We start from the raw sequence: 223150 nt of genomic DNA on the forward strand, positions 1-223150 counted from the left end.
CGGGTCAGGGTGCGGGCGATGACGGGCAGGTCCGGCGAGCCGGGGCGTAGGTCCGCGCTGGTGCCGGGGACGTGATCGAAGGCGGCGACTAGCCAGCCGTCCGCTTCGGCGCTCCAGCGCAGCCTTGGGGCTAGGTCGCGGGGGAGGTGTTGGTTGAGGCGTATCTCGTTGCGGAGGAAGCCGGTCTGGTCGGTGTCGAGCCGAGCGCCTTTGCAGAAGGCCAGGCTGCCGTCGTAAGCGGTGAGCGTCGCCGCGAAATCGGCGTTCGATCCGGCGCCCGGGTCCTGGACGTCCTTGAAGGGTCCCTCGTGGTCGGTGATCAGGTTACGGAGCGCTGGGGGGAGCTGATCCCATTGCTGCCGGGCCATGGTGCTCTCCGTCCACACGTTGGTGCCGGAGACCAGCGTACGGTCCCCGGCACCAACGTGGGCGGATCAGCGGGTCGGGCTGTCGGTGCATCCGGCGTGGCATTGAGTGCACTTGCTGCTGCAGTCGGCAGCCGTCGGCCAAAGGTCCACGTCGAGGGTGAACCCGGCCCTGCGGATCGCGGTCACGGTGTCCGTCAGGGTGGTCGGGATGGTCGGTGGGGTGCCGCCTTGGTCGGTGGGGTCGTCGTCGGGGACGTGGTGGATGAACCGGCCGGCTACCCGCTGGCAGAACGCGGCGTAGTCGACGGTGTAAAGGATAAAGGTGTGCCAACCGATGTCGACGAGTTCGGACGGGCCGAGCGGCTGAGTGGCGATTGCACTGGTGCCGAGGAAGGCGAGGGCCTGATCGAGGATCCGCTGCGGCATGCCACCGGCGAGTTCGGGGTGCTCGGCGGTGATCCGGTCAGTCAGGCGATCGAAGAGTTCGGGGTCGATCAGGGTGTGACCGTGGACGAGACCGTCGGCCAGCGCAGTGGTTCATCACATCCGACCCTCGAGACATCGCCACGGTGATGACCGCCTGACGCGAGGCTCTGGGCGTCGCGGACGTGGCGCCGGCCCTGCCTCTCACTCCTATGTCGGCGAACGTCGCAGCGCACCTCGCGCTGGCGGTCGCCGACCTGCTCGACCGTGATCGGCCGGAACTGCGCCGGTGCGACGGCGACGGTTGTGGATGGCTTTTCCTGGACACCACCCGCAACCACAGCCGGCGCTGGTGCGATCCGGCCGATTGCGGCAATCGCGCCCGGGTGCGCGCGTACACCAGGCGGCAGCAGGCAGCACGTCCGGCGGCAAGCCCGGACAGCCCCCCATCGACCATGTGAGTGATCTCGGAGCGAGCGGCAATCGCGAGGCCCGGCCGCCGCTTCGAGCGAGTCGGGCCCTGGTGTCCGTCAAAAGACGTACGCGAAGCGCCAGGCGCCGTCCCTAGCGTTCCGGGTATGCGGAAACCTGTCATCTTCATCCATGGCCTCTGGCTGCACGCGTCGTCGTGGCAGCCGTGGGTCGAGCTGTTCGCCGAGCGGGGCTACGAGCCCGCCGCGCCGGGCTGGCCCGGTGACGCCGGCACCGTCGAGGAGACCCGGGCCGACCCGGATGCGCTCGCCGGGCACGGCATCGACGACGTCGTCGCGCACTTCGCCGGGATCTTCGAGTCGCTGCCGGTCAAACCGATCGTGATCGGTCACTCGTTCGGCGGCATGATCGCCCAGAAGCTGCTCGGTCTCGATCTGGCCGATGCCGCCGTGGCCATCGACGCCGCCCAGATCAAGGGCGTGCTGCCGCTTCCGTTGTCCACGCTGCGCTCGGGCTTCCCGGTTCTCGGCAACCCGGCCAACAGCGGCCGGGCCGTCTCGCTGACGGCCGAGCAGTTCCGGTACGCCTTCGGCAACGCCATCTCCGAGGCCGAGTCGCAGGAGCTGTACGACCGCTGGTCGATTCCGGCCCCGGGCAAGCCGCTGTTCGAGGCGGCCGCCGCCAACTTCAACCCGCACTCGCCGGCCAAGGTCGACACCGGTAACGAGTCGCGGGGCCCGCTGCTGCTGATGGCCGGCGGCCGGGATCACACCGTGCCCGAGGTGGTCGTGCGGGCCACCCTCAAGCAGTACCGCCACTCGCACGCGGTCACCGACATCGTCGACTTCCCGGACAAGGCGCACTCGCTGACCATCGACGCCGGCTGGCGCGAGGTCGCCGAGACCGCGCTGACCTGGCTGAAGGAGCAGGGCCGATGAAGAAGTGGGCGCTCGCGGCAGTGCTCGTCCTCGCGGCCTCGTTGATTCCCGGTGCCGCCGTGGCCCACCCCCGCGGTCCGGAGCGGATCCCGGCCGGCTTCACCGAGCAGAAGGTCCGGGTGGGCTCGGTCGGCATCAACTACGTCCGCGGTGGTCATGGCCCGGTGCTGGTGCTGGTCCACGGATACCCGGAGACCTGGTACGAGTGGCACGAGATCATGCCGGCGTTGGCCCGGCACTACACGGTCATCGCGCCCGACCTGCGCGGCGCCGGCAAGAGCGACGCCCCGCGCGGCGGGTACGACAAGAAGACGATGGCGGCCGACATCCACGGCCTGCTCGTGCGGCTGGGCCTGAACTCCGACATCCGGATCGTCGGGCACGACATCGGCACCATGGTCGCGTACGCCTACGCGGCGGCCCATCCCACCGAGGTCCGCAAACTGGTGCTCAGCGAGGCTCCGATCCCCGACGACGAGATCTACTCGTTTCCGGCACTGACCGCCAACGGCCCCGGCCCCTGGCAGTTCGGCTTCTTCCTGCTGCGCAACGGCCTGCCCGAGCAGACCGTCGACGGCCGTGAGGAGCAGTGGGTGCAGGGCTTCACCGACCATCTCGAGGTGGTCAAGGACGGTGTCGGCCCGGACGACGTCAAGGTCTTCGCCAAGTATCTGAAGGACGACGCCCACCTGCGGGCCAGCTTCGAATGGTTCCGGGCCTTCCCGACCGACATCGCCGACAACAAGGTCTACCAGCAGACCAAGCTGACGATGCCGGTGCTGGCCTTCGGCGCCGACCACAGCCTGCAGCGGTTCTCCGAGACCCAGGTTCCGAAGTACGCCACCGACAGTTCGTTCGCCGAGATCGCGAACTCCGGGCACTGGATCTACGAGGAGCACCCGGAGGAGATGACCCGGCGGCTGCTCACGTTTTTGAAGTAGCCAGGGCCTCGGCCAGACCGGCCCGCGACCGCACCCCGACCTTCGGATAGATGCGGTAGAGATGAGTGCTGACCGTCCGCGGAGAGACATAGAGCTGCCGGGCGATCTCCTGGTTGCTCAGTCCGCGGGCGGCCAGCTGGGCGATCTGCAACTCCTGGGCGGTCAGTTCCCCCGTACGGTCCTCGCCGCGGTTGACGGTTTCACCGGTGGCCCGCAGCTCGCGGCGGGCCCGTTCGGCCCACGGGGCGACGCCCAGGGCGGTCAGCGTCTCCCACGCCGCCCGCAACACCGGCCGCGCCTCGGTGGGCCGGCGCTGACGCCGCAGCCACTCGCCGAGGGCGAGCTGGATCCGGGCGCGCTCGAACGGCCACCCCGCGAGGTCGGCCTTGAGCGCCGCACGGAAGTCGCGTTCCGGGTCGTCGGCCAGCAACGCCTCCGCGTAACTGAGATGCACGGTCAGCACCGGCCACGGCGCGGAGGCGGCCAGGGCGCGGCATTCCTGCACGATCAGATCCAGCTCCGGCAGGCGTTCGGCCAGGTGGCCCGCCTCGGCGAGGTGGGCCAGAGCAACCAATCGGACGTACGGATGGTGGGCCTCGTCCTGCGGGTCGAAGATCCGGCGCAATTGCTCGAACGCGTCCAGGGGCCGGCCGTCCGCGAGGAGCGCGACCCCCCGGACCATCGTGATCACCGACCGGAACGGGTGCCGGCCGCCGGAGTGCAACGCCTGCCCGGCCTGATCGGCGTGACCGGTCGCGGCCGTGGTGTCGCCACGCAACGCCTCGGCCAGACCGAGGCAGAGCTTCGCACTGATCGCCCCGACGAAGTCCCTGACCTCGAGCGAGAGTCGTTCGGCCTCCTCGCCCGCGACCACGGCCAGCCGCACCTCGCCGGAGTGCGCCGCGATCCACGCCTGCGACTTCAACGCGAACAGCAGCGTGTTGAAGTGGCCGCTGAACCGTGCGCCGGCGACGGCGTCGGCCAGCAGCAGGGCGGCCGAGGGGTGGTCCCCGATCGCGGTCGCGGCCTCGCCCAGCTCGAACAGCCGATCGGGATGGCTGGGTGGCGCCGCCACCTTCGCGGCCAGCCGTTCCACGAGCTGCGCGGCCCGCTCGGTCGGCGCGTTGTGCGCGAGCACCCGGATCAGGCGCGGGTCGTCGGCCGGGATGGTCAGCCGGTCGATCAGGGCGAGGATGTCGGCCCGTCGCTCCGGGGGCGGCGGATCCCACCAGTTGCGCAGAGCGAACAGGGTGAGGGCGTCCAGGGCGAGCTCGTCGTCGCCGTTGTCGATGATCCGCTCGACCGCGTCGAACAGCCGGGCGTGCCGGGTCTTGCCGGACCAGCCCTCACCGAGGACGGCCTCGCGCATCCACAGGAACCGCACCTGCTGGCTCGCGTCCAGCTCGAGTCCGGCGATCGTGCGGAGCAGGCTTTCGCTGAGCGGCCGGTCACCGCGCCGCATGGCCGTGGTAGCGGCCCACATCAACCGGTCCGCCCGCGCCTGCGGGTCCTCGGTCAGTTCGGCGGCGCGCTGCCAGGCAACGACGGCGGTGTCGAGGGCGCCACCGCGACCGGCTCGTCCGGCCAGCTCGGCCATCCGCCGGCCCAGCTCCTCGTCACCGCCCAGAGCGGCCGCGGCGAGATGCCACGTGGTCCGGTCGCCGTCAGCGGGCAGGACGCGCGCCAGGGCGGCGTGCGCGGCGAGGCGTTCGGCCACGGTCGCCGCCTGCCGCACCGCCGAGCGGATCAACGGGTGCCGGAACTGCACGCTCACCCCGTCACTGGTGAGCAGGCCCGCGGCCAGCGCGGGCAGCAACGTGTCCAGCGTGGCCGGGCGCGCGGCCGCCAGCACCTCGTCGAGCTGATCCTCGTCGTCGACCGCCACCACCAGCAGCAGCGACCGGGTGAGCGCGGGCAGACCAGCCACCACCGTCGCGTACGTGCGCTCGAGCCGCTCGGTCAGCGGCAACGACTCGGGCAGCGCGTGCTGGTCCAGCCGACCGGCCGTGGCCGACAGCTCGATCAGGCCCAGCGGGTTCCCATCGGCCTCCGCGATCACCCGGCGGCGCACGGCCGGCGGCAGGTCGGCGGCGACCCGGTCGAGCAGCGACCCGGCCACGTCCTCCGGCAGCGGGCCCACCGTGAGCTCGGGCAGCCCGGACCCGGCCAACCGGGCCGCGGCTTCCTCACCCTCCCGAACCGCCACCAGCAGGAACAGCGGCTCATCGGCGAGCCGGCGCCCGAGGAAGGCCAGTGCCTGCCAGCTCTGCCGGTCGATCCACTGAGCGTCGTCCACGATCAGGCCGATCGGCCGGTCCGAGGCGGCCGAGCTCAGCAACTCCAGCGCCGAGATCCCCACGGCGTGCGGCTCACCGTCGGTGATCGGGTCTGCTCCCAGGGGCGCCAGCAGTTGCCGGAGCGCCGCGAACGGAAGGCGCGTCTCGGCCTGCACGCCGGTCACCGACAGGACGCGGATCTCTCGCTCGTGCGCGAGCTCCCGGGCCGTACGGAGCAAGGCGCTCTTGCCCATGCCCGCCGCCCCGCGGAGGACGAGGGCGTCGCCCGCGGGCGCGGACACCCGGGTCAGCACCGACGTGATCCGGCCCCGTTCCTCGTCCCGCCCGACCAGCAGTTCTTCCAAGATCTTCACCACCCGGGGGCCAGCCTCGCACATCCGCCGCGGGTGTCGCCCGCCGTGGGCCGGTGCACGGCCGTAGCGTGCTTGTCATGGATGACATCACCGCGCTGATTCTCGAGGACCACCACCGGTTCCGGGTCGGCTTCGCCCGGCTGGACGACGCGCAGACCCCGCAGGAGCTGGAAGCCATCTGGACGCCACTCGCCCTGCATCTCGACATCCACGCCGACGCGGAGGAGGAGATCCTCTATCCGCACCTGCTGACCGACGCGGGTGGCGACGAGGCCGAGGAGGAGACCGACGACGCGATCCGCGACCACAACAAGATCCGCGACGGCATCGAGGCGGCGGGCAAGCACCCGGTCGGCTCGGACGCCTGGTGGAAGGGGGTGTGGCAGGCGCGCACGGAGAACAGCGAGCACCTGGCCGAGGAGGAGGACGAAGTGCTCCCCGACTTCCGCAAGCACGCCAGCCGGGAACTGCGGCTCGACCTCGGAGCCCGCTGGCTGCGCTTCTTCGCCGAGCACCCGCAGGGCGAAGGCCTGTCGTTCGCCGACAAGGACCCGGCCAAATACATAGCCGAGAACAGCTAGGCGGCTTTACGCATGGCGTACGCGTGCGCTTCCAGTCCGGAGATTGTCGGCTGGATCGGACCGGTCGGCTCACGCTTTGTTTCGTCGTGGCGGCGCTCTCTATGACAGCGGCCGCTCGGTTCAGGGAGCCGGTCCTCGCGGACGTCGGGGTGCGGATCGGTTGGTGGCGTCTGCCTGATGGGCGAGGTCGATCGGCTGATCGTCTTCGGGCAGCCGGACAGGAACCGCATCCTGCCAGCCGACGTCCGGTGAACTGGCTATTGCGGGAGGCGACCTAAACGGTGATCGGAGAAGCTTCGAGATCGGTTGAGAGTTCGCCAAACCTCGTGACCGTTCCAACGTCGTGAATCTTGACCGCCGCTGTTGTACGGCGGAGTTGTCCTATCGGACCCTGCTGCGGTGCCGTCAGATGAGGTATGAAGCCGATATGGACGGTTCGGAAAGGCTGGCCGGAGGCGGCCTGCTGCGTGGGGACCTGTTGCTCGCCGATGCGCTCGAAAGCCTGCGTGACCAGCTACGCGAGGCGGTCGAGCGGGCTCAGGGAGCGGATCTGTCGTTTGCCTGCGAGAGCGTCGAGGTGCAGTTGCAGGTCGTCGTGACCGCCACTCGTAAGGGTGAGGCCAAGGCGGGATTGTGGAGTGTGGTCACCGTCGGCGCGGGTGTCGACAACGCGACCGCTGCGACCCACCTCGTCAAGCTCGTCCTCAAGCCTGAGGTCAACGGCGACGGTGTCCAACGCAAACTCAAGCTGAGCGACGAGAGCTGAGCGTCGAGCGCCGGATGATCCCCGATGTCCACACCCGTGTCGTCGAGGTGCTGCGCGCACCCGGCGGCCGTGGTACGGGCTATGCCGTCACCGCCGATCTGGTGCTGACGGCCGCGCACGTCGTCGCGGACGAGACCGGCGTCCGAGTCTTGAGCCGTGGTGGGGAACTGCCGGGTACGGTCATCTGGCGGCATCCGGGGCTCGACGCGGCCCTCGTCCGGGTGCCGGGCCGGCCCTGGCACGGTATCGACACCAGTTGGGGCACGCTGTCGGGTGTGCAGCCCGTGCGGTGCACCGCGATCGGCTATCCGCAGGTGCAGCGCTCGGAGGACGGCACGCTCGCCGAGGAACAGCTCGACGGGTTCATCATGCCTGCGACCGGGCACCGGAGCGGCCGCTACGCGATCAACGTCGTCAGTGCCCTGCCGTACGAGGTGCGGCTCGACCGGTCACCGTGGTCGGGCATGTCCGGCGCGGCCGTTCTCAGCTCCGACGGCCGTCATGTGCTAGGTCTGCTCACTGACGACCCGACCGGCTTCGAGCCGTCTCGCCTGGAGGCCGTCCCGGCCGACGGCCTGCTCGGCGAGGCGGGCTTCGTCGATCTGATCCGGACCGAACTGGCCCGGCCGTTGACAGTCACGGACGTGTCGGCGAGCGAGAGCCGGCCCTGGCCCGGCGCCGAGGCGCGTGGGTCGTCGTGGGCCTGGCTGGCCTGCCTGGAGTCCGGCGACGGCAAGCCGCTGGGCCTCGGGTTCCTAGTCGACGCGACCCATGTGGTCACCCGCGCGCAGGCGATCGAGGGCCACAGCCTGGTCCGGGTGACGTTCCCGCATGCCGCCGTGGCGGTGTCGATCGAGGCCGGCGTCGACTTCCGGGGCCCGTGGAACGATGAACGGTCGGACGGGGATGTCGCGGTGGTACGTCTCGCCGTGCCCGTCCCGATCGTGCCCGCGGTGCTGGCCAGTCCGACGGAGCTGCGGGACCGCCGTCTCGGCGCCGTCACCGGCGAACTGCTCGTGCACGGATTTCCGCACGGCCCAGGCCAGGCCGGCGTCGACATTCGGGTGTGCGCGCCGTACGACGTGCCGGGCCGCACCGAACGGGTGACCCTCGAGCCCCTCGGCTCACGCCCGGTCCCGATGGCCGAGGGCTTCGGGGGGTCGGCGGTGACCTTGGCCGACAGCGGGGCCGTCGTCGGGATGCTGGTGGGCGGGATGCCCGTCACCGGTGGTGGGTTCATGCTGCCCCTGGACGTCCTCCGGTCCTACTGGAGCCCGCTGGCCGACCTGCTGCCGCTCGGCACCCTTGCCCGGGAAGCCGCGCAGGATCTCCGGCGGGTGCTCGACCGCGTCCGGGTCGACGCCTCGCCGTACGCGATCTACCACAGCAGCCTTCCGTCCGGCATCGGACCGGTGCCGCCGCCACTACCGACCCTGTGGGAGGCGGCCCGTTTCGTCGCCGAGGAGCTGATCGCGCCCAGCGGCGATCCGGCCGGTGGCCCGCTGGCCCGTTTCTGTCTCGCCCTACTGCGCCGCACCGACTCGGCCCGCTGGCACGGCGAATTGCGCAGCTGGCTCAAGACCCATCTGTCGGTGGACGACGACGCCGGTCCGGCGGCCGCCACGGCCCGGCCGGGCACCGGGTCCGTCGTCGTCCGGGTCACGCCGAGCGCCGATGACAGCCAGGTCTCGCTGACGGTCACCTCCTCAGGCGATCACGGTGGTCACGTGCTGCTCTCGGGCCGGCGACCGGTCGGCGCGGTCCGGTTCGACGTCGAGCAGGTGCTGCCTGAGGCACTCGAGCGGATCCCGGAGCGCGTTGCCCCGGAGGACGTCCTGATCCGGTTCGAGCTTCCGTTGTCGTGGCTGGGCAAGCCGGTGGACGAGTGGCGTGCCGGGGACCGGGACGCGATGCCGATCGGCTTGACCTATCCAGTCGTCGTCCAGGACCTCGGCTTGGCCGGCGTGGCGGCCGACCGATCCCGGCTGGTCCGTCGGCGTTGGCAGCTCCTCGGCGGGCAGACGACCTCGGAGATCCGGGCGACCCGCTGCGCCGATAGCCGTGATCGCCGCGGCCTCGCTGCCTGGCTGACCGGCGACCCGCGCAGCATCCTGACCCTTCCCACACCGCCGCGGAACCCCGAGTCGGACAAAGCGGTACGCGCTGCGCTCAGCGTCGGTCTGCCGGTCATCCTGTGGCCGCGAACCAAATGCGCCGACGAGCACGGTGGCGACGCGGGCTGCGATGGTGCCCGGTTCGTCGAGACACTCCGGCGGGCACTGGGGCCGACCGCGCCCCGGAACCTGCCCGATCGCGTCCGCGAGCTACGTGTTGCGGCCGTGTCCGCCCGTGACGAACTGGCCCGGTGCCGGTCGGTGACCCTGTTCTGGCACGACCCCGACACGAGACCGCACGAGGCCGGCCGGCTCGAGCTGGCCCAGTAGCGAGGGATACCGATGACCTGGCAGATCTACGAAGGAACCGGCCGGCCGCACGACGGCATCACCCGGTTGCCGGAGCCACCTCCGTGGCGGCAGTTCGACGGTGGGCCGGTGTTGCCCCGGCCGCACACCGCCGTGACCACCCAGCGTCGGGCCGAGCAGCACCAGGCCGAGGCCTACCAGCCCGAGCCCGAGACCGTCGAACTGGTCAACGCGGCTCTCTACCTGCGCCGGCCGTTGCTCGTGACGGGCCTGCCCGGCGTCGGCAAATCCACCCTGGCCTACGCGATCGCCCACGAGCTGCGGCTCGGTACCGTGCTGCACTGGCCGATCACCAGCCGCACGACCCTCAAGGACGGCCTCTATCACTACGACCCGCTGTCCCGCCTGCAAGCGGTGCAGCAGGGCGCCGACGACCTCGGCACCTACCTGCGACTGGGCCCGCTCGGCACGGCGCTGCTGCCCTACGAGCATCCCCGGGTGCTGCTCGTCGACGAGGTCGACAAGAGCGACCACGACCTGCCGAACGACCTTCTCACGATTTTCGAGAAGGGCGACTACGAGATCCCCGAGCTGATGCGGGTCGCCGCCGAGCAATCTGACTGGTCGGTGCCGATCGCCGGCAGTACCGATCGGGTCATGATCACCAACGGCACCGTCCGATGCCGCGCCTTTCCCCTGGTCGTCATGACCAGCAACGCCGAGCGTGAATTTCCGCCGGCCTTCCTGCGCCGGTGCATCCGCCTAGAGGTGAAGGAGCCGGGGCCCGAGCAGCTTGACCGGATCGTCCGCGCCCACCTCGGCGACCTGGCCGACAGCAGCGCCGATCTGATCCAGCGGTTCCTCGAACGACGTTCCGTGGGCGACCTGGCCACCGATCAGCTCCTGAACGCGATCTATCTGCTGCACCGCGCGGATTCCCCGGTCGACCGGCACGCCTTGGCCGACCGCATCTTCTCCTACCTGTCCCCGGACCTCACGGATGACCGCGAGCTCGACCATGACGCCCTTTGACCGCGTCCGGCACGTCCTCGCCGGCGTAGTCGCCGACCGGCTGACGGCGGTCGAGGTCGCCGACCTGTTGTGGCTGGCGGCGCACGTCGACGGCCACCCGGCACCCACGCCGGTCGCCACCTCGCCGGATGCCGCCCCGGCCGGTCCGGCATCGCCCGGCGGCGCCCCCGGCCCGATCGAGCGACCGGCATGGCCCGCCGGCCCGCCCGAAGCGCCGCCGGCCCGCCAAGGCTTGCACGCCCGGCCCTGCGGGGACGGCCCCGCTTCGGGCGGGTCGTTCCGGTCGCTGGCCGTGCCCTTGGTCAGCGCCCTGCACGACCGGTTGGCGTTGCAACGGGCGTTGCGCCCGCTCAAGCGACGAGTCCGGTCAACGCACGGGGCCATCCTCGACGAGACCGCCACCGTCGAGAACATCGCCGACGACCGGCTGCGTTCGGGCCGCCGGACGACCCGGGTCGCCCTGATCCCGGCCGAGGAGCGATGGCTGCGCCTCGACCTCGTCGTGGACACGAGCCCCAGCATGACCATCTGGCGTGAGCACGCAGCCGAGCTGGAACGCCTGCTGATCCAGCTCGGAGCGTTCTCGACCGTACGACGGTGGTCGCTCGATCCTCGGCCGGGCCGGCCGGTCATCGGCCCGTCAGGGACAGCCGGACACCGGCTGCCTCCCTCGGCCATCCACGGAACCACTGGCCGCCAGGCCGTTCTCGTGCTGAGCGACTGCTCCGGTGAGGGCTGGTGGCGCGGCACGGCCGGCCGGGTGCTGGCCGAGTGGGGCCGCCGCGCGCCGGTCGCCGTCGTTCAGCCCCTGCCCGAGCACCTGTGGAGCCGCACGGCCGCGCCGGCCGTTCCCGGCACGATCAAGGTGGTCCGGCCGGGACTTCCCAACGCGCAGGCGTCGTTCACGCCGTCTCTCGACTTCGCACGGGTAGACGTGGCCGGCGTCGGCACGCCGGTCCTCGAACTGGCCGCGCCGTGGTTCGCCGGGTGGGCCGCCACCGTGGCTGGAGCGCCCAGCGCCGGCTTCCCCACCGCAGTCGCTCATCTGGGCGGACCGGTCCGCTCCACGACGAGCGCCGCCGCGGGCTTCGCTCTCACCCCGGAACAGCGGGTGCTCCGCTTCCGGGCATCGGCCTCACCCGAGGCGTTCCGCCTGGCCGGCTACATCGCCATGACCGTGCCGTCCCTCCCGGTGATGCGGCTGGTCCAGCACGCGGTGTTCGGTCGCAGCGTCCCCGCGCACCTGGCCGAGGTGATTCTGAGCGGGCTGTTCCGGCCCGATCCGTTGCGCGCGACCGAGTTCACCTTCGTCGAAGGCACGGCTGAACTGATGCTGAGCACGCTGACCCGATCACAGTCGCTGAGCGCGGCGGAGGTGTTGCGAAGCATCTCCCGGGTGATCGAGGAGCGGGCCGGGTCGGCTGGCGCGGGCTTCTCCGCGCTGCTGGCTCAGCCCGGGGCGGCTGGCTCAGCCCAGGGCCGGGCCGGGCGCAGGTTCGCTCTGCTGCGCCCGGAGGCGCTGGCCCGCATCGCTCCACCTCCCGTGCCGGCCGGTACCGCCCCGATGGCCGGTACCGCCCCGATGGCCGTGCCCGAGTCGGATCGAGACGCTGTGGAAACGCTGATCCGCGACGTCCGCGGCGCTCGGCGACGGATCCAGCTCACCGACGCCGGCGCGTTCACGACGCCGGGCTCGCGTCTGAGCCAGCGGCTGGTGTCGCACACCAACGGCCGGTTCTTCGTCCACAAGTCGGTGACGATCGAGGCCGGGCGAGCCGATCCGCGGCTGTACGACCGGCTGGACAACGAGATCCGGGCGACGGCTCACCTGTCCCGTGTCTTCGGCGGCGACGTCCCGCCTGAACTGCCGCGGCTGGCGGGCTACAACGTGGACGTCGCGGAACCGTTTCTGTTGTTCCTTCCGTACTCCGGCCAACCCGCGCCGAGTCCGGCTCTCGTCACCGATGGCTCGCAGCGTCGGCGTTTCGAGGTCAGCCTTCTCCGCGCCCTGCACTTCACGGCCCTGGCCGAGGTGGTGCACGGTGCGGTTACGTGGGAATCGCTTCGCTGGGACGGTACCAGCGTTCAGCTCGTCGATTTCGAGACCGCGTCGACCGGCGTCGACCGACCGGCGGACCCGCGGGAAGACGTCGCCGGCGCTGGGAGTGTCATACGCCTTGTGAGGGGCCAAGGCCGCCCTTCGTCTGAGCTTCACGACACGGAGCGCCTTCGAACCCTGCTCGACGGTGTGTTCCAGCCGACCGAACTGCGACCGACCGCCGCCGAACTGCTCCAACGGCTACGATCCGACGTGCCCCGACCTTTGATGGCCGACCACGACGCCGCCCTCGTCGAAGGATGGCGGAGATTCGACGCGATAGCACAGAGCCAACGGCCCGCAACGCCGGAGTCGCTTACGACCGGCCGCCGTCGCTGGTGGCAACGGAACCCGGGACGGTGACGCCCGCATGACGTCTCCTACGCCCCGGGTGGTTCAGTGCCCGATCTGCGCCGACGAGTTCCCGTCGGGTGGCCTCCCCCTGTCGGTTTTCGATGAGGAAAGCTTCTCCTACAACACGGTCGACGTTTCTCGCATGCCCCCGGCCCGGCAGGCTTACATCCGCAGTGGCGGATACATCCACTGCCCCAACCCGTCGGGCGACATGTCTGAGCACTATCTGCCGGCCGCCTACCTGGATCACCCCGATCCGCTCGTCGTCGCCCTGATCGGTCCGTCCATGTCCGGCAAGACCTACCTGCTCACCGCCATGATCAGCGAGGTGCTCCGCGGCGGCCTGTCAGGCTACGGAGTGGCGGCCAGCGTTATGGACTTCCGGTGGCACGAATCCTTCAGCCGGACACATCTGGAGCCGTTCGCCCGCGGGGAGATCCTGCCCGGCACGCGCAGCGGCATCATGGACGCGGCGACCATGCTGCTGCTGCGCTCCGCCGGCGTCACCCGCCCGGTGGCCTTCTTCGACGTCGCCGGGGAAGACCTCGAGAGCACGTCCGTGTTCGGCCTCTCTACGCGCTTCCTGAGTGCCACCAACGCCGCGATCTTCGTCCACGGCCTGGACGACTCCCCGGCCGGTCATGCCGCTTGGAGCTTCGAGCTGGCCACTGAACGGCTCCGGGCCATACCCGGCGGGGCGGATCGCCTCCCGGTGGTTATCGCCGTCACCAAGGCCGACCGCATGCGTTACCAGCCACCAGTCGACCGCTGGTTACGAGCCGTGGAGAGACCTCCTCTGGAGGCTGCCCGCATATACGCCCAGAGCCGTGACGTTTACGCCTACCTGCACAGCGTCGGTGCGCACGGATCGTTGCGGCCGTTCGAGGCGTTCAGACGGTGCACCCTGCACTTCGTCTCGGCGACCGGTGCCGACGAGGGCGCCGACCGCCGTTTGGAACGCGGCACCCGACCCGAGCAGGTCCTCAATCCCCTGGTCGCCCTGCTGGCGATGACCGGCGTGATACCCGGGCCCGAGGCCGGCAAGGTCGGCCTCCCCTGAACGGTCGAGCCGGTCAGGTTGTTTCGGCGGGGACCTCGGTCTTGGCCAGGCTCTGTACCGCGGGACCGTAGAACTCGTCGAAGTCGCCGATCACCCGGATCAGCTCGTCGACCGGGACGCCGCTCACCGAGCCGATCGGCCAGTCGTGGGTGCCGACGTAGTAGGTGGAGTCGGCGCCGGATTTCTTGAATCTGTCTTCGTCGGTCTTGCTGGTCATGGCTCCTCCGCGGCGGACCGGGCACCGCGGCTGTCACTGGAAGGGATCAACGGTCGCCGCGGCGTCCGACACGTTCACGGTAGCGCTTCGTGTCACCGCTATCCACGTGCACTTTGTGATCTGTCAGTTCGTCGTCGCGGGACGCCAGGTAGGCGAACTCCCAGCTGCGCATCAGGTAGAGGAAGCTGATCGTGCCGGCGTTCAGGATGCTGATCAGGGCCAGGATCGTCCAGCCGAGTGAGGCTATGCCCAGGACTCGCATTCCGGCCGGGTTCACCCCGTGCAGGTAGGGGAGTTGTGCCTTGTAGACCATGAACAGACCGCAGGCGGCCAGCGACGTCGAGGCGGTGACCATCAGCGAGAGGCGGGCGGCCAGGGTTCCCTCGAGCAGTTTGGCCGCGGTGGTGCCCTCGTAGCCCAGCCAGGCGGCCGCGATGGCTGGGAACACCAGGAGGAAGGCCGGCGCGTCGGTGCCAGGGTCGCCCGTGCTGGACGAGACGAAACCGATCAGCCAGATCAGTACGGTCGCCGACACGGCCGCCACGCCGGCTCGGAAGACCGATCCGGGCGGTGTCTCGAAGAATCGGAAGCGGACGCTCGGCAGGGAGTCGCCGCCGGTCAGGCCGGGGACCGGCTCGGGGAAGAACCGCGTGTAGAAGTGGGCGTACTGCTGGCCGGCCCGCCGCCGGAACCGGAAGTAGGGCGGTGCCGGGGGATTGCCGCTCGCCTGCAGCGTGACCTCCCGGATGCGCCGGTCGTGGGCCCGGCAGTAGGTGGTCAGCTGCGGAGATTTCTGAGAGCCGACGTACACGCCGTCCTGGCCGTCGACCAGCAGGTGATAGCTCTGCGCGGTGCACGCGTTTTCGAGCGGGACCGTGATGTCGACCGGCCGCGAACCGAGCAGCAGCCGGGCGCGGCCTTTCAACCAGGGGATCCAGCCGGAGCTGCGGTCGGCCAGCTGCAGCTGTGGAGTGATCTGCCGTTCGTAGGTCACGACGAAGCGGTTCTCGGCCGGCCACGGAACGGCCGCGACGACGACGTAGTTCGAGGCGAGCCGTTCGGCCAGGCCGGCCGCCATGTGGATGGCGCTCTCACCGGGGGCGTCGAGGGCCTTGAGCGCCCCGGCGCCGGAGACGTCCTTGTCCCGGCCGCGCCGCATGATGGCGGACAGCGCGAGATGTTCGGCGGCGAAGGCTTCGTGGTGCCGGGCCGGGTCGAGGGGCTCCCGGTAGGCGACGTTGAGCAGGGTCCGCAGCACCTGGGCGGTCAAGGTCAGATATTGCCGGTAGGACAGGATCGGCAGTTCCGCGCCGTCGGCCGCGAAGACCCGCAGGTTGTCGATCAGCAGGCCTTTTGGCGGGATCAGCAGCGGGAACAGGACGGTCGGGGGCGGACCGTCCGTCGTGCGGCTCCGCAGCACCTCGGGCAGATGGGCGTCGATGGTCACCCGCTGGGTCAGCGTGCGCTGGCCGGGCTCGTAGCGCTCCGTGAGCCGCTCGCGCAGGCTGGTCGGCGCCAGGGTCGCCATTGCGAAGGTCTTGGCCTGTTCGACGGTGAGGGCACCGGCCATTCCGGTGACGCCGGCTCCACGCTGGACCACATAGACGTAGCTGTTGGGCAGGGGCCAGATCTCGGTGTCGGCGTGCGATTCGATCAGGGGCCGGTAGTAGTTGCGGCGGGTGAGCAGGAAGAGCGTGATGACCAGAATGAGCAGCGCGGCCAGGCGCGTGCTGACCGACGCCAGCATTCCGGATCTCGGCGGGGCGCCCGCCACCAGGACGACGATCGCGGCCGCGCAGACGAGGAAGACGGCCAGGCGGACGGGCGCCCGCATCGGGCGGCGATCCGGCATGGTGTGCCCTTCCGACGGGTGGTGAGCCGAACGATATCGCTGACCGTTCCTGTGTGGTCACTGCTGGTCAGATGGTGCTGCTTCACCCTCCGATGTCCGGGGCGGGCGGACCAGGTGGTTCTGGTAGGCCACGACGATGGCTTGGGCGCGGTCATGGACGCCGAGTTTCATCAGGATCCGGCTGACGTGGGTACGGACGGTCGCCTCGGACAGGAACAACCGGACGGCGATCTCGCCGTTGCCCAGGCCGTAGGCCATATGGCGGAGAATCTCGCGTTCACGCGGGGTGAGCCGGTCCAGGATGCCCGGCAGCGGCTGTCCGGCCGTGGGCTGGGCCGTGATGCTGGCGATGACACCGCCGGTTACCACCGGATGCAGGTAATGATGTCCGGCGGCGACGGTGCGGATCCCGGCCGGCAGTTCGGCCGGGGAGCTGTCCTTGATGAGGAAGCCGGCCGCTCCGGCCCGGAGCGCCTCGTGCACGTTGTCGTTGTCGTGGAAGTTGGTCAGGATCAGGATCCGGGGCCGGTAGGTGTCACCGGCGGCGGGACTGAGCAGACGCCGGGTGGCCTCGATGCCGTTCATCACCGGCATCTGCAGATCCATCACCACGACGTCCGGGCGATGCACGGCGCACAGGTTCACGGCCTGCCGGCCGTCGTCGGCCTCGGCCACCACGTCGAGGTCGGGCTGAGCGGTGAGCAGCATCGCGATGCCGGCCCGGATGAGTGACTGGTCGTCGGCGAGCAGCACGGTGATCATGCGGCGAGCCTTCCGGTGGAGGCGGGGCCCGCGGCAGCGTTGCGGTGGTGCTGGTCCAGCGGGAGCCGGGCCTCCAGGACGAAGCCGTCGTCGGTGGGCTGGGTCCGTAGTGTTCCGCCGACCACGGCGATCCTCTCGTGAAGTCCCAGGAGGCCGTGCCCGCTGTTGAGCCGGCCGCGGCCGAGGCTGCGACGCCCGGACGGCCGGTCCTGGAGCCGGATGTCGAGGTGCTTGTCACCCCAGTGCAGGAGCAGCTCGACGGCGGTCCCGGGCCCGGCGTGCTTGAGGGTGTTGGTCAGGCCTTCCTGAACCAGCCGATAGGCGGCCAGGCTGGTGAAGTCGTCCAGCCGGCCGGGCTCGCCTCGCACCGTGGTCGCCGGAGTCAGCCCGTTGGCCCGGGCCCAGTCCAGCAGCTCGCCGATGTCGCGCAGTCCGGGCTGCCGGTCGAGATCGGGCGTGACGTCGCCGCCGGCCGAGCGGAGCAACCCGAGCAGGCGGCGCAGCTCGTCCATGGCCCGGACACTGCTCGTCTCGATCGCGTCGAGGGCCCGGGTGGCCCGGTCCGGATCGGCGGCGATCACGGCTCGGGCGCCCGCGGCCTGCAGCACGATCGCGCTGATCGCGTGCGTGACGATGTCGTGCAGATCGCGGGCCAGCCGCAGTCGTTCGGTGCGCAACGCGTCGCTGGTGGCCGCATCCTGCGCGGCGGCCGCGGCATAACGCCGGTAGCCGAGGGCCCACGCCGTGACGGTGATGACGAACGAGGCCAGCAGTTCGGGCCACGAGGACGACTCCGACAGGATCAGCTGCAGGAAGAACACGATCGTGGTGGCCGCCAGACCACCGCAGGAGAGGGCCGGTGAGCGTCGCGCGGCCAGCGCCTGGAGCGCCACCAGCGAACCGGCCAGCGGATAGGCGACTCCCAGCCACGGCACCGGCCACGACCAGGCGCCGGCGGACCAGGCCAGCTGCACCATCAGCACCAGGACCGGCCGTGTGCCCCGCAGATAGAGCGTGGCGAACACCAGTGCGCTCACCGCCAGGCTCGGTGTGCGAAATTCGGGGAGCATCTGCTCGTGGGCGACGTCGATCGTCCAGGCGATCACCGGCACGAGCAGGCTCATCGTGCGGCTGAGGCCGGTCCTCGTGGGTGTGCGCATACCTACCTGTTCTGTCCCAGCCACCTGCGCAGGCAGGCCACCCAGGTCGGTTTCGGGCGACGGTTGTGGCTGAAACCAGGATCCGGCTCGGGCGCCCGATCCGATAGCCACCCGAAAGTGAACGGGTACGGGCGCGGAACCTTCCCGAACCCGGTCCGGGCCTTGGCCGCGTGGTCGAACCAGGCGGGTGACGGGGGAGTGCATCGGGTCAGGACCTGGTCGGCCAGTACCGCGGCCGGGGCGTCGAAGTCGTCTGCCGTCCCGGGATGCCAGAGCCGGGTCCGGGAAAGATCCCAGTCCTCGAGGCCCGCCTCCACCACCAGATAGGAGCGGCATCCCGGCACGGTCAGGTGCAGTACGCGCGCGATGGATGCCTCCAGCAGCGAATCCCCCGGCTGCGCGGGTCCGGCCAGCAATCGCAGCGTCGCGGGCCACGACCGCGTGCCCGGTTCGGATTCCTCGGTGCTGAGCAGGGCCAGACCCGGGTCGATCAGCGTCCCCCAGGCCACGCTGCTGTGCTCCAGGTCGTCCAGGCCGGCCACCGGATGCAACGACACAAGAAGGGGAGAGTCAGGCGTTGTCATGTCCGAATTATTACTTATGTGACACAGAGGTAACGCCGTACGTCAGCTGCGGTAGCCGCGCATCACCAGCAGCCGACGGATGACCGCGACGTCGTGGCGCCGACACCATCGACATCACCAGCCAGGCCACTCCGGGCCTGGCCAGCGGAGAAGTGGTAGGAGTCAGCATGAGGTTTCCCAGGCTTGCCGTCGCGGTCGGACTGGCGATGGCGGTAAGTGCCGGTTCGGCCCCGGCCGCGTTCGCGGCGGGATCGGCCCCCGAGGGCCCCGTGGCCCGCACCGAGCCCGGATTCGACTTCGTCGTCAACGCGACGACCCGAGGCACCGACTGCCGCACCGGCGCGCGAGATTCGAAGGACTCGGAGTGGGTGAAGGTGACCGCTCCCGCGGGGTACCGGGTCAACCCCTCCGAGGTGCACGTCGCCTGGCAGAACCAGCAGGGGTCGGAGAACTGGTACAAGGTCGGCTACGGCAACTGGATCCAGCCGTTCTCCCAGGCTCCGGACATCAAGGCCCCCAAGACCACGGGGGTGATGGTGCACGCCCGCAGCTCCAGGGGCCGCTGCGGGGGACGAGGCGTGTCGGAGGTCCACGTGTGGGGCCAGTTCTACCCGACCGGCGGTGACCAGGAACTGCCCACGACACCCCCGCCGGACACCGAGCCCCTCCCGTAACCAGGCACCACCCCGGCCTGACCGAGGGCGATCAAGGCTTTCCCGTACGACGTGAGGGCCGGCCCCGCCGGGAACGGCACCACCCACGGGTGTCCGCAACTACCACCCGTGGGTGGTACTGGCCCGGGTCCGATCGGCCGATGCTCGAGTCATGACTTCGACGACACTGATCAACGCGCTCATCGGCCTGGCCCTCGTCGCCTGGATCTGCTCGCGGCAACTGCGCTGGCGGGCCGCCGACCCCACGAGGATGTTCAAGCTGCCGATCGTTCTCGGCATCGCCGGCCTGGTGTCGATGTCGCAGCAGTTCACCACGATCAAACCGATCGACGTCGCGGTCCTGGGCGTCTCGGCCGTGCTGGCGCTCGCCTCGGGCACGGTCATGGGCCGGATCGCGCGCTTCCGGCCGTCACCGGTGGATCCTCGGGCCGTCGAGACTCGTACGGGGTGGGCCGGCGTCGGCATCTGGGCCGGGCTCATCGCCGTACGGGTGCTCATCGACGTCATCGGCCATCAGATGGGCTCGGAGATGGCGGTGGCCACCGGCTCGATCCTGCTCGTCCTGGCGCTCAACCGGATCGCCAGTGCGCTGGTGATCTCGGCGCGGCTGCCCCACCGGACGCCGGCGATGGCGGGAAGATAGCCGTCGTGGCGAAACCCGCGGCCCGGCGCCGGAGCACCCCGGTCGTGCTCAACGTGTTCGGGCTGGTCCTGGTCGGCCTGGGTTACGCCCGGGACGCCCTCGACGACCTCCCGCTCGTCCTGGTCGTGGTGGCCTGGGCGAGCTGGGTGCTGTGGGCGATCTACGTCGCACTGCCGGAGAACCGCGGCCGCGAGCGGGTCGGCGTCGCGCTCGGCATGATCGCGGGCGGATCGCTGGTGGCGACCCCGACCCACGTGACCGGCCTGGTTCCGGCCATCGTCGGCATGCTCGTCCTCACCGCGATGCCGGCGGTGCCCCTGCGACTGGTCGCCACGGCCACCGGCGGCGGAGTCGTCCTCATCGGCGCCGGTGCGCTGATCGCGCCGACCACCCGCGAACAACTGATCAGCGCGCTGGCCACCCTGCTGGTGGTGGGTCTGGCCGGGCTCGGCCGCCGGCAGCAGCGGATCTCCGAGGAACAGTCCCGGGCGCTGCTCGAACAGCAGGTCGCGGTGGCGGCGCTCACCGAACGTTCCCGGATCGCGCGGGACCTGCACGACGTCCTGGCCCATTCGCTCGGCGGCCTGGTCATTCAGCTCGACGCGGTCGACGCGCTGCTCGAGGCCGGCCGCGGGGGCGAGGCCCGGGACAAGGTCCAGGCGGCGCGGCAGCTCGCCGTGTCGGGGCTGGGCGAGGCCCGGCGCGCGGTGGGCGCGCTGCGGGAACCAGGGTTGTCGGTGGCAGAGCTGGTGGCGGCCCATCGGGCGCTGGGCGGGCAGGTCGTCGTCCGGGGCGACGCGGACGCGGCGGGCACGACTGTGTCCTGGGCCGTACGGGAGTTGCTGACGAACGCCCGGCGGCACGCGCCCGGCGAGACCACGACCCTCGACCTGGACCGGGAGGGCGACTCGCTCGTCGTCACGGCCACCACACCCGGTTCGGGCGCCGGCACTTCGTCACCCGGTGGCGGGCACGGTTTACGCGGGATGCGGGAGCGTGTCACCGAGGCGGGCGGCACGATGAGAGTGGAACCGGGGCCACCCTTCCGCGTGGTGCTGACCCTGCCGGGAGAGGTGACGGGATGATCCGCGTGCTTGTGGCCGACGACCAGGCGACCGTACGGGATGGCCTGGTGACCGTGCTCGGACTGGCCGACGGCGTCGAAGTGGTCGGGGCGGCGACCGACGGCGTGGAGGCCGTGCGGCTCACCCTCGAACTCCGGCCCGACGTCGTGCTGATGGACCTGCGCATGCCGAACCTCGACGGAACCGGCGCCACGGCGCAGATCATGGCGTCGGCGCCGTCGACGGCGGTTCTCGTGCTGACCACGTACGCGGATGACGAGTCGCTGGCCGGGGCGCTGAGAGCGGGTGCCCGCGGCTACCTGACGAAGGACGCGGGCCGGGCCGAGCTGACGGCCGCGCTGCGCTCGGTGGCCTCGGGGCAGGCGACCTTCGCGGCCGAGATCGCCGACCGGCTGGTCCGCGGTTTCACGACCGCGGACCAGCCTCAACCTCTTCTGCGCGAACGGTTTCCGGCGCTGACGGCACGCGAGGCCGACGTGCTGGAGGCGATCACGCTCGGGCACAACAACGCCCGCATCGCCGCCGATCTGTTTCTCAGCGTGGCCACCGTGAAGAGCTACATCAACTCGATCTTCGCCAAGATCGGTGCGCATGATCGAGCCCATGCGGCCGCGATCGCCTTAGGGCGCTCCGAGTAGGCGCCAGTCGTCACGCAGCTTTCACGAAACTCTGTGCGGCCGATCCGTTGCAGTCCCAGATCTGTAGTCGCGCGCCGTTCGCGGTCGAGCCCGACGGGGAGTCCAGGCACCGGTTGGAGTTCGGGTTGCGCAACCGGTTGCCTTCCTGGACCCAGTTCTGGGCGCCACTGCCGTTGCAGTCGTAGAGCTGCACCACCGTGCCGTTGGCCGTGCCCGCACCGTTGACGTCGAGGCACCGGCCCAGCGTCCGCAGGGTCTGGCCGTTCCAGCTCCACTGCTGGTCGGTCGACACGGAGGACCCCTGGCACGTCCACAGCTGCACGGCCGCACCGTTGCCGCCGGTGTTGTCCCCGGCCACGTCCACGCACTTGCCGCCCGGCCCGTTGATCTGGGTCGCGGCGCCGCCGGTGGGCGGCGGCGTGCTCCCACCGTCCTGGTAGTAGCGCACGTAGTCGATCGATGCGGTGAGCGGGAACTGGCTCTGCACGGGGTTCTGTCCGGGGTACGAGCCGCCCAGCGCCAGGTTGAAGATGATGTGGAACGGCTTGCGGAACTCCTCCAGGGTCGCCGGCGTCGTGTCGATCACGTGGGTCTGCACGCCGTCGATGTACCAGCGGATCTGCGCGGCCGTCCACTCGATCGCATAGACGTGGAAGGCGGCGGGATTGCTGATGCCGGGGTTCGCGACGTAGTTGGCGTTCTGGCCCGCTGTCCACGGGAAGACGCCGGTCCGCAGATCCCAGAAGATGTTGTTCGTGACGGTCGCGTTCGCGTTCGCGTGCTCCATGATGTCGACCTCGCCGCAACTGGCCCAGTTGGTGGGCAGGCGGTCGTAGTAGGTCTGCGCCGGGTTGTAGGAACTCGTGGACGTCTCGTCGCACGAGTCACCGAGCATCCAGAACGCCGGCCACGAGCCGGTGGCGGTCGGGAGCGCCATGCGCGCCTCGATGCGGCCGTACTGGAAGGATCTCTTGGTGTCCGTCGTCATGCGGCACGACGTCTGGTAGAAGTTGCGGCCGTTGACCGTGATGGGCGTCGTCAGCCAGTTGGCGCGCATCACGAGGTTGCCGCCGGACTGTGTGCAGTTTTCGGGGCGGTACCACTCCCACTCGCCGTTGCCCCAGCCGTCGAACGAGTTGAGGCCGGGGTTGAGGCCGTTGCCGACGTTGAAGTTCCAGTTGGCGCTGCTGGGCGCGCCGGAGCCGTTGAACTCGTCGGACCAGACGAGGTTCCACGCGGCTTGTGCGGGCTGCTGCTGGATGACCACGCTGCCGACGAATGCGGTGATCGCCGCGGTGAGAAGGATCAGGAAACGCCGGAGGCGTGACGGCGTTCGGTTCGCGAGAGCTGGATTGTTTGTCACGGAGAACGACCTCCCGTACGGGGTGGTTCGCGCTGCTACGAGGACGAAACAAGTATTACGACAACATTGCTAACTGTCGATGCTCGCGTTTCCGTGCTGTGCCCCTTGAGCGGCTTCTTGTGCCCGAACGACACCGTCGACCGGGTGATGGGGGAGATCGAAGCGCGACCGGCTCAGTCCAAGCGGATCTGGACGACCGCGGGCACGGGGAGCGAGCCGGCCATCGGGCCGAGCGTGCCGGTCTCCGCGTCGACGGGGAACCAGGCGAGGGTGCCGGAGCGCTCGTTCGCCACGTACAGCCAGGTTCCGGTCGGATCGATGGCCAGGTTCGGGGGTCCGGTGCCGGTCGGCAGAGTCAGCCGCCCGACCTCCGTGAGCGCCGCGGCGGCCGGGTCCAGCCGGTAGGTGAAGACCGTGTCCACGCCCAGGTCGACGGCGAGGACGTAGTCACGCCGCGTCGGCGGTCAGGGCGCTGACGGTGCCGCCCGGGGAGACCTCGCTGATCGCGTACAGGCGACCGGTGCCCGGTGCGATGTCGAGCCAGGACGGTTGGGCGACGGCGGTGGTCCACGACTCGATCACGGGCCGGCCGGTCTCCGGCTCGATGTGGCCCAGCGCGATACCTTGCCCACCGGAAGCGGTGTCGATCAACATAGCTCCGCCGGCCCGGCTCGGCCATCGCTGTACGTCAATGAATGGTGCGGCCGGCCCGGGAGATTGGTCCGCCGGCGGTGCAACCGGGGACAGGGGTGCGTGGGTCGTGGTGGTGTGAAACAGCAGAAGGGCTCGGGCGGATCCGAGCGGAACGCACAGTTCCACGACTTCGTTGCCGCGCAAAGGGGCCAGATGCTCTATACCGCTCGGTTGCTGGCGGCCGGTGACGCGTTCCTCGCCGAAGATCTGGTGCAGGCCGCTTTGACGAAGCTCTACATCTCGTGGGCTTCGTTCCGGCGGGCGGACAATGCTGCCGCGTACGTCCGCCGGGCCCTGGTCAACGCGTTGATGGACGAGCGCAGGCGAGCCGGGCGGTTCGGCCGGCCCGTCGCCGAGCTGCCGGAGCGGTCCACCACCACCGCGGTCATCAATGACATCGATGCCGAACTCGTTGCCGCCCTGCGCGCCCTTCCACCCCGGATGCGGGCGGTTCTCGTCTTCCGGTTCGTGCACGAACTCGACGTCGCGCAGACCGCCGAGGCTCTCCGGTGCTCCCCGGGCACGGTGAAGAGCCAGACCGCTCGCGCGCTCGTGAAGTTGCGCGCGCACCTCTCATTTCCCCAGCTCGAGCCGCAAGGAGCACAGTGATGAATGACTTCCGGGCCCGGATGGATCGTCTCGGCGGCACGGTGGAGCCGGTCTCCGAGGAAGCGATCATGGCGGACATCGCCCGCGGGGAGAAGGCGGTGCGTCAGCGTCGCACGATCCGGGCCGTCACGGGTTCGGCCTTCGGCGTCGCCGCGCTGGTCGCGACCGTCTCGCTCACCGGCGTCATGACCAACGGCGGGTCCGGTACGCCTCCCGCGTCCGCGATCTCCGGGGGCCCCGCTTCGACGGCCAGTGGGTTGCGGCTCGTCGACTACACGGGCCGGCAGCCCGAGGGCTTCACCGTCGACACGGTGCCCGAGGGTTTCTACGTCCAGGGCGGTCTGGAGGACACCTTGACGATCGCTCCGCTCACGCCCAGGAGCCCGGAACCGGTGGTGGACCCTTCGGGACAGCCGTCGGGCCCTTCGGGGCGGCCGGCACAGGACGATCCGCTCGTCCTCGAGGGCAAGATCGGCATCTACCTGGAGCATAAGGCGGTCTTCGGCGAGCTGACCGGGCCGAAGTTGAAGGTCGGCGGCAAGGAGGCGGTACTGATCGGGGACGGAGCCGCCATGACACAGCTGGTCATCGTCATGTCGCCCGAGGTGTACGCGGTCCTGCAGTTCGACGTGCCGATGAGCCGTGCGCAGATGATCGAGATGGGCGCCGGCCTGCACGTGCACCAGAGCCTGATCGACAAGCGGGCGCACGTGTTCGACAACCTGCCCAAGAAAGACTGACGAGACGTTCAGCGGTCGAGCCCGGCCAGGTAGGAGTGGACGGCCGAGATGACCACCGAGCCCTCGCCGACGGCCGAGGCGACACGTTTGACCGAGCCCGCGCGGACGTCGCCGACGGCGAACAGGCCCGGTAGCGAGGTCGCATAGCCGTCGCGGGTGACGACGAAACCCTTGTCGTCGAGGTCGACGCCGGCGTCGACCAGCGCGGTCGTGCACGGTTCGGCGCCGATCATCAGGAAAGCGGCGGCCGTGTCGAGCGTGACGTCGTGGTCGTGCTCGCGCCAGGTCACGGCGGTCAGGCGGGTGTCGCCGTGGACCGCGGTCAGCTCCGAACGGTGGTGCACGGTGATGCGGTCGTGGTGCAGCAGGCGCTGAGCCAGGTAGTTGGACATGGTCTCGCGCAGGTCGTCGCGGCGGATCAGGACGTGCACGTGGCCGGCGGTCCGGGCCAGGAACAGGGCCGCCTGGCCGGCCGAGTTGGCGCCGCCGACCACCACGGTGTTGCGGCCGGCCACCAGCGGGGACTCGAGCTGACTGGCGGCGTAGTAGATGCCGCGGCCTTCCAGTGCGGCCAGGCCGGGCAGGGGCAGACGGCGGTAGCGGACACCGCTGGCCACGACCACGGCCGACGCGAAGACATCGATCTCGTCGTCGAGGCGTACGCGGAAACGGTTGTCGGTGTCGCGGGACAAGGCGGTGACCGCTCGTGGGGAGGCCAGCCGGGTGCCGAATTTGACCGCCTGCAGCATCGCCGATCGGGCCAGCTCGGTGCCGGACACACCGCGGGGGAAGCCGAGGTAGTTCTCGATGCGCGACGAGCTGCCGGCCTGGCCGCCGATGGCGACGTCCTCCACCACGACGACGTCCAGGCCTTCGGAGGCGCCGTAGACCGCGGCCGCCAGCCCGGCCGGCCCGGCCCCGATCACCAGCAGGTCGCAGTGACTGCCGTCGTGGACGCTCCACAGGTCGATCCCCAGCGCGGTGGCCAGGTCACGGGTGGTCGGATCGGCCAGGACGCGGCGCTCGCCGGTGACGACGGCAACGCCGCTTCCGGGCAGGTCCGTGTCGCTACGCCGCACGGTGCGGTACGGGATGTGGTTGCGCTCGGCGAAGTCGCGCAGATGGTGCAGGTCCTGCTCGTCGTCGCCGACCAGGAGAAGGCCGCCCTCGCCCATCCGCTTGAGCATCTCGCGGCGGGCGTCGAGCGCGGTCAGCAGCACGTCACTCAGCTCGACCGAGACCTCGATCAGCCGGCGCAGATCGTCGACGGCCACCCGCAGCAGGGTGGTGCCCGGCCGGGCGACACCGGGCAGGAAGGCGCGCTGACCCATCAGCATGCCCAGCTCACCGACGAAGTCGCCCGCCTCGACGACAAAGACGATCCGGTTGTCGCGGCGGTCGACGAGCTCGACGCCGCCGGTGAGGACCAGGTTGAGGTGGTACGGATCCCCGGCCTCCCACAGCACCTCAGCCGGTTCGGGGTGCAGGACCTCGCCGGCCGACCGCAGCATGGCTACCACCGGCTCGCTGAACGTGGGCCAGGCCGCGCCGTCGACGCCGGTGCGGTGCTGGGACGAGTAGATGGTGCGCTCATCGGGTTCGGGCGTCGTCGCGGTCACTTCGGGAGATTAGTACAGGCCACAGCGGGTGTCCTGCCCTCCCGGTCCGGCCGGAGGGTAAGTAGGGTTCCGGGTCACCGGCTGCGTGTGGGGACGATCCGGCCGTACGAGGGAAAGGTTTTTTGATCATGGGTTGGAACACCTCGGTGCTGTTTGTCCGGGACCGCACGGCGGACGAGGCGGTGGACGAGCTGGCCATCACCGAATTCAGCGGCGAACTGGTCGAAGCCGATCAGGCCACGAGTGCGCTCAAGCCCGATGCCCTCTATGCCGCCGACTCGGGTGGCTGGGCGCAGGTCTGGAATCCCCGGATGGACGTCGTCATGGGCTGGGAACCGACCGGGCCGGCCGACGCTCTGGTGGTGTTCTTCAGCAGCGTTTCCAGCACGTACGGCTTCTCGCTGTTCACGAACGGCGAACGCACCCGCTATTACGTCTTCGCCGAGGGCGTGGCCGTGGAGGACGAGGGGACGCCGCTGCCGGTCGAGGCGGAGATCGCCGTGCCGACGTGGGGCCCGGACGAGGACTTCCTGTGGTCGATCATCACGGCGGTGACCGGTCTGCGATACGACGAGGATCTGCGGTACCGCGTCTACCCGGTGTGACGCCGCACCACCCGCAGCCGACGGCTCAGTGGCCGACCGCGACGACCGGGTTGGTCAACGTACCGAGCGGACCGGACGTGATCTCGATGGTGTCGCCGGGCTGGGTGGTGAAGTCGGCGCCGGGGACCACCCCGGTGCCGGTCAGCAGCACCACGCCGGCCGGGAAGGTGAGCGCCTGGAACAGCCAGCCGGCCAGGTCGTCGAAGGTGCGGGCCATCGCCGACGTCGAGGTGGTGGCCGCGTAGGCCTCCTGGCCGGCCCGCAGCACCCGCAGGCCGATCGGGAACGGGCCGGGTCCGGCCGCCCACGCCGGCACGATCGCTGGGCCCAGGGCGCAGGAGCGGTCGTAGATCTTGGCTTGCGGCAGGTAGAGCGGGTTTTCGCCCTCGATCGACCGGCTGCTCATGTCGTTGCCCAGGGTGTATCCGAAGATGTCGCCGGCCGCGTCGAGGACCAGGCCGACCTCGGCCTCGGGGACGTCCCAGCCGGAGTCGGCACGGATCCCGACGGCGTCACCGTCACCGACCACACGCCACGGACTGGACTTGAGGAACAGCTCGGGGCGCCGGCTGTCGTACACGAGGTCGTAGAGGGAACCGTGCCCGGATTCCTCCTTGCGGCCGTCGCGGCTGCGCCGGTAGGTCACTCCGGCCGCCCACACCTCCTGCTGGTCGACCGGTGGCAGCGTCGTGCCGCCGGGGCTGTCCCGGTCGGCCTTGCGGGCGGCGGCCTCGATCACCGCCCGGGACTCCTCGAGCGGCCGGGCGAGCAGGTCGGCGAGGCTTCCGTCGAGCTCACCCCAGACGCCGTCCTGGTGCACCGCCCAGCGTGACCGGTTGCCGTCGCGCAGGTGGTGCAGGGAGATCGGCATGTGGCCATCCTAGGTTTTTTCGCAAGATCGCATCCGCGTACGGGCCGCGCCGCGAAGGACTGTGCGAAGACCACCCGCACGACTGCCTCACAGCTTGGATGTGTATTCCGCGATGGACCTACCCCAGCCGAATCTGTCAGCTGCGCGGACCGGCGGTGACTGCCGGTGCTGATTCGTGCCGTCCGCGGTGAGGACGGGGTCTGGCGTGGCAGTGACGGCCCGCCGACGCGCGGCCGGCGCAGTGTGCTCCATGTTCGACCCGTCGGCCCGTACGCGGGCCGGCGCCTCGACCTCGACGTCGGCGAGACGAGCGCCCCGCCCGGGTGGACTCGGTTTCACCTCCCGATCGGCACCTACTACGCCACTGACGTCGTGTGCTGGCTGCTGTTCGGTGCCGACTTCCCGGGCTGCTGGCCACCCACCCGGTTCTGCGGCAGGCGATGCGGCTGACTACGCGCCCGGTTCCAGCGTGTCGGTCGTGCCGGGCGGGCGCGCTGTGGGGCGATGCGTCGGGCAGCTGGGGCTGACCGGTTGGGATGGTCTCGTCAGTTCGCGGCCCGGTAGGAGCCGGAGCGTACGTCGTCCGGCAGGGCCGGTCCGGTGGGGCTCCACCCGAACGTCTCCTGTGCCTTCCGGGAGGAGACGCGGGCCGACGACTGGAGGAGTGCGGCCATCGGTCCCATGGCGGCTTCGGCCTGCTCGGCGGTGATCGAGGTCGGGGCGGTGCCGGTCAGGTCCGCGATCGCCTCGGCGAGTTCGCGGAAGGTGAACCGCTGCGTGCCGGTCGCGTTGTAGGTGCCCGCCACCGGCTGCTTCAGGGCCGCCAGGTAGAGGCGGGCGAGGTCGTCCACGTGGACCGGGGTCCACTCGTTGTCGCCGGTGCCGATGTAGGTGGCCGCGCCCGACCGGGTCGCGGCATCGATGAGGCTGGTCGGCAGCATGGAGCCGCCTCGGCCGTAGATCAGACCCGCGCGAATGACGATGCCGGTCAGGCCGGCCGCTTCGCGTACCAGGCGCTCGCCGGCGAGCTTGGCGGGCACCGGGCCCGGCTCCGGCAGTTCTGCGTCCTCGTCGTGGGGCCGGGCGGGGTCGAACCCGTAGACGAGGTTCGTGCTGGTGTAGAGGAACGGCTTTCCGGTGCCTGCCTTTCCCGCCCCGCGGGTCAGCGCCTCGATCGCCGTGGCCTCGGCCGTGATCGCCTCTTCGCCGCCGGCGTAGTCGACGGCCGCCGTGTGCACCACCGCACCGGCGTCCGTCGCCGCCTTTTCGAGGAGGCCGGTGTCGCTCAGGCTGCCGGTCAGAGGACGTGCGCCGGCCCGTGACGCTTTCGCCGCCGACCCCGGAGACCGGGTCAGCGCCACCACGTCGTGGCCTGCGGCGACGAAGTGTTCCACGAGCGCCGAACCCAGGTAGCCGGTACCGCCGGTGACAAAGATCTGCATGGTCTCTCCAGGGTGAGCGGAAACTAAACGGATAACTCATCCGCTACTCCACCCTACACGAAACGGATGAGTCATCCACTTCATGCCGCGGGTGCAGCCCGCCGGTCAGGTCGGTGGGTAGGCGGCCTCGCGCAGCCGCCCGATGTCGTGGATGTGGAAGCTGCGGTAGCCGTTGCTCAGCAGGCCCGCCTCGCGCAGGCCGCGCAACGCCCGCTGCACGGTCGGTTCGCTCGCGTCGACCAGGGTGGCCAGCTCCGGCTGGGCCAGGGCGGGCCGGATCAGCGTGCCGGTCGGGCCGTCCTGGCCGTACCGCTCGGCCAGCGCCAGCAGCACCCGGGCCACCCGGGTGGGCACGTCGGCGCCGCTGAAGTCGGCGCGGCGGGAGATCTCATCGCGCAGCCGGCTCACCACCGAACCGATGATCGCGTTGCGGGCCGGGGCGTCCGCCGCGATCAGCCGTTGCAGATCGGGGGCCGCGATGACCCGGGCGGTGATCGGGCCGGCGCTGGTCACCGTGGCCGAGCGGGGACGGCCGTCCAATGCGGCCAGTTCGCCGACGAGTTCCCCGCCGACCCGGACGGCCAGCAAAGCGGTGCCACCGGCGGTTGTCGGCACGGTCACTTTCACCACGCCGCTCAGCAGCAGATAGGAATGATCGCCCGGGTCGTCGACCCGGATCAGGACGGCCGGGCCGGTGCGGTGGATCAGGGTGCCGAGGGTGGTGAGCCGGCGTGCGACACCCGGCTCGCAGTCGCCCAGCAGGGTGCCGGGTGGCCACTCGTCCATCACGCCTCCGTCACCGTGCCGGGAACTCTGCCCGTAACGCTGACATCCCAGCAAACGATGTGGTGATCCCTCCTCCGGCTCGTTGAAGTTAACGTCCGGGCGAATGGGGAGGGCGCACATGGCGGACGAGGCCGTACTGGTAGTGGACTTCGGCACCAGCGGGTCGGCGGGGGTGCTGGTGGCCGGCGACCGGACGCAGCCGTTGCGGGAGCCGTCGAGCGGGCTGTTCGTCTGGCCCTCGTCGGTGCTCGCCGACGGTGAGGAGCTGCTGGTCGGCACGCTGCCGGACCGCAAGCGGCTGATCCGGCCGGGCGACTATCAGAACGAGATCAAGCGGCTGCTCGGCCGGAGCGACGTCACGATCGGCGGCCGTACGCTGTCCCCGGCTGACCTGTTCGGCGCGGTGCTGCGGGCGTTCCGGGACGAGGCGCAGCGGATCCACGGCCGGCCGATCGAGCAGCTGCTGCTGACCGTGCCGGCCGCCTACCATCCGGGCGATCCGCGCCGCGAGCTGATGATCGGCGTGGCTCAGGGGCTCGGGTTCGGCACGGTCGAGCTGCTGTACGAACCGGTGGCGGCGGCCGGATCGGCGCCGGCCGGAGAAGCGTTCGCCCCCGGCGATCTGGTGCTGGTGTACGACTTCGGTGGCGGGACGTTCGACGCCGCTCTGGTCCGTGTCGGCGCCGACGGGCACGACGTGCTGCGGCACGCGGCCCTGGACCACCTCGGCGGGCTCGACCTCGACGAGGTGGTCTATCAGCATCTGGCCGGGCTCGGCGGGGACGAGCTGACCCGGCTCCTGGCGGCCACCGACCGGCTCGGCGGCAAGGCCCGGATCGAGCTGGCCGAGCGGGCCCGCCGGATGAAGGAGCAGCTCAGCGACGTCTCCGTGGCCGAGGACATTCTCGGGCTGCTCGATCTGGAACTGCGGCTGGACCGGGACACCTTCGACAAGCTGGCCGAGCCGCTGGTGGCGCAGACCGTGGAGTGCTGCGAACGGCTGGTGGCCGGCGATCAACCGGCCTGGGTGCTGATGGTCGGCGGCAGTTCCCGGGTGCCGCTGGTGGCGTCCATGATGGCCGCACGTTTCGGCCGGGTACGGGCGTCCCGCGACCCCGAACTGGCCGTGGTCACCGGGGCGGCGGCGTGGGCGGCGCGCGGGGTGTCCCGGGTGTGCCCGCCACAGCCGCAGGGGCCGGAGGAGAAGCCGTTGCGCTGGGCGATCCCGCAGGGCCTGGGCACGCTGACCCGCTGGTTGCGTTCCGAGGGCGAGAGCTACCGGCCGGGCGACGCCCTCGCCCAGGTGCGCCTCGCCGACGGTCCGGTCTATCAGCTGACCGCCGACGAGCCGGGCGTCGTGCTGACCCGGCACGCCGAGCCGGGTGACCTCGTCGCGGCCGGGGACTGGCTGGTCACGGTGGCGCCGACGTTCCGCCCGTGGGAGACCACGGTCGGCTCGGGGGTGGAGGTGTGGTCGGCCGCCGACTACGTGGTGGTGGCCGGCGACGGGATGCTGCGCGGACTGGCGCCGTCGGTCGGCACACAGCGGTGGATCCGGCCGGTCGGCGGCGAGCGGTCGGATTGCACCCGGGCCGGCGACGTGGCGGTCGTGTGCGAGCCCGGCGGGTTGCGGGGCATCGCCCTCACCACCGGCCAGGACCGGTGGTTCCAGCCGTACGCCCGGAAGGCCGGCCGCCTCATGCCGGAGCCGGTGTTCCGCGACGACAACGACATCTTCCGGATCGACCCGGCCACCGGCGAGGAGATCTGGCGGCGGTCGTTCACCGAGGCGCCCCGATTCCAGGCGCGGGTGCCGGCCAGCGGCACGTTCGTGGTCACCGAGCAGCATCAGGTCCACATGGTCGACCTGGAAACCGGCGAGGTGACCGGCACCTGGACCGGCCCGCGTACGTATCGGGAGCTGTGGAACGTCCAGGTGATCGGCTCGATCGTGTACGGCCGGTTCGGTTACAAGCGCAACGTCGCCCTGAACGGCCGGACCGGCTGGCCGGTCTGGGTCCGGCGGGAAGCGACCGCGCTGACCTTCTCGGCGTACACCGTCTACCCGCGGCACTATGTGCTGGCCGGGGTCAACCCGGCCACCGGCGACGTCTGGCAGTACTACCGGTCGAACAGCTATCAGTCGGTCGTGCGGATCAGCGACGACGCCGAGAACGTCTACCTCCGGGAGGGCAACGAACTGATCGCGGTGAACATCGCCGACGGCCGCCCGCGGTGGCGCCGCGCGATGCCCGGCAACCGCCCGGACGGCACGGCCACCGCGGTCTGGCTCTGGCCGCGTGGCCTGGACGACCTGCTGGCGATCGACCGGGCGACCGGCCAGGTGGCGTGGGTCTCCGCCCACCGGCTCGTCCAAGAGCTGCCGGGTGGGGTGCTGGCCACCAGCTCCGGCCATCTGGAGTGGCTGGACCCGCTGACCGGCGCCGTCCACTGGTCGGTCGAGATGACCGGCGAAACGGTGAAACTGCTCTACCACGACGACGAGACGATCGCGGTCGGCGCGGACAGCGGAGTGTTCCTGATGGAGGCCGGCACCGGCGCGATCCGGCACCGCCTCCCGGCCGGAGAGCACGCGTACTACGCGGGCCGCGCCGGCGACGCGGAACTCGTCCACATCGACAGCACGCTCTACGCCGTCGCCGGTTCCAGCTCCCGCTCCACCGCGACGTAGGCGTTCTGGATGACCCGGATGGCGTTGGTGGTCGCCCCGTTGTAGACCCCCATCGCGGCGCTCGCCCACGCCGTCCGGCGCTCCCGTGTCACCTGCAGCATCTCCGCCGCCGGGGTGCCGGCCGCGCATCCGAGGCGCGCGGCCGGGTCCATACCGTGCTCGCCGGTCACCCGCAGCAACTCGGCACCACCGCCCAGCGGCAGCCGCAACTGCCCGTCGTAGTGAGCGCGCAGTGCCTTGAGCTCGTCGTGCTCGTTCTCCTCGCGCAGCCGCAGCTCGGTGAAGCGCCGGGTCACCCGGTCCAGCGCGGCCTGCGCCCGCGGCGGCAGGGTCGGCCGCACCCCGTACGGCAGGTCGTCGGCCCACGCGTACACCCGGGTGGTCTTGATCAGACCGGCCCGGTTGCCGAAATGCCCGGTCAGAACACCCCGCAGTCGCTCCAGGCCGGACCGCTGCTCCAGCTCGGCCCGCATTTCCCGTACGGTGGTGACCCCGTCCCGGGCCAGCGACGTGGCCAGCACGACTCCCCACTGGCTGTACCGGTCGACCAGTGCCTTCCGTTCGCCGGCCGGCACCGTGATCTCCGGATAGTCCCGGGTCGCGAAGTGATCCCCCCGCGCGACGATCCGCTCCAGCCGCCCCGGGTCCACCTTGGACAGCGCCTCGAACCGCGCCAGATCCTCGGCGTCACAGGTCCCGGCGGCCGCCGCGAGCAGCCCCGCGACCGGAATCATCTCGTACACCGACCGTCCCACCTCGGCGATGCTCATCAGGTTGCCGGCCACCCGCGTGGCCTCGGCCATCGGATCGTTCCCGGGCCGCCACAGCGCCTCGACCTGGTTGAGCGCCCCCACGGTGTTGAGCGGCCCGAGCCCGGCCACGTCGGCGCCGGCGAAGTCGGTGAGCACCCGCACGTCGTCCTCGTGCAGGCCACGCCGGGTGAACACGAGCACGATCGCATCGGCCCCGGCGGCATGCGTCACGGTCGACTCGCGAACGTCCCCACCGGTCCGCCCGAGCAGGTTGAGCGTGGTCTGCGACTCGGTCCCGAGATGCGCGTCGAGCCCCGGCGTGTCCACGATGGCGAACTGCCGCAGATAGTCGTTGCCGACGTAGACATCGAGAAAATCGATGCTCCGCAGAAACTCGAGCTGCGCGGGATCGTTCACCGTGAGCGCGTCGATCTCTTCCGGTGGGTACGTCTCGACCGGCCGCCCCTTCTCCCGGAAGTGCACGACGATCCGCGGCTCGCCCTGCCGCAGATGCGCCACGGTGAAGGTGAGCTCCCGCACCCCGGTCGCGACGTATGTCCCACCGAGCAGCGCGTTGACGAGGGTGGACTTTCCCGAACTGACCCGCCCGACGAGAGCGACACTCATCGGCGCGAGAAACCGTGCCTCGTGCCCCCGCATGACCCGGGCGACGCGATCGAGTGCGGGCTGCCCGGCGAACTCCCCTCGCGCCGCCGCGAACACGTACCCCAGCCCACCACTCACGACGGCCACTCCAATTCCCAGTGCGTGACCCAGTTTCCGCCGGCCACGACCAGCTGCTGGTCATCCGGTGAGAAGGCGGCCCAGTTGCTTGATCCGGGGACGTGCCCGAGGTGAGCGAGAGGCGGACCCATCACCTGACCGTCCTCCGGTGTCCGGAGAAGGCTCACCATTCCGGGGTTCTGTTGCATCACGATGAATGCTCGGTCCGAGGTCGCGGCGAGCGCTCCCAGCTCGTGGTTACGCCCGTCGAACGGCAGTTGCCCGACGGCTTTACTGCCCACCGGCACACCCGCCGCGTCGTAGGTGAGCAGGCGAGCGCCCCAGCCGTTCTTCGTTCCCATCACGATCCGGCCGCCGGCTCCGAAATGATGGAACTCGTCCTCGGTGAACCCGAACGCGCCGACCACCCCGCTGGTACGCAGATTGATGATGCATGGCCCACCACCCTTGGTGCCGTCGTCCTCGATGAGTACCCGATCTCCGCCCAGGCAAGCCCATCTCTTCAGCCGTTGGCGGCTCAGCGACCCGATGTTCTTCCCGCTCGTCAGGTCGTAGGCGAAGACGTGATACTCGGTCTTGTAAATGTCCGAACTGGTCTCAACTGTGACCAGCTGAGCGGCGTCAGGGTCGAGCGCCGCCTCGGTGTGGTAGTACCCCGAGGGGACGGCGAGAATTCGTTCGCCCGAGTAGGGATCGGTGGCCTGAATTTCTTTCCCGACCCAGTGGACCGCGATGAGCCGACCATTCGGTGTGATGCCGGCCGACACGGCCAAAGCATTGACGTTCTCAAATGCTGCGAGCAGCCGGAACCGGACCTGCCCGGCCACTCTGCCCGCGATCTTCCGTGCCGAGGTGACGAGCCAATCCCCGGAGTGGACGACGCCGCCCAGGTCTACGTGCCGGCCCACCACAACGCCGTCCTGCGACGCGGCCAGGTCCCAGATCGCGCCGTCATGTCCCCGCACCTGGGCCAGCACATCACCGGATCGGAACCCGCCGCCCTCGGCGACGTCCCAGGCGAGCAAGGTGCCCGTCCCGCCCGGCAGGTTCCAGCGCATCGGGGTTGCATCCCGGTCGGGCGGTTCGGCGTTCACCACCCGACCGGTCCGGTTCGCGGCCCGCTGCGCGGCGCCAGCCACGACGGCGTACTGCGGGTCCCGCGCGTGCCGCAGCGGCCGCCCCAGTGCCTCCGCGACGAAGGAGGCGACGATCGGCATGCGGGTCACGCCACCGCTGAGCAGGACGCCATCCACCGCGCCGGGCTCGACGCCGGCCGCGGCCAGGACCCGGTCGCAGGTGTCGAGGGTCTTCTTCAGCAGCGGCAGGGCGTGCGCGTCGAGCCGGGCCCGGTCGTAGGTGACCTCGGCGCCGGTCCCGGCGAACACGAACGACGTCTCGTCGCGCTCGCTCAGGTCGTGCTTGAGCAGGCGCACCAGATCGGCCAGCTGGGTGCGCCGCAGCAGATCCAGCGGCGTCTCACCGGTGGTGGACACCCCCAGCTCGTCGGCGAGTTCGGCGAAGATCGCAGCATCCAGGTCGCGGCCGGCGCAACCGTCGGCCGACGCCACCCGCAGCGGCGTGGTCTCGCCGACCCGCACCAGCGCCGTGTCGAAGGTGCCGCCGCCCAGGTCGTACACCAGGATCAGGCTTCCGGGCGGGAACGGCGGGCCGGCGACCGGGGCGAGCGCGGCCGCCACCGGTTCGGCGATCAGTTCGACGACGGTGAACCCGGCCGCCTCCCCGGCGGCGATCATCAGGTCCCAGCGCGGATCCCCGGGGCCGTACGACGCGGGCACGCTGAGCAGCACGTGCTCCACCGGGACGCCGGCGTCACGCTCGGCCGCCGTCCGGGCCTGCCGCAGCACCGCCACGACCAGCTCGAACGGGTCGATGTCCCGGTCGCCGAGCCGCACCGGGCCGCGGCCCAGGTCGCGTTTGATCTCGGCGCGGTAGCCGGCCGGGCGCGACTGGCGGCGGTTCTCGGCCGCGGTGCCGACCACGATGTTCCTACCGTCCAGGCAGACCGCCGATGACCAGCTGAGCAGACCGCTCCCGGGCTCGGCGAGAAACCGCACCTCCCCGTCGGCGACCAGGGCCATCGCGGCGGTGTCGGTGCCCAGGTCGAACACCAGGATCATGTCGGCCATTCGATCTCCCAGTGGGTAACCTCGTTGCCGCCGGCGATCACCAGCTGCCGATCGTCCGGCGAGAAGTACGCCGACGTGATCACGCCTGCGCTGTGGCCGAGCCGGCCGATCGACGTGTAGTCCTGTGTGTCGGTCATCCGGAACACCACCACCCATTCCTCGGCGTAGGCCAGGAAGAACGCCCGATCGGACGTCGCCGCCAGGGGCTTCACATAGGGATTGCGCCACATTGCCGGACCCTTGGTGGGCATGTCGCCACGGTCGGGGCGGAGCAGCCACAGCTCGTCCTTCGACGCGACGATCCGGGCACCCGATCCGAACTCCAGATCCATCGGGAGATCCGGCGAGCCCACCGTCGTGCCGTCGCGCAGGCGGATGACCGACGGCCCGGTCACCGACCAGTTACGGGTCAGAACGGGATTCTCCAGGACGATCACGTGGTCGGCGTCCAGCACCGACCAGGCCTTCACGCCCCGGAGCCGAACGGAACCGCGCGAGCTGCCCGGGATCGACGTGAGGTCGATCGCGGTGAGATCGTAGTCGCCTCCGTAGCGCTCGCCGTCGGCCAGGAACAACGTGGTGACCTGCGGGTCGAGCTGGATCTCGGACGCCTCTCCGACGGACCGGCCACCGATCAGGACCTCACCGGACTCCGGCGTGACGACTCTGAGCTCGTGGTCCTCGATGGCGGCGGCGACGAGTCGTCCGTCCGGCAGCAGACCGGCGCATTTCGCTCCGGCAACCGAATAGGTGCCCAGCAGACGGTAGGTGAACTGGCTCGCCGCCGACGGCGACCCCGATCGTCCGGAGGTGACCAGCCAGTCACCGGAGTGGACGAGATCGCCCGGGTCGGCGTGCCGTTCGAGCACGACGCCGTCGGCCGGGGCGGCCAGTCCCCAGACGCCTCCCTCGTGCGTGCGGACCCGGCCCAGCACCTGCCCGGCCCGGTAACTTTCGCCATTGGTGACCGTCCAGGCCAGCAGGGTTCCGGTGCCGCCCGGCACGTTCCACCGCACCGGCTTCGCCCCTGCCCCGGCGAGCTCACCGGTCACCAGCCGATCGCTCAGCCCGGCGGCGTACCGGCCCGCGCCCGCCGCCACCGCGAACTGCGGATCCCGGGCGGACTGGACGGGAACGCCCAGCGCCTCGCCGACATACGCGCCGACCAGCGGCATCCGGGTCACCCCGCCGGCCAGGACGACGCCGTGCAACTGGCCGGGCTCGACGCCGGCGTCGGCCAGGACCCGGCGGCAACAATCCACTGTGGCCTTGAGGAGCGGGGCGGCGTGGGCCTCGAGGCGTTCCCGTTCGTACGTAACGGTTTCGCCGGTGCCGGCGAAGACGAACGTGGCCCGCGACCGGTCGGTCAGGTCGTGCTTGAGCAGCCGCACCAGGTCGGCCAGCTGGGTGCGCCGCAGCAGGTCCAGCGGTGTCTGTCCGGTGGCAGCGACGCCGAGCTGCCCGGCCAGGTCGGCGAAGATCGCCGCGTCCAGATCGCGGCCCGCGCAGCCGTCGACCGAGCCGGTCCGGAGCGGACCCTCCTGGCCGGCCCGGACCAGCGCGGTGTCGAACGTGCCGCCGCCCAGGTCGTAGACCAGGATCAGGCTTCCGGGCGGGAACGCCGGACCGGCCACCGGGGCGAGCGCGGCCGCCACCGGCTCGGTGATCAGCTCGACGACGGTGAACCCGGCCGCCTCCCCGGCGGCGATCATCAGGTCCCAGCGCGGATCGCCGGGACCGTACGAGGCCGGAACGGTGAGCAGCACGTGGTCGACCGGCACGCCGGCATCACGGGACGCGACCGTCCGGGCCTGCCGCAGCACCGCGACGACCAGGTCGAGGGGTTCGACGTCCCGGTCGCCCAGACGCACCGGGCCGCGGCCCAGGTCCCGTTTGATCTCCGCGCGGTAGCCGACCGGCCGGGACTGGCGACGGTTCTCCGCCGCCGTGCCGACCACGACCTCGTCCTCGTCCAGGCAGATCGCCGACGACCAGTTCAGCAGGCCCGTGCCCGGCTCGGCCAGAAACCGCACCTCGCCGTCGGCGACCAGAGCCATCGCCGCCGTGTCGGTGCCGAGGTCGAAGACCAGGATCACTGTTCCCACTCCAGTTCCCAGACGGTGACCAGTCCGGCGCCGGTCGCGATCAGATGCCGGCCGTCGGTGCTGAACGCCAGTGCCGTGACACCGCCCGGGGCGTGGCCGATCACCGCGGCCGGTTTGATCTTCTTCTCGTTCTCGGCCGGCGCCCGGAAGACGCGTACCCAGCCCTGGTCGTCGGCCGAGGCCAGGCAGGTGCCGTCGACCGCGGCGGCCAGCACCATCCGGTCGTCGTCGAGGCCGGCGTCAAGGCCGGTGACAAGCCGGGGGGCGGCGGGCACGCCGGCTGCGTCATAGGTGAGCAGGCAGGCGCTGTGGATGCTGTAACCGTGCTCCAGGCCGGCGAGCCGGCCGCCGGTGCCGATCGGCTTCGCCCGGCCCTGTGTCCCGCCCCGGGGTTGCGGGACGGCCCCGACCGACTTGTTCGTCCGCATGTCGACGACGTCGGCGAACGGGTCCTTCTTGCCGGGATAGCTTTCGGCCGCGGAGATCAGGACACGGTCGTCGCCCAACGGCGCCCAGTCGAGGTCGAAGTCGCGGCGGATGGAGGCCACCTGCTCCCCGGTGGCGAGGTCCCACAGGGTCAGCCGCTGCTTGCTGCCGTCGTCGACGGCCACGCCGAGGCGTTCACCGGCCGGGTCGAAGCGGACGCCGCAGATCGGTTTGTCGCGGTGGGACAGCACCTCCGTACCGTCTCGGAGGTCCACCACCCGCAGGGTGCGGCCCTCGGCGAGGGCCGCCAGCAGGCGGCCGTCGCCGGTCAGCGCCGCCGCGCCCGCCTTGGCCGCGGGGTGCGTCTCCACCAGCCGGCAGGTGAGCTTGCCGGCGGTGGCTGGGCCGGCCAGCTGCCCGGCGGTGACCAGCCAGTCGCCGGTGCACACCAGCGCGCCGGGCTCCGCGTGCTGCTCCAGCACGACGCCGGCGCGCGGGGCGACCAGGTCCCAGACGGCGCCGTCGTGCACCCGGATGCGGCCCAGCGGCCGGCCCGCTTCGAAGGCCCGGCCGACGGCGACATCCCAGGTCAGCAGGGTGCCGGTGCCGGAGGGGAGGGTCCAGCGCAGCGGGGTGCCGGTGCGACCGGGGGTCTGCGCGGTCAGGGCCCGGCCGGTCCGGTCGGCGGCGTGCCGGGCGGCGCCGGCCACCACCGCGTACTGCGGGTCGCGGGCGTGCCGGACCGGGATCCGCAGCTCGGCGGCGACCGTGGCCGCAACGGCCGGCATCCGGGTGACCCCGCCGGTGAGCAGCACGCCGTGCACCTGCCGGGCGTCCACCCCGGCGTCGGCGAGGACCCGGCGGCAACAGTCCAGGGTGCGTTTCAGCAGCGGCGCGGCGTGACCCTCGAGGCGGTCCCGATCATAGGTGACCAGGCCACCGGTGCCGGCGTACGCGAACGTCGCGGTTGTCCGCTCGGTCAGGTCGTGTTTGACCAGCCGGACCAGATCGGTCAGCTGTGTTCGCTGGTGCAGGTCGGGCTGCGGCACGCCGACCTGCTCGAGCAGGTCGGCGTAGACGGCGGCGTCCAGATCCCGGCCGCAGCAACCGTCGGCCGAGGCGGTGCGCAGCGGGGTGTTCTCCCCGACTCGGATCAGGGCTGTGTCGAACGTGCCGCCGCCCAGGTCGTAGACGAGCACCAGGCTGCCGGGTGGGAACGGCGGGCCGGCGGCCGGGGCGAGCGCGGCCGCCTCCGGCTCGGCGATCAACTCCACGACGGAGAACCCGGCCGTCGTACCCGCCGCGATCATGAGGTCCCAGCGCGGGTCGCCGGGGTGGTAGGAGGCCGGGACGGTGAGCAGGACGTGCTCGACCGGTGCGCCGGCGTCGCGGGACGCCACCGCGCGGGCCTGCCGCAGCACCGCCACCACCAGGTCGAGCGGTTCGACGTCCTGGTCTCCGAGGCGCACCGGGCCACGGGCCAGGTCCCGTTTGATCTCGGCGCGGTAGCCGGTGGGCCGGGACTGCCGGCGGTTCTCGGCCGCTGTGCCCACCACGATCTCGTCGCCGTCCAGGCAGATCGCCGACGACCAGTTCAGCAGGCCGCTGCCGGGCTCGGCCAGGAAGCGCACGTCGTCGCCGGTGACCAGGGCCATCGCGGCCGTGTCGGTGCCCAGGTCGAAGGCGAGGATCGGGGCGGCGCTCATTCGTCCGCCCACGATCCGTCGTCGGCCGGTTCGCGCGAGGAACCGCCGGTCGACGGGACCGGACCGCCGCCGGACGCCAGGTCGACGACCCGTTTGGTGAGGGCGGCCGCGTCGGCGACCGCCCGATCGAGCGGGGCGCGGCGGGCGCCCAGTTCGGCCAGGCGCCGGTCGGCGTCCTCCCGGGTGGTGGTGGCCGCCCGTTCCAGGGCGGCGATGCCGGCGGTGACCGATTCCGATTCCTGCCGCAGCCGGCTTTCCAGGTCGGCCAGGGCGCGTTCTTTGACGTCGGCCATCATCGCCTTGATGCCCCGCAGGACCTGGCTCTTCTGCTTGTCCTTGACGCTGGACAGTTCGGTGCGCAGGCTGGCCCGGACGGCCTGCCAGTCCTGGTGCTGGACGACCTTCTTCCCGCGCCACAGCCCGGCCAGCAGACCGATGCCCGCGCCGATGAGGGCTCCGGGCGGACCGAAGATGCTGCCGCCGATCATCGCGCCGGCGCCCATCCCGAACGCGCCGTCGCGCATGACCGTCATGCCGCCGCCGGGTTTCTCGTCCGCGCCGAGCCGGCCGGTCACCCGGACGTCGTCGAACGCCGGCGAGTTGATCCCGCGTACGCGCTGAGTGCCGATGCCGAAGCCGTGCCGCTCGCCGAACGACTCCAGGGCGGAGGACACGTCGCGTTGCAACCGCCGGTTGATCACGCCGACCACCGCGGACCCGTCCTCGCCGATCTTGCCGACCAGCCGTTGCGGGTCGGCGAGCAGTCGTTCGTCGTACAGGTAGTCGGTGTCGACCCGATGCCAGACGTCGGAGAGCTCGTCCCGGGCCCGGTCGAGCAGGCGGGCGCCGACGTGGTCGAGTTCCCGGGCCAGGTCGTTGCGCCAGCCGGAGCTGTGTTTCAGTTCCTCGATGCGGCGATGGCTGCGCTGGATGTCGTCCCGGATCTGCTGCAGGCGGGCCGCGGTGCCGGCGGTGAGCGCGTCGATCTCGGTCACGACCGGGCGCAGCAGCGCGGCGGCGGCGTCGGCGGCCTCCCCGGCACCGCCGCCGAGCAGGGACCGGATGCGGCGCCGGGCCAGCGCGCCCCAGAGCACCGACTCGAGCGCCGGGAAGTTGCTCATCTCCAGGTCTTCCGGGTCGCCGTCGAGCAGATAGTTCTGATAGGCCGTGGAGGAGACCACGACCAGGGGAAGATCTTCTGCCGGTACGCCGGTCAGGGCGGCGAGCTTGGCGCGGTTGTTCGCGTATGCCTCGGCGTGGTCGCTGCCGAGGTCGCGATGGGTGAGGACGAAGACCACGGCGTCGGCGTCGCCGGCCGCCTCGGCCGCGTCCAGGGCCGTGCGCAGGAAGGTGAGTTCGCTGTGCTGGAAGATCTGCGTGGTGTCGCCGACGAACAGCACCGCGTCGGCCTGGGTGAGGTAGCCCATCGTGGTGGCGGTGTGTGCCTCGAGAGCACCGCCGACGCCCGGGGTGTCGACGAACGTCAGCCCCGAGGCCAGGCGGGGGTTCGGCAGGGTGATCTCGACCAGGCGGGTGCGCTGCTTGTTCCCCGCGTTCTCGGTCTCGGCGGCGAACCGGACCAGTTCCGAGCGGGTCAGCTCGCGCCGGGTCAGGCCGTCGCCGTCGCCGCCGGTGTCGAGGTGGGCGACGATGTGCAGCCGCTCGCCGTACGAGGCCGTGATGATGGCGTTGGTGGTGTAGACCGTGTCCACCGGCATCAGCGGCTCGGTCTCGCCGAGCAGGGCGTTGATCAGGCTGGACTTGCCGCGCTTGAACTCGCCGCAGACCAGCACGGTGAGCCGGCCGTCGCGCAGGCGCCCGGCCGCCCGGCCGAGCCGCTCCCGGGTCTCGGGAGCGTCCCCGGCGGCGTCGCTGAGCTGCGATATCAGGGTCAGAAGGTCGGCACGCAACGCGTCGAAGTCGCTCACGTTTCCTCCGGTCAGCGGGGTGTCACCGGCTCGCCGGTGACCTCGTCGTAGTACTCGTTCCAGCCGGTCGACCAGGAGACCGGGTTGCCGTCCTCGGACAAGCCGTCCTGGCGCAGCGCGATCCCGAACCGCACGTCGTCGACCGCGGCGGCGCTCGACCCGCTCAGTTCGGAGTGCTCCGGGAGTTGGGCGTAGGTGTGCCCGACCGGTGCCGGATGCCAGTCGCCGGCATCCTCGTGATCGTCGTCGTGATCGTCATGATCGTCGAAGGCGTCGTGGTCATCGAAGGCGTCGTGGCCGTCGTCGCCGGCGTCGTGGTCGGTCCAGTCATGATCATCCACGGTCGCCCCCGAGGAATCGTTGGGTGAAGCCGGGACCGATCGCCCGGTAGAACGGCAGCAGTTCCGGCTCGGCCATCCGGCGCAACAGCTCCGCGAACTCCCCGGCCGTACCGTCGTCGAGGGCGGGTCCGTCGCCGAGGCTGCCGAAGACGGTGTCGTAGTGGCCGAACAGCCGGTCCCGGTCGGCGCGGTAGGCGGTCATGGTCGGGGCCAGCCCGTCGTGCGGGAACCGGCCGATCGGGCGCCGGCCCGCGTGCGGCCACACCCGCGCGTAGCGGACCTCGGTGAGCTCGGCGATCCGGCCGGTGGGCCAATGCACAGTGACGACCGCGAACGGCGGGTACAGGTCGGCGCCCCCACCCGGCCGGTCACGGAAGCCGAACAGCAGCGCCCGGAGGAAGACCGCGGCCGGTGCACCGTCCCAGGCCGGTCGGTGCCGCACCGCGACCGGCCAGCTCACCGCGGTGTGCGGCGGCGACACCTGGCGGAAGGCGGGACTGGCCCGGATCTGCCGGATGATCTGGACGGTACGGGCTTCGGCCATGCCCGGATTCTGTCGCCCCGGCGAACATCAAATCCGATCGTCCGACGGTGTCTCGGCACAAAGAGCCGTTCGGCCGACCCCGATCAGTCCACGTCGAACGACTGCAACGCGCCGAACGCACCGGGATCGGTGACCAGCCGTGGGTTGCCGCGCTCCGGCAACCCGCACATCCACACGTCGATCTCCGCGCCGTGTCGCGAATCGATCACCCGGGCCGGCCGGAACCGCCCCGGCACGGCCGGATAGCCCTGCTTCACGACCGACTGATGGATCTCGTCGGAGACGGCCACGGCCAGGTCGGCGGCCGGGTCGTCGTCGAGCACGGCGTGCAACTCGGCGCTGTCCAGCATCCGCCGCATCCGGTTGATCGCATCTGCGACCAGCCCTCCGGCCGTGTCGTGGACGATGCCCTGATCGAGTGCGAGCCGGACACGCAGTCGCGGCGTCACACCGGCGAGCGCGGAGGCGAACCGCCCGAGGACGGCCGCGACCGCCTCCGGCTCGTCGGTCCCGGTCGGCAGCACCACCAGCTCACCGTCCCCGGTGGTCTGCCACAACGGCTCCCGGTCACCGACGGCGAGCGCCCGCCGGATCGGCTCGGTGATCGCCCGCAACTGCCGCACGGTCCGTTCCTGATCCGGTACGGCCAGAGCGCTGAAGCCGCTCACGTCGACGCCCCAGCACAACCGCCGGCTCCGCTCCATGCGTCCTTGTTATCACCGCCGGAGCCGATCCGGCGATCCACCCGGCCGTACCGCTCAGCGGGACTGGGCCTCGGCTTCGGCGCCGGGCGGAAACCAGACTGTCACCGCCGGACACGACCGTCGAAGGAGGCGCCATGACCGAAGGACGTCCCGTGCTCCCGGAGCCGGACGAGGACGAAACCGGTCCCTACACGCATCTGGGCTTCGCGCGGGCCAGGCCCGGCCACGAGGACGAGGTGGAAAGGCTGATCCTGTCCCTCGTGGAGCCGTTGCGGGCCGAGGACGGCGCTCTCGAGTTCCACGTGCACCGCGACCGCGCCGACCGCGGCCTGTTCGTCATCTATGAGATGTTCCGATCCAAGCAGCATCTCGAGAAGCACCTGGCCCAGGCGTACACGCGGGCCTTCATCGCCGGCATCGGGCCGCACGTCGAGGGGCCGCTGCGGCAGCAGTTCCTGCGGATGTCCAGCCCGTTGCCGGGCGGGGCGGGCTGACCGGTGGGTCTCGTCGTGCTGGCCGTGGCCGCCCTGCTCCTGGCGTTCGGACGTCGCATCGGGGCGGCGGTCCGGGGACGTCCGCTGCCGCGCGTCCACGCCCGTCCGGGCACCACGGGCCTGCGAAGAATCCTCGACGGCATCGGCAAGGACCAGGTGCGTTCCCGTACGCCGTCAGCGCCGTCCCCGACCGCAGCCACACCCTCGGTCCCGGCCGTTCCCGTGGACTGTGAGGTTCTGGTGGTCGGAGCCGGGCCGAGCGGGCTGATGACGGCCGCGCTGCTGCTGCGGCAGGGCGTGACGGTGCGTCTGATCGACGACGGCGCCGGCCCGGCCACCGAGTCGCGGGCGTTCGCCGTCCAGGCCCGCACCATCGAGCTGTTCCGCTCACTGGGACTGGCCGGCGAACTGCTGGCCCACGGGGTGGTCAACACCGGCATCACGTTCCACATCAAGGGCCGGCCGGTGGGCGGACTCGACTTCGACCGGGCCCAGGCCGGTGACACGCCGTACCCGTTCATTCTCATGGCCCCGCAGAACGAGGTCGAGCAGGTGCTGCTCGGCGACCTGGCCCGGCACGGCCTCGCGGTGGAATGGAACACCCGTCTCGAATCGCTGACCCAGGACGAAACGCGGGTCCACGCCCGGCTCGGCGGCGAAGAGGTCACCTGCCGCTACGTGGTCGGTGCGGACGGCGCCCACAGCACGGTCCGCAAGCAGCTGGGCCTGAGCTTCGACGGTGACGGGTACGCGCAGCGGTTCCTGCTCGCCGACTGCCGGGTGGAGTGGCCGTTCGACCACACCCGGTTCCGCATCTTCATGAACGGCGACCGGATCGGGCTGTTCCTGCCGTTGGACGGCGCCACCTGTTCACGAGTGATGACGACCGACCTGAGCGGCGGCGACGGCCCGCTGGCCCTGGACGAGCTCCAGGCGGAGCTTCGGCGGGCGATGCGGGTGCCGGTGACGCTCGGCAATCCGGTGTGGACGACGCGGTATCGGGCGTCCATCCGGCAGACCGACCAGTACCGGGCCGGACGCGGGTTCCTCGTGGGCGACGCCGCGCACATCCATTCGCCGGCTGGTGGGCAGGGCATGAACACCGGACTGCAGGACGCGGCCAACCTGGCCTGGAAGCTGGCGGCCGTCCTTCGTACGGGAGGAAATGAAGCACTGCTGGACAGCTATCACGACGAACGTCATCCCGTCGGGGTGCAGTTGCTGCGCTTCACCGACCGGCTCTACCGGGTCGCCGCCGACCTGCCCGGCCTGCGAGGCCGGCTGCGGGACAGGTTCGCGCCGTTCCTGATCGGCCGGATGTCGGCGGCGCCGCTGCCGCACCGCAAGGCGTTCCGGCGGCTCTCCCAGATCGATGCGGCCTACCCGCCGAGCCCGTTCGTCGTCAACGAGCTGCTCTACTCGCTGCGCGGGCCGCACGCCGGTCAGCGCGCGCCGGACGCCCGCATCGGCAGCGGCCGCACCATGTTCGACATGCTGACCGGTTACCGCATGCATGTGGTGGCGTTGTCCCGCAAACCGCTCGACGACGCCACCACGACCGACCTGATCGCCCGGCTGGGTGCACTCGGCGGCACCGCCCACGTGATCGCCCGGGTGGCGTGCCGCCGCGACGAACGGGTCGAGAACGTCGAGACGGTGGAGGTCTTCGACCGCTACGGCCTGACCCATCCGGACGCGCAAGCGCTCTACGTGATTCGCCCGGACGGCCACGTCGCCTGGCGGGCGGACGAGATCGACGTCGACGCCTGCCGGCACTTCCTCCGTCAACTCCAGGGCGACCACACACCCGCCACCGTCTGACAACGAGAGGACCGACCCATGGCCAGAGTTCTGGTGCTCTACCACAGCATCTACGGACACATCGAGACCATGGCCCACGCCGTGGCCGAGGGCGCGAGCGGCGTGGCCGGAGCCTCGGTGACGCTGAAGCGGGTCCCCGAGACGATGTCACCCGAGGCGTTCGCCGCGATCGGCGGCCGGAGCGACCAGCCCGCCCCGATCGCGGACCCGGCCGAGCTGGCCGACTACGACGCGCTCATCTTCGGCACCGGCACCCGGTTCGGCAACATGACGGGCGAGCGCAGGCCGAGCGAGCTGGAGCTGGGCATGGCCGATTTCCAGGGCCGCCACGTCACCCGGATCGCGACGGCCCTGTTCGGCTGAAACCGCCCGGCGACCTGGCTCGGCTCGGGCCGGCTGTCCGCCCCGCCGGCGTCACGCTTCCTGAACCTCTGAACCGGATCGCGGTGTGGCCCGTGGTGGCGGTGAACCTCTCTCGAGTCAGCGACAGAGGCGAACGACACCCCGGGAGACCGAGACCATGCCGACCGAACGCGAACGCGCCGAACAATATGCCGACTGGGCTCGCCACGGTAGCCGGACCCCGTGGTCGCACTTCTCCGGTGGCGGGGGCGGCTGCTGCATCTGGATCTTTCTCGCCCTTGTCGTCCTGCCCATCTTGACCCTCGTCGTCTGTGCCGGGCTGGGCCGGTGACTTTCGACCGAGCGGCGATCCACCGCCACCCGTGACCTTGGGCGGCGGTGGATCGCGCGGGACCTTTTGCCGACGGCCCGGTGCCGAGCTACGCCCAGTGCCAGGATGCGGTGATCTCGTTGAGCGACTTCAGGCCGTCCCCGTCGGCCCAGACGTCGGCGGTGACGTTGACGAAGACGCGGTACTCGACCAACCGCTTGCGCGGCACCCAGCTGCCGACGCACGTCTTGGTGAATGTGGACTGCTGCAGCCGGCCCACGTTCCACGACTGGATGCGGCAGGTGCCGTTGACGCGGTTCGCGGTTCCGACCTTCCAGCCCTGCTGAATGTCGAGCAGGCGGAAGAGGAGGTCCGGCGACTTCGTCAGCCGCGATGACGGGCAGCCACCGGTGACCGACGGCGGCACCCCGATGCTGAGAGTGCAGTCGGCCGGCCAGTCGACCTGGACCTGGGTGCGCGGCCGGACCTGTGCTCCCGAGTACTCCAGGCAGGCGCGCTCGCGGATCCGGGCCCACGACGTCCGGGTCTGCCAGACCTTGGCGTTGGTGAAGTCGGTGCAGATGGTCTGCGTGGCGGCCATCGCCGGCTGCGGAACGGCGAAGACGACGAATCCGATCAGCAGGGCCGCCATCGCCAGGCCGCCGCCGAGGGTCCGCCTCAGAAATCCTTTTCCGGCTGACGTTCGAGGGGCCGGCCGCTGCGTGTGGGTCATGATGTATCTCCTTGCGCCGAGGATCGGATGGCTCCCACCCTCGGCGAAGGGGAAAATCAACGCGCGCAAGCTTGCCGCGCTCACGATTCGCGAAGCGGACGGTCGCCGGCGACGACGGAGAGGGCCCAGCGGCGGGTGGCTTCGTCGATCATCTGGTCGCCGAGCATGAGGGCTCCGCCGGCGGCGCTGGCGTCCTGGTTGTCCAGGGCGGCGATGATGGCCCGGGCCCGGGTGAGGGCTTCGGGACTGGGGCGGAAGACGTCGTTGACCGCCGTCACCTGGGCCGGGTGCAGCACCCATTTGCCGTCGTAGCCGAGGCGGCGGGCCCGGTCGGCCGAGCGGCGGCACCCCTCGATGTCGCTGATCTGGGGGTACGGGCCGTCGATGGCGGCCAGGCCGTGCAGGCGGCAGGTCATCGCGATCTGCCAGCGGCACAGGTCCAGGGCGTCCAGGGCATCGGGCGTGACCGAGAGATCAAAATCGGGCAGGCGCATCGCGGCCATGAAGTCACCGGGTCCGAAGATCAGGGCCTGCAGGCGGGGCGAGGCCTGGGCGATCGCCTCGAGACGGAGCATGCCGCCGGGGCCTTCGATCTGGGCCTCGATGCCGATGCGGCCGCGCGGCAGGTCGTTCTCGGCCTCGAGCTGGGACAGCAGCAGGTCGAGCCAGTGGATCGCGCCGGGGTGTTCGACCTTGGGCAGAACGATCGTGTCGAAGTGGAGTCCGGCCGCCGCGACGATCTCCACAACGTCACGGTGCGCCCACGCGGTGTCAACACCGTTGATCCGGACAGAACGGACACCGTCGAAGGTTGGCGCCGCCTTCAGGAAATCGATGACCGTTCCGCGGGCGGCCGACTTCTGGGCCGGGACGACCGAGTCCTCCAGGTCGTAGATCACCTCATCCGCACCTCTACCTGCGGATTTATCCAACATTCGGGTGTTGTCCCCGGGCACGGTCAGGCAGGTGCGGCGGGCTCGGTCAGCACTCATGGCGGCAACCTTTCAAAAATCAGACCTTCGAGCTTTCAGACTATTGACACTCTGGAAACGCCGGTGCAACAGTGAGGTCCACATCACAGAAGCACGTCACATCCGGAGTGATCGAGCAACGAGCGAAGGAGCGGTGCCGATGACCGCGGAGATGCGGGAGGCCACGGGCCTGGGCCGCGACATGTTCATCTTCGACAACGTGGTGCACGTCCATAACTTCGATCCGTCGAACCTGATCGACGATCTCGCCGAGTGCGCGAACCGGAACATCTACACCGGCAGCACCAAGACTTTCCCGCCCGACCTACGCTTCGGCAGCTACGCGAACTTCGCCCGGGCATGGTCGGTAGAGGACATCCACCGGATCATCTTCGACGAGTCGACCACCGACATGGCGATGGCGCAGGCCGTGCCGCTCTACGACTACTGGAAGGACGGCCTGGCCGGCGTCGAGCGGCAGTACGAGCTGATGAAGCTGGACCCCGAGCGGGTCATCTTCTGCGGCGCCGTCGATCCGGTCTACCAGGGGCTGCGGACGGCCCTGGAGTCGATGACCTACCAGGTCGAGCAGATGGGCGCCCGGTCGTTCAAGCTCTACAACGGCCACTCGGCCCGCACCTCGTGGCGCGCCGACGACCGCGACCTGGCCTACCCGCTCTACAAGCGGGCCCTCGACCTGGGCGTCACGATGATCCAGTTCCACAAGGGGCTGCCGCTGGGCATGGAGCCGATCGAGTCGCTGCGGCCGAACGACATCCAGATCCCGGCCATCGACTTCCCCGAGATCAACTTTGTGATCCACCACCTCGGCATCCCGTACCAGGCCGAGACGATCGACATCGGGCGCCGTTTCCCGAACGTCTATCTGTCGCTGTCGAGCTGGATCAACTATCTGGCCCTGCGCCCGGTGCCGACGCTGATGAACCTGGGCGAGGCCCTGTTCGCCTGCGGTCCCGAGAAGCTGCTGTGGGGTTCCGAGGTGCCGCTGTGGCCGGCCGCCCAGCCGCTCATCGACCTCTTCCTGAGTACGGAGATTCCACCGCACCAGCTGGACGGCTACGCACACCCGCAGATCACCCGCGAGATGCAGGAAATGATCATGGGTCGCAACCTGGCCCGGCTGCTGGACATCGAGATCCCGGCGAGGTACGCGAAATGACCCCCGACGAGACGTTGTACGAGCGCAGCCTGGCCGTGCTCAACGAGCAGATCCGCCCACTGCTGCACATCCACGGCGGTGAGGCGCGGATCGCGGCCGTCGACGCGGAGGCCGGCATCGTCGACCTGGAGCTGCTGGGCGCCTGCGCGTGCTGCCAGCTGGCCCCGTGGACCTATGCGGCCGTGCTGCGCACCCGGATGACCCAGATCGACGGCGTGAACGACATCCGCGTCCAAGGCATCAACGTCTCGCAGGTGGCCCTCGACCGGGTGGCCAAGATGTTCCCGGTCAAGGAGAAGACGGCATGAACGAGATCCACGAGATCCTCACCCGCTACTGCCAGGGTGTCGACCGCAAGCAGTACGACCTGCTGCGCTCCTGCTACCACGACGATGCGATCGACTCCCACGGCCCGTACGTGGGGGACGCCGACGGCTTTGTCGCGTGGGTGAAGAACCGGCACCGCAACGTCAAGTCGTCCATGCACTTCCTGGGCAACGTGGCGATCCGGCCCAGCGACGACGGCAAGCGGGCGCGCGTCGAGACGTACTGCCTGACCTACCAGAACGTGGCGGCCGGCGGCGACGACCCGTTCGGCGGCGGCGAGGAGTCGTGGCTGACCATCGCCGCGCGGTACGTCGACACGTTCGAGCACCGTCCGGACACCGGCTGGAAGATCCTCCAGCGCAACGTGGTCTACGAGTGGGTGCGGCGCGAGGACCCGAAGGCGTACGTGCCGCTCGACCCGGCCTGGAACATCGCCCGGCGCGACGAGACCGATCTGCTGTTCTCGCCGATGGAGAAAACCGACCCGATGGAGAAGAGCGAGGTGACCACATGGGGCTCGTGATCATCAACTCGCTGGTCACCGGGGCCATCTACGCGCTGACCGCGCTCGGCGTCGTCATGGTCTACAAGACCACCCGTGTCTTCAACTTCGCGCACGGCATCCTCTCCGGCCTGTGCGGCTACGTGGCCTACCAGGTCACCGTCATCTGGGGCATGCCGTTCCTGCTCGGCGTGGTGACCGCCGTCCTGCTCGGCGCTGCGCTCGGCTACCTGATGGAGAAGCTGCTGCTGTCGCGGCTCTACCAGCGGTCGGCCCTGGAACTGGTGATCGCCACCTTCGGCGTCGCGATGATCCTCGAGTACGTCATCATCCGCACCTGGCGCTACGACGAGCGGGCCATCCCGGTGCCGTGGGACAACGCCAGCTTCGGCCTCGGCGGCCTGCGGATGACCTACTACGGCCTGACCGTGGTCGGCGTCGCGCTCGTGGTCGGCGCCGTGCTCACCGTGGTGCTGCTCAAGTCGGAGATCGGCCTCAAGCTGCGGTCCACCTTCGAGGACCCGGTCGCGGCCCGGCTCACCGGCATCAACGTGAACCGGATCCGGTCGTCCTCGTGGGCGCTCGGCGGCGGTCTCGGCGGTCTGGCCGGCGCGCTCATCGCACCGCTGCTCTACCTGAGCCCGGGCAGCATGAACTCGATCCTGATCACCGCGTTCGCCGCGGCCGTGATCGGTGGCTTCTCGTCGCTGTTCGGCGCGGCGGTCGGCGGCCTCGCGGTGGCGCTCACGCTGAACATCGCCGGTACCTACATCTCGCTGCAGTACCGCAACGTCATCCTGTACGTGGTGGTCATCCTGTTCCTCTGGATCCGGCCGCACGGCATCTTCGGCAAGGCCGAGACCGAACACGATTCGGCCGCGGCCGAGGGGGAGCGCAGCGGCCGCCTGGCCGCCCGCCTGAAGTCGGCGCTGGCCGGCCGGGGCAGCCGGCTGCGGGGCCGCCCGGCACACGCCGTCCTGCAACTCGTGCTGGTCGTGCTGGTGCTGTTCGCCCCGCTCATCCTGGGCTCGTCGTGGCGGCTCAGCCTCGGCACCTGGCTGATCACGTTCATCGCGGTGGCCGGCGTCGCGCTGATCATCAACTACACCAAGCAGATGTCGCTGGCCCAGAGTGCCTTCGTCGGTCTGGGCGCGTACGCCACCGCGATCGTCGTCGACATGGACGGCAGCAAGTGGTGGCTGGGCATGCTGATCGCGTTCGGGGCCGGCCTGGTCATCGCGGCGATCATCTCGATCGGCTCGGCGCGGCTGCAGGGCCCGTACTTCGCGGCCATGACGCTGGCGCTCGCGCTGGCCCTGCCGGAGCTGGCCCAGAACTGGGGCGAGCTCACCGGCGGCGCCAACGGCCGCATCCTCAGTGCCCCCAGCTTCGGTGGGCTGCAGCTCACCTCCAGTCAGATGTACACCTTCGTCGCCATCTTCGCCCTGGTCGTGTTCGTGGGGCTGATCGCCCTGCGCAACTCGCGCTTCGGCTGGCGGATGACGCTGGCCAGTGACTCACCACGGGCCGGCGTCGCCATCGGTATCTCGCCCACCGTCTGGCGGGTGGGAGTCATCACCATCGGCTGCGGGCTGGGCGCCCTCGCCGGATCCCTGGAGGCGTTCCAGGCCGGCGGCGTCGCACCCGAGTCGTTCACGTTCGACCTCGCGATGTACTTCTTCGTCGCCGCGGTCGTCGGTGGATCCATCACCGGGTCGTTCTGGGGATCCGCGCTCGTCATCCTGGTGCCGGTCGCCTTCCGCAGCTCCGAGGAGCTGTCGATGGCCATCTTCGGCGCCGTCGTCATCGCCTCCCTGTTCCTGCTGCCGCGGGACCTGTCCGCGCTCGACGTCCTGCCCCGCCTGCGCCGCAAGCGCAAGGGCCGGACCGACGCGACCGTCCCGCCGTCCCCCGCGAAGCCGCTGGTCGACAGCGCCGCGTAGCTCGTTCGAAGAGACGTCCTGGAGATCAACATGCCCACTAAAACGGACATTTTTCCTAAAATAGCAATCGGGGCCGCGCTGGTCATGGTCGCCGCGGGCTGCGGCGGCGCCGACGAGGCCGCCAGCGGCGGCGCCCCCGGCGTCGACACCGCCAAGAAGACCGTCAACGTCGGCGGCTGGACGATCGCCTCGGGCGCGTTCGCCGGCCAGGCCGCCGCCGGCCGCGGCGCCGAGACCTGCATCGCGTCGGCCAACGACGCCGGCGGCGTCAACGGCTGGAAGTTCAACATCAAGCTCAACGACACCGCCGGTGTGCCCACCCGGGCCCTGCAGGAGACCAAGAACCAGGTCGAGGGCGGCCAGATGTTCTCCATCGTCTGGGGCCCGGGCACCTCGTCGAACCAGTCGGTGATGCCGTACATCCAGGGCAAGTCGATGCCGTACCAGCCCGGCATGTCCGGCGACAGCCTGCTCGGCAAGGACATCAAGAACGTGTTCCCGATGATCCCGGCCTACAGCCGCCTCGGGTACCACCTGGCCGACTACGCGATGGGCGAGCTCAAGGGCAAGCGGATCGCGCTGATGTACGAGAACAGCGGCATCGGGCAGGACGTGCAGAAGACCCTGGCCGCGTACGTGAAATCGAAGGGTGGGGAACTGGTCGTCGAGGTGCCGACCGCGCCCGACGACTCCGACTTCACACCGATGGCGATCGCGCTCAAGAACGCCAAGCCGGACGTCGTGATCAACCACGCCGGCCCGACCGCCCTGGTGAAGGTCAAGGCGGCCCTGATGGCCAGCGGCGTCAACGTGCCGTGGGTGTCGGGCTACTACGTGGCCAGCGACGCCGTGGTCAAGCTGGACCCGGCCGCGATGGACGGCGTCTACTTCCAGTCCTATCTGGTGCCGTTCTTCTCCGACGACCCGGCCGCGGTCAAGTTCCGCGACGACATGAAGAAGTTCGCGCCCGACACCAACGCCGACATCCAGTCGATCAACGGGTACGCCTCGTGCCAGATCTTCGTCGAGGCGTTCAAGGCGATGACCGACAACAACGGCGAGGTCAGCCAGGAGAACCTGATCAAGGCGTTCGAGGCCATCGGCACCAAGCGGATCGGCGTCAACGGCGAGATCACGTACACGCCCGAGGAGCACCTCGGGAACAACGCCGCCTTCATGGTCCAGTGGAAGAAGGACGGTGGCTGGAACGTCGTGCAGGACGCTCGGCCGCTGCCGACCGCACCCTGACGACGACCGCGGGGCGGACGGCTCGTCCGCCCCGCCTCCTGGGAGGAGAAGACATGCCGGAAACCGAATGGGCCGGACAGGTAGCGGTCGTCACCGGCGCCGGCGGCGCGATGGGTCAGGCTCTGGTCGCCCAGCTCACCGCCAAGGGCGTCAAGGTGGCCGGACTCGACCGGGCCGAGAGCCTCAAGGACGCCGACGGCTTCCTGGCCGTTCCGACCGACGTCGGCTCGGCCGAAGCCGTACGGGACGCCTACGCGACCGTCGACCGCGAGCTCGGCCCGGTGTCGCTGCTGGTCAACTTCGCGGCCATGAACTCGAGCCCGGAGAGCGTGCTCGACATGCAGCCCGACGAGTGGACCCGAGTGCTCGACGTGAACCTCAACGGCACCTTCTGGAACTGCCAGGAGGCGCTGCGCCGGATGATGCCGGCCAGGAAGGGCAGCATCGTCAACATCAGCTCGCTCAACGGGTTCATGGGCCGGCGGCAGTTCCCCACCCACGCGTACGCGGTGAGCAAGTCCGCCGTCATCGGGCTGACCACCACGCTGGCGTCCGAGGTCGGCAAGCACGGCGTCCGTGTCAACTGTGTCGCCCCGGGCCTGCACAAGTCGCCGATGGCGTTCGCGGTCGCGGGCAGCGAGACGGCCACTGACGAGTTCTTCGCCGGGGCCCGCGAGTCGACGCCGCTCGACCGGGTGGCCGACGCCGCCGAGATGGCCGGTCCGGTGATGTTCCTGCTCAGCGAGGCGTCGGGCTACATGACGGGTCAGCTGCTGGTCTCCGACGGCGGCCGTTCGACGTGGTACGTATGAGCGCGGACACCCTGGCCGCGCGGATCAGCGCCGCGGTATTGGAAGATCAAGAGCTTCCGGATTCCGTACGGCGTAAGGCCCGTGAGCATTCGCTGGACGCGCTGGGCACCGCGAGGGCCGCGGCCGGTTTCCCGTTCGCGAAGGCCATCGTGGACGGTGCCGCGGCCCTGGAACCGTCACCGCCGAGCGGGCCGGCCGCCACCGGGCTCAACAGCGGCCGGACGTTCAGCCCCGAGCGCGCGGCGCTGGTCAACGGCACGATGATCCACGGGCTCGACTTCGACGACACCCACATCGCCGGCATCTACCACGCGACGGCTCCGGCCCTGGCCGCCGCGCTCGCCGTGGGCGAGTCGGTCGGGGCGAGCCGGGGACAGATCCTGGACGCGTACGCGCTCGGTCTGGAAGTGGGTTGCCGGTTGTCGCTGGCCGCGCCCGGGGCGTTCCACTCGCGCGGCTTCCACCCGACGGGGGTGATCGGCGCTTTCGCGGCCGCCTGTGTCGCGGCCCGGCTGCGCGGTGTGCCGGCCGATGTGCTGGCCAACGCGCTCGGCCTGAGCGGCAGCATGGCGGCGGGAATCCTGGAGATCAAGGGATCGTGGCTCAAGCGGCTGCACCCGGGCTGGGCCGCCTCGTCCGGCATCACCGCGGTCACCCTGGCCCAGGCCGGGTTCGCCGGTCCGCCGGCCGTGTTCGAGGGGCCGCTGGGGCTGTTCCGCAGCCACACCGAGCAGCTCATCGATCCCGACCAGGTGATGGACGGGTTCGGCACCCGGTGGGACCTGCTCGACCTGGCCCTCAAGCCGTACCCGTGCTGCCACTTCCTGCACGCGTGCGCCGACGCCGCGATCGCCCTGCGCGACGAGGTGGGATCGCCCGACCGGGTCGAGCGGATCGAGGTGCTGCTGCACGAGTCGCTGTTCGAGATGGTGGTCGAGCCGGTCGCGATGCGGCGGGCGCCGCGGAACGCGTACGACGCGCTGTTCAGCGTCCAGTACGTGACCGGGGTGGCCTTCGCCGACGGCGACGTGACGCTGCGCCGCTTCTACGACGGCCTCGACGACCCGGCCGTGCTGGCCTGGAGCACCAAGGTCGACACGGTGCCCGACCCGCGTTCGGACTATCCGAAGAGCTTCCCGGGTGAGGTCGCCGTCCACCTGACCGACGGGACCGTGCGCCGGGCCCGCGTCGAGCACAGCCGCGGCACCGTCGAGAACCCGCTCGACCGGGCCGCGCTGATCACCAAGTTCACCGCGAACGGCGGCGACGCCGCGTTCGCCGCCGACTGGCTGGACGGGGGAGACCGATGACCGACGTGACCGAGCCGAGAACCGTCATGCGCGGCACCTACTACGACGACCACGAGCCGGGCCGGCGCTTCGTGCACCACTGGGGCCGCACGCTGACCCGGCACGACGTCATCGACTTCGCCACCATGACCAACCAGTACAACCCGCTGCACTTCAACGTCGAGTACGCGCGGGCGCACGGGCATCCGGACGTGGTCGCGCCCGGCCTGCTCGTCTACAACATCTGCCTGGGCCTCAGCGTGGAGGACCTGTCGGAGGCCGGCGGCCCGTTCCTCAACCTCACCGGCGTCACCTTCCTGCAGCCGGTCTATCCCGGCGACACCCTCACGTGCGAGTCGGTCGTGCTCGACCGGCGGCTGTCCAAGTCGCGCCCCGGCTGGGGCATCGTCGAGTGGGAGTCGGCCGGCCACCGCCAGGACGGCGAGTGCGTCGTGCGCTACCGGCGCGCCAACCTCGCCCTGACCCGCGAGGGGAGTGGCAATGTCCAATGAGTCAGTGCTCGAGGAGCATCACCTCGAGTTCCGCGAGATGGCCCGCGAGTTCGCGACCAAGCGGCTCGACGGCGTCGGCACGAAGATCGACCTGGCCGACGGCCGGATCCCCGACGAGATCATGGCCGAGATGGGCCGGCTCGGCTTCTTCGGCCTGACCCTGCCCGAGGCCTACGGCGGCCTGGGCCAGGACCTGACCAGCATGTGCGTCGTGACCGAGGAGCTGGCCGCGGCCGGGCTCACCTTCGGCAGCGTCATCCACCGCAACTCGGTCTGCGGGGAGCTGCTGGCCCGCTCCGGCACCGAGGAGCAGAAACAGCGGTTCCTGCCCGGCCTGGCCAGCGGCGAGCTGCAGTCGTCGTCGTCCGGCACCGAGCCCGAGGCCGGATCGGACGCGGCCAACATCAAGACCCGGGCCGTCCGCGACGGCGACCACTACGTCCTCAACGGGTCCAAGCAGTGGACCACCAACGCCGACCGGGCCGGGGTGCTGTTCACCTACGTCCGGACCAGCGACGAGTCCAAGCACCACGGCATCAGCCTGCTGATGGTCGAGAAGGAGCCGGGCGAGCAGTTCGTGCCGCCCACGCTGACCGGCACCCACCTGCCGACCGCCGGCTACCACGGCATGCACTCGTACAGCCTGTACTTCTCCGACCATCGGGTGCCGGTGGCCAACCTGGTCGGCGGGGTCGAGGGGCAGGGCTTCCGGCAGCTGATGAAGGGCTACGAGTCGGCCCGCATCACGTTCGCCTTCCGCTGCATCGGGCTGGCCCGGGCCGCGTACGAGTCGGCCAAGCGGCACACCGCCGAGCGCGAGCAGTTCGGGCAGAGCCTCGACCGGTTCCAGGCCGTCCGGTTCCGGCTGGCCGACATGGCGACCCAGATCGAGGCGGCCCGGGCGCTGGGGCTGATGGCGGCCCGCGGCTTCGACAGCGGCCGCCGGGTCGACCTCGAAGCCGGCATGGCCAAGCTGTTCGCCGCCGAGATGGCCCACAAGGTCGCCTGGGACGCGCTCTACCTGCACGGCGGGGCCGGCTACGCGATCGAGGCGGACGTCAACCGGCACTGGCGCGACTCCGGGCTGTTGCCGATCGGCGAGGGCACCAGCGACATCCAGCGTGAGGTCATCGCGAGGAGGCTGCTCGATGCGGCACGTTGATCTGACCGGGCGCGGCAACTACTTCGAGGACTTCACCGTCGGGCAGCGGCTGCGGCACATCCGCGGCCGGACGGTGACCAACGAGGACAACATGCGCTGGACGCTGCGCACCCTCAACACCGCCCAGGCGCACTTCAACCTGGAGTACGCGACCGGGATGCTCGACGGCATCTTTCCCGAACGCCTCGTGATGGGCGGCGCCACCCTCGCCCTGGTGGTCGGGATGACCAGCGAGGACCTGGCCGAACAGACCGTACGGGAACTCGGGTACGACGACATCCGGCTCACCGCCCCGGTGTTCCAGGGCGACACCCTCTGGGCCGAGAGCGAGGTGCTCGAGCTGACCGGGCTCGACGACGAGCCGGGCGCAGGCACGCTGACCTACCGCTTCCGCGGGTGGAAGGGCACCGACACAACGGTCGCCACCGGAACCCGCCGGATCGTGGTCCGCCGGCGACCGGCCGGCGCCGGGAAGGAGTCATCATGAGCGGCCTCGACGGCGTGACCGTGCTCGACCTCTCGCAGGGGGTGTCCGGCCCGTTCTCGACCCGGCTGCTGGCCCAGATGGGGGCGCGGGTCATCAAGGTCGAGCGGCCCGGCACCGGCGAGATCATCCGGGACTGGGACACCAACGTGAACGGCATGTCGAGCGGGCACGCCTGGGTCAACCCGGGCAAGGAGAGCCTGACGCTCAACCTCAAGTCGCCCGAGGGTCAGGACGCGTTGCTGGCGCTGGTCGGGAAGGCCACGATTCTGATCGAGAACTACGTGCCGGGCACGCTCGACGAGTGGGGCCTGACCCGCGACCGGATGGTCGAGCACAACCCCGAGCTGATCCTCTGCCGGATCAGCGGTTTCGGGCAGACCAGCGCCTCGGCGAGTCGCCCCGCGCTCGACCTCATCATCCAGGGCGAGGCCGGGCTGATCAGCACCAACGGCACCGAGGAAAACCCGGCCAAGCTGTCGATGTCGGTGGTCGACCTGTCCGGCTCGATGTACGCGACCATCGCCATGCTGCTGGCCGTGCTGGAGAAGCGGTCCGGGCGCACCGGCCCGATCGACATCGACATCCCGCTGTTCGACACGGTGATGAGCTGGACCGGCTACTTCCCCTACATGTGGTGGTATCAGCAGCGTGAGCCGGGCCGGGTCGGCCTCAACCACCACACCATGTTCCCGTACGGGCCGTACGAGGCGGGCGACGGACGCTGGCTCATCATCGCGGCCGGCGCCGGCAGCTGGGCCCAGTGGTCGCGGTTCTGCACCACGATCGACGCCGAGTTCCTGCTCTCCGAGGAGCAGTACGCCACCAACGACCTGCGCCTGGCCAACCGCGACGAGCTGCAGGACAAACTCGTGACGCTGTTCAAGCGGCAGGACCGCGAGCAGTGGCTGGCCCGCTTCCAGGCCGCCGGCATCCCGGCCGGGGCGCTCAACTCGTTCGGCGAGGCGATGGAGCACGAGCGGGTCGCCGAGCGCGGCCTGGTCCGTACGGTCGAATCGGCCGCCGGATCGACCAAGACGTTCGACTTCCCGCCCTTGATCAGCGGGTTCGAGCCGGTCAACCGTCTCGGCCCGCCGGCCGTGGGCGAGCACACCGCGAGCGTGCTGGCCGAGATCGGCCTGACGCCCGAGCAGATCGCCGAACTGTCGCGCCGGGGGATCGTGTGACCACCGCCGATCTGGCCGGCCTGGCCGCTCAATCATCGGCGCCGGACGAGGTCCGGGACGTCGTGCTGGCCGGGACCCTGGACACGCTGGGCGTGATGCTGTTCGCGGCGGCCACCGACCCGCAACTGGCCGAACTGCGGGCCGCGCACACCAGGGTCACCGGGCTGGGCGGCGAGTGCACGGTGGCCGGGGTCGCCGGTTCGTGGCCGGCCGACACCGCGGCGCTGTGGAACGGCGCCGCCGCGCACTGGCTCGACTTCGACGACACCAACTACCGCGGGCTGCTGCACCCGGGCGCGCCGATCGTGCCCGCCGTGCTGGCCCTGGCCGAACACCTGGACAGCCCGGGCGCGACGGTCGAGCGGGCGCTGATCGCCGGATACGAGGTGGGCGCGCGGGTCGGGGCGGCGCTGGGGGAGTCGACCTATGACCGCGGCTTCCACATCACCAGCGTGGCCGGGGTGATCGGCGGTGCGGCGGCCTGCTCGGTGCTGCTCGGGCTGGACGCGGAGCAGACGGACAGCGCGATCGGGCTGGCCGCCAGCCAAGCGGCCGGGTCGATGCAGTATCTCGAGTCGGGCGCGCTCAACAAGCGGTTGCACCCGGGCATCGCGGCCCGCGGGGCGGTCGGCTCGGCGGTGCTGGCGGGTGCGGGGATGCCGGGCGCGAAGCGGGCGCTCGAAGGCCGGTGGGGACTGCTCCATGCGTACGCGGAAAGCCCTGATCCCTCTCATCTGACGGCGGGACTCGGCACCGACTGGTACGCCGCCGCGACCCGTCTCAAGCCGTACCCGTCCTGCCGGTTCACCCATGCCGCGATCGACGCGGTGCTCGACCTGAAACCCGACCCGCACGGCGACGAGCCGATCGAGGTGCAGCTGTCCGAGCGCGGCCTGCCCATCGTCGGCGAGGCGACCGAACTGAAACTGCGGCCGTCCAGTGTGGTCGATGCTCAGTTCAGCGTGTACTACCAGGTGGCCGCGGCGACCGTGTTCGGCGACGTCGGGCCGCAGGCGTACGCCCGGCTCGACGACCCGCGCCTGCTGGCGGTGGCCTCCCGGGTGCGGGTACGGGCATCGGGTGACCTTCAGGGGCTGGCCGCGGTGGTGTCGACCGGGGGCCGTACCGTGCGGTTCGATGTACCGGCGGACGAAGCCGAAGAAGGCGACATCCGGGGCGTCGCCGATCAGAAGTTCCGTCGACTGGCCGCCGGGATCCTGGACGACGCGAGCAGCGACGCCCTGGTCGCCGGGATCGCGGGCCTCTCGTCGCTTCCGTCGGTGCGCCCTCTTGTCGGCATGCTGAAAGGAAACCGGGGATCATGACCAGCAGTGGCACGGGACGGGTGAAGCCGGACGCTCTGGGTTCGCGCCGGGTGAAGCGGGGCTACGAGCAGGTCGCCGATCAGCTGCAGCGGGACATCATGGCCGGCACCATCCCGACCGGCACCCGGCTGCCGACCGAGCCCGAGCTGGCCGAGCACTTCGGCACCAGCCGCAGCACGATCCGCGAGGCGCTGCGGATCCTGGCGTCGCAGCGGATCGTGGAGACCCGGCCCGGCAACAGCGGCGGCTCGGTGGTCACCCGGCCCAGCTCTGAGGACGTGTCGGAGTATCTGATGCTGGCCTTCGCGCTCTGGACCGACGAGACGGTCGAGGTGCAGGACCTCTTCGACGCCCGCGAGACGATGGAGATCGCCAGCGTCGGCTGGGCCGCCAGCCGGTCGGCCGGTGACGCGGTGGAGACGCTGTCCCGCTTCCTGCCCGACGACGTCACCGACCTCGACGACGAGCAGATCCTGATCTTCGACCGTGGGTTCCACGAGGCGATCCTCGGGCTGGCCGGCAACCGTTTCATCCAGACGGTCAGCCTGCCGATCTACGACGTGCTGAACAAACGGGTGCATCGCAACCTGATCGCGCCGTCGTTCTGGCCACGCATGGTCGAGGAGCACCGGCAGCTGATGGCGGCGATCGCGGCCGGTGACTCGGCCGGGGCACGAACCCTGATGGAGGAGCACATGCGGGCCGTACGACTGGCGTACGCCCCGGTCATCGACGACGAAGAAGGCGAGGAATCCGGATGAGCACGATTCTGGTCACCGGCGCGACCGGCGTCATCGGCGCCGTCACCGTGGCCCAGCTGATCGATCAGGGCCACGAGGTGGTCGGGCTGGACCTCTATCCGCAGCCGGGCAACCTCGGGGCGTACCGCGATCAGGTCGAGATCGTCGCGGGTGACGTCACCGACCTGTCGTTGCTGCTGCAGCTGATCCGCAGCCGCCGGGTCACCCGGGTGCTGCACCTGGCCGCGTTCCTGAGCGCCGAGTCGCTGACCGACCCGACCAAGTCGGTCAAGGTCAACACGATCGGCACCGGAGCCGTGCTCGACGCGGCCCGCGCGCTCGACGTCGAACGCACCTGCATCGCCAGCACGATCTCGGTGATGGGACCGGCCGCCATGTACGGCGGCAAGGTGACCACCGAGGACGATCCGCCCAGCCCGACCACCCCGTACGGGGTCAGCAAGCTGGCCAGTGAGATCGTGGCTCGCAAGTTCCGGGAGGGCGGGCTCGACGTCAACGTCATCCGGCCCGCCGTCACGTACGGGCTGGGCCGTTTCACGAGCCTCTCCGGCCTGCTCAACGCCGTCGTCCGCGACGTCGCGCTGGGCCGTAAGGCGGTCTTCCCGCCCTGGCCCGGTGGCCCCGAGCGCGGCAAGCTGCAGACCATCTACGCCAAGGACATGGCGGCCACCTTCGTCGCCGGCGTGCTCGGGCCACGTACCGAAAACATGATCTTCAACGCCCCGACCTCCGAGGTGCACAGCGTGCCCGAGGCCGTGCAGGTGCTGCGCGATCTGGTGCCGGACGCGGACATCACCATCGACCAGGCCGTCGGCACGTCCGTCGACGAGTTCCCGCTGATCGACGGCAGCCGCGCCCGCACCGAGCTCGGTGTGGTGCCCAAATACACGCTGGCCGACGGCTTCGCCGAGATGATCTCGTTCTTCCGGGCCGCGGAATGAGCGCCGCGCTGGAGTTGGAGAAGGTCGGCATCTCGTTCGGCGGTCTGCGCGCGGTCGACAACGTCAGCCTGACGGTGGCGCCGGGCGAGATCCGCGGGCTGATCGGGCCCAACGGCGCCGGCAAGTCGACCCTGGTCAACATCACCGCGGGCGAGCAGCGGCGGCACGACGGCCGGGTGCGGCTGCTGGGCCAGGACGTCACCGGCGTCCGCGCCACCAAACGCATCTCCGACGGCCTGGCCCGCACGTTCCAGCGGCCCGAGATCGCGACCCGGCTCACCATCCGCGAGAACGTCGAACTGGCGGTCGGCTCGGGCCGGGGCGACCTCGCCGAGGCGGAGAAGATGCTGGCCGACCTCGACCTGTCGGGCTGGCTCGACATCGACGGCAAACACGTGCCGTACCCCGTTCTGAAGATCATCGACACCGTACGGGCGGTGGTCGCCCGACCGGCGGTGCTGCTGGCCGACGAGCCCGCGGCCGGGCTCACCACCGAGGACCGCGAGAAGCTGGTCGACCTGCTGCGCACCGCCCGCGACCGGATGGAGATGACGATCGTGCTGATCGAGCACGACGTCCCGCTGGTCTTCGAACTGTGCGAACGCGTCTCGGTGCTCGACTCCGGGGTGCTCATCGCCGACGGCCCGGCCGACGAGGTGCGCCGGCGGGCCGAGGTCATCGAGGCGTACCTGGGAGTGGGGTCGGAGAATGCTTGAGATCAAGAACCTCACCGTCGGCTACATCGCCGAACCGGTGCTGCGCGACCTGTCGGTCACCTTCGACGACGGCGACGTGGTGGCCGTGCTCGGCCCGAACGGCTGCGGAAAGACCACGCTGCTCAAGGCGATCGTCGGGTTGATCCCGGTGCGCGACGGTAAGGTCGAGCTGGACGGCGCGGACGTCACCGGCGGCCGCACCGAGAAGCTGGCCCGCGAGGGGCTGGTGGTCTCGCCCGAGGGCCGGCGGCTGTTCGGCGGGCTGACCGTGATGGAGAACCTGCGGGCGGGCCGCTTCACCGGGCGGGCCGGGCCGAGCATCGACGACGTGCTCGACATCTTCCCGCGGCTCAAGGAACGCCTCGACTTCAAGGCGAGCGCGATGAGCGGCGGCGAGCAGCAGATGCTGGCCGTGGCCCGGGCGCTGGTCGGCGGGCCGCGGGTGCTGATGCTGGACGAGCCGTCGCTGGGCCTGGCCCCCAAGATGGTGCACCAGCTGTTCGAGGTGTTCCGCACCCTGGCCAACGACGGGCGCACGATCATCATCGCCGAGCAGAACGTCATCGAGGCGACCCGGGTCGCGCGGACCTGCCACATCCTGACCGGCGGCACGTTCCGGTTCACCGGGCCCAGCCTGACCGCGGACGACCAGGCCACCGTCCAGCGCACCTATTCCGACCTGCTCGCGCTCAACTGACACTCGTGGGGGAGCTTTCATGATCAACGGCATGTTCGTGGTGGACTCCGTCGTCCACCCGTACGACATGGGCGAGGCCAACAACGGCACCGACCCCAACCAGCAGCGGCAGATCGCCGGCATGTACCACCATCACCGGCTCTACACCGGCGAGCAGAAGACCGAATACCTGATGGAACGCGACGAGTTCATCAGCGACTTCGACCTCGACGGGCTGACCGGCGCGCTGTTCGCCGAGTCGCAGACCGACATGGGGGTGCTGCACGCGCTGCCCAACCTGGGGTTCAGCCAGGGACCGCTGACCGACATCCGCAAGATGGCCGCGCTGCGCGACGCCAACCCGGGCCGGTTCCTGCTCTACGCCACGATCAACACCAGGGACACCGACGCCGCCATCCGTGAGCTGGAATGGCAGGTCCGCGAGTTCCATGTCGACGGGCTGAAGCTCTACCCGGCGTTCTACTACGACGGCAAGTCGATCGGCTGGCGTCTCAACGACCCCGACTTCGCCACCCCGCTGCTCGAGGCGGCCCGTGACCTCGGCCTGAAGAACATCGCCATCCACAAGGCGATCCCGATCGGCCCGTCCAGCATCGAGAACTTCAAGGTGTCGGACATCGACGAGCCGCTGATGCGGTTCCGCGACCTCAACTTCCAGCTGGTGCACGCCGGGTTCGCGTTCCTCGACGAGACCCGGGTGCTGCTGCACCGGCACCCCAACCTGTACGCGAACCTCGAGTCGACGTTCTGCAACCTCAACAACCGGCCGGCCATCTTCCTCGAGGCGCTGGGCGAGTTCCTCTACTGGGGTTCGGTCGACCAGATCCTGTACGCCAGCGGCTTCAACATCACCCACCCGCGCCCGATGATCGAGGCGTTCGCGGCGCTCGAGATGCCGCAGCGGCTCAAGGAGGAGCGCGGCTATCCCGACCTCACCGACGAGATCAAGCGCAAGATCCTCGGCCTGAACGCGCTGAAGCTGCACGGCATCGACCCCGGCGCGGCGGCCACGAAGATCGCCGGCGACCAGTACGAGCAGCGCCGGGCCCACGACCTGGAGAAGCCCTGGACCAGCCTGCGGCAGAAGGAGGCGGCGTGATGGCGACGACGACGGAGGACAAGATCCTGACCTCGCTGCGGGAGATCATCGACCCGTGCAGCGTGGCCCTGGGCCGCCCGCTCGACCTGGTCGACATGGGGCTGATCGAGAAGATCGACGTGGACGCCGGGCATGTCGACATCACCGTGGTGCTGACCGACGCGGCCTGCGCGTTCTATCAGGACATGCAGCGGCAGATCAGGGATGCAGCATGCATGGTGGACGGTGTGCACGACGTCGAGGTGCACATCGCCCCCAAGCTGTGGCACCCGTCCCGGCTGGCTCCGCGATGAGTGGCCGCCTCGCGGGCAAGGTCGCCGCGATCACCGGCGCGTCCTCGGGCATCGGCGCCGCCACGGCCCGTCTCTTCGCGGCCGAGGGTGCTTCGGTGCACCTGCTCGACGTCAACGAGGACGCCGGGAAACAGTTGGCCTCCTCCGTCGGGGGAGATTTTCACCGTACGGACGTGACTGTCGAGAGCGACGTCGCGGCGGCCCTCGGTCAGGCGTCGAAGCTGGACATTCTCGTCGCCTGCGCGGGCGGGTCGGTGCCCGAGGACGGTCCGATCACCGAGGCCGACCTGGGCGTGTTCGACCGGACGTTCCGGCTCGACGTGCTCGGCACCATGCACTCGGTGCGGCACGCGGTGCCGCTGATGGCCGCGAACGGCGGCGGCTCGATCGTCACGTTCTCGTCGTCGGCCGCGCTGCTCGGCTACGTGCCCTGGCACATCTACTCCAGTGCCAAGGGCGCGATCATCAGCCTGACCCAGGCGGTCGCGGGTCAGTACGCGGCCCAGGGCATCCGGGCCAACGCGATCGCGCCGGGGCTCGTCAAGACCGGTCGGGTGCACGAGCGGCAGGGCAACGGCAACGCGGCCATGAAGGTGGTCACCGACCGCTACGACAACTACCCGTTCGGCGTCGGCGAGGCGGCCGACATCGCCAACATCGCACTGTTCCTGGCCTCCGACGAGAGCCGCATGCTGACCGGCGAGGTGCTCGGCGCCACCGGCGGGCTGTCGAGGTACTGATGCTGCCGCTGGCCGACGTCCGCATCGTGGCGGTCGAACAGTACGGTGCCGGCCCGTTCGGGTCGTCGCACCTGGCCGCGCTGGGCGCCGAGGTGATCAAGATCGAGAACCCGGCCGAGGGCGGCGACGTCGGCCGGTACGTGCCGCCGTACCGCGACGGTGACGACTCGCTGTTCTTCCAGACGTTCAACCGCAACAAGCGCAGCCTGTCGCTCGACCTGACCACCGACGCCGGCCGCGAGGTCTTCCACGACCTGGTGCGGGTGTCCGACGCGGTCTACTCCAACCTGCGCGGCGACGTGCCGGAACGGCTCGGGCTCACGTACGCCCAGCTCTCGGACGTGAACCGGGCGATCGTGTGCTGTTCGCTGAGCGGGTTCGGGATGACCGGCCGGCGGCGCGCGCAACCCGGCTACGACTACCTGTTCCAGGCCTTGACCGGCTGGATGGACCTGACCGGCGATCCGGACGGCCCGCCGACCAAGAGCGGACTGTCGCTCGTGGACTACACCGGTGGCTACGTGGCGGCGCTGGCCCTGGTCAGCGGCGTGCACGCGGCCCGGCGGGACGGGCGGGGGATGGACTGCGACGTCAGTCTGTACGACACCGCGGCCGCCATGCTCACCTACCAGGCGACCTGGGCCATGAGCGCCGGCTACGAGGGCGAGCGGTACGCCCGGTCGGCCCACCCGTCGATCGTGCCGTTCCAGGCGTTCGAGGCGGCCGACGGCTGGATGATCGTGGGCTGTGCCAAGCAGAAGTTCTGGGACCGGCTGACCGCGCTGCTCGGCGACGACGCCCTGCACGATCCGCGGTTCGCCGACTTCCCGGCCCGGCTGGAGCATCGGGCCGAGCTGGTCGAGGTGCTCGACGCGCATTTCGTCCGGCGCCCGGTCGAGCGGTGGATGGAGCTGCTGAACGCGGCCGGCATTCCCTGCGCCCCGGTCAACGGGCTGACGGCGGCGCTGGCCGAGCCCCATCTGGCCGACCGCGACATGATCGTCGAGACCAGACACGACCGGTTCGGCACCGTACGGTCGATCGCGTCCCCGGTGCGGGTCGGTGCCGAGCGTCCCGTGCCCCGGCCGGCCCCGGAGCGCGACGAGGCCCGGGAATACGTGCTCGGCGACCTGCTCGGCTACGCGCCGGACGACCGGGAGCGCCTGCGCGACGGGGGTGCCTTCGGGGCGTAGTGCACGAGATCGAGGGCCATCCGGGCGTACTGGTCGCCGATCCGCTCGGGTGACCACTCGCCGCCGGGGCGGTACCACCGGGCCACGTCGATGCCGAGCGACAGGATGGCCAGCGCGGTCATGGGCGGGTCGTCGACCCGGAACACGCCGGCGTCGTGGCCGTCGATCAGCAGGCGGCGCATCAGCGTCTCGATGTCACGGCGCAGGGCGGCGATCTCGGCGGCGTGACCGGGGTCGAGCGCGGCCATCTCGTACTGCACCACGCGCGCCTGCACCTGGGACCGGGCGTGCCAGGCGGCGAACTCGCGGACCACCTCACGCAGGCGGTCGGCGGGCTCGGTGTGCCGCGCGACGGCGTCGTCCATGCGGCTGCGCACCTTGTGGTGGCCGGCCCGCGACAGCTCGTACAGCAGCTGTTCCTTGGTCGGGTAGTGCACATAGACGGCGGCCGGGCTCATGCCGGCCGCCTCGGCGATGTCGCGGGTGCTGGTGCCGTGGAATCCCTTGCGGGCGAAGGACTCCAGGGCCGCCTCGAGCAGTCTCACCCGGGCCAGCTCACCGCGCGCGTTGCCCCGCGGCGCCCGGCCGGTGTCCTGAGACATAGTCCCCAGTTTCCTCTCCTCCATTGACGGCCCTACGGCCGCACATGTTACCTGTTCATCAACGGTTTCTAAGCGATCGCTTAGTTTCGGAGGCGGCAATGACCGACAAGATCGTTCTGCTCGACGGGGCCCGCACCCCGATCGGCGACTTCGGTGGCGTGCTCAAGGACGTACCGGCGCACGAGCTCGGCGCCGTCGCGGCCCGGGCCGCCCTGGAGCGCAGCGGGGTGCCGGGCGCGGACATCGACGAGGTCGTGATGGGCTGCATCGGGCAGGTGGCCGGCGACGCGTTCAACGCCCGCCGGGTGGCCCTCGCGGCCGGGCTGCCGAGCAGCGTGCCGGCGTACACGGTGAACCGCCTTTGTGGATCGGGGTTGCAGGCCATCTGGTCGGGGGCCATGCAGATCCGTTGCGGCGCGGCCGATCTCGTGCTGGCCGGGGGCGACGAGAGCATGAGCCGCATGCCGTTCTACGACTTCGGGCCGCGCGGCTCGACCCGGCTCGGCGACCGCACGTTGATCGACGGCACGCTGTCGATGCTCACCGACCCCATCCGCGGGCTGCACATGGGCGAGACGGCGGAGAACGTCGCCGACCGCTACGGCGTCTCCCGGCCCGAGCAGGACGAGTTCGCGTTGCTCTCGCAGCAGCGGGCGGCCCGGGCGGGCGACGCCTTCGCCGACGAGATCGTCCCGGTCGAGGTGCGCGGCCGGGTCGTCACGACCGACGAGCATCCACGACCGGCGACCACGCTCGAGATTCTCTCCGCGCTGCGGCCCGCGTTCCGCCCGCACGGCTCGGTGACGGCCGGCAACTCGTCCGGCATCAACGACGGCGGGGCGGCGGTGGTGCTCACCCGGTCATCGGTCGCCGACACCCGCGGGCTGACCCCGCTGGCCACCATCGAGGCGGTGGTGACGGCAGCGATGGACCCTTCCTTCATGGGGTACGCGCCGGTGCTCGCGCTGCGAAAGCTGTTCGACCGGACCGGGACCACGCCCGACGACGTCGACGTGATCGAGCTCAACGAGGCGTTCGCGGCGCAGGCGGTGGCGGTGATCCGCGACGTCAAGCTCGACCCGGAGAAGGTCAACCCGTACGGCGGGGCGATCGCCCTCGGCCATCCGGTCGGCGCCACCGGCGCCATGCTGACCCTCCGGGCGGCCAAGCACCTCAAGCGGCACGACCTCGAACTCGGCGTGGTCACCATGTGCATCGGTGGCGGCCAGGCCCTGGCCGCCCTGATCCGGCGGGCTGCCTGATGCCGCGCCGCCCGTTCACCGAGGACCACGAGCTGTTCCGCGACTCGGTACGCGAGTTCCTGCGCCGCCACGGCCCCGGCATCACCCGGGACCTCTGGCTGGCCGCGGGCCGGCAGGGCTTCCTCGAGCTGGGCCTGGGCGAGGAGCGCGACTACCGCTACCAGGCCGTGCTGATCGAGGAGCTGGCGAAGCAGACGATGGCCCTGGCGTCGTCGCTGAGCATCCACTTCGACGTCGTGGCGCCCTACCTGGTCGAGTTGACCACACCCGAGCAGCGCGAACGCTGGCTCCCCGGGGTGGCCAGTGGCGAGACGGTCACCGCGATCGGGATGACCGAGCCGTCGGCCGGCTCCGACCTGGCCGCGCTGCGCACCAGCGCCGTCCGCCGCGACGACGGCTGGGTGCTCAACGGGTCGAAGACGTTCATCACCAACGGATACTCGGCCGGCCTGGTCGTGGTCGCGGCCCGCACCACGCCGGGCGCGCGGGGCAAGGGCATCAGTCTGTTCGTGGTCGAGCGCGGCATGCCCGGCTTCACCACCGGGCCCAAGCTCGACAAGGTCGGGCAGCCCGAGGCGGACACCGCCGAGCTGTTCTTCGACGACGTGTGGCTGCCGCCGGGCCAGCTGATCGGCGAGCTCGACGGCGGCTTCGCGCACATGATGCAACGGCTGCCGCAGGAACGGATCGGTGCCGCCGTGGCCAACATCGCGCACGCCCGGCAGATCCTCGACGAGACGATCGTGTACGCGGGCGAGCGGCACGCGTTCGGTCAGGCGATCGGCTCGTTCCAGCACAACAAGTTCCTGCTGGCCGAACTGGTCACCAAGGCCGACGTCACCCGCGCGTACGTCGACCAGTGCGTGGTCGCCCACGCCGCCGGGGAGCTGACCGCGGTCGAGGCGGCCAAGGCCAAGTGGTGGTCGGCCCAGACGCAGAACGAGATCCTCGACCACTGCGTCCAGCTGTACGGCGGCTACGGCTACATGAACGAGCAGCGGGTCGCCCGGGCCTGGAAGGACGCCCGGGTCACCCCGATCTGGGCCGGATCCAACGAGATCATGAAGGAGTTGATCGGCCGTGACCTCGGACTCTGACGTCACCTTCGACTTCGCGGGCCGCACCGCGATCGTCACCGGCGCCGCACTGGGCATCGGCGCCGAGATCGCCCGGTACTTCCGCGCGGCCGGCGCCACGGTCTACGCGCTCGACGTCCTGGGGGCGGACAAGACCGACATCACCAGCACCGCCGACGTCGAGGCGGCGGTGCGGCGCGCGGTCGACGAGACCGGGCGGCTCGACATCGTCGTCAACAACGCCGGCATCCTGCGCGACAAGGTGCTGTGGAAGCTGACCGACGACGACTGGGACGCCGTGCTGGCCGTGCACCTCGGCGGCACGTTCCGGCTGACCCGGGCCGCCGTGCCCCACTTCCGGGCCCAGCAGTACGGCCGTGTCGTCAACGTCACCTCCTACACCGGGCTGCACGGCAACGTCGGGCAGGCCAACTACGCGGCGGCCAAGGCGGGGATCATCGGCTTCACCAAGACCGCGGCCAAGGAACTGGCCCGCTTCGGCGTGACCGTCAACGCGGTGTCACCCAACGCCGAGACCCGCATGATCGAGTCGATCCCCGCCGCCAAGAAGGCGGAGCTGGCCGCGGCCATCCCGATGGGCCGATTCGCCGCACCGTCCGAGATGTGCGCCGCGGTGGCGTTCCTGGCCTCGGCCCAGGCCGGCTACATCACCGGTACGGTGCTGCCGGTCGACGGCGGGATCTCGATGTGAGCGGCCGGTTCGCGGGCCGCACGGCCGTGGTCACCGGGGCCAGCCGGGGCATCGGGCTGGCCGTGGCCCGGCGCATCGTCGACGAGGGCGGCCGGGTCTGCGTCACCGCCCGTAAACCGGACGCGCTGGCCGAGGCGGTCGAGCGGCTCGGCCCGAACGCGATCGGGATCGCCGGGGCGGCCGACGACGCCGGACATCGCGAGGAGGTGATCCGGACGGTCACGGACCGGTTCGGGCCGCCCGGCGTGCTCGTCAACAACACCGGGATCAACCCCGCGTACGGGGGTCTGTTCGAGGCCGACCCGGGCGCGGTCCGCAAGATCTTCGAGGTCAACGTGCTGGCCGCGCTGGCCTGGGTCGGCGCGGCGCGCCAGGTGTGGAAGCCGGGCGCGGCCGTCGTCAACGTCGCCTCGGTGGCCGGGCTGAGACCGGCCGAGAAGCTGGGTGCGTACGGGGCCAGCAAAGCCGCCCTCATCCACCTGACCCAGCAACTGGCGGCCGAGCTCGCCCCGGACGTACGCGTCAACGCCGTCGCCCCGGCCGTGGTGCGCACCCGGTTCGCCGGGGCCATGTTCGACGGCCGCGAGGACGAGGTCGTCGCCGGCTATCCGCTGGGCCGGCTCGGCACCCCGGAGGACGTCGCCGCCGCCGTGGCGTTCCTGGCCAGTGACGACGCCGCCTGGATCACCGGGCAGGTGCTCACCCTCGACGGCGGCCGCACACTCAACGGAGGAGTCTGAGATGAACATCGTCGTCCTGGTGAAACAGGTGCCCGACAGCGGCGCGGCGCGCACGCTCGGCGCCGATCTGACCGTGGAGCGGGCCTCGGCCGGCAACGTCATCAACGAGATGGACGAGTACGCCATCGAGGAGGCGCTCAAGCTCAAGGAGGCGTACGGCGGAACCGTGACGGTGCTGACCATGGGACCGGCCCACGCGGCCGAATCGATCCGCAAGGCACTGGCCATGGGCCCGGACGAGGCCGTGCACGTGACCGACGAGGCGCTGGCCGGGTCGTGCGCGGTGAACACCTCCACAGTGCTGGCAGCGGCCCTGCGTACGGTGAACGCCGATCTCGTCCTGTGCGGGGCCGAGTCGACCGACGGCCGGGTGCAGGTGATGCCGCACATGCTGGCCGAGCGGCTGGGGATCGCGGCGCTGACCGGGGCCCGCAAGCTCACCGTCGACGGCGCGCGGCTGACCGTGGAGCGCCAGACCGACGAGGGATACGAGGTGGTGACGGCACCCACCCCGGCCGTGGTGAGCGTGTGGGACACGATCAACGAGCCGCGCTACCCGTCCTTCAAGGGCATCATGGCGGCGAAAAAGAAGCCGGTCCGTACGGTGTCGATCGCCGATCTCGGTCTGACACCGGAGGAACCGACCAGCGCGGTGCTCGAGTTCTCGCCGCGGCCGCCGCGGTCGGCGGGCACGAAGGTCGTCGATGACGGCGCGGGTGGCACGCAACTGGCCGGCTATCTGGCCGCCGGGAAATTCGTCTGAGGGGGCTGTCATGGCTGAGGTGCTGGTTGTCGTCGAGGCGGGCGTCAAGAAGGTCACGCTGGAGATGCTGACGATCGCGCGCGGGATGGGCGACGTGTCGGCGGTGGTGTTCGGTGACGCCGACACCGCGAAGCTCGGTGAATACGGGGCGTCGAAGGTGTACGTCGCATCGGATCCGGCTGTCCGGGATCATCTGGTGGCGCCCAAGGCGACGGTGGTCGCGTCGCTGGTGCGGCAGGTGTCGCCGGCGGCGGTGCTGCTGGCCTCGACACAGGAGGGCAAGGAGATCGCCGGGCGGCTGGCGGTCAAGCTGGACAACGGGTTGCTGACCGACGCGGTCGACGTGGCGGCCGACGGTACGGCCACGCAGGTGGTGTTCGCGGGGTCGGGGACCGTGCGGTCGAGGGTCACCCGGGGGCTGCCGATCGTGACCGTCCGGGCCAACTCGGTCACGCCGTCGCCCTCGGCGGCCGATCCCGTGGTGACGGCGCTGGACGTGACGGTGAGCGACAGCGACAAGCTGGCCACCGTGGTCGAGCGGGTGGCCGAGCCGAAGGGGGCCCGGCCCGAGCTGAGCGAGGCCTCGATCGTGGTCTCCGGTGGCCGCGGCGTCGGGAATGCCGCCAACTTCACGCTCGTGGAGGAACTGGCCGACCTGCTCGGGGGTGCGGTGGGTGCCTCGCGGGCGGCGGTCGACTCGGGTTTCTATCCGCACCAGTTCCAGGTGGGGCAGACCGGGAAGACGGTGTCGCCGCAGCTTTACGTGGCGCTGGGCATCTCGGGGGCGATCCAGCACCGGGCCGGGATGCAGACGTCCAAGACCATCGTGGCGGTCAACAAGGACCCGGAGGCGCCGATCTTCGAGCTGGCCGACTTCGGCGTGGTGGGTGATCTGTTCACGGTGGTACCGCAAGCGGCCGACGAGATCCGCAAGCGTTGACCGAACGCTCAGATTCCGGCCGGCTCGGCCGATCTGAGCGTTGCAGAGCGTCCTGTGGATGGCCGGAGGAACTATGACGACGACCGTCCCGGTGCGTGTCTGGGCCAGTCGTCCCATGGTGTTGCTTGCGGTGTCCACGGGGCTGTCGGTGGTGCTGTTCGGCCTGGATGCGGCCGTGTGGGCGGTTCCGCCTCCGGTCAGCTGGGCCCTGATCGTGCTGACCAGCCTGTTCTACGTGCCGGTCACCTGGCAGGCCAGTAGGGCGGACCACGTCCCGGCCGCCGCCCGGTCCTTCTGGCGGCTGGCGGCCTGCGCCCTGGCCCTGATCGGCACGGCGATGGTGTTCCGGGCCGTGCTCGCGGTCACCCACGTGGGTCTGTTCGAGGCCGCCGCTGACGTTGTCCACGGATGCGGCGTCGTCGTGATGCTGACCGCCATGTTCCGGTTGCCTATCGCCGGGCGTACCCGGTCGGGGCGGGTCGCGCTGTGGCTCGACATCGTCATCCTGATGACCTCGGCCGTGGTGTTCCTGGCCCATTTCGCGATCCTGCGGATCCTGTCCCTCGGTGATGCCGGCGCCGCCGACGTCGTGATCACGTCCGCTCTGTTCGGCGCGGGGCTGCTCGGTGTCTTCCTGGCGGTCAAGGTGACGCTGACCGGCAGCGACTCGCTGTCGCGGGGCGCGGTGCGGATGATCGGCGTGAGTGCGGTCGCGGGCGGGCTCGGAACGGCGATCTCGACCGCGCTGTCGCACGACCGCGAGATGAACTCCTTCCTGCTGAGCATCCCGCTGGCCGGCTTCACCATCGCGCTCGCCGCGCGGCAACAGTTGAGCGACAGCACGGCCGCCCAGTCGGCGATCGCGACTCGGGCCCGGCCGTTCAGCGTGCTGCCCTACCTCGCGGTCGGCGCGGTGGACCTTCTGCTGGTCTACGTGGTGGCGACCGACCAGCCCGACCGGTTGCTGGTCGTGGTCGGCGCGGTGCTCCTGACCGCGATCGTGGCCGGGCGCCAGCTGCGGGCCTTCCGCGAGAACGTCCGGCTGACCGACGAGGTCCGGGGCAGCGAGGCCCGGTTCCGGCTGCTGGTGCAGAACGCCAACGACATCACCGTGATCACCGAGGCGGACGGGGCGCTGCGCTACATCAGCCCGGCGGTGACGCGTGTCCTCGGGTACGACCCCGCGGGGCTGATCGGCACCAGCCTCGCCGACCACACCCACCCCGACGACCTCCCGGCCCTCCGCGACGGCCTGCGCACGCTGATGGCCACCGAGGGCGCCACGATGACCCTGGAGGCCCGCTGCCGGCATGCCGACGGCAGCTGGCGCTGGCTGGAGTTCGTCACGACCAACCTGCTGCACGAGCCGAGCATCCGGGGCCGGGTGAGCAACGTCCGGGACGTCTCCGAGACCCGTACGGTGCAGGACAAGCTGAGCCACGAGGCCACCCACGACGCCCTCACCGGGCTGGCCAACCGGGTGCTCTACGGCCGCCGGGTGGCCGCGAGCGTCGACGGCGCCGAACCGGTCAGCATCGTCCTGATCGACCTCGACGATTTCAAGATCGTCAACGACACCCTCGGTCACGCCGTCGGCGATGCGTTGCTGGTGGCGGTGGCCGAGCGGCTGCGCGCCGGGGTACGGCCGGAGGACACGGTGGCCCGCCTCGGCGGTGACGAGTTCGCATTGCTGCTGCCAGGGCTGGCCGCCGACGCTGTGGACCGTGTGGTGGTGCGCATCTGCGAGTCGCTGCTGGTTCCGGTCGAGGCCGACGGCCAGTTGCTCAGCGTCCGGGCCAGCTTCGGGGTGACCACCGGCGGCCCCGGCGACGACCCGGGCGAACTGCTGCGCCAGGCCGACATCGCGATGTACGAGGCGAAAGACCGGGGCAAAGGCGGACACCAGCATTTCCGTACGGGAATGGAGGCTCGTGGCTCGGACCGACGCCGGCTGATCGACGCGTTGACCACCGCGATCGACGACGATCAGCTGATCCTGCACTACCAGCCGGTCGTGAGCCTGCCCGACGGCCGGACCACCGGCTTCGAGGCGCTGGTCCGCTGGCGGCACCCGGCCGACGGGCTGATCGGTCCGGGCGCGTTCATCGCCGCGGCCGAGGAGAGCGGACTGATCGTGCCGCTCGGGCGCTGGGTGCTGAACCGGGCGGCCCGGCAGGCCGCGGACTGGGGCGAGCAGGCGGGCAGCATCTCGGTCAACGTCTCCGGGCGCCAGCTCCAGGTGGCCGGCTTCGCCGACGAGGTGGCCAAGGCGCTGCGCACCAGCGGACTGCCGGCCCGGCGGCTCATCCTCGAGATCACCGAGACGACGGTGGTCGGCGGCGGAGCCACCCGGACGAACCTGGACGGCATCCGGGCCCAGGGCGTACGGCTGTCCCTGGACGACTTCGGCACCGGATCGTCCACCCTCACCACCGTGGCCGGGCTGTCGGTCGATCAGATCAAGCTGGACCGTTCCTTCGTCGACTCGGACGTCATCGCGCGGGCCGTCCTGCTGCTGGCCCAGGGCATGAACGCCGAGGCGGTCGCGGAGGGCGTCGAAACCCCCGCCCAGGCCGACCGGCTCCACGAGCTGGGCTACCGGCGCGCCCAGGGCTTCCTGTTCGGCCGACCGGCCCCGTCCGACGAGTACGGCCTGACCCGGGCGCGTGTCGGCGGGCCCTGACGTGCTACTTCGCGTTTTTCTCGAACAGGCGGCGTACCAGCTTGGACGCCTCGGCCAGAGCGGCGACATCTCTCTCGCTCACGTCGGCCAGAAAGCCCTTCCGGCTGTCGTCGATCAATGCCAAGAAGCCGACTTCGCGCTTGATGTCAGCGGCGAGCTCCTGACCTCTTTCCGCGCTCGCGGGGCCGTCTCGGAGCTCGTCGCGGGCACCTCTGAGATCGGTCAAAGCGGCGTCGTACCGGTCCCCGAAGTACTTGACGGTCGCCGGAACCAGGTCGACGAGGTTGTAGCTGTTCACGACCGCGGCCAGTGTGGCGTCGTCCGCGATGCGCAGCAGCGTCACGCCGTACGTATCCCAGGCGAGCCGGCGCATGGTGACCTCGGCGGTTCTTCCTTCGGAGTGGATCAGGCGTTGAAGTGCGGACTGGTTGCCGAGTATCTCCGCGTAGATGATTTTGGCGGCGTTCCTGGCTTCCGCCCGTTGCTTCTGCCGGTCCGTCAGATAGCCGAGAAGCCAGCCGACGGCAACACCAAACAGGCCGATGAGCGCTTCCATGCCGGGTTCACACCTCTACCGTCACCGATGAGCCGCGCCGGGCGTCGGTGCCGGCCGGTGGCTGCTGACTCTTGATCGGGTCGGCGGGCTGAGCGCCGGGCGGGATGACGAGGCTGAACGGCGCGGCGACCATCGCCGCCTTCGCCTGGTCGACGGTCATGGTGGAGAGGTCGGGCACCGTGTCGGTTCCCATGGTGGCTTTCAGCAGGTCTTTGCGGGCCTCGTCGGCCACCCGGGAGGCGAAGTAGAAGGCGACGACCCCGGAGGCGCTGGCGACGATGCCGCCGATCAGGAGGTTGCGGGTCTCGGCGTCGGCGTCCGAGGCGAAGGAGGCTCCGGCGAGGATGATGAGGCCGCCGACCAGTATGAGCGCGAGGAGCGGCCGCACGATGCCGGCGCCGGCGTCGGGCTGGGCGCGGTTGAGGAAGGTGTAGATGATCGCCGCGAGGACGGCCAGGCCGGCCAAGGCGATCAGACTGCCGAGCAACCAACCGGGACTTGTCATCGTGGCCTCCGGGTTCGTCAGGTGAGGCCATAGTCGTTGCGTGGCAACGCAACTGCTGTCGGCTCGGTGACGCCGTCGCACGATGTCGTCATCCCGTCAGTCCCGCGGCCGGGTTTAGGCTGTGGAGATGCAAGCTGATGCGGGCCGGCTGCTCGAGAAGGCGTCCGGTCTGGACGATCAAGCCGAACTCCACGCGGACGCGGGCCGCCTCGAGGAGGCCGTGGCCGCGGCCGAGGAGGCTGTGGCCGTGCGCCGGGAACTGGTGGCGGTCGATCGGGTGGCTCATCTGGGCGAGCTCGCGGCGTCGCTGAACAACCTGGGTGCGCTGCAGACCCGGTCCGGCCGGCACGAGGCGTCGGTGGCGGCCGCCGAGGAGTCGGTCGATCTGCAACGGCAGCTGGCCGCCGACCGGCCGGGGGAACATCTGCGTGACCTCGCACTGACGCTGACCAACCTGGGTAGCGTCCGAGCCCGGGTCGGACGTCGCCGGGAAGCCCTGGCCGCGGCCAGGGAAGCCGTCGAGATCTACCGGGGGATGGCCGAGATCGACCCCGGGACCTACCGGCCGGGGCTCGCCGCGTCGCTGTGGGCGTACGCCTGGGTGTGTGTGACCCTGCGGGCCAATCTGCCGGGCGCTCTGCAGGCGGTCAACGAGGCGATCTCGACGTTCACCGGGCTGGCCGAGCGGTCGCCGGAGGTGTTCACCGTGCCGCTGCTCCGGGCGTACCGGACGCTGGCCGACATCCTGGACGGGCTCGGGCACACCGAGCAGGCCGCCGAGGTGCGTGCGCGTCTGGCGGAGGGTGGACCGGTGTCCCTACCTTGATGGCGTGCTCACGTTTCTGACGGCAGCGCTCGTCGGTGGTTTGTTACTGATGATCGCCGCGCTCGTGTTGTGGGGTGTCAAGGCGGGGGATAGACGCTCCCATCGGCTCATCGCCGGCACGCCGATGACGCCGATCGGGTCCTGGCGGCCGGGCACCCGCCGGGTCGCGGGGCAGGGAATCACCGGGTCCGGCCCGTACGGACCGATGGCCGGGCCGGTCAGTGGGCAGGACTGCGCCTGGTGGCAGGTCAGGGTGGACCGGTACCCGTCACGCGACTCCGATGACCGTACCGGGTGGGACGCACTCGGGGTGTTCGCCGCACCCGGCTTGCCGTCGATCGGGGACGGCAGTGGACACGTGCTGGTCGACGCGCGGGTGGCCGACCAGGCGGTCACCGTGAACTATGTGCGGTCGGTCTCGTCGGTGCCGGCGTACGTGCCGGCCAAGCTGGTCGGCAAGATGCGGTCGTACGAGGAGATCCGGCTGACCGAGACGCGTCTGCCGATCGGCCGGGAAGTGTTCGTGGTCGGCTCCGTACAGCGCGACCCGGCCGTGCTGACGCCAAAAGTGTTCACCGTCGACCGCCGCGACCAGGTTCTCGACCGGCTGGCCGGCACCGCCCGGTCGGCCCAGGTGGTGTCCCGCGCGTTCGGACTGGCCGGGCTGGTGCTCGCGGCGGTGTCGGCCGGCCTGCTGTCGGTGCGGCTGGGCTAGGTATCAGGGGCCCGGGGTGATGCGGACGCTGACGCTTTTCAGGTGGGAATAGTGGTTCAGGGCCTCGATGCCCTTCTCGCGGCCGTAACCGCTGGCCTTGTGCCCGCCGAACGGCATCTGGACCGACTGGGTCGACCAGGAGTTCACGTAGACCTGGCCGGCCTCGATGGCGCCGGCCACCCGGAAGGCTCGTGAGATGTCGGCGGTGAACACGCCACCGACCAGGCCGTAGTCGCTGTCGTTGGCGATGGCGACCGCCTCGGCCTCGGTGTCGAACGGGATCACGACCAGGACCGGGCCGAAGATCTCCTCGCGGGCGATCGTCATGTCGTTGGTGACTCCGGTGTATACGGTCGGCTCGACGTGACGTCCGGGTCCGGTCGTGCCGCCGACGACCGCCTGGGCGCCCTCGGTCTCGGCCACCTTGAAGTAGTGCTGCACGGTTTCGAACTGTTTCTCGGTGATCATCGGGCCCACCTGGGCGGTCCGGGTGGCCGCGGCGACCGCCGTGACGAAGTCGTCGTGGATGGTGCGTTCCACGAGCAGGCGGGTGCCCGACGAGCAGACCTGGCCGGCGTTGGTGGTGAAGGCGCGTACCGCCTCCGTGGCCGCGAACGGCAGGTCGGCGTCGGCGAAGACGATGTTGGCCGACTTGCCGCCCAGTTCGAGGGTGAGCGGCAGGATGCGTTCGGCGGCGATGCGGCCGATGGTCTGTCCCACCGGCACGGAACCGGTGAAGGCGACCTTCCGTACGAGGGGGTGCTCGACGATCGCAGTACCCACGCTCGAGCCGGGGCCGGCGACCACGTTGAGCACGCCGTCGGGCAGTCCCTCCTCCGTGGCCAGTCGCGCCAGGGCCAGCGTCGTACGGGACGTGGTCTCGGCCGGTTTGACCACGACCACGTTGCCGGCGGCCAGTGCCGGTGCGACGGCCCGGGTGGCCTGGTTGAGCGGCAGGTTCCACGGGGTGATGATGCCGACCACGCCGAAGGGCTCGCGGATCGTGTAGACGTGCAGATCGGGCCGGACGTCGATGACGTCGCCGGCCGGCAGGTGCACGAGCGAGGCGTAGAACTCGAAGTACTCGGCGGCGCCGCGGATCTCGGCCTCGGCGAGCGCGAGGGGCTTGCCGGTCTCGGCGGTCTCCAGCTCGGCCAGGTCGTCGAGCTCGGCCAGCAGGCGGCGGGCGACGGCCATCAGGACGCGGCCACGGTCGAACGACGCCGTGTGCCGCCAGCCGTGCGCGGCCGCGGCCGCCGTGGTCACCGCGGTGTCGACGTCGGCGCGGGCCTCCCGGGGAGCGACGGGGGCGCCGCCGATCCAGTGTCCGGCGCTCATTTCGGGTCCCCGATCAGGTCGTACATCTGGGTGTGGTCGGTCTTGGGGGTGACCTCGGCGGCGATGCGGGACCACTGCTCGGCGACCCGGTCGGAGATCTCGGCGGGCCGGTCGAGGGATCGGGCCAGGTCGACGGCGATGCGGATGTCCTTGGCCATCAGCTGCAGGGCGAAGCCGGAGGCAAAACTGCCGTCGAGCATGAACTGGGTGACCTTGTTCTCGCTCGTGTTGGAGCGGCCCGACGAGCTGTTGAGGACGGCGTTCATGGTCTCGGGGGCGATGCCGAACGCGGCGCCCAGTTGCAGCGCCTCGACGGTCACCGACATGGTCGCGGCCGAGACGAGGTTGTTGAGCGCCTTGGCCGCGTGCCCGGAGCCCACCGGGCCGACCTCCAGGATCTTTTTTCCCAGTACGCCGAGTAGTGGGCGCAGTTCGTCGAGGTCACCCGGGTCACCGCCGGCCATCACCGCGAGCGAGCCCGCGATGGCTCCACGAACACCCCCGGAGACGGGAGCGTCGACGAATCGCAGCCCGCGCTCGCTCAGCCGGGCGGCGAGGGCGCGGGTCTGCAGCGGCTCGGAGGAACTCATGTCGACGACGAGCGTGCCGGGGGACAGCCGCGGGGCCAGTTCGTCGAGGACGCCGGTGACGACCGCCGAATTGGGCAGCATGAGGATCAGGACGTCGACGCCGGCCACGCCCTCGAGGGCCGTGGCCGAGGTGGCCGAGCCGATCGGGGCGAAGGGCGCGGCGTCGAACACCGTCAGGGGATAGCCGGCCTCGGCCAGGCGGGTGGCCATCGGGCGGCCCATCTGGCCCAGCCCGACGAAGCCGATGCGGGGGCGGCTCACGAGTCGAACACCTCGGCGGCCAGGCGGAACGATTCCAGGGCGGCGGGCCCGCCGCAGTAGAAGGCGGTCTGCATCAGGACCTCCTTGATCTCGTCCCGGGTCACGCCGTTGTTGAGGGCGCCCCGCACGTGGGCCTTGAACTCGTGCCCGCGGTTGAGCGCGGTCAGCATGGCCAGGTTGATCAGGCTGCGGTCGCGGCGGCTGAGCCCGTCGCGGTTCCAGATGTCGCCCCAGCAGTACTGGGTCACGTAGTTCTGCAGGTCGCGCGAGAAGTCGGTGGCGGCGGCCAGGGAGGCGTCCACGTAGTCGCTGCCGAGCACTTCGCGCCGCACCTGGAGACCGGCGTCGTACAGTTCGTCGTTCATGGGGGGTCCTTAGCTAAATACGGGCCAGCGCGGCCCAGGAGTCGATGACAAAGGCGTCGCCGTCAGCGGCGACGGTGCAGGCCGAATGCCCGCCGAAGTGCCCGGGGAAGACCACCAGACGACGGTCGGCGGCCTCGGCCAGCAGGCGGCGACGCGCGGCGCGGGCCATCGCCTGGTCCTCGCACCAGCACGAGTTCACGTCGGGCTGGGCGATCTGCACGGGGGAGTGCAGCATGTCGCCCACGAAGAGCGCGCCCGATTCGAGCCGCAGGACCGACGAGCCCGGCGTGTGGCCGGGATGCGCTTCCAGCACGAGATCGGAGTCGATGCGGTGCGAGCCGCTCCACAGCTGGACCTGACCGGCCGCGTGGACCGGGGCTACGCTGTCCTCGAACACGTTCTGGTTGCCGTCGCCGGGCGGCCGGGGGTTCTTCAGCGGGTTCCAGTAGTCGAAGTCCGCGGCCGGCATCAGGTAGGTGGCGCGGGGAAAGGTGGGCACCCACTCGCGGCCGTCGAGCCGGGTGTTCCAGCCGACGTGGTCGACGTGCAGGTGGGTGTTGATGACCAGGTCCACGTCTTCCGGGGCGACCCCGGCCGCGGCCAGGTTGGCCAGGTACGCCGTGTCGTGGTGCGCGTAGACCGAGGCGTACGGGCGCTCCTTGTGGTTGCCCGCCCCGGTGTCGAGCAGGATCGTGCGCCCCTGACTGCGGATCAGCCAGGTGTGCAGGACCGTGCGCAGCGTGCCGGTCGTACGGTCGAAGAAGTCCGGGTCGTCGAGCGTGGCCCAGTAGTCCGGGGTGCTGTCCGGGAACAGGAAGCCCGGCGTGCCCTTGCTCGGGCCGGCGAACTCCTGCACCCGGGTGATCTCGACGTCGCCGATCACCACCGTGTTCATCGGTTGACCCCCGGCACCGGATACAGCGCGATCAACTCCGGCGTGGCCGCGTCGAGCACGAAGTTGGCCGTCTCCATCACCTCGGGCGTGAATCCGTTGCCCCGGGCCAGCGTTCGCGTCTCGGCCATGTACGCGCTGCGGGCCTGCGCGGCGTCGGTCATGGCCCGCTGCTTGCCCTCCCAAGCCGCCAGCCCGGCGTCCAGGTCGTCATGCTGCCCCAGGGTGTGGGCGAGCTCGACGGCGTTGACGATGCCGACGCTGGCGCCCTGACCGAGGGCCGGGCACATGGCGTGCGCGGCGTCCCCGACCACGACCGCGCGCCCGCTCGACCAGGGCGTCACCCGATTGGTCTGGTACGCGTCGTGGCGCCCCCCGGTGGCCTCGGCGGCCAGGTCGATCGCCGGTTTGAGGTGCGGGAACCGGGCCGACCACACCTCGGGGTCGATCGGGATGCGGGAGGCCCGCTCGTTGCTGGTGGTCGCCATCATGCCCATGTAGAGGCTGTCGGGCCCGGTGGTGATGAACAGGATCCGCATGGCGTCGGGCTCGAGCGTCCAGTAGTCGATGACCCGGTTCCATTCCGGGCCGGCGAACTCGGCGGGCCGTGGCACGAGCACCCGGCACACACCGTCCTGGTACTTCTTGCGCTCCTGGGCCAGGGCGGGCAGAGAATTCCGTACGGCCGAACCCGCCCCGTCCGCCCCCACGACGAGGTCGGCCTCCAGACGGGTGCCGTCGGCCAGCAGCAGCGCACCGAACGGGTCGGCGCCGACCGCCTCGGAACCGGTGACGATCTCGACCCCTGCATCCCGGGCCGCGTCGCTGAGCAGCTCGTGCAGCTTGGGGCGGGGGATCGCCCAGTACGGGTAACCGGCCAGCTCGGGCGTGAACATCTCGCCGTTGAGGCTGGTCGCGTAGACGTCCGGAACCACGCCGTGCTTCCTGATGGCGGGCGCGACCCCGATCACCTCGAGGGCGAGCATCGCGTTGCGCCACAACAGGATCCCGGCGCCGAAGTCGCGCAGCTGGTCGTTCTGCTCGTGCAGGCGCACGCTCCAGCCGGCCCGGGCCAGGGCGATGCCCGCGGTGAGCCCGGCGAAACCGGCGCCGGCCACCTCGGCGTGCCGTCGAGTCGTCATATCAGGCCTCCGCCGCGTCGACCCAGCCGGTCATGTGACCCCGCGCCAGGGTGTGGAAGTGCAGGTTGAATCCCAGCACGGTCGGGGTGAGGCCGGGGTCGATCTCGAGCACTTCTACGTCGACCGCGTGCACCACGAAGACGTAGCGGTGCCGGCCGGAGCCGGGCGGCGGGTTGGGCCCGACGTACTGGGGGAGGCGGATGTCGTTGGGCAGCGTGAGCATGCCAGTGGCGCCGGGCGCGCCCGCACCGGCCGGCAGCGACGTGACGCCGGCCGGGATGTTGGCCACGGCCCAGTGCATGAAGCCGACGCCGGTCGGAGCGTCCGGGTCGTAGCAGGTGATGGCGAAACTCTTCGTCCCGGCCGGGACGCCGCTCCAGGACAGCTGCGGCGAGGTCTGCTTGCCGCCGATCTCGGGGTCGCGGAACTCGACCGGGAGCTCTTCGCCGTGGGTGAAGTCGTCGCTGCGGACCTCCAAGGACGGGGCCGGGGTGACGGAGGCGTACGGGTCGTCGGTGCTCAAGACATGCTCCTAAGACGGTGGCGAATCAGACGGTGGCGAATCAAACGGTGGCGGGTGTGGTGCGGACGTCGAAGCGGCGCATCGGGGAGGTGACCGTGAAGGTCCCGGACCAGCCGCTGGGCAGGGCGATCACGTCGCCGTCGGTCAGTGGGCGGGTCGTGCCGTCGTCGCCGGTGACCGAGCCGGTGCCGGACATGACGAACAGGAACCGGGCCTGGCCGTCGGCCTCGACGCGCTGGTCGCCGATGGGCAGATCATGCACCTGGCAATGGCCGTCGGGGCCGTCGAAGACCACGGCGTTCCCGCCGCTCAGGGTCGGCTCGGTGGACAGGAAGGCGGAGGGCTGCACGCCGTCGCGGAACGGCGCGACCGGGGTGCTGTGCAGGTAGACCTTGCGGATCGTGCGGCGGATGTCCCACTGCCCGGCCCAGCCGTACGGAAGGACGATCACGCTGTCCGCGGTCAGCACGTGTTCGGTGCCGTCCTGGTCGGTGATGGTGGCGTCGCCCTCCAGGATGTACATGAACGAGCCCCGCCGGTCCTTGACCCGGGGGTAGACGCCGGCGTCGCACGCCCAGACGGCGAAGAACCCGTCGGCATCGTCGGAGACGACCACCTCGTACGCGAAAGGAACTCCGGAGATGATCGGCTCCATCGAGATCTCGACCGGAAGCTCGCCCTTGCGGACGTGCTCGCCGTCGAGGTGGGGCAGCGTGCTCACTGGTGGTCCTCCAGAATCAGCGCGGGCTCCGGCGCCTTGATCTCGAGCAGGTCGAACGAGGGCCGGTGCAGGATGTCGTGCAGTTCGTCGTCGGTGATCGAGGTGATGCCGTACTTCTGGGTGTGGGTGACGACCCGTTGCAGGGTGTCGATGGCGTTGCCGGTACCGACCATGGGTGAGTCGCTGCCGAACAGCACCTTGTGCAGCACCCCGTACTCCTTGGCCGCGCACAGGGCGTTGGCCAGCACGGTCGGGCGGTTGGGGATGGCCGACGTGTCGGCGTAGATGTGCCGGTGGCGGCGCATCACGGTGACCGTCTCGTAGATCCACGGGTGGCCCATGTGGGCAATGATCAGCTTCAGGTCGGGGAACGCGGTGGCGACGTCGTCGAGCAGCAGCGGGTTGGCGTCGGAGAGCCGGCCCGCCGCGGTGAAGATCGCGCCCTGGTGGATCATCACCGGCAGCCCGAGCCGCTCGGCGGTGCGGAACACCCGCAGGCACAGCGGGTGCATCGGCGAGGTGCCCTGATAGATCGGGCCCAGCTTGACGCCGACCAGGCCGAGCTCGAAGTGCGCCCGCTCGATCTCGTCGACCGCGTCGTGCCGGGTCGGGTCGACCGACAGGAACCCGACGGTCTGCCCGCCGATGTCGCGGACGAAGGCGGCGACCGCGTCGTTGGGCACCATGATCCCGGACGCCTGAGCCTGCAGACCGAAGACGATGGACCGCTCGGCCGGGGCCACCTGGGCCCGGTAGCCCTCGCGGGTGACCTCGTCGATCGACCCCTGGGCGTGCTTGCGGGCGACCCGGCTGAGGTCGTCGGTCCACGGCGCGGCCTGGTGGTCCGGAACCCAGAAATGGGTGTGCACGTCGGTGATCAAGGTCAGGCCTCGCTTCGGATGTAGGGGAGAGTCAGCCCGGAGGGGGCGCGGTGCCTCGCGGCACCACCCGCGGCCAGCGCCACCAAGGCCAGGACGTAGGGCATGGCCAGCCACAGCGACGCCGGGAGGCTCAGCTGCGGCCGGACGACGGCCAGCGCGACCAGGCCGGCCAGCAGGACGGCACCGATCAGTTCGGCCGGCTTGGGCGCGCGCCGGGGCTGCCGGTGGCGGGCGGCGACCAGCGCGCCGAGGACGAGCAGCGCGGCGGCGGCCCAGACCTCGCCCGGAACCGAGGCGATCGACTGCAGGCGCAGCTGGATCGCGTCGGTCACCGCGAAGATGGCGACGGCCAGCAGGAGTCCCCGGAGCCGCCAGGCGCCGAACAGCACGGCGGCGATGGCCAGATAGCCGCGGCCGCCGGTCATGTCCTCACGGAAGACGCCGACGTCGCCGATCGAGATGTACGCGCCGGCCGCTCCGGCGCAGGCGCCCGAGACCAGCACGGCCGCCCAGCGCACGCCCCGGATGCTGACCCCGGCGGCGTCCGCGGCGACCGGGGACTCGCCGGTCGCGGCCAGGTTGATGCCCCAGGTGGTGCGGTACATGGCCAGACCCACGAGCACCACCACGACGATCGTGGCGTAGATGAAGAGGTCCTGGTGGAACAGCACCTCACCGACCACCGGCAGGTCGCTCAGCAGCGGCACGGCCAGCCGGGGCAGCGGGGTGAAGGTCTGCGGCTCGGGCACGAAGTGCTGGTCGAAGAACGTGGTCAGCCCCAGTCCGAGGACGCCGATGGCGATGCCGGCCACGATCTGGTCGACCTTCACCTCGATGGCCAGCACGGCCATCAGCGCGGCCAGCAACAGGCCCCCGGCGATGCCGCCGAGAAAGCCCAGGGGCTGGCTGTCGACCCGGGTCATGGTCAGGTAACCGGCGAACGCCCCGGCCAGCAGCACCCCCTCGAGACCCACGTTCATCACGCCGGCCCGCTGCGAGATCAGCTCGCCGGTGGCGGCCAGCAGGATCGGCGCCGCGATGGTGAGGGCGGCGACCAGGAAAGCGATGTCGAAGACACCCATCTCAGGCCTCCTTCGCCGAGCTGACCAGCTCTTTGCCGGTGGAGGCGGGGGTGACCGGGACCGCGGGCCGGGCCGCCCGGCGGCGTCGCAGCAGCATCGCGGCGACCAGGACCAGGACGATGACGGCGCCCTGCAGCACCGAGGTGAGCGACGACGGCACGTCGAGCAGCGCCTGCAGCGAGGTGCCGCCGACGTTGAGCGACGAGAACACGATCGCGGTCAGGATCGCGCCCACCGGCGAGTTGCGGGCCAGCAGCGCCACCGCGATGCCGTTGAAGCCGATCCCGGCCTCGAACCCCTCACTGAGCCAGGGCGCCGAGCCGGCGAACAGCAGCGCCGCCCCGGCCAGACCGGCGAACCCGCCCGAGATGACGATCGCGCTGACCCCGGCCCGCACCGGGTTGATGCCGGACCAGCGGGCGGCGTCCAGGTTGCCGCCCGAGGCGCGCAGCTCGAAGCCGAACACCGTGCGGGAGAAGAGCCAGATCAGACCGGCCGCGAGGATCGGGAGCAGGATCACGTCGTACGAGAGCGTGCGTCCCGGCACCGACTCGACGGCCGGCCACAACGCGGACGCCGGGAAGTTGGCCGACTGCGGCTGCTGATCGAGCGAACCCTGCAGCGGGCCCCGGACCAGCCAGGCCAGCATCTGCACGGCGACGAGATTCAGAAGCAAAGACGAGATGATTTCCAGTACGCCCCGAGACGCCCACAACCAGGCCACGATCCCGGCCCACAGGGCACCCCCGGCGATCCCGGCCAGCGCGCACGCCACGATCGCCACGACCGTCGGCACCCCGTCGCACTGCAGTCCGACCGCCGCCGCGGCGCACCCGCCGATGACGACCTGGCCGGGGAAGCCGACGTGCATGCGGCCCGCCTTGTCGGCGATGATCCACCCCAGCGCCACCAGGAACAGCGGGACGGCCTGGGTCAGTGTGGTGCCGGCGTTGGTCGGGGAGCCGAAGGTGCCGCTCCAGAAGGCCGACGCCGCCTCGCCGGGGGACACTCCGATCGCGAGCAGCAGCAGCGCGGCGAACAGCAGGGTCGCCGCGGCCACGCCGAGCTGGGTCAGGACGCGTACGGCCAGAGCTTTCACGCCGTCACCTCCGAAGATGTCATCAGGGCACCGATCCGGGCCCGGGTCGCCTCGCCGGCGTCGAGCACGCCGCGGATCCGCCCGTGGGCCAGCACCGCGATCCGGTCGGACAGGGCGATCACCTCGTCCAGGTCCATCGAGATGAGCAGGACCGCGCCGCCGCGATCGCGATGCTCGGTGAGCCGCCGGTAGACGAACTCGGTGGCCCGCACGTCCAGTCCGCGTACCGGCTGGACGGCGATCACCAGCAACGGCTCGGTGGACAACTCGCGGGCCAGCACGGCCTTCTGCTGGTTGCCGCCGGAGAGCCGGGCCATCGGCTGGCTCTCGCCGGTCGCGCGGACCTCGTACTCGGCGGCCAGGCGCACGGCTCGTTGCCGGGCCGCGCGCAGGTCGATGCGGCCGCGTCGGGCCAGCGGAGCCTGCCGGAGCGCGCGCAGGTTGATGTTCTCGCCGAGGGTCATGCCGCCGATGACGGCGACGTGGTGGCGGTCCTCCGGGATCAGCGCGCCACCCGCGGCGTAGAAACCGGCCGGGGTACGTCGCTCGAGCCGGCGGCCGGCCAGTTCGACCGATCCGGACAGCGCCGGCCGGATGCCGAGCACGGTCTCGACCAGTTCGGCCTGACCGCTGCCGGCCACCCCCGCGATCCCGACGATCTCGCCGGCCCGCACATCGAGATCGACGTCCTCCAGAGCCTGGGGGCCGTCCGGGTGACGTTCGACATTCAGTTCCCGTACGACCAGAGCGGGCTCACCAGGCGCAGCCGGGGCGCGCTCGCGGCGCGGGGCGAGCGACTCGCCCACCATCAGCGTGACCAACTGCTCCGGGGTGCTACCGGCGATGTCACCGGTGCCGGCCACCGCCCCGCCGCGCAGCACCGTCCAGCGGTCGGCCACCGCGAACACCTCGGACAACTTGTGGCTGATCAGCACCACGGCGTGCCCCTCGGCGGCCAGCCGGCGCATCAGCTTGGCCAGCTCGTCCCACTCGCCCGGACTGAGCGCGGCGCTGGGCTCGTCGAAGATCAGCAGCCGGGCGCCGCGGCACAGCAGCTTGACGATCTCGAGCCGCTGCCGCTCGCCGACCGAGGCGTCGGACACCAGCCGGTCGGGGGCGATGCGCAGCCCGGTGGCGGCCTCGACCTCGGCCGCCCGGCGCCGGGCGGCGGCCCGGCCGTTGCGCCACGGCACGCCGGCCGGGGCCATCGCGAGGTTCTCCAGCTCGGTGAGCGTCGGCACCAGGGTGAAGTGCTGGTGGACCATGCCGATCCCGGCCCGCAGCGCCTGCTCCGGCCGGCGGAAGGACACCGGCGTGCCGTCGAGGCTCATGGTGCCCTCGTCCGGCTGGTAGAGGCCGGTGACGATCCGCATCAGCGTGGTCTTGCCGGCGCCGTTCTCGCCGAGCAGGGCGTGCACCTCACCCCAGGCGATGTCGAGGTCGATGCGGTCGTTGGCGGTGAAGGCGCCGAACCGCTTGGTGATGCCGGAGAGCCGCAGGGCACTGCCGGAACCGGGATCGGTGGTCATGTCAGCGCTGCTCGAACGCGTAGCTCGGCTTCGGCAGCAGCACGCCGTCGCCCGGGGTCACGGTGCCGTCCGAGATGTCTTTGGTGATCTTCTCGGCGAGGGCCTTCTGCTCGTCGGTGCCCTTGCCCGGGCAGAACTGGAAGGACAGCGCGCCGCTCTTGAGGCCGAAGCTGATCGCGCCGGACGCCAGCTTGCCCGCGGCGGCCTCGGTAACCGCGGTCTTGAGGACGTCGGACCAGTTGACGATGCCCGAGCCGATGATGTTCTTGTTCTCGTCGCAGTGCAGCGCGAAGACGTTGTAGACGCCCGTACCGGCCTTGCCGTCGGCGGCCTGATAGATGCCCTCGGAGCCGGAGTCCAGGTCGGACAGGATCTGGTCGACGCCGTTGGCGATCATCGCCTCGGCCGCCTGCTTGGCCTTGCCGACGTCGTTGTAGTCGTTGGTGTAGGCCTGCGCCACCTGTGTCTGCGGGTTCTCGATCTTGGCGCCCTGGGCCATGCCGTAGTACCAGGCGGTGGACGACGGCACCTCGGGTCCGGCGATCATGCCGATCTTCTTGCTCTTGGACTCGTTGGAGGCCACCGCGCCGGCCACCATCGCGTTGAGACCGACCGCCACGGTCACCGAGCTGACGTTGTCGGCCAGCGCCTCCAGGTCGGAGGCGATCAGCACGAAGTGGGTGTCCGGGTACTTGGGGGCGACCACCGCGACGGCCTTGTTGAGCACCGCGCCGTCGGCGACGACCACCTTGTTCTTGGCCGCGAGCGACTGCAGGCCCTCGATCTGCTCCTGCGACTCGGAGGCGTTGTCGACGATCGAGGTGAGTTTGAGCTTGGGGTCGGCGTCGACCGCGGCCTGCACGCCGGCCAGGGCGTACTGGGTGAAGCCGCCGTCGTTGCGCGGGGCCGGGGCCAGGAAGCCGATGTTGATCGTGGAGCTTTCTCCGGCGGCCGCGGTTCCGGCCGCCTCGTCGCCGCTTCCGCATCCGGCGAGGAGAACTGGTATGGCAGTTGTGAAGGAAATGATGGCGAGTTTGACGCGCATGGGGGACCTCTCACTCAAACTGGTATGGCAGTTATCGAGACTCGAGTGGGAAAACTTGAGGTGCCGACCCAGTTTGGGGATCTGCCATACCAGCCGTCAAGAGGCTGAGCGGGCGTAACCTGGTTTTCGCATGGTTATGGGCGCGTTACTGCCATACCAGGACGCTCAGAGGTCGAACTTGGTGGCGACCTCGTCCTGCAGCTCGGTGCGACCGGTGCGCACGTGCACCCGCATCGCGTCCTCGGCGGCGTCGGCATCGTGGGCGCGCAACGCCTTCACGAGCGCGACATGCTCCTCGTACGACCGGCGCATCCGCCCCTCGCGACGCGTCACGATCGACGACAGGAAACCCCGGTTGAGCTGCTGCACCAGCAGGTTGTAGTGCTCCAGCAGACGCTCGTTGCCGGCGCCGGCCGCGATCAGCTCGTGCAGCCGGGCGTCGATCGCGCTGTAGCCGTCCAGATCGCCGGTCTCGACCGCCCGGCCCATCGCCGCCATCACCTCGTCGAGCCGGGAGAGGAGCTCGTTGTTGCCCCGGCTCGCGCACAGCCGCGCGGCCATCCCCTCGACCGCCTCGCGAACCTCGAACAGGTCGAGGATCTCGTGCCGGCGCAGACTCTTCACGAACGTGCCGCGGCGGTGCTCGATGGTCAGGAAGCCGGCCGTCTCGAGCTCCTTGAGGGCTTCCCGTACGGGCATACGACTCACGCCGAACCGGGTGGCCAGCCGGGCCTCGGAGAGCTTCTCACCCGGTTTGATCACGCCGGCCGCGATGTCGCGCCGCAGCTGCTGGGCGATGGCGTGCTTCTTGGAGGCCTCGAGCTCCTCCTCGACCAGGCCTGCGGGGACGGAGGGCCCCCGATCGGATCTCGGCACCAGCGCCCCCTTTCCGGCGATCGCTGACGCCACCATAACGCCCGGGCTCGGGAGGCATGATGCACGACCCGCGCGGACGATAGTCCGCATTGCGGGCATCTTCCTCGTACGGGCCTTTGGACTGCCTGAAACGCAGACGTCAACTCCTCGAAACAACCTCTTGACACTTCTCGATGCCCGAACGAGAGTCTAGTAACCGCCTGGCGGACAAGTGTCCGAAATCTACGTCGCGTCGTCGGCCCGTCCTCGCCGTCGATGCGATCGGCGCTGCCCGCGGCCAGAGACAAGGAGCCACCGATGACGCCTGCCTCGATCGATGACGCCCACGAGATGCACAGCACCGGCTGCGCGGTCTGCGACGCCGGACGGAACACCGGCGCGGACGGGACCGCCGTGGCCGAGCGGCTCCTGAGCCGCCGCGCCCTGCTCGGCGGGGCCGCCGGGGCCGCCGCGGCGATTCCGCTGCTGAGCGCCGCTCCCGCGGCCGCCGCCCCGGCGCCCCGCGGCGACCGCACCCTCGTGCTCGAACCGAGCTGGGTTCTCACCTACGAGAAGGGCGACCTGCAGCTGCGCAGCGACCACTCCGTCGTCGTGCAGGACGGGCGGATCGCCGCCATCACGGCCGGTCGGCTCCGCGGCCACCAGAACCGGATCGAGATGCCGGGGCAGCTCCTCATCCCCGGCATGATCTCGGCCCACACGCATGTGGCGCTCGGGTCGTCGACCCGCGGCCTGATCGAGAGCGGCCGCTCGTTCGCGATTCCCGGGGTTCGCAGCATGGACCTGGACGACGACGACCTGGACGCGCTCACCGCCTACAACCTCGCCGAGATCCTCCGGGCCGGCTGCACCACCCAGGTCGAACAGTCACTGGACCTGCGGCACGCGCAGTCCTACGTCCGGGTCGCGCGGCGCTGGGGCGTACGCGGCTATCCGGCCCCGATGCTGCCGAACTTCGCCCGGGTCGTCACCCTGCGCGCCCGCACCACCGACCAGGAGCTGTTCGACTCGGTGCCGGCCCAGCTCAAGGAGATCGAGGCGGCCCTGCGCTGGGGGCGCACCGTCAACGGGGCCGAGGGCGGGCGCATCCGTCCCCAGATGGCGCCGCAGGGCCCGGAGACCGCCACGCCGGAGACCCTGGACGCGATCTTCCGGGCGGCCCGGCAGCTCGGCAACGGCATCCACACCCACCTGGCCACCGGCGCGCCGGAATCGGCCACGGTCGCCCGGTTGTGGGGCAAGGCACCGGTCAAGTGGATCGAGGACCACGGCTTCTACGACGTCCCGTTGATCGGGGCCCACCTGGGCGGCTGGGATGTCACCGGTGACGCGCCCTTCCTGGCCGGGAAGAAGAACTTCACGTACGCGCACTGCCCGTCCGGTGCGGGCGCCGGAGCCGGCTCGGCCGGCCAGCCGTTCATCGAAGCCCTCGCGGCCGGCATCAACACGGCCGTCGCCCTCGACTCGCACTCCAACGACATGATCGAGAACGCCAAGCTGGCCGTGCTCTACGGACGCCTGCGGCACTCGCTGATCAGCGCGACGAGTCCCGTCCCGGTCCGCCGCCCGACCGTCTGGGACATGATCAAGTCGGTGACCGTGAACCCCGCGAACGGTCTCGGCCGCGCCGACCTCGGCCGCATCGAGGTGGGCGCGAAGGCCGACCTGACGTCGATCGACGTGTCCGGGTTCCTGGTCGGGGCGGGCGTGGCCGGGCCCGAGCCGCTCAACAACCTGCTCTACGCCAACGGCCTGCACGTGCGGAACGTGATGACCGAGGGCCGGTTGCAGATCCGCGACGGCCGCCTGGTCGTCGACGACGAGCGCCGCGTGGTCGCCCGGGGCGGCGCGGTCGTCCGCAAGCTGTGGGCCCGTCTGCGGGCCGAGGGATGGTTCACTCCCACCCCGAGGTAGCTTCCGCGCTTCCGGTGCCGGATCGACGCCGGGACCGCGGGGCGCTTCAGGTGTCGGATCGACGCCGGGTCCGCGGGGCGCTTCAGGTGTCGGATCGACGCCGGGACCGCGGGGCGCTTCAGGTGTCGGATCGACGCCGGGACCGCGAGGCGTTTCCGGTGCCGGATCGAGGCCGGGACCGCGGGGCGCTTCAGGTGTCGGATCGACGCCGGGACCGCGGGGCCAGCAGTCCGCGGGGGACGACCGACAGGAGCGGGCCGGCCTGGACGCCCTGCCGGTCGAGGATGGCGTTGACGGCGAGGATCGCCGAGCCGGCGGCGCGTTCCATCAGGCCGGCCGGGAAGGGCACCCGCACCCAGTCGCCGGCCAGATAGACGCCGGGCGCGTCGGAGAGGACACCGGGCCGGGTGGCGTCGCTTCCCGGGGCGAACGCGGGGGCGTCGTCGCCGACGCGTTCCTCGACGTCGACGATGGTCATGCCGGTCGTCTCCGGCCACAGCGCCCCGAGTTCGGCCCACATCCGCTTGGTCAGTTCGGCGGCCTCGACACCGTCGGGGGCGGCGTACGCGTGCAGCTCGATCACGCTGCCGCCGCCCCGGCGGGCCCACTGGGCGGCCGCCCGCTCGATGCGGTGATAGAGCGTGACCGAGTCGAGCGTCGGCTCCCCGGCCACGCTGGTGAAGACGCTGCGGGAGGGAGCGCAGTCCTGGGCTGTCCAGATCCGGCTGACCGCGTAGGGGGCCGCAGTCCGGACCGTGGCCATCTGCTCGGCCAGCCGGGGCGCTTGCGCGGTCAGCCCGGGGGAGGCGGCCACGATCTCGCGGGCCGAGCGCGGGTCGGCCGCCAGCACGACGTGGTCGGCGGGCAGCTCGGTGCCGCCACGCAGCACCACTTTCCAGCCGGGGTCGATCCGGTCGACCGCGGCTGACGTACGGATCTCGCCGCCGAGCGCCTGCAACTGCCCGGCGAGCGGCGCCCAGATGGCCGTCTCGTAGTCCTGGGTGGGGGCGTCGAAGTCGAGTCCCTCGGGATTGCGCAGGAAATAGAAGTGGAACTGCATGATCATCTCGGCGGCCGACATCTCCTCCTGGCGGTTGAAGAAGGAGTGCGCGAACACGTCGAACAGGTGCGCCCGGGCCCGGGCCGGCATGCCCAGCGTGTCGAGGAAGTCTTTCGCCGTGATGTGATCGAACTGGCGGTAGGTCTCGGCGCGGGAGTAGCTCAGCAACGGGACGGCCGCTTTGCCGTCGACCCCGCGCAACTCCCGCAGTTTCAGGCTCGGTGACCGGGCGACCAGGGCCAGCAGATTGGCCGGGGGCCGGCGGGGCAGGCCGGAGAAGCTCTCCTCGGGCCAGTTCCGGGAGACCACGGGGTAGGGGCCGGCCGGTCGGAGGAACGACAGCTCGGGGTCGATCCGGCGGAGCACGTTGTGCAGGTTGTAGTACTGGCGGAAGAACCCGTGGAAGCCGTGCTCGACCATCTGCCGGGAGCCGTCGGCCACCGTGCGGGGCCACGCCGCGAGACGGCCGCCCAGCTGGGCGTCGCGTTCCAGCAGGGTCACCCGCAGGCCACGCTCGGCGAGCAGAAGTGCGCTGGTCACGCCGGCGATCCCGCCACCGATGACCACCGCGCGAACCTCGTCCGTGACGGTTCGCGGCAGATCGGCGCGAGGACGGACCAGGCGGTGAGCGCGGGCGCTCGTCAGTCGTGGAGTCACGCCGCCACGCTACCCCCTCTATCGACGCGGGAATCGACGCAACGTTCCGGCGAGCCCCGGCACCGAACCGCAACCAGGTCGAACCTCAGTTGCCACAGGTACGGGCTCAAACCCCCGGGCTCCTGGCCAATAACAACTACGAGGCCGAACAGCCGCAGCCCGCCATACGACTGAGAGGCAACAACGATGAGCACGAACGAGACCACCCCCGCCGAGGCGCCGAAGAAGTCCAAGAAGATGCTGATGATCATCGTCATCGCGGCGGTAGTGCTGCTGGGCGGTGGCGGAGCCGGCGCGTTCTTCATGATGAAGGGCAGCACCGCCGAGGCGGCGCCGACCAAGGGCACCGTCAAGGCGCTGGACGACGCGCTGACGATCAACTTGGCTGACGGCCACTACCTGAAGCTCAACTTCTCGCTGCAGCAGACCACCGACGCCGCCGAGGACGTCGACACCAGCGAGGCGCAGGAGCTGGCGATCGACGAGTACACCGGCAAGACCCTGGCGCAGCTCTCCACCGAGAAGAGCCGCGAGGAGATCAAGTCGGACCTCACCGCGAAGATCGTGAAGGCCTACACCGAGGACGGCAAGAAGATGGTCATGGGTGTCTACTACACGTCGTTCGTCACCCAGTAGCCCCATGTAAGTCTAGAGTGGACACATGCGGGGAGTCGTCGCGATCGCGCTCGGCGGTCCGGAAGTGTTACAGGTGACCGACCTGCCCGACCCGGAAGCCGGGCTCGGGCAGGTCGTCGTTCGTATCCGCGCGGTCTGTGTGCATCCGGCCGACATCGCCGCCACCACCGGCCAGATCCCTGGTGGGCCGGTGGCGCCGCCGTTCTCGCCCGGGTGGGACATCGCCGGCGAGGTGGCATCAGCCGGACCGGGCGCGAGCGATCTCCGGGTGGGTGACCGGGTCGTCGGGATGATCCCGTGGTACTCGACCCGGGGCACGCCGGGCGGCTACGCCGAGTTCGTGGCCGCCGACACCGACTGGTTGGTGCGGTTGCCCGACGGGCTCGACTTCGTGTCCGCGGCCACGGTGCCGCTCAACGCCCAGACCGCCCATCAAGGGCTGTCCCTGCTGCCTCCGGCCGTTGACGGGCGCAGCATCCTGGTCACCGGGGCCGGCGGCGGTGTCGGCGGTTTCGCCACCCAGTTGGCCGCCCGGAGCGGCTACCACGTCCTGGCCCAGGCCGGTCACGGCGACGAGCAGTGGGTGCGCGACCTCGGCGCTCACGAGGTCGTCTCCCGTACGGTCGATCTGTCCACGGTCGGGCCGGTGCCCGCGTTGTTCGACGCGGTCCCCCTCGGCGAGGCGGCGGCCGTCGCCGTCGAGGACGGGGGAGTCGTGGTCGCGACCCGGCCGACGCCGGCCATCGCCGCCGCCAGGGGCGTGCGCCAGGAACTGCAACTCATCCGGCACGACCGCGACCTGCTGGCCGACCTGGTGGGGCAGGTGGCGGCGGGACAGTTGCGCACCCGTGTGGCAGAGACGATGCCGTTGACCGACGCCGCCGACGCCCACCGGCGCGTCCTGGCCGGCGGGCTGCGCGGAAAGCTCGTGCTGACGGTGGACTGACAGGAGATGTCAGTCATTCGTTCTACCGTGTCGGCATGCGAGCAACCGGAACCTTCGAAGTCGCCGACTTCACCCCCGCCCCCGTGCCGGCTCCCGAGATCAAGACCGGCCTGCCGGTGGGTGTCGCCACCATGCGCAAGACCTTCCAGGGCGAGATCAGCGGCCGGTCCGAGACCCTGTTCACGGCCGCCTTCGATCCCGCGAGCGGCACGGGGACGTACGTGGCCATGGAGTCTTTCGAAGGCAGGGTCGGCGGGCGTCCGGGCGCCTTCAACTTCGTGCACTCCGCGACCACGACCGGCCAGGACCGGCAGGCCGAGTTCTTCACCGTCGTCCCGGCCAGTGGCACCGGAGAGCTGGCCGGCATCAGCGGCGGCGGCGCCCTGACCGTCGACCCGGACGGCACCCACCGCATCGAGCTCGACTACATGCTCTGAATCGCGGGACCGCCGCCCACGGATCGTGGTCGAGTCGCGGGACAGGCTGGACGGGCACACCGAGACCTACCACGACCCGGCCACCGGCGGCACGTTCGTCAGCGGCGCCTACTACACCTCGGTGGTCCGCTTCTCGGGGCTGCCCGCGGGCGTCCCCGCTGCCCGATGCCGTGGTCCGCCGTAACATCCGGACCGGCATCGAGCGCGTCGCTGCCGCAGGCACTTTGCCCGTACGATTCGAAGGCTTCGCGGTCTACAAGAGCCACACGCCGTTCGAGCTGCACGTCGGGCCGCGCGACATCGCCGGCTCAACGCGTTGCGGGGCCGCAACCACACGTACTGGTCCGTCGCCGCCTGGCACAGCCACAACTCGACCCGCATCTGGACCGGGTCTTAGTTGTCGGCCTCGACGGCGAACGTGTTGCCGTCGGGGTCCCGGAACCAGGCGAGGCGGCCGCCGCCGGCCCGGGCGGTGATGCCGCGGCTGTCGTGGTCGAGCCCGTCATAGCGGGCGAACACGACGCCGGCCGCGGTGAGCTCGTCGACGATCCGGTCCAGGTCGTCGACATACCAGGTGGCCAGCGTGGCCTCGGTCTGGCCGGCTGTGACCGACTGGTAGACGTTGAGCGCCGGCCCGCCGGCCGACCCGTAGACCCGCCCACCGTCGACGATCTTCGCGCTCGGGCCGACCCGCAACGCCACCAGGCCCAGCTTGCCCTCGTAGAACGCGACGGCCTGCTGGATGTCCGAGACCGCGATCGACGTCCGTACGGGAAAATCATTCAGAGGCATGGCCCGATTATCCGTGGATCAGGGCCGGCAGGACGAACACCATGATCGACGACCAGGTGATGTGGGTCAGGATCGGCGCCAGGACCCCGCCCGACGCCCGTCGCTGCAGAGCCAGGACGACGCCGAGCAGGACGGCGGCGAAGACCAGCATCGGGTTGCCGGTCGCGACCGTCGCCACCGCGTAGATGACGGTCGAGATCAGCACGGCGTGACGCCGCCCGATCGCCGCGAACAACGCGCCGCGGAAGAAGACCTCCTCGGCCACCCCGTTCAGCAGCGTGACCGCCACGATCGGCACGATGGCCCCGTACCGGGCGTGGTCGAGAACGTTGTTGACCAGCTCACGCAGCGGCTCGAACTCGCGGACCACCAGCGCGCCGGCCACGAAGATGCCGCCGAGCACCAGCCCGGTGAGGATCGGCGTGACGATCGGGCGCCGCAGCCGGTCACGGAACGAGATGTGGCCCAGATGCAGCGGCCCGGACAGCAGCGCTCCGCCGATCCAGGTGCACGCGACCAGCACGGTCAACAGGTAGAAGATGTCGTCGCCCGGGCGCACCGACAACGAGAACCCCAGCAGCACGGCACCGATCACCAGGGTGGCCGCGACGACCACCCGCCGCCGGCGGAACTGCTGGTCCGTCTGCTGGTGGTCGCGTTCGACCTGGTCGATCAGGGACGGCCCGAGAGCTCGCCGGGCCCGGCCGAGCCAGGGCGGGCTCACCGCGACTCGGCGCGCTCGGCCAGCGCCAGGCGCACCGCCTCGTCGTAGCTGATCAGTTCGCCGGGGAGGAGCCGGGTGATGGCGTCGTCCTTCACCACGACCTCGTTGGACATCGAGTCGACCAGGTTGCGGGCGGTCTCCTCGTCGACGTCGGTGACGAACTTCAGCCAGGCCGACGACAGACGCGGGGTCAGCACCGGAACGGTGACGTTGGGCAGGTGGCCGCCCTGGATCTCGGCGACCCGCTGCAGCATGTCGATGTAGCGCAGCACCTCCGGCCCGCCGATCTCGTACGTGCGTCCGCGTGCCTCGGACGGCTCGAGAACCCCGACCAGGTAGCGGACCGCGTCCGGCAGGGCGATCGGCTGGGTCCGGGTGTTCACCCACTGCGGGGTCACCATCGCCGGCAGGCGCTCGGCCAGCTGGCGGGTGATCTCCCACGAGATGCCGCCGTCGCCGATGACCACCGCCGCCCGTAGCACGGTCACCGGCACCGGGCCGTCCCGCAGGATCTGCTCGACCTCGCGGCGCGAGCGCAGATGCGCCGACAGCTCGCCGTCGTCGGCGCCGAGTCCGCCGAGGTAGATGATCCGCTCCAGCCCGGCGCCGGCCGCGGCCGTGGCGAAGTTGCGGGCGGCGTCGGCGTCGCGCTTCTCGAAGTCCTCCGACCCGAGCGAGTGCACCAGGTAGTAGGCCGCGTCGACCCCGGCGAAGGCCGCGGTGAGGCTCCCCGGATCGGACACGTCGGCCTCGACCGGCTCACCGGCGCCGTGGTAGTCGTCCGGGTGCCGGGTCATCGCCCGTACGCGATAACCCTCCTCGACCAGGCGGGACGCCACGTGGGAGCCGATGAAGCCGGACGCACCGCTTACCAGGACTGTCTTGGTCACGGGTTACTACTACCCGCGTACGCGAGAGATTCACCCGCCCGATGTCCGGCCTCGACCCGCTGGCCGTACCAGGTGGCGCCGAGGACGAGGACGATCCCGGCGACGCCGGCCGCGGTCAGGTGCTCGCCGGCGATGCCGACCCCGATCAGCACCGCCCACACCGGTTCGGTGCCCAGCAGCAGGCTGGCCCGCGCCGCGGACGTGCGGCGGATCGCCCACAGCTGCACCAGGAACGCGAACACGCTGCAGCCCAGGGCGAGATACAGCACGCCGAGCCACTGTCCCGGTCCGAACGCGCGGACCGCCGACGGCAGGGCGGGGGCCGCCACGAGCGTGAACAGGATCGCCCCGGCCACGGTCTGCAACCAGGTGAGGGTGACGGTGTCGTACCGGTGGCCCTCGGTCAGCCGGCCGGACAGCGTCACGTGGGCCGCGCGCACCACCGCCGCGGCCAGGATCAGCACGTCACCGGCCGTCGGCGCGCGCAGTCCGGGCCCGGCGACCAGCAGAGCCACACCGATCACGGCGACCCCCGCCGCGGCGAAGAACCGGCCGGGCAGCCAGCGCCGGCGCACGGCACCCTCGAGGGCCGGCGTCATCAGAATGGTCAGGCTGATCAGCACCCCGGCGTTGGTCGCGCTGGTCAGCGATACCCCGTACGTCTCCAGCACCAGCACTGCCGCCTGGGTGAGGCCCAGCAGCGTGCCGACCCGCAGTTCGGCCCGGCTCGGCCGGCGCCGGGCCATGGCGGGCGCCAGCGCGATCGCGGAGAAGAGAAAGCGGAGGGCCAGCACGGCCAGCACCCCACCGGCCAGCACGAGGGTCTGGGCGGTCAGATAGCTGCTGCCCCACACCACCGCCACGGTCAGCAGCAACAGATCGCTGCGGCTCATCGACATGAGGGCAGCCTGCGGCCGGGCGTGAATGAAGACAAGATGCGAACTTCCCAACCAATGGTGTAGTCAGACCTAATGGATCTGCACCACCTGCGCCTGCTCAGGGAACTCGGCGACCGGGGCAGTCTGGCCGCCGTCGCCCAGGCGATGCACATCACGCCGTCGGCGGTCTCCCAGCAGTTGCGGACCCTGCAACGGTCGGCGCGGGTGCCGCTGACCGAACGCGAGGGCCGCCGTCTCGTGCTGACCGAGGCCGGCCGGGCCCTGGCCGCCGCGGCGATCGAGGTCTCCACCGCGCTCGACCGGGCCGGCCGGGCCGTGGACGCCTACCTCGACGACCCGGCCGCGCCGGTCACGGTGGCCGCGTTCCACAGCGCCGGGCTCGCCTGGTTCGGCCCGCTCCTCGGCCGGGCCGGCCTGCCGCCGATGCGGTTCTCGGACGAGGACGTGCCGCAGGCCGCCTTCCCGGCGCTGGTCGCCGACTACGACCTGGTGCTGGCGCACCGGCTGGCGCACAGCCCGCCGTGGCCGGCCGACCGGCTGACCGTCGTGCCGCTGATCCACGAGCCGCTGTACGTCGCGATGCCCGCCGGCCACCGGCTGGCTTCGCAGACCCGGCTCACCGCCGTCGACGTCGCCGGCGAACCGTGGATCTGCGTCCGGGAGGGTTTCCCGCTGGAGGGCGTCCTGACCGCGATCGCGGCCGCTGCCGACCGGCCCCTGGAGATCGTCCACCGGGTCAACGAGTTCACGGTCGTGGCCGGCCTGGTGGCGGCGGGCGGCGGGCTCGCGCTGCTGCCCGCTTACACCAGCCGGCCCGGTCCGGGTGTGGTGCTGCGGCAGCTGGCCGACCTGCCGGCCACCCGGCACATCGACGTCCTGACCCGTCCGGAGACGCTGCACCGGGTCGCGGTGCGCACGGTCCTCGACGCCGTGCGCGAGCTGGCGGCGCAGACGGGCCAGATGGCGGGACGGACGGGTGAGCCTCAGGTGCCGGCCAGTGAACCGCCGATACCGCCGACGCTGAAGTAGCGGTTGAGTGTGGCGAACACGATGACCGGGGGCAGCATCATCACCACGGCCAGGGCCATCACCGAGCCCCAGTCGGTGCCGTTCTGCTGGAAGAACGACTGCAGGCCGATCGGCAGGGTGAACCGCTCCTGCGAGCGCAGGAACACGATGGCCACCAGGTAGTCGTTCCACGAGACCAGGAACGTGAAGATCGCGGTGGAGAGCAGCCCGGGCAGCGAGTTGCGCAGCACGATCCGGGTGAAGCCGGTGAACAGGGAGGCACCGTCGATCCAGGCCGCCTCCTCCAGCGACACCGGGATCGAGTCGATGTAGGCCGCCATCATCCAGATCGCCACCGACATCGACGCTCCGACGTAGACGATGCCCAGCCCGACCAGGTTGTCGACCAGGCCGACCCGGGCGAACAGGATGAACAGCGGGATCACGGCGGTGATCACCGGCAGGGACTGGACGATGAACAGCAGCAGCGAGTAGGCCGAGACCGACCGGCTGCGGCCGCGGGACAGCACGTACCCGGCCGGGGCGGCCACCGCGACCGAGACGGCCACCGTGGCCAGCGTGACGCCCAGGCTGTTGGCCAGCCAGGTCAGGGTCGGCAGGTCGGCGAAGATGTGCGTGAAGTTGGCCAGGCCGAAGGCGGCGGTGCTGCCCGAGGCCACGCCGGGGCGCAGCGACAGGATCAGCACCGCGGCCACCGGGACGAGCACGACGCCGGTGATGAGCAGGATGGCCGCGAAGCGCCACCACCGGCCGCGATCGGGTGTCATACGTGCGCCTTTCTGATCTGCCGATACAGGGCCACCGACACGACGACCAGGCTCGCGGTCATCAGGAAGGCGATGGCCACGCCGGGCCCGACCTGGAAGTTCTGGAAGACCGTGCGGTACGAGAGCACGACCAGCGATGTGGTGGCGTCGACCGGTCCGCCCCCGGTGAGCAGGAAGATGGTCGGGAAGTCGTTGACGCAGAAGATCGTCATGAGGATCCAGGAGATGTACGTCGACCGGGAGATCATCGGCAGCGTGATGTGGAGGAACTGCTGCCACTTCGACGCCCCGTCGACGTCCGCGGCCTCGTAGACGGTGTGGTCGACGCCGGCCAGAGCCGCGCCGATCAGCATCATCATGAACGGGACGCTGATCCACACCTTGAACACGCAGACCGTGATCTTGGCCAGCACCGGGTCGGCCAGGAACAGCGGCGTGTCGAACCCGAGGGCCTGCGCGAGGCTGGGTAGCGGGCTCTGCGGGGTGGCGACCAGCCAGTTCCACGCCGTCGAGGACACCACCACGGGCACGACCCACGGCAGCAGGAGCAGGGTCTTGAACACCGTACGGCCGGGAATGCGGGTGCGCAGCAGCAGAGCCAGCCCCAGGCCGCCGAGCCAGCTGCCGAACACGCCGACGACGGTGAAGATCAGCGTGAACTGCACCGAGCGCCAGAAGGCGGGGCTGGTCAGCGTCGCCCGGTAGTTGTCGAGCCCGACATAATCCCCCGTGTTGATCAACGAGCCGTCGTGGACCGATTGCAACGCGGCGTAGACCAGTGGGTAGGCGTTGATCAGCAGAAGCAGGACCAGCGAAGGTGCCACCAGCCAGAGCAGCATTCGACGGGCTGAGACCGGTTTTCCCGTACGGGGGAAATCGCTCTTCGCCCGAGTCAGAGTGACCGTCACTTGACGATCGCCTCGAGCGCCTTCTGCAACGTCTCCAGCGCCGGCTTCGGGTCCTGACCGGCCAGCACGGTCTGCGCGAACTGGGTGACCGGCTGGCTGGAGTCGACCGCGGCCAGCCCGCCGAACAGGGTCGGCGACTGCGCGGCGAAGGTCTTGGCGACCGGCACCCACTCGGCGATGATCTTCGCCTTCTGCTTCTGGGCCTGGAACTCGGGCAGGGCGACGATCGACTTGAGCACCGGCAGCCCGGCCACCACGTTCTGCTGCCACAGCGTCTTCATGCTGCGGATGTAGTAGGACAGGAACGCCTCCGAGCCCTCCTGCGACGGCGTATCGGCGTACATCATGATGTTGTTCTGGAAGACGAGGCCCGCCTTGGCGCCGCTCGGACCGGTCAGCGGGCTCATCACCTGCAGGTCGCCGTCGGTCTCACCGGTGTCGGTGTCGAGGCCGGCGGTGTGGATGCCCATCGCCACCTTCTTGTTCTTCCACTGGGTGATCAGGTTGTCGGTGGTGTAGCTGATCGAGGCGGGGTCGACCGCCTTGGCCCGGACGAGTTCCTGGACGAAACGCATCGCCTCGAGGTTGGCCTCGGTGACCACGTCGACCTTGCCGTCCGGGTCGAACAGGCCGCCGCCGTTGTTCAGCATCATCAGGTGCAGTCCCTGGCTGCCCAGGTTGTTGCCCGCGCCGGCCCCGGTGCCGAAGCCGAACACCTTCCGGCCGGCCAGCGTCCGGCACGCGGTCAGCAGTTCGTCCCAGGTGGTCGGCACCTTGAGGCCGGCCGCGTCGAGCAGGGACTTGCGGTACCACCAGACCCGGAAGTCGAGCTGCCACGGCACCGCCGCGTACCCCTTGGACGTCTTCATCGCGTCCAGCTGGCCGGGCAGGAAGTCGTCGAGCGTGCCGTCCTTACGGAACTGTTCGATCACGTTGTCGGCGTAGGCGATCGCGCCCTGGTCGGCGAACTGGAACGCCTGGAAGCCGCCGCCGGTGCTGACCGCGGGCCCGGTCTTGGAGGCGATGGCCGACGAGAACGTCTGGCTGAAGTTGGCCCACTGGATTCCCTGGTAGGTCGCCGCCGGGAGGCTGTTGGCGGGCGTGTAGGCCTCGGTCAGCTTCTTCGCCGCCGCCGTGTAGTTGGCCTGGCCCCACGGCATGTCCCAGAACTTCAACTGGCCGGCGCCCGAGGCCGATCCGCCGCCGCAGGCCGAAAGAAGCATGCCACCGCCGACGGCGGCGCCGAGGCCGAGGAAGCCGCGGCGGGACCAGCGGCCGGGGCCGGACTCATCGATCGTGTTCATGGGAGCTCCTCGCAGTCAGCGGTTCGGGACGGACGCCGAGGACGCTAAGTGGCGGAGCGTTGTTCAGGTTCGGTCAAAAACGATGAACAACAGACCCTGAACTTAACCGCTTAAGCTACATTGCTCTTGCTACCGGCGAACGGGGGTGCCGTGCCGCGACGGGAACGACCGCTGGAGTCGGAGGACTCGCCACTGCTCCAATTCGCGGGCGACCTGCGACGACTGCGCCGGCGAGCCGGTGAACCGACGTACCGGGAACTCGGCCGCCGGACCAACTACTCGGCCGCGGCGCTGTCCGAGGCGGTGGCCGGCCGCCGGCTGCCCAGCCTCGCCGTCACGGTGGCCTTCGTCCGGGCCTGCGACGGCGACGCCGGCGAGTGGACCGAGCGGTGGCGGCGGCTGGCCGACGCCCAGCCCGGCGACACCCCTTCTCCGTACGTCGGCCTGTCCGCCTATCAGGTCGACGACGCCGACCGCTTCTTCGGTCGTGAGGCGCTGACCGACACCCTGCTGGCCCTGGTCGACGAACGCCCGTTCGCCGGGGTCTTCGGCGCCTCCGGCGCGGGCAAGTCCTCCCTGCTGCGGGCCGGGCTGGCCGCCCGCACCCAGCGGACACCCCTGGTGGTGACGCCCGGCGCGGACCCGATGGCCGAGCTCGCGGTGGCCATCGGCGGGCTCGCCGACGAGCCCGCCGACCGGGTCCGCGACGACCTGGCCGCCGACCCCGAGGCCCTGCGGGGCTGGCTGGCCAAGGCCTCCGGGGACCTGCTCCTGGTGGTCGACCAGTTCGAGGAGAGCTTCACGCTGTGCGACGACGCCGCCCGCCGCTGGCTGGTCCGGGCGCTGACCTCGGCCGCCGGGCCGCGCAGCCGGGTCGTCGTCGGGGTCCGCGCCGACTTCTACGGGCACTGCGCGCGCCACCCCGAACTGGTCGCCGCCCTGCACCGGGCGCAGCTGCTGGTCGGGCCGATGTCGGCCGAAGAGTTCCGGTGGGCGGTCACCGAACCGGCCACCCGGGCCGGCGCGTCGCTGGAGACGGCGCTGGTGGCCCGGCTGGTCGCGGACGTGGCCGGGCAGCCGGCCGCGCTGCCCCTGGTCTCGCACACCCTGGCCGAGACGTGGCGCCGCCGGCGGGGCCTGGTGCTCACGCTGACCGGCTACGAGGATGTCGGCGGGATCCGGCACGCCCTGTCGCGAACCGCCGAGCAGACCTTCGACGAGCTCGGCGAGGACGACCGGGCCGCGGCCCGGCGACTGTTCCTGCGGCTGGTGGTGCCGGGCGACGGCACGGCGGACACCAAACGACGCGTACGCCGCTCGGAACTCGACGCGGAGGACGCCCTGCTGGACCGGCTCGCCGCGGCGCGTCTGATCACCATCGACCGGGACAGCGTGGAACTGGCCCACGAGGCGCTCCTGCACGCCTGGCCGCGGCTGGTCGGCTGGATCGACCGCGACCGCGACGACCTGCGCGCCCAGCACCGGATCAGCGAGGCCACGGCCGTCTGGGAGGCGCACGACCACGATCCCGACACCCTGCTTCGCGGCGTACGCCTCGAACAGGCGGCCCGGCTGCGCGAGCGCCTCAATCCCCGGGAGCGCGCCTTCCTGGACGCGGGATCGGCCGCCGAACAGGCGCGGACGGCGGCCGAGCGTCGCGTGACCCGTCGCCTGCGCCGGCTCGTCGCCGTGCTGGCTGCACTCACCGTGCTGCTGGCCGGCACGGCGGTCGCCGCCGCCACCGCGCAACGGTCGGCGACCCGCCAGCGCAACGAGGCGGTCGCACTGCGCGCCGTCGACACCGCCCGCGGTCTGCTGGCCGCCCGGCCCCAGGCCGCCCAGGTCCTGGCCCTGGCCGCCCACCGGCTGGCGCCGAGCGATCAGTCCCGCAGCATGCTCGTGCTGGCCCACGCCGCCGCGACCGCCACCACGCTGGGCGGAGGCTTCGCCACCACGCCGGGCCGGGTCGCGATCACCTACGACCCGAGCGCGGGCAGCCGGCAGCGGTTGTGGCGCCCCGACGGCGATTCCTGGCTCCCGGCGGCCGCGTTGGAGATCGGGGAGAGTTTCCTGTACGCCGTGAGCGCCGACGAACGACATGCGCTCTACCGGAGCGGCCCCACCTCCGTGCTGTGGGACCTGTCCGATCCCGATCATCCCCGTCGGACGGCGGTTCCGGCCCGCCTCCCGATGGCCGACACCCTCGACCGCACCGGCTCCCTCATGTCGGGCGTGTCCGGCGACCACGCCGCTCTCCTGTGGCGGACCGGGGACCAGGCCGTACGCCGCCTGCCCGCCACCGGCGTCGAGAGCACCGCCCTGCTGCCCGACGGTTCCGGCGTTCTGCTGGGCCGGTTCAGCGGCGGGAACCACACCCTGGAGCTGTGGACGCTCGACGGCGTCCGGACCGCCACGCTGCTGCGCGAGCCGTACCGCATGTATCCCTCGGCCGGCCCGGACGGCCTGGTCGCCGTCACGTCCGAGGCGGGCGAGGCGATGGTGCTGGACGCCCGGGACCCTTCCGCCGTACGCGTCCTGGCCCGCGTGGACGGCCTGGCTCACCCGACGCTGGCCGCTTTCGACCCCGCCGGACCGGCCGTGGTGCTGTCCGACCCGGACCGGATCGAACTGTGGGACACCGGCTCGGCCACGCGGCTGATGTCCGTCGACACTCAGGGCCTCGACCTGGGTATCCCGCGCCCCGACGCGGGCCGGGTCGCCGTGGTGGGTCCGCGCGGTGCGCTGTGGCAGTTGGACAGCGATCTGCCCCGGGTCATCCGCGAGATCTGCGCCGCGCCGGTCACCGTCGACTGGGATCGCTATCTGCCCGGCACCACCCCGAGGCAGTTGTGCTCCGACTGAGGATGGCGGATTCGTTCAAGGCCGCGGAGACCCCGCCCGCCTAGCTTCGAAGGGTGATCGAGACGAGCACCTGGAGGAGAAGTGGCACGCGTTGTTCTCTACATGGCGATGTCCCTGGACGGATTCATCACCGGGCCCGGTGACGACAAGGAGAACCCGGCCGGCGTGGGCGGCATGCGGCTGATGGAATGGCTCGGCTCCGGGCCCACGGTGGACGACTTCCGGCCCAGCGACAGTCGAAGCCGGATCGTGTTCGACGAGTCGGCGGCGTCCGGCGCCGTGATCACCGGCCGGCGAACCGGTGAGTTCGCCGGCTATTGGGGCGGTGACCACCACGACGGCGTACCCATCTTCGTCCCGGCCCACAAGGCGCCGGCCGACAACCCGTACGAGAACGTGCATTTCGTGACCGAGGGCATCGCGGCGTGCGTGGCGCAGGCGAAGGCGGCCGCGGGCGACCGGGACGTCATGATGCACGGCGCCTACACGGCTCAGGAGTGCCTGAAGGCCGGGCTGCTCGACGTCATCGAGATCCAGCTCATGCCGGTCCTGCTCGGTCAGGGACGGCTGTTGTTCGAGCATCTGCCACCCGAGCACGTCGAGCTCACCCTCGTCCGGACGTTGCAGGCCAGCAAGACGCTGCACCTGCGCTACGAGGTGAGCCGGGCATGAGCGGGCCGCTGCGGCTCTACATGTCCATGTCGGTCGACGGTTTCATCACCGGCCCCGACGACCACCACGGCCAGGGCCTCGGCCGCGACGGGGGCCGGCTGTTCAACTGGCTCGACGACCGTTTGTCGGCCGGGCCCAGCGGAGACGTCTATCGGGAAGGCCAGGCGACCGGGGCGGTGATCGCCGGGCGGCGCACCTTCGAGCTCGCCGACCGCTGGCACGGCGACCACCACAACGGCGTACCCATCCTCATCCTCACCCACCGTGTCGACGACGAGGCGCCGCCCGGCACGACGTTTGTCTCCGACGTCGTCGCCTGCGCCGCGCAAGCCCGGGCCGCCGCCGGGGACCGGGCCGTGCTGGTGCACGGCGCGGGGGCGGCCCAGGCTCTGCTGCGGGCGGGCGAGCTCGACGAACTGGAGATCAACCTTGTCCCGGTGCTGCCGGGCGCGGGCCGGCGGTTGTTCGGCGCCTTGGAGACCGGCCACATCGAACTGGACCTGGTCCGGAGGCTGGAGGCCCGCGACGTGACGCATCTGCGCTATCGGGTGCTCTCCCGGGCCCGCAGCAGCGGCTGATAGGTCGGGGTGTGGATGTGGTTCTCGCCGCAGTTGCGCTCGATGCCCGCCAGCAGTTCGCTCGGGGCCACCCCGGTGATGGCGACCGACTCGCGGGCCAGATGGGCCTGGTCGGCGTAACCGGCACTGCTCGCCAGCGCGGCCAGCGACCGGCCGCGCAGCGGTCCCGCCTGGGCCAGCGCCAGGAATCCCCAGAACCGCAGGGTGCGGTGCAGCACCTTGGGCGGGCAGCCCACCGCGGACCGGAACCGGCGGCGCAACTGGCTGTCGGAGATGTGCAGCTCGGTGGTGAGCGCCCGGACGGCGTGGGCCGGGTCGACCAGCAGCATCCCGACCGCCGAACGCACCACCGGATCCGGCTCGGTGGCCGCCCGGACCCGGCGCAGCACCTCGGCCTCCAGCAACCGGGCCGCCTCCCGCGCCGACCCGGCGGCCGCCAGTTGTTCCCCCACCGGGAGGGCCGAGCCGCGCCACAGGTCCTCGTACCCGACGGTGAGGTCGGCCATCTCGCCGCCGGACGTCCGCAGAACCGGGGCCGCGGCGCCGGGCCGGAACCGGACACCCACCATCACCGTGCCGGGCGCCAGCAGTTCGCGGGTCAGTCCCGACTGGATGCCGATGACGTGCGGCAGGCCGCCCAGCACACAGACGAACTCGACGCAGCCGTTGGGAACGGCCTGGAACGCGAACGGCGGGGAGTCCGGTGCCACCTCTTGGACCCAGACACAACTGACGTACGGGGCCAGCTCGGGCAGGGGTGGTCGTTCCCGGTAGCTCTGCGGCCACCCGGACCAGGCCTTGCCGTCGCCCCGCGACACGCCAGCAGTATCGCAGGACGGGTGGGCACCGGCTGCCTTGATCTGATAGGCGTTGGGGATGCCGAAAGCATTGATCGTCCGCGGCGGCTGGGAAGGGCATCGACCGGTCGAGGCCACCGACCTGTTCCGGCCGTTCCTGGTGGCCGGCGGCTTCGAGGTCCAGGTCAGCGACTCGCCCGAGATCTACGCCGACGCGGCGGTCATGGCCGCGACCGATCTGGTCGTGCAGTGCGTGACCATGTCGTCGATCGAGCGGGACGCGCTGGACGGGTTGCGGGCGGCGGTGGCGGCCGGCACCGGGTTCGCCGGCTGGCACGGCGGCATCGCCGACTCGTTCCGCGCGTCGTCGGACTATCTGCAACTGGTCGGCGGGCAGTTCGCGACCCACCCCGGCAAGGATCCGGCCGCCCGGTGCGGCGACGAGACCGACAACTTCCTGCCCCACACGGTGACATTCACCCCGGCCGGTCGGGAGCATCCGATCACGGCGGGGCTCGACGACTTCGAGCTGACCACCGAGCAGTACTGGGTGCTGCACGACGACCTCATCGACGTTCTCGCCGAGACGACCCATCCCGTACGGCCGTGGCATCCGTGGCAGCGTGAGGTCACCTCGCCGGCCGTCTGGACCAGGCAGTGGGGCCGCGGGCGGATCTTCGTCGCCACGCCCGGGCACAGCCTCGACGTTCTGCGCCAGACCACCGTACGGACGGTCATCGAGAGGGGCATGCTGTGGGCGAGCCGCACCGCGTCGGGATCGTAGGGGCCGGCTGGATCTCCGGCGCCTACCTGCAGACGTTGCGGGAGCATCCCGCGGTCACCATCGCCGCGGTGGCCGACCTCGACGCCGAGCGGGCGGCCGCCGTCGCCGCCGGTACACCCGGCTGCCGCGCGATGCCGGTCGACGACCTCCTGCGGGACGACTCGATCGAGACGGTTCTCAACCTCACGATCCCGGCGGCGCACGCTTCCGTCGCGCTGGGCGCCATAGCCGGCGGCAAGCATGTGTACGGCGAGAAGCCGCTTGCCGCCGACCTGGACTCGGCCCGTACGGTGCTGGAGCGAGCCGCCGCGGCCGGTGTCACTGTCGGGTGTGCTCCCGACACGGTTCTCGGGACCGGTGTGCAGACGGCCCGGGCCGAGATCGACGCCGGTGTGATCGGACGCCCGATGTCCGCCGTCGCGGTGATGGCGACCCCCGGCCACGAGCGCTGGCACCACCATCCCGACTTCTACTACCGGCCCGGCGGCGGGCCGCTGCTCGACATGGGCCCCTACTACCTGACCGCCCTCATCCACCTGCTCGGCCCGGTCGTCGCCGTCACTGGCGCCGCCGCGCGCCCGCGTCCCACCCGGGTGATCGGCTCCGGTCCGCGGGCCGGCGAGCAGATCCCGGTCGAGGTTGACACCCACGTGACCGGAATCCTGCACCACGCGAACGGGGCGCTGTCCACGGTCACGACCAGCTTCGACGCCGTCCGCACCACCGCCGCCCCGATCGAGGTGCACGGAGAGACCGGCACCCTCGCAGTCCCCGACCCCAACATGTTCGCCGGCGACGTCCGCCTGTTCGAACTGGACGCCACCGACTGGCGCGTCGTGCCGCCCTCGTCCGGCTACGCGGACGCGTCGCGCGGGATCGGCCTGCTCGACATGATCACGGCGGCGGCGCCCCGAGCCGGTGGCGCCGTGGCCCTGCACGTGCTGGACGCCATGCTGTCCCTGCTGCGCTCGGCCGACGAGGGCCGCCGCATCGAGCTGACCACGACCGCCGACCGGCCCGCTCCGGTCCCCTTGATCCCGGCCGCGGACTGGCGTCAACGCACCCCGGCGTAGATCTCGACCAGGCGACGCAGAAAGACGTCCGGGGTGTACGCCGCCACGGCGGCCACGCCGTCGGCCGAGACCCGGGCCCGCAGGGTGTCGTCACCGAGCATCCGGAGCAGTGCGGCGGCGAACGCGTCCGGGGTGGGGCGGCCGGCCACGAAACGGCCGGGACCGATGTCGCCGGGGCGGGTGGCCAGGCCAGGGTCGGCGATCACCACCGGGAGACCGGCCGCCTCCGCCTCGGCCAGCACCAGGCTCTGGGTGTCGGTCGTGGAGGCGAACGCCAGCACGTCGGCCGAGCGGTAGAAGTCGATCACGCGGGCGTGCGGGACCGGCGGGTGCACCTCGACGCACCCGGCCAGTCTGAGGCCTGTTTCATAGCTGAGGCGGGGCTGCGGAGGGGCCCAGATCCCGCCTGGCGGCGTCCCGTGGAAGCCCGGTTCCAACACCGGGAGCCGGACTTCCACGGGCCACCACCAGACGAAATCTGGACCCCGCCTCACTCCCACCCCAGCTATGAAACAGGCCTCGGGCCGGCGATCCGGCGGGCCAGGCGGCGGCGCTGTCGCACCACCCCGAGCAGGATCAGCCGGGCCGCCGGCCGGGCCACGCGTACCCGGGCGAAGGCCCGCAGCAGCAGGTCCGGGTTCTTCTCGGCGGTGAACCGCCCGACCGACAGCACGACGTTCCCGCCCCGGCGGGCCGGGACCGCGGCGACGGCCGGCACCGGGGTCGGCAGCACGCGGATGTCGCCGGTCGGCTCGAACACGGCGAAGCCGTCCGCCGTCTTGGCCGACGGGGCGATCGCGACCGCCATCCGCGCGAACATGCCCTTGCCCAGCTCGACCAGCCGGCGGCGGCGGACCGCGCCGGGGCGGGTCAGTTCCAGGTATTCGGCGATCGACCAGCCCAGCTCCAGGCGCCGCGCGCACCAGGCGGCACCGACCGGGACCTCGACGAAATGATCGGCGTAGGCCAGCAGGTCGGTGTGCCACGTCGCCACCAGGGGCACGCCCCAACCGGCCGCGGCCCGGAACCCGGTCATGCCGATCGGGCCGGTGCTGTGGATGTGCACCACGTCGGCCGGCCGGGGCCGGAACGGCAGGCCCGCCCGGAGCTGGCGGAACGGCACCGGTACGGACCGGACGTCACCGCCCAGCAGCGGTCCCGGCCGGTAGAGCGTGGCGTCGTGGCCGGCCGCGCGCAGCAGCCGTACGGTCATCTCGGCCGAGCGGGCCACACCGTCGGGGCGTCCGGGGTGGCTGTCGCAGAAGTGCGCGATCCGCACGGTCCGCCCATCGATCACGGTTTCACCCCGGTCGTAGGTTGGACGGATGAGGCTGCCGGTTTTCGGGGTGCTCGCGGCGGTTCAGATGATCGTGGTGTGCACAGTAGACGGTCTGACGCGTCCCGGCTACGACCCGGCGCGCCACTGGATCAGCCAGCTGTCGCTCGGGCCGGGCGGCTGGATCGGCACCGTCAACCTCGCCACCTGCGGCCTGTGGCTGATCCTGGCCGCGGCCGGGCTGCGCCGATCGGCGGGCCTGCTGCTCTGGTGCGGTCTCGGTTTCGTGGCGCTCGCCCTGGTGCGGACCGACGCCGGGCTGGGCTTCCCGCCCGGCGTACCCACCGAGCACACGCTGCGCGGGCTGATCCATCAACTGATCTCGATCACGGTCGGCATCGCCGGAATCGGGGCGGTGGCGCGGATCGGCCCGCGCCGGGTGGCCTGGCCGCTGGCGGCGGCGATGACAGTGACGTTCGTGGCGGCGAGCGTGCTGGTGCTGCTCGACGCCGGTGGAGTGCTGCCGGGCAACCCGAGCGGGCTGCTGGAGCGGGTCGCGCTGTTCGCCGGGCTCGGCTGGATCGGCTGGTTCAGCGGCCGGGCAGCATGGGATGCTTCCGGCCGCCCGAGCCGCGCAGCGCCGCCCACGGGCGCGGCTGGGCCAGGGCGTACGCCAGGCGGAGCACCGGAAACAACAGAAGCTGGGCACGAGCGGTGAGCCAGGCCCGGGCGTACGCGCGTGGCCGCGCCTGGCCCGGATGGCGCCGGTACGTCCGCTCGGTCATCAGCACGTACGCGCGGTAGTCGCCGAACCGGTTCGCGATCCGCCGCGCCGACGTGCCCGCCCGCATCCCGGTCGCGAACACCGCCGCCGCGCCCGCGCCGTGCAGGTGGATGGCGAGGTCGATGTCCTCGTGCGCGCCGGCGTCGTCGCACAGGACCGGCCGGACCCGCCGCCACGAGTGGGCCCGGATCGCCATGTTCGCGCCCAGCAGCCAGTCCAGCGGGCCGCGGCTCCACGACCACCGGAACAGGGCGTCCCCGCCGTCGATCACCCGCGACAGCACTACGTCGTAATAGGACACCGGGCCGGTCGCGGCGTGCACACCCGGGTCGGTGAACGCCTCCCGGACCGCCCGTGACCAGCCCGGGCCGACCCTGGTGTCGGCGTCGATCCGGCCGATCACGTCGCCGCGCGCCGCGTCCATCCCGCGGTTCCGGGCATGCTGGACGCCACGCCGCGGCTCGTGCAACGTCGTCACCCGGTCCGCGTACGCGTCGAGCGCCCGCAGTGTGCCGTCGCTCGACGCGTTGTCGACGACGATGATCTCGTGGACCGGTTCGTCCTGCCCGAGAACCGCGTCGAGACACGGCCCGATGAACTGTTCCTCGTTGTAGACCGGCACCACGACCGAGACCAGCATCGCTCCATCCTCGCAGCGGCGGCCGGGGCGCGGCCGCCCGATTGTGCGTGAGTCACCGGCCTCAACCAGTCACGAATGTGAATTCCTCAATACCGCGTTCTAGCCTCGCGTCATGTCGCCCACCTCGCACCGGAAGTGGCCGTTCGCCGCCGTCGCGGCGCTCCTGGCGGCCTTCGTCACGGCGGCCGGCCCGGTGCCGTCCGCCTCGGCCGCCCTGCCCGCTCTCGGGGTCGGCGCCACCACTTCGGCCCTCGACACTGTCGGCAGCGGCAACACCTGCGCCGGTTTCCTCGACGAACGCACCCACCTCGGCAACCTCGGCGTCCGGCGGGTCTTCGCCTCGGCGGGGCAGCTGCCACCGGCCGACGCCATCACCTGTCACACGACCTACGGTGCCAAGCTGTGGTACTCGTTCAAGACCTCGTGCGCGCCGGCCTTGGTCGCGGCCGGGGGCTGCGACACCGAGATCACCAACATCGCGGCGGCCATGCCGGCCGGCAGCATCCTGACCTACTTCCACGAGCCCGAGGACGACATGACCGGCACCGAGTTCGTGGCCGCGTTCACGCACGCCTATCAGGTGGCCAAGGCGGTCAACGCGACGATCGACATGGTGCCGGTGCACATGTCCTACCAGTGGCGGCCCGGTTCGCCGGGCGTCACCAACAACGGCACCGGCGGTGACCGGGAGATCCGGGACTGGATCGTCGCCCCCCAGTACGCCGACGCGTACGCGTTCGACCTCTACTGGCAGGCGAGCACCCGGGGCAGCGAGCCCGACGACCCGGTCAGCGTGGGCAGCGACCCGCGGATGACCCGGTGGTACAACGCCTTCGCGAGCCAGGGCCGGCCGCTTGCCCTGGCCGAGTGGGGAATCGACGACGACCAGGGCGTCCGGGCCTCGCGCGGACCGGCGATCCGGGCGTCACGGACGTGGCTGGCCGCCCGCAACTTCCGGATCGTCAACTACTGGCAGATGGACAACTGGTACCTCGGCGCCACCACGGTGCCGGTCGGCGGGTATGCCGACCCCGACGGCGTCGCCGCCTATCAGGAGTTCGTCGCCACCGCCGCCTGATCTGATCATTCGTCGGGCACGGCGACCAGGAGCTTGGCCCGGGACCGGCCGTGGGTGTTCTTGAGGATGAGGTATTCCGCGTCGACGTGGGGTTCGATCGCGCTGTGCTTGTCGTTGGGGGCGCCGATGATGAGCTGGAACCCCAGGCCGCGCCAGGCGCCGATGGCCCGGCCGGTGAAATGGGCGTCGGCCTTGATGAGCGCCTCGTCGAGGAAGACGGGGGCGTAGCGGGGACGGGCGGCACCGGCGTCGCCGAGCTGGTAGCGCAGCGCGGCGCCGACGATGAACGCGACCAGCTCCTGCGACTCGCCGCCGGACTTCTCTCCGATGTGGTCGTAGACGGCGACGTGCCGGTCGTCGAGGTCGCGTTTCTCCGCGCTGATCCGGACGTGCGTGCGCACGTCGACCAGGTCGGCGAAATCGGGGGCGGTGCGCCGGATCCGGTCGATCACCTTGACCATCCGGTGGTAGGCGCGTTCCCGGTCGTGCTCGGTGGTGGCCTCGTCGATGAACGCGCGGATCTCCCGTAATTCCTTGCGGAACCTCGCCCGTACGGTGGAATGGCTCTCTTGCGGGTCGATCCGCAGCCGGTGGTGGTCGTCGGCGAACGGGAGGTCGGCCAGGATGCGGTTGACCGGGTCGATGCGGTCACGGATCTCGCGCACCGCGGCCGCGAGTTCGCTGTCCAGCCCGGTCAGATCGTTGCCGGACAGCTTGAGCAGGCTGTCGCGCCACTCGGACTCCAGCTTGTGCAGGCCGCTGGTCTCCAGGTCGGTGAGCAGACGCTCGAAGTCGCGATAGGCCGCGTCGGGGTCGGTGCCGAGGTTGGGGTTGGGCCAGCGCTCGAGGAACGTCGAGAAGGTGTCGGCCAGCGCGTTCCGGGCCCGGTCGGCACTCTCGGCGGCGGCCTGCCGTTCGGCGCGGACCTTCTCACCGGCCCGTTTCACGGCGGCGTCGAAATCGGCCAGGGCCTCGATGCCGTCGTCGAAAAGCGCTTCCAGGTACGCCCGGTGGTGCTCGCTGATCTCGACGTCCGACTGCGCGGCGGTGTCGAGCGCCTGCTGGGCCCGGTCGACCTCGTCGACGGTCGTCTCCCACGAGCCGCGCAGCGCCTCGACGTCGTCCTTCTGCCGGCCGATGCGCTCGGTCAGATCGCGGACCCGCGCCCGGAGCTCGTCGACCTGACCCTGCAGTTGCTCGACCTTCGGATTGCCGGAGCGGATCTCGTCGACGACCCGGTTCCAGCGGTCGCGCCGTGCCACCGCCGAGTCGACGTCCACCTGGTCCCAGGTCAGTTCGATCATTTTCCCGTACGCCGTACGGCGGCTCTCGAACGAGTCGAGGCTCTGCTGCGCCGCCGTCACCTGCTCAGCCGCCGCCGCATACCGCTGGGCGGCGTCGACGATCCGCTCCTCGAGCCCGGCGAGCGTCCGGTGATTGGTGAACCCGAGCAGGTTGGCCCGGCCGTGGCCGCCGTGGGCACCGCCGCCGCGCTGCGACATCTGGCCGCTGATGGTGAGCGCCTTCGGGTGCTGCCCGAGCTGCCGGGGCGAGTCGACGCACACGTAGTCGAACCGGCGGCCCAGCTCGCCGCGGAGCCAGGCGGTGAACGGCGACGGCTGATAGTCGAGGCGCCCGGCCAGGGTCTGGTGGTCGAGCCGGACCTCGTCGCGCAGCCCGGTCGGCACGCCCTCGAACTGGATCCGCCGGGCGGTCGGGACGCTGTTGATCGCCTCGCGGAACGCCGCCATCCGGCCGCTGTCGATCAGCATCCGGGTCGCGAACCCGCCCAGGGCCAGGTTGAACGCCTCGCGCCAGGGCTCGAACTCGGTCCGCACCTCGATCAGTTCGCCGACGAACGGCAGGTCGGCCGGGGTGAGCCCGGCCGCCTCGGCCAGCCGGGCCCGGGCCACGTGCAGCTCGGTCGGGATGTTGCCGCGCCGCGACTTGACCGCCTGATGCTCGGCGCGGGCGGCCGTCAGGTCCCGTTCGGCGTCCTTCTGTTCCGCTTTCGCCTCGGCGAACGCCTCCTGGGCGGTGCGGCGGGCGTCGCCGTCGGCCAGGACCCGGTGGGCCGTCGCCACCAGTTCGGCGAACTCGGCACCGGTGGTGGCGGTGGCGCCGAGGTCGCCGAGGTCGCGGTCGAGCCGTTCCCGGGCCCGCTGGACGTCGTCGAGCCGCTGCTCGACCGTACGGACCTCGCGCAGCGCGGTGTCCATCCGGTCACCGCCGGCCGCGCGCAGCGTGTCGGTCACCGCCGCCAGCTGAGCCTCGGACGCCTTGACCAGGGCCTCGGTCTCCGACAGTTCCGCCTCGGCCCGGCGGTGCCGCATGGCCAGCTCGGCCTCGGCCGTACGCAGCAGGTCGAGCCGCCGCTCGTGCCGCCACAGCGCGGCCGGCGAGGCCGCGTCGGTGAACGATCCGGCCTCGTCGATCAGCCGGGCCGTGCCGGTGGCGTCGGCGATGGCCTGCCGGTGCCCGCGGATCGGGGTCAGCGCCTTCACCTGCTGGCGGGCGGTGATCATCCGGGTGCGGGTGCCGGCCAGCTCGTCGAACTGCTGCACCACCGCGTCGGCCGTGGCCAGCGTGGTGGGCTCTTCGAGCACCATCGTCTTGTAGAGGGCGTCGACGGTGGTGATCTGCTGGCCGGCCTGGATGCGGCCGAGCAGCGCCACCGCCTTGTTCCCGTCGCCGGCGGCGCCGATGCCGAGCGTGTGGTGCAGCCGCGCGGTGAAGTCGCGGTCGGTCTCGAAGCAGGTCAGGCCGGTAGCCACCACGTCGGCCCGGGCCAGCCGGTGGGCCGCCGGGCCCTCCAGCGTCGGCAGCGGGTAGGCGTGGTCGCACGTGGCCCGGATCGAGGTGACGTCGTCGAGGTTGCGCGCGGACGACGGCACGTACCAGGCCCGGAGCGCGGTGAACTCGGCCCCGGACTGGTCGGCCCAGGTCATGGCGATGGCCGACCACGTGTCGCGGCCGTCACCGCGCAACACCCGGAACCGGGTCTCGCCACCGGCCCGCGACTCGTCGAGCTTGCCCCGGGCGTACGAGAGAATGTTCCGTTGATCTTTGCCCCGGGGCCGGCCGACCACGCCCCCGTTGGACGCACCGTTGAACGGGGTCGTGTGCGGCATCAGCAGCGCGATGTAGGAGTCCATCAGCGTCGACTTGCCCGAGCCGGAACCACCGCTGAGCAGGGTGGCGCCGGGCGACAGCCGCAGCCGGTGATAGCCGTCGTAGCCACCCCAGTTGACCAGTTGCAGGTCGCGGGCCACCCACTGCTGACCCCGCGACGCCGCCGGGATCAGCCCGAACAGCGTGTCGACCATGCTCATGCCGCGACCTCGTTCCGTTCGCGCAGCCACCGCTCGAGCTCGGCCAGCTTGGAGGTGCTCAGCACGACCTCGACCAGCGGAGTGATGCGGTAGCGGCCGGCCGACTCCTCGACCAGCAGACCCTCGGTGACCAGGCGCTGCACCGCGTTGCGAACCTCCTGCTGCCCGCGGGCCAGGTTGCGGTCCTCCGGGTCGAAATAGGTCAGCACGGTCTGCTCCAGCTCTTCGATGTCGACCCGGGCCGACGTCTCGCCGGTGCCGCGTTCCCGCTGGAAGAGGGTCCGCAGGTGGACCAGGACGAGGGTCTCGGCCCGGTTGTACGGGTCGTCCTTGAGCAGGATCGGCACGTCGAGCTCGGCCGGGCGCACCTGCTCCTTGTAGGCGACGCCGCGGTCGTGGTCGACCACGAGGCGGACGAACATGTCGTTGAGCCGGGACGCGATGATCTGCTGGTTCTCGAGCAGCGTGCGCCACTGCGCCGCCTGCTTGTCGGCCAGCAGGAACTTGCGGCGCAGCAGCTGCACGAGCACCCGGCGGACATCCGCGTCGAGGGTTCCGGCGTCACCGGCGAACAGCTCGGCCGGGTCGTCCTCCATCGAGACGGGGTCGATGAAGCCGTCACTCATCGCTGCCACTCCTGTCGGTCGTCGCCGGGTTGGCCGTCATGGTCGCGCCGAGGGCGAACCGGCGCCGGGTCCGATCCGGGCGGACCGTGTCGACCGTCGTCACCTCGCCGGTCTCGGTCATTCCGGCGCCGTCGGCCACCTCGAGCAGGCCGAGCAGGTCGACCGGGCGGCGCAGATCCTCGGCGGCCGCCTGGAATGCGGCCGTCACGTCCACGCTGCCGGCCTCGCCGGCGAACGCCGCCAGATGCGCCCGCAGATCGGCGTAGCGCGGGCCGCCCCAGGCCCGGGTGTCGGCGCCCGTGACGTCGTCATCGTCGTCCCACTCGTGCAACGGGGCCGGCGACCGGGGCGGCTGCAGGTCACTCGTCCGCTGGCGCAGGTGCCCGACGTCTGCCACCGGCAGACGGCGCACCGGGTCGACGGTCTCGCCCCGGCGTGACCCCGGGACCCACTTGTGCAGGCTCGACATCACGGCCCGCAGCAGCTCGTCGACCTGACGGTCACGCATCGGGTCGTGGTTGCGGACCTGGCTGGTGATGACGTGGGAGGCCTGCCGCTGCGCGGTCAGCACCTCGATGACGCCCTGCTCGATGCGGCGCGAGATCTCGGTCAGTTCCCGCCGTTGCGGCTCGGGAAGCTGGTCGGCGAACCGGTGCCGCAGCACCGTGCGGAGCTGCCCCCACATGTCGTCGATCTGGTCCGGGTCGCCGATCAGGCGCAGCGCCCCGGCGAAGGCGCGGCCCTCGGGCATGGCGTCCAGGATCCGCCGGCCGTGATCGAGGTATTCGCGGAGCACCTCACCGGTCGGCCGCACGTCGTGCCGCAGCTCGGCCACCACGTCGCGCTGGACGGCCTTGATCGACTCGGCCACACGCGCGAAGTCGGCCGGCAGCTCCCGCGCCAGGTGCAGGACATTTTCGGCCGATTCGAGCAACTGCTCGTCGTCGGCGGTCTCGACCGTCCCGCCCGCTTCGAGCCGGGCCAGCTCCCGCTGCCGCTCCTCGATCTCGGCCCGCAGACGTCCCATGCGCGCCTCGGCGTCCGGATCGGCGTCCCGGGCCAGCCGTTCGATGGCTTCCAGCAGCGTGCGGACCCGGGACTGCGACACCCGGGTGCGTACGCCGCCGACCCGCCCGGCGATTTCGAGAGCACCCACGCCGTACGCGGAAAGGCGGTAGACCTCGACGTCGTCGTCGGAGACCTGCCGCATCAGCCAGCCGGCCTGCACCCACTGCCGGCACAGGTCACGGGCGTTCCCGGTCGGCAGGGACGGGCTTTCCTCGTCGGCGTCGCCGGTCGCCCGCAGCTGGTCGAGGGCGTCGTTGATCTCGGTGTGCGTGTCGGCCACCACGACCGCCGGCCGCTCCGCCGTGAAGACCATGGACAGCACCGTCACCACGAACGGCGCGTGCGTCTGATGCAGCAGGGCCAGCATCGGATTGTGAAACGCGCGCAGTGCGCCCTGGTAAGCGCCCTCCACCTCTCGAGTAACCATCGATGCGGAGGGTACGGCGTGGGTGCGACACAACGTCGGCTCGCGTGATCTCGGTCGCAGTCCGCGACGTACGCTGGCCGCTGTGATCGGCAGTGACCTCGAGAAGGTTCCAGGCATCGTCTCGGCGGTCGTGGGCCGCCCCGGAGCCAGTCCCGCGTATGTGCGGCTTCCTGATGCCGTTCACTATGCGGCCAGCACCATGAAGGTCGCCGCCCTGGTCGCCGCCTATCGGCTCGATCTGGACAAACCGGTGCCGGTACGCGCGACGTTCGCCTCGGCGCAGCCCGGCGCGCCGGAGTTCGAGCTGGCCGGCCCGGCCGACGACAACGACGACGCGGTCTGGGACCGGCTGGGCGAATCGGTGCCGCTGCGGTGGCTGGCCCGCCGCATGATCGTACGGTCGAGCAACCTCGCCACGAACCTGGTGCTGGGCGAGGTCGGGCTACCCGCCGTCGCCGAGGTGTGGCGGGCGGCCGGGGCAACCGCCAGCATCGTGGGCCGCGGCATCGACGACGCCGCCGCCCGGACCGCCGGCATCACCAACCAGGTCACCGCCCGCGATCTGGCCGCGCTCATGTCGGCGCTGGCTCTCGGGGCCTCCGGTGGGCACCCGATCGCCGGCCCGGCCGCGTGCGCCGAGATGCTCGACGTGCTCTGCGCCCAGGAATACCGCGAGGACCTGTCGGCCGGGCTGCCCGCGGGCACCCGGATCGCCACCAAGAACGGCTGCGTCACCGGCGTGCGCCACGGCGCCGGCGTGGTCTTCCCCGGCGACGCGCCGCCGTACACCGTCGTGGTGTGCACCACGACGCCGCTGCCGGACGAGGACGCCTGCCGTCTGATCGCCCAGATCTCCGCCGAAGCCTGGGCCGAGCGGGCGACGCTGCCGTGACCGATCACCGCTCGGTGGTGGTCACCTCGGCTCGGAGGGCGAGCGTGGCGTGGACCTGGGCCAGTTGGGTGGTGGCGGTGAGCATGGCGAGGTCGGCGCCGGGCACGTACGGCTCGTCCGAGTGGTCGTCCTCGTTGATGTTGGTCTGATAGTCGACCAGGCAGATCTGGTAGAGGCGCTCGGCTTCGGCCGTCAGTTCGACGGCTCGGGCGGCGTGTTCGGCGGCGGTCATGGCGGTCATGCTCTCATCCGGGCCCGGCGGGACGACGGCACCTCGGGAGCACCGGATCGGCGGTAACTACCGTGGCGGGGTGACCACCCCCGAAAGCTGCACCGTGACCGTGTGCCGTGACTGCTGCTGCGGCAACGCCGCGAAACATCCGTCGGTCGACCACAACGCCCAGCTGGACCGGCTTCGTGCCGCCCTGCCGGCCCACCGGGTGCGCACCAGCCTGTGCCTGGACGTGTGTGACGAGGCGAACGTGATGGTGGTGCACCCGAGTCCGGCCGCCCGCCGGGAAGGCGCGCGGCCGGTCTGGTTCGGGCTGGTGCTCAGCGACGCCGTCGAGGACGACCTCGTCGCCTGGGTGCGGGCGGGCGGGCCCGGTGCGGCCGAGATCCCGGCCATGCTCGACCTCTCGGTGATCCCGGCCCCGGCCGTGGCCCGATCAGCCGGCGCGGACCTCGGCGGCGGCCGCGACCAGCGCCCGGGGCTCAGGGGGAGTTCGTGAGCCGGCGCACCTCGGCGAACGCCGGTGGGGTGAGCCGGCTCGCGGCGGCCGGGGTGCCCGCCACCAGGGTCACGAAGTCGCGGAATCCGGACCACGACCGGCCGGTGAGCGTGAGGGTCTCGCCGTTGAGGGTGATCCGCAGCGTGCCGGGTGCGGCGCGCTCGCCGACGTCGAGGGTGATGTCGTCCCAGGTGGCGGCGAGGCGCGCGCCGCGGGCCGTACGCCCGCGCACCCCGCTGCGGTCGGCGGTCAGGGCGGGCAGGAGCAGGGCCGCGGTGATCACGGTCAGGAAGCCGGTGATCGACAGGCCCACGACGGCGGTGACGACGGCCATCAGGAGGCGGCCACTGCCCAGGTAGGCGACGACGCCGGCCAGGACGAGAAGCAGCACCACCGCGGTGAGGACGCCGTAGCCGGCGCCGGTTCTGCGGTTCGGACGCAGCTCGACGGAGTCCATCGTGCTCCTGACGTTGATCCTGATCAGATCGATTTAGCAAGACTATTGCCGATCGGTGAACGGATGCGTACCGTCCGAAACGGAGCTGTGAAGCATGTCACAGCTCCGTCCTCGCGGGATGGAGTCGGCTATGACAGTCACCGAAGCGAGCACCGCCGGAGCGCCACGTGACCTCGACGATGCGCGAAAGCCCCCATTGAGTCAGCTCGGCGTTCTCCTGATGAACTTCGGGTTCTTCGGGATCCAGTTCTCCTTCGGGTTGCAGCAGTCGGCCGTCAACCCGATCTTCACGTTCATCGGCGCCAAGCCCGAGGAACTTCCGCTGCTCAACCTGGCCGGACCGGTGACCGGCCTGCTGATCCAGCCACTGATCGGCGCGATGAGCGACCGGACGTGGACCGACCGCTGGGGCCGGCGCAAGCCGTACTTCCTGCTCGGGGCGCTCGGCTGCACGATCATGCTCTTCCTGTTCCCGTTCGTCGGCGCGCTGTGGGTCGCGTTCCTGTTCATGTGGCTGCTCGACGCCAGCAACAACACCGCGATGGAGCCGTACCGGGCCTTCATCTCCGACCGGCTGCCGAAGAACCAGCTGGCCCGCGGCTTCCTGGTCCAGTCGATGTTCGTCGGCCTGGGCGCGGTGACCGCCAACCTGTCGCTGCTGCTGTTCCAGAGCGTGATCGACGGGGTGACCGACAACGGCATCCCGTACTGGGTCTATGTCTGCTTCTGGATCGGCGCGGTCTGCTCGATCGGCTCGGTGCTGGTCTCGGTGCTGTCCACCAAGGAGATTCCGCCGACCGCGGAGGAGCTGCGCGTGCTGCGCAGCAAGCCGGGCGGGCTGTCCGGCTTCGTCAAAGAGATCACCGACGCGGTGCACGACATGCCCACCGGCATGCACAAGATCGGTCTGGTCTTCCTGTTCCAGTGGTTCGCGATGGCGGTCTACTGGCAGTTCGTCTCGGTCAGCATGACCGAGACCATCCCGGCGTTCGCCTCGACCGATCCGGCCAAGCCGGTGTCCGAGGCGGCGTCGGGCTGGGTCGGCGCGGTCAACGGCATGTACAACTTCGTCACCATCTTCGCGGCGCTCGCCCTGATCCCGATCGCGCAGCGGTTCGGTGCCAAACGCGTCGGGTCGGCGTCACTGGTCTGCGGCGGCATCGGGCTGCTGGTCTTCGCGAACCTGCACAACCAGTACGCGCTGCTGGTGCCCATGATCGGCCTCGGTATCGCGTGGGCGTCGATGCTGGGCATCCCGTACATCATGGTGGCGAGCATGGTGCCGCGGGAACGTTCCGGCGTCTACATGGGCATCGTCAACATGATGATCGTCGTGCCGATGCTGATCCAGAACGTCAGCTTCGGCTGGATCTACGAGAACCTGCTCGGCGGCAGCGGCGCCAACGCCATCATGCTCTGCGGCGGGCTGCTCCTGGTCGCGGCCATGGCCATGCTGTGGATCAACCCGCCGACCGAGGACGAGGAGTCCGAGCTGATGCCGCTCGGCAGCCCGCGCGAGATCAAGGTGTACGACATGGTGATCGTCGGCTCGGACGGCACCCCGTCCTCGCTGTACGCGGTCGACCGGGCCCACGCCGTCGCGGCCGAGGCCGACGCGAAAGTGGTGGTGGTGTCCGCGTACAACCCGGGTCTGGAACTGGGGGTGACCCGCGGCACCGGGGTGCGCAAGGAACTCTACGGTCAGGAGGCGGCGAAGGCGGCGCTGGAGGCGACGGTCAAGCACCTCACGTCGGACCGGGTCCGCCGGATCGAGACGCGTCTGGTGGCCGGCGATCCGGCGCAGGCGCTGCTCGACACGGCCGGCGACAACCCGGCCAACCTGATCGTGGTCGGCAACCGGGGGCTGGGCGCGGCCAAGGGCGAGATCCTCGGTTCGGTGCCGGCCGCGGTGGTGCGCAGCGCCAACTGTGACGTGCTGGTCGTGCAGGGAACGCGGGCGACCACCCGGGTGCGGCCGCCCTCGCTGATCGGCCCGCTGCGCGACCAGGACGGTCCCTCCGCGGCCCGGCCTCTCGACGACTCCGAGACCGACGCCTGAATCCAGGATTGCGGCCGGGCCGGCGCTCAGACGTTCGTGTGACTGGCCCAGGCCGCGGCCGGATGGGTGCCGGAGTGGTAGAGGACGAGGTTGCGGTCGTCCTGCAGGCGGAGGAGGCCGCCGGCACTTTCCGACGAACGGGTCCACGCCACCGTCCCTCGTACGGTCAAGAGGTTGAACCGGCCGTACGGGTCGGCGACAAGATGGTTGCCGGGCTGGTCCCACGTGCCGGTGGCCCAGAACGGCCGGGTTCCCTCGTAGCCCACGAGGTTGCCGTCGGTCTGCATCTGCAGGGTGTAGCGGCCGTTCGGAGAGGTGAGCCGATCACCCGTGTCCAACCGCCCGCCGGTGGTGAGGGTGTCGCCGCCGATGCCGAAGATCTTGCGGAGCTCGGGGTTCTGTTCCGCCGGCAGGGCGGCGACGGCCGACCGGAGGTGCTGGGTGGTGAGCACATCCAGGTCGGCTTTCCGCAGTGTTCGGAGCTGCTCCTCGCTGTACAACCGGGTCATGAGGGCGGCCAGGAACAGGCTCCGGTCCTGCTCGGTGCCCAGCGCCGTCCCGGCCGCTCCGAGCAGGGCGACCACTTCCTGCTCGTCGGTCCGCGGAATGCCGGGCGCGGGCCGGATGGCCGGCCGCGCGGGCCGGGGGAGCGGGATCCGGACGTCGTTCGGCCGAGTGACCGGGCGGGTCGGCTCAGCGACCGAAGAGGTGGGTCTCGAGGCCGTCGAGGACGAGTTCGAGGCCGCTGTCGAAGCGGTCCTCGGTGAACTGGTTGCGCAGGCCGGCCAGGGAGCGCAGGTGGTCGAGGGACTGGCTGAGGACGGTGTCGCGGAGGTAGCGGTCGATCTCCGGGTGCCCGACGTAGGGGGTCAGCACACCGGGTGACGGACTCAACGCGTACCCGGAAACGAAGTTCTTGATCGTGCCGACCGCAAGGGTGACGTCTTCGCCGGCCAGTCGCGGGGTGATCGCGGGGTCGGTGAGCGCCCGCACATGATCGTCCCAGTGGCGCAGCTGCCCGGGGCCGGGCAGCGTGCCGGGGCGGCCGAGCGCGTGGACGAACCACGGGTGGGCCCGGTGGAGCCGCAGCGTGTCCTGGCCGATCGAGCGCAGCCGGGACCGCCAGTCGGCGCCGGTGGTCAGGCGCTGCTCGGTGAAGACCCGGTCGACCATGAGCTCGACCAGTTGTTCCTTGGTGTCGACATACCAGTAGAGGGACATGGCGGTGATGCCCAGCTCGGCCGAGACCCGGCGCATGGACAGTGCTTCCAGCCCGTCGGCGTCGGCCAGCGCGACCGCGGTGACCGCCAGGTCGTCCTGGGTGAAGGCCTGACCGCGGACGGCGCGGGGCGGACGCGGGGGCCGCAGCCACACCGACCCGGGCACACCCTCACCGACAGTCACACCGGACGACTCTAGTACGAACCAACTTGTTATACGGCGTATGTTTACCGGGTTCGTCAAACATACGCCGTATAGCAAGAGGGGTGGCAATGACCGAGTCGAATCCTCGCCTGGGTGCCGAGCGGATGACGTTCTTCAGTGATGCCGCCGCCGCGATCGCCCTGACGCTGCTGATCCTGCCGCTGGTCGAGCTGGTGCCGGAGGCCGTCGCGCGTGACGAGCGGCCGGCCGAGGTGATCACCGGGAACTCGGTGCCGATCGGCAGTTTCCTGCTCAGCTTCTTCGTCATCTGGCGCATCTGGTCGGTGCACCACCGGATGTTCAACGGGATCGAGACGATCGACAACCGGGTCGTCCGGCTCAATTCGCTGTGGCTGCTCTGCGTGGTGGCGTTGCCGTTCGCCGCCGAGATGGTGGGTGCCTACGGCGCCGAGCGGGTGGTGATCGCGCTCTACATCGGGGTGCTGCTGGCCAGCAGCATCACGCTCACGCTGCTGGCCCTGGCCCTGCGCCGGACCGACCCGGCCGCGACCACCGACCGCGGCGGGTTCGAGCAGCTGATCGGCAACGCGGTGTGCCTGACGCTGGCCTTCGTCATCGCGCTGGCCGTCCCGGGAGCGGGCTACTGGCCGCTGGCGTTGCTGCTGGTCGACGGTCCGATCCTGGCCGTCCTCCGCCGGCGTCAGTCGAAATTCAGTTCTCCCGTACGCGTCCGCTTGAGCTCGAAGAAGTCCGGGTAGGCGGCGAGCGCGACGGCGCCGTCGAAGATCTGAACGGCGGTGTCGCCCCGGGGGATGCTGCTCAGCACCGGCCCGAAGAAGGCCACCCCGTCGATGTGGATGGTCGGCGTGCCGACGTCGGGGCCGACCGGGTCCATGCCCTCGTGGTGGCTCTTGCGCAGTGCGGCGTCCCAGCGGTCGGTCTGCGCCGCCTCCTGCAGTTCGGCCGGCAGTCCCACCTCGGCCAGCGACTCGGCGATGACCGCGTCCAGGTCGTCGCGGCGCCGCTGGTTGTGGATGCGGGTGCCGAGCGCGGTGTACAGCGGGCCGAGGACGGCGTCGCCGTGCTGCTGCCAGGCCGCGGTCACCACGCGGACCGTCCCCAGGCTGCGGGTGATGCCGCGGCGGTAGTCCTCGGAGATGTCCCGGTTCTCGTTGAGCACGTAGAGGCTCATCACGTGCCAGCGCAGGTCGAGGTCGCGGTGTCCCTGAACCTCGAGGATCCAGCGGGAGGTGATCCAGGCGAAGGGGCACGCGGGATCGAAGTAGAAGTCGACGGTCGTCATACCGCCGACTCTAGACCTAGCAGTCTGGTAGGTCATCGGGCGTGTGCGAGTGGCGTGGCCGCCGTAACGTGCACTGCATGTCGGCGGAGCGCGCGGCACGATGGCGTCGGTGGGCGGGCCTGCCGGTCGTCGTCGCGTTGTTCCTCGCCGGCGCGGTGGTCGCCGCGACCCCGCGTGCGGGTCAGACATTCCGGGTCGCCGTGGTGGCGGCCCCGCCCACGATCGGGCACTCGCCGGACCCGCAGGTGGCCGAGCGGGGCGGAAACGGTCGCACGACCGCGGATCCTGCGGCGTCGGCGTGGCTGGGGGAGCGAGCCGGCACCACCGTCACCACGTGGTGGCACCGGCGGATCGAGGGCGACGGGCATCGGGTTCAGGCGGGCCGGGAGCTCCATCAGGTCAGGGGACCGCCAGGACGGCGTACGGGAAACGCCTTGTCCTGACCCTTTGCCCTTGAGGAGAAACCCATCGTGTCGCGCGCTACTGCCGTGCGCGCATTTCTGGCCCTGGTCGTGCTCGTCGTGTCCGGGTGGCTCGTCGCCACCCGGCCGGCGCGGCTCGGGCTCGATCTGCGCGGCGGAACTCAAATCGTGTTGCAGACCCGGGACGGCGACCAGACCCGGGCCGATGCCGGAACCACCGACCAGACCATGGAGGTATTGCGCCGGAGGATCGACCAGCTCGGCGTCAGCGAACCGACGCTCGTCCGGTCCGGCGAACGGCGGATCATCGTGGAACTGCCCGGGGTCACCGACCCCCGGAAGGCGGCCGAGGTCGTCGGCCGCACCGCCCAGCTGTCCTTCCGGCCGGTGCAGAGCGGGGGAGCCGCCTTCACCGACGAGACCGGCCGTCCCGTCCAGCTCGGACCGGTGGCCCTCTCCGGACGGCAGATCGACGGCGCGCAGGCCGTCACCGAACCGCCGGGCGGCTGGCAGGTCGCCGTCGACTTCACCGGCGACGGAGGCCAGGCCTGGCAACGCCTGACCGCGAAGGCGGCCTGCTCACCGCCGGGTGACCCGGGCCGCCGGGTCGCCATCCTGCTCGACGACAAGGTGATCTCGTCGCCGCAGGTCAGCCCGGAGGCGGCCTGCGACGTCGGGTTCGCCGGGCCGGCCATGCGGATCACCGGTTCCTTCGGGGCCGACGAGGCCCGCGACCTGGCCCTGCTGATCCGGGCCGGGGCGCTGCCGGTGCCGGTCGACGTCGTCCAGCAGCAGGTGGTCGGGCCCACCCTCGGGCAGCAGGCGATCGACGACGCGGCCTGGGCGGCGCTGCTCGGCGGGCTCGCCACGATCCTGTTCATCGTGGCGGTGTATCGCCTGGCCGGTGCGCTCGCGGCGGCCGCGCTGGTGGCGTACGGGCTGATCTCCTACGCGGCCCTGCTGGCGATCGGTTCCACCCTGACCCTGCCCGGGCTGGCCGGGTTCGTGCTGGCCATCGGGATGGCGGTCGACGCCAACGTGCTGGTCTTCGAACGGGCCCGGGAGGAGTACGCCGCCAAACCGTCCCTGCGTACCGCCATCCGCGACGGCTTCCGCCGGGCCTGGTCGGCGATCGCCGACTCCAACATCACCACCCTGGTCGCCGCCGGGCTGCTGATCCTGCTGGCCTCCGGACCCGTACGCGGCTTCGGCATCACCCTCGGCATCGGCGTGCTGGTCTCGATGTTCACCGCGCTGGTGCTGACCCGGCTCCCGGCCGAGGCCCTGATGCGGCGCCGGTGGCTGGCGGTCCGCCCACGCTGGAGCGGTCTGGCCCACCAGGGCTGGGTGCGCCGGACCATCGAGACCCGTAACCCCGATCTGATGGGCCGGCGCCGGTGGTGGCTGGGCGTCTCGGCCGCGGCGGTGCTGCTCGCCCTGGCCGGTGTGGCCGTCCGCGGCGTGGACCTGGGCGTCGAGTTCACCGGCGGGCGGCTGGTCGAATACACCACCAGCCAGCCGCTCACCGTCGAGGCGGCCCGGGAGGCGGTGACCACGGCGGGCCTGGATCGCGCGGTCGTCAATGAGGTCGGAGAGGGCAAGTTTTCCGTACGGGCGGGAGCGTTCGACGACACCACCGAGCAACACGTCCGCGACTCCCTGACCGCCCACGGTGCCGGCGAGGTGCAACGGCAACGTGACGACACCGTCGGGCCCAGCCTCGGCGCCGAGCTACGGAACAAGGCGGTGCTCGCGCTCGGCATCGCCCTGACCGCCCAACTGGCGTACCTGTCGTTGCGGTTCCCGTGGCGCTGGGGCGCGGCGGCGGTGCTGGCCATGGCCCACGACGTGGTCATCCTGATCGGGGCGTTCGCGTGGCTCGGCAAACCGGTCGACGGGGTGTTCCTGGCCGCCCTGCTGACCGTCGTCGGCTACTCGGTCAACGACTCGGTGGTGGTCTTCGACCGCATCCGGGAACTGGTCCGGGGCCGGCGGCGCACCCCTTTCGCCACGGTCGCGAACACGGCCTGCCTGCAGACCGTCCCGCGAACCGTCAACACCGGGCTCGGGGCGGTGTTCATCCTGCTCGCCCTGGCCGTGCTGGCCCGGTCGTCGCTGGGCGACTTCGCGATCGCCCTGCTGATCGGCATCCTGGTCGGCACGTACTCGTCGGTCTTCCTGGCGACGCCGCTGGCCATCACCTTCCGGCGCTCAGCCCGCCCGGGCGGCGTTCGTTGGCGCTGACCAGCGGGTTCCGTCCGGGGTGTCGAAGATCTGAATGTCCGCCGCGGCGAGGGCGTCCCGCAGGGCGTCCGCCGTGGCGTAGTCGCCGGCCGCGCGGAGCCGGGTTCGCAGGGCCAGCAGTGGTTCGACGAGTGGCCGGTGCGTCGTCGCCGGATCGGCCACGCCGGTCACCGCCGCCTCGCCGAGCCGGACGATCATCGTGCGTAGCACGGCACGGGCCTGGTCGACGCCGACGTCCTCCTCGGTGTCGGCCGCCCACTCCCGGATGGTCGCCTCGAGGGTGAGGGCCGCGCCGGCCATGGCGGCAGCGTCATGGCCGGCGTACGCGGTCTCGAAGAGTCGTTCGCACTCCGTGGAGACCTGCTCGAGCGTCGCCGCGGTCGTCTCGCCGGTGTGGTCCGCTGCCACCGGCGGGGCGGTCCGGGCGTGGACCGGCTTGCGCCGGCACAGGTCGCGCAGATCGGAGAGGGAGAGCACCGTGCCGGCCGGGAAGGTGACGCTGGTCGCGTGATGACGGACCGTCATCGTCCCGCGGCCACGAACGGTGGCCTTCTCGTCGGCGAGGTCGAGCACGACGGCGGTGTGCTCGTCGACACCGAGTACCGCCACGTCGTCCGGCAACTGTTCCTCCATCGTGCGCAGACGCTGCTCGCCCAGATAGCAGTAGCGGGTGTCGTGCGTGCCGCCCTCCTTGTTGTCGTAGTGCGGCACGAGCGCCACCTCGAGACCCAGGTGGGACAGCACGTCGAGGCCGGGCAACCAGTGTGGATCCGTGCCCACCTTGTAGATCTCGTACACCGGCACGGTGAACCGGCCCAGCGTGGCGGCGGCGGCCGAGGCGAAGACGGTCAGGCCCGCGCGGGTGCGGAGGCGGTCGTGCAGCGCTTGTCCGACGGCGGCGTCGCGCCAGTGCCGCAGGGCGTAGCTGGGGCTGCCCGGTCCCGAGAAGAGCCAGTCCGCGCCGCGCACCAGAAGGAGCCCGCGGTCGGCGTCCTCGTGCTTCCCGCCGCGCAGCCCCGGCGCGGTGACGACCGGGAGCCCGACGCTGCGGGCGAAGTAGCCGCAGGCAGTGGCGGAGATGTCGGCGACGTTCGACTGAAATCCGTACGGCGTCTCCAGCAGCACCGCGCTCGAGCGGCGGCCGTCGAGGTGGTCGGCCACGGCCCGGTGGATGGTCACCATGGTCGGGCTGGTCTCGCCCGAGCCCATGATGGCGAGGACGGCGTCCCGGTCAGCCACGAGCGTGCAGCCGGCCGGTCGCGGCGCGGTCGAGGATCGGCATCGCAAGCGCCTGGAAGTCCACGTCCGGGTCGAGGTCGCGGACCATGCCCTCGATGACCAGCAGCGCCAGCAGCGGGAAGACGAACTCGGGGGCGGCGAAGACGTGGTGCCGGCGCTGCAGGTCGAACAACCGGCCCGCGAACGCGACCAGGCTGAACTGGGCGGCCCGGGCCCCACTGGTCTCCCGCACCAGTTCGGCGAGCCGGCGGGTGAAGCCGTCGCGGTCGCAGCCGTCGGTCCGGCGCGCGCTCGCCAGCACGATCTCGGCGCACCGCTCGCCGCGGCCCAGGGCCAGGTTGACGAAGAAGTCGGCGAACAGCCGGCGGACCTGATCGGGCAGCTCGATCATGAAGCCGCCGTCGAGGATCACCAGGGTGCCGTCCGGGCCGGCGTAGATGTTGCCGTGGTGCAGGTCGCAGTGCACGAAGCCGTCCAGGAAGAGCATCTGGTAGGTGGCCGTCAGCACCTGCCGTACGAGGTCCCGTCGATCGCCGTCGGGGATGTCCGCGCGGCGCAGCGGCCGGAGCCCGGTCATCAGGTCCATGACGATGACGTCCGGAGTGCACAGAGCGTCGAGGGTCGCCGGGACCCGTACGCCGTTGTCGGGCGCGAAGTTCTGCCGCAGCTTCGCGAGGTTCGCACGTTCGGCGGCGAAGTCGGCCTGGCGGCCCACGACCGCACCCACCTGTCCGACCATCTCGCTCACGGGGATCCGGCGCAGGCCTGGAACACGCTGCGCGGTCCGCGCCAGAGCGCCGAGAAGGGCCAGATCGAGGGCGAGCGTACGGCGTACGTCGTCCCGCCGGACCTTGACCGCCACGGCGCGCCCGTCCGGCAGCGTCGCCCGGTGCACGGTGGCGATGCTGCCCGCGGCCAGCGGCTCGAGGTCGAGCCGGGCGAACGGGGTCCGCGCCCCGTAGCTGCGGCGCAGCACCTCGGCGATCGACGCGGCCGACGGCGCCGGCACGCGGTCCTCGAGCACCGCGAGCCGCTCGCACCACGACTCCGGCAGTTGATCACGGCGGGTGGCGAGCAACTGAGCGACCTTGACGTAGGCCGGTCCGAGCCGGTGCAGGTCCGCAGCGGTCCCCTCGGCCGAAGCGGAGCGGTGTGCCAACTTGCGCGCCACGGCACGGGCGCCGAGGGCCGCCAAGGCGCCGGCGGTCACGGCGGCCCGTCCGGCCAGCCGGGGTGTTCGGATACGTGCGTCGTCCATGGCGAACCTCCGTGCGGCATGACGAAACGCGAGTACAGGACGATCTGGGGCCACGGTCGCAGATCCGACTGGCACGCGGCTTGAACGTCATGACAAAGCGATCCAGACCGGAAAGATGCGAGTTTTGGCCCTTGTGTCGGCATGTGCAACGGCAACGCTCCGAAGTCAATTCATGACTACCGATATAACGGAGCGGTCCTATGATCGGCCAGTTCGCCACGCTATGGCTCATTGGGGACTGGGCTTGTCGGGGGACTTGTCGGGGGAGGAACTATGAGCGTGGAACCTTTGCGTGTCGACGTCCTGGGACCCATTCGCGCCTGGCGGGGGAGCCGCGAGATCGATCTCGGACCAGCCAAACAACGCACCATCTTCGCCCTGCTCGCCGTCCATCTGAACCAGCCCGTCCCGGTCGCCCAGCTCGCCAGCCGGGTGTGGTCGGACAGCCCGCCCGACAAGGCGGCCGGACTGCTCCACACCTACATCTCCCGCCTGCGCCGGTTGCTCGAGCCCGGCGTGCCGGCCCGGACCCGGACCAACCTCATCCGGCTCACGCCGCGGGGCTATCAGCTCGGCGGCGACCCGGCCCTCGTCGACGCCCACAGTGCCCTGGCGCTGGCCGACCGGGCCGCGCGGCTGCTCGACGGCGCGGAGTGGGAACGGGCCTTCGACCTGCTCGGCGACGCCGTCGGGATCTGGGAGAAGGCCGGCACGTCGGAGCTCGCGAACCTGGTGCCGGACGATCCGGCCGTGCAGTTCATGCGCCGGCGTTACGTCGATACGGCCCTGCAGTTCCTGCGCATCGGGCTCGCGCACGACCGTACGGTCATGATGCTGCCCCTGGCCGAGCGGCTCGCCCGCGGGGAACCGCTCAACGAGGCGATCCAGGCCTGCTACCTGCGCTGCCTGGCCCGCACCGGCCAGCGTGCGGCCGCCCTGGACTGGTACGCCGACTTGCGCGCCTGGCTGCGTACGGACCTCGGGGTCAGCCCCTCGGACGAGCTGGCCGACGAGTATCAGAGGTTGCTGGCCGAGCCTGATGAGCCGCCGGCGGACGCCGCCCCGGTGTCCCGGCCGCGTGCGGACCCCCTGACCTGGCGCGGCAGCGGGCCGCCGGCCGAGGAACCGGTCGGGCGGACCGGCGAGATCGCGGCGATCCGGCACGCGGTCTCCCGGCAGCGCCTGGTGACCCTGGTCGGGGCGCCGGGCTGCGGTAAATCGGCGCTCGCCCGGGCCGCCCTGCGTGGCGACCCGCCGGTGTCCGCCGGCGGCGTGAGCGTGGTGGATCTTCACGACGCCGAGACCGAGTCGGACATCCGTCAGCGGCTCGTCGACGTGCTGAGCGGGTTCGCGCCCAGCGGTGGCGACTGGAGGGCGATGCTCGGCGCGCTGGCCGGGCGGACGATGCTGCTGCTGTTCGACAACGCCGACCGGGTGACCGAGGAATGCGCCCGGGTGACCGACGAGATTCTGCGCTTCTGCCCGTCGGTGGTGGTCGTCGTCACCTCCCGCGAGGTGCTGCGGCTCCCGTACGAGTCGGTGCTGCCCGTGCTGCCGTTGCCCGCACCGGACCCGGGCGATGCCTCCGAGCCGGCTCGGCTCGCGCGCGTCCCCGCGGTCGAACTGTTCGTGCACCGGGCCCGGCAGGCGTGGGCCGGATTCGAGCTGAACGGCGACACCGCCCGGGCCACGGCGGTGATCTGCCACCGGCTCGACGGGCTGCCGCTCGGTCTGGAGTCGGCGGCCGCCAGCCTGCGGACCACCGATCTGGACCGGGTCGCCGAGTTGGTGGCGGAGGGCGAGTTGCGCTTCGGCGCTCCGTGGCGGGGCACCCGGCCGGGGGCCAGCTCGCTGTACGACGCCATCCGCTGGAGCTACGACCAGCTCGACTCGCTCGAGCAACGGTGCCTGTCCACCGTGGCCCAACTGGGACCGGTCTTCACCCCGCGAGCCGCCGTGCGGGCCTGGCGGCGCGACCATCCCGCGGCCGGGAGTCAGCTGTCCGCGCTGCTGGCCTCGCTCACCGATCGTTCGCTGGTCTATGTGGAACGCGGCGACGGCGACTTCCGGTACCGCATCCTCGAGCCGATCCGCACTTTTGTGTCGGAGCGGGAACCGGTCCGGGCGCGATCACTCAGCGCTTGATTCCCGCTATACGTTTTTAAAGAGTTCTGCAAGACCGAACCGCCAGGCTGGCTCCCGGACGTTGTCCCCGACTCCGGGAGGACCGATGGCTCGACCACGACCGAGCGACCTGCTCCGGCTCCGGCCGGCTCAGGTCGACTTCGCCCGGCGCGGGTTCCGCACCGAGCCGGCCGCTGCCCGGGCCGGGCTGGAGGGCTCTGCGCTGGCCTTTGTCGACGGATTCAACCGGGAGCTGGCGACCTCCGTCGCGGAGCCGCCCGACCTGTCCGGCATCGAGCCCGACCGGCGCGGCTTCGCCGCCGAGGGCGCCGCGATGGCGGCCGGGATGCTGGATCGTCTGCGGGTCCGCACCGGCCCGGGCCGGCTCGGCCGGCTGTTCGTGGCCTACGCCGAGAACTATGAATATCTGTTGCACGTCGGCGTCGGGTGGACGATGGCGAAGCTCCGGACCCCGTTGCCCCAGCCGGTGCCCGACGCGGGGCTGACCCGGTGGCTGGCCTACGACGGCTGGGGTTTCTGCCGGGCCTTCTTCGCCGGTCCGGTGGCGCTCGCGCGGTGGTCGGCCCATCGTGGCCGGTGCGGGGACATCTGCGCGATCAGATATCAGGGCCTCGGCCGCAGCCTCTGGTTCCGCGACTGCGGCCGGCCCGGCCCGATCGCCGAGCGGATCGGGCGTCTCCCGGCGGAGCACCGGACGGACGTCTGGAGCGGCGTGGGGCTGGCCGCCGTGTACGCCGGCGCGGTCGACGCGACGGTGTATCCGCAGCTGGTGGAGGCCGCCGGCCCGGACCGCCCGGCGCTCGCCCAGGGCGCGGCGTTCGCCGCCGAGGCGCACCGCCGCGGCGGTCACCTGCCCGCTCATCTGCCCGGCGCTGTCCGGGCCCTGACCGGCGCCGGGGTCGACGAGGCGGCCGATTGGACCTGGGCCGCCCGATCCGGCCTGGACCGGCACTCCGCCGGGCCCGGGGACTTCCAGACCTGGCGGCGCCGCATCCAGCGCCAGGCCGCCTTCGCCGGCTGATGTCGCGTTCTCCCGGAAGGACTGTCCCGTGAACCGACCACCCGCCCTGCTCGTCCGGCTGATCGCCCTGGCGCTCTGCGCCGGCGTGGGCCTCGCCACCCGGCTGCCCTCCACCGGCGACGACCGTCGCGCCGACCTGGCCGGTCGGTTCGCCTTCTCGACCGTCGCTCTCAACGGCGACCCCACCGGCGCGCGCGACCTGCGCGTCGTCCAACCGGCGTTGCGCGACATCGAATCCTGGATCTCCGCCGTCGGTGCGGCTGTCGCGCTGGCCGACCTCGACGGCGACGGACTGCCCAACGAACGGTGCCTGGTCGACCCGCGCGACGACTCGGTGACCGTCGCGCCGACTCCCGAGGCGGCGGACCGGTTCCCCGGCTTCGCCCTGCGCCCGGCCGGCCTGGCCTACGACGCCCGCACGACGGCGCCGATGGGGTGCCTGCCGGCCGATCTCAACGAGGACGGCCGGCTCGACATCCTGGTCTATTTCTGGGGCCGGGCACCGATCGCCTACCTGCACCGGTCCGGACCGGGCCTGAACGCCGATTCCTTCCAGCCGGTCGACGTGGTCGACGAGCCGGGCCGGATCTGGAACTCCGCGACGGCGAACGTGGTCGACCTCGACGGCGACGGGCACCTCGACATCTTCGTGGGCAACTACTTCCCGGACGGGGCGCGCGTGCTCGACGCCACCGCCACCGACGACCCGCTGATGCAGATGCAGGACTCGATGTCGGCCGCCCGCAACGCGGGCCGCAACCGGATCCTGCGCCTGCAGACGCTCACGACCCGGGACGGCCTGACCCGACCCTCGTACGAGGACCAGTCCGGCGCGCTGACCGACGAGCAGAGTCGCCGGTGGACGCTGGCGACCGGAGCGCAGGACCTCGACGGCGACGGCCGGCCCGAGCTCTACGTCGCCAACGACTTCGGGCCCGACTACCTGCTGCACAACCGGTCGAAGCCCGGACGCATCCAGTTCACCGAGCTCCGGGGCTCGCGCGACGCGCTCGCCCCCAAGTCCAAGGTGCTCGGCGACGACTCGTTCAAGGGGATGGGCGTCGCGTTCACCGACCTCAACGCCGACGACCGGGCCGACCTGGTCGTCAGCAACATCACCACGGAGTACGCACTGGAGGAGAGCAACTTCGCCTTCGTCAGCACCGACGACCACCCACTCGGCCGGCGGACCGCGCCGTACCGGGACGAGAGCCAGGCACTGGGGCTGGCCCGGACCGGATGGGGATGGGACATCAAGGCGGCCGACTTCGACGGCGACGGGCGCGACGAACTGGTGCAGGCTCTGGGCTTCCTCAAGGGCACGGCCAACCGCTGGGCCGAGTTGCAGGAGCTCGCCATGACCAACGACGCGTTCCTGCGCCACGCCTGGGCCTGGCCGGTGTTCCGCGAGGGCGCCGACATCGCCGGGCACCAGCGCAATCCGTTCTTCGTCCGCGACGACGCCAGCGGCCGGTTCACCGACGTCGCGGCCGATCTCGGGCTGGCCAACCCCGGCGTGAGCCGCGGCATCGCGATCGGCGATGTGGACCACGACGGCCGGCTCGACATGGCGGTCGCCAATCAGTGGGCCCGGTCCACGTTCGCGCACAACGACGGACCGGCCCGGGAATTCCTCGGGCTGAGCCTGCACCTGCCGGCCGCCACGGCCGGCGCCGTCCCAAGGCCGGCGATCGGCGCCACCGCCACGGTCACCCGGCCCGACGGCACGACCGCGACCCAGCAGCTCTACCCGGCCAACGGGCACACCGGCGTCAATGCGCCGGACTTGCTGTTCGGCCTGGCCGGATCGGGGCCGGGACCGTTTCCGGTCACCGTCCGGTGGCGTGACATCGGCGGCCTGCACACCACCACCACGACCCTGCGGGCCGGCTGGCACGACCTGACCCTGACCGACCGGCCGGTCGGCACCCGCTAGACGAGGAGCAGATCATGTCGCAGGTCGCCGTGTCTCCACCCGCCGTCGACAAGCGCGTCAAGGCCCTGCGCCGCTTCGCGCTGTCCATCACCGCGTTCAACGTGCTCGGCCATCTCTTCCTGGGATTCGAGCAGGCCTACCTCACCCCGATCGTCGGAGTCCTCACCGGATACGTCGCTGAGCTGCTGCTCGAGACCGTCGACGCGCGGATCGCCGGGCGGCGGCCGCGGTACCTCGGATCACCGGCCGAGTTCGTGAACTTCCTGCTGCCCGCGCACATCGCCGGGCTCGCCTGCTCGATGCTGCTCTACGGCAACGAATCGCTCTGGCCCACCGCGTTCGCCGTGACCGTGGCGGTGGCCAGCAAGTATTTGATCCAGGTGCCGGTCGCCGGTCGGTTGCGGCACGTGCTCAACCCGAGCAACTTCGGCATCAGCGTGACGCTCGTCTGCTTCAGCTGGGTCGGCATCGCTCCGCCCTATGAGTTCACCGAGAACGTCTCGGGCGTGCTCGACTGGATCATCCCGCTGGCCGTCGGTGTCTCGGGCGCGATGCTCAACGCCAAGCTGACCGGCCGGCTGCCGCTCATCCTGGGCTGGCTGGGCGGCTTCGTCCTGCAGGCCCTGATCCGTACGGTGGTGCTGGACCACTCGCTCGTCTCGGCGCTGCTGCCGATGACCGGCGTCGCGTTCGTCCTCTTCACCAACTACATGATCACGGACCCCGGCACGAGCCCGATGATCCCGCGCCGGCAGGTGTTCTTCGGACTGGCCACCGCGCTCGTCTACGGCGCCCTGGTGATCTCGCACATCACCTTCGGCCTGTTCTTCGCGCTCGTCATCGTCTGCCTGGCCCGGCTCGCCGCGCTGACCTGGCTCGCCGTGCGGGCCGGTCGGCCGGGCGCGGATACCGGCCGGGTGCCGCCATCGGACGCCGCCACCGGCGACCCGGCGGTCGCGACGGCCGGTGCCGGCTCCGGAGCTTCGATCCGATGAGCGCGACGACGACCGGCAACCCCGTCGACGGCATCGTGATCGTCGGTCTGGCCTGTCGCTTCCCGGACGCCGACGACCCCGGGCAGCTGTGGCGCAGCGTGCTCAGCCGCCGCCGGTCCTTCCGGCCGCTCCCGCCCCGGCGCCTGCCGCTGCACGACTACGGTGGCGAGGGCGTCGACCAGACCTACCTGACCCGGGCCGCAGTGCTGGAGGGGTGGCAGTTCGACCGGGCCGCCTTCCGGATCTCCCGCGAGTCGTTCCGGGCGGCCGATCCGGCGCACTGGCTGGCGCTGGAGGTGAGCGCGGCCGCACTGCGGGACGCGGGGCTGCCCCACGGTGAGGGCACCGACCGGGACCGGGTCGGGGTGGTGCTCGGCAACTCGCTGACCGGCGAGTTCTCCCGGGCCTCGACGGTCCGCATGCGATGGCCCTACATCCGGCGGATGGTCGCCGCGGCGCTGGACGCGGCGGACGTGGCCACGGCCGACCGGTCGGCCGTCCTCGACGACCTCGAGCAGCGGGTGAAGAGCCCCTTCGCGGTGCCTACAGACGAGTCGCTGGCCGGGGCCCTCGCCAACACCATCGCCGGCCGGGTGTGCAACTACTTCGACTTCCACGGGACCGGCTACACCGTCGACGCGGCCTGCGCTTCGTCGCTGGTGGCCGTGGCCACCGCCGCCGACGCGATCGTGTCCGGCCAGCTCGACGTCGCCCTGGCCGGGGGCGTCGACCTGAGCCTGGATCCCCTCGAACTGGTGGGCTTCTCCCGGGTGGGTGCGCTGGCCCGCGGTGAGATGCGCGTCTACGACGCGGACCCGACCGGCTTCCTCCCCGGCGAAGGGTGCGGGATCGTCGTGCTGTGCCGCTCGTCGTTCGCCGCGGCGCACGGCCTGCGGGTCTACGCCCGGCTCGCGGGCTGGGCGACCTCCTCCGACGGCAGTGGCGGGCTGACCCGGCCCGAGGCCTCCGGTCAGCGGCTGGCGCTGGCCCGGGCCTACCGGCGGGCCGGGATCGATCCGGGACAGGTGGAACTGATCGAGGGACACGGGACCGGGACGGCGGTCGGCGACGCCACCGAGCTGCGCACGCTGCTGGACGTCCGGGGGGACACCCCGACGCGGGCCGCGCTCGGCACGATCAAGGCGAACATCGGCCACACCAAGGCCGCGGCCGGGGTCGCCGGACTGATCAAGGTCGCGCTCGCCGTGCATCGCCAGGTCGTACCGCCGACGACCGGCGTGGCCCGGTCGCACCCGCTGGTGGCCGCCCCGGGGGCGTCCGTGGAACTGCTCGACGACGCCCGGCCGTGGCGCACCGACGACCGGTACGCGGCCGTCAACGCCATGGGCTTCGGGGGCATCAATGCGCATGTGGTGCTGGCCGGGGCCACGCCGACGACCCGGCGCGCCCTCAGCCGGCTGGAACAGCAGCTGACCACCAGGCATCCGGACTACGAGGTGGTGGTGTGCGCCGCGCCGAACCTCGACGAGCTGGACCAGGAACTGGCCGTGCTGCGGACGGCGGCGGCGACGCTGTCCGGCGCCGAGCTCACCGATCTCGCCGCGGCGCAGGCGGCCCGTACGCACAGCGGCTTGCCGTTCCGTTTCGCGGTCGCGGTCCGTTCGGCCGAGGAGCTCACATCGGTGCTCGAGGAGGCGCGGCGGCGCATCGACGCCGGCGACCGGAACATCCTCGATCCGGACCGGCGCCTGTTCCTGTGCTCCGGGCCGGCCTTGCGGATCAGCCTGCTCCTGTCGGGACAGGCCGCCCCGGTCCGAGCCGGCGGCGGCGCCTTGGCGCCGCTCCTGGGTGAGCTGCCCGGTGCCTACGCGGACCGGCTGCCCGACTCGGCCGGCGACCCGCCGGACACGGCCGTCGCCCAGCCCGCGATCCTGCGGGCGAGCCTGGCCGGGCTGCGGTGGCTCGACGCGCTCGGGGTGCACGCCACCGCCGCGACCGGGCACAGCCTGGGCGAACTGGCCGCGCTGGTCTGGGCCGGCGCGCTCACCGAGGAAGATGCCTACACGTTGGTGAAGGACCGTGCGCGCGCCATGGCGTCGGCCGGCCAAGCGCCGTCGGCCATGGCCGGCCTCGGCGCCGGCTTCGACACGGCCACCGGGCTGATCGCCGGCACCGGGGCGGTGGTCGCCGCCGACAACGCGCCGGACCAGGTGGTCGTCTCCGGCTATCGGGAGCAGGTGGATGCCGTGCTCGCCGCGGCCCGGACGCACGGAATCGCCGGCCACCGGCTGCCCGTCTCGGCCGGTTTCCACTCGCCTGTGATGGCGCCGGCCCGCGAACCCCTGCGGGCGGCGGCCCGGCGGGTGACCTGGCGGCGCCCGCAACGGCCGCTGGTCTCCACCGTTACCGGCGACTGGTGGAACGGATCGGAGCCGGTCGACGTGCTCGTACGCCAGCTGACCGAGCCGGTGCGCTTCCGCGAGGCACTCCAGCGGTTGCCGGGCGACCTGCTGATCGAAGTCGGGCCGGGCAGCATCCTGAGCCGCCTCGCCGGTCGTCCCGCGGTGAGCCTGGATGTCGGCGCGGAATCGGCGGTGGGCGTCGCGACCGCCACCGCCGCGCTGTTCGCCGCCGGTGCCTGCGACGACGTGCAGGCCTATTTCGGCCGGCGGGCGACCCGCTCATTCGACCCGGCGGCGCCGCGCCGGTTCCTCGCCAACCCCTGCGAGACCGACGTGTCCGAGCCGGCCGCGACCGCCCTCGACGGCGCGGGGGACCGGGCCGCGCCCACTGTTCCCACCGTGACCAGTGCCGACCCGCTGGAGGCGACCATCGGCCTGGTCGCCGACGTCGTGGGGCTCGACCGGGCCGCCGTCACGCCCGGGTCGCGACTGCTCGCCGACCTGCACCTGACCTCGCTACGCGTCGGACAGCTCGCGAACCAGGTCGCCGGCGCGCTCGGCCGCGCCGTGCCGAGGGAGCCACTGAGCCTGGCCACCGCGACCGTCGCCGACTTCGCCGGCGTGATCGGCGGGCTGCCGCCGGCCGGCGCGGACGAGCCGGGGCCGCCGGCCGGGGTCGCCTCCTGGGTCCGGGTCTTCGGCCACCATCTCGAGGCGCGACCGCACGACCGCCCGGATCGGCTGGAGCGCGCTTGGACGATCGTCGGGGAAGCGGTCACCCACCCGCACGCCGACCGGCTGCGCGCGGCCTTCCGGCCCGTGCCCGGCGCGGCTCCGGCCCGCCTCCTGGCCCTGCCACCCGGGTTGGACCCGGTGCCGGCCGAGATCGTAGCCGAGGCTCTGCGGTCGTGCGACGCCGACGGACGGCCGCTGGTCGTGGTGCACAGCCGCGGGATCGGCGCCGCGGTCGGCCGCAGTCTCGTGGCGGAACGTCCCGAGATCCCCGTTCTCGTCGTCGACGTGCCCGCCGGCGCCGCCGGGATCGACCTGGCCGCGGCGGAAGCCCACCGGCACTGGGACGGGTACGCCGAGGTGATCTTCGACGCCGGTGGCGGCCGCACCGAGCCGGTCGTCCGGCCGCTGGTGGCTGCGGCGCACGAAGACACCGTCCGGATGCTCGCCACGGATCACGTGTGCCTGGTCACCGGTGGCGCCAAGGGCATCGGCGCCGAGTGCGCGGTCGCCCTGGCCGAGGCGACCGGCGCGACCATGGTGCTGCTCGGACGCAGCCCGGCCGACGATGCCGACGTGCGCTCGACGCTCAACCGCATCCCGAAGGCGATCTATCGTCAGGTCGACGTGACCGATCGGGACGCCGTCGCGGACACTCTCGCGGAGGTACGGTCCGAGGCCGGACCGATCCGCATGCTGCTGCACGCGGCCGGGACCAACGAGCCGGGCGCCCTGCGGGACCTGACCGCCGACCGGATCCGACGCACCCTGGCCGCCAAGACCGACGGGTGGGAGAACCTGCTCGACGCGCTGGACCGCTCGGAGTTGCGCTGCGCGGTGACGTTCGGGTCGATCATCGGCACGATCGGGCTGCCGGGCGAGGCGGACTACGCGATCGCCAACGAGTGGCTGGCCCGTCGGTGCGCCGAACTCGCCGCCACGGCACCCGCCACCCGCTGGCTCAACATCGAATGGTCCGCGTGGGCCGGAGTGGGCATGGGCGCCCGCCTCGGGGTGCTCGACACGCTCGCCCGGAAGGGACTCGGCCTCATCCCGGTGGACGCCGGTGCCGACATGCTCATGCGCCTGCTGGCCACCCCGGAGCTGCCGCCGACGGTGCTGGTGTGCGGCCGGCTCCCGGACACCCCGACCCTGCGGCGGCCCGCGGCCGACGTGGAGCCGCGACGCTTCCTGGAGACGCGTTCGGTCACCTTCCCGGGCATCGAGATCGTCGCGGACGCCACCGTCTCGCTCGGCGCCGATCCCTATCTGGACGACCATCGGCTCGACGGCCTGCCGGTACTGCCCGCCGTCCTGGGGCTCGAGGCCATGGCACAGGCCGCCGCCGCGCTCGGCGCGACCACCGTCCCCGGCGTCTTCGACGATGTCCGGCTGGTCACGCCGATCACCGTGCCGGAGCGCGCGGACCGGGTTGTCCGCACCGCGGCGCTGGCCGGCGAGAACGGTGTCGACGTGGTGGTCCGCAGCGACGAGAGCAGCTTCGCCGTGGATCACTTCTCCGCCCGGCTCGATGGACCGCCGTCCACCGTGCCCGCCGCAACCGGGGCCACACCCGGTGGGCCGCTGCTGCAGGGCCTGCCCCTGTACGGACCGCTGTTCTTCCACGGCGAGCGGTTCCGCCGGGTCGAGGGTTATGCCGCGCTGAGCCCGTACCGGTGCTCGGCCCGGGTCGTGGCGCGGGACGGCCGCTGGTTCGGTGGCTTCCAGCCGCAGCGCCTCGAGCTCGGGGATCCGGCCGCCCGGGACGCCGTCCTGCACCTGCTGCAGGCGTGTGTCCCGGATCGGCGCGTGCTACCGGTGGGCGTACGCCGCCTGGTCGTGCACCGGCGGCCCGCCGGGCTGCTCTCCGTCGACGCCCGGCAGCGGACCGAGGACGGCGACGACTTCGTGTTCGATCTAGTGGTCCGCGACGACGACGGGGCGCCGGTCGAGGAATGGCACGGCCTCGCGCTCCGGGCGGTCGGGCCGCTGCCGTACGGCCGGCTGCCGATCGGGGCGATCGGGGCGCACCTGACCCGGTCGCTGCGCCGCTGGCACCCGGGGACGTCCCTGAATCTGGCGGTGGCGGCCGGTGCACGGTCGGACCGTCAGCGGGCGGTCGAGGTCGCGACCTGGCTCGGCGGCCGTCCGGTGACCCGCGCCGCGGACGGCCGTCTGGTCAGCCCGGGCGGCGGAGTCAGCGCGAGTCACCTGTCGGGACGGCTGCTGGTCGCCACCGGAGCTCCGGGCACGGCGGTCGACTGGGAATCCGCCGGCCAGCCGCCCGCGTTGCCGCCGGCGACGGCCGCGGTGGCTGCCGCGCTCGCCAGGCTGACCGCAGAGGACGAGGCCCGGTCGGCGACCCGCGCGTGGACCTGCCGGGAGGTCCTGTCCAAGCAGGGGTGGCCCGGCACCGCACCGCTCGTCGTCGAGGCTCGTGGACCGGATGGCTGGGTGCTGCTGCGCAGCGGCGCCTCCACGTTGTGCAGCACGGTGGTGGACACGCTCGAGGGACCGGTCGCGGTCGCCGTCGGAACAGGTGATCTCGATGCCTGAGCACTACGTGTACCGGCACCGCGTCACGTTCGACGAGACGAACCTCGTCGGCAACGTCTACTTCGCCCATTTCCTGCACTGGCAGGGCCACTGCCGCGAGTATTTCCTGGCCGACCACGCCCCAGCCGCGGTCGTGGCCCTGGCCGGCGACCTGGCGCTGGTCACCGTCGACTGCGCGGCCGACTTCTTCGCCGAGGCGCACGCGCTGGACCGGATCGAGCTGCGGATGTCGCTCGAGCGGATCGACGGCCACCGGATCGCCATGTCCTTCGACTACCTGCGCACCGATCCCGGCCCGGCCGAGTTGCTGGCTCGCGGCCGGCAGACGGTGGCCTGCATGCGGCGGTCCGCGGCCGAACTGGAACCGGCTCCGATCCCGGAGCAGCTCCGCCGCGCGCTCGACCTCTATGCCGCGGCCGCCGGCGGGTCACGCTCGTGAGCGCGGCCATCCTCGGTGGCGGACGCATGGCCCTGGCCCTGCACACTGCCCTGCTCCGGACGGGAGCGGCGGCGCGGCTGGTCGACCCGCGCCGGCCGGACGTGGCATCCCTGCGGCGGACGCCGGTCGTGCTGCTGGCGGTGCCGTTCGGCGCCGCCCTCGACCTGGCCCGAGGGCCGCTGGCCGGGTGCGCCGACGGCCGGATCCTCGTCGATGTGACCAACCCGGCCGGGCGGGCGGCCGGGCCGGTCACGCCCGGTGCGTCCGGGGGTGAGCAACTGGCGGCCACGGCGCCGGGGTGGCGGGTCGTCAAGGCCCTCAACACCGTCTCGGCCCGCATGCTGCAGGTGCGGGAGGCCGCCGCGCTGCCCGTGTCCGTGCCGATGGCCGGCGACGACGCCGCGGCCAAGGCGCGGGTAGGCGAGCTCGTCCGGGATCTGGGGCTCGACCCGGTCGACGCGGGCGGTATCGCCGCGAGCCGCGAGATCGAGGCGCTGGCGGTCCTGCTCATGCGGATCAGCGACCGGCACGGCCTGCACGGCGAGATCGGCTTCCACCTCCGGCCGCCGGCCGGACAGCGCCACCTGGACCGGAGCGCGTCATGACCGTCTGTCCGGGCCCACGCCCTGGTACTCCGGGGCAACGGCGCGGGCGGGAGCGGACCGGCCGTCGGGGCGGGCCGCCGTCAGTCCCAGGGTGCGCAGGCAACGGGTCACCGCGGCGACCGGACCGGTCGTGGTGACCCGGCCGCCCAGCAACGCCTCGACCGGGTCGAGGTGGCCGGTGCCGATGTCCATGAAGGTGGCCGCGTCGGTCCGTACCGTCAGAACCGGATCGCTCGCCGCTCCCGGCTGCACCCGGACGCTGTCTCCGGCGACGACCACCGAGAAGACCTCGTCGTCGACCGTGAACTCGTAGGTCTCGTCGATGCCCTCGGTGCGGGCCCCGATGGTCATCGCCTCGATGGCCAGCACCGCCCAGGACGCCCGGGCCACCGGGTGGGACGGGCCCGGCTGCTGCCCGGCCAGGTCGAGGCCGAACCGGGCCATCGAGACGACCGCGCCGCGCAACGCGGCGCCCCGCTCGGTCAGGGCGTAGCCGGCGGTGCGCCGGTCCGGGTCGAGACGCGTGACCAGGCCGGCCTCCTCGAGACCGCGGAGCCGCTCGGCCAGGAGGTTGGTGCCGATGCCGGGCAGCGCGTCGAGCAGTTCACGATAGCGCCGCGGGCGGACCAGAAGTTCACGAACGACCAGCAGTGTCCATCGCTCACCGATCACGTCGAGCGCGATCGCGAGCCCGCATTGCTGCTCGTAGCTTCGTTTCTCTCGCGAACCGGACACCGTGCCGCCCCTGCTGTCGATCCTTGTCTGCTATCTACTACTGAAGCACGCGCCGGCGCGTGGCCGCCAGAGGGGCCGCCCGCCGGCGCGTGCTCCGGCCTCACTCCGCGGGCGCGTAGGAGACAGACACGCGGACGTGCTGGGCGTCCTGCTCCCGCACCGCGATCCGGGTGCCGCTGGCCGCCGTGGTGACCCCGGCGTACGGCTGCTCCGGCAGGCAGAACTGCTGCTTGTCGTCGAACTCGGGCACACCCGGGTGGGACGGCACGGTCAGCTGCACGTTGTTCTCGTGCAGCCGGAACGCGGTCGTGCGGGCTGCCGAGAACGGCGCGTCGTAGACCTGGATCGTCGGCCGCCACCGCCCCCCGCTGGGCGACCGGAGGACGCCCGGAGTCGCGTCCACGGTCAGAATCTGACCCTGACAGGGATGCTGCGAGACCGTGTTGTCGGTCAACGAGGTGTCCCACTGCTGCACAAGCAGGCCCTCCTGATAGGGGAAGTGCTCGACGAACTGCCGCCGGGTCCGCAGGAAGCCGTAGTTGTACGGTCCGGTCCGCAGAGACTCGTCGTAGCCGGCGTACGTCCGGTATTCCGCCAGGTAGTACTGCGGATAGTAGGCGTCCTCGACTCCGGTCGAGGCGCGGAACCCGGTCGCGATCCAGCCTCCCGAACCGGACTCGGCCCCGTCGGTGAACAGCACGGTGTCACCCGAGGTGGCCCGGAACTGATCGAACAGGATGCCGAGCGAGGTCACCGAGTCGTCGGTGTCGTACCGGATCCGTAGCTGGAGCTGTTTGCCGGCGAAGGCGCTCAGGTCGAAGGTGGCGTCCTTCCACCCGTTCGACTTTCCGGTGATCACGTCGCCCAGAGCCGGCTGGGTGACCGACCCGGCCAGGGTGTGCCAGGCCTGCCCGTCGTTGACCTCGACGCGGGCGGTGTCGTAGCGCTGCTCGAGGTCGTACCAGACCTTCGCGGTGAGCTTCGCCGGTGCGCCGGCCGGCAGGGTCAGGAACCGGATCAGGCTGGTGTGCAGGCCGTCGCCGCGCCCGCTCCACCAGGCGCGGGTGCCCTCGGGCGGTGCGCCGAGTTGATAGACGACGCGTTTCTCCGGCAGCACCACGGCGAGCGCCTGCGCGCCGGAGCCCGGGCCTGCGGCCGGGCGCAGGGTGAAGTCTCCGTCCTCGCCGAAGTAGGAGACGTCGTAGTCGAGCCAGCCCAGCTGCAGCTTGTCCCATGCGGAGAGCGGACCCGGCCGGTTGCCGAGCGTGCTTCCGCCCCGGCCCAGATACTCCCCGGCCGACATCAACGTCCAGAAACCGGCGTTGGCGTCGGCGCCGTACGGGTCGTACTCGTCCGGCAGACCGAGGTCGTGCGCGTACTCGTGGGTGAAGACGCCGAGCGGTGCGTTCTCGGCCTGCATCGTGTAGTCGCCGACCCAGAACCCGGTATCGCCGATCTGCACGCCGCCGTACCGGCTGGTCTCCGGTCCGGTGACGCCGATGTCGTCCTGATTGACGTACCACCGGTGCGACCAGATCGCGTCCTCGCCGTAGAGCGCGGACATGCTGGCCTGGTCGGGGCCGGCGTGGACGACCTGGAAGTGGTCGAGGTAGCCGTCCGGCTCGTTGAAGTCGCCGTCGTTGTCGGCGTCGTAGCGGTCCCAGACGTCGTACGCGGCCAGTTGCCGGCGGATGTCCTCGGAGCTGTGCCCCTGGGCCGCCTGGTCGGCGACCCACGCCGTGACCGCATCCTCCACCAGGGTCCATGTGTTGGTGCAGATGTGTCCGGCGCACGGATACCCGTCGCTTCGTCCGTAGCGGGCCCCGTTGTACGGCACCCGCACCCAGTCGGAGACCGTGCCGTCGATCGAGTACCGGCCGGAGCTCTGGTCGGTGAAGTACCCGGCCACCGACTCGGTGCCGGCGCCGAAGTACAGATTCTCGAAGTAGGACCGGTTGAAGTCGGCGGTCCAGGTGGTGGTGTTGTCGACCAGGCGATTCGGTGCGGGAATGGTGTTGGCGGCCGGACCGGCGAAACGCTGCGGCCCGTCGGTGAGGATCGAGGTGTCCTGGTCGGGGTAGTCGGGATGCCGCTGGTCGCCGAAGTCGGCCAGGATCACGAAGACCTTGTCGGTGGTCGTGCGGGCCAGCTCGGCGTGGGTGGACGAGCCGGCCTCGGCGCCCGCCACCCGGGCCCGGTCGCGGGCCGCGGCCGGGGCGAGGTCCACCACCTTCGACTGCTTGCCGTCGGCGCGCACCTTGGTCTTGCGGGCCAGCACCTGCTTCAGCGCCTCCTGACGCAGGCTCTGGCGCCGCCGCTCGAGCGGGGAGATCTGATTGTCGTCCACCTTGGACCCGGCCGCGGCCGGCGTCGCCGGGGACGGGGCCCGGCGCACGGCTGCGTTCGCGTTGGCCGGCAACGTGGCCAGCAGCAGCACGCTCACGGCACCGGCGGCGAGGATTCGGCGTGGTGTCATCGCAGGCTCCCGGGGCCGGGCGTCCGGTGGGTGGCCGCGACCCGGGCCGGTGCGGGCGGGGGAGTGGCCGGAGCGACCTGCAGGGTGGCGATCGCGTGCGCCGCGGCGAGGACGTTCTGCCGCAGGACCGTACGGTTGAGGTTCTCCACCCGGTCACAGGCAGTGGCGTGGCAGGGATCGTACGGCCGGCCCGCGACACCGCCGAACAATTCCTGCTCGGCCGGGGTCTTGAGTTCCTCGGTGCCGGAGAACAGCCCGCTCGCCGGGATGCCGGCATCGGTGAAGGCCAGCCAGTCGGAACTGGCGAGCCCGCCGAGGTCGACCGGCTTCCAGGTGAGCCGCTGGGCCGTGAACCCGCCGATCAGGGCGGCTTCGAGGCGGTCCGAACCGGCCGGACCGGTGGCGCCGCCGCTGCCGTCCACGTCGGCCGAGTCGAGGACCCCGCGGATGAAGTTGGGGGAGCCCAGCTTGGCCAGATCGAGGTAGCCCTTGATCCGGGCCAGCTCGTCGGACGGCAGCGAGGCCAGGTATTCGAAGGATCCGACCTGTCCCCACTCCTCGGCCGACCAGAACGCGAAGCGCAGCTTCTTCTTCAGCGGCGCCCGGGCGGCCAGGCGGGCGTACTCGAGAGCCGCCGCCACGCCCGTCGCGTCATCGTTGAGCCCGGGCGACTCCGGGATCGTGTCGAGATGGGCGCCGACCACCAGGACGTCGCCGGGATCGCCGCGCGCGGTGTCCGCGGTGAGGTTGACGGTCTCGCGGCTCTCGATGATCTCCCGGGCCTCGAGTTCCACCCGGGCCGGCGGGTCGGCGGCGAGCTGCTCGCCGAGCTCTCCGGTGACCGCCGCGACCGGGATGAGACCGTCCGTGGGAGACGACATCGACCCGTAGATCTTGCCCGGTGCGTTGTTGTACATGATCACTGCGGCGGCGCCGGCCGCGGCCGCCACCTGCTGCTTCACCGTGAACGTGCATCCGCCCCGCCGGAGCAGGACGATGCTGCCCGGGGCACCCAGGCCGGCGTAGTCCGACTCCTCGCATCCGGTCGTGGCGTCGACCGGCACCACCACGAGCGGCGCCTGGATGCCGCCGACCGGCGTCGAGGGCGTGTAGTTGATCACCTGGATCTGCTGATCGGCGCCGTCCGGCAGGATCTTCAGCCGGGCGGCCAGGATCTCGGTGTAGTTGAACGTGAAGCGATGCTCCCGCACCTGGTAGCCGGCCGCGCCGAGCACCGACTTGACGTAGCCCGCGGCTCCGGCGAAACCGGCCGAGCCGGGCGTGCGGACCCCGCCGCCGGCGTCGGTGAGCTGCTGAATCCGCTGGAGATGTCCGAGCACCGAGGAGGCGGTGCGGGCGTCGGGGCGGAAGCCGGCATCTCCCGGTAGCGCTCCGGCCGCCGCGCCGCCCGGCGCGAGGGCGGCCAGCAGAATGATCGAACCGATGACGGCGGCCGAGCGGCGGCCTGACTGTCTCATGGATTTCCCCTTCCCCGGAACGCGGAACACCGGTGCGTGGCCAGGCCACGCACCGGCGACCGCGAACCCGTCAGCCGACCCGCGGGACCTTGACGCCCTCGACGGAGGGCACGAACACCTGGCTCATCACCTCGGCCGCGCAGGCCGCCAGGGTGGCCACCTTGGTGGCGCCCGGAACCAGATCCGAGGCCATGTCGTTCGGCCGCTCCAGGGAGGAGAGGTCGTAGAAGTCGGTCGGACCCTCCGTGCGGAAGGTCGAGCCGACCGGAGGCCACGCGGTGACGCTCTCCGCCGTCATCGTCATCGGTTGCACGTTGATCAGCGGACGGCCGTACGCGGTGAGGATGAGGTACTGGTGGAACGAGGCCTTACCGGGCAGCAGCGCCTCGACGCCGCCCTCCTCGTCCCCCCAGAGGAAACCGTCGCTCGTCCGGTACGGGTTCTGCTCGATCTCGACGCTCGGGTTGTCCCACTGGAAGTGGGTCAGGATGCGCCGGGCGCCGACCCGGGGCCGACCGTCGACCGTCTCCACCTCGGTGTCGGTGACGACGCCGCTCAGGCCCTGGATGCCGGCGCAGGCGATGATGACCTCGTTCGGGTCCTTGGACGGACCGACCTCTTCCGGCTTCGAGAACAGCAGCTTGCCCTCGGTGGAGATCACGAAGTCGCCGAAGGCCAGCATGGTGGCGAAGTGCTTGCTGCCCGGCACCAGCACGGCGCTGGAACGCCGGCTGGCCGCCAGCGCCGGATCGGCGGCGGCGGCCGGAAGGACCGCGTAACCGGCGGCGACGGCGGCCGTGGCCGCGGTTCCCGTCACGAAGCCCCGGCGGCTTACTGGGGTGGTCATGGATGCTCCCCTCAACGGTTGCTATATGTTTTTAAAGCTTAGGCGAGGCGAGCGAGACGTCAACCCATCAATGGATTTCTTTCTTACTGTTGTTTGCGCCTGGGTGAAAACGACAGAACGCCTGCCCAGCCGTCATTTCCCGGCCGGGCAGGCGTTCTCGTGAAAGCGTTTCTAGGGCAGGCGGACCTCGAGGCGGTCGACCTTTTCGTCGCCGGTCCACCGCATGATCATTTCGCCTGGCCGGCGCTGCGGGTCCGAGGTCCAGGCGAAGCGGACGACGGCGTCGCTGGGACCCGTCTCCTCGATCCCGACCAGCTCGATGGTGTCGTCCGGCGCGCCGACCCGGTAGGCCAGCGAGATGGCGTCCCGGCCCTTGAAGGGGCCGACATTCGACGGGTCGAAGGCGAGGCTCGCCTGGTCGGCGAACGAATCGACGAAGTCGGTGAAGTCTTTGGCCTCGACGCTTCGATTGAATCTGCGCACGTGCTCGGTGGCGAGCCGGCTGACGTCCATCGGCGATCCTTTCGTACGGTCAGGCGACGGGTTCGAGATCATTCGGCGATTGATTCTCCCGGCGTTCCTGCCGCCGGTCGTGCATGCGGCAGAACGCCGCGGACAGCTCGTACAGCACATACATGGGCACCAATAGAGCGACCATGGTCGAAGCATCCTGCCCCGGGGTGACGATGGCACAGTAGACAGCCAGCCCGACCGCCACCATACGCCTCGATTTCGTCAGCGTGCTGCCGCGCAGAACCCCGGCGAGGTTGAGCAGAATGATGATCAGCGGCGCCTCGAACGATATTCCGAAGATCAGAATCAGCATCGCCACCCAGGTGACATAGGTGTTCGCATCGATGAGATTGGACGCGGTGTCCGGCGTGAAACCGAGCAGGAATTCGAAGGCACGGCGCAGGATGGTGAACGCCAGAGTCGCTCCCAGCAGGAACAGCGGTGTGCCGACGGCGACGAAGCCGTACGCCCAGCGGCGCTCGCGGGAGTGCAGTGCGGGAGCCAGGAACGCCCAGAGGTTGTAGAGCCACAGCGGGGCGGTCAGCACCACGCCGATGATGACGGCCAGTTTGAGCCGGAACGCGAACGCGCCGGTGATGTCGTGGAAGACGAAGCACGTCTCGGTGCCGAGCGTCCGGCGTACGGACAGTGGCAGGTCACAGAGCGGCTCGGTCAGGAACGTGAAGACGGGATGGAAGAGGTAATAGCCGGCCACCGTGCCGGCGGCCACGATCAGGGCGATGACCATGAGGCGTTTGCGCAGCTCGGCCAGGTGATCGAGGAGCGGCATGGAAGCGCCGTCGAGAAACCGGGCGCCACGCTTGGAGCGGAGCCGGGACAGCGGTGTCACCGGTTCACCGGCCCGGCGCGTCGCGCCTGATGATGGTCGGCTCGCTGCTCGGGAGTCGTTCCGCGGGCAGCGCCGGCCGGGCGCGGTGATCGGGGTACGGATCGGAGTAGCCCGGCTCGGGCTGGATCGGCTGGATCGGCTGGATCGGCTGCACGGCCGGATGCGTGGTGCCCTGGGCGGGCGCCGGCGCCCCCGGCGCGGCCGGGTCGGCGGGATCGGGCTCGGTGTCGTGGGTCGACTCGCGGCGCAGGATGCGCAGCGACTGCCCCAGGGACTGGGCCATGCCCGGCAGCCGCTTCGAGCCGAAGACCACCAGGATCAGGATCAGGAGGGCGGGAATCATCCAGTCGCGCATGTCAGTCCTCCGGTCGGATGGATGGCGGCGGCTCGGAACCGGCCCGGGCGTCGCTCGTGGTCAGGGAAGCCGGGGCGCCGCCCGCCGATGGCGCCGGAGCGCTCGGGGCCCCGCCCGGCACCACCGGCGGCGGCAGCGTGCCCGACATGGTGAGCGACGCGTTCGTGTGGTCGTGACCGTGCTTGCGGAACATCTCGCTCACCTCGTCGAGGCCGACCTCGCGGCGCAGCTCGCTGGTCAGGCCGTGGGCGACTCCGCGAAGACTGCGGATCGTCCGGGCGATGTCGCGGGCCATGGCCGGCAGCCGATCGGGGCCCGCCGCGAGCAGCGCCGCGAGGAAGATGAGAAGCAGCTCACCGATTCCTACAGATCCCATAGCGCTCCCCGTTCGCTTGCAACTCATGTAGCACATTAAGCAAGTCAATGATCGACATCAATAGCCTGACGCTGCACAGTTGAGAAACAATGGGGTGGTGAGATTGGGCTCGGAGTACAGCTTTACTTACCTATAGTGCCTTGCTAGCGTTCGGGCTCGGAGACTCGTGGAGGAGGCGGCGGAATGCATCGGCGATGGAGTCGTGGAATCGCGGCGACGACCCTGGCTCTGACCTCGACCGTGATCGCGATCGGCCCGTCGGCCCCGGCGCCGGCCGCCCGGCCACCGGCGTTGTGGCCGGTCACCAGCGACAGCCCCTACCCGGCCGGCTGCCGTGACGAGTCACCCGGCAGCACGTACACCGGAGCGGAGATCGAGCCGTCGCTCGACGCCGACCCGCGTGACGCCCGCCACCTGGTCGCCGCCTGGCAGCAGGACCGCCGCTCCAACGGAGGTGCGCAGGGCATCGGCGTCGCGGTCAGCCGCGACGGCGGGCGCACCTGGCGGCCCGCGGCGGCACCACCGTTCACCCAGTGCGCCGGCGGCAACGCGACCAACGGCGGCGACTACGAGCGGGCGTCCAACCCCTGGGTCAGCTTCGGTCCGGACGGCACGCTCTATCTCATCGCGCTGGCCACCAACCCGCTGGACGACGACAGCGTCATGCTGACGTCCCGCTCCACCGACGGTGGCGACACCTGGGGCCCGGTCCGGACACTCATCGACGACGACGACCCGGCCGTACTCAACGACAAACCGTCGATCACCGCCGACCCGTGGCGGCGCGGGCACGCGTACGCGGTCTGGGACCGCCTGTCCGGATTGGGCTCGGCGACCGAGCCGTCCTTCGGCCCGACCTACTTCACCCGCACCGTCGACGGCGGCCGCACCTGGACGACGCCCGCTCCCATCCTCGACCCCGGGCCCAACGCGCAGACGATCGCCTCGGTGGTCGAGGTGCTCGGCGACGGCACGCTCGTGCTGGTCACCGACGTCATCACCCCCGACGGGGTCGGGCACATCACCGCCGTGCGCTCGGCCGACGGCGGGACGACCTGGGGCTCGTCCCAGGAGATCGGCTCACTGACCTGGGCCACGGTGACCGACCCCGCGAGCGGTGCCCGGATCCGAACCGCCGACTATCTGTTGTCCACCGCCGCCGATCCGCGCCGGGGGCATCGTGAGCTCTACGTCTCGTGGCAGGACGCCGCGTTCTCCGGCGGCACACTCAGCCAGATCGCCGGCTCGGTCTCCCGGGACGGCGGACTGACCTGGACGCCGCCGTCCCGCCTGAGCCCGGCCGACCGGCAGGCCTTCCTTCCCCAGCTCGCCGTCAACGACCATGGCACGCCCCTTCTCACCTATCTCGACTTCAGCGGCGACGACACCGCCACGGCGGCGCTGGAGACGACCATCTGGTCGACGGCCCGCCTGGGCGGGCGATGGAGGGCGCCGCGCGCGTTGCGAACGCCGGTCATCGACATGCGTCAGGCCCCGGCGGTGAGTGCCCGATTCATCGGTGACTACTACGGTCTCGTGAGCCTCGGTACCCGATTCGGACTGGCCGTCCCGGTTCCCCGCTACCGGGCCGACGACCAGGTCGACGTGGTCTATCGGCAGATCCCGTGAGGACGACCGACAACCCAAGGAGCAGAAATATGGTCTCCACTCGTCGTGCCGGCATCTCATCCACGCTCAACGGCCCGCACCATCGCGCCGCGCTCACGGCCTTCATGGTGGTGGTGATAGCGCACTGGGGCGAGCACATCGCGCAGGCCGTGCAGATCTGGGGTCTGGGCTGGCCCCGGCCCCAGGCGCGGGGGCTGCTGGGCGTGCCGTTCCCGTGGCTCATCACCTCGGAGTGGCTTCACTACGGGTTCGCGATCGTCATGCTGGCCGGGCTGTGGTTCCTGCGGAAAGGCTTCACCGGCCGCGCCCGCATGTGGTGGACGGTGGCGCTCGGCATCCAGTTCTGGCACCACATCGAACACCTGCTGCTGCTCGTGCAGGCGCAGAGCGGCCATTTCCTGGCCGGTGCGGCCGTGCCGACCAGCATCGCGCAACTCGTCTTCCCCCGGGTCGAGCTGCACCTGTTCTACAACACGGTGGTCTTCGTACCGATGGTCGTCGCGGTCTATCTGCACCTGCGACCCACCCGTGCCGAGGCCGAACTCATGACGTGCAGTTGCCGCCCGGTGCTGAGTGCCGCCCCGGTTGCGGCCGCCCCGGCATGAGGCGCCTCGCTCTGGTCGTCCTCGGCCTCGCCGCCGTGCTGGCCACGCTGTTCGTGGCCGGCGCGGCGCTGACCCCCGCCGGTCCGGCGCCGGAGCCGTCGGTCGCCGGACCGGCCGGGACACCGGCGGAGGAGACGGCGCACCAGCACCAGCACGACGGTGCGTCACCGCTCGATCTGGCGCTGCTCACCGTCGACGCCCTGCTGGTCGTCGCGGTGCTGGGGATGTTGATGCGGCGTCCGCGGGTCCGCGACGGCCGCCCGACGCGGTGGATGCTGGCCGACAGCGACCGATGACGCCGGCCAGGCTCCTGGCAATTGTCATCGCCGGGCGGGGATTTCGACATCTACTCCACCACGACATCGCCGGGAACCCTCAGCAAGTATGAGCGACGACGAACTGAACGAGGCGTACGTACGGATGCATCACGCCGGCCCGGAGTGGGGTGAGGACCGGCTCACCAATCACGGCCCGATGGCGGTCGAGGTGCTCGTCCGGCGCGGCCACGCCGATCGGGTGCCGCGGTGGGTCGACCGCTATCTGCCACGGCTGGACGACCTGCCGCGGGCCACCACCACGATCACCGACGACAGCTGGCCGGAGGCCCTGGGCGACGAGCGGCGGATCGCCGAGTGGACGGACTACTTCGGCCGACAGGTTCGGGAACGGCCCTGGCGTGACGTGCTCGAGCTGTGGTGGCCGAGGCTGCTGCCCGGCATCCTGGCCGGCACCACACACGGCGTCATCCGGGTCGGTCACGCCGTGCGGGCGCTCCTGCGCAGCGGGGGTTCCGTCACCGAGCTGGCTCACGGACTGGCGTTGTGGGCGTCCCGGTTCCAGGCCCTGCCGGGTTCCGGGTCGCCGGCCGGTCGGCTCGACGTCGCCACCGCGCTGCGGCGCGTCCCGGCGGTGAACGTCCAGGACGGTCCGGTGGCGGCGCGGCTGGCCCGGCTGGCCGGCACACCGGGTTGGACCGAGGCGACGGCCGCGCTGCGGGCGCCCACCACGCCGCTGGAGGCGCGCGACGCGTTGGCGCAGCTGGTGGCGGCCGGCACGGTGCAGTACCTGCATCACGGCCACGCCAGCCCGATCATCCTGGTGCACGGGGCGACCGCTCCGAACGCGGTGCTGCACTGCCTGCCCGCCCTGCCTCAAGACCTGTGGAGGCCCAGTTTCGACGCGATGTGGGCCACGACGTCGGCGCTGACGGCCGCCTACGCCGGGCAACCGGCTTTTATGACTCGGGACGAGACGGTGGATGCGGCCTCGGTCTTCGAGCGCGCCGCCGACCACGGCGACGAACACGTCATCAAGTTCACCGACACTGCCCTCGAGGTCTGGGAGCGAACCGGCGATCCGGCCGCGCTGGCCGCCGCCGCCCACATCACGACACTCGTGCGGCCGCCTTCAAATGGTAAGGAAACTTTTGTCTGAACGGACGAAAGTTGGATCCAAGATGGACTATCTTTTGACTCCCACGAGCGCTAGCGTCGTTTCAAGTCTGAAATATGCGTGACACAAGGCTTCGTACCGGCGCAATCGGCGGCGTCGGTCCGGTGTGACTGAAGGACCCTCCCTGGTTCCGTACGACGTCCTCCGTGGAGTTCGCATGTTCAAATCCCCCGTATCCCGCCGTCAGATTCTCGCCGCCTCCGCCGGAGCGGCCGCCGCCATCGGCGCCGCCGGCATCCCCGTCCTCGCCACCGGCTCCCCGGCCCTGGCCGGGGGCAACGACAACAAGCACGGCAACAGCAAACTGCGCGTCGAGCCGCTCATCCCGGCCCGCAACCGCGGCATCATCCTCTACAGCGTCCGCGACCGGATCTCGGCCGCGCCCGACGACTCCGGTGTCCCGTACGGCTTCGAGCGCGTGCTGGCCCGGCTGGCCGAGATCGGTTACAAGGAGATCGAGTTCGCCGGGTACAACCAGAACACGGCGATCCTGGGCCGGCAGATCACCCCGGCCGAGATCCGCAAGATCCTCGACGACAACGGGCTGGTCGCCAACGGCACCCACACCTCGATCAACGCGGCCACCTTCGAGCAGCAGCTCGAGATTGCCGAGACGCTCGGCATGAAGCACATCGGCACCGGCAGCGACCCGACCAACAGCGCCTACAAGAGCGACTGGGACGCCGCCGCCGACCTGTGGAACGAGCTCGGCCGCACGGCCCGCAAGCGCGGGATCAAGCTGTACACGCACAATCACGACGCCGCGTACGGGTTCCTGCTCGACGCCGGCCCGCTCGACGCCGCCGGCAAGCCCACCCGCTCCACCGGCCAGCGCAAGCTGGAGTACTTCTTCGACAAGACCGACGAGCGGTACGTGTACTTCGAGATGGACATCTACTGGGCGTACGTGGCCCGGTTCAAGCATCACACCTTTGTCGACAAGAACGGTGCGTCCAAAGAGGATCTGTTTGACCCGATCCTCACCGTCGCGCCGCGCACCGAGCGGTTCCCGCTTTTCCACGCCAAGGACGGGGACAAGGCACCCGCCCAGGCCAACGGTTACACGATGGTGCCGCTGGGCGAGGGTGACATCAACTTCCAGCAGTTCTTCGAGGTCATCGGCAAGCAGGACTACCACCACGCGAACTGGGAGCAGGACTCCGCGCCCGGCGGCACGGCCAACCCGGGCCAGTCGATCGACTTCGCGAACATCAGCTACGGCAACATGTCCGACCTCACCATCTACCGCCGATGAGGCGGGCCGCGCGGTTGATCACCGCAGCCGCGGTCGCGGCGCCGTTCCTGTTCGCGAGCCCCGCCGCCGCCCACAGCACCGACGTTCTCGTGTTCGCGACATCGTCCAACGCCCCCACGGTCCGGGAGATCAAGGGGCTGGGCTTCGACGTCACGGTCACCACCAAGGCCTCCGACTTCACGACCAAAAAGCTTTCCCCGTACGAGGCCGTGGTGTTCCTGCGCGACGGCGAAGTGCTCGACGCGACGCAGCGAGCCGCCTTCGAGGCGTACGTGGGAAGCGGTAAAGGTTTTGCCGGTGTGCGGAGCGCCGCCGAGACCGCGGGCACCTGGACGTTCTATGACGAACTGCTGGGCGCCCGCGTCACCGGCACAGCGGCGGCGAGCGCGGGCACGGTGACCCTGACCGATCCCGCGCCGAAGACGTTCCCGCTGACCGAGCAGTGGTACACGTTCGACACCGACGTGCGAGGCAAGCAGCACGTCCTCGCCACGGCGGCCGAGAAGCCGGTCTCCTGGTGCCAGGATTTCCGGGGCGGGCGGTCGTGGTACTCCGGGCTGAGCGTCGCCAACCGCGCCGACAGCCGTCAGCATCTGCTCACCGGCATCCGGTGGGCGGCCACCGGCAAGGGGCTCGACTGCGGCGCGACCGTCGAGAGCAACTACGAGAAGGTGACCCTCAACGACGAGCCGGGGGAGCCGATGACCCTGGCCGTGCTGCCCGACGGCCGCGTGCTGCACAACACCCGCGGCGGCCAGGTGCGCATGTACGACCCGGCGACCGGGTTGAGCCCGGTCATCGCGACCGTCCCGGTGTACGTGCACGACGAGGACGGCCTGCAGTCGGTCGCGATCGACCCGGACTTCGTACGCAACAAATGGGTCTACATCTATTACGCGCCGAGGCTGAACACGCCGGTCGACGACCCGGCCACGCCGTCGGTCAACGAGGGTGACGCGCCCGCGACCAGCGACGACCCGACCACCTGGGACAAGTTCAAGGGCTACAACCAGGTGTCCCGGGTCAAGCTGGTCGAGACACCGACCCCGCACCTCGACCTGTCGACCGAGCAGAAGATCCTGCGCGTCGACACCGACCGGGGCATCTGCTGCCACGTCGGCGGCGAGATCAAGTTCGACGGTAAGGGCAACCTCTACCTGGTCACCGGCGACGACACCAACGCCAGCGGCTCGGACGGGTTCACCCCGATCAACGAGTCGCCGACGCAGGGGCCCGGTTACGACGCGCAGCGTTCGGCCGCCAACACCAACGATCTGCGCGGCAAGGTGCTCCGCATCAAGGTCAAGGCCGACGGGTCGTACACCATCCCCGACGGAAACCTGTTCCGGAAGACGTCGCAGACCCGTCCCGAGATTTTCCTGATGGGCCTCCGCAACCCGTTCCGCTTCGACGTCAGCAAAACCGGTTACGTGTACGTCGGTGACTACTCACCGGACTCCCGCGTGCCCAGCGCCACGCGTGGTCCGGAAGGCACCGGCCGCTGGATCGGCACCGACAAGGCCGGCAACTACGGCTGGCCCTACTGCTATTCACCCGATCTGCCCTACATCGACTTCGACTTCGTTTCCCGTACGTCCGGAGCCGCCTTCAACTGCAAGGCGCCCGTCAACGAGTCACCGCGCAACACCGGGCTGCGCAATCTGCCGCCGGTTCGCACCCCGCAGCTCAACTACACGTTCAACGCGCTCACCCCGTGCCCCGGCGCCTACCTGGCGACGCCGCCGACCACGTGCGGCTTCCAGTGGCCGGCGCTCGGCACCGGCGGGGTCGGCCCGATGGGCGGCCCGATCTACCGCTCGTCGCAGGTCAAGGGGGACCACGAGTTCCCGGCCTACTACGACAACACGGTGGTGTTCGGCGAGTTCACCCGGGACAAGCTGTTCGCGCTGCGCACCGACGGGAAGGACAAACTGCTCGCGGTCGAGCCGATGCTGTCGAGCTTCGTGTTCGACAATCCGATGGACATGGAGTTCGGCCCGAACGGTGAGCTCTACGTCCTCGAGTACGGCGACGGTTTCTTCCGGGCCAACCCGGACGCCCAGCTCGCCGTCGTCCGCTACGTGAAGGGCGGCCGGGCACCCACGGCTGCGGCGTCGGCGACCCCGACGTCGGGCCAGGCGCCGCTGACCGTCGCGTTCTCCTCGGCCGGCACGACCGACGGGGTGACGCTGGCGTGGGACTTCGACGGCAACGGCACGGTCGACTCCACCGCGACTGATCCGTCGTTCACCTACACCACCAACGGCGTCTACAACGCCCGTCTCACGGTGACCGACAGCTCCGGCCGTACGGGCGTGGCCACCCGCACCATCACGGTCGGCAACACCGCGCCCGTCGTCGAGGTCGTCACCCCGGCCAACGGCTCGTTCTTCGCGTGGGGCGACACGATCCCGTTCGAGGTGCGGGTGACCGACCCCGAGGACGGCCCGGTCGACTGCTCGCGGGTCGAGGTGACGCTGGTGCTCGGCCACGACGAGCACGGCCACGGCATCAACTCGACGACCGGCTGCACGGGTTCGCTGCCGAGCCCGGCCGACGGCGCCGACCACGCCGGTGGCTACCTGTTCCTGGGGGTCAGTGCCTCCTACACCGACCGGGGCACCCCGGCGTTGTCCACGACCGGCCAGGCCATCGTCCAGACCTGGCGGCAGCAGGCCGAGACAGCCCAGGTACGCACCGGCACCGCGTCCGCGGCCACCAACGACGTCGACGGTGACCAGCACCTGACGGCCATCGACGACGGCGACGCGATCGCCTTCCGCCCGATCGACCTGAACGGCGTCGACGGCCTCACCCTGCGGGTGGCCGGCGGTTCCGCGACCACCGTGGGCGCACCGCGCGCCCAGGTCGAGGTCCGCCTGGGCTCGCCGACCGGCGAGCTCGTCACCACGGCCACCGTGACCGCCACCGCGGGCACCGGGGCCTGGGCCAGTCAGCGGTTCCCGATCAGCCACGCGGGCGGCGAGCAGACCCTGTATCTGGTCTTCAAACCGGTGGCCGGCGGTCCCGCGACCAACCTGTTCAACCTCAACTGGGTCGAGTTCGACTGACCCACGAACGGATGGATCGGGCCGGAACGCCGACCGGCCCGATCCATCTCACCCTGTTCAGCTGCGGGGGCGGACCAGGCCGTTGTCGTACGCGAAAATGACCGCCTGGATGCGGTCGCGGGCGCCGATCTTGGCCAGCACCCGGCCGACGTGTTTCTTTACGGTCGACTCGGTCAGCGTGAAGCGTTCGGCGATCTCGGTGTTGGTGGCGCCGTGGCCGATCGCCTCGAGGACCTCGCGTTCGCGTTCGCTCAGAGTGGCCAGCAACGGGTGCTCCTTCGGGGCCGGGCCGGCGTCCTGCAGGTAGGCGTCCATCAGCTTGCGGGTCAGGCTGGGCGCCACCACCGAGTCGCCGTCGGCCACGGCGCGGATGCCGGCGATCAGTTCCTCGGGGCGGGCGTCCTTGAGCAGGAAGCCGCTCGCCCCGGCGCGCAGTCCGGCGTAGACGTACTCGTCCAGGTCGAACGTGGTCAGGATGAGCACGTGGGTGCGCGAACCGGCGGCCGTGATGCGGCGGGTGGCCTCGATGCCGTCCATGCCGGGCATGCGCACGTCCATCAGCACCACGTCGGGGCGGGTCTGCTCGACCATCCGGACCGCCTCGGCCCCGGCCGACGACTCGCCGACCACGGTCATGCCGGGGGTGCCGTCGAGCAGCATCCGGAAACCCATGCGCTGCAACGGCTGGTCGTCGGCGATCAGGACGGTGGTCACGCGGGCTCCTTCAGGACGACGTCGACCAGCCAGCCGTTCTCGGCCGGGCCGGCCGTGACCACACCGCCGTACATCGCGGCGCGTTCGCGCATGCCGACCAGACCATGGTGAGCTTCGGCCGGAGCGGCCCGCCCGTTGTCGCGTACGCGAACCCGCACCTCGCCCTGGTCGGCAGCGAGAGTGACCTCGGCACTCGCCCCTCGCCCCGCGTGTTTGAGGGTGTTGGTCAGGGCCTCCTGCACGATCCGGTAGACCGCGAGCTGCACGCCCCGGCCCAGCGTGTGCAGATCGCCCGAGGTCGAGTAGGTGACCGGCAGACCGGCCGCCCGCACGGTCGGCAGCAACCGGTCCAGATCGTCGATCCCGGGTTGCGGGGCCAGTTCGGGGTTGCCGTTCTCGTTGCGCAGCACGCCCAGCACCCGCCGCAGGTCGGCCAGGGCCAGCCGGCCGGTCTCGCCGATCAGGTGCAGCGGCTCGGCCAGGCCGGCCGTCTCCTCCCGCGCCCGGGCCAGCGTGGCGCCGCCGTCGGCCAGGCCCACGATCACCGACACGTGGTGGCCGACGATGTCGTGCATCTCGCGGGCCACCCGGGCGCGCTCGTCGGCCACGGCCAGGCGGGCCCGCTGATCCCGTTCGACCTCGAGGCGTTCGGCCCGGTCCTCCAGGGCGATCAGGTAGGCCCGGCGGGTGCGGACCGCAACCCCGGACGCCACCGCGGCGGCTTCCGTGCCGATTACCAGGAACAGCGTGAGGGTGCGGTTCTCGGCCACCGGATTGAGCCAGTAGATCTCGGCTATCAGCAGCGCCAGGGTGATCCCGGTGGCCCACAGCAGCGCCCGCCACGAGCTGCGCGAGGCCACCCCGAACAGCATGATCAGCAGGACCAGGCCGGCGCTGACGCTGACGCCGGCCACCGCCAAGATCGTCTCGATGCCGGCCGTGACGAGGAAGGCCGGAAAAGCGTAGCGCCGCCGCCAATACAGCGCGGGCAGGTACAGCAGCGTCGCGATCGTGGCGCGGACCGGGTCGTCCACGATATTCGGAATGCTGACCAGCACGAAAGGGATGGCGACCAGGGTGTCCATCACCCACGGGCGACGCCGGTCGAACGCGCGCAGACGCGCCTGCCGGTCCACCAGCCATCCCTGCGTGCTGCTCATGAGATCAATCTTCTCAGGCGTCGGTCTTCTTCAGCCGGTATGCCGCGGCGACGAGTGCCACCACAACGTAACCGGCGAAGACGGCCAGCCCGGTCCACGGGGCCAGCGTGCCCTCACCGTGGGTCAGCGCCATCACCGCACTGCCGGCGTTGCTGGGCAGGTACGGGGTGATGGTGTCGGCCATCTTGTCGGGCAGCAGCGCGGCCAGCCCCGGCACGATCAGCAGCAGACCGGCCAGGATCGCGATGGCACCGGCACTCGAGCGGACGAGCATGCCCAGCGCGACCCCGAGGATCGCGACCAGGCCCAGGTAGAGCCCGGCGCCGACCAGCGCCCGCAGCACCCCGTCGTCGGCCAGGGCGAGACTGCCCACCTTGTCGTTGAGCAGGGCCGAACTCACCGCGAAGGCGGCGAACGCGCCCGCGGTCATCACGACGGCGGCGGCCAGCCCGGCGACCAGGCTCTTCGACCACAGCACGGGCAGCCGGCGGGGCACCGCGGCCAGGGTCGCCCGGATCATGCCGGTGGTGTATTCGCTCGCCCCGAGCAGCGCGCCCAGCACACCGACGGTCAGGGCGGCCATGATGCTGCCGGAGAGGGCCAGGTCGACCGCGGACAGGTTGTCGCCCGAGAACGAGGCCGACGCGATCGCACCGAACGCGATCAGCAGCACGACCGAGACACCGGTCGTGATCCAGGTGGAGCGGAGAGAGGAGAACTTGGTCCATTCGGCGGCGACGACGCCACCAGCAGTGATCTTCATCGGATTTCCTTCGTGTAGACCCCGGCTTTGGCCGCCGGGTGGAAACGGAGGCTGCGGCTGGTAGGCGCGCCGCCCGGTGTTTCACACACTGGATACGTATCTTGTAAGGCGTGGCTAAGGCCGTGAAGCGGGCCTTCAGGTTCCGCTTCTATCCGACCACCGAGCAGGGCGCTGAGCTCGCCCGGACGTTCGGGTGTGTCCGGCTGGTCTACAACCTGGCGTTGCAGGCTCGCACCGAGGCATGGACGCTGCGACAGGAGAACGTCAACTACAACGCCACGTCGGCTCTGCTCACCGGGTGGAAGAAGACCGACGAACTCGCGTTCCTCAACGAGGTCTCCAGCGTGCCCTTGCAGCAGACCTTGCGGCATCTGCAGGCCGCGTTCGCCAACTTCTTCGCCAAGCGGGCCAGATACCCGACGTTCAAGAGTAAGAAGAGGTCGCGCCGGTCGGCGGAGTACACCGCCAGCGCGTTCCGCTGGCGTGACGGCAAACTCACCTTGGCCAAAATGGCCGAGCCCCTGAACATCGTGTGGTCGAGACCGCTGCCTGACGGCGCAGCACCGTCCACAGTGACGGTGTCGCAGGACCCGGCCGGCCGCTGGTTCGTCTCCATTCTCTGTACCGACCAGGTCGAGCCGGCTCCGGCCACTGCGGCGGCGGTCGGTATCGACGCCGGCCTGGACAGCCTGCTGACTTTGTCCACAGGGGAGAAGGTCTCCAACCCGCGGCATGAGCGTCAGGACCGGGCCCGGCTGGCTCGGGCCCAGCGGGAGCTGGCCCGTAAACAGAAAGGCTCGAACAACCGTGCCAAGGCCCGGGTCAAGGTCGCCCGGGTGCACTCCCGGATCACCGACCGCAGGCGGGACCACCTGCACAAGCTGACGACTCGGATCGTTCGTGAGAACCAAACGATCGTGATCGAGGACCTTACCGTCCGCAACATGGTCAAGAATCACCGCCTGGCCCGCGCGATCAGTGATGCGGCCTGGCACCAGTTCCGCTTCATGTTGGAGTACAAGGCCGCCTGGTATGGCCGTGACCTGGTCGCCGTGGACCAGTGGTTCCCTTCCAGCAAGTTGTGCTCGGCCTGTGGACGACTGGCCGAGAAGATGCCGCTCGCCGTGCGGAGATGGGCATGCTCGTGCGGCGTCCTGCAAGACCGTGATATCAACGCGGCACGGAACATTCTCGCGGAGGGGCTCTCCGTGACTGCCTGTGGAGGCGGTGTAAGACCTCAACGGATGACCGTCCGGACGAGGCAGTCGCCAGTGAAGCAGGAAACCCCTGCGGCGACGAAGGGAACCTCGCGCCTCTAGGCACGGGGAGAAAGTCAACGGGCGGCCTCGTATTCGACAGCGTCGCGGGTCAGGTCCATGAACGCCTCTTCCAGCGAGGCGTTCTGCGGGGTGAGCTCGAACAGCGGGATGCCACGGGTGGACGCGGCCAGCCCGATCTCGCGGGCGGTGGTCCCGGTGACGAACAGTTCCTCGGCGCCGGTCGACGTGACGGTGATGCCGGCGCCGCCGAGCAGGGTGCGCAGTGCGTCGGGGGCGGGGGTGACGACCCGTACGCCCTCGGCCGTCACGAAGTCGTTCACGGTGGTGTCGGCCAGCAGTTTGCCCCGGCCGACGATCACCAGGTGGTCGGCGATCAGCGACACCTCGCTCATCAGGTGCGACGAGAGCATCACGGTGCGGCCCTCGGCGGCCAGCCCGGCCAGCAGGTTGCGCACCCAGAGCACACCCTCGGGGTCGAGCCCGTTGACCGGCTCGTCCAGCATCACCACGGCCGGGTCACCGAGCAGCGCGGCGGCGATGCCGAGCCGCTGGCCCATGCCGAGCGAGAAGGCGCCGACCCGCTTGTGGGCGACCGCGCCCAGGCCGGCCAGCCCGAGCACCTCGTCGACTCGCGAGCGCGGGATTCCGTGCGTACGGGCCATCGCGAGGAGGTGGCTCACGGCGGTGCGGCCCGGGTGCACGGCCTTGGCCTCGAGCAGCACGCCGATCTCCTGCAGCGGGGCCTTGGCCGAGGCGTACGGCTTGCCGTTGACCAGGACGTCACCTTCGTTGGGCCGGTCCAGGCCCACGATCATGCGCATGGTGGTCGACTTGCCGGCGCCGTTGGGGCCGAGGAAGCCGGTGACCTGGCCGGGCTTCGCCGTGAAGGAGAGGTGGTCGACCACGGTCTTCGCGCCGTACCGCTTGGTTACTTCGCGTACCTGAATCATGCTCTCCACGCTAGGATTCCGCGCCGCCAAGATCGTGGTACCAGGGGCGGCACTTCGAAGGGGCGACTGGTACCCAGGTACACCTCGCGGGGGGTGGGGGGTAACAGCAGAACCCCTTTCGCCGTACGCAGGGCTCGTAGGTTGGGGGCATGGAACTTGTGCTCAACAACGGTGTGACGATGCCGGCGCTCGGTCTCGGGGTCTACCAGAGTGCGCCCGAGGAGACCACGGCCGCCGTGGCCACCGCGCTCCAGACCGGTTACCGCCACGTCGACACGGCGGCGATGTACTTCAACGAGCGCGAGGTCGGCGAGGGCATCCGCCGTTCCGGGGTGCCGCGCGAGCAGGTCTTCGTCGAGACCAAGGTGTGGGTCAGCGACTACGGGTACGACGAGACGCAGCACGCCTTCGACAAGGCGGCGGCCAAGCTCGGCGTCGACCGGATCGACCTGCTGATCCTGCATCAGCCGGCCACCGACCGGTTCGACCGTACGGTCGCCGCCTACCGGGGTCTGGAGAAACTGCTGGCCGACGGCAAGGTGCGGGCCATCGGGGTCAGCAACTTCATGCGCCACCACCTGGACGAACTGCTGGCCCGCACCGAGGTGGTGCCGGCGGTGAACCAGATCGAGCTGCACCCCTACTTCAGCCAGCCGGACGTGCAGAAGGCCGACGACGAGCACGGCATCCTGACCCAGGCGTGGTCACCGATCGGCGGGATCACGTTCTATCCGGGCTGGGGTGCGGACCGCAAGAACGTCCTCGAAGACCCGGCGGTCGGGGCGGTCGCCACCGCGTACGGGAAAACGCCTGCTCAGATTCTGCTGCGCTGGCAGTTGCAGCACGGTCGATCGGCGATCCCGAAGTCCACCAACCCGGGCCGCATCGCGGAGAACTTCGCCGTCTTCGACTTCGAGCTGACCGCCGGCGACATGTCCCGCATCGATGCCCTCGACCTCGGCGTCCGTAACGGCCCCGACCCCGATGTGCCGCGCACCGAGCTGTTCAACCGCGTGATCCCCGAGGCTACGACCTAAGTAGGAGGCCGCGGCCGTACGGATCCGGCTGCGCGCCGATGCGGGGACCGATCGCCGCGCCCGAGGATGAGCGTCAACGTAACGACGTCCTCGGGAGTGATCATGTCGGTGGCACCGAACGAGCGCGCGCCGATCGCGTGGGCCTGGCCCGCCGTGTTCGGTCTGCTCACCCTGGTGGTTTTCGGCGGTGCGGCGGCCGGCCTGAAGTGGCAGTGGGACCGGTGGACCAGGCCCACGGCCGCGTCGGTCGCCGACTGCCGGCTCGCCCAGCAGCTGATCGACGAGGCGCAGGCGGCGCCGAGCGGTCCGGCCGACGCCGCCAGGTGGGAGAAGGGCATCCGGCAGACGCGGTACGAGCGGCTGGCCGACGCCGGGATCAGCACCGAGGTCGGCCGGTACGTCTCCTGGCAGGTCGTGCGGGCCACGGGTCAGGGGGAGCGGCCCTCGGCCCACCAGTTCCAGGTGATGACCGGCAACGCGGCCGGCCACTGTGACCGTAGCGGTGTCGACCTGCACATCCCGCCGATCGCCTTCCCCTGAGCGCTATCGCCCGGCGGCGCGTTCGAACCTGCGGGCCAGATCGGCGCAGGCCCCGGCGAGTTCGGGTGGGCCGACCACCTCGATGTCGGCGTCGTAGCGGGCGACCGCGGCGGCCAGGCCGGGCCACGACCACGATCCGAGCGTGAGCCGGCAGCGGTCCGGGGTGAGCGGCTCGATCAACCCCTCGCGGGTGTAGCGGGCCACCACCTCGGCGGGCAGCTCGACGATCACCGTGCCCTGACACGGCCAGCGGCCCGAGGTGTCGCCGGAACCACGGAACACGCTCGTCACGTACGTGGCCACGTCACCGCCGGGAAGCGTACGGGAAAGGAATCTCGGCCCGTTGGGAATGCGCAGCCGCATCCGGTCGATGCGGAAGGTGCGCCAGTCGGCGCGGTCGAGGTCCCACGCGACGAGGTACCAGCGGCCGTCCCAGGTGATGACGTGGTGCGGCTCGGCCCGGCGCGAGAGCTTCTCCCCGTAGTCGAACCGCAGAACCTCCCGTGCCTTGAGCGCGGAGCTGATGCTCAGAAGCGTTTCACTGCCAACCGATTTCCCCGTACGTGTGGTAGGCCGCTCGACGGCGGTGATGTCGAGCGCGTCGACGCGATGCCGCAGCCTCGACGGCATCACCTGGCGGATGGTGGTCAACGCCCGCTCGGCTCCCTCGGCCAGGTCGCGGCCGAGCGTGCCCCCGGCGATCTGCAGCGCGACGGTCAGCGCGACCGCCTGCTCGTCGTCGAACAGCAGCGGCGGCAACTCGGTGCCGGCGCCGAGCCGGTAGCCGCCCTCGGGCCCCTTGACCGCGGCGATCGGATAGCCGAGCTCACGCAGCCGGTCGACGTCGCGCCGCACCGTGCGCAGGCTGATGTCGAGGCGTTCGGCCAGCACGGATCCGGACCAGTCCCGCCGCGTCTGCAGCAGCGACAGCAGGGCCAGCAGCCGCGCGGAAGTTTTCGGCATGAATCCGATTCTGCCCGAAGTAGGTGCCACATCCTGTCACCTACCGCTGCCAATCTTGTCTCGTCCCACCGATGAAGGAGTCAGGAATGGCACTCACCACCACCACGCACCTCAACTTCCGCGGCGACGCCCGGGCGGCGCTGGAGTTCTACCAGTCGGTGTTCGGCGGCCACCTCACCGTCGTCACGTACGGCGACTTCGGCATGCCCGCCGGTCTGCCCGACACCGGCAAGGTGGTGTTCGGCCAGCTCACCGCCGACAACGGTTTCGGCATCATGGCCTACGACGTGCCCACCCAGGCCCCGGAGGCGACCACGCCGGCCGCCACCACCCGTTTCAACGGCACGACGCTGACCGGCGACCGCTTTTTCGTCTCGGTCCGCGGCGAGACCGCCGACGAGGTCGGCCCGCTGTTCGACAAGCTCACCGACGGCGCCGAGATCGTCGAGAAGTTCGCGCCTTCGCAGTGGTCCCCGGGCTTCGGCATGCTCACCGACCGCTTCGGCGTCACGTGGATCCTCGACGTCGCCGTGGCGTACGCGGGCTGACCTGAGCCTCATGCTCTGGCCTCCCGGCGAGGAAGCCAGAGCAACGAGGCGGTCGATTTCCTGGACTTCCTCACAGGCCGATTCGACAACTACGACGGAAGCTCTACGGCCGCCGAGTCGAGGCAACGTCTGCTACCCGCCGCCGGGGTGGCCCGAAAATCACGTCCAATTCCAGTGGCGGGGCTGCAATTCGAGGAGAATCTCGTTTGTGGCCTTGCTGCCCTTCAGCGGCGCGCTGAGCGCCGCAGCCAGCCTCATCGGGCGAACTACGTCGAGAGAGTGGCGTGGGAAGTCGCCGTTGATCGGATCTGTGGTCTGAGTCGCTGACGGGCGGTCAGACGATCCGCAGGACCACCTTGCCTCGGGTGTGGCCGGCGGCCACCAGGTCGTGGGCCTTCGCGGCGTCCTCCAACGGCAGCACCTGATCGACCTCGACCCGCACCTCGCCGGCGTCGATGTGCTCGGCGATCCGGGTGAGCGCCGGCCCGTCCGGCTCGACCAGGAACGCCGTGACCCGCTTGCCCGCGCTGTCGGCGGCCGCCTGCAACTCGGGTGAGACGCCGCTGGGGACGGCGACCAGCAGCCCGCCCGGACGCAACGTCGACAAGGATTCCAGGCCGGAGCCGGCCAGGTCGATCACCACGTCCACATCGCTCACCTGTTCCTCAAAACGAGAACGGTTGTAGTCGATGACCGACGAAGCGCCGAGGGCGGCCAGCCACTCGTGGTTGCGCTCGCTCGCGGTCGCGATGACGTGGGCGCCGCGCAACCGGGCGAACTGGACGGCGAAATGGCCGACCCCGCCGGCCGCCGCGGTGACCAGCACGCGCTGGCCCGCGGTGATCCTGGCCGTGTCGATCAGGGCCTGCCACGCGGTGAGCGCGGCCAACGGCACGGCAGCGGCCTGCTCCAGCGGGATTGAGTGGGGCGCACGCGCGAACTGGCGAGCCGGCGCTGTCACGTACTCGCTATAGGCGCCGGCGGCGCGCGGGAACCACGGCATGCCGTAGACCTTGTCGCCTACGGCCAGGGTGCTCACGCCCCAGCCGAGTTCCTCGACGACGCCGGCCACGTCCCAGCCCAGGATGAACGGGGGCTCGCCGAGCACGTCGGCCATTCCGCTGCCTTCGCGGGTCTTCCAGTCGACCGGGTTGACGCCGGCCGCATGGACCCGCACCAGCACCTCGGTGGGCAGGGGAGTGGGCCGGGGCACCGAGGCGAGCTGGAGAACCGAGGGGCCGCCGAACGTTTGCTGAGTGATCGCACGCATGAGTCGATCTTCGGCGGCCGACTGAACAGCGACGAGTGGCTAGAATGACACGGTGCGCAAAAATCTGGCCAAGGTGGTGGTACTGGCCCTCGACGACGTCGTGCCGTTCGATCTGAGCATTCCGTCGCGCGTGTTCCACGAGGCGCTCGACGAGGACGGCAACCGCCTCTACGACGTGGAGATCTGCACGCTGGGCGGGGAACCGGTGGCCACCAACGCCGGCTTCACCGTGGCGGCGCAGCGGGACGAGCGGGCTCTCGCCGAGGCCGACATGGTGGTCGTGGCGACTCAGGAACCGGGCGCGGAGATGTTGCGTACGGGAAAATTGGCCCCCGAGATCGCCGAAGCGCTGACCCTGATCAGACCGTCAGCTCGCATCGTCAGCCTGTGCACGTCGGCCTTCGTGCTGGCGGCGGCCGGCCTGCTCGACGGGCTGCGGGCCACCACGCACTGGGCGCTGGCCGACGATTTCGCGCGGCTGTTCCCGGGGGTCGACCTCGATCCGGACGTGCTGTTCGTCGACAACGGGCGCATCCTGACCAGCGCGGGCGCGGCCGCCGGCATCGACCTGTGCCTGCACATCGTGCGGCTCGACCACGGTGCCGCGGTGGCCAACGCGGCCGCCCGCCGGTGTGTCATCGCGCCCTGGCGAGAGGGCGGACAAGCACAATTCATCGAGCAGAGCGTTCCCCGTACGGGCGACAGCTCGACCAACCGCACCCGCCAGTGGGCGCTGACCCGGCTCGAGCAGCCGCTGTCCTTGGCCGAGCTCGCCGGGCACGCGAACATGAGCGTGCGCACGTTCAGCCGCCGGTTCGTGGCCGAGACCGGCAGCAGCCCGAACCAGTGGCTGATCCACCGGCGCGTCGACCGGGCCCGCGACCTGCTCGAGACCAGCGATCTACCGGTCGACCGGATCGCCGCGGCGGTCGGTTTCGGCAGCGCCGCGTTGCTGCGTAAGCATTTGCAGACCACGCTCGGGGTGCCGCCGACCGCGTACCGCAGAACTTTCCGCGCCTTCTGAGAGAGGACCGATCTAATCCCGGCCGTTGAACGGAGCACCCGTCACGTCGAACGCGGCCATCATGCCCATGTCCTCGTGCTCGAGGTTGTGACAGTGGAAGACGTACCGGCCCGGGTGGTCGGTGAACGTGACCCGGATGGTGGCCTGCTCGGCCGGTCTGAGGTCGATCGTGTCCTTGGGGCCCGAGTCGTACGGCCCGGGTCCGCCGAGACCGCGCCCGAGCACCCGGAACGACGCCAGGTGCAGGTGCACCGGATGGTGGAAGTCCGAGCTGATCCGCCAGATCTCGGTGGTGCCGAGTTGCGCCGTCAGTGCCGGGCGCCGCGGGTCGAACGGGATCCCGTTGATCGTCCAGCCCGGCATCCCGTTGACGGTGTCGTGACGCAGGCGCAGGTCGCGGGTCACCGTCGGCGGGGGCGTCGGCGGCGCGGCCGGCGCCAGGGCGTCCGGGATCCGGCTGTCGTCGGGTGCGGTGTGGGTGATGTCGAACCGCATGACCGGGGTGGTGGTGCGGTCGCCGAATGTGTTGATCAGGCGGACCTGGGTTCCGGGCCGGTAGCGTCCGAAGTCGACGATCACGTCGAACCGCTCGGCCGGGGCGATCTCGATCGCGTCGTGGGTGATCGGTGCGCCGAGCAGGCCGTTGTCGGCGCCGATCTGCACCAGTCCGCCGCCGCCGGGTGGCGGCGGGTCCAGGGCCAGCCGGTAGCGGCGGGCGTTCGACGCGTTGAGCAGCCGCAGCCGGTGACGCACCGCGGGCACCGGGGCGACCGGCCAGGCGCTGCCGTTGACCAGGACGACGTCGCCGAGCACCCCCGACCCGTACGGCTCCCGGACGCCCGCCATGTGGTGCAGCATCGGGTCGAGCGAGGGGTACAGCAGCGACCCGTCCGTGTCGAAGGACCGGTCGGTGATCATGATGGGCAGGTCCCGATCGGCGGCCGGCAGGCCGAGCCGGTCCTCGTCCGGGTCGGTGATCAGATGGAATCCGGCCAGCCCGCGCCAGACTGCCGGGCCGGTGAAGTCCATCCGATGGTCGTGGTACCAGAGGGTGGCGGCGGGCTGGCGCAGGGGATAGGTGTAGGTGCGGCGGCCGCCCGGCGGGATCAGGTCGGTCGGGAAACCGTCGTCGACCGCCGGGGTGTGCCCGCCGTGCAGGTGCACCACGGTCGGCACCGGCAGATCGTTGCGGTGGCTGACGATCGTGCGGCGGCCACGCGGTGAGCGGATCGTGGGGCCGGGGAACCTTCCCTCGTACGCCCAGATCCCGGTCCGCACCCCGGGCAGCATCTCGGCCGTCGCCGCCCGTTGGACGATCTGGTAGTGGTCGCCGGTGCGGTCGCGGCGAATCGGTTCGAGCACCGGCGGCACCCGGAACGGCAGCATGAACGGGTTCGGCAACGGGCGCCGGCTCGGCAGCAACGATCCGGCTGAGGTCGAGCCGTGCAGGCCGGTCAGCAGGGGCACGCCGATCACGGCCGCGCCGATTCCGCCGCCGAGTCCGGCCAGGAGCCGGCGCCGGGTCAGTTTCACGGCCGCCCCGGCCGGTAGCGCCAGGACCATCCGGTCAGCAGCAGGGCGCCCAGGATGATGGTGACGCCCAGCGGGATGTGCACGGCGAGCACTCGGGCGAAGCCGAGGGCGATCTGCGCCGCCACCAGTCCGAACAGCGCCAGGCCGGCGGCCAGCGGCCAGATCGGGCCGCGTCCGGGCCAGCGCACGGGCACGGCCGCGACCGCCGTCGCCAGCACGGTGATCCCGGCATAGGTGGCATTGACCCGGTGCGTGTGCAGGACCGGGAACGTGCCGGCGAGGAACTGACCGGCGAACACGGCCTGATCGAACAGCAGGAGGGCGGCCGCGGTGGAGGTGATCCGCAGGGGCCAGGGAGTCCAGCTCACCGGGTCACCATAACCTCTCAAGAAAGAAGTTCTCAAGTGAGACTTTCTTGGTTGAGTATTCTGGCCGGGTGACAGGGAACAACGCGGTGGGGGTCGAGATCGGCCGCCTCCTCGCGATCGCGCACAAGCGTGCGGCGCGCAGCTTCGCCGAGTCGCTCGAGCCGCTCGAGCTCGACGGGCGGCGGTTCGGGGTGCTCATGGCGCTCGGCCGCCTCGGCCCGGCCACGCAGAGCCGGCTCATCACCGAGCTCGGCGCCGACAAGTCGACGATGATGCGGACGGTCGACGAACTCGAGCAGGCCGGGCTGGCCGAACGGCAGGCGGTGGCCGGCGACCGGCGGGCGCGGGCGGTGGCCCTGACCGCGCTCGGGCGCCGGCGGCTGGCCGAGGCCCGCGAGATCGCCGACCACGTCGCCGGCGAACTCTTCGCCGGCATGACCGCGGATCAGCAGGTGGCGCTTCGTGACCTGCTGGCTTCCCTGACGGGCGGCCGTTCCGCAGCCGGATGAGCCGGGGCCGGGCGGGCACCGGCCCGGGTCGCTCCGATACCGGCCGCGACCACCAGGGCCATGCCGATCGCCCCGGCCAGGTCGGGGAACTGGTGCAGGGCGACCGCGCCGATCAGCAGGGCGATGGCCGGTTCGAGGGCCATCAGGGTGCCGAAGGCGGCGGTGGTGAGCCGGCGCAGGGCGAGCATTTCCAGCCCGTACGCGATCAGCAGCAGAACGCCGAGTCCCGCGCCGAGCAGCGTGTCACTCCACGAGATCGCGCTGATCCGGCCATGGTCGACGACGAACAGGGCGGCGATCGCGGCGACCGGCATGGAGACGGCCAGCCCCTGCAGGCCGTGCAGCTGGTCGCCGACCTTCTGGGTGAGCACGATGTAGGCGCCCCAGCAGACCGCCGCGCCCAGCGCGAAGCCCACGCCGAGCAGGTCGGCCGTGCCCCGCCACGGGGTGGTCAGCAGCAGCACGCCCACGGCGGCGAGCACCGGCCACCAGATCGCCCGGCGCCGGCCGCGGAGCACCGCGACGCCGAGCGGGCCGAGGAACTCGATGGCGCTGGCCGTGCCCAGCGGCAGCCGGCCGACCGCGGACATGAACAGCACGGTCGCCCCGGCGGTGGCCAGCCCGAGCAGCACGGCGGCCCGCAGGTTGGCCGCGCCGAAGGTGCGCAGCCGCGGCCGGATCAGCACGATCAGCAGCAGCCCGGCGGCCGACAGGCGGAGCCAGGCCGCGCCCTCGGCGCCGATCCGGTCGATGAGCCCGACCGCCCCGGCCACGCTGACCTGGACGGTGAGCATCGCCGCGACGGCCATCGAGGTGCCCGAGCGGACGGTGTTCGTGGTGGTCATGCGCCCAGTCAACGCCGCCTGATTGTTCGCGTCCACGTGCCGATGCTGGACAATACGTTCGCGTTTACCGAACAATCGTGGTGTGGAGACGCGCAGGCTGCGGTTACTCGTCGAACTGGCCCGGCTCGGGTCCATGCGGGCGGTGGCCGAGGAGATGGACCTCACCACCTCGACCGTCTCGCAGCAGCTGGCGATCCTGGCCCGCGACGTCGGCGCCACGCTGGTCGAGCCGGACGGCCGCCGGGTGCGGCTCACCCCGGCCGGGCGCCGACTGGCCGAGCACGGCGTCACCATCCTGGCCGCGGTCGAGGCCGCCCAGCTCGATCTCGACCCGGACGCCGAACCGGCGGGCTCGTTGCGCGTCGCCGGTTTCGCCACCGCGATCCGGCGTTCGCTGCTGCCGGTTCAGGCCCTTCTTTCCGTACGCCATCAGGCCGTGCGCCTGCTGATCAACGAGCACGAGCCGTTCGAGGCGTTCGCCCTGCTCGACGCGGACGCCGTCGACCTGGCGCTGGTCTACGACTACAACCTGGCACCGGCGGCGTTCGCGAGCCGGTACGAGACGCGGCCGCTCTGGACCATGCCGTGGTCACTGGCCGTACCCGCCGGGACAGTCAGGGAAGACGCCTGGCGGGCCGACTGGATCGTCAACTCCCGGCACACCGCGGACGAGGATGTGGTGCGCACGCTGGCCGCCATGAACGGCCGGGAACCGCAGGTGGCGCACCGGTGCGACAGCCTCGACCTGGTCGAGGAGCTGATCGTGGCCGGTCTGGGGGTCGCGCTGCTGCCGGCCGCGCTGCCCGTCCGCGACGGGATCGACCTGCTGCCGCTGACCGGGCCGGAGGTGCACCTGCGGGCGTACGCGGTGACCCGCCGCGGCCGGTCCGCCTGGCCGCCGCTGGCGCTGGTGCTGGGCCTGCTGTGAGTCGCATCCGTCGGCCGGTCAGTCCCGGCAGGGTTCGATGGCCGGTCTGGCTGGTGCGCGCACCCCGGCCCGGCCCAGGGTCTCGTGAAAGGCCTTGTTCCACCGGCCGTCCCGTTCGGCCTTCGCGATGACACCGTTGAGGAACTCACAGAACGCGCGGTCGCCCTTGGGATATCCGATCCCGTACGCGTCGTCGGAGAACTCCGGGCCCACCACGGCCAGCTTCGTCGGGAGTTGAGCGACGTAGCCGAGCAGCACCACCCCATCGGTGGTGACGCCGTCGACCGAGCGGGTCAGCAGACGTTGGACACATCTGGTGTAGGTCAGCTCCGCGACCGGGACGGTGCCGTACAACTGCTCCCACTTGTCTATCGACGTGGAGCCGCTGGCCGAGCAGACCGTGCGCCGGCCGATCTGGTCCGGCCCGCTGATCACCTGCTTGTCGGCCCGCCGCACCAGGAGTTGCTGGCCGGTCCGGAAGTACGGCCCGGCCTGTCCGACGCGTCCGCGCCGCTCATCGTTCATCGAGTACGAGGCCACCACGATGTCGACGTGTCCGTCGATCAGATAGGTCTCCCGGACCCTCGACGTCGTGGTGACGAACGTGATCTGTTGACGGCTCAGACCGAGTTCCGCGGCCACGATGGTCGCGATCTCGATGTCGAAACCCTCGTAGTGGTTCGTCGCCGGATTGAGGAATCCGAGGCTGGGCTGGTCCGACTTGACCCCGATGCGGATCCGGCCGTCCTGCTGCAGCCGATGCATGGTGGTGCCGGCCGGAAACTGCACCGCCTGCGGACGAGCGCACGCGACCGAGGACAGCACGGCGGCGGCGACAACAGCCAGCACGAGCCGTTTCATCGTGGATCGCCGAGCCCCGCGTCGCGAGCCTTGGCGACGGCCGCGGCCCGGTCACTCACGTGCAGTTTGAACAGGATCGCTGAGACATGGTTGCGCACGGTCTTCTCGGACAGCGACAACTGACGCGCGATGTCGTGGTTGCCGCATCCGGCCGCGACGAGTTTCAGCACCTGCCGTTCCCGGTCGGTCAGTTCCGGGAACACCGTTGCCGCCCGGTCCTGGTCCGCGCCGACGAAGAAGTCACTGATGCGGTGGGCGATTCCGTTGCCGTACACCGACTCACCGGCCGCGACGGCCAGAACGGCCCGGGTGATCTCCGTACGATCGGCGCCCTTCAGCAGATAGCCGCGGGCGCCCGCGCGCAGCGCTCCGATCAGCGCCTGGTTCTCGTCGTGCATGGTCAGCACCAGAACCTTGATCTCCGGATGCCGGGCCAGGATGGCGCGGGTGGCCGCCGCGCCGTCCAGGTCCGGCATGGTCAGATCGGTGATCACCACGTCCGGACCGGTGTCCTCGACCAGGGTCAGCAGAGCGCGCCCGTCGGCGGCCTCACCGACGATCTCGATCTCCGGGTTGACGGCGATGGCGGCGATGAGGCCGAAGCGGAACATCGGATGGTCGTCAGCGACAACAACCCGGACGGGATCGGTCATGACGGCTCCAGAGGCAGCGTGGCGGTGATGGTGGTACCGGTACTTCCCGAGTCGATCTCCAGACGCCCGCCCAGATTCTCGGCCCGGCGGCGCATCGAGGTCAGCCCGATCCCGGCGACGGCCGACCGGGTGCCGTGTCCGTCGTCGGCGACCACGATGCGGAGGACGCCGTCCGGAGCGGCGATGCTGACGGTGACCTCGCGAGCGTCCGCATGCCGGGCAACGTTGGTCAGCGCCTCGGTGGTGATCCGGTAGGCGGCGTTCTCCACGTCGGCCGGCAGGCTCGGCAGGGTGGCCGCGTCGAACGCCACCGGAACCTTCGACGACACCGCGTCGGCGTGCCGGCGGATGGCTTCGGGCAGCGTCATGGTGTCCAGCGCGGCCGGTCGCAGATCGTCGAGGATGCGACGGACGTCGGCCAGGGCGACGGCCACCTCGTTCTGGATGCGGCGCAACAGCGGGCTGTGGCCGGTGTCGGCGAGGGCCTCCAACCCGAGCCCGATGCCGGACAGCGACGGCCCGAGTCCGTCGTGCAGGTCGACCCGCAGCCGGTCGCGTTCCGCCTCGGCCGCCGTGACCACCCGGTCCCGCTCCGCCTCCAACTGCTCGGTCAGCCGGTGGGCCTGGACCACCATCGCCACCTGCAGGGCGAGAACCGTGAGCAGCCGTACGTCGGCGCTGGTGTAGACCTCGCCGGGCCGTCGGGGCAGCACCCGCACTTCGCCGAGGGCGGTGCCACCGAAGCGGAGCGGCAGTCTCAGGGTCGGTTGCGTCGGCTCGTCGGCGCCGACGCCGCCCAGCCGGCTGCCGTCGGGGCCGATCAGGCCGGCACCCGGCGCGCGCACCGCGGCCGCGACGCTCGTGAGGGCGGCCGACAACAGATCGCCCGGCCCGGTGCCGGATACGCTCTCACCCAGCGAGGTCAGCGCTTGCATCGGATCACGGCGCTGTCCGTACAGCAGCCGGTCGGCGGCGTGTTGCAGCCGGTCGCGCGCCGGTGCCAGCGCGACCGCCACGGCCGCCGCGGCGATCACGCCTAGCAGTGGCCGGCTGGTCAGCGTGGCGCCGACCACCGTGCCGACCGCAGCCGTGACCCCGAGATACGCGCCCACCACCACCGCCGTGTACATGCCGTAGACCAAGCCACGGCGCAGGACCGTCTCGATGCCGAACAAGCGATACCGGAGAACGCCGACGGCCACGGCGATGGGAACAAGCAGCAGCGGCAGCAGCATCAGCACATTCGCGAAACTGGCGGTCACGAAGAAGGAGGCGGCCAGGAACGGCATCACCATGCAGATCAGCAGAACCAACTGCTGGCGGCGGGGAAACTGGGCGCGGACGAGACGCAGCACCGTCCCGACCCAGATGACGACCATCGAGAGGACGAGCAGTGGCGTGAACGCCCACGAACTGATCCGGCTCCACTGCGCCCACGCCGGAGGCAGGGCGGGAATCGTCGCGTCCACGTCGGTCGAGAGGAAGACACCCAGGTCGTAGACGCGCGGACCGGGTACCAGCAGGTCGGCCAGCCGCTGCGGGAAACGCGGCACCATGCCCCAGCCGCCGGCGGCGATCGGATCGACGACCGGGAACGGGATGCAGAGCATCAGGACGACGATCGACAGCATCGCCGAGCCGACGGGCCATCGCCACCAGGCGCTGGGCAGACGGCCATCAGGATAGAGGGCCAGCAGCAGCGTCGGCGGGATCAACCAGCCGGGCAGGTAGAGCGCGGGTCCGAAGTAGGCTCCCCACGACGGCGAGCTCCCCAGCAGGCCGTAGCCGCTGTACGCGGTGATGCAGACCGCCAGCGCTTGCGACACACCGACACCGAGAACCAGCCAGCCGATCGCGTTGCGCGGGCGCACCGCGGCCAGGATCGCGCCGGTGATCGCCCAGACCAGGGCGAGTACACCGCAGGCGAGGACGAAGGCCGGCCCCGTGAACGGTTCCGGTGCGAAGAACCAGGTCTCCTCGCTCGGCCGGGCGATCTTCCGCCAGGCGACAGCGACCACGACGACCGAAGCCGTCGCCGCTGCTGTTGCGCCGAACCGCGCGAACCTCACCTCGACAGTGTGAGCCCGCCCGGCGGCGCCTTCCAGTGTGAATGTCCCGCCCGATCCGGCACTTCGCCCGGCTCGACCGGGACGAGATCCGGCTCGACCGGGACGGGGTCCGGCCGTGGCCGGGCACGTCACCCGAGCGGCCGAGGACGCCGGGCTCATGCGGCCCGGGGCGGGGGCCCCGCAGCATCGGTGGACACGACCGGAGGAAGGACCCGACCATGACCATCTCCGCCATCACCGTACGTGGCCTGTTCGCCGGCGGTGTTGCCCGCCACCTCGAGGATGGCGCCGCTCCGGCCGTCCGCTCGGGACCGCTCGCCTCCGGACCATGCTGATGCCACGGCTCGACGTTGTCGCCGGGGCTCCCGCCGACCTGATGACGACCATCCGTGAACTTCGCGAGCAGGCCGACGCCGGTCTGCGGGCGGCGTGCCTGCGCCGGCGCCGCCTGACGAACATCACCGTCGTCGCATCTGCGCTCGCCACCGTGCTGACCGCGGGACCGGCGTTCGGCGGCAAATCGCTCACCGCGTGGCTGACCGGCGCTCTCGAGTTGTCCTCGCCGGCCTGGCAGCTGTTGTGCGCGACCGCGGCGGTCTGTTCACTCGCGACCGCCATCGCGGGTCAGCTGCTGAAGGCGGACAGTCTCGACGATCGGATCGCCGCCGCGCAGACCGCCCGGGTCCGGTTGGAGGCACTGGAGATCCGTGCCGGTCTGCACCAGATCGAGCGCGCGGAGGCCGTGGCCGAGCTGGTCAAGTGCGTTGAGGACGCCGCCGTCCTGTGGCAGACCACGTGGCGGCTGTCGCCCGCGAAGTCGGGCGGCGAACCGATGATCCCGCCGACGGAAACGGCGTAGGGAGGAGACAGCAATGAGGACCAGAGCGGCCACCATGCTTGTCGCAGTGGCCACGGCAATCGTCACGATCACCGGCACCATGATCGGTCCGGTGCAGGCCGGCACAGGCACGCAGTTCACATACTTCGAGCTGCGGGCGGAACACAGCGAGAAGTGTCTGGACGTGGACGGTCGTGGTTCCGGTGGCGCCACCGCGAACCTGGCGAACGTGATGCAGTACGAGTGCTGGGGTGGCACGAACCAGCAATGGCGGATTGCTGACGTCGGTAACGGGTACTTCGAGTTGCGGGCGAGACACAGCGACAAGTGTCTGGACGTGGACGGTGGCGCCACGGCGAATCTCGCGAACGTGCTGCAGTTCCAGTGCGTGGGTGACGCGAATCAGCATTGGCGGACTGTCCCGCTCGGTAACGGGTACTTCGAGCTGCGGGCGAAACACAGCAACAAGTGTCTGGACGTGGACGGCCGTGGTCCGGGTGGCGCCACCGCGAACCTGGCGAACGTGATGCAGTACCAGTGCTGGGGTGGCGCGAACCAGCATTGGCGCTTCAACGCTGTGCAACCCGCCCCGCCGCCGAAGGACGGCGACTCGGTCTGGATCACCTCGCCCAATCGCCTCATGTGTCTCGCGATCGACTCGCGTTACGACGCGGCGGCGGACATGGCACTGGTTGCGGTCGACCGGTGCTACAACGTCGGACTCGACGGCTACTGGCGGTACGACCAGGTTCAAGGCACGGCGGCCGAGTTCCGGAGTTACTACAGCGACAAGTGCCTGGACATCGCCGCCGCCTCCAAGGACACGAATGCGGCGGCCGTGCAATATCGCTGCTGGGGCGGTGCGTCGCAGGGCAACCCGAACCAGCAATGGAAGTTGCTCGGCGTGCGCGGCGGGACCGAAGGGCTTTATCAGGTGCAGAACCAGCACAGCTTCATGTGCCTGACGCGGACCGGCGAGACCAGGGACAGCGTGGTTGTCCAACGAGGTTGCGCGGCCAACCAGCCGGCCAACGAATGGCGTGTGGAACCGGCGGTCTGGATCAACTGAAGGGATGCGCCACCGGTCAGCAGTCCGCCCTAGGTCAGGGTCCACTTCTGATTGGTGGCGCTTCCGCACGCCCACAGGACGATCTTGGTGGTGTTGGCGGTCGCCGCGTTGGCGGCGTCCACGCACAGGCCCGACTGGACGCCTCTGATGGTGCCGTCGGTGGTGACGGTCCACTGCTGGTTGGTCTGGCCGTTGCAGTCCCAGATGGCCACCGCGGTGCCGTTGACGGTGCCGTTGTTGTAGGCGTCCAGGCACTTGTTGCCGTAGATCTTGATCGTCCGGTCGGTCGACGACCAGGTCCAGCGCTGGTTGGTCTGGCCGTTGCAGTCCCACAGCTGGGCCTGGGTGCCGTTGGCCGTGCTCGAGTTGTTGATGTCGAGGCACCGGCTCGACTGGGCACCGACGATCGGTCCCGTACGGAGGGTGGGGCCCTCGGTGCCGGAGACCGTGAGCAACACGGCCTGTTTGGACGGCACGCTTGCGGTATAGCTGGTCGCGAACGAGCCGAGATTGCTTCCGGCCCACGGGTCACGGACGACCACCGAACCGGTCAGGCCCATCGAGGCCCAGCGCGCCGTGATGTTCGCCGTGGCGCCGGTGCGGTTCAGGAGCAGTACGGCGCGTTTTCCCGTACCGGAAAGGGTTTTGCTGTAGACCTGCAGGCCGGTCGTGTCCTCGGCGACCTTGTGACCCTGCCGGCCGAGTGGGTCCTGGTCGACGGCGATGACCTCGCGGTTGGTCAGGATGGCCCGGGTCTCGGCGCTCATCGTGGCCAGGTTGTTGCCGGCCAGCAGGGGAGCGCCGGAGATCGCCCACAGACCGAGGTGGGTACGGTTCTGGGCCGCGCTGAAATTCGGCATGCCGGCGATGAGCATGTCGGGGTCGTTGTAGTGGCCGGGGCTCTGCGCGGTGGGATGCTGCGCGGAGTCGAAGTTGGCCAGCACGTTGTCCATCGACGCGGTGTTGCCGTAGAAGATGATGTCGGTGCTGGTCCGCCACATGGTGGAGACGCCCGGAGCCCAGTTCCACGGGCTGCCCTCACCCCAGCTGCAGATCGAGAAGGCCATCGGGCGGCCGGTCTGCGCGGTGGCGCGGGCGATCGAGTCGCTGATCGCGGTGTAGGTCGTCTGCGGGTTCAGGCCCTCGGCGTGGCCGCCGCACCAGTCCACCTTGACGAAGTCGAAGCCCCACCGGGAGAACTGCAGGAAGTCCTGGTCGTAGTGGCCCTCGCTGCCGGAGCCGGGCGCGGCCGGGCGGCCGGTCGGGTAGTAGTAGCCGCAACCGTCGCGCCCGGCGTCGGTGTAGATGCCGGCCTTGAGGCCCTTGCCGTGGATGTAGGCGGCGATCGCGGCCATGCCGCCGGGCCATTCGGCGGTGTCGACGGTGATGTTGCCGGCCGCGTCCCGGGTGCCCTGCCACCAGCCCTCGTCGATGTTGACGTACTGATAGCCGGCGTCCTTGAGGCCGGTCGAGACCAGTGCGTCGACCTGCTGCTTGATCACGTTGTAGTTGATCTTCGCGGCGAATGTGTTCCACGAGGCCCAGCCCATCGGCGGCGTGCTGACCACGTTGTTCGGTGCGGCCGCGGCCGCTGTGCCCCACGTCGTAGCGGCGATCACCAGGGCCAGGACGAGTGCGCCCCGGATCAATCCACGGCCGTCTATCATGACTGTGAACGTTAACAGCCACTACTCCGCGGGGCAATGGCTCAGTCCAGCAGCTGCTCGCTGAGTGTCCACAGGCGACGCGCATCGGCCGGGTCGAGCATGGCCGAGTTCGCGTCGGACGGGATGCTGTCGGCGGTCAACGGGCGGACCGTGTCGTCCAGCACGGCCACGTCACTGTCCTTCAGATAGAGCCCACCGAGCCCGTCGAGCAGTGGGCTCACCGCGCCGAACACCAGCGTCGCGGCTCCCTGGGCGATCGTCTTCTTGCCCGCCGCCGGGTCGATGATCGTCGCGCCGTTCGCATCGACAAGACCTTGTTCCCCGTACGACGTGAGCGCGCTCGCATCATGCGGACCGGGCCCGATGATGACGCCGGGGTGCGCCGCGAACGCCCGGATGCCCTCGTCGCCGTACCGGCGGTCGAGCTCGACGGTGAACAGGACGTTCGCGCGCTTGGCCTGCCCGTACGCCTGAACCGGGTCGTACCCCCGCCGGAAGGCCGGATCGTCCCAGCGGATCTCGCCGAACCGGGCCGCCCCCGAACTGACGGTGAGCACCCGCGCGCCCCCGGCCCGGCGCAGGGCCGGGAGCAGCGCCCGGGTCAGCTGGAAGTGGCCCAGGTGGCTGGTCGAGAACGAGAGCTCGTTGCCGCGGCCGTCCAGGCGCAGTTCCGGGCTGAAGCGCGGCACCGCGTTGTTGACCAGCGCGTGCACCGGCCGCCCGGAGGCGAGCCATCGTTGCGCGAAGGCGTCGATCGAGGCGGGATCGGCCAGGTCGATCTGGTCCCGCCCGGCGACGGTCACGGATGCACCCGCCGCGGCGAGAGCCCGGCTGACCTCGGCCCCGAGCCGGCCGCGTCCGCCGGTGACGACCACCTGCCGGCCGGTGAGATCGAGCCCGTCGAGGACATCGCCGGCCGTCGAGGCGGCCGTGAAGCCGCTGCCGATCGGGTGCTGATTGTCGATCATGACTTGGACTCGATGTGGCCGACCGGCTCGGCGGGCGTGGCGGCGAACTCGGCCCACGCCTTGTCGTCGACGTCGAGAGCGGTCTTCAGGAACGCCGTCGTCGCCCGGCGGACCAGGGCGACACGCTCGGGGCTCTCGTCGGTGGTGACGGTCGACGAGTAGTCCTGGATGCCGCCGAGCAGGTGCTCGCCGCCGATCAGGGTCACCAGGTGCTGAGCGCCGGGGCTGTAGTGGTAGACGTCGGTGAACCAGTCCGGGCCACGGGTGGACAGCAGCGACTGGTCGTGGTCGCCCGCCAGCACGATCGACGGCGTGTCGAGCTGCGTGAAGTCGGGGCTCATGAAGGCGAAGTTCTCCTGCGCGAACGGGCTCAGGTCCCCGCGGGCGATCCCGGTGGTGGACAGCAGGACGCCGGCCTTCACGCGCGGGTCGGTGCGGTCCTCGCCCGGCTTGCCGTCGGCGTCGAGCACGCGGGCGCCGAGGAGCATGCCGACCGACTGCCCGCCCCACGAGTGGCCGGCCACGGCGAGGCGCTGGGTGTCGACGCGACCGGTCAGGCCGGGCACCGCGGCGATGATGGTGTCCAGCTCGTCGATGACCTGCTCGAGGTCGTCGACCCGGGTGCGCCAGATCGTCGGGTAGCGGGGGTCGGCCGGGGTCACGCCGAGCGTCGCCGAGTCGAGGAACGTGGGCTGCACGACGACGAACCCGTTGGCCGTCCAGTGGTCGACGAGCGGGTCGGCCGCGGTCATCGACTGGCTGAAGCCGTGCGCGAAGACGATCACCGGGAGATCGGTTCCGGTGACCGGTGCGGTGATCCGGACCTCCAGGTCGACGCCCCGGTCGGCGGGGGCGGGGAGGGTGACGGGCCGGACGCTGATGATCTGAGTAGTTGACACGCTGGGGTCCTTCCAGTGACGCGAGGGCGCCGAAACGGATCGGCGTTCCGCAAACGTACGGAACCCGGTTCCGTTTTGGCAAGCGAAACGGATCACTGTTCCGTACGGGAACAGGGCCGTGCGATGATCGGAGCGTGACCAGCCCCCGCCGTCGTGATGTCAAGCGGAACGAGCGAGCCCTGCTCGACGCGGCCGCCACCGTCTTCGTGACCTCCGGCGTCGACGCTCCGGTGCGCGAGGTCGCGGCGGCCGCCGGAGTGGGGGTGGCCACCCTCTACCGGCACTTCCCGACCCGGTCCGACCTGGTCGTCGCCGTCTACCGCCACCAGATCGACGCCCTCGCCGAGGCCGGACCCGCCCTGCTCGAGTCGGCGCCGACCCCGTTCGCGGCCGTCCTGAGCTGGGTCCACCAGTTCGTCGATTTCCTGGGCACGAAACACGGGCTGGGCCGGGTGTGGGAGGGCGACGCGGCCGGTTTCACCGCGCTGCACACCCTCTTCGTGGAGCGCCTCGAACCCGTGCTCACCGACATGCTGCGGGCCGCCCGGGAAGTCGGCGAGGTGGTCGCGCCGGTCACCGCGTACCGGCTGATCCGGGCCGTCGGCGACCTGGTGGCGTTCGCCCCGCACGACCCCGCCTACGACGTCCGGCAGATGGTGACCCTGCTGGTCAGCGGCCTCCAGCAGCCGCAGCCCGAGATCAACTAGAGCGTTTGTCGTACGCCAGCCGGCGCTCCTGGATCTCGCCGGCGTGCTCGACCGTCCAGTCGTAGAGGCGGCCGAACGGCTCGCGCAGCGACTCGCCCAGCGGGGTCAGCGAATACTCCACGCCCACCGGGGAGGTGGGCAGTACCCGCCGCTCGATCATGCCGTTGCGTTCCAGGCGGCGCAGCGTCTGGGTGAGCACCCGCTGGGTCACGCCGTCGAGGCGGCGCTTGATCTCGTTGAAGCGTCGCGGCTGCTCGAGCACGGCGAGCACCATCATCGACCACTTGTCGGCGATCTGGTCGAGGATCGGGCGGCTCGGGCAGTCGGCCGCGAACGCCACCTCGGCGTCGGTGATGGCCCGGTAGACGCTGCTCATGGCGGTATCCTCCGCGATCCCTGGTGTGCCCGAAGTGCGTTATTGACGGCTTTCCCGACGGCGCCGAAGCTAGGTATGCATCTGGAACCTAGTAACTCGGAGCTACCAATGGCAACCCTGCGGACCAGGCACGAGACCGGCGTCCTGTACGTCACCTTCGACAACCCGCCCGTGAACGTGCTCGACGTCGCGTTGATGGCCGCGGTGCGGGAACTGCTCGACGACGTGCGCGCGAGCACGGACGTACGGGTGATCGTCTTCGACAGTGCCGACCCGGAGTTCTTCCTCGCCCACGTCGACATGACGTTGGATCCGGAGAGCGCCGCGCCGCTCGCGGCCGGTCTGCCCGACGGCGTCAACATCTTCCAGGGCCTCGGCGAACTGCTGCGCCACCAGCCGCAGGTCACCATCGTCAAGCTGGCCGGACTGGCCCGTGGCGGCGGGGCCGAGTTCGTGGTGGCGGCCGACCTGGCGTTCGCCGCCCGCGAGACCGCCGGCCTGGGCCAGATCGAGGCGCTGATGGGCATCGTCCCCGGCGGCGGCGCGACGCAATATCTGGCTCAGCGGATCGGGCGGAACCGGGCCTTGGAGGTCGTCCTGGGCGCCGACCTGTTCGACGCCGGCACCGCCGAACGCTACGGCTGGATCAACCGCGCCCTGCCCGCCGCCGAACTCGACGCCTTCGTCGACCGGCTGGCCCGTCACATCGCCGCCCTGGCCCCCGGCGTGATCGCGGCCGCCAAGTCCGCGCTGGCCCCGGCCGACCTCACCGCCGGGCTGCGCCGCGAGGACGCCGCCTGGTCGTCGCTGATCACCCGGCCGGCCGCCGCGACCCTGATCGGCGGGGGACTGAAGGCGGGCGCCCAGACCCGCGAGGGCGAACGCGACCTGGAGGGCCTCCTGCGCGCGATCGCCTGAGACCGGCGGCGGACGGACCCGCCGCGGGTCAGCTGCGGCCGAGCATCTCGGCGGTCAGGACGTTCCCGCCCAGGCCCCAGCCGCCCTCGACGACCTCGTCGACCAGGACGAGGGTGGTCGCGCGGGCCCGCTCGCCGTACACGTCGGCGTAGGCGTCGGTGACGGCGTCGATCAGCTTCTTCTTCGACTCCGGGGTCAGGGTGTCGGCCGGAACCTTCAGGTTGGCGAACGGCATGGTGGTTTCCTTTCAGAGGGCGGCGTTCGGGGACAGCAGGTCCTCGATGCCGATGCGGTGGTAGAACTCGCTGCGGATGCGGTCGGCGACGACCGAGACCACCTCGCTGCCGTCCCGGCTCGGGTCCACGTGGGTGCGGAACGGCCGCTGCCCGGCGGGCAGCCCGACGACGCGGACGATCTCGTCGGCCACCGACTGCACATCGGCGTCCGGCGGGATCAGGGCGGCCAGCCGCTGGTCGATCTCGGCTCGGAGCCGGCCGTAGTGGTGCTCGTACGCGGCCGCCCGGGTCTGATCCTCGGGGTGGCCGGCGTGGGCGAAGTGGTTGGTGCCCGAGGTGAAAGCGCCGGGGACCACGATGGTCGTACCGATGCCGAACCGGATCAGCTCGGCCGCGTAGCTCTCGGCCAGGGCGTCCATCGCGGCCTTGGCCGCGAAGTAGGGCGCGAGGAACGGCGGGTGCCCGCCGCGGGTCGAGGAGCTGCCGACCCAGACGAGAAGCCCGGATCCCTGCTCGCGCAGGACCGGCAGCGCGGCGCGGTTGACCCGCTGGGTGCCGACCACGTTGACGTCGTAGACAGCGGCGAGCTGCTCGGGGGTGAACGCCTCGGCCGGTCCGAGGACCATGTGCCCGGCGTTGTGCACGACGACGTCGAGACGGCTGTGCCGCCGGACGATCTCGGCGACGGCCGCGTCGGCCGACGACTGCGACTGCACGTCGAGGTCGACGGCCGAGACCGCGTTCGCGTCGAGTTCCGCCACCACGCCGGCGTTGCGACCGGTGGTGGCGCGCATGCCCGCGACGACGGTGTGCCCGGCGCTGGCCAGGGCGAGCGCGGTCAGCCGGCCGAAGCCGCTGGAGGCTCCGGTGACGAGCGCGACGGCCATCAGATGATCCCGCCGTTGGCCCGGACGATCTGCCCGTTGACCCAACGGCCACCCGGCCCGGCCAGGAACGCGACGACCTCGGCGATGTCGGCCGGGGTGCCGAGACGCTGCAGCGGGGGCTGCTGGGCCAGGCGTTCGATGGTGGCCTCGTCCTTGCCGTCGAGGAACAACTCGGTGGCGGTGGGGCCGGGGGCGACGGTGTTGACGGTGATGTCGCGGCCGCGCATCTCCCGTGCCAGGATCAGGGTCATCGCCTCGACCGCGCCCTTGCTGGCGGCGTAAGCGCCGTAGCCGGGGAACTGGAGCCCGACCACCGAGGTCGACAGCAGCACGACCGCCCCGCCGTCGCGGACCCGGCGGGCCGCCTCGCGGGCCACGACGAAGGTGCCGCGGATGTTGGTGCGGTGCTGGGCGTCGAGGTCGTCCAGGTCCAGCTCGGCGATCGGTGCCAGCGACATCCGGCCGGCCGAGTTGACGACGACGTCGACGCCCCCGAACGTGCGGGTGGCGGTGTCGAACAGGGCGGCGACGGCCTCCGGGTCGGCGACGTCGGCCTGACCGGCGACGGCCTGCCCGCCGGCGGCGGTGATCTCGTCGACGACCTCCTTGGCCGCCGCCTCGTTGCCGGCATAGCCGACGACTACGGCCTGGCCGGCCGCGGCGAGGGTGGTGGCGATGGCCCGGCCGATGCCCCGGGAGGCGCCGGTGACAACGGCGACTCGTTGCTCCGTCATGACTTCCATCCAAGATCGCTAGTAGCGACAGCCGATTGCCGTATCGCTGATACGACGAAGCTAACACAGCGATCGGATCGCTGCTAGCGATGTGACGTAGCATCGATTTTGACCGGCCGGGAATGGCCGGATCGACGTTAGCGATTTGGCGTATCATCGCTTCATGAGTGACGCGGAGTACCCCGGCCGGCCTCGTCGGCGGCGGGATGCCGACGGCCCGGCCGACGACGCGCAGGTCCGGAAGGCGCTGGTCGAGGCGGCCGAGCGCCGCTTGGCCGCCTCGACCGACGGCGACATCGCCACGCGGGCGGTCAGCGAGGATGCCGGGGTCAGCCAGCCCGTGCTGTACCGGCTGTTCGGCGACAAGCGCGGTCTGCTCGACGCCGTCGCCGATGCGGGTTTCGAGCGCTACGCCCGGCGTAAATCCGAACTCGAGGTCACCGATGACGCCGTCGCCGACATGTACGCCGGTTGGGACGACCACATGGCCTTCGCCGCGGCCAATCCCGCCCTCTATCAGCTGATGTTCGCCCCGCGGGCGCGCGCCGCCACGACCGCCTACAAGCGCATTCTCGAACTGCTCGAGGCCACCCTGCTGCGCTGCGCGGCCGCCGGTGCCCTGGCCACCACGCCGCACGCGGCCGCCCGGCTGATCCTGCCGGTCAACATCGGCGTCGCCCTGAGCCGGATCGCCCAGCCCGCCCTCTTCGACGATCCGGGCCTGTCGCACGTCGCCCGCGATGCCGTCTTCGCCGCGGTTCTCACCGAACCCGTGGTGACCCGGGCGCCGGATCCGGTCCGCGCCGCCGCCCGTCAGTTGAGCGCCCAGCTCGCCCTGACCGGCACCGACCGGCTCGAGCCGGCCGAGACGGCCCTGCTCGGCCGGTGGCTCGAACGCATCGACGAGCCCGCACGCCGGTGACGCCGGTGGCTCGAACGCATCGACGAGTCCGCACGCCGGTGATGCCGGTGGCCGGGGCCGGTGCAGGGGCGCAAATCCGTCTTTAGCGGGGCAGGGACAAAGTTTCCCGAACGTTAAGGATGTTTCGCAGAGATTTCTTCCGGTGTCTTGTCGGTCACATTCAACTCGTGTTTACTGCCGTTCAACACGAGTTGAATGGGGTTTGCTTCGATGCGCATCATCCTCGACACCGACCTCGCCATGGGCGCACCCGGCTCCGACATCGACGACGGGTTCGCGCTGGCTCTCGCCCACGCCGACCCCGGCATCGAGCTCGATCTGATCACCACCGTCAACGGCAACACCGACGTCGAGAGCGCCACCATCCTCACCGGGGAGCTGGCGAACCGGCTGGGCATCAAGGACGTCCCGATCGTGCGGGGCGCCTCGGCCGCATACACCCGTCCGCAGATCAAGCGCGCGCCCGCCGACAACGTGGTGGCGCTGCGCGACTCGGCCCAGCCGCCCACCGGCGGCTACGCGGCCGTGGCCATCGCCGACCACATCATGGCCCACCCGGGAGAGATCACCCTGGTCGCCATCGGCCCGCTGACCAACGTGGCCGCCGCACTCCTGCTCGAACCGCGTATCGCCGGCGCGGTCAAGGAGATCGTCATCATGGGCGGGATGTTCTTCGGGACCATGTCCAACCGCGACATGCCCGGCGAGTTCAACGTCTGGGTCGACCCCGAGGCCGCCCAGGCCGTGCTGCGCTCGGGCGCACCGCAGCGCTGGGTCGGCCTCGACGTCACGCTGCAGGCCCGCCTCAACCGCGACCACGCCCAGCGGATGATCGAGGCCGGCACCGCGTTCGCCCCGTTCGCGGGCGAGTTCACCCTGGCCTGGATCGACCACATCCACGCCCTCTATCCGGGCAACCCCCTCGAGGCCGACTCGTGCGCCATGCACGACCCGCTCGCGGTGGCCGTCCTCACCCGGCCCGATCTGTGCGAGTTCCGCGAGGTCACGGTCTCGGTGATCACCGGCGAGGGCGAGGCCCGGGGCGTGATGATCACCGACCGTCGCGAGGGTGCCGAGCCGCCCGCGGCCAACGCCCGCGTCGCGGTCTCCGTCGACGCCGATGCCTTCACCGAACACTTCCTCGGTCTCATAACCGGTCTCTGAACGAAGAGAGAGGACTCCCCGACATGTCTCTCATAACCCCTCTGAGCCGGCGGCGGTTGCTCGCCGGGCTGGCCGCGGCCACCGCCTCGGCCCTGGTCCTCACCGCCTGTGGTGGCGGCGACGACAGCGGCACCGGCAGCACCGCCGGCGGCTGGTCCCTGCCGAGCAGCGACCCGACCGCCACCATCAAGGTGCTCAGCATCCTCGACCTCAAGACCGCCCACATGCAGGAGGTCATCGACGCGTTCGAGAAGGCCCACCCGACGATCAAGGTGGACTACCAGTCGGTGCCGTTCGACAGCCTGAACAGCACGCTGGACGCGCGGATCGCCAACAAGGGCGGCGACCCCGACGTCTACTGGGCCGACCAGCCCCGCATCTCGGCGCTGGCCGCCCGGGGCGAGGCCGAAGACCTGACGAAGGCGTTCGCGGGTTTCAAGAGCTCGTTCGACCCGACCGCGTACGACTCGGGAATGTTCCAGGACAAGCTCTGGGCGCTCCCGATCGCCAACTCCTCCCAGCTGCTCTACTACAACAAGGCGCTGCTGAAGAAGGCCGGGCTGGCCGAGCCGTCGGCCGACCCGAACCAGCGGATGACGTGGGAGCAGCTGACCAAGGACGCGGCCAAGGCGAAGTCGTCCGGCGCCCAGTACGGCTTCCTGTTCGGCCAGTTCGACCGCTACTACCAGCTGGAGCCGCTGCCGGTTCAGCTCGGCGGCTCGCCCGGGGCCACCGGCGACAAGAACCTCACCCCGGACTTCACCTCGGAGCAGTGGGTCAAGGCCTTCACCTGGTACGGCGATCTGTTCAAGCAGGGTGTCGCGCCCAAGGGCATGAAATCCGAGGAGACCGACCCTGCGTTCGTGGCCGGGCGGGCCGCGTACATGGTGGAAGGACCTTGGTTGATCCCGCAGCTCGGGGCGTCCAAGGTGGACTGGGGAGTCGCGCCGCAGCCGGTCTTCGAGGGCGGTAAACCGGCCACCCCGACCGGTTCGTGGTCGCTCGCGATGAACCCGTTCAGCAAGCAGAAGGAGGCCGCCGCGGTCTTCATGAAGTGGATGGCGGTGGACGAGGGCGGCGGCTACATCAAGTACCGCTCCGACCCCGAGCTGGCCGCGTCGCCCGAGGGCAAGAAGATCTACTTCCAGAAGTCGGTGTTCTCCTCGCCGGCCGGTAAGGACGCCGCGAAGATCATCGACTTCGAGACCTCGAACACCGCCGTCAACCGGGTGCCGACCATCGGCTACATCGAGTTCGAGACGATCCTCAACCAGGCCTTCGCCGACATCCGGAACGGCGCCGACGCGAAGACCGCCCTGGACAGTGCCTCGGCCCAGCTGACCACCGCCTGGAAGAAGTATCAGTAATGGCTTCGTCCACCGTCACGTCCGAGCCCGTCGTCGCCAAGCGGCGGCGGGCCGGCCGCCGGCCGGAAGCCGGGCGGCAGCGGCCCGGCCGCCGGCAGGAACTGATGTGGGCCGCGATCTTCCTGTCGCCCGCGATCGTGGCCCTGGTCGTGCTGCGGGTCGTCCCGACCGTCGGTGCCGTCGTCCAGAGCCTCTACAAGGCGTTCCCCGGCGGCATCATCCCGGCCACGTTCCACGGCCTGGGCAACTACGAGTCGCTGTTCGCCGACCCCAACTTCGTCAGCACCATCGTCCGTACGCTGGTCTTCAACGCGATCATCAATCCGTTCCAGATCGTGCTGGCGTTGCTGCTGGCCGTGCTGTTCACGCAGAAGATCCCGGCCGTCGGGGTGTGGCGCACGCTGGTCTTCATCCCGATCACCGTGCCGATCGTCGGCTCCTCCATCGCGTGGGGCGCCGCCCTCAACCCCGAGGGCCCGGTCAACGCCCTGATCAGCGCGCTCGGCGGCAACCCGCAGCCGTTCCTCACGTCGCCCGACCAGGCCCTGGCCGGCATCATCATGCTGGCCAGCTGGATCGGCATCGGCTACTGGATGCTGTTCCTCATCTCCGGTCTGCAGGCCATCCCGGAGGAGCTGTACGACGCGGCCAAGATCGACCGGGCCGGCCCGATCCGCACGTTCTTCAGCATCACCATCCCGATGCTCAAGCGACCGCTGCTGTTCGTGCTGGTCGCCGACACCGTCGCCAACTTCGTGCTGTTCGTGCCGGTGCAGCTGCTGACCCAGGGCGGGCCGCAGAACAGCACCACGCTGCTGATGTTCGACGCCTACCGGACCACGTACGGCTACGGCAGCCGCAACCTCGGTGCGGCCGAGGTGGTCATCCTCACCGTCATCATGATCTTCTTCGTGCTCCTGCAGTTCCGGCTGCTGCGCGAGGAGAGGACGCCGCGATGACGACGACCCCAGCCCTCCCCGTACGGACGCGCCGGGTCAAGACCTCCACCGTCGTGCTGACCGCCGTGGCCGTCATCGTCGGCGCGGGCTTCGTACTCCCCGCGATCTGGATCCTCATCGGCTCGTTCCGCCCGAACGCCGAGATCCTCACGACGATGTCCCCGCTGAGCTGGCACCTGGTCATCCCGTCCGAGGTCACCTTCGAGAACTACGTGCACCTGCTGGTCGACTCCGGCTTCGCCCGGGCGCTGCTCAACTCGTTCATCGTCTGCATCGCCTCGGTCGCGATCGGCCTGGCCATGTCGGCGATGGCCGCCTACGCCCTGGCCGTCTACCAGTTCCCCGGCCGCAACCTGATCTTCGCGGTCATCGTGATCAGCTTCATGGTCCCGTTCGAGGCCATCGCGATCCCCCTCGCGCAGCAGTTCACCGACTGGGGGCTGGGCAACACGATGACCGGGCTGATCCTGCCCGGCGTGGCCAACGGTCTGGCCATCTTCAACCTGCGCCAGTACTTCCTGGGCATCCCGCAGTCCTATCGCGAGGCCGCCATGATCGACGGGGCCTCCGAACCGAGAATCCTTTTTTCCCTGTACGCACGTCTCAGTGGCCCGGCCCTGACCAACTCGGCGCTGCTGATCTTCCTCGGCCAGTGGACCGCGTTCCTGTGGCCGCTGCTGATCGTCAGCGACCAGAAGCTGCAACTCGCCCCGGTCGCGCTGGCCGGCACCTTCGGCGAGCACGCCGCCGACTACGGGCAGAACTTCGCCGGCACCATCGTGCTGACCCTGGTTCCCGCGGTCAGCATGTTCGTGCTCCAGCGCTTCTTCGGGCGGCTCTCGATCGGAAGTGGAGAGAAGTGAGCAAATTCCTTCCCGGTACGGCGGGCATCATCGTCGTCGGATCCGCCAACCAGGACTACATCGTCCGAGTGGCCGAACCGCCGGGACCGGGCGAGACCGTACTGGCCACCGATCTGCTCAACCAGCCCGGCGGCAAGGGGGCCAACCAGGCCGTGGCGATGGCCCGGCTGCGGGGCGACGTCAGCTTCGTGGCCTCGGTCGGTGACGACGCCGACGGCGCCCAGCTGATCCGCGAACTGCGGTCCGAGGGCGTCGACACCACCAGCGTCGAGATCATCAGCCGCGGCCGTACGGGACTGGCCCTGGTCCTGGTCTACGACTCGGGCGAGAACTCGATCACCGTGGTGCCCGGCACCAACTTCGCGCTGACCAGTGAGCGGGTCCACCGTACGGTCAGCCGGATCGCCGCCGAGACCGGCGCCGCCACCATGGTGGCCCAGGCCGAGGTGCTGCCCGAGATCATCACCGCCGCCATCACGGCGGCGGCCGCGGCCGGGGCCCGGGTCATCCTCAACCTCGCCCCCTACCAGCCGGTGGCCGCCGAACTGCTGGCCCACTGCGATCCGCTCGTGCTCAACGAGGCCGAGGCCAGCGGCCTGCTCGGCTGGGAGGTGCGGGGCGCCGAAGCGGCCCTGCGGGCGGTCACCGAGCTGCGGTCGCAGACCCGCTCGGTGGTCGTCACCGTCGGCGCCGAAGGGGCGTGCTGGGCCGACGCCGACGACAGCGGTCATGTCCCGGCGCCGAGACCCACGGCCGTCGTCGACACCACCGGCGCCGGCGATGCCTTCGTCGGCGCGCTCGCGGTCCGGCTCACCTCCGGCGACACCCTGAAGGAGGCGGTGACCGTCGGCGTGCGCGCCGGAACCTTCGCGGTGCAGAGCCCCGGCGCCCAGTCGTCGTATCCTTCGCCGGCGGACCTCGGACTCGAGCCCGCCGAGATCCACCCCTAGGGTCTGTGTCGAAGTGGGAGACGGGCTGCGGCGTGGCCCAGCGGCCAGACGACACCTGGACCTCGCCTCGCTCCGGCCCCCACTTCGACACAGACCCTAAGGAGCGCCACCTTGGCAGTAACCCGCTCGGATGTGGCGCGCGCCGCCGGCGTCTCCCCGGCCGTGGTCAGTTACGTCCTCAACAACGGACCACGGCCGGTGGCCACCCACACCCGCGAACGGGTCCTGGCCGCGATCGACGAACTCGGCTACCGGCCCAATGCGATCGCCAGCGCGCTGCGCGGAGGCAGCACGCAGACGGTCGGCCTGCTCACGCCGAACCGCAGCAACCCGTTCTACGGGGCGCTGGCCGAGGAGATCGAGCGCACGCTGACCGAGCAGGGCTACCTGACCCTGACGGCCAGCACGTACGGCTACCGATCGAGCGAGGAACGCCTGCTCCAGACGTTCATCGACCGCCAGACCGACGGCCTGATCATCACGTCCGGGGTGTCGCTGTCCGGCCCCGCACTGTCCGGCGTCGAGCAGTCGGTGCTGGTGCTCGAGGAACGCCCGGAGAGCCCGCTGTCCACGCTCAGCATGGACGACGAGGGTGACGCGGCCCGCGCCGTCGACCACCTCCAGGTCCACGGCCACGACCTGATCGGTTGCATCGTCGGCCCGCCCTACGTCAGCACCGACGGTCTGCGCCTGTCCGGGTGGCGCGAGCAGCAACGGCGGACCGGCCGGCCCGCCTCGGACGGCCTGGTCGCGCTGGCCGACGCGGGGGAGGAGGGCGGCTACCAGGCGGCCGGCCTGCTGCTGAGCGAGCACGGCCGGCCGTGGGCGGTCTACGGGCGCCGCCCGACCGCCCTGTTCGTGGCCTCCGACGTCCAGGCGTTCGGCGCGCTGCACGCCTGCTGGGAGCTGGGCCTGCGGGTCCCGGACGACGTGGCCCTGGTGTCGATGGGCGGCACCCGGGGGGCCCGCTTCACGATCCCGCCGCTGACCACGATGCGCCAGGACGTCGAATACCTGGCCCGCAGCGCGTGTACCCGGCTGCTCGAGGAGATCCGCACGCCCGGCCTCCCACCCGCACACGTCCGACTGACCGGCAACCTGGTGGTGGGCCACACCTGCGGCTGCTCCCCGTACGGCGTCATCCGGCGATGATCAGCTCGGCGGGGTCAGCCCTTGACGGCTCCGGTGAGGCCGCCGACGATGCGGCGCTCGAAGAGGCTGAAGAACACCAGGGCCGGGATCATCGACAGCGACGTGAAGGCCAGCACCTTGGCCGTGTCGACGGAGTACTGCGAGGCGAAGGCCTGCACGCCCAGCGGCAGGGTGAAACTGTCCTGGTCGTTGAGGATGAACAGCGGCAGCAGATAGCTGTTCCAGCTGCCGATGAAGGCCAGGATCCCGGTGGTGATCAGGCCCGGCACCGACAGCGGGAGCACCATGCGCCAGAAGAAGCCGAGCCGGCTGCACCGGTCGATGGCCGCGGCCTCCTCGATCTCCTTGGGGATGGCCCGCAGGAACGGGACCAGGATGATGATCGTGGTGGGCAGTCCGAAGGCGATCTGGGGGAGGATGACACCGGGCAGCGTGTTCACCAGGCCCAGGTTCTTCACCAGGATGTAGAGCGGCGTGATGGCGACCGTGGCCGGGAACATGAGTCCCGCGGCGAACAGGGCGTACATCGCGCCCCGGCCCCGGAAGCTGTATCGGGCCAGGACGTAGCTGGCCATGACGCCCAGCGTGACGACGGCGACGGTGGTGACGACCGCCGCGATCGTCGAGTTGCCGACCTGACGCCAGAAGGTGTCGCTGGCCAGGATCTCGGTGTAGTTGCCGGTCACCCACGGGTCGGGCAGACCGGCCGGGTAGGTGGTGATCTGCGAGTTGGTCCGGAAGCCGCCGACGATGATGTAGATGACCGGCCCGAGCATGAGGCCGATCAGCATCAGGGCGACGAGGTAGACGATGGAGTTGCGCCGGCCCATGTCTACCGCCCCTCGGTGAGCGCGCCCTCGGTGTCCCGGCGCAGAACGAAGCGCTGGTAGATCAGCGCGATGATCATGGAGATGACGAAGAGCACGACCGCCACCGCGTTGCCGTAGCCGTAGTTACCGGCGTTGCGGCCCTCGGTGACCATGTACGTGGCCATCGTGGACGTTCCGGCGGTCGACGAGACGTACTGGCCCCAGATGATGTAGACGAGATCGAAAAGCTGCAGCGAGCCGATGATCGACAGGAACGCCCAGATCCGGATGGTCGGCCCGAGCAGGGGCAGCGTGATGTGCCGCTGGGTCTGCCAGAACGAGGCGCCGTCGACCGCGGCCGCCTCGGACAGCTCGTCCGGGATGTTCTGCATGCCGGCCAGGAACAGGATCACCGCGAACCCGACGTACTTCCAGACCAGGATGAACATCAGCGACCAGATGGCCAGGCGCGGATTCGCCAGCCAGTCCGCGGCCAGCCCGCCCAGGCCGAGCGAGCGCAGCACGTCGTTGCCGGCCCCGTTGGTCTGCAGGATGAGGGCCCACGCGGTTCCGGTGATGACCTCCGAGATCACGTACGGGACGAAAATGAGCACCCGGATGACGGACTGCCCACGCATCCGCCGATTGAGGAGCAGCGCCAGCCCCACCGCGACAGGTCCCTGCAGCACGAGGGACAGCACGACGATCTGGAAGTTGTGCCAGAGCGCCTCGTGGAACAGCGTGTCCTGCAGGATGGTGACGTAGTTGTCGAGCCCGACGAAGTTGGTCGGCCGCCCGAAGCCCTTCCAGCGGTAGAAGCCGTAGTAGGCGGCCATCAGCACCGGGAAGATCACGAAACCGGCGAAGACCAGGATCGCCGGGCCGGACAGCGCCACGATCTCGAGGCGCTGGGCCCAGCCGATGCCGCGCCGGCGCGGCCGCACCGGAGGCGGCGCCTGCACGCCGCCTCCGTCCCGTAGACGGGTGACCGTCACGCTCAGCCCTTCTTGGCCGCGTCGTTCACGGCCTGGATGATCCCGGCCACGTCGCCCTTGCCGGCCAGCAGGTTGACCACGCCGACGTTGAGGGCGTTGCCGACGTTCTGCCCGTACACCGTGTCGAGCCACTGCGAGACGTACGGGGCCTTGTTGTAGGCCTCGAGCACCGCCTTGAGGTAGTCCTCGGTCACCGCGCCCTGGGCCTGCTTGCTGACCGGCAGCGAGTTGAAGGCCTTGTAGTACGCCTCCTGCAGCGGTTGGGTGAGGATGTAGTTGAGGAAGTCGGCGCACTCCTTGGGGGCCTGGGCCGAGCACGAGAAGCCGTCGGCGCCACCCATGATCGCGGCGGGGTCGCCCTGGCCCCCGGACACCGCCGGGAACGGGAAGAATCCGAGGTCGGGCAACGGCTTCTTGTCCTTGGTCAGGCCGGCGATCACGCCCGGGTCCCACGAGCCCATCAGCTCCATGCCCGCCTTGCCGTTGGCCACCAGACCGGCCGAGCTGCCGGCGCCCTGCTGCGCCGAGGTGGTCAGGAAGCCGTCGTTGAACGGCTTGGTGTCGGCGAACGCCTTCAGGTCCTGGCCCGCCTTGGTCCAGCAGGGATCGCTGAAGTTCTTGTCCTTGGCCGCCGCGTCGAGCGAATCCTTGCTGCAGGCGCGCAGGGCGAAGAAGTAGTACCAGTGGGCGGCGGGCCAGGCGTCCTTGGCGCCGAGCGCGATCGGCGTCCCGTTGGCCTTGAGCTTGCTCGCGGCCGCGCTGAGCTCCTCCATGGTGGTCGGTGCCGCGGTCACGCCGGCCTTGGTGAAGGTGTCTTTGCTGTACCAGAAACCGCCGGGAAGGATCGAGACCGGGACGGCGTACGTCTTGCCGTCGACCTGCCCGGTGCCCAGGGCGGCGTCGCCGATCGCCTGCTTCGTCTCGGCCGTGACGTCGTCGGTGATGTCCTTGAGCTGACCCGCCTCGACCATCGCGGCCATCTTGCCGCCGCCGCGCTGCAGGAAGATGTCCGGCGCGGAGCCGGAGTTGAGCGAGGTCTGCAGCTTGCCGTCCAGATCCTCGTTCTGGATCGACTGGATCTTGATGGTGACGTTGGGGTGGGCGGTGTGGAAGTCGGCCACGGCCTTTTCCCAGTACGCCTTGCCCGGGCCGGTCGTCGAGTTGTGCCAGAGCGTCATCGTGACGGCGCCGCCCGAACCGGAGCCGCCTTCGTCGTCGTCACCACCGCTGCAGGCGGCCAGCCCGGCCGTGCTCAGAACCAGGGCGGCGGTCGCGGCCAGAAATCGTCTAGGCGCCATAAAAGTCACCTCTCGGAACCGAAAGTTTCGGAGTGTTTCCGGAATGTGAAGCCAAGCTATGAAGTGATCAATGTGCATTTCAAGATGTCTGAGCCGATGAGATGGAAGTGTCGTTAACGTGTATTCACCGGGTTGCCGCCTGGCCAGAGAACTGAAACGTTTCGCAATCGTCCGGAAGTTGCATCAGGTCGGTGCAGGGGGAAGGGAAGGTTTGCCGCCGCCCCGGGAGGCCCGGGCGGTGGCGAGGCTGCGGCCCTGGCGGCGGCCCACGCCGACGGCGTCGTGCACCGCGACGTCAAACCGGCGAACGTCATGGTGACCAGCTCCGGGGTGAAGCTGGTGGACTTCTGCATCTCGGCCGCGGTCGGCGCGTTCGACGACGGTGGAGGCCAGTTGCTGGGCACCCCGGCCTAACTGGCGCCGGAGCGCCTCGAGGGCGGCCCGGTCCGTCCGGCGACCGACGTCTACGCCCTGGGCCTCCTGATCTACCTCGCCCTGACCGGTCGGATGCCGTGGCAGGCGGCGACCGTCACGCAGATGGTCCGGGCCCATGTCTACGCGAAGCCCGCGCCGCTCCCGGCGATCCCCGGCCTGCCGTCCGCGGTCATCCGGCTCGTGACGCGTTGCCTGGCCAAGAACCTGGCCGAGCGGCCCAGCGCGATCGAGGTCGCCGAGGTGCTGGGTGAGGTGGCGGGTCTGCCGTCGACCGCCCTGATGCGGAGCGCCACCGCGCCCACGGTGTCCCTGCCGCCGATGAGGAGCCGGCGACCCGGTCGTGCGGTGCTGATCGGTGCCGGGGCCGCCGCCGGTCTGCTGCTCGCGGGCGGTGTCTGGTGGGCCGGCGACGGCGGGACCGAGCCGGCCGGGGCGGTCGTGGCGACGCCTCCGGCCGCCACCGGCCGTGCGCCCGAGGCCCGGCCGTCCAGGACGACGACCGGGCCTACCGTACGGGCGGTGGCGGTTCAGCGTGAGCAGGCTGATCCCGTACGGGCGAAATCCGCTCGGCGTGAGCGGGCCGAACCCGTACGGGGGAAGCCGCCGAAGGCGCCCAAAAAGCCTGCGCCGAAACACCAACCCGGACCCAGGCCTGGGAAGAAGGGCGTCAGCGCTGCCGGGTGAGCAGGCCGGGACGGTACGGCAGCAGTCCGTAGTCGCCGCCGGAGCTGGGGGAGCGGCCCTGGTACAGCAGTTGCAGGTTGCACGGGTCGACCGTCATGGTCTGGTCGGCGCTGACCCGGATCAGCTCGCCGTGGCTGATGTCGTTGGTCCACGTAGCACCGCTGTTGGCCTTGCCCGCAAACGGGTTGCTCTCGGTGGCGGCGTTCGGGGTCCACGAACCGCCCAGGCTGCCCGCGGTGAACGAGCGGAAGTACCGGCCGTTGGCGCCGATCGCCTCGACGATCATCAGGTACTGGTTCTGGCCTTGGACCTTGTAGACCTGAGGTGCCTCGAACAGATTGTTGGTCGAGTCGCTCATGATCGTGGTGTACGAGGAGCCGAAGTTGCCCGGGAAGTTCCCGATCGGCATGCTCGCCCGATAGATCTTGCCGTTGTCGCCGGCGAAGAACAGGTACATGTTCGTGCCGTCACCGATCAGAGCCTGGTCGATGGGTCCGGTGCCGGAGCCGCTGATGCTCCCGGTGAACAGCGGTTGCGCCGCCGACCAGCCGTTGGCGTTGGTGGGGTCGCTCGACGTCCGGTAGGAGAAGGCGGTCGGCCCCCACTGGTAGGCCAGCACCCAGATGTTCTTCGGTGCGAAGTAGAACAGCGACGGCGCGACGGTGCCCGACGACATCGCGTTCTGGCTCGCCGAGGCCATGTCGGACCAGTTGGTGAACAGGCCGAAGTTCATCGAGCCCCACGTCGACCCGTTGTCGTGGGTGGTGGCGTAGACGAGTTGCCGGCCGTTGTACGGGGCGACGGTGAAGTCCTTGAGCGACACCCAGCCCGATCGGGGTGTGGCCAGCGAGCCGGTGGACGACCACCGGTAGGAGGACCCGAGCGTGCAGGAGCCGGTCGATCCTCCACCGACGCGGACCATCTGCCACTGCTGGTTGGCGCCGTTCCAGTCGCTGTACTGGACGACGTTCGCGCCGTCGGCGGTGGAGGCGCCCTGCACCTCGAGGGCCTTGCCGCTGTTGCGGTTGATCAGTTGGATCCAGCCGTCGATGTCCTGGACGCTGAACTGCTGATTGGTGGTGTTGTTGTCGGTCCACTGCACGATCGAGCCGCCGTCGGCGGTGGAGAAGTTGTAGACGTCAAGCACCTTGCCGGACAGGCGGGACTTGAGCCGGTACTGCCCGCCGCCGGAGTCGACGAACTGCCACTGCTGCTGGTTGCCGTCGTTGCGGGCCCACTGGGTGATGCGGGCGCCGTCGGTGGTGGCCAGGTTGTAGACGTCGAGGGCCTTGCCGCTGTTGCGGTTGACCAGCACGTACCACGCGGTGGTGTCGATGGTGGCGGCCGACGCGGGCGGGGCGGCGACGACGGCGAGCACGCCGCCGGCCAGGGCGGTGGCGAGCCCGGTGGCCGCGGCGAACCATCGGCGGCGGGTTCTGGTGGATGTCACGAACGTCCTCCCGAGGACTGGGGATGGGGGCGGTTAACGTTAACAACGCCTGGTGGAATGCGCTATCGGCCATTTCGGATCACCAGTTTTCAGTGCCAAATTCTGCTTGAACATCGCCGGTTCGCGACCCTACGATCTGGACGCTGTGAGCGTTAACCGGGAGGAGGCGGCGGATGGTCCGGACCCGGCGGGACTCCGGCGACCTGGTTCGCGCGGCCCGGGCCGGTGACCGGGAGGCCCTGGACGAGCTGGCCCGCCGGTATCTGCCGATGGTCTATCACCTGGTCCGGCCAATGGTCGACGCCGACCAGGTCGACGACGTGGTGCAGGACGTCATGGTCCGTGCCCTGAGCCGGCTCGGCGATCTGCGGTCACCGGACGGTTTCCGGTCCTGGCTCACGGTCATCGCCGTACGCGAGGCCGGCACCCGGCCCACCCGGCCTACCTGGGAGCAGAGCACGAGCGCGGCCGCCGATCACCCGGACCCGGCCGCCGACGTGGAAGGGCCGTCCGTGCTGCGGGCCGAGCTGGCCGGCCAGCGCCGCCAGGTGCGGCACGCCGCTCAGTGGATGGGGCCGGCCGAGCGCACCGTCTTCGCGCTGTGGTGGCTCGAGCTGCTCGGCGAGCTCACCCGGGCCGAGGTCGCGACCGGTCTCGGCGTCAAGGTTCCCCATGCCGCCGTACGCATCCAGCGCATGCGCGAACAGTTGGAAGTGGGCCGATCCATCGTCGTGGCGCTCGAGGCGATGCCCGGCTGCGACGCGCTCGGCGACGTCGTCGCGGACTGGGACGGGCGTCCCGGACCGTACTGGCGCAAGCGGATCGGACGTCATGTGCGGTCCTGCCCCGCCTGCCTCCGTGCGGCCCGGACCTTGGTGCCCGCCGATCGGCTGCTACCGACGTTGCTGCTGCTTCCCGTGCCGGTCGCGCTCGCCGGCGCCACGCTGGCCAAGTCGGCCGGGATCACGCCGGCGGCCGGCTCCGGGCCCTGGCTCGCCGGTGCGGTGCAGGCGGCCGCCGCCCATCCGCTGGCCGCGGCCGTTCTCGCCGTCGGAGTCACCGTCCCGGTCGCCGGATGGGCCATCGCACCCGCGCCCGGCCGCTCCGGTCCGGACACCGCGCCATCGGTGGCCACCGGAGCGCTGTCCCTGGAATCGGCTGCGGCGCCGGGCCGGTACGTCTCTGTGTTCGGCGAGGACGGGACCCTCGAACCGGTCAGCCCGGCCAGCGCCGCCGACGACCGCCGGCGAGCCACCCTGCGGGCGGTCCGGGGCCTGGCCGACCCGGCCTGCCTCTCGTTCCTCGGCCCCGACGGCCGCTACCTGCGTCATGCGTCGTTCCGGTTGCAGCCCGGCTCCGACGACGGCACCGTCCTGTTCCGCGGAGATGCCACGTTCTGCGCCCGGCCCGGCGCATCGGCCGGCAGTGTCTCGCTCGAGTCGTTCAACTACCGCGGCTTCTTCCTGCGCCGCGTCGACGACCAGCTCCGGATCGACCAGTCCGACGGCAGCGCGTCGTTCCGGTCCGACAGCTCGTTCCGGGCCCGGCGCCCGCTGGGCTGACGCCGCGGCAGCGCGCCGGGCCCCGGCACGATCAACCGAGCTTGCGGGTCAGGAAGTCGTGGATCAGCGGGAACACCTCGTCGGCGCGGTCCTCGAGCAGGAAGTGCCCACTGTCGAACAGGTGGAACTCCACATCCTTGAGGTCCTGCTTGTACGGGTGCGCACCCTCGGCCGGGAAGATGACGTCGTTCGCGCCCCACACCACCAGCGTCGGCGGCTGCGTGGTGCGCAGCCACTCCTGCACCGGCGGGTACAGCGCCGGGTTCGTGCCGTAGTCGAGGAAGTAGTCGAGCTGGATCTCGTCGTTGCCGGGGCGGTCGAGCAGGGCCTGGTCGACGGTCCAGTTGTCGGGTGAGATGCGCGTGGCGTGGGCCATGCCGTCGGTGTACTGGAACCGGGTGCTGTCCAGCGTGACCAGTCCGCGCAGGGCGTCGCGGTTCTCGGCGCTGGGGTCGGCCCAGTACCGCTTGATCGGCTTCCAGAAGTCGTTGTCCAGGCCTTCGTCGTACGCGTTGCCGTTCTGCACGATGAGCGCCGTGATCGCCGAGGGGTCGGCCAGCGCGAGCCGCCAGGCGGTCGGGGCGCCGTAGTCGAACACGTTGACGGCGTACCGGGTGATGCCGAGCCTGGTCAGCAGCTTCTGCACGTGGAGCGCGGCGTTGTCGAACGTGTAGTCGAACCCGGCGCGGTCGGGGGCGGCGCTCCCGCCGTAGCCGGGCAGGTCGGGCGCGATGACGTGGAAGCGGTCGGCCAGGTAGGGGATCAGGTCGCGGAACATGTGCGACGAGGTCGGGAAGCCGTGCAGCAGCAGCACGACGGGCGCGTCGGCCGGGCCGGCCTCCCGGTAGAACATCTCGAACCCATCGAGGTTCTCGGTCTTGTACTGCACGACGGGGACGAACGGTGTGGTTGTCATGCGATTGACCATACATACCTCTAGGTATGGCGGCAAACCCTACTTCCAGGTATGGAGCTTGCTAGTGTTGTGTCATGGACAACAGGCGGCTGATCATCGACTCGGCCAAGCGGCTCTTCTGGCATCGCGGCTACTCGACGACGAGCCCCAAGCAGGTGATGGCCGACGCCGGTGTCGGGCAGGGCAGCTTCTACCACCACTTCCCGACCAAGCCCGAGCTCGGCGCCGAGGTGGTCCGCGAGAACGGGCAGGACCTTCTTGCTTCCGTACGGGCGTCGATGGCCGGTCTGCCCACGGGGCGGGAGCGCCTCGCCGCGTTTCTCGCCTCCGCCGCCGACGCGCTGGGTGGGTGCCAGATCGGCGGCTTCGCCTACGATGCCGGGATCCTGGCCGAGCCCACGTTGCGGGAGGCCTTGGGCACCGCGTTCACCGAGATGGCCGAACTGATCGAGAGCGCCGTCCGCGAGGCGCAAGCCGACGGCTCGCTCTCCCCGGCGCTCGACCCGGCCCCGACCGCCGCCGCCCTCCTCGCCGTCGTCGAGGGGGCGTTCGTCGTCGCGCGAGCCACCGGACGGCAGGCCTCGGCCGACGCCGCCACCGCCGGTGCGCTCGCGCTGCTGGAGGCAAGCTCTACTTCTTGAGCCGCCGGCTGCCGGCGTGCCAGTCCTCGGTGCGGCCGGCCTCGTCGGTGGTGACCCCGAACGAGGGCAGCTGCGGCTGCTCGCGCAGGCTGCGCTTGAGCTCGGCGAACCCGGGGAACCGGGCCAGCCCGACGACGTGATCCCACAGCTCGGCCGCCTGCGTCTCGTCGGGCAGCCGGCTGATCACCGGGCCGAAGAAGGCGACCCCGTCCGGCGGTTCGAAGTGGACGATCGGGGTGCCGACGTCCTTGCCCGTGAGCGACAGTGCCTCGTCCGACTCGGCCCGGATCTCGGCGTCGCGCGACGTGTCGTCGAGGAAGTCGGCCAGGGCGACCGGTAGCCCGGCCTCGGTGAGCGCGGCCACGGTCAGCTCGGGCACCGGGATCGGGGTGCCGACTTCGTGGATGCGTGCGCCGAACGCCTCGTACAGGGAACCGATTGTCTCTCGTCCGTGCTTTTCCCGTACGGCGGAAGCCACGCGCAACAGGCGCAGGCCATTGGTGTGCTGGGCCTCGTACTCGGGCGGGAAGTGACTGTCGTAGTCGAGGTGCGCGTTGATCTGGCGCAGCGAGATGAACCGCCAGTCCACCGTGTAGTCGCGTTGCGCCTGCACGATCCGGACCCACTTGCTGGTCATCCAGGCGAACGGGCAGATCGGATCGAAGTAGAAGTTGATGTCAGCCACGGGTGGAGCCCCTTTCCGGGCGAACGAAGTACGGCCAGCGGCGTAGATGCTGGGTGAAGCGCTCACTTAGTCCACTGTCCCGCAGACGGCCGGGCGGCAACGTGTCAGCGCCGGACCGGGAAGGCGTGACCGCGGGCGAGGACCACCACGAGCGTGGCCGGCACCAGCAGCACGATCGCGGCGAGGATGAGCGCGCTCGTGCCGAAGCCGGCCAGCAGCGCGCCGCCGACCAGGCCGCCCAGGCCGATGCCCAGGTTCCAGGTGGTGACCATCGACGACTGGGCCACGTCGGCGTGTTCGCCGGCCGCCCGCATCAGCGCCGACTGCAGCACGGTGGCCGCTCCGCCGAACGAGAGTCCCCAGGCCGCGACGGTGACGTAGTGGACCGTGGGGCTGGTGCCGGCCATCAGCAGCGCGACCGCGGCCGCGGCGAACAGGGCGGTGCCGAGCACGGCCAGCCGGCGGTGGTGGCGGTCGATCAGTGCGCCGGTGAGCCAGATGCTGACGATCGAGGCGAGGCCGAAGTCGAGCAGGATCCACTGCACGTGATCCGGCAGGCCGGAACCGGCCAGGATCGGGGCGATGTAGGTGTACAGGATGGTGTGGGCGAGGACGAAGGCGCCGGTCACCGCGAGCACTGTGCGGATGCCGCGGAGCCGCAGAATCGCGTACAGGGAAATGCGGTCCTCGGTCTTCTGGCCGGCGAAGTTGGGCAGCTTGGCGGCGGTCCAGGCGATCAGCAGGACGGTGATCGCCGAGGCCAGGCCGAAGGTGAGCTGCCATCCGACCACCCGGCCGAGGTAGGCGCCGACCGGCACGCCGAGCGACAGGGCGACGGGGGTGCCGGCGAAGGCGAAGGCCATCGCCCGGCCCTTGAGCGCGGGTCCGACCAGCCGGGCCGCGTAACCGCCGAGCAGGCTCCAGACGACTCCGGAGGCGGCGCCGGCGACGAACCGGGCCACCATCGTCACGGTGAAGTCGAGGGAGACGGCGGTGACCAGGTTGGCCAGCACGAAGCCGGTCAGCGCGGCCAGCAGCAGGTGGCGCCGCGGCCAGGTGGCGGTGGCCAGGGCGACCGGGATCGCGGTGAGCAGGGTGCCGATCGCATAGATGGTGACCGTCTGACCGGCGACGGATTCCGAGACGCCCAGCGCCTGGCTCATCTGGGGCAGCACGCCGGCCGGCAGGGCCTCGGTCAAAGTGGTGATCAAGCCGGCGGTGAACAGGGCGATCAGGGGCGCGAGCGGGAGGCGTCCGGTGGTCGGGGCCTCGAGTTGTGTGGTGGACATGGCGCCATGCTCTAACCTTCACATTGATGTGAGGGCCAAACGTTTGTGAGGGACGTCTCGATGCGGATCAAGGAGCTGTCCGAGCGGGCCGACGTGTCGCCGCGGCTGCTGCGCTACTACGAGGAGCAGGGTCTGCTCAGCCCCCGGCGTGAACAGAACGGCTACCGCGACTACGACGAGGCGCTGGTCGAGCGAGTCGAGCAGATCCGCAGCCTGCTCGCCGCCGGCCTGACCACCGAGATCATCCGTGCGGTGCTGCCCTGCCTGGCCGAGGCGGCCAGCTCGCAATATCCGGCGACCGACTTCGTCGACCGGGTGCGGCAGGAGCGCGACCGGATGGCCGAGCGTCTCGAGAGTCTCACGAAGAACCTGGAGGCGATCGACGCCTACCTGGACGCCGTCGCCGCCAGGTAGCGCTGCCGGACGAAACCGTCGACCAGGGCGTGGGCCTGCCGGGTGGCCCGCTCGCTCTCGTGGCGCGTCCGGGCGACGAGAGCCTCCACGTCCAGGTTCAGCGTGGCGGCCGCGCCCTGGGCGAGCCATCCGTCGAGCATGGCCGGGGTCAGTTCGGGGTGGAACTGCAGGGCCAGGTTGCGGCGCAGCACGAACGCCTGCGAGGCCGCGTCGTTGCGGGCGACCTCGACCGCGCCGGGCGGCAGCGTCCACCGGTCGTAGTGCCACTCGAACCAGGGCCCGGCCGGCACCACGGCCTCGTCGTCGGTCCGCAGGTCGGTCCACCCGATCTCGGGCCGGGGTGAGCGGGCCACCGAACCGCCGTGGGCGGCCGCGAGCAGCTGCCCGCCGAAGCAGATGCCGAGCACCGGGACGCCGGCCGCGTCGGCCCGGCGCAGCTGCTCCATCTCGGGCCGGACCCAGCTGCCGATCAGCGCGTGGTCGTAGGTCGACCAGGGGGCGCCCATGGCCAGCACGGCGTCGAAGGCGGTGAAGTCGGGGAACTCGGTCGTGACGCCGGGGGTGTCGAACCGGTCGGCCGGCACCACGGTGTGGTGGACCAGGTCGTAGCCGTGGTCGGTGAAGCGCTCCGCGATCCGGCCGAGCGGGGAGACGTGGTCGTGCTGCACAACGAGAAGCTTCACGGCGGCCAGCCTACGGTGAACTCGTTCGGAAGCGAATGATAGGTCTCACAGGTGGTAGCTGTACTCGCGGAACTCCCAGTCGGTGACCCACTGCGAGAACCGCTCGATCTCGTTGCGCTTGTAGGCCACGAACGCCGCCACGAACTGGGGTCCGAGCATCTCGGCGAGCTCGGTGTCGGCCTCCAGGGCGGCGATGGCGGTCGGCAGATCGGTGGGCAGTTTCTCGGCCTTGCTCACGTCGTAGCCGTAGCCCTCCAGCTTGGCCGGCGGCTCGAGCTTGTCGCGGATGCCGAGGTAGGCCGCGCCCATCAGGGCGGCGACGGCCAGGTACGGGTTGGCCGACGCGTCGCCGAGGCGCAGTTCGAGCCGGGCCGCGCGGCCGCGTTCGGGCGGGATGCGGACCATGGCGCTGCGGTTGTCCAGCCCCCAGTCGATCAGCCAGGGCGCCAGGGTGTCCGGCCCGAAGCGTTTGTACGAGTTGATGGTCGGGTTGAGCAGCGCGGCCAGGGCGGGCGCGTGGGCCAGGACGCCGGCGATGGCCGAGCGGCCGACCGCGGAGAGCCCGTCCGGGCCGGCCGGGTCGTCGAACAGGGCCGCGCCCTCGCTCGACCAGGCCGAGAAGTGCAGGTGAAAGCCGGAGCCGCCCTCGTCGTTGAACGGCTTGGCCATGAAGGTGGCCAGCTTGTTCTGCATGCGGGCGAGTTCCTGGATGGCCGTCTTGAAGCGGAAGGCGCGGTCGGCGGCGTCGAGTGCGCCCGAGTGCCAGAGGTTGATCTCGAACTGGCCGGAGGCGAACTCGTGGTTGGCCGCGACCACGTCGAGCCCGTACGCGTCCAGCCGGCGCAGCGAGGCCAGCAGGGTGTTCTCCGGGTCGCCCTTGTATCCGGCGGTGTAGACGTTGCCGGTGCCCTCGCCGTAGCGCCGCCATCCGTTGGGCGTGTCGGTGGACGGCTCGAGCACGTAGAACTCGAGCTCCGGACCGATCATCGGCTGCATGTCGAGGGCGGCGAAACGGTCGATGACCCGGCGCAGCACGTTGCGCGGGCTCTCCTGGGACGGGGAGCCGTCCGGGTTGAAGACGTCGGCGATGACGTGGGCGACCCCGGGCTCCCACGGGACCTCCTGCACCGTGCTCAGGTCGGGGACGGCGATCACGTCGGGCAGCCCGGCCGACAACCCGCCCTCGATGTCGACCACGTCGCCCATCGGCGAGGTGCCGTAGACCGACCGGCAGAAGGCGACACCGTGGCCGACCGTCCGGGCGAAGCGGCGCACCAGCAGGTCACGGCCGCGCTCGGCGCCGATCAGGTCGCTGTACCCGAGCCGGACCACGTCGATCTCCCGGGCGGTCAGATCGGCCTGGACCGCTTCCATGGCGCTGGCGTCGATCGTGGGCATGGTCGCTCCTCGAGGAGGGGGATAGGACGTACGGGAACGTAGGGTGGGCGGCATGATGGATCACCCCACCCTGGTCGAGACGGAACGCGCGATGCGCGAGCACGTCGAGTCGCTGGGCCTCGACTTCGAGGCGGCCCTCGCCGTGTCCAGCGTCTACCGGGCGGCGAACGCGGTCCGGTCGTACGCGTGGAACGACGTTCTGCGCCCGTACGACCTCACCTGGACCGGGTTCGTGGTGATGTGGGTGGTGTGGATCTTCGACGGCCTGGAGACCCGCCGCGCGGCCGAGGCGGCCGCGATCTCCAAGGCCACGCTGACCGGCGTGGTGAAGACTCTGGAGGCTCGGGGCTGGATGCGCAAGGTCGGCCGGGCCGATGACCGCCGCCTGGTCGAGATCCACCTGACCGACCAGGGCCGGGAGCTCATGCAGGAGCTCTACCCGCGGTTCAACGCGATCGAGGCCAAGGTCGTCGGACGCCTGTCCCGCGGCGACATCGGCGCCATGACCAGCAGCCTCCGCGAGATCGTCATAACGATCGAGGAGACGCAGGACTGAGCCGGTCATCGCGCCGGGGCTCCGAGCCGGGACTCCTCGACCAGCCGGGTGAACAGGCCGGCCTGGAGCGGGTCGGTCGCCGCGGTGTCCTCCGGGTGCCACTGCACGCCCAGGAACCAGCCCCGATGCTCGTCCAGCGTCACCGCCTCGATCGTGCCGTCCTCCGCGTACGCCGCCGCCCGCAGCCCGTCCCCGAGCCGCGCGATGCCCTGGTGGTGATAACACGACACGATCAGCTCAGGCGCGCCGACGGCATGTCTCAGCGGTGAGTTTTCCCGTACGCCGATGGAGTGCACCAGATGCCGGTGGGCGCCACCCAGATCCGGGACGAGGTCGCCGCCCCGGGCCACGTTGACCACCTGCAGTCCGCGGCAGATGGCCAGCAGCGGCTTCGCGTCCTCGAGCGCGGCCCGGGCGACGGCCAGGTCGAACGCGTCCTGTGCCTCGTCGACGTCGTACTCGGAGTGGTGCGCCCGCTGTCCTGACCAGTGCGCGGCGAGGTCGCCCCCGCCGGGCAGCAGAAACCCGTCGGCCATCCCGAAGCGTTCCCGGATCGAGTCCGGGTCGGCCGGGTGCACCACCAGAGGTTCACCGCCGGCCGCATACACCGCCTCGACGAGCTTGCGTGCCGTCACCTCAGCCGCGTAGCGCAGCGCCGACGCGCTCGCCGAGAAGCGGGCCGGGATGACGATCAGCGGCCGGTCACCCATGGTTGATCCAGGTCGTCTTGAGGTCGGTGTACTCGTCGAGCGCGTGCCGCGACTTGTCCCTCCCCGCGCCGGAGAGCTTGACGCCGCCGAACGGCACCGTCATGTCGCCCTCCTCGTAGCAGTTGACCCAGACCGTCCCGGCCCGCAGCCGCCGCGACATCCGATGCGCGCGCCCGAGATCGCTGGTCCAGACCGCCGCGGCCAGCCCGTACGGGGTGTCGTGCGCGATCCGCAGGGCCTCGTCCTCGTCGCGGAACGTCTGCACGGCCAGCACCGGCCCGAACAGCTCCTCGCGGACCAGCACGTTGTCGCGGGCCGCCCCGGTGACCACGGTCGGCGCCAGATAGGGACCGCCGGTGTGCTCGAGCACGCGGGTGCCGCCGGTGCGCAGTGTGGCGCCCTGGTCGAGCCCGGTCGTCAGCGTGCCCAGGATCCGGTGCAGGCTGCGCTCGTCGACCAGCGGCCCCATCTTCGTCTCCGGATCGAGCGGGTCGCCCGGCTGCCAGCCCGCGGCGGCCTCGACGATCCGGGCCACCACCCGCTCGGCCACGTCCTCGTGCACGACGAGGCGGGAGCCGGCCGTGCACATCTCGCCCGAGTTGAAGAAGATGGCCCACGCCGCGGTGTCGGCCGCCGCGTCGAGGTCGGGCGCGTCCGGGAAGACGATGTTGGGTGACTTGCCGCCGAGTTCCAGATGCACCCGCTTGACGTTGCTGTCGGCCGCGTAGCGCAGGAAGTGCCGGCCGACCGCGGTGGAACCGGTGAACGTCAGCACGTCGACGTCCGGGTGCTCGCCCAGCCGCCGGCCGACGGTCGCGCCGTCACCGGAGAGCACGTTGAGCACACCCGGGGGCAGCCCGGCCTCGGCGCCCAGGGCGGCCACCCGCTGCATGGACAACGGCGACTGCTCGGCCGTCTTGAGCACCACCGTGCACCCGGCCGCCAGCGCGGGCGCGAACTTCCAGCCGCCGATGGTCAGCGGGAAGTTCCACGGGACGACGGCCGCGACCACGCCCGCCGGTTCGCGGGTGACCAGCGCCAGTTCCCCGTCGGTGGTCGGCGGGATCTCGCCCGCGGTCTTGTCAGCCAGCCCGCCGTAGAACCGCAGGCACCGGATCAGCGCCCGCAGCTCGATGCCGTCGGCGTACGCGATCGGCTTGCCCATCTCGAGCGTGACCAGCCGGGCGATCTCGGCCCGGTGCCGCTCGACGAGGTCGGCGAAGCGCAGCAGGACCTCACCGCGCTCGCGGGCCGCCGTCCGGGGCCACGGGCCGTGGTCGAACGCCCGGCGGGCCGCGGCGACGGCGGCGTCCGCGTCCGCCTCGCCGGCCCAGGCCAGCTCGACCAGCGAGCTGCCGTCCCGGGGTGTGATCACGGACCGGCGGGCACCGGTGGACGCCGCGCGTCCGGCGCCGTCGATGAAGAGGCCCTCGGGCAGCATCAACGCGTCCGGGAGAGGTCAGGTTTGCGGATGCCGCGGAACTCCCAGTCGCCGCCCTGGGCCGTGGACAGCACCTCTTCGCTCTCGGTGGGCTGGGCCCCTACGTCCGTACGGATGGGAGCCGGTCCTTCGACGATGTGGTTGCGCAGTGTGCCCAGACCCTCGACCTGCACCTCGACCACGTCGCCGGGGTACACCGTGCGGGAGATGGCGGGGGTGCCCGACAGCAGCACGTCGCCCGGCTGCAGAGTGATGGTGCGGGCGATGTCGGCGACCAGGTAGTGCATGTCCCACTGCATCTCGCCGGTGTTGCCGTCCTGGCGCACCTCGCCGTTGACGAGCGTACGGATGGACTTGTCGTGGAAGTCCCAGCCCTCGACGATGCCCGGGCCGAGCGGGCACAACGTGTCGGCCCCCTTGACCCGCAGCATCGAACCGGAGTCGGTGTCGCGGAAATCGTGCAGGCCGTAGTCGTTGCCGATGGTGTAGCCGCGGATGTAGTCCCCGGCCTGGTCCGGCGCGATGTTGCGAGCCGTGCGACCGATGACGATGGCGATCTCGCCCTCGTAGTTGAGCCACTTGCACCCGGCCGGGCGGACGACCGCCGCGTCGTGGCTGTTGAGCGCGGACACCGGTTTGTGGAAGTAGGTCGGCGCCGGGGGCAGGGTGGTCATCATCTCCTGAACCCGCGACGAGTAGTTCAGGTGGACGCAGACGATCTTCGACGGGGTGACCGGGCTCAGGTGCACGGCGTCGGCCACCGCGGTCTCGCGGCCGTCGCCGGCGACCAGGGTGTCGCCGTGGCGTTCCACGTCGACGACGGTGCCGTCCAGCAGGATTCGGCGGAACTCGCGCATCGGTTGTCCTCTCAGCCGGCCGCGGCCAGGTCGGGGCCGCCGGTCTGGCGGACGTAGTCGGGGTCGGTGGGCGTGCGCCGGGGGCGGGGGAAGCCGTCCGCGGGCCGGTCGAACCACAGGTGCACCTGGCCGGTGCCGACCGAGTTCTCGTACTCGCCGTACTGCCGGCTCGTGGCCCGGCAGTCGCCCTCGCCGAGCGCGCCGATCATCATCAGGTAGTGGCCGAAGCGCGCCTCCGGCTTGTAGCGGTAGAACTCCGGCATGGTGTCCAGCACCCGGGCATGGTCGCCGGTCGCGAACCACTCCAGGCGCTCGGCGTCGGCCGCCGCGGCCTCGGGCGTGAAGATGTGCTCGACACCGGCCGCCTCGTGGTCGCGCAGCTTCCGCAGCGGCCAGAACGTGTGCGACATGGCGCCCGACGCGATCAGCAGCACCCTGCGGTCCGACTCGGCGATCGCGTCACCCAGCGCCCGCCCGAGCCGCAGGTTGTCCTCGGTGTCGGCGGTCTGGCACACCCCGATCGAGATCCACTTCTTGTCCGGCAGGCCCTGGCCCAGGAACTCCCAGACGTTGGTGGTGGCGTAGAAGATCGGCAGGTGGTCGTCCTCGATCGCGGTGATCCAGGTGCCGTGCCCGGCCGCCCGGCTCGCGATCAGGTGGGCCAGCTCGGGGTCGCCGGGGAAGTCGTACGGCCGCTTGCTCATGCCCCGGGGCAGCTCCTCGGACGTGAACAGCCCGGCCCGCCGCGACTGGGCGGTGACCACGAACTCGACCGTGGTCGCCCAGTGCGAGTCGAGCACCACCACCGTGTCGTAGTCGACGGTGTCGAAGACGTCCTTGCGCAGCTGCTGCAGGCCGGCCACCAGCGTGGTGTCCTCGCCGCGGTTGAGCTCGCGCCGGATCTCCTCGGGCAGCACGATCGTGGGCACGTGGGCGATGAGCCCGGCTCCGACTACCTCTCCCATCACGCCTCCTGGTTCCCGGTCCAGCCGGTCGGGCTGAACACCGTGTTCTTGATGTCGCAGTAGAAGTCGAACGAATACGTGCCGCCTTCGCGGCCGATCCCCGAGCGGCCGTTGCCGCCGAACGGCGCGCCCAGGTCGCGGACGAAGAAGCAGTTGACCCACACGGTTCCGGCGTTCAGCCGCGCGCTGACCCGTTCGGCCCGCTCGGGGTCGCCGGTGACGAGGGTGGCGGCCAGGCCGAAGCGGGTGCTGTTGGCCATCCGTACGCCCTCGTCCTCGTCGCCGAAGGTCTGCATGGTCAGCACCGGCCCGAAGACCTCCTCGGTGAGGATCTCGCTGCCCTGCCGCGCCCCGGCCAGGATCGTCGGCGCGTAGTAGAGCCCGCCGAGCTCGGTGTTCGGGCCGCCGCCGAGCACCGCCTTGGCCCCGTCGGCCAAGGCCCGCTCGACGAAGCCGCTGACCCGCTCGAAGTGCTGACGGCTGACCAGGGCGCTCACGTCGGTGGCCTCGTCGCGCGGGTCGCCCTGCACCAGACCGCGGGCGCGTTCGGTGACCCGGGCCAGGAACTCCTCGGCGATCGACTCCTGCACCAGCATCCGGAAGGCGCCCAGGCAGACCTGGCCGGCGTTGTCGAACTGCTCGACGGCCAGGTCGACGGCCAGGTCGAGGTCGCAGTCGTCGAAGACCAGCAGCGGCGACTTGCCGCCGAGCTCGAACGACAGCGGGACGATGTTCGGCGCCGCCGCGGCCGCGATCAGCCCGGCGGTGGGCACCGAGCCGGTGAACGACAACCGGCGGATGCCCGGGTGGCGGGTCAGCGGCGCCCCGGCGTCGGGGCCGGTGCCCTGCACGACGTTGAACACGCCGGCCGGCAGTCCGGCCTCGTGGGTGATGTCGGCCAGCAGGGAGGCGGTCAGCGGCGCCCACTCCGGCGGTTTGAGCACCACGGTGTTGCCCGCGGCCAGGGCCGGGCCGATGCGCCAGGTGGCCAGCATGAGCGGCGCGTTCCAGGGCGTGATGATCGCGGTGACACCGGCCGGGTCGTACGTGATGCGCTCGCGGTGACCCCGTATCTCCAGGCTTTCGTGCTCGAGGGCCTCGGCGTGGTCGGCGAAGAAGCGGAAGTTCATCGCCACCCGCGGCATGACACCGCGCCGGTGCGAGCGCAGCAGTGAGCCGTTGTCGCGGGTCTCGACCCGGGCCAGATCCTCGCGCCGGGAGTCGATGCCGTCGGCCACCCGGCGCAGGATCGCCGAGCGTTCGGCGACCGGCAGGGCGGCCCAGGCCGGGAACGCCTCGCTCGCCGCGGTCACCGACCGTTCGACCTCGGCCGCGCCGCCGGCCGAGATCTCGCCCAGGACGGCGCCGTCGATGGGGGAGATGTCGGTGAACGTGGCGGCGGAGGCGACCCGCTCACCGCCGATCCAATGGCGGGTGTCGACCCGGACGCCTTCGACCTCGATCATGCTGACGCTCCTTCGGCAGCTTCGAGACGGGCCAGCGACCGGCCACCGTCCCAGACCACGCCGACCTGGCGGTAGTAGCCGCCGATGATCTCGTCGACCCGCAGCCGGGCCAGTTCCTCGGTCGGCGACTCGAACAGCCGCAGATCCACGTCGCCCCGCCAGGCTTGACCACCCTCGAACCGAGCGGCGCCGGAAGAGATCAGTTCCGCGTACGCATCCCCGGCGCCCCGCTCGATGCCGTGATAGACGCGGTGGTGAGCCATCGGGTGCCCGTTGACGAATCCGTTGCTGCCGGCCGGTTCGCGCAGCGTGAGCACGGCCTCGGCCAGCCTGCGGTCCCCGGCGGCCAGCGTCGCGCCGAACATCGCCCCCGGCGCCAGCGACGGCGCGGCGTGGGCGAACGGGTGCGGCCGGGTCTGCCACATCGAGCCCAGCTTCTTGGGGTAGCCCTGGTGCATGCCGCGGGCGATGGCGAAGTCCTTGTCGACCCAGATGTAGGCGCAGCGCGAGAACACCTCGCCCCGGAACGCGCAGCGCACCACGACGAACGCCTCCTTGTACTGCGCGCGGACCGGGTCGAGCAGCTCGGCCCGGCTCGACGAGCAGGACTGCCAGTCGGCCCAGATCAGCGCGACCGCACCCGGATCCTCGGGGGCGAGTTCGAGCGGCGCGGGCAGCAGCTCGGCCACCCGGGCCGGGTCGGTGCGGTACTCGACGGTCAGCAGGTCGCCCGAGTAGAACCACGGCGGGTCCGGGATCAGCGAGGACTCCCCGTGCGCGGTGCGCGGGTAGAAGAACCCCTTCATGTCGGTCATCGGCGCTCCTGCAGGACGGTGGTCTCGTCCGCGACCATCCGGCCGACGATCTTGCGGACCTGGATGGCGGCGGCGTCGGCCGCGACGCGGACCTCGGGGCGCGGGCCGTCCTCGTCGAGGACGCGCTGCATCGTCTCGAGGATGTCGCGGACCCGCCGGTAGTACTCCCGGAACAGCGGGGTGAGCTGGGCGCTCACCTCGTCGCCGGCGGCGAAGTTGCGGCTGACCCGCCAGATGTGCCGGGTCGTCGTCGCGCCGACCGGCGTGACGGCGTGGGTGAAGCGGAAGGTGTACGGCTCGGGGCGGCGGTCCGAGGTGACGTCCCAGCTGTCCACCCACAGCGCGGGCGAGACGAAGCGGCCCTGCTCGCGCTGGCGGAACAGCTCGTCCTCCTTGGCGTCGATCAGCGGCGCGTGCCAGGCCGCGAGCCGGGCCGGCGGATAGTCGCGGGTGAACGCGACCGACGTCTCGGACACCTCGACGTCGAGCCCGGGCACCGGTCCGGCCGACAGCGCCGGCGGGGCGATGAGCGGATCGACCACCGCGACGTGGGTGATGTCGGCGAAGTTCTCGTGCAGCAGCAGGGCGCCGGCGCCGGTGGTCCACTCGTCGCCGAACGTGCTCCACGCGTCGTCGGCCAGCCAGGGCGTCCGCGGCGGATGGCGTAGCCCGGCCAGGCCGGCCCCGGCGAACCAGACCCAGACCAGGCCGTCCTGCTCGACCACCGGGAAGGCGCGCACCCCGGCCCCGTACGGGACCTCGGGCTGGGTCGGCACCCGGACGCACCGGCCGTCGGGGTCATAGGCGAAGCCCGAGTACGCCGAGACGATCAGCTCGCCGTCCAGATGGCCGAGGCTCAGCGGGTACGGGGCGTGGGCGTCGCGGTCCTCGAGCGCCACCACCCGGCCCGCGGGCGTGCGGTAGAGCGCCAGGCCCTGGCCGAGCGCGCGCCGGCCGAGCGGCACATCGGTGACCTCGGCACCGGTCGCGGCGACGTACCAGCAGTGGGTGGGATACATGGTCGGTCCCGTCCTCCTACAGCGCGAGCGTCAGGCGCGCGCCGCGGCAGCGGGACACGCAGATCATCATCACTTCGCCGGCGGCGCGTTCGTCCTCGTCGAGCACCGAGTCCCGGTGGTCGACCTCGCCGTCGACCACCTCGGTCTCGCAGGTGCCGCAGATGCCCTCGAGGCAGGAGCCGAGCACGCTGACCCCGGCCGCGCGGACGGTCTCGAAGATCGACCGGTCCGGCGGCACCGTGACCGTGCGGCCCGAGTGCTGCAGGACGACCTCGAACGAGCTGTCGCCGCCCGGTTCCGGTTCCGTCGCGCGTGCACTGAAGCGCTCCAGGTGCAGGCTGCCGGGCGGCCACGGCGCACAGAGCTGCTCGACCGCGCTCAGCAGTCCCTCGGGACCGCAGGCATAGACCAGGGTGCCGGCGCGGGGGCGCAGGATGGCGGCCAGGTCGAGCCGGCCCAGCTCGTCCTCGGGCACCAGGTGGACGCGGTCGCCGAAGCGGGCCAGCTCGTCGGCGAAGGCCATGGACCGGCGCTGCCGCCCGCCGTAGTGCAGCTCCCAGTCGGCGCCGGCCGCGTCGACCTCGTAGATCATCGCGAGCAGCGGGGTGATGCCGATGCCACCGCCGACGAACAGGTAGCGCTTCGACGAGACGACCGGGAAGTGGTTGCGGGGGCCGCGGGCGCGGACGGTGCTGCCCTCGCCCAGTTGGTGCACCCGGGTCGAGCCGCCGCGGCTGTCCGGGGCGTGCAGCACGGCGACCCGCCACGCGTCGGTGTCGCCGGTGTGCCCGCACAGCGAGTACTGCCGGGTGAAGTCGTCGTCGAGGATCAGGTCGATGTGGGCGCCCGGCGTCCAGCCGGGCAGGGTGCCGCCGCCCGGGCGGCCGAGGGTCAGCGCGACGACGCCGTCGGCGACCTGTTCGGCCTTGCGTACCACCAGATCGGCCTCGAACTCGCGGACGACGGTGTCGACCGTCATCGGACCTTCACCGCCACCGGGAACTTCTTGATGCCGTTGACGAAGTTCGAGCGGACCCGGGTCACGTCGCCGGCCAGCTCGATGTCGCGCACCCGGGGCAGCAGCTCCTCGAACATCAGCCGGATCTCCATGCGGGCCAGCGCGTTGCCCATGCACAGGTGCGGGCTGCCCTTGCCGAAGGTCAGGTGATCGACGTTCGGGCGGGTCACGTCGAGGCGGTACGGGTCTTCGAACACGGTCTCGTCGCGGTTGCCCGAGGCGAACCACATGACGACCTTGTCGCCCGCCTTGATGGACTTGCCGCCGAGTTCGGTGTCGCGGGTGGCCGTACGCCGGAAGTGGTAGACCGGTGACGCCCAGCGCAGCAGTTCCTCCAGGCCGGAGGCGATCAGCGCCGGGTCGTCCTGCAGCCGGCGCAGCTGGTCGGGCTGGTCGATCAGGGCCAGCATCGCGTTGCTGATCGCGTGGCGGGTGGTCTCGTTGCCCGCGATCACCAGCAGCAGGAAGTAGTTGTCGAAGTCGCGGTCGCTGAGCGGCACGCCGTCGGTGGGCATCTTGTTGGCGAGCTGGCTGACCAGGTCGGTGCCGTCCCCGCCGCGGCGGCGGTCCCGCAGGGCCCGGCCGTAGTCGAAGACGTCCTGGGTGGTGGGGGAGCGGAACGGCAGGTGCTTGTACTTCTCGCTCTCCGGCGAGTCGAACTGGTGCTCGGTGTAGTCGGGGTCGGTGTTGCCGACCATCTCGTTGCCCCAGGCGATCAGCTGCCCGGTGTCCTCGCGCGGCACGTCGAGCAGCCGGGCCAGCACCTGGATCGGGAAATCGGCGCTGACCCGCTGCACGAAGTCGAACTCGCCGGCCGACAGCGCCTCGTCGACCGTCCGGCGGGTCAGCTCGCGCAGGAAGCCCTCGTAGTTCTTCATCAGGTTGCGCGGGCTGAACTCGCGGGCGATCAGCTGCCGCAGCGCGAGGTGCCGCTGGCCGTCGGTCTCGAGGATCGAGCGGCGGATGTCGCGCAGGTCGTCGTCGACCTCCTCCAGGCCGACGAACTGCTCCGAGGTGAAGGTCTCGGTGTCGCGGTCGACCGCCCAGATGTCTTCGTACCGGGTGACCGCCCAGAAGCCGCGGTTGGGGGTGGGCTCGGGGTTCCAGTGCACCGGGTCCTCCCGGCGCAGCGTGTCGAACTGGGCCCAGCCGAGGTTCTGCTGGAAGCGGTCGTAGTCGGCGAGGTCGACCGCGTCGAGGGGGACGATGTCGGGCTGCGTCATGGCTGCCTCCTCCGGCTTCGGCGGAAAGTCGTTCGGGTCCGAACGATACGAGTGGCGGGCAGGCCGCGCAAGAGGCCGGGATCGACTGGCCGTCACCTGCGAAAGTTCGCGCCGGGGCCTTGTGTGCCGGTGCGCGCCGTCCTATCGTTCCGCCTCAAACGTTCGTACCCAAACGATCTTCTCGACAAAGGAACGGGCCCATGAGCCAAGCCGAGCAGTCGAGCACCGCCGAACGGCGAGAGGCGCACCACCTGCGCCGGGGCAGCCTGGGCGTCCTCGGGATCTCCTTCTTCGTCATCTCCGCCGCCGCGCCGCTGACCGCGATGGCCGGCGGTGCCCCCGTCGCCATGCTGCTCGGCAACGGAGCCGGCATCCCCGCCGCGTACGTGCTGATCAGCCTGCTCCTGCTCGTGTTCTCGGTCGGCTACACGGCGATGGCCCGCCACCACACCAGCACCGGCGCCTTCTACAGCTACGTCTCCCGGGGTCTGCGCCAACCGGCCGGCGGTGCGGCCGCGTGGATCGCGCTGCTCGGCTACAACGCCATGCAGATCGGGCTCTACGGCCTGTTCGGCGCGGCCGCCACCGGCTTCCTGGCCGACCAGTTCGGCTGGGACCTGCCCTGGTGGCTGGTCACCCTCATCGCGATGGCGGTGATCGCGGTGCTCGGCTACCGGCAGGTCGACCTGTCCGTCAAGGTGCTGTCCGTGCTGGTCGCCGCCGAGTTCCTGATCGTGCTCATCCTCGACGTCGCCATCGCGGTCAAGGGCGGCCAGGGCGGCGGGGCCCCACTGACCCTCGAGCCGTTCAGCTGGAGTGCCCTGACCTCCGGCTCACTGGCCATCGCGCTGCTGTTCAACGCGGCCTCGTTCATCGGCTTCGAGGCGACGACCATCTACAGCGAGGAAGCCAGAGACCCTCGCCGTACGGTCCCTCGTGCCACCTACGTCGCCGTGCTGACGATCGGCCTGTTCTATTCGGTCACCACCTGGCTCATGGTCAACGGCCAGGGCCCGGACTCGCTGGTCGGTTTTCTCGGCGATCTCAAGCCCGACCCGACCGCTTTCCTGTTCGTGCTGAGCGACACCTACATCGGCGGCGCACTCACCACGATCATGACGTTGCTGTTCGCCACCAGCGTCTTCGCCGCCCTGCTGGCCTTCCACAACGCGGTCGCGCGCTACCTGTTCGCCCTCGGCCGCGAGGGACTGGTGCCCGAGCGCCTCGGCCGCACCCACAAGGTCCACCTGAGCCCGCACGCCGGCTCGATCAGCCAGACCGCACTCGCCGTGGTCATCGTGGCGATCTTCGCGATCACCGGTCAGGACCCGGTGCTGGCCCTGTTCACCTGGCTCACCCAGCTCGGCACCCTGGCCATCATCACCCTGATGGCGCTGGCCTCGTTCGCCGTGGTCGCGTTCTTCCTGCGGCACCCCGACCTCGACCACAACCGCCTGCGTACGTTCGTCGCCCCCACGGCCGGCGGGATCGCGACCGCGGCGGTGGCGATCTACGCGGCCTCCCAGTTCGGCCTGCTCATCGGCAACGAGGACAGCGTGCTGAGCTGGCTGCTGCCGGCGCTCATCGTGGTCGCGGCCGTCGCCGGGGTGCTCTCGGCCTTCGTGCTGCGCGCGCGGGACCCGCAGCTCTACGCGGTCATGGGCCGGCACCGCGGCGACGCCTAGAACCGCGTTCCGGCTCCGGGCGGCAGCTTGCGTGACAAGTAGTAGTGCCAGGTCACCAGGGTGCCGATGGTGCGATAGGGCGCCCACTGCTGAGCCGTGGCCTGCACCGCGTCGGGGGTCGTCGCCTTCGGAAGCTCTCGCAGTTGCTTGAGTCCGTTGATGACGGCCAGGTCGCCGGCCGGGAAGACGTCGGCACGGTGCAGGGCCAGGATCAGATAGACGTCGACCGTCCAGTTGCCGACGCCCTTCAGCCGGACCAGGCGTTCCCGGATGGCGGCGTCCGGCAGGTTCTCCAGACTCGTGAGGTCGAGGTCGCCGTCGGCGATCTCCCGCGCCAGGCCACGAACGTAGCCGATCTTCTGCCGGCTGAAATAGGCAGCCCGCAACTCGTCGTCGCTCAACGCCAGCACGTTCTCCGGCGTGATGAGGGTGACCCGCTCGCGCAATTTCTCCAGTGCGGCCTTGGCCGAGGCCAGGGAGACCTGCTGTTCGAGGATGAACCAGACGAACGACTCGAAGGTGTTGGGGCGGCTCCAGAACGGCGGGTAGCCGAATTCGTCGATGACGAATCGCAGCCGGTGGTCGCGCGATGCGACCTTGTCGCACAGAGCGGGGAGCTCGGCTTCGGTGAAGACCATTCAGGAGCCCCGGGACGCGACGCCGCCGTCCTCGGCGGCTGACGGACGACCAGCGACCTGGAACGGCACCCCGGCCGTCCGCATCGAGGCGAGGATGGCGGGGTCGGTGTCCGCGTCGACGATCACCAGGTCGAACGCGGTCAGCGGGGCGAGCTGGTAGAGCCCGCTCTTGCTGAACTTGGTGTGGTCGATCAGCAGGATCCGGCGGGTCGAGGCCTCCATCAGGGCCCGCTTGACCGCCACCGTCTCCTGCGACTGGTGGTAGCAGTGGCCGTCGGTCACGGCCGTCGTCGACATGAACAGGATGTCGGCCCGCAGGGAGCGGATCGCCTCGTTGGTGCGCATGCCGAGGAAGGCGTCGTACGCGGGGTAGTAGGCGCCGCCGAGCGCGATCAGGTCGATGCCCGGTTCGCCGGCCAGCAGCTTGACGATGGCCAGGAAGTTGCTGATCACGGTGAGCGGGCTCTTGCCGGGGAGCAGTTCGGCCAGGGCCAGCCCGGTGGTGCTCTCGTCGACCATGACCGACTGCCCGGGCTCGACCAGATCGAGCGCGGTCCGGGCCAGGAGTTGCTTGATGTCCGCCATCGCCTCGGTGCGGTGGCGGACATCGCCGTGATATTGCGCCGACGGCCGGGCGGTCGCGCCGCCGCGCACCTTGCGCAGCCAGCCCTCGCTCTGCAGCGCGTCGAGGTCACGGTGGATCGTCATGATGCTGACGTTGTAGGTCTCGGCGAGTTCTTCGATGCGGACGAAACCCTCGTCGACCACCAGCTTGCGGATCTGCTCGCGGCGTTCGCGGGGCGCATTCTGCCCGGCGGTCAGGTCGACGTCGAGGGACGCGTCGTCGGTCGTCACAGCTTCTCCCCTCACGCCGCCGGCCCTTTCCTCCCCGCCACAGCCTAGGGCCCGGCGTGGCCGCGGCCGGACGAGGGTGCGTGAACGCGTCGTCGATCTTCTCTTCGATAACAGCGACTTAACACCCCCATCTTGGCATGCTATGTCCATCTTAACGGACGCCTGACGGCTTTTCTAACGTGAACTTCACAGAATTTCCCGTGAGTTAGCGGTCAGGTCTTGACGTGTATGAGTCGCTCGATGTTAAGTTCCCCACATCGGCCGCGCGGTGAGTCCCCCGAGCCGCACGGACGCCACCCATCGAGGAGAACGCATGAAGAAGGTTCGTCTGAGGGCCCTGGCCGCCACCGCGAGTGCCGTCCTCGCCGTGGTGACGGCGGGTGGCTGCGCCTCAACGGATGACTCCGCAGCCGGCAGCGGCGGCGACGCCACCAAGGCCAAGATCGCATTTCTGATGCCCGACATCGCGTCGACCCGGTACGAGCTGTTCGACGCCCCGCTGTTCAAAGCGAAGATCGCCCAGCTCTGCCCCGACTGTGAAGTGCTCTATCAGAACGCCGGGGCCGACGCCGCCAAGCAGCAACAGCAGGCCAACTCGGTGCTCGCCCAGGGCGCCAAGGCGATCGTCATCGACCCGGTCGACTCGGCCGCCGCGGCCACCATCGTGCAGGCGGCCCAGGCCCAGAAGGTGCCGATCATCGCCTACGACCGGCCGATCCCGCAGGCCAAGGCCGACTACTACGTGTCGTTCGACAACGAGAAGATCGGCTCGCTGATCGCGCAGTCGCTGGTCGACAAGCTCAAGGCGGACAAGGCCACCGGCGGTCTGCTGCAGGTCAACGGCTCACCCACCGACGCCGCGGCCGGCCTGATCAAGAAGGGCGTGCACAGCGCCGTCGACACCAGCGGATTCCCGCTGCTGGCCGAGTTCGACACCCCCGGCTGGCAGCCGCCCAAGGCGCAGGAGTGGGTGACCGGTCAGATCACCAAGTTCCCCGGCAAGATCGCCGGCGTGGTCGCGGCCAACGACGGCACCGGCGGTGGCACCATCGCCGCGTTCAAGGCGGCCGGGGTCGAGGTGCCGCCGGTCACCGGGAACGACGCCGAACTGGCCGCCGTCCAGCGGATCATCGCCGGAGATCAGTACAACACCATCTCCAAGCCGATCAAGACGGTCGCCGAGGCGGCCGCCGACGTCGCCTACAAGTTCGTCCAGGGCAGCCCGCCGGCGGCCAAGACAAC

General features: G+C 70.8%; 215 protein-coding genes and 2 pseudogenes (2 of these 217 running past the window's edge). 107 read left to right on the forward strand and 110 right to left on the reverse strand.

The genetic code is table 11. From position 1 onward, the window contains the following. Nucleotides 1–368: the 5' portion of a phosphotransferase gene (locus tag KOI35_RS26855; protein WP_215791385.1), read on the reverse strand. Its footprint begins 442 nt before the window's first position; only the first 368 of its 810 coding nucleotides appear in the window; its start codon is at nucleotides 366–368; its stop codon lies beyond the left edge, outside the window. Between the two features lie 66 nt (nucleotides 369–434). Further along, nucleotides 435–794, reverse strand: a complete 360-nt coding sequence (locus KOI35_RS49410; protein WP_498371308.1) for a glycine-rich domain-containing protein — start codon at nucleotides 792–794, stop codon at nucleotides 435–437. Nucleotides 795–1003: 209 nt separating this feature from the next. Between KOI35_RS49410 and KOI35_RS26865 the strand changes: the two genes are divergently transcribed. The 3 genes from KOI35_RS26865 (at nucleotide 1004) to KOI35_RS26875 (ending at nucleotide 3102) form a co-directional block, all read left to right on the forward strand. Further along, nucleotides 1004–1252, forward strand: a complete 249-nt coding sequence (locus tag KOI35_RS26865; protein WP_215791387.1) for a CGNR zinc finger domain-containing protein — start codon at nucleotides 1004–1006, stop codon at nucleotides 1250–1252. A 117-nt stretch (nucleotides 1253–1369) separates the two neighbouring features. After that, nucleotides 1370–2161, forward strand: coding sequence for an alpha/beta hydrolase (locus KOI35_RS26870; RefSeq protein WP_215791388.1), 792 nt, complete (start codon nucleotides 1370–1372; stop codon nucleotides 2159–2161). Then, complete coding sequence (locus KOI35_RS26875; protein ID WP_215791389.1) at nucleotides 2158–3102, forward strand: alpha/beta fold hydrolase; 945 nt, start codon at nucleotides 2158–2160, stop codon at nucleotides 3100–3102. Before KOI35_RS26870 ends, KOI35_RS26875 begins: the two co-directional genes overlap by 4 nt. Here KOI35_RS26875 and KOI35_RS26880 read toward each other — a convergent pair. Beyond that, complete coding sequence (locus KOI35_RS26880) at nucleotides 3086–5752, reverse strand: helix-turn-helix transcriptional regulator (protein ID WP_215791390.1); 2667 nt, start codon at nucleotides 5750–5752, stop codon at nucleotides 3086–3088. The two genes, KOI35_RS26875 and KOI35_RS26880, sit on opposite strands and share 17 nt — an antisense overlap. A gap of 77 nt (nucleotides 5753–5829) precedes the next feature. Between KOI35_RS26880 and KOI35_RS26885 the strand changes: the two genes are divergently transcribed. From KOI35_RS26885 to KOI35_RS26910, 6 genes are all read left to right on the forward strand, one after another. Next, a complete protein-coding gene (locus KOI35_RS26885; protein WP_246613805.1) occupies nucleotides 5830–6333 on the forward strand; it encodes a hemerythrin domain-containing protein in 504 nt (167 codons plus the stop codon). Nucleotides 6334–6760: 427 nt separating this feature from the next. After that, a complete protein-coding gene (locus tag KOI35_RS26890) occupies nucleotides 6761–7099 on the forward strand; it encodes a trypco2 family protein (RefSeq protein ID WP_215791392.1) in 339 nt (112 codons plus the stop codon). A gap of 14 nt (nucleotides 7100–7113) precedes the next feature. Next, a complete protein-coding gene (locus KOI35_RS26895; protein WP_215791393.1) occupies nucleotides 7114–9543 on the forward strand; it encodes a VMAP-C domain-containing protein in 2430 nt (809 codons plus the stop codon). A gap of 12 nt (nucleotides 9544–9555) precedes the next feature. Continuing rightward, nucleotides 9556–10554 (forward strand): AAA family ATPase, encoded by a 999-nt coding sequence (locus KOI35_RS26900; RefSeq protein WP_215791394.1) that lies wholly within the window; start codon nucleotides 9556–9558, stop codon nucleotides 10552–10554. Continuing rightward, a complete protein-coding gene (locus KOI35_RS26905) occupies nucleotides 10541–13015 on the forward strand; it encodes an SAV_2336 N-terminal domain-related protein (RefSeq protein WP_215791395.1) in 2475 nt (824 codons plus the stop codon). Before KOI35_RS26900 ends, KOI35_RS26905 begins: the two co-directional genes overlap by 14 nt. 7 nt (nucleotides 13016–13022) lie before the next feature. After that, nucleotides 13023–14066, forward strand: a complete 1044-nt coding sequence (locus KOI35_RS26910; RefSeq protein ID WP_215791396.1) for a TRAFAC clade GTPase domain-containing protein — start codon at nucleotides 13023–13025, stop codon at nucleotides 14064–14066. A gap of 13 nt (nucleotides 14067–14079) precedes the next feature. Here KOI35_RS26910 and KOI35_RS26915 read toward each other — a convergent pair whose 3' ends face one another. The 5 genes from KOI35_RS26915 to KOI35_RS26935 are packed head-to-tail and all read right to left on the reverse strand — an operon-like array spanning nucleotide 14080 to nucleotide 18641. After that, complete coding sequence (locus KOI35_RS26915) at nucleotides 14080–14283, reverse strand: hypothetical protein (RefSeq protein ID WP_215791397.1); 204 nt, start codon at nucleotides 14281–14283, stop codon at nucleotides 14080–14082. A 46-nt stretch (nucleotides 14284–14329) separates the two neighbouring features. Next, entirely contained in the window at nucleotides 14330–16135 is a 1806-nt protein-coding gene (locus KOI35_RS26920; protein WP_215791398.1) for a hypothetical protein, read from the reverse strand. 57 nt (nucleotides 16136–16192) lie between these two features. Then, the gene (locus KOI35_RS26925) at nucleotides 16193–16897 is read right to left on the reverse strand and encodes a response regulator transcription factor (RefSeq protein WP_215791399.1); all 705 of its coding nucleotides are present in this window, start codon (nucleotides 16895–16897) and stop codon (nucleotides 16193–16195) included. After that, nucleotides 16894–18057, reverse strand: a complete 1164-nt coding sequence (locus KOI35_RS26930; RefSeq protein WP_215791400.1) for a sensor histidine kinase — start codon at nucleotides 18055–18057, stop codon at nucleotides 16894–16896. The genes KOI35_RS26925 and KOI35_RS26930 overlap by 4 nt, the downstream gene beginning before the upstream one ends. Nucleotides 18058–18059: 2 nt before the next feature. After that, nucleotides 18060–18641, reverse strand: coding sequence for a hypothetical protein (locus tag KOI35_RS26935; RefSeq protein WP_215791401.1), 582 nt, complete (start codon nucleotides 18639–18641; stop codon nucleotides 18060–18062). A gap of 167 nt (nucleotides 18642–18808) precedes the next feature. Between KOI35_RS26935 and KOI35_RS26940 the strand changes: the two genes are divergently transcribed. The 4 genes from KOI35_RS26940 to KOI35_RS26955 all read left to right on the forward strand — a co-directional run bounded on the left by KOI35_RS26940 (nucleotide 18809) and on the right by KOI35_RS26955 (nucleotide 21681). Beyond that, nucleotides 18809–19315, forward strand: coding sequence for a hypothetical protein (locus tag KOI35_RS26940; RefSeq protein WP_215791402.1), 507 nt, complete (start codon nucleotides 18809–18811; stop codon nucleotides 19313–19315). A 151-nt stretch (nucleotides 19316–19466) separates the two neighbouring features. Continuing rightward, nucleotides 19467–19958 carry a hypothetical protein gene (locus KOI35_RS26945; RefSeq protein ID WP_215791403.1) on the forward strand — a complete coding sequence of 164 codons (492 nt, stop codon included), beginning with the start codon at nucleotides 19467–19469 and terminating at the stop codon, nucleotides 19956–19958. A 5-nt stretch (nucleotides 19959–19963) separates the two neighbouring features. Further along, nucleotides 19964–21043: a sensor histidine kinase gene (locus KOI35_RS26950; RefSeq protein WP_215791404.1), complete on the forward strand. Its 1080-nt coding sequence runs from the start codon at nucleotides 19964–19966 to the stop codon at nucleotides 21041–21043. Then, a complete protein-coding gene (locus KOI35_RS26955; protein ID WP_215791405.1) occupies nucleotides 21040–21681 on the forward strand; it encodes a response regulator transcription factor in 642 nt (213 codons plus the stop codon). Before KOI35_RS26950 ends, KOI35_RS26955 begins: the two co-directional genes overlap by 4 nt. A 10-nt stretch (nucleotides 21682–21691) precedes the next feature. Here the strand turns inward: KOI35_RS26955 and KOI35_RS47670 are convergent, their stop codons facing one another. The 3 genes from KOI35_RS47670 to KOI35_RS26970 form a co-directional block, all read right to left on the reverse strand. Then, the gene (locus KOI35_RS47670; RefSeq protein WP_308121168.1) at nucleotides 21692–23044 is read right to left on the reverse strand and encodes a ricin-type beta-trefoil lectin domain protein; all 1353 of its coding nucleotides are present in this window, start codon (nucleotides 23042–23044) and stop codon (nucleotides 21692–21694) included. A 173-nt stretch (nucleotides 23045–23217) separates the two neighbouring features. Further along, a complete protein-coding gene (locus KOI35_RS47675; RefSeq protein WP_215791406.1) occupies nucleotides 23218–23466 on the reverse strand; it encodes a beta-propeller fold lactonase family protein in 249 nt (82 codons plus the stop codon). 25 nt (nucleotides 23467–23491) lie between these two features. Beyond that, nucleotides 23492–23698: a beta-propeller fold lactonase family protein gene (locus KOI35_RS26970; protein WP_215791407.1), complete on the reverse strand. Its 207-nt coding sequence runs from the start codon at nucleotides 23696–23698 to the stop codon at nucleotides 23492–23494. A 192-nt stretch (nucleotides 23699–23890) separates the two neighbouring features. On the opposite strand from KOI35_RS26970, the gene KOI35_RS26975 reads away from it, so the two are divergent. Next, a complete protein-coding gene (locus KOI35_RS26975; protein ID WP_246613806.1) occupies nucleotides 23891–24346 on the forward strand; it encodes a sigma-70 family RNA polymerase sigma factor in 456 nt (151 codons plus the stop codon). After that, nucleotides 24346–25086 (forward strand): hypothetical protein, encoded by a 741-nt coding sequence (locus KOI35_RS26980; RefSeq protein WP_215791409.1) that lies wholly within the window; start codon nucleotides 24346–24348, stop codon nucleotides 25084–25086. The genes KOI35_RS26975 and KOI35_RS26980 overlap by 1 nt, the downstream gene beginning before the upstream one ends. An 8-nt stretch (nucleotides 25087–25094) precedes the next feature. Here the strand turns inward: KOI35_RS26980 and KOI35_RS26985 are convergent, their stop codons facing one another. Further along, nucleotides 25095–26705, reverse strand: coding sequence for an FAD-dependent oxidoreductase (locus KOI35_RS26985; protein ID WP_215791410.1), 1611 nt, complete (start codon nucleotides 26703–26705; stop codon nucleotides 25095–25097). A gap of 128 nt (nucleotides 26706–26833) precedes the next feature. Here KOI35_RS26985 and KOI35_RS26990 point away from each other — a divergent pair, with 128 nt between their 5' ends. Next, nucleotides 26834–27310, forward strand: a complete 477-nt coding sequence (locus tag KOI35_RS26990) for a hypothetical protein (RefSeq protein WP_215791411.1) — start codon at nucleotides 26834–26836, stop codon at nucleotides 27308–27310. Nucleotides 27311–27335: 25 nt separating this feature from the next. On the opposite strand, the gene KOI35_RS26995 is transcribed toward KOI35_RS26990, so the two are convergent. Beyond that, the gene (locus tag KOI35_RS26995; RefSeq protein ID WP_215791412.1) at nucleotides 27336–28181 is read right to left on the reverse strand and encodes a fumarylacetoacetate hydrolase family protein; all 846 of its coding nucleotides are present in this window, start codon (nucleotides 28179–28181) and stop codon (nucleotides 27336–27338) included. A gap of 165 nt (nucleotides 28182–28346) precedes the next feature. On the opposite strand from KOI35_RS26995, the gene KOI35_RS27000 reads away from it, so the two are divergent. Next, complete coding sequence (locus tag KOI35_RS27000) at nucleotides 28347–28631, forward strand: hypothetical protein (protein WP_215791413.1); 285 nt, start codon at nucleotides 28347–28349, stop codon at nucleotides 28629–28631. 95 nt (nucleotides 28632–28726) lie between these two features. Here the strand turns inward: KOI35_RS27000 and KOI35_RS27005 are convergent, their stop codons facing one another. Both KOI35_RS27005 and KOI35_RS27010 read right to left on the reverse strand, forming a co-directional pair. Then, complete coding sequence (locus tag KOI35_RS27005) at nucleotides 28727–29623, reverse strand: NAD-dependent epimerase/dehydratase family protein (RefSeq protein ID WP_215791414.1); 897 nt, start codon at nucleotides 29621–29623, stop codon at nucleotides 28727–28729. 105 nt (nucleotides 29624–29728) lie between these two features. Next, nucleotides 29729–30409, reverse strand: coding sequence for a Crp/Fnr family transcriptional regulator (locus tag KOI35_RS27010; RefSeq protein ID WP_215791415.1), 681 nt, complete (start codon nucleotides 30407–30409; stop codon nucleotides 29729–29731). 118 nt (nucleotides 30410–30527) lie between these two features. On the opposite strand from KOI35_RS27010, the gene KOI35_RS27015 reads away from it, so the two are divergent. Next, on the forward strand, nucleotides 30528–33101 hold the full coding sequence (locus KOI35_RS27015) for an Hsp70 family protein (protein ID WP_215791416.1): 2574 nt from the start codon (nucleotides 30528–30530) through the stop codon (nucleotides 33099–33101). Here KOI35_RS27015 and KOI35_RS27020 read toward each other — a convergent pair. The 8 genes from KOI35_RS27020 to KOI35_RS27055 all read right to left on the reverse strand — a co-directional run bounded on the left by KOI35_RS27020 (nucleotide 33059) and on the right by KOI35_RS27055 (nucleotide 44498). After that, entirely contained in the window at nucleotides 33059–34597 is a 1539-nt protein-coding gene (locus tag KOI35_RS27020; RefSeq protein ID WP_215791417.1) for a dynamin family protein, read from the reverse strand. The genes KOI35_RS27015 and KOI35_RS27020 overlap by 43 nt on opposite strands. Next, nucleotides 34594–36744, reverse strand: coding sequence for an Hsp70 family protein (locus KOI35_RS27025; protein ID WP_215791418.1), 2151 nt, complete (start codon nucleotides 36742–36744; stop codon nucleotides 34594–34596). The genes KOI35_RS27020 and KOI35_RS27025 overlap by 4 nt, the downstream gene beginning before the upstream one ends. Next, complete coding sequence (locus KOI35_RS27030) at nucleotides 36732–38849, reverse strand: Hsp70 family protein (RefSeq protein ID WP_215791419.1); 2118 nt, start codon at nucleotides 38847–38849, stop codon at nucleotides 36732–36734. Before KOI35_RS27030 ends, KOI35_RS27025 begins: the two co-directional genes overlap by 13 nt. Continuing rightward, on the reverse strand, nucleotides 38837–40981 hold the full coding sequence (locus KOI35_RS27035; RefSeq protein ID WP_215791420.1) for an Hsp70 family protein: 2145 nt from the start codon (nucleotides 40979–40981) through the stop codon (nucleotides 38837–38839). Before KOI35_RS27035 ends, KOI35_RS27030 begins: the two co-directional genes overlap by 13 nt. Further along, complete coding sequence (locus KOI35_RS27040; RefSeq protein ID WP_215791421.1) at nucleotides 40978–42909, reverse strand: dynamin family protein; 1932 nt, start codon at nucleotides 42907–42909, stop codon at nucleotides 40978–40980. The genes KOI35_RS27035 and KOI35_RS27040 overlap by 4 nt, the downstream gene beginning before the upstream one ends. Nucleotides 42910–42920: 11 nt before the next feature. Next, complete coding sequence (locus KOI35_RS27045) at nucleotides 42921–43250, reverse strand: hypothetical protein (protein ID WP_215791422.1); 330 nt, start codon at nucleotides 43248–43250, stop codon at nucleotides 42921–42923. Further along, complete coding sequence (locus KOI35_RS27050) at nucleotides 43243–43794, reverse strand: hypothetical protein (protein ID WP_215791423.1); 552 nt, start codon at nucleotides 43792–43794, stop codon at nucleotides 43243–43245. The genes KOI35_RS27045 and KOI35_RS27050 overlap by 8 nt, the downstream gene beginning before the upstream one ends. Nucleotides 43795–43877: 83 nt before the next feature. Continuing rightward, nucleotides 43878–44498, reverse strand: a complete 621-nt coding sequence (locus KOI35_RS27055) for a hypothetical protein (protein ID WP_215791424.1) — start codon at nucleotides 44496–44498, stop codon at nucleotides 43878–43880. Between the two features lie 134 nt (nucleotides 44499–44632). Between KOI35_RS27055 and KOI35_RS27060 the strand changes: the two genes are divergently transcribed. The 3 genes from KOI35_RS27060 to KOI35_RS27070 are packed head-to-tail and all read left to right on the forward strand — an operon-like array spanning nucleotide 44633 to nucleotide 47176. Beyond that, nucleotides 44633–44992, forward strand: a complete 360-nt coding sequence (locus KOI35_RS27060; RefSeq protein WP_215791425.1) for a putative quinol monooxygenase — start codon at nucleotides 44633–44635, stop codon at nucleotides 44990–44992. Nucleotides 44993–44995: 3 nt separating this feature from the next. Beyond that, complete coding sequence (locus KOI35_RS27065; protein WP_215791426.1) at nucleotides 44996–46813, forward strand: FAD-dependent monooxygenase; 1818 nt, start codon at nucleotides 44996–44998, stop codon at nucleotides 46811–46813. 18 nt (nucleotides 46814–46831) lie between these two features. Further along, entirely contained in the window at nucleotides 46832–47176 is a 345-nt protein-coding gene (locus KOI35_RS27070) for a flavodoxin domain-containing protein (protein WP_215791427.1), read from the forward strand. Between the two features lie 419 nt (nucleotides 47177–47595). Here the strand turns inward: KOI35_RS27070 and KOI35_RS27075 are convergent, their stop codons facing one another. Further along, a complete protein-coding gene (locus tag KOI35_RS27075; protein ID WP_215791428.1) occupies nucleotides 47596–48219 on the reverse strand; it encodes a hypothetical protein in 624 nt (207 codons plus the stop codon). 80 nt (nucleotides 48220–48299) lie between these two features. After that, nucleotides 48300–49211, reverse strand: coding sequence for an HpcH/HpaI aldolase/citrate lyase family protein (locus KOI35_RS27080; protein WP_215791429.1), 912 nt, complete (start codon nucleotides 49209–49211; stop codon nucleotides 48300–48302). A gap of 139 nt (nucleotides 49212–49350) precedes the next feature. Between KOI35_RS27080 and KOI35_RS27085 the strand changes: the two genes are divergently transcribed. Genes KOI35_RS27085 through KOI35_RS27180 form a run of 20 tightly spaced genes read left to right on the forward strand, consistent with a single transcriptional unit; the run spans nucleotide 49351 to nucleotide 67601 of the window. Next, the gene (locus KOI35_RS27085) at nucleotides 49351–50370 is read left to right on the forward strand and encodes an amidohydrolase family protein (RefSeq protein WP_215791430.1); all 1020 of its coding nucleotides are present in this window, start codon (nucleotides 49351–49353) and stop codon (nucleotides 50368–50370) included. Next, on the forward strand, nucleotides 50367–50678 hold the full coding sequence (locus KOI35_RS27090; RefSeq protein ID WP_215791431.1) for a NifU family protein: 312 nt from the start codon (nucleotides 50367–50369) through the stop codon (nucleotides 50676–50678). The genes KOI35_RS27085 and KOI35_RS27090 overlap by 4 nt, the downstream gene beginning before the upstream one ends. Then, on the forward strand, nucleotides 50675–51220 hold the full coding sequence (locus tag KOI35_RS27095) for a nuclear transport factor 2 family protein (protein WP_215791432.1): 546 nt from the start codon (nucleotides 50675–50677) through the stop codon (nucleotides 51218–51220). The genes KOI35_RS27090 and KOI35_RS27095 overlap by 4 nt, the downstream gene beginning before the upstream one ends. Then, nucleotides 51208–53142, forward strand: coding sequence for an ABC transporter permease (locus KOI35_RS27100; protein ID WP_215791433.1), 1935 nt, complete (start codon nucleotides 51208–51210; stop codon nucleotides 53140–53142). Before KOI35_RS27095 ends, KOI35_RS27100 begins: the two co-directional genes overlap by 13 nt. A gap of 30 nt (nucleotides 53143–53172) precedes the next feature. Next, nucleotides 53173–54390 (forward strand): ABC transporter substrate-binding protein, encoded by a 1218-nt coding sequence (locus KOI35_RS27105; RefSeq protein ID WP_215791434.1) that lies wholly within the window; start codon nucleotides 53173–53175, stop codon nucleotides 54388–54390. A 53-nt stretch (nucleotides 54391–54443) separates the two neighbouring features. Continuing rightward, nucleotides 54444–55202, forward strand: coding sequence for an SDR family NAD(P)-dependent oxidoreductase (locus tag KOI35_RS27110; RefSeq protein WP_215791435.1), 759 nt, complete (start codon nucleotides 54444–54446; stop codon nucleotides 55200–55202). Next, entirely contained in the window at nucleotides 55199–56512 is a 1314-nt protein-coding gene (locus KOI35_RS27115; protein WP_215791436.1) for an MmgE/PrpD family protein, read from the forward strand. Before KOI35_RS27110 ends, KOI35_RS27115 begins: the two co-directional genes overlap by 4 nt. Next, nucleotides 56509–57003, forward strand: a complete 495-nt coding sequence (locus KOI35_RS27120) for a MaoC family dehydratase (protein ID WP_215791437.1) — start codon at nucleotides 56509–56511, stop codon at nucleotides 57001–57003. Before KOI35_RS27115 ends, KOI35_RS27120 begins: the two co-directional genes overlap by 4 nt. Then, nucleotides 56993–58165 carry an acyl-CoA dehydrogenase family protein gene (locus KOI35_RS27125; protein WP_215791438.1) on the forward strand — a complete coding sequence of 391 codons (1173 nt, stop codon included), beginning with the start codon at nucleotides 56993–56995 and terminating at the stop codon, nucleotides 58163–58165. Before KOI35_RS27120 ends, KOI35_RS27125 begins: the two co-directional genes overlap by 11 nt. Continuing rightward, on the forward strand, nucleotides 58152–58652 hold the full coding sequence (locus tag KOI35_RS27130) for a MaoC family dehydratase (protein WP_215791439.1): 501 nt from the start codon (nucleotides 58152–58154) through the stop codon (nucleotides 58650–58652). Before KOI35_RS27125 ends, KOI35_RS27130 begins: the two co-directional genes overlap by 14 nt. Further along, nucleotides 58649–59836 (forward strand): CaiB/BaiF CoA transferase family protein, encoded by a 1188-nt coding sequence (locus KOI35_RS27135; RefSeq protein ID WP_215791440.1) that lies wholly within the window; start codon nucleotides 58649–58651, stop codon nucleotides 59834–59836. Before KOI35_RS27130 ends, KOI35_RS27135 begins: the two co-directional genes overlap by 4 nt. Beyond that, on the forward strand, nucleotides 59833–61161 hold the full coding sequence (locus tag KOI35_RS27140; RefSeq protein WP_215791441.1) for an MmgE/PrpD family protein: 1329 nt from the start codon (nucleotides 59833–59835) through the stop codon (nucleotides 61159–61161). The genes KOI35_RS27135 and KOI35_RS27140 overlap by 4 nt, the downstream gene beginning before the upstream one ends. Further along, nucleotides 61158–61922, forward strand: coding sequence for a FadR/GntR family transcriptional regulator (locus tag KOI35_RS27145; protein ID WP_215791442.1), 765 nt, complete (start codon nucleotides 61158–61160; stop codon nucleotides 61920–61922). Before KOI35_RS27140 ends, KOI35_RS27145 begins: the two co-directional genes overlap by 4 nt. Beyond that, nucleotides 61919–62863, forward strand: a complete 945-nt coding sequence (locus KOI35_RS27150; RefSeq protein WP_215791443.1) for an NAD-dependent epimerase/dehydratase family protein — start codon at nucleotides 61919–61921, stop codon at nucleotides 62861–62863. The genes KOI35_RS27145 and KOI35_RS27150 overlap by 4 nt, the downstream gene beginning before the upstream one ends. Next, nucleotides 62860–63579, forward strand: coding sequence for an ABC transporter ATP-binding protein (locus tag KOI35_RS27155; RefSeq protein WP_215791635.1), 720 nt, complete (start codon nucleotides 62860–62862; stop codon nucleotides 63577–63579). Before KOI35_RS27150 ends, KOI35_RS27155 begins: the two co-directional genes overlap by 4 nt. Further along, nucleotides 63572–64276: an ABC transporter ATP-binding protein gene (locus KOI35_RS27160; protein ID WP_215791444.1), complete on the forward strand. Its 705-nt coding sequence runs from the start codon at nucleotides 63572–63574 to the stop codon at nucleotides 64274–64276. Before KOI35_RS27155 ends, KOI35_RS27160 begins: the two co-directional genes overlap by 8 nt. Before the next feature lie 19 nt (nucleotides 64277–64295). Beyond that, nucleotides 64296–65375, forward strand: coding sequence for an amidohydrolase family protein (locus KOI35_RS27165; protein WP_215791445.1), 1080 nt, complete (start codon nucleotides 64296–64298; stop codon nucleotides 65373–65375). Beyond that, nucleotides 65375–65668, forward strand: a complete 294-nt coding sequence (locus tag KOI35_RS27170) for a metal-sulfur cluster assembly factor (protein ID WP_215791446.1) — start codon at nucleotides 65375–65377, stop codon at nucleotides 65666–65668. The genes KOI35_RS27165 and KOI35_RS27170 overlap by 1 nt, the downstream gene beginning before the upstream one ends. Beyond that, entirely contained in the window at nucleotides 65665–66408 is a 744-nt protein-coding gene (locus KOI35_RS27175; RefSeq protein ID WP_215791447.1) for an SDR family NAD(P)-dependent oxidoreductase, read from the forward strand. Before KOI35_RS27170 ends, KOI35_RS27175 begins: the two co-directional genes overlap by 4 nt. Continuing rightward, the gene (locus KOI35_RS27180; protein ID WP_215791448.1) at nucleotides 66408–67601 is read left to right on the forward strand and encodes a CaiB/BaiF CoA transferase family protein; all 1194 of its coding nucleotides are present in this window, start codon (nucleotides 66408–66410) and stop codon (nucleotides 67599–67601) included. Before KOI35_RS27175 ends, KOI35_RS27180 begins: the two co-directional genes overlap by 1 nt. Here the strand turns inward: KOI35_RS27180 and KOI35_RS27185 are convergent. Then, a complete protein-coding gene (locus tag KOI35_RS27185; protein WP_215791449.1) occupies nucleotides 67547–68203 on the reverse strand; it encodes a TetR/AcrR family transcriptional regulator in 657 nt (218 codons plus the stop codon). The two genes, KOI35_RS27180 and KOI35_RS27185, sit on opposite strands and share 55 nt — an antisense overlap. A gap of 98 nt (nucleotides 68204–68301) precedes the next feature. On the opposite strand from KOI35_RS27185, the gene KOI35_RS27190 reads away from it, so the two are divergent. The 7 genes from KOI35_RS27190 to KOI35_RS27220 all read left to right on the forward strand — a co-directional run bounded on the left by KOI35_RS27190 (nucleotide 68302) and on the right by KOI35_RS27220 (nucleotide 76379). Beyond that, the gene (locus KOI35_RS27190) at nucleotides 68302–69465 is read left to right on the forward strand and encodes a thiolase family protein (protein WP_215791450.1); all 1164 of its coding nucleotides are present in this window, start codon (nucleotides 68302–68304) and stop codon (nucleotides 69463–69465) included. Then, nucleotides 69465–70562 carry an acyl-CoA dehydrogenase family protein gene (locus KOI35_RS27195; RefSeq protein WP_215791451.1) on the forward strand — a complete coding sequence of 366 codons (1098 nt, stop codon included), beginning with the start codon at nucleotides 69465–69467 and terminating at the stop codon, nucleotides 70560–70562. The genes KOI35_RS27190 and KOI35_RS27195 overlap by 1 nt, the downstream gene beginning before the upstream one ends. Then, nucleotides 70546–71253 (forward strand): SDR family oxidoreductase, encoded by a 708-nt coding sequence (locus KOI35_RS27200; protein WP_215791452.1) that lies wholly within the window; start codon nucleotides 70546–70548, stop codon nucleotides 71251–71253. Before KOI35_RS27195 ends, KOI35_RS27200 begins: the two co-directional genes overlap by 17 nt. Next, nucleotides 71250–71993 carry an SDR family oxidoreductase gene (locus KOI35_RS27205; RefSeq protein WP_215791453.1) on the forward strand — a complete coding sequence of 248 codons (744 nt, stop codon included), beginning with the start codon at nucleotides 71250–71252 and terminating at the stop codon, nucleotides 71991–71993. The genes KOI35_RS27200 and KOI35_RS27205 overlap by 4 nt, the downstream gene beginning before the upstream one ends. Nucleotide 71994: 1 nt before the next feature. Beyond that, the gene (locus tag KOI35_RS27210) at nucleotides 71995–72756 is read left to right on the forward strand and encodes an electron transfer flavoprotein subunit beta/FixA family protein (protein WP_215791454.1); all 762 of its coding nucleotides are present in this window, start codon (nucleotides 71995–71997) and stop codon (nucleotides 72754–72756) included. A gap of 10 nt (nucleotides 72757–72766) precedes the next feature. Beyond that, a complete protein-coding gene (locus KOI35_RS27215; RefSeq protein ID WP_215791455.1) occupies nucleotides 72767–73696 on the forward strand; it encodes an electron transfer flavoprotein subunit alpha/FixB family protein in 930 nt (309 codons plus the stop codon). Nucleotides 73697–73769: 73 nt separating this feature from the next. Then, entirely contained in the window at nucleotides 73770–76379 is a 2610-nt protein-coding gene (locus KOI35_RS27220; protein ID WP_215791456.1) for a putative bifunctional diguanylate cyclase/phosphodiesterase, read from the forward strand. Between the two features lie 4 nt (nucleotides 76380–76383). On the opposite strand, the gene KOI35_RS27225 is transcribed toward KOI35_RS27220, so the two are convergent. Beyond that, nucleotides 76384–76935, reverse strand: a complete 552-nt coding sequence (locus KOI35_RS27225; RefSeq protein ID WP_215791457.1) for a hypothetical protein — start codon at nucleotides 76933–76935, stop codon at nucleotides 76384–76386. Nucleotides 76936–76942: 7 nt separating this feature from the next. Then, a complete protein-coding gene (locus KOI35_RS27230) occupies nucleotides 76943–77440 on the reverse strand; it encodes a PASTA domain-containing protein (RefSeq protein WP_215791458.1) in 498 nt (165 codons plus the stop codon). Nucleotides 77441–77567: 127 nt separating this feature from the next. Between KOI35_RS27230 and KOI35_RS27235 the strand changes: the two genes are divergently transcribed. Together KOI35_RS27235 and KOI35_RS27240 are read left to right on the forward strand one after the other, a co-directional pair. After that, nucleotides 77568–78266, forward strand: coding sequence for a tetratricopeptide repeat protein (locus KOI35_RS27235; protein ID WP_215791459.1), 699 nt, complete (start codon nucleotides 77568–77570; stop codon nucleotides 78264–78266). A gap of 4 nt (nucleotides 78267–78270) precedes the next feature. Then, a complete protein-coding gene (locus tag KOI35_RS27240) occupies nucleotides 78271–78981 on the forward strand; it encodes a hypothetical protein (RefSeq protein ID WP_215791460.1) in 711 nt (236 codons plus the stop codon). 3 nt (nucleotides 78982–78984) lie between these two features. Here KOI35_RS27240 and KOI35_RS27245 read toward each other — a convergent pair whose 3' ends face one another. The 13 genes from KOI35_RS27245 to KOI35_RS27305 form a co-directional block, all read right to left on the reverse strand. Further along, nucleotides 78985–80319 (reverse strand): aldehyde dehydrogenase family protein, encoded by a 1335-nt coding sequence (locus KOI35_RS27245; protein ID WP_215791461.1) that lies wholly within the window; start codon nucleotides 80317–80319, stop codon nucleotides 78985–78987. Continuing rightward, nucleotides 80316–81170: an NAD(P)-dependent oxidoreductase gene (locus KOI35_RS27250; RefSeq protein WP_215791462.1), complete on the reverse strand. Its 855-nt coding sequence runs from the start codon at nucleotides 81168–81170 to the stop codon at nucleotides 80316–80318. Before KOI35_RS27250 ends, KOI35_RS27245 begins: the two co-directional genes overlap by 4 nt. Further along, the gene (locus tag KOI35_RS27255) at nucleotides 81167–81535 is read right to left on the reverse strand and encodes a carboxymuconolactone decarboxylase family protein (RefSeq protein WP_215791463.1); all 369 of its coding nucleotides are present in this window, start codon (nucleotides 81533–81535) and stop codon (nucleotides 81167–81169) included. The genes KOI35_RS27250 and KOI35_RS27255 overlap by 4 nt, the downstream gene beginning before the upstream one ends. Nucleotides 81536–81548: 13 nt before the next feature. Further along, nucleotides 81549–82430: an MBL fold metallo-hydrolase gene (locus tag KOI35_RS27260; RefSeq protein WP_215791464.1), complete on the reverse strand. Its 882-nt coding sequence runs from the start codon at nucleotides 82428–82430 to the stop codon at nucleotides 81549–81551. Next, on the reverse strand, nucleotides 82427–83569 hold the full coding sequence (locus tag KOI35_RS27265; protein WP_215791465.1) for an FAD-dependent monooxygenase: 1143 nt from the start codon (nucleotides 83567–83569) through the stop codon (nucleotides 82427–82429). The genes KOI35_RS27260 and KOI35_RS27265 overlap by 4 nt, the downstream gene beginning before the upstream one ends. Nucleotide 83570: 1 nt before the next feature. Then, nucleotides 83571–84092 (reverse strand): YbhB/YbcL family Raf kinase inhibitor-like protein, encoded by a 522-nt coding sequence (locus tag KOI35_RS27270; RefSeq protein ID WP_215791466.1) that lies wholly within the window; start codon nucleotides 84090–84092, stop codon nucleotides 83571–83573. Between the two features lie 40 nt (nucleotides 84093–84132). After that, on the reverse strand, nucleotides 84133–84813 hold the full coding sequence (locus KOI35_RS27275; RefSeq protein WP_215791467.1) for a cupin domain-containing protein: 681 nt from the start codon (nucleotides 84811–84813) through the stop codon (nucleotides 84133–84135). Next, complete coding sequence (locus KOI35_RS27280; protein ID WP_215791468.1) at nucleotides 84810–85694, reverse strand: amidohydrolase family protein; 885 nt, start codon at nucleotides 85692–85694, stop codon at nucleotides 84810–84812. Before KOI35_RS27280 ends, KOI35_RS27275 begins: the two co-directional genes overlap by 4 nt. A gap of 2 nt (nucleotides 85695–85696) precedes the next feature. Then, entirely contained in the window at nucleotides 85697–86776 is a 1080-nt protein-coding gene (locus KOI35_RS27285) for an ABC transporter permease (protein ID WP_215791469.1), read from the reverse strand. Nucleotide 86777: 1 nt separating this feature from the next. Then, a complete protein-coding gene (locus KOI35_RS27290; RefSeq protein WP_215791470.1) occupies nucleotides 86778–87875 on the reverse strand; it encodes an ABC transporter permease in 1098 nt (365 codons plus the stop codon). After that, a complete protein-coding gene (locus tag KOI35_RS27295; protein ID WP_215791471.1) occupies nucleotides 87872–89404 on the reverse strand; it encodes an ABC transporter ATP-binding protein in 1533 nt (510 codons plus the stop codon). Before KOI35_RS27295 ends, KOI35_RS27290 begins: the two co-directional genes overlap by 4 nt. Nucleotide 89405: 1 nt before the next feature. Continuing rightward, entirely contained in the window at nucleotides 89406–90449 is a 1044-nt protein-coding gene (locus KOI35_RS27300) for a BMP family lipoprotein (protein WP_215791472.1), read from the reverse strand. Nucleotides 90450–90614: 165 nt separating this feature from the next. Next, on the reverse strand, nucleotides 90615–91325 hold the full coding sequence (locus KOI35_RS27305) for a GntR family transcriptional regulator (RefSeq protein ID WP_215791473.1): 711 nt from the start codon (nucleotides 91323–91325) through the stop codon (nucleotides 90615–90617). Between the two features lie 297 nt (nucleotides 91326–91622). On the opposite strand from KOI35_RS27305, the gene KOI35_RS27310 reads away from it, so the two are divergent. Further along, complete coding sequence (locus KOI35_RS27310) at nucleotides 91623–93239, forward strand: amidohydrolase family protein (protein ID WP_215791474.1); 1617 nt, start codon at nucleotides 91623–91625, stop codon at nucleotides 93237–93239. 190 nt (nucleotides 93240–93429) lie between these two features. Here the strand turns inward: KOI35_RS27310 and KOI35_RS27315 are convergent, their stop codons facing one another. After that, nucleotides 93430–94956, reverse strand: coding sequence for an FAD-dependent oxidoreductase (locus KOI35_RS27315; RefSeq protein WP_215791475.1), 1527 nt, complete (start codon nucleotides 94954–94956; stop codon nucleotides 93430–93432). A gap of 186 nt (nucleotides 94957–95142) precedes the next feature. Between KOI35_RS27315 and KOI35_RS27320 the strand changes: the two genes are divergently transcribed. The 4 genes from KOI35_RS27320 to KOI35_RS27335 are packed head-to-tail and all read left to right on the forward strand — an operon-like array spanning nucleotide 95143 to nucleotide 97159. Continuing rightward, on the forward strand, nucleotides 95143–95592 hold the full coding sequence (locus KOI35_RS27320; RefSeq protein ID WP_215791476.1) for a flagellar basal body-associated FliL family protein: 450 nt from the start codon (nucleotides 95143–95145) through the stop codon (nucleotides 95590–95592). A gap of 25 nt (nucleotides 95593–95617) precedes the next feature. Further along, nucleotides 95618–96538, forward strand: coding sequence for an NADP-dependent oxidoreductase (locus KOI35_RS27325; protein WP_215791477.1), 921 nt, complete (start codon nucleotides 95618–95620; stop codon nucleotides 96536–96538). A 35-nt stretch (nucleotides 96539–96573) separates the two neighbouring features. After that, on the forward strand, nucleotides 96574–96975 hold the full coding sequence (locus KOI35_RS27330; RefSeq protein WP_215791478.1) for a DUF3224 domain-containing protein: 402 nt from the start codon (nucleotides 96574–96576) through the stop codon (nucleotides 96973–96975). 25 nt (nucleotides 96976–97000) lie between these two features. Next, entirely contained in the window at nucleotides 97001–97159 is a 159-nt protein-coding gene (locus tag KOI35_RS27335) for a hypothetical protein (protein ID WP_215791479.1), read from the forward strand. Nucleotides 97160–97368: 209 nt separating this feature from the next. Here KOI35_RS27335 and KOI35_RS27340 read toward each other — a convergent pair whose 3' ends face one another. The 4 genes from KOI35_RS27340 to KOI35_RS27355 are packed head-to-tail and all read right to left on the reverse strand — an operon-like array spanning nucleotide 97369 to nucleotide 100274. Continuing rightward, nucleotides 97369–97767: a VOC family protein gene (locus KOI35_RS27340; RefSeq protein WP_215791480.1), complete on the reverse strand. Its 399-nt coding sequence runs from the start codon at nucleotides 97765–97767 to the stop codon at nucleotides 97369–97371. Nucleotides 97768–97774: 7 nt separating this feature from the next. Continuing rightward, on the reverse strand, nucleotides 97775–98491 hold the full coding sequence (locus KOI35_RS27345) for a CPBP family intramembrane glutamic endopeptidase (protein WP_215791481.1): 717 nt from the start codon (nucleotides 98489–98491) through the stop codon (nucleotides 97775–97777). After that, nucleotides 98488–99381 carry an NAD(P)H-binding protein gene (locus KOI35_RS27350; RefSeq protein WP_215791482.1) on the reverse strand — a complete coding sequence of 298 codons (894 nt, stop codon included), beginning with the start codon at nucleotides 99379–99381 and terminating at the stop codon, nucleotides 98488–98490. Before KOI35_RS27350 ends, KOI35_RS27345 begins: the two co-directional genes overlap by 4 nt. Beyond that, a complete protein-coding gene (locus tag KOI35_RS27355) occupies nucleotides 99378–100274 on the reverse strand; it encodes a DMT family transporter (protein WP_246613808.1) in 897 nt (298 codons plus the stop codon). Before KOI35_RS27355 ends, KOI35_RS27350 begins: the two co-directional genes overlap by 4 nt. A gap of 78 nt (nucleotides 100275–100352) precedes the next feature. On the opposite strand from KOI35_RS27355, the gene KOI35_RS27360 reads away from it, so the two are divergent. Then, nucleotides 100353–101309, forward strand: coding sequence for a LysR family transcriptional regulator (locus KOI35_RS27360; RefSeq protein WP_215791484.1), 957 nt, complete (start codon nucleotides 100353–100355; stop codon nucleotides 101307–101309). Here the strand turns inward: KOI35_RS27360 and KOI35_RS27365 are convergent. From KOI35_RS27365 to KOI35_RS27375, 3 genes are read right to left on the reverse strand one after another with little or no spacing between them, the layout of a single operon-like run. Beyond that, complete coding sequence (locus KOI35_RS27365; protein ID WP_215791485.1) at nucleotides 101264–102076, reverse strand: carbohydrate ABC transporter permease; 813 nt, start codon at nucleotides 102074–102076, stop codon at nucleotides 101264–101266. The two genes, KOI35_RS27360 and KOI35_RS27365, sit on opposite strands and share 46 nt — an antisense overlap. Continuing rightward, nucleotides 102073–102984: a carbohydrate ABC transporter permease gene (locus KOI35_RS27370; protein ID WP_215791486.1), complete on the reverse strand. Its 912-nt coding sequence runs from the start codon at nucleotides 102982–102984 to the stop codon at nucleotides 102073–102075. The genes KOI35_RS27365 and KOI35_RS27370 overlap by 4 nt, the downstream gene beginning before the upstream one ends. Next, nucleotides 102981–104288 (reverse strand): extracellular solute-binding protein, encoded by a 1308-nt coding sequence (locus tag KOI35_RS27375; protein WP_215791487.1) that lies wholly within the window; start codon nucleotides 104286–104288, stop codon nucleotides 102981–102983. The genes KOI35_RS27370 and KOI35_RS27375 overlap by 4 nt, the downstream gene beginning before the upstream one ends. A 150-nt stretch (nucleotides 104289–104438) precedes the next feature. Here KOI35_RS27375 and KOI35_RS27380 point away from each other — a divergent pair, with 150 nt between their 5' ends. The 3 genes from KOI35_RS27380 (at nucleotide 104439) to KOI35_RS27390 (ending at nucleotide 108400) form a co-directional block, all read left to right on the forward strand. Further along, on the forward strand, nucleotides 104439–107150 hold the full coding sequence (locus tag KOI35_RS27380; RefSeq protein ID WP_215791488.1) for an nSTAND1 domain-containing NTPase: 2712 nt from the start codon (nucleotides 104439–104441) through the stop codon (nucleotides 107148–107150). Nucleotides 107151–107231: 81 nt separating this feature from the next. Continuing rightward, the gene (locus KOI35_RS27385) at nucleotides 107232–107822 is read left to right on the forward strand and encodes a dihydrofolate reductase family protein (RefSeq protein ID WP_215791489.1); all 591 of its coding nucleotides are present in this window, start codon (nucleotides 107232–107234) and stop codon (nucleotides 107820–107822) included. Then, complete coding sequence (locus KOI35_RS27390) at nucleotides 107819–108400, forward strand: dihydrofolate reductase family protein (protein WP_215791490.1); 582 nt, start codon at nucleotides 107819–107821, stop codon at nucleotides 108398–108400. The genes KOI35_RS27385 and KOI35_RS27390 overlap by 4 nt, the downstream gene beginning before the upstream one ends. Here KOI35_RS27390 and KOI35_RS49020 read toward each other — a convergent pair. Further along, on the reverse strand, nucleotides 108364–109218 hold the full coding sequence (locus tag KOI35_RS49020) for a DUF6597 domain-containing transcriptional factor (RefSeq protein WP_308121169.1): 855 nt from the start codon (nucleotides 109216–109218) through the stop codon (nucleotides 108364–108366). The two genes, KOI35_RS27390 and KOI35_RS49020, sit on opposite strands and share 37 nt — an antisense overlap. 58 nt (nucleotides 109219–109276) lie before the next feature. On the opposite strand from KOI35_RS49020, the gene KOI35_RS27400 reads away from it, so the two are divergent. After that, nucleotides 109277–109981: a ThuA domain-containing protein gene (locus KOI35_RS27400; RefSeq protein WP_215791491.1), complete on the forward strand. Its 705-nt coding sequence runs from the start codon at nucleotides 109277–109279 to the stop codon at nucleotides 109979–109981. Continuing rightward, the gene (locus KOI35_RS27405) at nucleotides 109951–111054 is read left to right on the forward strand and encodes a Gfo/Idh/MocA family protein (RefSeq protein WP_215791492.1); all 1104 of its coding nucleotides are present in this window, start codon (nucleotides 109951–109953) and stop codon (nucleotides 111052–111054) included. Before KOI35_RS27400 ends, KOI35_RS27405 begins: the two co-directional genes overlap by 31 nt. On the opposite strand, the gene KOI35_RS27410 is transcribed toward KOI35_RS27405, so the two are convergent. Together KOI35_RS27410 and KOI35_RS49025 are read right to left on the reverse strand one after the other, a co-directional pair. Continuing rightward, complete coding sequence (locus KOI35_RS27410) at nucleotides 111036–111554, reverse strand: glycosyltransferase (protein ID WP_308121170.1); 519 nt, start codon at nucleotides 111552–111554, stop codon at nucleotides 111036–111038. The two genes, KOI35_RS27405 and KOI35_RS27410, sit on opposite strands and share 19 nt — an antisense overlap. Nucleotides 111555–111559: 5 nt before the next feature. Then, the gene (locus tag KOI35_RS49025) at nucleotides 111560–112351 is read right to left on the reverse strand and encodes a glycosyltransferase (protein WP_215791494.1); all 792 of its coding nucleotides are present in this window, start codon (nucleotides 112349–112351) and stop codon (nucleotides 111560–111562) included. Nucleotides 112352–112379: 28 nt separating this feature from the next. Between KOI35_RS49025 and KOI35_RS47685 the strand changes: the two genes are divergently transcribed. Beyond that, complete coding sequence (locus tag KOI35_RS47685; protein WP_246613809.1) at nucleotides 112380–113048, forward strand: DUF998 domain-containing protein; 669 nt, start codon at nucleotides 112380–112382, stop codon at nucleotides 113046–113048. Nucleotides 113049–113190: 142 nt separating this feature from the next. Here KOI35_RS47685 and KOI35_RS49415 read toward each other — a convergent pair. After that, nucleotides 113191–113754, reverse strand: a pseudogene (locus tag KOI35_RS49415) (glycosyltransferase family 2 protein); the annotation flags it as partial. A 112-nt stretch (nucleotides 113755–113866) separates the two neighbouring features. On the opposite strand from KOI35_RS49415, the gene KOI35_RS27425 reads away from it, so the two are divergent. Further along, entirely contained in the window at nucleotides 113867–114832 is a 966-nt protein-coding gene (locus KOI35_RS27425; protein WP_215791496.1) for a hypothetical protein, read from the forward strand. 5 nt (nucleotides 114833–114837) lie between these two features. On the opposite strand, the gene KOI35_RS27430 is transcribed toward KOI35_RS27425, so the two are convergent. The 3 genes from KOI35_RS27430 to KOI35_RS27440 are packed head-to-tail and all read right to left on the reverse strand — an operon-like array spanning nucleotide 114838 to nucleotide 120285. Then, entirely contained in the window at nucleotides 114838–118164 is a 3327-nt protein-coding gene (locus KOI35_RS27430; RefSeq protein ID WP_215791497.1) for an ATP-binding protein, read from the reverse strand. Continuing rightward, nucleotides 118161–118790 carry a DUF4194 domain-containing protein gene (locus KOI35_RS27435; RefSeq protein WP_215791498.1) on the reverse strand — a complete coding sequence of 210 codons (630 nt, stop codon included), beginning with the start codon at nucleotides 118788–118790 and terminating at the stop codon, nucleotides 118161–118163. The genes KOI35_RS27430 and KOI35_RS27435 overlap by 4 nt, the downstream gene beginning before the upstream one ends. Continuing rightward, nucleotides 118783–120285, reverse strand: coding sequence for a DUF3375 domain-containing protein (locus tag KOI35_RS27440; protein ID WP_215791499.1), 1503 nt, complete (start codon nucleotides 120283–120285; stop codon nucleotides 118783–118785). Before KOI35_RS27440 ends, KOI35_RS27435 begins: the two co-directional genes overlap by 8 nt. 73 nt (nucleotides 120286–120358) lie before the next feature. Between KOI35_RS27440 and KOI35_RS27445 the strand changes: the two genes are divergently transcribed. After that, nucleotides 120359–121177 (forward strand): serine hydrolase, encoded by an 819-nt coding sequence (locus KOI35_RS27445; RefSeq protein WP_215791637.1) that lies wholly within the window; start codon nucleotides 120359–120361, stop codon nucleotides 121175–121177. Nucleotides 121178–121181: 4 nt separating this feature from the next. On the opposite strand, the gene KOI35_RS27450 is transcribed toward KOI35_RS27445, so the two are convergent. Next, on the reverse strand, nucleotides 121182–121418 hold the full coding sequence (locus tag KOI35_RS27450; RefSeq protein ID WP_215791500.1) for a hypothetical protein: 237 nt from the start codon (nucleotides 121416–121418) through the stop codon (nucleotides 121182–121184). 94 nt (nucleotides 121419–121512) lie between these two features. Here KOI35_RS27450 and KOI35_RS27455 point away from each other — a divergent pair, with 94 nt between their 5' ends. Beyond that, nucleotides 121513–121908, forward strand: coding sequence for a hypothetical protein (locus KOI35_RS27455; RefSeq protein ID WP_215791638.1), 396 nt, complete (start codon nucleotides 121513–121515; stop codon nucleotides 121906–121908). On the opposite strand, the gene KOI35_RS27460 is transcribed toward KOI35_RS27455, so the two are convergent. Beyond that, on the reverse strand, nucleotides 121892–122365 hold the full coding sequence (locus KOI35_RS27460) for a hypothetical protein (RefSeq protein ID WP_215791501.1): 474 nt from the start codon (nucleotides 122363–122365) through the stop codon (nucleotides 121892–121894). The genes KOI35_RS27455 and KOI35_RS27460 overlap by 17 nt on opposite strands. A gap of 130 nt (nucleotides 122366–122495) precedes the next feature. On the opposite strand from KOI35_RS27460, the gene KOI35_RS27465 reads away from it, so the two are divergent. Beyond that, entirely contained in the window at nucleotides 122496–124424 is a 1929-nt protein-coding gene (locus KOI35_RS27465) for an MFS transporter (protein ID WP_215791502.1), read from the forward strand. Nucleotides 124425–124450: 26 nt separating this feature from the next. Here KOI35_RS27465 and KOI35_RS27470 read toward each other — a convergent pair whose 3' ends face one another. Together KOI35_RS27470 and KOI35_RS27475 are read right to left on the reverse strand one after the other, a co-directional pair. Further along, nucleotides 124451–125008 carry a hypothetical protein gene (locus KOI35_RS27470; RefSeq protein WP_215791503.1) on the reverse strand — a complete coding sequence of 186 codons (558 nt, stop codon included), beginning with the start codon at nucleotides 125006–125008 and terminating at the stop codon, nucleotides 124451–124453. Between the two features lie 109 nt (nucleotides 125009–125117). Then, complete coding sequence (locus tag KOI35_RS27475) at nucleotides 125118–125828, reverse strand: TetR/AcrR family transcriptional regulator (protein WP_215791504.1); 711 nt, start codon at nucleotides 125826–125828, stop codon at nucleotides 125118–125120. 89 nt (nucleotides 125829–125917) lie between these two features. Here KOI35_RS27475 and KOI35_RS27480 point away from each other — a divergent pair, with 89 nt between their 5' ends. Continuing rightward, the gene (locus KOI35_RS27480) at nucleotides 125918–126568 is read left to right on the forward strand and encodes a TMEM175 family protein (protein ID WP_215791505.1); all 651 of its coding nucleotides are present in this window, start codon (nucleotides 125918–125920) and stop codon (nucleotides 126566–126568) included. On the opposite strand, the gene KOI35_RS27485 is transcribed toward KOI35_RS27480, so the two are convergent. Further along, nucleotides 126511–127113 (reverse strand): mycothiol-dependent nitroreductase Rv2466c family protein, encoded by a 603-nt coding sequence (locus KOI35_RS27485; RefSeq protein ID WP_215791506.1) that lies wholly within the window; start codon nucleotides 127111–127113, stop codon nucleotides 126511–126513. The two genes, KOI35_RS27480 and KOI35_RS27485, sit on opposite strands and share 58 nt — an antisense overlap. A 77-nt stretch (nucleotides 127114–127190) precedes the next feature. Between KOI35_RS27485 and KOI35_RS27490 the strand changes: the two genes are divergently transcribed. Both KOI35_RS27490 and secD read left to right on the forward strand, forming a co-directional pair. Further along, on the forward strand, nucleotides 127191–127556 hold the full coding sequence (locus tag KOI35_RS27490; RefSeq protein WP_215791507.1) for a hypothetical protein: 366 nt from the start codon (nucleotides 127191–127193) through the stop codon (nucleotides 127554–127556). 45 nt (nucleotides 127557–127601) lie between these two features. Continuing rightward, the gene (gene secD / locus KOI35_RS27495; protein WP_215791508.1) at nucleotides 127602–129779 is read left to right on the forward strand and encodes a protein translocase subunit SecD; all 2178 of its coding nucleotides are present in this window, start codon (nucleotides 127602–127604) and stop codon (nucleotides 129777–129779) included. Here the strand turns inward: secD and KOI35_RS27500 are convergent. After that, the gene (locus KOI35_RS27500) at nucleotides 129747–131018 is read right to left on the reverse strand and encodes a type 1 glutamine amidotransferase family protein (RefSeq protein ID WP_215791509.1); all 1272 of its coding nucleotides are present in this window, start codon (nucleotides 131016–131018) and stop codon (nucleotides 129747–129749) included. The two genes, secD and KOI35_RS27500, sit on opposite strands and share 33 nt — an antisense overlap. Beyond that, nucleotides 131011–132276 carry an ABC1 kinase family protein gene (locus KOI35_RS27505; RefSeq protein ID WP_215791510.1) on the reverse strand — a complete coding sequence of 422 codons (1266 nt, stop codon included), beginning with the start codon at nucleotides 132274–132276 and terminating at the stop codon, nucleotides 131011–131013. The genes KOI35_RS27500 and KOI35_RS27505 overlap by 8 nt, the downstream gene beginning before the upstream one ends. Nucleotides 132277–132549: 273 nt before the next feature. Between KOI35_RS27505 and KOI35_RS27510 the strand changes: the two genes are divergently transcribed. The 7 genes from KOI35_RS27510 (at nucleotide 132550) to KOI35_RS27540 (ending at nucleotide 145068) form a co-directional block, all read left to right on the forward strand. Continuing rightward, complete coding sequence (locus tag KOI35_RS27510) at nucleotides 132550–134421, forward strand: AfsR/SARP family transcriptional regulator (RefSeq protein ID WP_215791511.1); 1872 nt, start codon at nucleotides 132550–132552, stop codon at nucleotides 134419–134421. Nucleotides 134422–134506: 85 nt separating this feature from the next. Then, nucleotides 134507–135442, forward strand: a complete 936-nt coding sequence (locus KOI35_RS27515; protein WP_215791512.1) for a DUF1702 family protein — start codon at nucleotides 134507–134509, stop codon at nucleotides 135440–135442. Nucleotides 135443–135470: 28 nt separating this feature from the next. Further along, the gene (locus KOI35_RS27520) at nucleotides 135471–137378 is read left to right on the forward strand and encodes an FG-GAP repeat domain-containing protein (protein ID WP_215791513.1); all 1908 of its coding nucleotides are present in this window, start codon (nucleotides 135471–135473) and stop codon (nucleotides 137376–137378) included. A 14-nt stretch (nucleotides 137379–137392) separates the two neighbouring features. After that, complete coding sequence (locus KOI35_RS27525) at nucleotides 137393–138373, forward strand: enediyne biosynthesis protein UnbU (RefSeq protein WP_215791514.1); 981 nt, start codon at nucleotides 137393–137395, stop codon at nucleotides 138371–138373. Further along, a complete protein-coding gene (locus tag KOI35_RS27530) occupies nucleotides 138370–144024 on the forward strand; it encodes a type I polyketide synthase (protein ID WP_215791515.1) in 5655 nt (1884 codons plus the stop codon). Before KOI35_RS27525 ends, KOI35_RS27530 begins: the two co-directional genes overlap by 4 nt. Further along, nucleotides 144017–144463, forward strand: coding sequence for an acyl-CoA thioesterase (locus KOI35_RS27535; protein ID WP_215791516.1), 447 nt, complete (start codon nucleotides 144017–144019; stop codon nucleotides 144461–144463). Before KOI35_RS27530 ends, KOI35_RS27535 begins: the two co-directional genes overlap by 8 nt. Continuing rightward, nucleotides 144460–145068, forward strand: coding sequence for an NADPH-dependent F420 reductase (locus tag KOI35_RS27540; RefSeq protein ID WP_215791517.1), 609 nt, complete (start codon nucleotides 144460–144462; stop codon nucleotides 145066–145068). The genes KOI35_RS27535 and KOI35_RS27540 overlap by 4 nt, the downstream gene beginning before the upstream one ends. Here the strand turns inward: KOI35_RS27540 and KOI35_RS27545 are convergent. The 8 genes from KOI35_RS27545 to KOI35_RS27580 all read right to left on the reverse strand — a co-directional run bounded on the left by KOI35_RS27545 (nucleotide 145063) and on the right by KOI35_RS27580 (nucleotide 152698). Next, complete coding sequence (locus KOI35_RS27545; protein ID WP_215791518.1) at nucleotides 145063–145803, reverse strand: winged helix-turn-helix transcriptional regulator; 741 nt, start codon at nucleotides 145801–145803, stop codon at nucleotides 145063–145065. The genes KOI35_RS27540 and KOI35_RS27545 overlap by 6 nt on opposite strands. Nucleotides 145804–145903: 100 nt before the next feature. Then, on the reverse strand, nucleotides 145904–148279 hold the full coding sequence (locus tag KOI35_RS27550; protein WP_215791519.1) for an immune inhibitor A domain-containing protein: 2376 nt from the start codon (nucleotides 148277–148279) through the stop codon (nucleotides 145904–145906). Then, nucleotides 148276–149757 carry a M28 family peptidase gene (locus KOI35_RS27555; protein WP_215791520.1) on the reverse strand — a complete coding sequence of 494 codons (1482 nt, stop codon included), beginning with the start codon at nucleotides 149755–149757 and terminating at the stop codon, nucleotides 148276–148278. Before KOI35_RS27555 ends, KOI35_RS27550 begins: the two co-directional genes overlap by 4 nt. A gap of 70 nt (nucleotides 149758–149827) precedes the next feature. Next, nucleotides 149828–150604, reverse strand: a complete 777-nt coding sequence (locus tag KOI35_RS27560) for a hypothetical protein (protein WP_215791521.1) — start codon at nucleotides 150602–150604, stop codon at nucleotides 149828–149830. A gap of 171 nt (nucleotides 150605–150775) precedes the next feature. After that, a complete protein-coding gene (locus tag KOI35_RS27565) occupies nucleotides 150776–151117 on the reverse strand; it encodes a hypothetical protein (RefSeq protein WP_215791522.1) in 342 nt (113 codons plus the stop codon). Between the two features lie 19 nt (nucleotides 151118–151136). Beyond that, on the reverse strand, nucleotides 151137–151907 hold the full coding sequence (gene tatC / locus KOI35_RS27570) for a twin-arginine translocase subunit TatC (RefSeq protein WP_215791523.1): 771 nt from the start codon (nucleotides 151905–151907) through the stop codon (nucleotides 151137–151139). Between the two features lie 64 nt (nucleotides 151908–151971). Beyond that, nucleotides 151972–152322: a Sec-independent protein translocase subunit TatA/TatB gene (locus KOI35_RS27575; RefSeq protein WP_215791524.1), complete on the reverse strand. Its 351-nt coding sequence runs from the start codon at nucleotides 152320–152322 to the stop codon at nucleotides 151972–151974. 1 nt (nucleotide 152323) lies between these two features. After that, on the reverse strand, nucleotides 152324–152698 hold the full coding sequence (locus tag KOI35_RS27580) for a twin-arginine translocase TatA/TatE family subunit (RefSeq protein WP_215791525.1): 375 nt from the start codon (nucleotides 152696–152698) through the stop codon (nucleotides 152324–152326). A 183-nt stretch (nucleotides 152699–152881) separates the two neighbouring features. On the opposite strand from KOI35_RS27580, the gene KOI35_RS27585 reads away from it, so the two are divergent. From KOI35_RS27585 to KOI35_RS27610, 6 genes are all read left to right on the forward strand, one after another. Continuing rightward, a complete protein-coding gene (locus KOI35_RS27585) occupies nucleotides 152882–154327 on the forward strand; it encodes a sialidase family protein (protein WP_215791526.1) in 1446 nt (481 codons plus the stop codon). Nucleotides 154328–154356: 29 nt separating this feature from the next. After that, nucleotides 154357–154932 carry a hypothetical protein gene (locus tag KOI35_RS27590; protein WP_215791527.1) on the forward strand — a complete coding sequence of 192 codons (576 nt, stop codon included), beginning with the start codon at nucleotides 154357–154359 and terminating at the stop codon, nucleotides 154930–154932. Then, nucleotides 154929–155228: a hypothetical protein gene (locus KOI35_RS27595; protein ID WP_215791528.1), complete on the forward strand. Its 300-nt coding sequence runs from the start codon at nucleotides 154929–154931 to the stop codon at nucleotides 155226–155228. The genes KOI35_RS27590 and KOI35_RS27595 overlap by 4 nt, the downstream gene beginning before the upstream one ends. A gap of 88 nt (nucleotides 155229–155316) precedes the next feature. Then, nucleotides 155317–156366: a questin oxidase family protein gene (locus tag KOI35_RS27600; protein ID WP_215791529.1), complete on the forward strand. Its 1050-nt coding sequence runs from the start codon at nucleotides 155317–155319 to the stop codon at nucleotides 156364–156366. A gap of 175 nt (nucleotides 156367–156541) precedes the next feature. Continuing rightward, nucleotides 156542–157639, forward strand: a complete 1098-nt coding sequence (locus KOI35_RS27605) for a sugar phosphate isomerase/epimerase family protein (protein WP_215791530.1) — start codon at nucleotides 156542–156544, stop codon at nucleotides 157637–157639. Continuing rightward, nucleotides 157636–160710, forward strand: coding sequence for a ThuA domain-containing protein (locus KOI35_RS27610; RefSeq protein WP_215791531.1), 3075 nt, complete (start codon nucleotides 157636–157638; stop codon nucleotides 160708–160710). Before KOI35_RS27605 ends, KOI35_RS27610 begins: the two co-directional genes overlap by 4 nt. A 57-nt stretch (nucleotides 160711–160767) precedes the next feature. Here KOI35_RS27610 and KOI35_RS27615 read toward each other — a convergent pair whose 3' ends face one another. The 3 genes from KOI35_RS27615 to KOI35_RS27625 are packed head-to-tail and all read right to left on the reverse strand — an operon-like array spanning nucleotide 160768 to nucleotide 163347. Further along, complete coding sequence (locus KOI35_RS27615) at nucleotides 160768–161424, reverse strand: response regulator (protein ID WP_215791532.1); 657 nt, start codon at nucleotides 161422–161424, stop codon at nucleotides 160768–160770. Next, nucleotides 161421–162584: a sensor histidine kinase gene (locus tag KOI35_RS27620; protein ID WP_215791533.1), complete on the reverse strand. Its 1164-nt coding sequence runs from the start codon at nucleotides 162582–162584 to the stop codon at nucleotides 161421–161423. Before KOI35_RS27620 ends, KOI35_RS27615 begins: the two co-directional genes overlap by 4 nt. Nucleotides 162585–162597: 13 nt before the next feature. Beyond that, complete coding sequence (locus KOI35_RS27625; protein ID WP_215791534.1) at nucleotides 162598–163347, reverse strand: ABC transporter permease; 750 nt, start codon at nucleotides 163345–163347, stop codon at nucleotides 162598–162600. Nucleotides 163348–163457: 110 nt separating this feature from the next. Between KOI35_RS27625 and KOI35_RS27630 the strand changes: the two genes are divergently transcribed. Further along, the gene (locus tag KOI35_RS27630; RefSeq protein WP_215791535.1) at nucleotides 163458–164666 is read left to right on the forward strand and encodes an RNA-guided endonuclease InsQ/TnpB family protein; all 1209 of its coding nucleotides are present in this window, start codon (nucleotides 163458–163460) and stop codon (nucleotides 164664–164666) included. Between the two features lie 14 nt (nucleotides 164667–164680). Here KOI35_RS27630 and KOI35_RS27635 read toward each other — a convergent pair whose 3' ends face one another. Beyond that, nucleotides 164681–165577 (reverse strand): ABC transporter ATP-binding protein, encoded by an 897-nt coding sequence (locus KOI35_RS27635; protein WP_215791536.1) that lies wholly within the window; start codon nucleotides 165575–165577, stop codon nucleotides 164681–164683. Between the two features lie 149 nt (nucleotides 165578–165726). Between KOI35_RS27635 and KOI35_RS27640 the strand changes: the two genes are divergently transcribed. Both KOI35_RS27640 and KOI35_RS27645 read left to right on the forward strand, forming a co-directional pair. After that, on the forward strand, nucleotides 165727–166614 hold the full coding sequence (locus KOI35_RS27640; protein WP_215791537.1) for an aldo/keto reductase: 888 nt from the start codon (nucleotides 165727–165729) through the stop codon (nucleotides 166612–166614). A gap of 102 nt (nucleotides 166615–166716) precedes the next feature. After that, the gene (locus KOI35_RS27645; RefSeq protein ID WP_215791538.1) at nucleotides 166717–167154 is read left to right on the forward strand and encodes a hypothetical protein; all 438 of its coding nucleotides are present in this window, start codon (nucleotides 166717–166719) and stop codon (nucleotides 167152–167154) included. A gap of 3 nt (nucleotides 167155–167157) precedes the next feature. Here the strand turns inward: KOI35_RS27645 and KOI35_RS27650 are convergent, their stop codons facing one another. After that, entirely contained in the window at nucleotides 167158–168117 is a 960-nt protein-coding gene (locus KOI35_RS27650) for a helix-turn-helix transcriptional regulator (RefSeq protein WP_215791539.1), read from the reverse strand. An 86-nt stretch (nucleotides 168118–168203) separates the two neighbouring features. Between KOI35_RS27650 and KOI35_RS27655 the strand changes: the two genes are divergently transcribed. Continuing rightward, nucleotides 168204–168665 carry a VOC family protein gene (locus KOI35_RS27655; RefSeq protein WP_215791540.1) on the forward strand — a complete coding sequence of 154 codons (462 nt, stop codon included), beginning with the start codon at nucleotides 168204–168206 and terminating at the stop codon, nucleotides 168663–168665. 334 nt (nucleotides 168666–168999) lie between these two features. Here KOI35_RS27655 and KOI35_RS27660 read toward each other — a convergent pair whose 3' ends face one another. Then, nucleotides 169000–169935 carry an NADP-dependent oxidoreductase gene (locus KOI35_RS27660; protein ID WP_215791541.1) on the reverse strand — a complete coding sequence of 312 codons (936 nt, stop codon included), beginning with the start codon at nucleotides 169933–169935 and terminating at the stop codon, nucleotides 169000–169002. Nucleotides 169936–169987: 52 nt separating this feature from the next. On the opposite strand from KOI35_RS27660, the gene KOI35_RS27665 reads away from it, so the two are divergent. Continuing rightward, nucleotides 169988–170959, forward strand: coding sequence for a GlxA family transcriptional regulator (locus tag KOI35_RS27665; RefSeq protein ID WP_215791542.1), 972 nt, complete (start codon nucleotides 169988–169990; stop codon nucleotides 170957–170959). A 12-nt stretch (nucleotides 170960–170971) separates the two neighbouring features. Here KOI35_RS27665 and KOI35_RS27670 read toward each other — a convergent pair whose 3' ends face one another. Both KOI35_RS27670 and KOI35_RS27675 read right to left on the reverse strand, forming a co-directional pair. Next, complete coding sequence (locus tag KOI35_RS27670; RefSeq protein WP_246613810.1) at nucleotides 170972–172522, reverse strand: multicopper oxidase family protein; 1551 nt, start codon at nucleotides 172520–172522, stop codon at nucleotides 170972–170974. After that, the gene (locus tag KOI35_RS27675; RefSeq protein ID WP_215791543.1) at nucleotides 172489–172860 is read right to left on the reverse strand and encodes a hypothetical protein; all 372 of its coding nucleotides are present in this window, start codon (nucleotides 172858–172860) and stop codon (nucleotides 172489–172491) included. The genes KOI35_RS27670 and KOI35_RS27675 overlap by 34 nt, the downstream gene beginning before the upstream one ends. A 68-nt stretch (nucleotides 172861–172928) precedes the next feature. Here KOI35_RS27675 and KOI35_RS27680 point away from each other — a divergent pair, with 68 nt between their 5' ends. Continuing rightward, nucleotides 172929–173369, forward strand: a complete 441-nt coding sequence (locus KOI35_RS27680) for a MarR family winged helix-turn-helix transcriptional regulator (RefSeq protein ID WP_215791544.1) — start codon at nucleotides 172929–172931, stop codon at nucleotides 173367–173369. On the opposite strand, the gene KOI35_RS27685 is transcribed toward KOI35_RS27680, so the two are convergent. Beyond that, a complete protein-coding gene (locus KOI35_RS27685; protein ID WP_215791545.1) occupies nucleotides 173306–174214 on the reverse strand; it encodes an EamA family transporter in 909 nt (302 codons plus the stop codon). The genes KOI35_RS27680 and KOI35_RS27685 overlap by 64 nt on opposite strands. A gap of 82 nt (nucleotides 174215–174296) precedes the next feature. On the opposite strand from KOI35_RS27685, the gene KOI35_RS27690 reads away from it, so the two are divergent. Beyond that, nucleotides 174297–175142: a LysR family transcriptional regulator gene (locus tag KOI35_RS27690; RefSeq protein WP_215791546.1), complete on the forward strand. Its 846-nt coding sequence runs from the start codon at nucleotides 174297–174299 to the stop codon at nucleotides 175140–175142. Nucleotides 175143–175160: 18 nt separating this feature from the next. Here KOI35_RS27690 and KOI35_RS27695 read toward each other — a convergent pair whose 3' ends face one another. The 3 genes from KOI35_RS27695 to KOI35_RS49030 are packed head-to-tail and all read right to left on the reverse strand — an operon-like array spanning nucleotide 175161 to nucleotide 178725. Then, complete coding sequence (locus tag KOI35_RS27695; RefSeq protein ID WP_215791547.1) at nucleotides 175161–176003, reverse strand: glutamate ABC transporter substrate-binding protein; 843 nt, start codon at nucleotides 176001–176003, stop codon at nucleotides 175161–175163. Continuing rightward, the gene (locus KOI35_RS27700; protein WP_215791548.1) at nucleotides 176000–176656 is read right to left on the reverse strand and encodes a response regulator transcription factor; all 657 of its coding nucleotides are present in this window, start codon (nucleotides 176654–176656) and stop codon (nucleotides 176000–176002) included. Before KOI35_RS27700 ends, KOI35_RS27695 begins: the two co-directional genes overlap by 4 nt. Further along, nucleotides 176653–178725, reverse strand: a complete 2073-nt coding sequence (locus tag KOI35_RS49030) for a GAF domain-containing sensor histidine kinase (RefSeq protein WP_215791549.1) — start codon at nucleotides 178723–178725, stop codon at nucleotides 176653–176655. Before KOI35_RS49030 ends, KOI35_RS27700 begins: the two co-directional genes overlap by 4 nt. A gap of 328 nt (nucleotides 178726–179053) precedes the next feature. Between KOI35_RS49030 and KOI35_RS27710 the strand changes: the two genes are divergently transcribed. Together KOI35_RS27710 and KOI35_RS27715 are read left to right on the forward strand one after the other, a co-directional pair. Continuing rightward, nucleotides 179054–179584, forward strand: a complete 531-nt coding sequence (locus tag KOI35_RS27710) for a hypothetical protein (protein WP_215791550.1) — start codon at nucleotides 179054–179056, stop codon at nucleotides 179582–179584. A gap of 46 nt (nucleotides 179585–179630) precedes the next feature. Beyond that, nucleotides 179631–180632, forward strand: coding sequence for an RICIN domain-containing protein (locus KOI35_RS27715; protein ID WP_215791551.1), 1002 nt, complete (start codon nucleotides 179631–179633; stop codon nucleotides 180630–180632). Nucleotides 180633–180661: 29 nt separating this feature from the next. Here the strand turns inward: KOI35_RS27715 and KOI35_RS27720 are convergent, their stop codons facing one another. From KOI35_RS27720 to KOI35_RS27730, 3 genes are read right to left on the reverse strand one after another with little or no spacing between them, the layout of a single operon-like run. Further along, nucleotides 180662–182299: a glycoside hydrolase family 27 protein gene (locus KOI35_RS27720; RefSeq protein WP_215791552.1), complete on the reverse strand. Its 1638-nt coding sequence runs from the start codon at nucleotides 182297–182299 to the stop codon at nucleotides 180662–180664. A 41-nt stretch (nucleotides 182300–182340) separates the two neighbouring features. Further along, complete coding sequence (locus KOI35_RS27725; protein ID WP_215791553.1) at nucleotides 182341–183267, reverse strand: SDR family NAD(P)-dependent oxidoreductase; 927 nt, start codon at nucleotides 183265–183267, stop codon at nucleotides 182341–182343. After that, complete coding sequence (locus KOI35_RS27730) at nucleotides 183264–184166, reverse strand: alpha/beta hydrolase family protein (RefSeq protein ID WP_215791554.1); 903 nt, start codon at nucleotides 184164–184166, stop codon at nucleotides 183264–183266. Before KOI35_RS27730 ends, KOI35_RS27725 begins: the two co-directional genes overlap by 4 nt. Before the next feature lie 134 nt (nucleotides 184167–184300). Here KOI35_RS27730 and KOI35_RS27735 point away from each other — a divergent pair, with 134 nt between their 5' ends. Continuing rightward, complete coding sequence (locus KOI35_RS27735) at nucleotides 184301–184873, forward strand: TetR/AcrR family transcriptional regulator (RefSeq protein WP_308121171.1); 573 nt, start codon at nucleotides 184301–184303, stop codon at nucleotides 184871–184873. Here the strand turns inward: KOI35_RS27735 and KOI35_RS27740 are convergent. Then, nucleotides 184866–185249, reverse strand: a complete 384-nt coding sequence (locus KOI35_RS27740) for a winged helix-turn-helix transcriptional regulator (protein ID WP_215791555.1) — start codon at nucleotides 185247–185249, stop codon at nucleotides 184866–184868. The two genes, KOI35_RS27735 and KOI35_RS27740, sit on opposite strands and share 8 nt — an antisense overlap. Before the next feature lie 108 nt (nucleotides 185250–185357). Between KOI35_RS27740 and KOI35_RS27745 the strand changes: the two genes are divergently transcribed. Continuing rightward, the gene (locus KOI35_RS27745; RefSeq protein WP_215791556.1) at nucleotides 185358–186167 is read left to right on the forward strand and encodes an enoyl-CoA hydratase/isomerase family protein; all 810 of its coding nucleotides are present in this window, start codon (nucleotides 185358–185360) and stop codon (nucleotides 186165–186167) included. A gap of 28 nt (nucleotides 186168–186195) precedes the next feature. Here KOI35_RS27745 and KOI35_RS27750 read toward each other — a convergent pair whose 3' ends face one another. The 3 genes from KOI35_RS27750 to KOI35_RS27760 are packed head-to-tail and all read right to left on the reverse strand — an operon-like array spanning nucleotide 186196 to nucleotide 188024. Then, nucleotides 186196–186402: a tautomerase family protein gene (locus KOI35_RS27750; protein WP_093618296.1), complete on the reverse strand. Its 207-nt coding sequence runs from the start codon at nucleotides 186400–186402 to the stop codon at nucleotides 186196–186198. Between the two features lie 12 nt (nucleotides 186403–186414). Next, a complete protein-coding gene (locus tag KOI35_RS27755; protein ID WP_215791557.1) occupies nucleotides 186415–187290 on the reverse strand; it encodes an SDR family oxidoreductase in 876 nt (291 codons plus the stop codon). After that, complete coding sequence (locus KOI35_RS27760) at nucleotides 187290–188024, reverse strand: SDR family oxidoreductase (RefSeq protein ID WP_215791558.1); 735 nt, start codon at nucleotides 188022–188024, stop codon at nucleotides 187290–187292. Before KOI35_RS27760 ends, KOI35_RS27755 begins: the two co-directional genes overlap by 1 nt. 163 nt (nucleotides 188025–188187) lie before the next feature. Between KOI35_RS27760 and KOI35_RS27765 the strand changes: the two genes are divergently transcribed. The 7 genes from KOI35_RS27765 (at nucleotide 188188) to KOI35_RS27795 (ending at nucleotide 195401) form a co-directional block, all read left to right on the forward strand. Beyond that, nucleotides 188188–188946 (forward strand): TetR/AcrR family transcriptional regulator, encoded by a 759-nt coding sequence (locus tag KOI35_RS27765; RefSeq protein ID WP_215791559.1) that lies wholly within the window; start codon nucleotides 188188–188190, stop codon nucleotides 188944–188946. Between the two features lie 210 nt (nucleotides 188947–189156). Continuing rightward, nucleotides 189157–190110 (forward strand): nucleoside hydrolase, encoded by a 954-nt coding sequence (locus tag KOI35_RS27770; RefSeq protein ID WP_215791560.1) that lies wholly within the window; start codon nucleotides 189157–189159, stop codon nucleotides 190108–190110. A 23-nt stretch (nucleotides 190111–190133) separates the two neighbouring features. Then, entirely contained in the window at nucleotides 190134–191477 is a 1344-nt protein-coding gene (locus KOI35_RS27775) for an ABC transporter substrate-binding protein (protein ID WP_215791561.1), read from the forward strand. Further along, nucleotides 191477–192436 carry a carbohydrate ABC transporter permease gene (locus KOI35_RS27780; protein WP_215791562.1) on the forward strand — a complete coding sequence of 320 codons (960 nt, stop codon included), beginning with the start codon at nucleotides 191477–191479 and terminating at the stop codon, nucleotides 192434–192436. The genes KOI35_RS27775 and KOI35_RS27780 overlap by 1 nt, the downstream gene beginning before the upstream one ends. Continuing rightward, a complete protein-coding gene (locus KOI35_RS27785; protein WP_215791563.1) occupies nucleotides 192433–193299 on the forward strand; it encodes a carbohydrate ABC transporter permease in 867 nt (288 codons plus the stop codon). The genes KOI35_RS27780 and KOI35_RS27785 overlap by 4 nt, the downstream gene beginning before the upstream one ends. After that, nucleotides 193296–194249, forward strand: a complete 954-nt coding sequence (locus KOI35_RS27790; RefSeq protein WP_215791564.1) for a ribokinase — start codon at nucleotides 193296–193298, stop codon at nucleotides 194247–194249. Before KOI35_RS27785 ends, KOI35_RS27790 begins: the two co-directional genes overlap by 4 nt. A gap of 111 nt (nucleotides 194250–194360) precedes the next feature. Then, on the forward strand, nucleotides 194361–195401 hold the full coding sequence (locus KOI35_RS27795; protein ID WP_215791565.1) for a LacI family DNA-binding transcriptional regulator: 1041 nt from the start codon (nucleotides 194361–194363) through the stop codon (nucleotides 195399–195401). 14 nt (nucleotides 195402–195415) lie between these two features. Here the strand turns inward: KOI35_RS27795 and KOI35_RS27800 are convergent, their stop codons facing one another. From KOI35_RS27800 to KOI35_RS27810, 3 genes are read right to left on the reverse strand one after another with little or no spacing between them, the layout of a single operon-like run. Then, nucleotides 195416–196231, reverse strand: a complete 816-nt coding sequence (locus KOI35_RS27800; protein WP_215791566.1) for a carbohydrate ABC transporter permease — start codon at nucleotides 196229–196231, stop codon at nucleotides 195416–195418. A gap of 2 nt (nucleotides 196232–196233) precedes the next feature. Then, the gene (locus KOI35_RS27805; RefSeq protein WP_215791567.1) at nucleotides 196234–197205 is read right to left on the reverse strand and encodes a carbohydrate ABC transporter permease; all 972 of its coding nucleotides are present in this window, start codon (nucleotides 197203–197205) and stop codon (nucleotides 196234–196236) included. 2 nt (nucleotides 197206–197207) lie between these two features. Further along, nucleotides 197208–198503 (reverse strand): ABC transporter substrate-binding protein, encoded by a 1296-nt coding sequence (locus tag KOI35_RS27810; RefSeq protein WP_215791568.1) that lies wholly within the window; start codon nucleotides 198501–198503, stop codon nucleotides 197208–197210. Nucleotides 198504–198785: 282 nt separating this feature from the next. On the opposite strand from KOI35_RS27810, the pseudogene KOI35_RS27815 reads away from it, so the two are divergent. Further along, nucleotides 198786–199622: pseudogene (locus KOI35_RS27815) on the forward strand (serine/threonine-protein kinase). On the opposite strand, the gene KOI35_RS27820 reads toward KOI35_RS27815, so the two are convergent. Next, a complete protein-coding gene (locus tag KOI35_RS27820) occupies nucleotides 199606–201072 on the reverse strand; it encodes a non-reducing end alpha-L-arabinofuranosidase family hydrolase (protein WP_215791569.1) in 1467 nt (488 codons plus the stop codon). The pseudogene KOI35_RS27815 and the gene KOI35_RS27820 sit on opposite strands and share 17 nt — an antisense overlap. A gap of 173 nt (nucleotides 201073–201245) precedes the next feature. On the opposite strand from KOI35_RS27820, the gene KOI35_RS27825 reads away from it, so the two are divergent. After that, nucleotides 201246–202634 (forward strand): sigma-70 family RNA polymerase sigma factor, encoded by a 1389-nt coding sequence (locus KOI35_RS27825; protein ID WP_215791570.1) that lies wholly within the window; start codon nucleotides 201246–201248, stop codon nucleotides 202632–202634. Between the two features lie 31 nt (nucleotides 202635–202665). Here KOI35_RS27825 and KOI35_RS27830 read toward each other — a convergent pair whose 3' ends face one another. Next, nucleotides 202666–203550, reverse strand: a complete 885-nt coding sequence (locus KOI35_RS27830) for an alpha/beta fold hydrolase (RefSeq protein WP_246613811.1) — start codon at nucleotides 203548–203550, stop codon at nucleotides 202666–202668. Between the two features lie 74 nt (nucleotides 203551–203624). Between KOI35_RS27830 and KOI35_RS27835 the strand changes: the two genes are divergently transcribed. Continuing rightward, nucleotides 203625–204191, forward strand: coding sequence for a TetR/AcrR family transcriptional regulator (locus KOI35_RS27835; protein ID WP_215791572.1), 567 nt, complete (start codon nucleotides 203625–203627; stop codon nucleotides 204189–204191). Here KOI35_RS27835 and KOI35_RS27840 read toward each other — a convergent pair. Both KOI35_RS27840 and KOI35_RS27845 read right to left on the reverse strand, forming a co-directional pair. Continuing rightward, entirely contained in the window at nucleotides 204181–204876 is a 696-nt protein-coding gene (locus tag KOI35_RS27840) for a mycothiol-dependent nitroreductase Rv2466c family protein (protein WP_215791573.1), read from the reverse strand. The genes KOI35_RS27835 and KOI35_RS27840 overlap by 11 nt on opposite strands. Nucleotides 204877–204980: 104 nt before the next feature. Next, complete coding sequence (locus KOI35_RS27845) at nucleotides 204981–206165, reverse strand: MFS transporter (protein WP_215791574.1); 1185 nt, start codon at nucleotides 206163–206165, stop codon at nucleotides 204981–204983. A gap of 60 nt (nucleotides 206166–206225) precedes the next feature. Here KOI35_RS27845 and KOI35_RS27850 point away from each other — a divergent pair, with 60 nt between their 5' ends. Continuing rightward, nucleotides 206226–206579, forward strand: coding sequence for a MerR family transcriptional regulator (locus KOI35_RS27850; protein WP_215791575.1), 354 nt, complete (start codon nucleotides 206226–206228; stop codon nucleotides 206577–206579). Here KOI35_RS27850 and KOI35_RS27855 read toward each other — a convergent pair. Both KOI35_RS27855 and KOI35_RS27860 read right to left on the reverse strand, forming a co-directional pair. Further along, complete coding sequence (locus KOI35_RS27855) at nucleotides 206552–207262, reverse strand: type 1 glutamine amidotransferase (RefSeq protein ID WP_308121172.1); 711 nt, start codon at nucleotides 207260–207262, stop codon at nucleotides 206552–206554. The genes KOI35_RS27850 and KOI35_RS27855 overlap by 28 nt on opposite strands. A 45-nt stretch (nucleotides 207263–207307) precedes the next feature. Next, complete coding sequence (locus KOI35_RS27860; RefSeq protein ID WP_215791576.1) at nucleotides 207308–208660, reverse strand: glutamine synthetase family protein; 1353 nt, start codon at nucleotides 208658–208660, stop codon at nucleotides 207308–207310. Between the two features lie 52 nt (nucleotides 208661–208712). On the opposite strand from KOI35_RS27860, the gene KOI35_RS27865 reads away from it, so the two are divergent. Then, entirely contained in the window at nucleotides 208713–209216 is a 504-nt protein-coding gene (locus KOI35_RS27865) for a MarR family winged helix-turn-helix transcriptional regulator (RefSeq protein WP_215791577.1), read from the forward strand. Nucleotides 209217–209221: 5 nt separating this feature from the next. Here KOI35_RS27865 and KOI35_RS27870 read toward each other — a convergent pair whose 3' ends face one another. Genes KOI35_RS27870 through KOI35_RS27910 form a run of 9 tightly spaced genes read right to left on the reverse strand, consistent with a single transcriptional unit; the run spans nucleotide 209222 to nucleotide 218730 of the window. Next, nucleotides 209222–209926 (reverse strand): gamma-glutamyl-gamma-aminobutyrate hydrolase family protein, encoded by a 705-nt coding sequence (locus KOI35_RS27870; protein ID WP_215791578.1) that lies wholly within the window; start codon nucleotides 209924–209926, stop codon nucleotides 209222–209224. Further along, complete coding sequence (locus tag KOI35_RS27875; protein WP_215791579.1) at nucleotides 209919–211367, reverse strand: aldehyde dehydrogenase family protein; 1449 nt, start codon at nucleotides 211365–211367, stop codon at nucleotides 209919–209921. The genes KOI35_RS27870 and KOI35_RS27875 overlap by 8 nt, the downstream gene beginning before the upstream one ends. Continuing rightward, the gene (locus KOI35_RS27880; protein ID WP_215791580.1) at nucleotides 211367–212224 is read right to left on the reverse strand and encodes a fumarylacetoacetate hydrolase family protein; all 858 of its coding nucleotides are present in this window, start codon (nucleotides 212222–212224) and stop codon (nucleotides 211367–211369) included. Before KOI35_RS27880 ends, KOI35_RS27875 begins: the two co-directional genes overlap by 1 nt. A gap of 11 nt (nucleotides 212225–212235) precedes the next feature. Continuing rightward, nucleotides 212236–213189 (reverse strand): DODA-type extradiol aromatic ring-opening family dioxygenase, encoded by a 954-nt coding sequence (locus tag KOI35_RS27885; protein ID WP_215791581.1) that lies wholly within the window; start codon nucleotides 213187–213189, stop codon nucleotides 212236–212238. After that, the gene (locus KOI35_RS27890; RefSeq protein WP_215791582.1) at nucleotides 213189–214655 is read right to left on the reverse strand and encodes an aldehyde dehydrogenase; all 1467 of its coding nucleotides are present in this window, start codon (nucleotides 214653–214655) and stop codon (nucleotides 213189–213191) included. Before KOI35_RS27890 ends, KOI35_RS27885 begins: the two co-directional genes overlap by 1 nt. Further along, nucleotides 214652–215470, reverse strand: coding sequence for an acetoacetate decarboxylase family protein (locus KOI35_RS27895; RefSeq protein ID WP_246613812.1), 819 nt, complete (start codon nucleotides 215468–215470; stop codon nucleotides 214652–214654). Before KOI35_RS27895 ends, KOI35_RS27890 begins: the two co-directional genes overlap by 4 nt. After that, complete coding sequence (locus KOI35_RS27900; protein WP_215791583.1) at nucleotides 215467–216489, reverse strand: aromatic ring-hydroxylating dioxygenase subunit alpha; 1023 nt, start codon at nucleotides 216487–216489, stop codon at nucleotides 215467–215469. The genes KOI35_RS27895 and KOI35_RS27900 overlap by 4 nt, the downstream gene beginning before the upstream one ends. A gap of 16 nt (nucleotides 216490–216505) precedes the next feature. After that, a complete protein-coding gene (locus tag KOI35_RS27905; RefSeq protein WP_215791584.1) occupies nucleotides 216506–217468 on the reverse strand; it encodes a PDR/VanB family oxidoreductase in 963 nt (320 codons plus the stop codon). Next, entirely contained in the window at nucleotides 217465–218730 is a 1266-nt protein-coding gene (locus KOI35_RS27910; protein WP_215791585.1) for a cytochrome P450, read from the reverse strand. Before KOI35_RS27910 ends, KOI35_RS27905 begins: the two co-directional genes overlap by 4 nt. A 200-nt stretch (nucleotides 218731–218930) precedes the next feature. Between KOI35_RS27910 and KOI35_RS27915 the strand changes: the two genes are divergently transcribed. Continuing rightward, nucleotides 218931–220415, forward strand: a complete 1485-nt coding sequence (locus KOI35_RS27915; protein ID WP_215791586.1) for an APC family permease — start codon at nucleotides 218931–218933, stop codon at nucleotides 220413–220415. Here the strand turns inward: KOI35_RS27915 and KOI35_RS27920 are convergent. Both KOI35_RS27920 and KOI35_RS27925 read right to left on the reverse strand, forming a co-directional pair. Further along, nucleotides 220412–221053 carry a DNA-3-methyladenine glycosylase family protein gene (locus KOI35_RS27920; RefSeq protein ID WP_215791587.1) on the reverse strand — a complete coding sequence of 214 codons (642 nt, stop codon included), beginning with the start codon at nucleotides 221051–221053 and terminating at the stop codon, nucleotides 220412–220414. The genes KOI35_RS27915 and KOI35_RS27920 overlap by 4 nt on opposite strands. Further along, nucleotides 221054–221908 carry a DeoR/GlpR family DNA-binding transcription regulator gene (locus KOI35_RS27925; RefSeq protein ID WP_215791588.1) on the reverse strand — a complete coding sequence of 285 codons (855 nt, stop codon included), beginning with the start codon at nucleotides 221906–221908 and terminating at the stop codon, nucleotides 221054–221056. A gap of 313 nt (nucleotides 221909–222221) precedes the next feature. Here KOI35_RS27925 and KOI35_RS27930 point away from each other — a divergent pair, with 313 nt between their 5' ends. Continuing rightward, on the forward strand, nucleotides 222222–223150 hold the 5' portion of the coding sequence (locus KOI35_RS27930) for a substrate-binding domain-containing protein (protein ID WP_215791589.1). 154 nt of this gene lie beyond the right edge of the window; the window shows 929 of its 1083 coding nt (coding positions 1–929); its start codon is at nucleotides 222222–222224; the stop codon falls past the right edge of the window.

This window comes from Paractinoplanes bogorensis, assembly GCF_018829635.1.
In the GTDB taxonomy this organism is placed as follows: domain Bacteria; phylum Actinomycetota; class Actinomycetes; order Mycobacteriales; family Micromonosporaceae; genus Actinoplanes; species Actinoplanes bogorensis.

What these genes read in the sequence shown, in the direction of transcription:
- KOI35_RS27850 (WP_215791575.1), top strand. Translation starts at nt 206,226, where the DNA reads ATGCGGATCAAGGAGCTGTCCGAGCGGGCCGACGTGTCGCCGCGGCTG.
- KOI35_RS27310 (WP_215791474.1), top strand. Translation starts at nt 91,623, where the DNA reads ATGACGCCTGCCTCGATCGATGACGCCCACGAGATGCACAGCACCGGC.
- KOI35_RS27525 (WP_215791514.1), top strand. Translation starts at nt 137,393, where the DNA reads ATGTCGCAGGTCGCCGTGTCTCCACCCGCCGTCGACAAGCGCGTCAAG.
- KOI35_RS27835 (WP_215791572.1), top strand. Translation starts at nt 203,625, where the DNA reads ATGGACAACAGGCGGCTGATCATCGACTCGGCCAAGCGGCTCTTCTGG.
- KOI35_RS27490 (WP_215791507.1), top strand. Translation starts at nt 127,191, where the DNA reads ATGTCGGCGGAGCGCGCGGCACGATGGCGTCGGTGGGCGGGCCTGCCG.
- KOI35_RS27330 (WP_215791478.1), top strand. Translation starts at nt 96,574, where the DNA reads ATGCGAGCAACCGGAACCTTCGAAGTCGCCGACTTCACCCCCGCCCCC.
- KOI35_RS27375 (WP_215791487.1), bottom strand. Translation starts at nt 104,288, where the DNA reads ATGAACACGATCGATGAGTCCGGCCCCGGCCGCTGGTCCCGCCGCGGC.
- KOI35_RS27360 (WP_215791484.1), top strand. Translation starts at nt 100,353, where the DNA reads ATGGATCTGCACCACCTGCGCCTGCTCAGGGAACTCGGCGACCGGGGC.
- KOI35_RS27720 (WP_215791552.1), bottom strand. Translation starts at nt 182,299, where the DNA reads ATGATAGACGGCCGTGGATTGATCCGGGGCGCACTCGTCCTGGCCCTG.
- KOI35_RS27915 (WP_215791586.1), top strand. Translation starts at nt 218,931, where the DNA reads ATGAGCCAAGCCGAGCAGTCGAGCACCGCCGAACGGCGAGAGGCGCAC.
- KOI35_RS27095 (WP_215791432.1), top strand. Translation starts at nt 50,675, where the DNA reads ATGAACGAGATCCACGAGATCCTCACCCGCTACTGCCAGGGTGTCGAC.
- KOI35_RS26890 (WP_215791392.1), top strand. Translation starts at nt 6,761, where the DNA reads ATGGACGGTTCGGAAAGGCTGGCCGGAGGCGGCCTGCTGCGTGGGGAC.
- KOI35_RS26995 (WP_215791412.1), bottom strand. Translation starts at nt 28,181, where the DNA reads ATGCCGATCTCCCTGCACCACCTGCGCGACGGCAACCGGTCACGCTGG.
- KOI35_RS27645 (WP_215791538.1), top strand. Translation starts at nt 166,717, where the DNA reads ATGTCGGTGGCACCGAACGAGCGCGCGCCGATCGCGTGGGCCTGGCCC.
- KOI35_RS27640 (WP_215791537.1), top strand. Translation starts at nt 165,727, where the DNA reads ATGGAACTTGTGCTCAACAACGGTGTGACGATGCCGGCGCTCGGTCTC.
- KOI35_RS27150 (WP_215791443.1), top strand. Translation starts at nt 61,919, where the DNA reads ATGAGCACGATTCTGGTCACCGGCGCGACCGGCGTCATCGGCGCCGTC.
- KOI35_RS27530 (WP_215791515.1), top strand. Translation starts at nt 138,370, where the DNA reads ATGAGCGCGACGACGACCGGCAACCCCGTCGACGGCATCGTGATCGTC.
- KOI35_RS27050 (WP_215791423.1), bottom strand. Translation starts at nt 43,794, where the DNA reads ATGGCCGAAGCCCGTACCGTCCAGATCATCCGGCAGATCCGGGCCAGT.
- KOI35_RS27185 (WP_215791449.1), bottom strand. Translation starts at nt 68,203, where the DNA reads ATGTCTCAGGACACCGGCCGGGCGCCGCGGGGCAACGCGCGCGGTGAG.
- KOI35_RS27505 (WP_215791510.1), bottom strand. Translation starts at nt 132,276, where the DNA reads ATGGACGACGCACGTATCCGAACACCCCGGCTGGCCGGACGGGCCGCC.
- KOI35_RS26910 (WP_215791396.1), top strand. Translation starts at nt 13,023, where the DNA reads ATGACGTCTCCTACGCCCCGGGTGGTTCAGTGCCCGATCTGCGCCGAC.
- KOI35_RS49410 (WP_498371308.1), bottom strand. Translation starts at nt 794, where the DNA reads ATGCCGCAGCGGATCCTCGATCAGGCCCTCGCCTTCCTCGGCACCAGT.
- KOI35_RS27590 (WP_215791527.1), top strand. Translation starts at nt 154,357, where the DNA reads ATGGTCTCCACTCGTCGTGCCGGCATCTCATCCACGCTCAACGGCCCG.
- KOI35_RS27580 (WP_215791525.1), bottom strand. Translation starts at nt 152,698, where the DNA reads ATGGGATCTGTAGGAATCGGTGAGCTGCTTCTCATCTTCCTCGCGGCG.
- KOI35_RS47685 (WP_246613809.1), top strand. Translation starts at nt 112,380, where the DNA reads ATGAGGCTGCCGGTTTTCGGGGTGCTCGCGGCGGTTCAGATGATCGTG.
- KOI35_RS27080 (WP_215791429.1), bottom strand. Translation starts at nt 49,211, where the DNA reads ATGAGTGCTGACCGAGCCCGCCGCACCTGCCTGACCGTGCCCGGGGAC.
- KOI35_RS27235 (WP_215791459.1), top strand. Translation starts at nt 77,568, where the DNA reads ATGCAAGCTGATGCGGGCCGGCTGCTCGAGAAGGCGTCCGGTCTGGAC.
- KOI35_RS27100 (WP_215791433.1), top strand. Translation starts at nt 51,208, where the DNA reads ATGGGGCTCGTGATCATCAACTCGCTGGTCACCGGGGCCATCTACGCG.
- KOI35_RS27055 (WP_215791424.1), bottom strand. Translation starts at nt 44,498, where the DNA reads ATGGAGCGGAGCCGGCGGTTGTGCTGGGGCGTCGACGTGAGCGGCTTC.
- KOI35_RS27110 (WP_215791435.1), top strand. Translation starts at nt 54,444, where the DNA reads ATGCCGGAAACCGAATGGGCCGGACAGGTAGCGGTCGTCACCGGCGCC.
- KOI35_RS26905 (WP_215791395.1), top strand. Translation starts at nt 10,541, where the DNA reads ATGACGCCCTTTGACCGCGTCCGGCACGTCCTCGCCGGCGTAGTCGCC.
- KOI35_RS27655 (WP_215791540.1), top strand. Translation starts at nt 168,204, where the DNA reads ATGGCACTCACCACCACCACGCACCTCAACTTCCGCGGCGACGCCCGG.
- KOI35_RS27880 (WP_215791580.1), bottom strand. Translation starts at nt 212,224, where the DNA reads ATGCGCGAGTTCCGCCGAATCCTGCTGGACGGCACCGTCGTCGACGTG.
- KOI35_RS27215 (WP_215791455.1), top strand. Translation starts at nt 72,767, where the DNA reads ATGGCTGAGGTGCTGGTTGTCGTCGAGGCGGGCGTCAAGAAGGTCACG.
- KOI35_RS27785 (WP_215791563.1), top strand. Translation starts at nt 192,433, where the DNA reads ATGACGACGACCCCAGCCCTCCCCGTACGGACGCGCCGGGTCAAGACC.
- KOI35_RS27560 (WP_215791521.1), bottom strand. Translation starts at nt 150,604, where the DNA reads ATGACCACCCCAGTAAGCCGCCGGGGCTTCGTGACGGGAACCGCGGCC.
- KOI35_RS26955 (WP_215791405.1), top strand. Translation starts at nt 21,040, where the DNA reads ATGATCCGCGTGCTTGTGGCCGACGACCAGGCGACCGTACGGGATGGC.
- KOI35_RS27900 (WP_215791583.1), bottom strand. Translation starts at nt 216,489, where the DNA reads ATGTATCCCACCCACTGCTGGTACGTCGCCGCGACCGGTGCCGAGGTC.
- KOI35_RS27325 (WP_215791477.1), top strand. Translation starts at nt 95,618, where the DNA reads ATGCGGGGAGTCGTCGCGATCGCGCTCGGCGGTCCGGAAGTGTTACAG.
- KOI35_RS27435 (WP_215791498.1), bottom strand. Translation starts at nt 118,790, where the DNA reads ATGAGTGACGGCTTCATCGACCCCGTCTCGATGGAGGACGACCCGGCC.
- KOI35_RS27745 (WP_215791556.1), top strand. Translation starts at nt 185,358, where the DNA reads ATGGCAACCCTGCGGACCAGGCACGAGACCGGCGTCCTGTACGTCACC.
- KOI35_RS27875 (WP_215791579.1), bottom strand. Translation starts at nt 211,367, where the DNA reads ATGCTGCCCGAGGGCCTCTTCATCGACGGCGCCGGACGCGCGGCGTCC.
- KOI35_RS27460 (WP_215791501.1), bottom strand. Translation starts at nt 122,365, where the DNA reads ATGGACTCCGTCGAGCTGCGTCCGAACCGCAGAACCGGCGCCGGCTAC.
- KOI35_RS27480 (WP_215791505.1), top strand. Translation starts at nt 125,918, where the DNA reads ATGACCGAGTCGAATCCTCGCCTGGGTGCCGAGCGGATGACGTTCTTC.
- KOI35_RS27260 (WP_215791464.1), bottom strand. Translation starts at nt 82,430, where the DNA reads ATGAACACGGTGGTGATCGGCGACGTCGAGATCACCCGGGTGCAGGAG.
- KOI35_RS27895 (WP_246613812.1), bottom strand. Translation starts at nt 215,470, where the DNA reads ATGACCGACATGAAGGGGTTCTTCTACCCGCGCACCGCGCACGGGGAG.
- KOI35_RS27135 (WP_215791440.1), top strand. Translation starts at nt 58,649, where the DNA reads ATGAGCGGCCTCGACGGCGTGACCGTGCTCGACCTCTCGCAGGGGGTG.
- KOI35_RS27650 (WP_215791539.1), bottom strand. Translation starts at nt 168,117, where the DNA reads ATGCCGAAAACTTCCGCGCGGCTGCTGGCCCTGCTGTCGCTGCTGCAG.
- KOI35_RS27175 (WP_215791447.1), top strand. Translation starts at nt 65,665, where the DNA reads ATGAGTGGCCGCCTCGCGGGCAAGGTCGCCGCGATCACCGGCGCGTCC.
- KOI35_RS27090 (WP_215791431.1), top strand. Translation starts at nt 50,367, where the DNA reads ATGACCCCCGACGAGACGTTGTACGAGCGCAGCCTGGCCGTGCTCAAC.
- KOI35_RS27800 (WP_215791566.1), bottom strand. Translation starts at nt 196,231, where the DNA reads ATGGGCCGGCGCAACTCCATCGTCTACCTCGTCGCCCTGATGCTGATC.
- KOI35_RS27255 (WP_215791463.1), bottom strand. Translation starts at nt 81,535, where the DNA reads ATGAACGACGAACTGTACGACGCCGGTCTCCAGGTGCGGCGCGAAGTG.
- KOI35_RS26875 (WP_215791389.1), top strand. Translation starts at nt 2,158, where the DNA reads ATGAAGAAGTGGGCGCTCGCGGCAGTGCTCGTCCTCGCGGCCTCGTTG.
- KOI35_RS27885 (WP_215791581.1), bottom strand. Translation starts at nt 213,189, where the DNA reads ATGGGAGAGGTAGTCGGAGCCGGGCTCATCGCCCACGTGCCCACGATC.
- KOI35_RS27865 (WP_215791577.1), top strand. Translation starts at nt 208,713, where the DNA reads ATGATGGATCACCCCACCCTGGTCGAGACGGAACGCGCGATGCGCGAG.
- KOI35_RS27605 (WP_215791530.1), top strand. Translation starts at nt 156,542, where the DNA reads ATGTTCAAATCCCCCGTATCCCGCCGTCAGATTCTCGCCGCCTCCGCC.
- KOI35_RS27115 (WP_215791436.1), top strand. Translation starts at nt 55,199, where the DNA reads ATGAGCGCGGACACCCTGGCCGCGCGGATCAGCGCCGCGGTATTGGAA.
- KOI35_RS27740 (WP_215791555.1), bottom strand. Translation starts at nt 185,249, where the DNA reads ATGAGCAGCGTCTACCGGGCCATCACCGACGCCGAGGTGGCGTTCGCG.
- KOI35_RS27160 (WP_215791444.1), top strand. Translation starts at nt 63,572, where the DNA reads ATGCTTGAGATCAAGAACCTCACCGTCGGCTACATCGCCGAACCGGTG.
- KOI35_RS27595 (WP_215791528.1), top strand. Translation starts at nt 154,929, where the DNA reads ATGAGGCGCCTCGCTCTGGTCGTCCTCGGCCTCGCCGCCGTGCTGGCC.
- KOI35_RS27575 (WP_215791524.1), bottom strand. Translation starts at nt 152,322, where the DNA reads ATGCGCGACTGGATGATTCCCGCCCTCCTGATCCTGATCCTGGTGGTC.
- KOI35_RS27155 (WP_215791635.1), top strand. Translation starts at nt 62,860, where the DNA reads ATGAGCGCCGCGCTGGAGTTGGAGAAGGTCGGCATCTCGTTCGGCGGT.
- KOI35_RS27015 (WP_215791416.1), top strand. Translation starts at nt 30,528, where the DNA reads ATGGCGGACGAGGCCGTACTGGTAGTGGACTTCGGCACCAGCGGGTCG.
- KOI35_RS27585 (WP_215791526.1), top strand. Translation starts at nt 152,882, where the DNA reads ATGCATCGGCGATGGAGTCGTGGAATCGCGGCGACGACCCTGGCTCTG.
- KOI35_RS26970 (WP_215791407.1), bottom strand. Translation starts at nt 23,698, where the DNA reads ATGTTGATCGACACCGCTTCCGGTGGGCAAGGTATCGCGCTGGGCCAC.
- KOI35_RS27765 (WP_215791559.1), top strand. Translation starts at nt 188,188, where the DNA reads ATGAGTGACGCGGAGTACCCCGGCCGGCCTCGTCGGCGGCGGGATGCC.
- KOI35_RS27625 (WP_215791534.1), bottom strand. Translation starts at nt 163,347, where the DNA reads ATGAAGATCACTGCTGGTGGCGTCGTCGCCGCCGAATGGACCAAGTTC.
- KOI35_RS27635 (WP_215791536.1), bottom strand. Translation starts at nt 165,577, where the DNA reads ATGATTCAGGTACGCGAAGTAACCAAGCGGTACGGCGCGAAGACCGTG.
- KOI35_RS27145 (WP_215791442.1), top strand. Translation starts at nt 61,158, where the DNA reads ATGACCAGCAGTGGCACGGGACGGGTGAAGCCGGACGCTCTGGGTTCG.
- KOI35_RS27320 (WP_215791476.1), top strand. Translation starts at nt 95,143, where the DNA reads ATGAGCACGAACGAGACCACCCCCGCCGAGGCGCCGAAGAAGTCCAAG.
- KOI35_RS27670 (WP_246613810.1), bottom strand. Translation starts at nt 172,522, where the DNA reads ATGGTCCTGGCGCTACCGGCCGGGGCGGCCGTGAAACTGACCCGGCGC.
- KOI35_RS27600 (WP_215791529.1), top strand. Translation starts at nt 155,317, where the DNA reads ATGAGCGACGACGAACTGAACGAGGCGTACGTACGGATGCATCACGCC.
- KOI35_RS27465 (WP_215791502.1), top strand. Translation starts at nt 122,496, where the DNA reads ATGACAGTCACCGAAGCGAGCACCGCCGGAGCGCCACGTGACCTCGAC.
- KOI35_RS27780 (WP_215791562.1), top strand. Translation starts at nt 191,477, where the DNA reads ATGGCTTCGTCCACCGTCACGTCCGAGCCCGTCGTCGCCAAGCGGCGG.
- KOI35_RS27170 (WP_215791446.1), top strand. Translation starts at nt 65,375, where the DNA reads ATGGCGACGACGACGGAGGACAAGATCCTGACCTCGCTGCGGGAGATC.
- KOI35_RS27890 (WP_215791582.1), bottom strand. Translation starts at nt 214,655, where the DNA reads ATGATCGAGGTCGAAGGCGTCCGGGTCGACACCCGCCATTGGATCGGC.
- KOI35_RS27210 (WP_215791454.1), top strand. Translation starts at nt 71,995, where the DNA reads ATGAACATCGTCGTCCTGGTGAAACAGGTGCCCGACAGCGGCGCGGCG.
- KOI35_RS27075 (WP_215791428.1), bottom strand. Translation starts at nt 48,219, where the DNA reads ATGACCCACACGCAGCGGCCGGCCCCTCGAACGTCAGCCGGAAAAGGA.
- KOI35_RS27300 (WP_215791472.1), bottom strand. Translation starts at nt 90,449, where the DNA reads ATGCGCGTCAAACTCGCCATCATTTCCTTCACAACTGCCATACCAGTT.
- KOI35_RS27070 (WP_215791427.1), top strand. Translation starts at nt 46,832, where the DNA reads ATGGCCAGAGTTCTGGTGCTCTACCACAGCATCTACGGACACATCGAG.
- KOI35_RS27845 (WP_215791574.1), bottom strand. Translation starts at nt 206,165, where the DNA reads ATGTCCACCACACAACTCGAGGCCCCGACCACCGGACGCCTCCCGCTC.
- KOI35_RS27440 (WP_215791499.1), bottom strand. Translation starts at nt 120,285, where the DNA reads ATGGTTACTCGAGAGGTGGAGGGCGCTTACCAGGGCGCACTGCGCGCG.
- KOI35_RS26945 (WP_215791403.1), top strand. Translation starts at nt 19,467, where the DNA reads ATGACTTCGACGACACTGATCAACGCGCTCATCGGCCTGGCCCTCGTC.
- KOI35_RS27920 (WP_215791587.1), bottom strand. Translation starts at nt 221,053, where the DNA reads ATGGTCTTCACCGAAGCCGAGCTCCCCGCTCTGTGCGACAAGGTCGCA.
- KOI35_RS27905 (WP_215791584.1), bottom strand. Translation starts at nt 217,468, where the DNA reads ATGACGGTCGACACCGTCGTCCGCGAGTTCGAGGCCGATCTGGTGGTA.
- KOI35_RS27565 (WP_215791522.1), bottom strand. Translation starts at nt 151,117, where the DNA reads ATGGACGTCAGCCGGCTCGCCACCGAGCACGTGCGCAGATTCAATCGA.
- KOI35_RS27355 (WP_246613808.1), bottom strand. Translation starts at nt 100,274, where the DNA reads ATGAGCCGCAGCGATCTGTTGCTGCTGACCGTGGCGGTGGTGTGGGGC.
- KOI35_RS26870 (WP_215791388.1), top strand. Translation starts at nt 1,370, where the DNA reads ATGCGGAAACCTGTCATCTTCATCCATGGCCTCTGGCTGCACGCGTCG.
- KOI35_RS27085 (WP_215791430.1), top strand. Translation starts at nt 49,351, where the DNA reads ATGACCGCGGAGATGCGGGAGGCCACGGGCCTGGGCCGCGACATGTTC.
- KOI35_RS27165 (WP_215791445.1), top strand. Translation starts at nt 64,296, where the DNA reads ATGATCAACGGCATGTTCGTGGTGGACTCCGTCGTCCACCCGTACGAC.
- KOI35_RS26900 (WP_215791394.1), top strand. Translation starts at nt 9,556, where the DNA reads ATGACCTGGCAGATCTACGAAGGAACCGGCCGGCCGCACGACGGCATC.
- KOI35_RS27685 (WP_215791545.1), bottom strand. Translation starts at nt 174,214, where the DNA reads ATGACCACCACGAACACCGTCCGCTCGGGCACCTCGATGGCCGTCGCG.
- KOI35_RS27700 (WP_215791548.1), bottom strand. Translation starts at nt 176,656, where the DNA reads ATGACCGATCCCGTCCGGGTTGTTGTCGCTGACGACCATCCGATGTTC.
- KOI35_RS27870 (WP_215791578.1), bottom strand. Translation starts at nt 209,926, where the DNA reads ATGGGTGACCGGCCGCTGATCGTCATCCCGGCCCGCTTCTCGGCGAGC.
- KOI35_RS27555 (WP_215791520.1), bottom strand. Translation starts at nt 149,757, where the DNA reads ATGAGACAGTCAGGCCGCCGCTCGGCCGCCGTCATCGGTTCGATCATT.
- KOI35_RS27105 (WP_215791434.1), top strand. Translation starts at nt 53,173, where the DNA reads ATGCCCACTAAAACGGACATTTTTCCTAAAATAGCAATCGGGGCCGCG.
- KOI35_RS27425 (WP_215791496.1), top strand. Translation starts at nt 113,867, where the DNA reads ATGTCGCCCACCTCGCACCGGAAGTGGCCGTTCGCCGCCGTCGCGGCG.
- KOI35_RS27035 (WP_215791420.1), bottom strand. Translation starts at nt 40,981, where the DNA reads ATGAGCGCCGCCCCGATCCTCGCCTTCGACCTGGGCACCGACACGGCC.
- KOI35_RS27450 (WP_215791500.1), bottom strand. Translation starts at nt 121,418, where the DNA reads ATGACCGCCATGACCGCCGCCGAACACGCCGCCCGAGCCGTCGAACTG.
- KOI35_RS27535 (WP_215791516.1), top strand. Translation starts at nt 144,017, where the DNA reads ATGCCTGAGCACTACGTGTACCGGCACCGCGTCACGTTCGACGAGACG.
- KOI35_RS26925 (WP_215791399.1), bottom strand. Translation starts at nt 16,897, where the DNA reads ATGATCACCGTGCTGCTCGCCGACGACCAGTCACTCATCCGGGCCGGC.
- KOI35_RS27830 (WP_246613811.1), bottom strand. Translation starts at nt 203,550, where the DNA reads ATGACAACCACACCGTTCGTCCCCGTCGTGCAGTACAAGACCGAGAAC.
- KOI35_RS27725 (WP_215791553.1), bottom strand. Translation starts at nt 183,267, where the DNA reads ATGATCGACAATCAGCACCCGATCGGCAGCGGCTTCACGGCCGCCTCG.
- KOI35_RS27060 (WP_215791425.1), top strand. Translation starts at nt 44,633, where the DNA reads ATGACCGAAGGACGTCCCGTGCTCCCGGAGCCGGACGAGGACGAAACC.
- KOI35_RS27265 (WP_215791465.1), bottom strand. Translation starts at nt 83,569, where the DNA reads ATGACGACTCGACGGCACGCCGAGGTGGCCGGCGCCGGTTTCGCCGGG.
- KOI35_RS26940 (WP_215791402.1), top strand. Translation starts at nt 18,809, where the DNA reads ATGAGGTTTCCCAGGCTTGCCGTCGCGGTCGGACTGGCGATGGCGGTA.
- KOI35_RS27610 (WP_215791531.1), top strand. Translation starts at nt 157,636, where the DNA reads ATGAGGCGGGCCGCGCGGTTGATCACCGCAGCCGCGGTCGCGGCGCCG.
- KOI35_RS27755 (WP_215791557.1), bottom strand. Translation starts at nt 187,290, where the DNA reads ATGGCCGTCGCGCTCGTCACCGGAGCCTCCAGCGGCTTCGGCCGGCTG.
- KOI35_RS27620 (WP_215791533.1), bottom strand. Translation starts at nt 162,584, where the DNA reads ATGAGCAGCACGCAGGGATGGCTGGTGGACCGGCAGGCGCGTCTGCGC.
- KOI35_RS27770 (WP_215791560.1), top strand. Translation starts at nt 189,157, where the DNA reads ATGCGCATCATCCTCGACACCGACCTCGCCATGGGCGCACCCGGCTCC.
- KOI35_RS27365 (WP_215791485.1), bottom strand. Translation starts at nt 102,076, where the DNA reads ATGACACCCGATCGCGGCCGGTGGTGGCGCTTCGCGGCCATCCTGCTC.
- KOI35_RS27245 (WP_215791461.1), bottom strand. Translation starts at nt 80,319, where the DNA reads ATGAGCGCCGGACACTGGATCGGCGGCGCCCCCGTCGCTCCCCGGGAG.
- tatC (WP_215791523.1), bottom strand. Translation starts at nt 151,907, where the DNA reads ATGCCGCTCCTCGATCACCTGGCCGAGCTGCGCAAACGCCTCATGGTC.
- KOI35_RS27295 (WP_215791471.1), bottom strand. Translation starts at nt 89,404, where the DNA reads ATGACCACCGATCCCGGTTCCGGCAGTGCCCTGCGGCTCTCCGGCATC.
- KOI35_RS27130 (WP_215791439.1), top strand. Translation starts at nt 58,152, where the DNA reads ATGCGGCACGTTGATCTGACCGGGCGCGGCAACTACTTCGAGGACTTC.
- KOI35_RS26935 (WP_215791401.1), bottom strand. Translation starts at nt 18,641, where the DNA reads ATGACAACGCCTGACTCTCCCCTTCTTGTGTCGTTGCATCCGGTGGCC.
- KOI35_RS26980 (WP_215791409.1), top strand. Translation starts at nt 24,346, where the DNA reads ATGAATGACTTCCGGGCCCGGATGGATCGTCTCGGCGGCACGGTGGAG.
- KOI35_RS27180 (WP_215791448.1), top strand. Translation starts at nt 66,408, where the DNA reads ATGCTGCCGCTGGCCGACGTCCGCATCGTGGCGGTCGAACAGTACGGT.
- KOI35_RS27120 (WP_215791437.1), top strand. Translation starts at nt 56,509, where the DNA reads ATGACCGACGTGACCGAGCCGAGAACCGTCATGCGCGGCACCTACTAC.
- KOI35_RS27390 (WP_215791490.1), top strand. Translation starts at nt 107,819, where the DNA reads ATGAGCGGGCCGCTGCGGCTCTACATGTCCATGTCGGTCGACGGTTTC.
- KOI35_RS27195 (WP_215791451.1), top strand. Translation starts at nt 69,465, where the DNA reads ATGCCGCGCCGCCCGTTCACCGAGGACCACGAGCTGTTCCGCGACTCG.
- KOI35_RS26895 (WP_215791393.1), top strand. Translation starts at nt 7,114, where the DNA reads ATGATCCCCGATGTCCACACCCGTGTCGTCGAGGTGCTGCGCGCACCC.
- KOI35_RS27550 (WP_215791519.1), bottom strand. Translation starts at nt 148,279, where the DNA reads ATGACACCACGCCGAATCCTCGCCGCCGGTGCCGTGAGCGTGCTGCTG.
- KOI35_RS26975 (WP_246613806.1), top strand. Translation starts at nt 23,891, where the DNA reads ATGCTCTATACCGCTCGGTTGCTGGCGGCCGGTGACGCGTTCCTCGCC.
- KOI35_RS27010 (WP_215791415.1), bottom strand. Translation starts at nt 30,409, where the DNA reads ATGGACGAGTGGCCACCCGGCACCCTGCTGGGCGACTGCGAGCCGGGT.
- KOI35_RS27810 (WP_215791568.1), bottom strand. Translation starts at nt 198,503, where the DNA reads ATGGCGCCTAGACGATTTCTGGCCGCGACCGCCGCCCTGGTTCTGAGC.
- KOI35_RS27515 (WP_215791512.1), top strand. Translation starts at nt 134,507, where the DNA reads ATGGCTCGACCACGACCGAGCGACCTGCTCCGGCTCCGGCCGGCTCAG.
- KOI35_RS27125 (WP_215791438.1), top strand. Translation starts at nt 56,993, where the DNA reads ATGTCCAATGAGTCAGTGCTCGAGGAGCATCACCTCGAGTTCCGCGAG.
- KOI35_RS27510 (WP_215791511.1), top strand. Translation starts at nt 132,550, where the DNA reads ATGAGCGTGGAACCTTTGCGTGTCGACGTCCTGGGACCCATTCGCGCC.
- KOI35_RS27775 (WP_215791561.1), top strand. Translation starts at nt 190,134, where the DNA reads ATGTCTCTCATAACCCCTCTGAGCCGGCGGCGGTTGCTCGCCGGGCTG.
- KOI35_RS26915 (WP_215791397.1), bottom strand. Translation starts at nt 14,283, where the DNA reads ATGACCAGCAAGACCGACGAAGACAGATTCAAGAAATCCGGCGCCGAC.
- KOI35_RS27860 (WP_215791576.1), bottom strand. Translation starts at nt 208,660, where the DNA reads ATGCCCACGATCGACGCCAGCGCCATGGAAGCGGTCCAGGCCGATCTG.
- KOI35_RS27430 (WP_215791497.1), bottom strand. Translation starts at nt 118,164, where the DNA reads ATGAGCATGGTCGACACGCTGTTCGGGCTGATCCCGGCGGCGTCGCGG.
- KOI35_RS26865 (WP_215791387.1), top strand. Translation starts at nt 1,004, where the DNA reads ATGTCGGCGAACGTCGCAGCGCACCTCGCGCTGGCGGTCGCCGACCTG.
- KOI35_RS27485 (WP_215791506.1), bottom strand. Translation starts at nt 127,113, where the DNA reads ATGACGACCGTCGACTTCTACTTCGATCCCGCGTGCCCCTTCGCCTGG.
- KOI35_RS27400 (WP_215791491.1), top strand. Translation starts at nt 109,277, where the DNA reads ATGCCGAAAGCATTGATCGTCCGCGGCGGCTGGGAAGGGCATCGACCG.
- KOI35_RS27340 (WP_215791480.1), bottom strand. Translation starts at nt 97,767, where the DNA reads ATGCCTCTGAATGATTTTCCCGTACGGACGTCGATCGCGGTCTCGGAC.
- KOI35_RS27660 (WP_215791541.1), bottom strand. Translation starts at nt 169,935, where the DNA reads ATGCGTGCGATCACTCAGCAAACGTTCGGCGGCCCCTCGGTTCTCCAG.
- KOI35_RS27760 (WP_215791558.1), bottom strand. Translation starts at nt 188,024, where the DNA reads ATGACGGAGCAACGAGTCGCCGTTGTCACCGGCGCCTCCCGGGGCATC.
- KOI35_RS26885 (WP_246613805.1), top strand. Translation starts at nt 5,830, where the DNA reads ATGGATGACATCACCGCGCTGATTCTCGAGGACCACCACCGGTTCCGG.
- KOI35_RS27025 (WP_215791418.1), bottom strand. Translation starts at nt 36,744, where the DNA reads ATGGCCGACATGATCCTGGTGTTCGACCTGGGCACCGACACCGCCGCG.
- KOI35_RS27230 (WP_215791458.1), bottom strand. Translation starts at nt 77,440, where the DNA reads ATGACAAGTCCCGGTTGGTTGCTCGGCAGTCTGATCGCCTTGGCCGGC.
- KOI35_RS26990 (WP_215791411.1), top strand. Translation starts at nt 26,834, where the DNA reads ATGGGTTGGAACACCTCGGTGCTGTTTGTCCGGGACCGCACGGCGGAC.
- KOI35_RS27710 (WP_215791550.1), top strand. Translation starts at nt 179,054, where the DNA reads ATGCTGATGCCACGGCTCGACGTTGTCGCCGGGGCTCCCGCCGACCTG.
- KOI35_RS27695 (WP_215791547.1), bottom strand. Translation starts at nt 176,003, where the DNA reads ATGAAACGGCTCGTGCTGGCTGTTGTCGCCGCCGCCGTGCTGTCCTCG.
- KOI35_RS27225 (WP_215791457.1), bottom strand. Translation starts at nt 76,935, where the DNA reads ATGGAAGCGCTCATCGGCCTGTTTGGTGTTGCCGTCGGCTGGCTTCTC.
- KOI35_RS26930 (WP_215791400.1), bottom strand. Translation starts at nt 18,057, where the DNA reads ATGCGCACACCCACGAGGACCGGCCTCAGCCGCACGATGAGCCTGCTC.
- KOI35_RS27285 (WP_215791469.1), bottom strand. Translation starts at nt 86,776, where the DNA reads ATGGGTGTCTTCGACATCGCTTTCCTGGTCGCCGCCCTCACCATCGCG.
- KOI35_RS27825 (WP_215791570.1), top strand. Translation starts at nt 201,246, where the DNA reads ATGGTCCGGACCCGGCGGGACTCCGGCGACCTGGTTCGCGCGGCCCGG.
- KOI35_RS27750 (WP_093618296.1), bottom strand. Translation starts at nt 186,402, where the DNA reads ATGCCGTTCGCCAACCTGAAGGTTCCGGCCGACACCCTGACCCCGGAG.
- KOI35_RS27220 (WP_215791456.1), top strand. Translation starts at nt 73,770, where the DNA reads ATGACGACGACCGTCCCGGTGCGTGTCTGGGCCAGTCGTCCCATGGTG.
- KOI35_RS27005 (WP_215791414.1), bottom strand. Translation starts at nt 29,623, where the DNA reads ATGCAGATCTTTGTCACCGGCGGTACCGGCTACCTGGGTTCGGCGCTC.
- KOI35_RS27190 (WP_215791450.1), top strand. Translation starts at nt 68,302, where the DNA reads ATGACCGACAAGATCGTTCTGCTCGACGGGGCCCGCACCCCGATCGGC.
- KOI35_RS27910 (WP_215791585.1), bottom strand. Translation starts at nt 218,730, where the DNA reads ATGACGCAGCCCGACATCGTCCCCCTCGACGCGGTCGACCTCGCCGAC.
- KOI35_RS26920 (WP_215791398.1), bottom strand. Translation starts at nt 16,135, where the DNA reads ATGCCGGATCGCCGCCCGATGCGGGCGCCCGTCCGCCTGGCCGTCTTC.